Here is a 165,077-nt window from a genome sequence, read left to right on the forward strand (position 1 = left end):
GTTATGCAGGTATAGCAATCCCTTATGGCAACTCTAACAGTATTCCTTTTGCTAAAAGTTTCTTTGCTGGTGGACCCAATGACAACAGAGCCTGGACAGCCTATAATCTGGGACCAGGAAGTTCTACTACAACCAACGAGTTTAATGAAGCTAACTTTAAACTTCATTTAAGTGCCGAACAACGCTTCAGTCTATTTGGTGATCTTAAAGGCGCTCTTTTTGTTGATGCTGGTAACATCTGGAATGTGTTAGATAATGTTGTAGACGACAGCGCTACTTTTACAAATCTTAATTCTCTTGAAGACATCGCAGTAGGCTCTGGTTTTGGGCTTCGTTACGATTTTAACTTCTTTGTACTTCGTTTTGATACAGGTTTTAAAACATACAATCCATCACAAAATGAAGGTAGTCGTTGGTTTAGAGAATACAACTTTAGAAATGCCGTGTATAACATTGGTATTAACTACCCTTTTTAAAAAAACACCTTATTTCTTCTACATCGTTTTCGGTGTTTTATCTTCTAAAACACATCAAAAGATGTCCAAAATTATGTATTTTTGATATCTAATTTTTCAATCATAAAATAATGAGTCACAATATCAAACCTGGCGTTGCAACAGGTAGAGAAGTTCAGGAAATTTTCAAATTAGCTAAAGAAAAAGGATTTGCCTTACCAGCTGTTAATGTTATTGGTTCAAATTCTATCAATGGTGTTTTAGAAACTGCAAAAGCTTTAAACGCTCCTGTTATTATTCAGTTTTCAAACGGAGGCGCACAGTTTAATGCAGGAAAAGGCTTAGGAAACGAAGACCAAAAAAGTGCTATCGCAGGTGGCATTGCTGGTGCTAAGCACGTGCACCATATGGCAGAAGCTTATGGAGTTCCTGTAATTTTGCATACAGACCACTGCGCAAAGAAATTACTACCTTGGATTGATGGCTTATTAGATGCTAGTGAAAAGCATTTTGAAGAAACAGGAAAGCCTCTATATAGTTCTCACATGATTGATTTATCTGAAGAACCAATAGAAGAAAACATAGAAATCTGTAAACAATATCTTGCGCGTATGAGCAAAATGGGTATGACTTTAGAGATAGAATTAGGTATTACTGGTGGAGAAGAAGATGGTGTAGACAATAGCGATGTAGATGTCTCTAAACTATACACACAACCAGAAGAAGTTGCTTACGCATACGAAGAACTTAGTAAAGTTAGCGACCAGTTTACTATCGCTGCTGCTTTTGGTAACGTACATGGTGTATACAAACCAGGTAACGTAAAATTAACACCAAAAATCTTAAAGAACTCTCAAGAGTATATTACAGAAAAATACAACGTTGGTCATAACCATATCGATTTTGTATTCCATGGTGGCTCTGGCTCTACAGTTGAAGAAATTAGAGAATCTATTGGCTACGGAGTTATAAAAATGAATATCGATACTGATATGCAATGGGCATTCTTAACAGGTGTTAGAGACTACGTACAAGACAAAAAAGATTACTTACAAACTCAGATTGGTAATCCAGAAGGAGACGATGTACCAAACAAAAAACATTATGACCCTAGAGTTTGGCTAAGAAAAGGAGAGCAAGCGTTTGTTGAACGTCTTAAAAAAGCTTTTGAAGACTTAAACAACGTAGATACTTTATAATAACGTATTTCATATTTTCAGACCTATCAAAACTTATAGTGTAGTTTTGGTAGGTTTGTTGGTTTTAACAATTACATTAGTGAAGCGCTTTTGAGTTTAATTAATTAATAGTAATTTTGCCTCCACTAACTAATAGCAATTAATTATAGAAACCTTATTAAATCTATGATTATAAACTAACCCTAAGCATGTCTAAGGGTCTAAAAAAATCAAATTTATATGGCTTGGTTTAAAAGAAAAGATAAAGGAATTCAAACTTCAACTGAAGAAAAAAAAGATACTCCTAAAGGACTTTGGTACAAATCTCCAACAGGAAAAATAATTGATACTAAAGAACTTGAGAAAAATTTCTATGTTAGCCCAGAAGATGGTTACCACGTAAGAATTGGAAGTAAAGAGTATTTTGAAATATTATTTGATGATAATAAATTTAAAGAATTAGATACAGATTTAACATCTAAAGATCCTCTTAAATTTATTGACACCAAGAAATACCCAGACCGATTAAAAGCCGCACAAGCTAAAACCAATCTTAAAGATGCTGTGCGTACAGCAGTAGGAAAATCTAACGGTGAAGATTTAGTTATTGCTTGTATGGACTTTGGTTTTATTGGCGGATCAATGGGAAGCGTTGTTGGCGAAAAAATTGCAAGAGCAGCGGACTACGCCTTAAAGAAGAAAACTCCATTTATGATTATCAGTAAGTCTGGTGGTGCACGTATGATGGAAGCCGCATTATCTTTAATGCAGCTGGCAAAAACCTCAGCTAAATTAGCACAACTTGCAGATGCTGGTATTCCTTACATCTCATTATGTACAGATCCTACAACTGGTGGTACTACTGCTTCGTTTGCAATGTTAGGAGACATTAATATTGCAGAACCAGGTGCGCTTATTGGTTTTGCTGGTCCTAGAGTGGTTAGAGATACTACAGGACAAGAATTACCAGAAGGATTCCAAACCTCTGAATTTTTATTAGAGCATGGTTTCTTAGATTTTATTTCGCACAGAAAAGATTTGAAGAAAAAAATAAATCTTTACATAGATTTAATTAAAAATCAACCCGTAAGGGCATAACAAAAAAAGCGAGCTATTTAGCTCGCTTTTTTTATGCTCTTATAAAATACAATGAGAAACTAGTTCCTTTATCTACTACACTATCTACTTCAATTTTTCCGCCAAGACTTTCAATATGATTTTTGGTAATAAAAAGCCCTATACCTCTACTATCGTGATGGTTATTAAATGTGCCATTTAGAGTAAATAGTTTAGATCCATTTTTAGATAAGTCCATACCAACACCGTTATCGGCAATCTTTAAAACAACATACTGACCTCTAATCTCTGTAGTCAATTCTACAACAGGCAAACGTTTGGGAGATTTATATTTAATTGCATTAGTTAAAAAATTAAGTATAATGCTATCCAGATAAGCTTCAGTAGCCATTACTTTTATATTGGCATCTACATTGTTTAAAATAGTACACTGTTCTTTTTTAGCAATTGCATTAACATTATAAGTTGCGCTCTTTATATAATCATTAAGCCTTAGACTACTTAAATTATGCTCATGCTTTGGCTTATCAATTTTTATCTGTCTTAAATGTTCAATAGTATCATTTAGATTTGAAATAGACTCTTTTAACATCTTAAAGTTTTCACTATCTACCAACTCTGGGTTTTCCTCTTCTAAAAATTCTGAAATAGAAAACAAATTGCCTATATGTGTTCTAATATCGTGTGTGGCTATGTATGTAAAATCTTTTAGAGTTTCATTTTGTCCTTTTATCACATTCATTAAAAGTTTGAACCTCCAAGAAGCCGACTTTTGTTCTGATATATCAGTTATTTGAGATATAAAGTACATTGGCTCGCCTTCAGGATCTCTTACCAAAGATACCGAAAGTAATGCCCAAACAATATGACCATCTTTATGGAAATAGCGTTTCTCCATTTGATAGTTTTCAATATCACCATTAAGCAATTGATGCATAAGATTGATATCTTTTTCAAGATCGTCTTTATGAGTTATATCCTGAAAAGCCATAGAATAGAACTCCTCTTCAGAGTACCCTAAAAGCTTACTAAGGCTATGATTTACTTTTACCCAAGCTCCATTTAAACTTACTATAGAAATTCCCCCTTTGGCATAATTAAAGATCTTCCTATACAGGACATCTTCAACTTTTTTAAAGTTTTTTGACATAAGCGCTTTGTTAATATTAATATAAACTTGGGGTCAACAAGATACAAGGCAACACAAAGCTACAATGCTCTTTTTAAGGGGATTAAACCTCAAAAATACAAAAAAAATTAACAATTATCTATTGGGCTTCTAAAATATACGGAAAATTCTGTCCCAACATCTACACTACTTTCTACTTTAACCTTACCACCTAAAGATTCTATATGGTTTTTAGTGATAAACAAGCCTATACCTATAGCATCATCATTAGTATGAAACGTTTTATACATCTGAAAAAGCTTATCTCCAAACTTATTCATATCTATACCCAACCCGTTATCTTTAATTTTTAAAACCACATAATCCGCTTCAAAAAAAGAGGTTAGCTCTATAATTGGTGCTCGTTTTTCTGATCTATATTTTATTGCGTTGGTAAGAAAATTGAGGACAATACTATCTAGATACGCTGGCAAACCCATTACACAATGAGACTCATCTATTAGATTATAAATTAAAGCATCTGTATTTTGAGCCATCGCAATAATATTATACATGGCTTTTTCTACATATTCATAAAGATTAAGCTCTTGCAGTTTTGATGGCTCAACCTCTCTAATTTTAGCAACTTCTGTAAGATGAGCTACTGTTTCTTGCAAGTTACCTACTGCTTGTTTTAACAATCTATAATTTTCATTAGAAACTAGGTCATTAAAATCGTCTTCTAAAAATTCTATAAGAGAAGTAAGATTTCCTGAATGCGATCTAAGATTATGCGTTACAATGTCTGCAAAAGAAGTTAACCTGTCATTTTGCTCCTTTGCAACATTGAGCATAGTTTTTAATTTATCTTGGCTTTTTTGACGGTTAGTTATATCCGTAAACTGCCAAATCATATAAGGCTTATTTTCTTTAAAATAAACAAGGGTTACATAAATCAAAACCCAAATAACATCTCCATTTTTATGAAAATAGCGCTGTTTAACTCTATACTTATCAATCTCCCCTTTCATTAAATTCTCGTACTTTTCTTCATGCACACCTAAGTCCTCTATAAAGACTATATTGTCGATATCCATATTAAAAAGCTCGGATTTTGTATAACCAAAAATATCTGAAACAGCTTCGTTCATCTTTAACCAATTGCCATCCATACTTACAACAGCAATGCCGTTATACGTATTATTAAACACACGGTCTAAAACATCGTAAGCGTTTGTAACATTTTTAGAAGATCGTATAGCTTTCATCCTAATAAAATTCCAGGATTAATAGGCAAAAGCTCTTAACTAGTCGAGGGGAGACTTTAATAAAATACTGTTATACAGATTAAAAGTTACAAAAAAAACCACAAATTGCAAAAAAGCATTATATTTGCCGCTTGAAAGAAAGCCTTTCATAGTACATAACAATCATTTACAACAATATTAGAATGTATTTATCTAAAGAGACAAAAGAAGAAATCTTCGCAAAACACGGTAAAGGAAAAAACGATACTGGTTCTGCAGAAGGACAAATTGCGTTATTTACGTACAGAATTAATCACTTAACTGAGCACTTAAAAAAGAATCGTAAAGATTTTAACTCTGAGCGTTCTCTAGTAAAGTTAGTAGGTAAGCGTCGTGCTTTATTAGACTACTTAACTAAAAAGGATATCTTAAGATACCGTGCAATAGTAAAAGAATTAGGATTAAGAAAATAATCTCTGATAGAAAGACCACGCTTTTAGCGTGGTTTTTTGTTTACAATATAACGTCTTCGAAAGCGTTTAATTTTCGAATTGAAGAAGCTCTCAAGGTTTTTCATTGGTCACACAACAACTACACAACAACACAACGACCATTGTTTAACATTGCTGACTATGCGTGTCATATCAGCTAAAGAATTAAAATTTATATGATTCCAAAAACTTACAAAGAGGTCATAGACCTAGGTGATGGTAGAGAAATCTCTATCGAAACCGGAAAACTTGCAAAACAGGCTCATGGTTCTGTTGTTGTGCAATCTGGAAAATGTATGTTATTATGTACAGTTGTTTCCAACTATAAAGCTGCAGACGTAGATTTTTTACCATTAACAGTAGATTACCGTGAAAAATTTGCTGCTGCTGGTCGTTATCCTGGTGGTTTCTTTAAAAGAGAAGCAAGACCAAGCGACGGAGAAGTATTAACTATGCGTCTTGTAGACCGTGTTTTACGTCCATTATTCCCAAAAGATTACCACAGCGAAACTCAGGTAATGATTCAATTAATGTCTCATGATCCAGAAGTTATGCCAGACGCTATGGCTGGTTTAGCTGCATCTGCTGCTATTCAATTATCAGACATTCCTTTTGAAACTCCAATATCAGAAGTAAGAGTTGGACGTATTAATGGAGAATTCATCATCAATCCAACATTAGCACAATTAGCAGAATCTGATATCGACATGATGATTGGTGCATCTGCTGATTCTGTAATGATGGTAGAAGGTGAAATGGATGAGATTTCTGAAGAAGAAATGACAGAAGCTATCAAAGCTGCTCACGAAGCTATTAAAATACAGTGTGAAGCTCAAACAAAATTAGCTGAAGCATTTGGTAAAAAAGAAACCAGAGAATACGAACCAGAAAGAGCAGACGAAGATTTAGCTAAAAAGATCCACGATATGGCATACGACAAAGTATATGCTGTAGCAAAAGCAGGATCTTCTAAGCACGAACGTGGTGCTGCATTTGCAGAAATTAAAGAAGAAATAATCGCTTCATTCTCTGAAGAAGAAGTCGAAGATTTTGGCGATTTAATTTCAAAATATTATAGCAAAGCTGAAAAAGCTGCTGTACGTGACTTAACATTAAACGAAGGATTACGTTTAGACGGTCGTAAAACAACAGAGATTAGACCAATTTGGTGTGAGGTAGACTACTTACCATCAACACATGGTTCTTCTATCTTTACTCGTGGAGAAACGCAAGCATTAGCAACCGTTACTTTAGGAACAAGTAGAGAAGCTAACCAAATAGACATGCCATCTTTTGAAGGTGAAGAGCGTTTCTATTTACACTATAACTTCCCTCCATTTTCAACAGGTGAAGCAAGACCAATTAGAGGTACTTCTAGACGTGAAGTAGGTCATGGTAACTTAGCGCAACGTGCATTAAAAGGTATGGTACCAGAAGATTGTCCATACACTGTACGTGTGGTTTCAGAAGTATTAGAATCTAACGGGTCTTCTTCTATGGCAACAGTTTGTGCTGGTACTATGGCACTTATGGATGCTGGTGTACAATTAAAAAAGCCTGTTTCTGGTATTGCAATGGGATTAATCACCGACACAGAGTCTGGTAAATACGCTGTATTATCTGATATTTTAGGAGATGAAGATCACTTAGGTGATATGGACTTTAAAGTAACTGGTACTGCAGATGGTATTACGGCTTGCCAAATGGATATTAAAGTAAAAGGATTATCGTATGAGATTTTAGTAAATGCACTAAAACAAGCTCGTGATGGTCGTTTACATATCTTAGGCAAATTAACAGATACAATTTCTACGCCTAATGGTGACGTTAAAGGTCATGCACCAAAAATGGTTACAAGACGTATTCCTAATGAATTCATCGGAGCACTTATTGGTCCTGGTGGAAAGAATATTCAAGAACTACAGAAAGAAACAGAAACTACTATTGTTATCAATGAAGATCCTGTTACAGAAGAAGGTATTGTTGAAATCTTAGGAGTTGGTTCTGAAGGAATCGATGCAGTATTAGCTCGTATCGACGCGATGCTATTCAAACCAGAAGTTGGTAGCATCTACGAAGTAAAAGTGATTAAAATGCTAGATTTTGGAGCTGTTGTAGAGTATACAGAAGCACCAGGAAACGAAGTCTTATTACACGTTAGTGAATTAGCTTGGGAACGTACAGAAAATGTATCTGATGTTGTAAACATGGGAGATGTATTTGATGTAAAATACTTTGGTATAGACTCAAGAACACGAAAAGAAAAAGTATCTCGTAAAGCTATTTTACCAAAACCAGAAGGTTGGGAAGATAGACCAAAACGCGACAACAATAAAGGGGGTAACAGAGACAATCGTGGACGTGACAACCGTAACAAAGGTAATCGCAGAGACGACAGAAACCGTAAAGACAATAACAAAGAAGATTAATTAAATCATCTTTAATTGCTAAAAAAAGCCCATCAAATTTTGATGGGCTTTTTATTTTAATTAGGAAAGGAAACTGGTGCAAAATCTAAATTTGGTCCATCCCAGGTGGTAATAAATATTACAGATAGCACAACTCCAGAAATCAACAATCCAACACCTGTTCCATATATAATAGACATTGTCTTATTATGCAATCGTATAGATTCAATAGAATTCGGATCAATAAGATTTAATTGATCATTTCCTTTAACTCTCTTAATCCCATAATAAACACCATCAGAATGAACAATCTTTTTAAATTTTAATTTTATACCATTTTTGGTTAAAATCTTTACTCTTTTACCTTCTTCAACAGCTTTATCTAGAGTAACATGCTCTTTATGATAAACTCTACAACTTTGAAATAATATTAAACTTGTTAGAATAACACTAATTAGTCTTATTTGTTTTCTAGCACTTTTCATATCAATAAAATTTAGATTCACACCTAAATTAACTTGCAATAATTGAAATTAAATTATTTATTTCACGTAAATCACAATCTATTTTTGTAATTTTTACAAATACATATAAATACTTTAACTTTAAATATCATTTTATGCAAAGTATATTTATTAATCATCTAAAAGAAAAAGCATCATCTAAAACCTCCTTTGTTGAAGAAGTGGCTACTATTTTAGATATAGGCTACGATGCCGCATACAGACGCATAAACCAAAAAACAAACCTTAACCTTGAAGAAGCTGTAAAACTTGCTAAATACTACAAAATATCCTTAAACCAACTATTCGAGGTAGGTAGTCAAAATACTATTATTACAGAAAAATCACCAATCATAGAAAATGAATCTCAATTAGAGTCGTACTTTACTAAATCTATAGAAAATCTTATCCCACTCACTAAACTTAAAAGCGCTTCAATCTTATATTCCGCTAAAGACATCCCTTTATTTTACACCTTAAAAGATTCATACATTACACGCTATAAAATTTATGTTTGGTTAAAACTGTCTAATAAAGAGATGACTAAAAACAAGATTTCGTTTGATGAGTTTATTAAAACGATTCCTGATTCTTTATTAGAAAAGGCATTTGAGCTTGGCCAAACCTATAATTTCATTAACATAACAGAGTTTTGGAATGACAATACCATAAATGGAACCTTAGAACAAATCACCTATTTTTATGAATCTCAGCTTTTATCTAAAGAGTTGGCATTGAATATATGTGATGATCTTACTGATATAGTGAACCATATTGAAGAACAAACTATAAAACAGAGTATTTTAAACTCAAAAAACAACGCATCTTACAATCTCTACAAAAGCGATTTACTAACTATGAGTAACATTATCTTAGTTAAAACCAACTATAGAAAAGCTTTTTTTGTTCCTTACACAGTTTTAGAGTATTTAAAAGTTGAACATCAACCAACTTGCGATGTCATGGATGAATTTTTCAAAAAACAAATGACAAACTCAAAATTACTAGTCCATTCTGGTGAGAAAGACAGAACCTTGTTCTTTAATAAAATGCATCGCAAAATAGAGAAACTTAAAAATCAGATTTCATTAAACTCAATAACAGATCTCGATTAGCGTATAAAATCAATGGTTCTAAATTTTAACATTTCTAATTTTATAAATCTTAACGGTTTCCCAATTAACATTTCTTAATAATCTAAAACAGATAAGAGCTCGTAACTATCATATACATCAACACCAAAAACCAAAGGTTATATGAAAAAAAACAACGCTCCTTTCCACCAACTAAAACAACGTATTTCTAACCGACTAAATGCATTCAATGGCTTTTTTATTACAAAAGGAAAAACACAAAGCCATCACAACAAAATTGTTTTATTAAGCACCTTTGCACTGTTTAGCATAGGCTTTTATTTTTTATATGTATTTCATAATGATTTTGAAGAGCTTAATGCCGAACGTATAAGTTCTAAACTTGGACTCACATTTATGATTACAGCAGTAATCTTATTTGTTTATAAAGCCTTCTTCTTTTTGTATACAGCTTATAACTATTACAAATACAAAGCCATTGATTCCATATCTAATGAAGAGCTCCCAACTTGCACAGTCATTGTTCCTGCATACAACGAAGGCAAACAAGTCTATGATACTTTAATGAGCCTAGCAGAGAGCAACTACCCATCTGAAAAACTTGAATTACTATCCATTGATGATGGTAGTAAAGACGATACCTGGAAATGGATGATGGCAGCCAAAGACGTTTTAGGAGACAATCTAAAAATCTACCAACAACCACACAACCAAGGAAAAAGACATGCACTCTACAGAGGGTTTAATCTTGGTACTGGTGATGTTTTTGTTACTGTAGATAGCGACAGTATTGTTACAGAAGACACGTTAAGAAATTTAGTGAGTCCTTTTGTAAAAGATAAAAACTGTGGTGCTGTTGCTGGTAACATAAGAGTGCTAAACAACAAAAAGGAATTACTCCCTAAAATGCTGGATGTTAGTTTTGTTATGAGTTTTGAATTTGTAAGATCTGCCGAAAGCAACCTCAACTCTGTATTATGTACTCCAGGAGCTTTAGCGGCTTACCGAAGAGATGCTGTATTTTCCTGCTTACCAGAATGGATTAACCAAACTTTTATGGGACAACCATCTGATATTGGTGAAGACAGAGCTATGACGAATATGATTTTGAAACAAGGCAAGCATGTTTTATTTCAACAAAATGCTGTTGCTTATACCAATGTACCCGACAAATATCCAGGACTGTATAAAATGTTTATTCGTTGGGGACGAAGCAACGTTAGAGAAAATTTAGAAATGGCAAAATATGTGTTTACCAATTTTAGAAAAGGGAATAAAACAGGCAGCAGACTTTTATTTATTAGTCAATTCTTAAGAATTGTAATGAGCTATCCTTTTGTAATTTTTATGCTTTTCTTTGTGCTAACACACCCATTACTGTTCTTAGGCTCTACCTTAGTAAGCATTATTATTCTATCTACTTTTTCGGTGGCATTTTTCGCTTACCGTTACGAAATAAAAGAATCCGTTTGGGCATACACTTATAGTATACTGTACACTTTTGCATTGTTCTGGATTACTCCTTATGCTATTGCCACCGCAAATAAGAGAGGTTGGCTAACGCGCGAATTGAAATAAAAAGCTAAAAAAATTACAATAAAAAAACGCCTGAATACCGAAGTATTCAGGCGTTTTCTGTTTTCATTAAAAACAGAGCTTTTACTAAAAAGACATTAATAAACTAGCAGACAATCCTGTTGCTTCAGGTACAAATCTACAAACACCTCCAACACATACTAAACCTGCACGTTGCCTTCCATAGCTTAGAGAAAAGCGCGTTGTTCCTTTATTAAAGCTTCCTCCAATATTATAATAATGGTTTTCTGAAGTACTACTATCAGTTCCACTATTATAGATGTCATTAACATAAAATGATAATCTCGGACTTGCATTGTATTCTATTGTACCACCAACCCAATCATGGTTTTCTGAATTAGACCACATTTTCTGTAACTCTAAACGCACAGACTGTCCAATTTTTCCAAATTTATATGTTGTTTCTCCTACTACAATATTGGTTTTAATTTGTTCACCTGAAAAATTATCCTCAATAGTTTTTTGGTTGTAATATTGGTTAACGTAGTAAAAAATAGAGTTAACTTTTTTGTTCCACTTTTTTCTAATTTCTAAACTTAAATCAGAGAAATACTTATCACCAAAACCAAAATAGTCTACATCATAAGATAAATTATCATAATCGTAGTTACCTTTTAAACCTGCCCAATATGATGCGTTAAACGCCAACTTAGTTCCATATTTACCTCCGAGTGCTGTTCCTTTTTTAATGTTATAAAACACATCTATCTGCCCTCCTATTTCACCAGCTTCCATAAGTTCAGGGTCTGCAAAAACAACTTGAGATTGCGCCTGATACACAAAAATATTAGACAGTAAATAATCATGCTGCTTTGTTAATGCAGGTGTAAAATTGATATTGTTTTCTAAAAACACATTTCCTGTTTTTTCGCGTTCGGAATAGAAACCCATATTTTCTAATCGTCTAAATGTAGCATCTAAACCAAATCCCTTTTTTGAGAACCCAGTATTAAACAATAAAGCACTACCTGGATTTACAAAATCATCTAGCAATTGTCCGTTAAATACATAAACATCATCAGACTTAGCCACGTACTCTGCATTAGCATAAAAACTACCTTTAGAAAAGTCTATACGACCAGAAAAAGCATTGGTTAATTCATCAAAATTAGGGTCTTCTATATTGGTTTTTTCTTGTCTGCCAACATAACTAAGACCAAGGTTTAATGATGAGTTTTCGAGCTTAAATATGTTAGAAATATCAATTTCAGTATTAAAACCAAAAATATCACTATCTGCAGTTTCAAAGCCAACACGTTGTTTTCCATACAACCCTGATAAAGACAAAAAGTTTGTTGGCATGTATTTTACTCTTCCTCCTAAAAGTGCATTATTAAGTCCCAACTGTCTGTCTTCCCAGTTACGGAGTATAAGACCACTACCAAACTGCTCATAGAAATGTCCTGCTGTAGCTTCTAGTTTTTCACTTCTATAATTAAGCGAGTAGATACCTAAGTTGGTACCATCAAAGTTTGGCGAATAGTTAAGCAATGCCAAAGGTTCGTATGACTCTAACTGAACAGTAGCTGTGAAATTTTTAAGAAAATTATAATCTAATTTTAAATAAGAATTAACTCTAAGGTGTTTATCTGTATCGTCATTTACATCATCCTCAAAAGATCCTGTGCGTTTATCGTCGTTATACCAAGCCATGTTAGACTCTAGACCAACACGTAAATTATCTAGTAACTGCGCAGACATTTGATTTATGGTAAAACAAAATGCTACCAGCAATAAAAGCTTTTTCATAAGTAAAGGGTAATTTAGTTAGGTTAGTTTAGAGTAAATTATTTCTTAGCGTGTTCTTTTACAACCTCATAAAGTTCTTCTTCACTTCCTGGTGTATAACCTGTTCTTGTATGAATAATTTCTCCGTTTTTCACCACTACAACATATGGCAATACACTTATGTTTAAGGCTCTTTTAAGGTCTTGGTTATCATCTAACAAAATCTGATACTCCCAACCTTTACCATTTACCAAAGGCATTACTCTCTTTTTGGTTCTAGCATCATCGGTAGAGATAGCAATAAGCTCTACATTGGTTTCGTCTTGCCAATCTTCAGATACATCTGCAATAGCATCTAACTCGTTAATACAAGGCACACACCATGTTGCCCAAAAACTAAATATTTTTATATCATCAGAGTTCGCTAGTTCCTTTACAGACACACTGTTTCCCTCTAAGTCATTAAGACTTAAATCAGGAAATTCTTGACTATTTATACATAAAGAACTTAAAAAGAGTAGGGTAAAAAATAGGTGTTTCATTGATTTTTTAAACCAAACTTCAACTCTTTATTATTAAAATTTTGCATTTTATGAAAACTAAACACTTAATTAATCTTTTGTTTATTGCCTTAACCATTAGCTTTAGTTCATGTAGTAGTGATAGCGATGGTGATGGTGGTGGAAACGGTAATGGCAACGGTAATGGTAACGGTAACGGTAACGGTAACGAAATCTCAAGTATTTCTGTTCAAGTATCTAGCTCTGTAGCTTGCGGAATATACGTTGGTGACATTGTTAATTTCTCTGTAAAAGGAAACAATAACCAAGATGTTACAAACTCTGCTACAATTTCGGTTAACGGAACTGCTATAACCGGTAACTCATATACAACGACCACAGCAGGATCATTACAAGTTACTGCAACCTACCAAGAAATTACAACAAACAACGCTCTTAACGTTAATGTTGCTGAAGATTATTACAAATTCTCCAAAAATGTTTTAGTTGAAGATTACACTGGAACTTGGTGTGGTTACTGCCCAAGAGTATCTCATGCTATAGAATTATCAAGACAACAAACAAGTCAAGTTACTGTAGTTGCTGTACATAATGATGAAGAATATTATTGTAATGAAGTAACTCAACTTGAAAATGCGTTTGGCATCACAGGATATCCTACAGCAAAAGTAGACAGAGCATCTGATTGGACCTACCCAGAACCAAGCAACGTAAACCAAGTGGTTGACCCAACATTATGCGACAACGCACCTTTAGGCTTAGCAATTACACCGTCATTATCTGGTAATACTATGACTATTAAAGTTGATGCAAAATTTAGTCAGGATTTTGATTTCAACAATACTAAACTTGTTGTTTATATTCTAGAAGATGGTCTAATTGCTGACCAAGAAAATTACACTAGTTATTATGGTGGTGTAGATGTGATTTCTAATTTTGAACACAACCATGTTCTAAGGTCTAGCTTAACCAATGTTGCAGGTGATGCTATTAACAGTAGTGAGGTTACAAACTCTTTATACACAAGAACCTTTACTGCCAATGTACCTTCTAACGTAGCCAACAACTCAAATATGAGTATTGCCGCCTTCATATCTAATGATAATTTTGCTGGGCAAGCTTATGTTATCAACTCTAGAATGGCTCATTTTGGAGACGCTCAAGATTTTGAAGAAAACTAATTATAGCTAACTAACCAACCTTTTAAAAGGAGACCATTTTTCGGTCTCCTTTTTTATTTTTAATACTTTCGAACTTCTATTTGCATTAAAATTCTTACATGAATTTCACATTTTGTCACCGACAAGCTGACAGTTTTAATGTATTTAACATATCTTAAGATTCACATATCCTTAAGCATACAAGCAATGTTTTGGCATATCCTCAACAATTCCACTTTTTCTTTTTAAACTTCAAAAATCTCAAAATCAACTTTTTAGTTTGGCACTATCGCATGGTGTTTGTGGCTTTATAGACACTGACAGATAAAGTTTAACTAAAAAATAATTATGAAAGTATTAGTAATAGGTGCCGGAAACATGGGCTTAACCTATTCAGAAGGAATGGTAAATTCTTCTTTATTGGGAAAACAAAAATTAAGAATTTACGATACCGACCCGAACAAAATTGAAACACTACGACAAAACCCAAAATTTGAGGTATACACCTCTCTAGACGATGGTTTACCAAAATCGGACATTGTATTCTTGGCCGTAAAACCATACCACTGTGAAGGGCTATTTAAAGACATGAAGCCATTTATTAATGATGAGCAGATATTTGTATCGTTAATGGCTGGTGTTAGTATAGAAACCATACAAGAAGGTTTAGGCACCAAAAAAGTAATACGCACCATGCCCAATTTGCCAGCAAAAGTTGGTAAAGGAGTTACATCTTACACTGGTGCAGATGCTATATCTCGTGTAGAGTTGCTAATGGTACGTCAACTATTAGACACCACAGGGACTTCTATACACGTGGATTCCGAAAAATTTATTGATGCCTCTACTGGAATTTCAGGTAGCGGACCTGCGTATGTATTCTACTTTATGCAGTCTATGTTAGAAGCTGCTCAAAACATGGGATTTTCAGACTATGATTCAAAAGTATTAGTAAGCAATACTTTTGAAGGTGCTATTGAATTGTTTAACCAATCTAACATATCTCCAGAGCGCTGGATTGACAGAGTAGCTTCAAAAGGAGGTACAACACAAGCAGCAATAGACTCAATGGAAGATAACAATGTAAAACAGCTAATCCAAGATGCAGCATATGCTGCCTTTGACAGAGCTGTAGAATTAGGTAAAGACAAATAATATGGCAGACGATATAAAACGTGTAGTAGTAAAGGTAGGTACCAATGTACTTACCAATAAAGATAATAGAATATTAGGCCCTGTTTTGCGAGAATTGGTACGTCAAATTTCTGTACTGTACGAACAGGACATTATGGTCATCCTTGTGTCTTCGGGTTCTGCTATTGCTGGTATGGAAATACTTGGCGAAACCGAAATTACAGACAAGTCTGTAAGACGCCAAGTATACTCTGCTGTAGGACAACCTCGAATGATGCGTCATTATTATAGTATTTTTCATGATTACGGCATGCGATGCGCACAAATACTAGCCACAAAACGCGATTTTGATGCTGGTAAACATCGTCAGAACATGATTAACTGTTACGAAGGCCTTCTTAGAGAAGGAGTTATTCCTATTGCTAACGAGGATGATGCTGTTTCATTAACCATGTCTATGTTTTCAGACAATGATGAGTTAGCAAGTTTGGTCGCAGAACTTCTAGATGCTGATCGCTTAATTATTTTATCAGACACAGATGGTTTATACACAGGACACCCAGATGATGATGATTCTGAAAAATTGAGTGTTGTAAAAACCGATCAGAATGTAGAACGCTATGTCTGCGCTTCTAACAAAAAAGAAGGCGAAGGTCGTGGTGGTATGGCTTCAAAATTAAAAATAGCTAAAGGTACTGCCAGAAAAAACATACCTACTTACATCGCTAATGGTAAGCGAGAAAATGTCATTGTAGACATTATTAACAACAAACCCGTAGGCACTAAATTTATTAATGCCTCATAAAACACAATTATGCAATTATTAAACACCACAATAAAAAACAACGTATTACAAACTATGGCAGAAATTTTAGATCGTGATCGCGATGCTATCATTGCTGCCAACAAAAAGGATTTAGATGCCTTTCAATTAGAAGATCAAGCGCTTTTTCAGCGTCTCATCGTTAACAACAAAAAAGTTGATGAGATGATTACAGCTATAGAATCTGTAAGACAGCAAAACGATCCTGTGGGTCGAGAAATTTCAAACAGAACTTTATCCAATGGATTAAATGTTGTAAACACTACAGCTCCATTTGGTACGATTCTTATCATTTACGAATCTCGACCAGACGTAACGATTGAGGCTGCTGTATTAGCTTTTAAAGCCAATAACAAAATTTTACTAAAAGGAGGTAAAGAAGCCTACCACAGTAATGTTATTTTAGAACAGTGCTGGCACGAAGCACTTACAACACATGGCTTATCTAAAGCGTGGATAAAATTACTTCATCTTAAACGCGAAGAAACTCAAGCCTTTCTAAAAAACCCATCAGAACCTTTAGATCTTATTGTTCCCAGAGGTGGCGAAAGACTAATCAACTTTGTTAAAACCCACGCAACTTGTGCTGTTTTAGTCAGCGGTAGAGGCAACAATTTTTTATATGTATCAGAAAATGCAGATTGGAGCAAAGCCGTTAACGTAATTATCAATGCCAAAACCGACAAAATTTCGGGCTGCAATGCTTTAGACAAAGTATTAATAAATAAAAATCTACCTGAGTACGACTTAAAACTCTCAATGCTAAAACAAAAATTAGAACAACATAATGTTGAAATTGTGGTAGACACTAAAGTTGGTAAAGTATTGTCTGAGGAAGACATAATTTCGGACGATGCAATTTGGAAAGAAGAATTTTTAGCACTTAAGCTTCTTATTGGCGAAGTCAATTCTCTTGAAGAAGCCGTAACCCTTATCAACACACATTCTGGAAAACACTCTGCCGCTATTATTACCGAAAATAAAGACGAAGCACTTAGTTTTATGCAACAAGTAGATAGTGCTGCCGTTTACCACAATGCCTCTACCCGATTTACAGATGGTGGACAAATGGGAGTTGGTGCAGAACTTGCTATAAGTACAGACAAACTTCACCACAGAGGGCCTTTAGGATTAAACCAGTTAGTCACTAATAAATATTACGTTTTTGGTGATGGCCATGTACGTGTGTAGGAGGGTTTCAAATCATAAAATGACTGTTTTTCTTGATTTTTTGATATAAAATCGTTATTATGAATGTTATGATTACACAAGATAAAGACAAGTACACCGAAGAGTTAAGTCAATCTATTTCCTATCTTGAAGGTTTAGGGTATTCAAAAATTAAAGCCGACATTGAAGGCTATGAATCACCAAAATCATATTTAAAAAAAGGAAGTGAAATTGAAGTAACACCAGACATTGTAGCAGAAAAAGAAGGACGTAAACATATTTTTGATTTAAGTCTTAAGTCTCAAAAACCAAGATTATTAAAATCTAAGTGGCTATTTTTAAACAGCTTAAGTCAAATTAAATCTTACCGATTTCGTCTCATCACCACAAGAGGTCATTACAAATTTACCAATGAAACGGTTGATGATATTAACCTCAACACCGTTAAACTCATTAAAATTTAATTTTTTTTCTAAAGTGGTGTAACATTTTGATGCTTTCTTACGTATAATAAAAGCAACAATGATGTTGTAAATTGCACAAATCATAAAAAGTAAATGAGACAGCTCAAAATTACCAAGCAGGTTACTAACAGAGAAACCGCTTCATTAGACAAATACCTACAAGAAATTGGTAAGGTCGACTTAATTACAGCAGACGAAGAAGTAGAGTTAGCACAGCGTATTAAAGCTGGTGACCAAGTTGCTTTAGAAAAGTTAACTAAAGCTAACTTACGTTTCGTAGTTTCTGTGGCAAAACAATATCAAAACCAAGGTTTAACATTACCAGATTTAATTAACGAAGGTAACTTAGGTTTAATAAAAGCTGCACAACGTTTTGATGAAACGCGTGGTTTTAAATTTATATCGTATGCTGTATGGTGGATTCGTCAATCTATTTTACAAGCATTAGCAGAACAATCTCGTATAGTGCGTTTACCACTAAACAAAATTGGTTCTATAAACAAAATTAACAAGACATTTGCTTTCCTAGAGCAAAGCCATGAGCGCCCACCTTCTGCAGAAGAAATTGCTAAAGAATTAGACATGACCATTAACGATGTTAAAGAGTCTATGAAAAATTCTGGTCGTCACGTCTCAATGGATGCACCTTTAGTTGAAGGAGAAGATTCTAACCTTTACGATGTATTACGTAGTGGTGAGTCTCCTAATCCAGACAAAGACTTATTACACGAGTCTTTGAGAACTGAAATAGAGCGTGCTTTAGAAACGTTAACTCCTCGTGAAGCTGATGTTATTCGTTTATACTTTGGCCTAGGAAATCAACATCCTATGACTTTAGAAGAGATTGGTGAGACTTTTGATTTAACACGTGAGCGTGTAAGACAAATCAAAGAGAAGGCAATCCGTAGATTAAAGCATACCTCTAGAAGTAAAATATTAAAGACTTATTTAGGTTAACCTACTCGAAAAGAACACTTTATTCATTATGATTCAAAATGCTTATAAAAGTATTTAGAGTAAAAATGATATAAAAGTTTGATTAGGCTTGGTTTTTTGTATATTTAAGCACCAACCTAATGAAATAGCATAACGACAACAACAGTTACAAAACATAACTGTTCGTTTTTTGATTGATGAAAGAACCCACGGCTGATTACCGTGGGTTCACTTTTTTATAACATCTTATCAACTCCAACCTTAAAAAATTTCATTTTTATATAACTTTGCTCAAACCTATAACAACACAACTCAATGACAAAAAAATTGATAGCTCCTTCAATGTTAGCCGCTGATTTTGGCAACTTGCAACGCGATACCGAAATGGTTAATAACAGTGATGCCGATTGGTTTCACATAGATGTTATGGATGGCCATTTTGTACCAAACATATCCTACGGAATGCCTGTAATTGCAGCAATAAAAAAGCATGCTACAAAGCCTTTAGATGTACATTTAATGATTGAAAAACCTGAACGCTACATCGAAGAATTTGCAAAGGTTGGTGCAGATATTATTACCGTACATTATGAATCTACAGTACACTTACACCGTACGCTACGACAAATAAAAGATGCTGGCTGTAAGGCTGGTGTAGTGCTTAATATTACTACGCCTATAAATGTTTTAGAAGATATCTTACCTGAGTGTTACATGGTATTATTAATGTCTATTAATCCAGGGTTTGGCGGTCAGAAATTTGAAGACGTTACTTACCAACGCATCAAGAAATTGCGCAACATGATAGACGAACAAGGTCTAGACACTCGCATTGAGATTGATGGAGGTGTTACAGATAAAAACATTGAACAGCTTGTAGAAGCTGGCGCAGATACTTTTGTTGCCGGGAGCCACGTTTTTAAAAGCGAAAACCCTACAGCAACAATTAAAAATTTAAAAACGTTAGCAAACGCATAAAAATAAGCTATCTGAAACGTTAATATTTTGTCTACCTGAACGCATTTTAGATTCTAAAATAAATTCAGAATGACGGATTCTCATACGTTTCAGACAGCCTTATTTTTACAACTGCTTTAGCAGGTAATTAATTAAATCGGTTGTTGTAACAATACCAACAAGATTACCATCATCTACAACGGGTAATGCATGAAATTCATTTTTTGATAAAATCTCTGCAACCTCTTTTATGGTAGCAGCAGCTGGTACAGTGACCACATGTTTTACCATTACCTGATCTATCGTAAACATATTATAGACCAAAGCATCTACTTCAGACTCATCTTCAAATACCGCATCAGCAAAACTTATACGCAGCAAATCTGAATAGCTAAGCATCCCAATTATAACGTCTCCATTAACAACAGGAATGTGTCTTATTTTGTGTTTCTTAAATAAGAGTTCAGCAGTTTCTAAATCGTCATCTCTGTTTACAGCGATGATATCAGTACTCATTATTTCGGAAATGGGAGGAGAATATAACATAACTATTAGTTTTATAATTCACTATTAAAAGTAAAATATAAAACCTACAGATCTTATGACAAATATCATGTACCTGCCCTAAGTCTTATCGACATCTAAGCGTCATCCATGCTTCCATAACCATAGCCATAACCGTAATTATAACCATAGCCTTGAGATTTCTTTGCTCCTACACTGTTAAGTACATAAGCCATGTTTTTTAGCTTGCCATTCTCAGATAACTCCTTAGAGAAATTCAATAAATTCTTCTCTGTATAATTGGCTCTAGTAATGTATATGGTCGCATCTGCTAATTGAGAAATCAGCATTGTATCTGTAACCAGTATTGTTGGTGCAGTATCCACAACCACATAATCATACACTTCTTTTGCTTCGTCTATTAGCTTTTTAAAACGTCCATTAGTTAAGAGATGTGCTGGATTTGGAGGTATACTTCCCGAAAGGATAATATGATGATTAGGATGCTTTTCAAAACCGTTGATCAATGCATCTTGCCAACTGTAATTGACATCATGAAGATAATTAGACAAACCTGGCTTCTGCTTATCTTCACTAATATGCGTATGTATTTGCGGATTTCGTAAGTCTGCTCCTATAAGTAGCACCTTTTTATTGATACTAGACAGTGCAAGAGATAAGTTAAGACTCACGTAGGTCTTTCCTTCACCTTTAATTGTAGATGTACAATATATTACCTTTCCTTTTTCACCATCTTTAACTGGTAAAATAAAATCTACATTAGAACTCAAAATTCTAAAAGACTCTGCCAAAGGTGTACGATCATTAGGATCGTTAAATATGATATCTTTCTTCTTTCTTAAATCTGGTATCTCACCAATTACAGGAATCTTAGAGGTAATAGTATTGATATCCTCTTTACTATGCAGCTTAGTATCTAGCATAAAAAGTAAATATAAAATACCAAAAGGAATAAGTAAACCAGCCATTAAGGCACCTGCATATACAATGCTTGGTTTTGGCGAAATAGGCCTAATACCAGAAAGTGCGCTTTCCACAACTTTTATAGACGGTTCTGTAATTGCTAAATTAATAGCAGCTTCTTCCCTTTTTTGTAACAACAATAAATAAAGGCTCTCCTTAATTTTTTGTTGACGGTCTATAGCTTTAAACAAACGCTCTTGCTCAGGTATTTGAGACACTCTTCCTGCCAACATTCTGTTTTTGCTCTTTAATTGGCTTAAAGAGGCTTTAACCTGTGCAGAATAACTTTTTAAAGAGCGGTCTATATTAGACTTTAAGTTTTGTACTTCGGTGATTGCTAATTGCACTACAGGGTTATTCTTACCTCCACTGCTAATTACTTTATCTCGGTTTATGACTGCCGTGTTATACTCTAAAATAAGCGAATTAACACTTACATTCTCTATTCCAATATTTACTGGTAATAACCCTGATTCAGAATCGTTGGTTAGGGAGTTAATTAATAATTCTGATAACTCAAGCTGATTTTCTAGAGCAAATACTTCTTCCTCAGATTTTGTACGTTGCTCTAACCCTATTTGTGCATCGGTTTGAATATCTACAATGTTGTTATCTTGCTTAAAACCTTGTCTCCCAATTTCTATAGAATCCAGTTCTTTAGCCAACAACTTAAATCTGCCATCTATAAAATCTATAGTACGCTCAGAAACAAGCTGTCTGTCTTTAATACCATCTTCATTAAAAACATCCATTAAGGTCTCTAATATTTTTTCAGACAATTCCTTGCTCTCACCTTTAATAGATAGTTTTAAAAGATCGCTTTGCTCACCAATAGCCTCTACAATCACCTTACTCTTTAGAGAAAGTGTCGCATCTTTTAAAGGTTTGAAGATAATATTATACGCTGTATCCTCAATATCTACAAACGGAATGTTTGTATTGAGTTTTATCTCAAAAGGAAGGGTATGGTTTTCCGAAAACGTTGAATGCTCTTTAAAATTAAAAACTTTATCTGTATCTAAATTTGTAATTTGAAAGCCCTTACTTTTTACCAACACCCTATAGGATGATGTTTTTGTTATGCTATCAGATTTAATTTTTTGCAGAAAATCTAAAGGCAATTTATCTATTTGAGAGGTTTGAATAGTACCCTCTTCATAAAAAACAGTATTCAAATTCAGCTGTCTCACCACCCTATTCATAATAAGGAAAGAACTTAGAATTTCTATTTCATTCTCAAGATTAATATTGGATCTCTTAAAAACTAAAGCTGATGTCGGTAGCTCTAATCCTTCAGACTCATCTAGTACTTTTACTTTAGAATAGGTTTCATAAATGCGTGGTGCATATCGCAAATAAGCATATGCACTTAATAACGACACTACAACCGCGACTATAAACCAAGGCCAATAACTAAGATATTGCCTTACAACTTGTTTTATGTCAATTTTATCCTCTTCACCAAAGAAGCTATTGTTAAATTGGTTCTCCATAATCTATCTCGTCAATAAAATTGTAACACTTAGCGCTAAAGAAGCAATGGTTAATATGGTACTTACATTTCCTATAAAGCCAGCACTTTTCACCTTAGGATTGTTAGGGTTAACAATTATATTATCATTGGGTTTTATAAAGTAAAACTCACTATTCATAAATGCAGAAGAGGTTAAATCTATATGAGATATCTTACGCACACCATCTACCTCTCTGGTGACAAGAATATCATCTCGTTTGCCATTAATCGTTAAATCGCCAGCGTAGCCTAGGGCTTGTAAAATTGTAATATTCTGCTCAGTAAAACTGTATGTTCCTGGATTCTTTACCTCGCCTAAAATAGTCACCTTAGCGTTTAAAAGTCTTACATTAACGGTTGGGTTAACGAGGTGACCTCCAGAGGTTAGTTGGTCCTTTATTTCGGCCTCTAAGGCTTTTGTTGTTTTATTAGCTGTTGAGATTTCACCTAAAACGGGGAACTTTATGGTATTCTCTACAGACACCAAATACCCATCTAACTGAAGCACTTGAATATTTTGCGGTTGGGTACCTAAAGCATTAGTTTTATTGTAGGGTATTGCCGCTTCTGGCATTGTGCTCTCTACCGAGATCTTTAATATATCATTAGGTTGGATATTAGCAGACTCGTAGTTTACTTTATTATTATCTTGCTGTACTGCATCTTGCATATACAATATTTCCTTCTTGGAAGCACATGAACTCAAAACGACTAAGATCAGTAGACTTAAGATTCTTCTTTTCATTAAAAACTTAAATTAAAAGTACAGCAAATATAACCGCATTTCAAGGATTGGCAATAACAATTATAAGATTATAAGAAACCTTCACCTTAAAGCAGGCTTAATTCTTCGTTATTTTTTTGAACAAAAAAGGCAATAAATAAAGCACAGAACCATAGAGCAGTAAAAATATTATCTGTGTATTAAGATTAAGATGTAAGAGGTTAAACGCTATCCCAATAATCACCACATTAATGCTACTAATTAAAATTGTAGTCATTAAGTGACTATACCCACTTCTTATAAATCTGTGGTGAAGGTGGTTTTTATCGGCTTTAAACGGACTTGTCTTATGAATAACAACTCTTATAAAAAACACTCTAAATGTATCTATAAGCGGATAAAACAATAAGGCTAAAGCCAAAGCAGGCGAAGCCTTAAAGTAAGCTGAAGTTTTGTCTAATTGTGCCATGTTAATAAAACTTATGGTAAAAAAAGCAAGCAGAAAACCTACAATCATAGACCCTGTATCTCCCATAAAAATCTTATTCTTATTAGAAAAATTCAATCTTAAAAAAGCCAAAAGGCAACCACAAAGGGCAATAGCTATTGTAGCCAGGCTTAACTCACTAGAATTAACAAAAAGATAAACAAAAACACCACTGATACTAAATGCAACTGTACCTGCCAACCCATCTACTCCATCAATTAAGTTGTAAGCATTAATAATAAGAATGTAAACAAACAGTGTAAACCCTACCGATATCCAATAAGGCAATACATCGATATCTAAAATCATTGAGAAGCCAATAATTCTGGTATTGGTAAAGACAATAAGCAGTCCGGCTGCTAATAATTGCCCCATCAATTTTTTACTAGCAGAAAGTACAGTTAAATCATCTTTAAGCCCTAGAAAAAAGAGAATTGTTAAACCTCCCATAACCAAAAGCAACACCTTTGTATTTAAAAATGCGCCTACGATGGTCATTACAACTATTAACCCTACAAAAATACCTATACCACCAAGGGTTGGTGTTTTATTAGAATGCACACTTCTGCTGTCGGGTTCATCCATTAAGTGCTTCTCTTTAGCAACGTATAATATGGTTGGAAAAGTCTGGTACGCTATAAAAAAGGCTAAAGCAAAAGCTGCTATGAGCCAAATGGTTATATTATTTTCAGGAGTAAAATTCTCCAGTAATGTTTCAATCATGCGGTTGATTTTAAAACATCTTAGGGGCTCGAAATATACAAATTTCTACACGAAGCATAAGATGATAAAACAAATAAGTGTTAATTAATTGCTTTCAAAGTTAAGAATATGAGACACAATTCGTTCTGCAGTTTTACCATCCCATAACGGAATTGTTTTGTAGTCTTTCCATTGGTCTTCAAAGAGCTTTTCGAGATAGGGTTTTATAGCTTTGGGGTTAGTACCTACCAATTCATTAGTGCCCAATGTTAGGGTCTCTGGACGCTCTGTATTATCTCTCAGTGTCATACATGGAACATTCATAACAGAGGTTTCTTCTGTAATACCACCAGAGTCTGTAATGACTGCTTTGGCATTTTCTACTAAATAGTTAAATTCTAAATAACTTAATGGCGCTACCATATGCAACCTTGGATGCGACACTTCTAAACGTTCTAAAATTTTAGCCGTCCTTGGGTGCACCGGAAAAATTAATGGCAGATCATTGGTATTGGCTATAATTTCGTCTATCATAGCCTTTAACTGGCTCTCTTCATCGACATTGGCTGGTCTATGAAGTGTCATTACTATATATGATTTTGGCTTTAGCTCTAACTGATTATAAACTTCTGGCGGTTTAAAATTTGGTCTTTGCTTTAAAAGCGTATCTATCATAGTATTGCCCACGTAAAATATCTGATTGTCTTCGACACCACTTTTAAGAAGGTTATCGTTGGCCAACTCTGATGTTGTAAAGAAATAGTTGGTGATACTATCGGTTACCAATCTGTTAATTTCTTCTGGCATTGTCCAATCCCCAGAACGAATACCTGCTTCAACATGAGCCACTTTGGTGTGTAGTTTTTGTGCTACTAAAGCACATGCCATTGTTGACGTAACGTCTCCCACTACCAAAACTAAATCGGCAGGATACTGTGTTAGCTCCTTTTCAAAACTCACTAAAATGGCAGCGGTTTGCTCTGCTTGCGTACCTCCACTACATTCTAAATTAACATGGGGTTCTGGAATGCTGAGTTGTTCAAAAAAGCTTCCAGACATGTTTTTATCATAGTGCTGCCCTGTATGTACCAAACGATAGTCTAACGCTTCTCCGCTGCTCTTTGCCTCTTCAATAGCATGAATTATAGGTGCTATTTTCATAAAGTTTGGTCTTGCGCCTGCGATTATGGTTATGGTGTACATAATGATTTTAGGGTTGATTTTAATTCTTTAAGCAATACTACTAACGTGGCAAATTTATATCTTTTTAACAATTTTCTTGTATGTCTTCTCGGTTTTGTCTTTAAGATTATTGAATTTGACTTAAAAACCCGGCTTAACCCGAATCAACCCCGAAGGAGACCCGAAGGAGCTCCGAAGGAGACCCGAAGGAAGCCCGAACACAAAATGCACAAGACCTTGCATAAAATTTGCCGTAAACTTATGATTTTGTGCGATTTTTAATATTTCCCTAGTATTAAATTTACTAAAAAACGTACTAAATGTATTTGACGCTTGATTCTGGACGGCTGGTTAACAAGCCTATAGGCCCATTCTAAATTGTTTTTTACCCACCAATGTGGTGCTCGTTTTACATTTCCGGTATAGACATCGAAACTACCGCCCAAACCTTGATATACTGCTTGATGCTTTTGCTGTATGCGCTCCATAAGCAGCTCTTGCCTGGGTGACCCCATGGCTACAAAAACGACATCGGGTTGGTGGTGTATAATATCCTCTATAAGTTGTTGTTCTTCTGCTTCGGTTTTGATATACCCATTGCGAAAATTGCAAATATCAATACCGTTAAACTCTTGCTCTAGCTTGGTTACGGTGTCTTCGATAACGTCTTGTTTTCCACCTACTAAATAAAACGATTTTGTTGTATGGTACTTTTTTACAATATCTAGCCAAAGCTCGCAACCCGGAATTTTAACGACATCTTTATAGCCTTTTTTGCGTAATGCCCACACCGCACCGATACCATCTGGGTAGCCTAAGTTTCGGTTAATAATGGCTCGACTTTGGTCTGTGGCATGCAGAATTTTTTCGGCATTTACGGCTACCAATATTTTATGATGCTCAAAAGCGTAATCTATGAGTTGCGCTCTAGATTTTGGCGCATAGGTGATAACGTTATTTAGGGCTTGCGATTCCATATTTATTATTTTTTTTCCAGATAATAGTGCGCCATTGCATTAAACATAAAAGCATTGCTCCAGCGCATATAGGGGATTTTTGAACTTAATCCTTGTCTGTATTGGTAATAAAAATAGCCTTTTTTGGATTGCATATTTTCAATCGTCCAGTATAGGGTTCGTTCTAACAATGCTGTATGTGCTTTGAATTGATTGAGTTTGGAGGCTGTAACAATAACCTGAGCAGGACAATGAATATCTATAGGATAGGTCTTATTGTGATAGTATTTTGGCTTGCCATCTGCTTCAAAAAAGTGCTTTGTATAATACTCCCAACCTTTATCTATATACTGTTGAAATGTTGTATCTCCTGTATTTTGCTGATAGGTTTCTATGGCATCTAAATTAAAACCGGTATGAAAACTATCTTTCCAAGACTGTACAGGTAATAATCCATAGATCCATGAACCATCTTCTTCTTGCAAATCACAGGCTGCTGTAATGGCTTTGTTTGCCATATCTAAGTACTGTTTATTTTGTTTGTACTTATAGGCATAGCTTAAAATTTTGGCACCCAATAACGACGCATTGATTACGGTATTGTTGCCATCTTTGATACTGTACGAAAAGATATGCCCATTGCCATAAGGTGTTGTAGACAAATCTTGTAATACAAACTCTGCAGAAGATAAAGCCTCCTCTAATACGCTTTTATCTTTTGTAATTTTACAACTTTCTATAAGCGCTTCTACACAAAACGCTGTTGCGACTACTGTTGGTGTATTCTTTTTGAACAAAAACAAACGTCTTGCCTGCCAATCGAAGTTATAACCCCAACATGCACCTGCATAACCTTCTACTTTTAGATCTAAAAGCAACTGCGTGATGTACTTTATTTTTTCTAAAAGTGTTTGTGGTGTACCAAACTCTGTTTTGCCTTGAAGTGCTGCCTGGTAAAGCCTGCAATAGCCTAAAAGAAACAATGCTATGCCTTTAGAGTTGTGCTCCTTGGGCACCAATAATAATTTTCTAAAATTAACAGGACTGCGCTTAAAGCCTTGTATCCAAGCCAATCTTGCTATGTCCCAATGCTTAAGCGGTAATGCTTGAAACACCTTAGAATTTAAACCATCGTAAGGGTCCCAACCTGCGAAGTTTTGGGTTTCGCAATAGGTTTTTAGTTTTTGGAATGATTGTGTAACCTTAGACATTTGCAATTTTTTTTTCTAGTTGTTTTACTACTTTACTTGCCATAAAATGTTGTTTGGCATAGTTATGATTGTATTGCGCTATGGCATTTAACTTAGTATCATTGTTAATAATGAGTGCTATCTTGTCTGCAAAATCTTGCGGTTCTAAGCTTTCTACTAAATATCCCATTTTATCGTTTTCGAAAAAATCTACTAAACCACCAACTGGCCTTGACACTATAGGCAACCCAAAGGCCATTGCTTCTAGCACTGTTGTTGGCATCCCTTCGCTGTAGGATGGCAATAGATACACGTCTGCGTTTTTAAAAGCGCTTTTTAATTTATCATTAGATACATGCCCTAAAAAACTGACCTCTTGCAAATGCGCTTTTGCATAGCTTTTTACGTCATCTAACTGAGAACCATCGCCAGCAATGGTTAGACTACAATTAGGATATTGCGCTTTGAGTATTTGATATGTTTTTAATGCTTCGTAAATTCCTTTGTATGTTTCTATCCTAGACAAAAACAACAATTGAAATGTTTTATTAGACTTAGCTTGCCACATAAAGTCTTCTAACAATTCTTCATTAATTTTTGTTGTTGACAGCTCTATAGGTTTGCTTATACCCCATTTTACCAAATCTGACTTGATTGATTTTGCTAAAACTATAAATTTGTCTGCCTTGTTATACGCTGAGAGAAATGCATTTGGTTGGTTGTTTATTTTTTTTACCATGTCTGGTGACCAACCATGAAAAAAAACAACTACTTTTTTTTGAAAAAGCTTGGCAATTTTGAGAAATACAGCATCTCGCTTTATTGCATTTTTACCTAAAGATGGGTTTAGTAAAACGTGTGTGTACCCTCCAAAAAGGCACAGTAAAATGAACTTAAGATAATCGTATGGCAAAAACACAATACCTGGCAAACCATAACGTTTACCAATAACATTGTAGTCTTTTGATACAGACCAAAAAGGTTCTAATCCTTTGTAATGACTACTAACACCTCCTTGTAACTTTAAATGTGGTATATTAATAATAAGCTTCATTTAATACCTCTGTTTTTTGAGCTTAAAATATTTGTAGAAGAATACAAGTATCTCTATAGTAAGCGACTTATAATTTGCCCATTCTCCGTTATACTGTACTTTTTCGCCTCTTGCCCCAATTTTGAACTCATAAATTTTATCTGTACTATGATTACTAGGCGGTATGCGACCAAAGTCGAAATATCTAACCCCTTCTTCTTTTAAGGATTTAAAAAGCTCCTCCATTAACAAATAAGTTGCGCCTTTGCAGTCTCTACTTTTGTTACTGTTAGCTGCAAAAACATCGTAGGCATAGTCGTTATGCACCTGTACTATTCTGTATGCTAACACTTCCTTTTTTGGGGTAGCAATAGCATAAAGCTTGATGGAATTGTGCGCCAACAAACTGCTGATTTCCTCATAGCTAACCACATGGGTCATTTCTTTGGTTTTTGACATTTCCTGAAACATGGCCACGAAATCATTGATGTGTGTATTATCTGGGTTGCTTACCTCTTTGACAACTAAATTGGCTTTCTGGGCTAATTTAACACTTCGTTTCCACCTTCTATTTCTTGATTGTTCTGCGACTAGATTATTCTCTAGAGTTAATGGGCAAGAAAACACACCTATAGGTCTTTTGTATCCTGCTCTTCTCAACCCTACTTCCATCTCTACATTGTATTTGGTATTAGAGTCTATCTCTATGGCTTTGAATAACGAAGCTAAGGTATTGTAAAAGGCTTGTACTGTTTTTTCGTCTAACTCTGCGGTTCTTGCCTCACCACTAACACGAAATATAATACTGTTGAATAAAGGTACTTTGCTTTCTACTCCCCAAATGGCAATAGATGTATTGGTTTTAGCATCTATAAAAAAACGTGCAGTAGCTCCTTTTGCGACAGCCATGGCATACCATGCCTCTGATTGTGTAAATGGTACAACTTTTAATTGTTTTTGATATCGAAAAAAATCTTCAGAATTAGAAATCTCAATCATTTACACTTACCGTTTTAATGTTTGTTTTTGAACCTATTTTAGTTAAAATCAACTTTTTCTTTAGTTTGAACCCGGATTTTTGCTGCACTTTTATTGCTGGTGTATTTCCATTAAGCACTTGTACAACAGCTTTTTTCTTTCCTCTTTGCAAAATTGTTTTTAACCTCAGCACATTTACTTTTGCATGATAGCCGTTGCCTCTGTAATTGGGATGGCAAAAAGAATCTTCTAACAGTGCCTCATCTTTAGACAAGGATACATCTGTATTGAAACCAAACGGCAGCCCTAGGTGCTTAAATGATATCCAACTATAATACACCAACTGTTGGTCTTTAAAAACACCAAAAACAGTATAGTCTCCACTTTCTAAACGCTTTTTATAAAGTGCTTTTTTATTCTCATCTAAGTAATCGCAGTTATCAAACTCATTGAACGACAACACTTTTACATCTGAATAGTTATACTTAGACAAGCGTTTTTCTATATCTTCTGAGTTGAGATCTTTTTCAAAATACAATAAGGTTTCTCTGAGAACACCAAACCGTCTTATAACAGACTTTAGAATTCTTGGTATAACCCCTAAGCCATATTGTTTATATATACCAACTAACTTTCTCACTTGATATTTTTAAAAAAATTAAAAAATAGCTTTAGCACTATAACATTGAGAGAATCAGACATATTTATGCCTATTCTTTTAATCTTTAATCTTTCTTGCTCTTTTGTATTATAACCATTTTGAGTTGTAAAACCATATTCTAACTTAAGCTCTTGGCATATTTCAATAGCGTTATCATTTACCAAGCCGTTAGGATAAGCAATATACTTTACAGGAGAATGAATTTCATTTAGAAAATCCATGCAGGTTTTTATTTCGCTATATTGAGTTTCTTTATTTAAAAATATTAGGGGGTTATGATTATGGGTATGCACTCCTACTTTAAAGCCTTTAGCGCATAATTCAATTAATTCTTCAGTATTCATTAAACTCCTTTCCTTTATATTCTGCTCAACAAATATCGAACTAACTTTATCTAAGACTTTTTTGTCGTATAAATTTTCGCCTTTATTAACTTTATTTGGTATATCTAAATAATCTTTTGATATTTTTTTTTGCTCAGCTAACAACCTAATCTTATCATGCATGAGCATATCTTTGGTATCTGTTAATGCGGTAACAATAAAAAATATTGCCTTTGCGTTATGTTTTTGTAATAGAGGTAACGCAATGTCGTAATTATCCTTGTAACCATCATCAAAAGTGATTAATACTGAATGCTGATTGGTTGATTTAGATTCGAAGAAATCCTCTGGATAAGAAAACTCAAAATGCTTATTATAAAACTTTATTTGCTTATCAAAATTATCTCTATACCCTGTTTCTAAAATACTGCCTCGTTTAACTTTATAGTTATTGTACTTAGAAAAACTATGGTAATTAAAGACGAGGTAAAAATTTTTACTTAGCTTTTTGATAAGTACATGAACCCTAAAGACCCTTAACACAAACCCAACAGACTCTTTTAGCAGATATTTAATAGTGTTTAACAACATCTAAAAGGCTATTTTTTTAATGTTTACGATATGCTTTAATACGTGAGCCTGATATGGGCTATTTATTAAAACTGCTACAGGCACTAAAAACACTGTTAGTTTTAAGCTCACACTAAAATCTGAAGAATAAAAACAGTGCACACCAATAAAAACCAACATTAATAATGTTCTTAGCACTTTAGTGCCTTTTGTGGTATAGTACTTATTTTTTAAAATAATGAAGTAAAACAGATACATTGTTCCTAACATTAAAAACCAGCCACCAGAAACCAAATCTCTGGTAAAACCAACAATACCGTAACGAAAACCTAAAGTCTTTTTTACAGCTTCACTTTTCATTGCTCCATAACCTTCACCAAAAAAAAAGAAACTTGGCTGAGATAGGCTATAGCCAAGAATTCTCATTGATGTATTAGACCGTCCGATGGTTCGCCCATATTGGTCAGTAGCTCCCTCATAACTCTCAGCATAACTAATTGCAGAACTAATGGTTTGTGATGCACTTTCTGACCCATCTAAACTATAGCTAAATCCTTTTGAGTTTTGTATTCCAAAAATAAATAACGGAAATAGCACTACGAGAACTGATGAAGCGTTGAATATTTTTTTCTTAAAGAAACTATATACTGCTAAATGCTTTGCTGCAAGCATAAACGTTAAAAACATATAGACAGGTATGTAGAAATAAATACCTCTTTTTCCACTAGAATAACCGACTAAAAAGGCGCTAATTAACACTGTACCACACCATAACCAATCTTGCTTAGTCATTTTTGGTTTGAACAAGAAGTATGTTGAGACCATAACGGAAATTAAAACAGGAAATGCTGTTGCTGTAGTACCTCCTACACTAGACATAAGCCCAACATACCCTTCTACCCTTTGCTGCAAAATAAAAACATTGAAAGCAGACCCTAGCCCTTGCAGCACTATCATTACAACTAAAAGCTTTAGCAATAAGTTCCATTGTTTTATACTCAAAGGACTAACATATAATTGATTGAACAATAAATAGGTGAAAATTAGGTACCTTAAATACAAAAATGTTTCTACCACACTATTATTATTAACAAAACCAATGTAAAAGCATATTACTAAAAACAAGAGAAAAAACTTAGCACCAGGCACTTTAAAAGAGTACCTAAAATAAAAGACTACTGCTAATAAAACAACTGCATCTATAATATAACCTATTATATCACTCACAAAAAAGAGACGATCTAATAACCCTTGGGTTAAAACAAGAATTATAGCTAATATTAAGACCTTAAACTTTATGCCATTCATAATTGCTGAGCAAAATTAAAAAGCCTTTGAGCTTGCTTATACCATGTGTAGTTTTTAGCAACAAAGTTTGAACATTCTTCATTAAAAGTAACAAAATTATTGTCGCTGTAAATTGCTTCTATACTATTTTTTAACTCTAGTACCTGATCATTAGCGTTAGTGTTGAAATAATAAAGTAATTCTTTATTAGATTTAAAAACATCTGTAAACGCTTCCATATTTGGCGCTAAAACTTTTTTGCCCATTGCTAAATATTCCATTAGCTTTATAGGGCTAGATACTCGCCATGGCATAAAATTAGGGAATGGTAAAACAGGTAAATCTGAATCTGCAATTAACTGTGGAATTTCTTCTATACTTACAGGTGGTAAAAGTTGACACCAGTCTTGGAGGGCATTACGCTCTACATAATCTATAATTTCTTGGTCTACTATAATACCTACTTGTAATAATTCTATATCTAGTCCTTCAGTTCTTAATATTTCTATAGCCTTAATTAAGTTTAAGTTCCCTCTAGACACTGAAATACCACCGTGATAAAAGATTTTAAAGGTCTTTGTATGGTTCTTTCTCTTATGAACATTAGGGTTAAAGACATCTATATTAACACCCGAACTCCAGTTTACACTATTATAGTTCTCTTTACTATACTCCTGCATAACATACTTCTCCATAAATGGTGTAATAAAACTAAATCCATGAAAAAACTTAACCGCCAGGTTAAACTTCTTATGAAAATTAACCATATCGGCATCAAATGTTTTTGGTTGCGTAGGAGTTGTACGAATATCTACTATAAATTTATTTTTTTTACGGCATAGCTTATTGACAAAAAATGCGGGCATAACAAGGGCTACCAAATCTTGATTGACCATAATTACACTATTTTTTTCGGCAACTACAACCCTAAGCGTTCTTAATACCACCCTAATGCGAAACTCGACAGCATTTAAAAGCTTATTTTTAAAACTACTGAGGTAGACGATTCTATTTTTTAGGCCAAAATACTTTGGCGCCTTAGCGTATGTACAGTAATAGTATGCTTTAATATTATTATCCAACGCATACCTTAATGGTTCTATTTCTGTAGAATAATTAGTGACCCTGTCTAATTGTTTAGATTCTAACCAATGAAATTTATACATACTATGACATTAAACGTATTACCTTATTTATATTTTTCTCTACATCATGTTCAGACACTGCATAGTTATATGCTTTTTGCCCCATAGCTTTTCTTAACTCACTGTTTTGCAAAAGTATTTCAATTTTTTCTGCTAACAGGTCTACAGTTGGACATACATACCCTATTTTTTTGGTTGTTAATATGTGGTCTGGATTAGAATTCATACTCAAAACCACTACTTTACGCATCCAAGCCTGCACAAAGGTATTCGAAAACCCTTCAAAATCACTTGTATTTACAAGGATATGTGATTTTAAAAGCAACTTATTAACTTCTTTATTAGACATTTCACCAAGGTATTCGAAATTTTCAAATCTAAGACAAGATTTATTTAACAACACCTTATAGTCATCTGTTCCCCTACCTATCATCTTAAAATTAATGTTTGAAAAACTTCTTAATCTTTCAACTAATTGAATAAAAAGTTCAGGTCGTTTTAGCTTTTTAAAATTAGCGATCCATAACACATTTATCGGAGATCTTTCTTTACGAATATCTTCTTCATTTACAAACTCTGTAGATTGATTGACTTTAACCCCTTCTCTATTATACTTCCCTTTAAGCCTTTGCGCTTGGAAATTATTTTGAACTAAAACAAAAGTAGCTTTCTTGTACGACCTGTTTGCGTAATACCTTTCTACTATGTTAAAAGGCTTTAAAAGCAAGTTTACATTTTTTATAACTTTCAAATCATTATCAGAAGCCACTGCGCAAATGTATTTACAATCGTTTGATAAAGAATAGTCAGCAGCAAAGCCACCCCAAGATGAATATAATCTTGTATAAATAGCATCTGGTTTTATCTCGTTTAATTTTTTCTCTAATTGTGCTTTGTATAAAAACCATCTTTGCCCAAATGTCTTTTTTATCTTTATTGCATGTAATGGATGCAATTGAACATTGAGAATGTTTTTGTAGGGGATTTTTTTATCTTCAAACACATAGTGTACTTCGTAGCCTGCAGTCTTTAGATGCTTTATTAAATAATAAATCTGTAGCTCTGCACCACCCATAGCTTGCTCCCAGTATGCTGGATGCATAACAACAACCCTTTTACCTATCATTACTCTATACCTGCTTTTCTTAAAAAATCATCAAACCCATCAAAGACAGGTTTATTATTAACCTTGTAATGACCATAGGCTTTACCTAATTGTCTCTTTATTGGTAATTTCTCATGAAGTTCATCTCCTTTTAGAAACAACGGGAACTCTTCCCAGAATTCTTCGATTTTTGGTTTTCGATTAAATCGCTCGTGAATACTCCTTGCATAATCTAAGGCTTGTTGAACAGATTCTATTTTTCTTCTCTCATAATACTCTTCAATTGTACAAATCACCTTAGCAGGTACACCAACTGCGACTGAATTTGCAGGAATACTTCTCGTTACAACTGAACCAAAACCTATTATACAATTATCACCAATCTCAACATTCATAAGAACCGTGCAATTGCGACCAAAATAGACATTATTACCTACCTTAATTCTTCCAGATTTAGGCATAAACTCATTATATAGATTTTTTAATACATAGAACGCACCGTCATGTGTTACTAAAGTTAAATTTTTATTCACTCTAACATTATTCCCTATCTCAATCAACGAAGGTCTTGTAATATCTATAGAAATCGACTTTACATCTGGCGTCATGAATATATCATTTCCTATTTTTATTCCTTTTTTTCTTAAAAATTTAATATAGCGTTTGGGTGAAGTCCGTGCCCAACGTAGTTTAAGATTTTCAATTTTTGATTTCAGTTTATTCTTTCCACTCATAACATCCATTTTTCAATGTAAGAGCCAACTTTTATCACCCTTACTGTTTTATCATACCACCTTTTATTTACATAAATCATAAAATATTATTTATATACCCCATAGTTGCGTTTGCCTTTTGAGTAATTTTAGCTGGATTTCCAATAACTAAAGAGTTATCTGGGACATCCACATTGAGATATGCATTAGGAGCTATCAACACATTATTCCCTACTGTAATCTTACCAACAATTACAGTACCCGTTCCAATCCATACATTATTTCCTATCTTAGGTACACCTTTATACTTACCTCTATTTGAGACACCAATTGTTGTTGAGTGAGCTATGTTACAATTTTCACCAATTTGCACTTTAGGGTTAATTACAATAGTACCAAAATGACCTATATAAAAGCCTGAACCTATTTTAGTTTCTATTTTTATTTGATAGCCATACTTGATTCTAAGTCTACTTAACCTATATCGGTAATACAGACCTAATACTTTATTATCTTTATATTTAGAGGCCTTTCTAAAGTAATACATAAACTTAAATCCTGGTATTTTTTTGCCTTGCCTAATTTTGGTTTGACCTCCATATCTAAATAGGTCAGCTTTTATGATTTTATTCATATATAGTTGTTTCTATGTGCTAATTAAGATAAATGTCTAATAGATAGATTCCAAATATTTCATTTTTACTAGCAGCAGACAGCATCTTTAATTTCAATACTATTTTAGAACACATTACAATCATCACTTTCTATTTAACATAAGTTTTAACTTTGAGAAAACCTCATAAAATGTACGATTCTTAACCATCACATTAACAACAATATAAACAATAATATAAAAGCCAATAGAAATCATTAAGCTCATTAGAAAATTATGATGACCAAATTTATATAGAACAAGGCACATTACCATCAAGGCAATACCTGGCGCTAACAATTGAACTGCCAAAATCTTGAACTGTTCATAAGGATAAAACTTAATATACTTTCCACAAACAAAAACACTTACCACAGCCGCTATTGTTCTTGCTATAATTTGTCCTATCAAAATAATTTCAATTGAAAATGTGTAGGTTATCAACAACATCAACAGTAACAATCCATTTCTCAAAAACGTAAGGTTGCGATATATATGAGGTTTGTTTTCTATCTTAACAATGTTTGAGTTAATAGTAACAAGTGGTTGTAATAGAAAAGAAATTAAAACTAATTGCAAAAGAGGAGCCGTTGGCAACCACTGTGTCCCAAAAACAAAGCCCATAATAGATTTTGCTGCACCTATTATAAATGCACTTATTGCAAAATGTACAAACAGAAAATAATTGAGCAGATTCTTATACATTTTAAGTCGCTTAACCCTATTCTGTTCTTTTGCCAACAGAGAATAAGAGGTTGTTAACACAATCCCATTGATGCTTTGGAAACTAATTTTATTGATTTTTTCTGCTTGATTGTAAAAACCTAAAGCCGACGCACTATGAAACTTACCAATAAACACTGCATACAAATTGGCTCCTATTTGGTTTGTAAAGTAAGATACCAACATATTGTTTCCAAACTTACGCATAACCTTATACGTTTTCCAATCAAAATACCATTTGGGCCACCATGCATTGACCACAGTCAACATTATCAATGTAGCTACACCCATTGTTAACACCTGACCAACCAATGCCCAGTATCCATAATTATATAATGCCATTAGGTAACCTACTATTAGCCCTACTAAAGCACTAACTATTTGAATAATGGCCATATTCTTAAACTCCAATGCTTTTCGCATTCTCGTAAACTCCGATAAGCTCAATGCTTTTACAATGATATTTAGTCCTAGTACCCTTGTGATTACAACAAGTTCCGACTCTTCATAAAACTGTGCTATCCATGGAGCTGCAATATATAGTATAGTATAGAAGAGCACTCCAAACACAATATTATGCACAAAGACAACCGAAAATTCTTTAGATGTAGATTTAGGATCTCTGATGAGATAATCAGCAAAACCAGATTCTGTAAAATTCATAGCTATGCTCATAAAAATTGCCAACATAGCTACAAGCCCATAGTCATCTGGTGTTAGCAGACGTGCAATAAGCACATTCCCAATAAAACTTATGATTTGGGTTCCAAAACGCTGTATAGCACTCCATAAATAATGATAACCTCTCATTAAGCTCGTTTTCCGATAGACTTAGCTGGCACTCCACCAAAAACCATATACTCAGGTATACTTTTATTAACCACCGCGCCCGCAGCTACTACAGCTCCTTTTCCTATTACCACTCCATCTAGTATCGTAACATTAGCACCAATCCATACATCATCACCAATTGTTATACCTTCAGATGACATCCCTTGTTTTTTTATAAGTTGACTTGCTTCTTTAAAATTATGATTAGAACCTACAATAACACAATTAGGTGCTATGGAACAATATTTTCCAATGACAACATTATCTAACACACACGTATTTCTATTGATTGTTGTACCCTCACCTATAACAACAGCTTTTTGCGATCTAATCAAAACATTTTCATGAATAAATACCTTGCTTCCTATGATTGTATTTTTCCCTCTCAATTTAGAGTTCTCCATAATATGGATATTATCACCAAACTTTAAAGCACCACTTAAACTAACGCCTTTACCAAAATAGACCTTGTTTATTTTTCCAAAAAGCAATAAGGATCTAAGCTTAGACTTAAAACTTTGCCATTCTACTTTAACCTTATTTTCAATTCTTATTGCTAACATAGACTATTGCACTAGTGATTAACTTATAACCAATACCAACTCACCACTCAAAAAAAGAAGCAAACCACTTCTTATCCTTAAGAAACATCATGCAAAACTAAAACATTTCTCTTAGCATCATAATAAAGCTAACTTTAAATTAAAGCAAATGATAAGTTTACATTAGTGTTTATGCTCTAACCTTCAGCAAAAAAATCAATAAAAGTTGAAAAAAATCAGTAATTTTGCACTAACACACTATCGATTTGAGTGGGTAAGAAACGCTCAAGGCCAAGATAGCTTTAGCCTAAAAAACAAGGATCCTAACTCGCTTTTTAGGCTTTTTTTATGCCTTTTTACAAAAGGTGCTGTACGCTACACCTAAAGACGCTGAACTTTTATCTAAAAGGTGCTGAACTTACCATAAAAAGTTGCGGTGCTTTTGCTTGTAAGTTGCGGGAGTTTTGAGAATTGCTCGATTTTTTAATGATGGATTATGTGTAATGATGTAGCTAATAAAAGTGCTGCTAGATTTCCTCTTTAGTCTAACCCTAAAATCTTGTCTAATATTATTATAAGATTCCTGCTTTACGCCTCCGCTAAAGCTTCAGCGAACGTGGACGCAGAAATAAAAAGGCCTTGAGCGGTAAGAAACACTCAAGGCCAACATAGCTCTAGACTAATAAAAAAAACGGATCCTAACTCGCTTTCTTATAAGTTAAATTGGTAAGTAACTGGCGTAAACGTTTACCTGGTCTAAACAAAATACGTGATTTTGTAATTAAACCTGCGTTTACCTCAGCTTCAGTGTCTACTCCTTCTGAGCTAAGACCGACCTGAAAATTACCTAAACGCCCGAGTCTTACAATACGACCTGCATCTAAAGACTGAATAATGTTTCGCTCTAATGAGAGCAACACAGCATAACAATCCGATTCGGTTACCGTACACTCGTACGCAATTTGCTCTGCGAGCATGTCTAAATCTACTTCGCCATCAGCTATAGCTGCTGCGTAGTACTTCTCAGGCAATGCTATATCCTGAGGATTTCTTTTGGCTTGCGCCTTAAATTTTACTGCCATAGGCTTTAAAAAAATTTAATTATTAAATATATACTTATATGCAGTACACTGTGTATCAGCGCCTTCACAACACTTACAAAGATGCAAATTATTTTTAGGCGTCTAAAAGAAAGTTTTTAACAAATTATAGGCGCATTTTTTATCAATAAACTCACCTTAAACCCTTGTAAAACATAGCATAAAACAACATTATGGACTCTTCAAACCCAAAAGCAAAGACCACCACCCTTTATAAGTCTATTTATAACTATCAACATATTTCACCCAAAATCAAGCCCTACACCACCCAAAAAGCCAAAACACTTCTAAAAATCAAATATTTACATCACAACTCTAATCTTGCTTCTTAAATTTCAATACAGAGCAACACCAACACCCCTAAACTGATGAAATCTTATTTTTTAAAACAAAAAGATGATTTAAACTCAAAAAAATAACCATTCAACAAAGAACAACACCCATTTATTAACGTTTTCATTGTCAACTCAATTTTATTTATATATTTGTTTTCGCCCTTAACAAAAAACTCAACCCACAGTTAAGGTCTCCCAAAGATTCCGTTTTTCTTACCTACCCAGACCATCACCTTTATGGTGTGATGCATTTACTATTAACTAATCTATCATTATGAAGAAAAACTTTTTTTTATTGACCTCACTGTTTGCCCTAACATTTCTATGGCAAAGTAACGCACAGTATTTTTCTGAAAGCTTTGAAAACGCTGGCGCCTTTCCTTCTGGATGGACGTTAACAAACGGAACTAATGATTGGGATATCGACCAAGGAAATGACAACGGCCCTGGAAGCGCCCAAGATGGTACATATAGTGCCTTTTTTAATGACTTTGACTATTCCGGAGGCACTGAAGCTGAAATGATAACACCAAACATTGATTTATCTTCTGCAACAGCGCCCTTATTAAAATTTTGGTATTGGGATGATGGCGGAGCTGACACTGTAGAAGTATTAGTCTCTACAGACGGTTCTACATACACTTCCGAATACACCACACCTACAGTAGTGAGCTCTTGGAGTGAAATCACTGTTGATTTATCTGCGTATGCTGGCAATGCCACAGTTACAGTTTCGTGGAAAGGCACGAGCATATATGGCTACGACAATCCGCATGTTGACAACATCTCTATAGAAGAAGCACCTACTTGCCCAGCCCCATCTGGACTAACCTTAGATAACGTAACAGATACCACTGCCAACATAAGCTGGACAACTAATGGGAGTGAAACGGACTGGGAAATTGTAGTGCAAGCAGATGGCACAGGAGCACCAAGCGGCTCTGGTACAGCAACCACAAACAATCCTTACACAGCAATGAGCTTAACCGCTAACACCTCTTACGAAGTATATGTAAGAGCATTTTGCGGAGTCAGCGATTATAGTGAGTGGATTGGCCCTTTAGATTTTACTACTACATGCTCCATTTATACAGCACCTTTTACTGAAGATTTTGAAAGCATCTCATCCGGACAACCAGATTGCTGGTCTATTGATGGCACAACATCCTCAAGTTCTTACCACTTTAGCAGCTACGCTACTGGGTACTCTGGCAGAGGTATGCGCTTTAATTCATACTACAATTCTAATGGTTATACATCAGAGCTGATATCACCTACCATTGATGCTTCTGGCTTATCTTCTATGCGATTGAAGTTTTATTACAAAAATCCAACTGGAGGAAATTTTGAAGTTTTGATTTCCACAGATGGAGGTTCTAACTATACGTCATTAGAAACGGGGTTAACCGGACAAACAGATTGGATTGAAAAAACCTATGATGTTACAACATACATTTCAAACTCAATAAAATTAAAATTCATTGGCACCAGTAATTACGGTTCTGGCGATGCTTATATATACCTAGACGAAGTTGCTTTAGAAGAAACACCTTCTTGCATTGAACCTTCTGATATAACACTTGATAATGTAACATCGGAAACAGCTCAAATTAGCTGGACGGCTAATAATGGAGAATCTGATTGGGAAATTGTAGTTCAGGCTGATGGCACAGGCACACCAAGTGGTTCTGGCACTGCTACAACCGACAATCCTTATACAGCTATGAGCTTATCAAGCAACACGGCTTATGAAGTTTATGTAAGATCTAGTTGTGGTGGAGACCTCAGCGCTTGGACTGGTCCTTTAGATTTTACAACAGATTGCTCTACATTTACAGCACCTTACACCGAAGATTTTGACAGTACAGCTACAGGCAGTTCCTCTAACCCTACCGTACCAAGTTGCTGGTCGTTTATAGATGAAGGGGTTGGATATGGCTATGTAAATTCTACTGGTGCAAATTCTTTTTACATGTATAATTCTTATGACTCTACTGGAAACTATATTCTTGTAAGTCCGAGCACAACAGACTTATCCTCTGGACTAAACAGAGTGTCATTTGATGTCGATGGTAGCACAGGTCAAGTCCTATCTTTAGGAACAATGTCTGATGCAACAGACCCTTCAACATTTACTGAAATACAAGCTATTACTCTTGCTACTGATGATTATGAGAGTTACACCATTACTATTCCTGCTGGAAGTGATATGCATTTAGCCTTTAAACATGGACAAACAGGAACTTATGACGGCTATTTTTTAGATAATATTTTAATTGAACCGCTCCCTTCGTGTCTTGAATCTACTGATTTAACCATAGACAGCTTTACAGACACAGAAGCCACAATTAGCTGGACAGCCAACAACGGAGAAACCGATTGGGAAATCGTAGTACAAGCTGCCGGCACCGGAGAGCCTGGTGGTTCTGGTACAGCGACAACAAACAACCCTTACACAGCATCTGGCTTAACGAGCAACACAGCATACGAAGTTTACATAAGAGCTTTTTGTGGAGGTAGCGATTACAGTGCTTGGACAGGCCCTGTTAACTTTACAACAGCCTGCTCTACATTAACCCCAGAATACACTCAGGATTTTACAACATTTTTAGACGCCTGCTGGGAACAAGCTGCTGACGGTGACCTTACCTCAGGCCCTGCTTCTACAGGATCTAGTAATTGGTATAGCGAAGAGTTTGCGCATTCCACTACAAGTGGTGGTGGCGCTGTGAACATAAATATATATGGCAGTAATGATATCGAGTGGTTACTTTCTCCTTATTTTGATCTGTCTGCTGGTGGTTACAACATTGTTGTAGATGTAGCACTTACAGATTATAACGACACGACTCTATACGACGGTTTTGATACTGACGACGAGGTACGTCTTGTGTACTCTACAGACGGCACCAACTGGGTTACTTTAGAAACCTGGAATCAAGACAATACCCCTTCTGTTTCTGGTGAAACCGTATCTTTCGATATCTCACCGTTAACAGATAGTAACGTACAATTTGCTTTTTATGTTGCTGAAAACACTGGCGGAAGTATGGATATAGAATTCCATATCGATAACTTTAACATAAGCGCTATATCACCTACAGATACTGCAGACTTTATAAACCTGCAATGGCCAGGCACAGCAAACATAATACCTGGAGGCTCATTTACAGCTTACGCACAAATCTACGAGCCAGGAATTACTGATGCAGCAGGACAAGGTGCTAATGTTGAAGCATGGATTGGAGTGAGCACTACTGACGCCACTTCTACTGTTGATTTTTTAAGCTCTGACTGGACTTGGCTACCTGCCTCTTACAATACCGACTCTGGCAATAATGATGAATATCAAGCATCATTTGGCACTACACTTCCTATCGGAACGTATTACTATGTAAGTAGATTTAAAGTTAATGGCGGTCCATACAGCTATGGAGGCAACGACATATCTGATGGCGATGGAGGTAATTTCTGGAATGGCTCTAGCTTTGTCTCTGGTGTACTTACCGTTAACCCTACACCTGAAACCACTAACCATGTTGCCTCTTTTTCTGCAGTAGCTGACTCTGACACCGAAATTACTGTAACATGGAATGATAATGATGGCACCCAAGCTGCAGAAGGATTTCTTCTTGTCGCAAAAACAGGATCAGCTACATTATACACACCTGTAGATGGTACAGATGCTACTAATGACACTGATTGGTCTGATGATGACTATGAAGTAAATATAGCTCCTGGTGTAGAAACTTACACTTTTACAGGTCTAACAGCAAGCACGCCTTATAGCTTTGAAATATACCCTTACACAAATTCCGGAAGTTATATCGACTACAAAACAGATGCCACTGTACCTTCTGCAAACGCAACAACCGATGCAGATCCTTGCGCAAGTTTACTTCCTGATTATTTAGAAGACTTTACAACTTTTGTTCCTGATTGCTGGCTAAGAGGCGAAGATGGTGATTTAACATCAGGCCCTTCATCAACTAACACTACTAGTGGCTGGATAGCTGAAGAATTTGCTCACACCACAGCCAGCGGAGAAGGTGCTACCAATATTAATATATGGCAAAGTGGAGATGTTAACTGGCTACTAACTCCGTCGTTTGATTTATCTGCAGACGGCTACCAAGTACGCGTAGATGCAGCACTAACAGACTACAATGACACAGAACTGGGAGATGCCCTTAGCGCCGGAGACGTAATAAGTCTTGTATACTCCAACGATGGTACTAACTGGACAACACTTTACGATTTTGCCACCAATATCCCAGCAGCTTCTGGCGAAACTGTAATTGTAGACTTAACCGGCATTACGTGTACTACAGTTCAGTTTGCATTTTATGTTTCTGAGGGAGCTTCAGGAAGAGATGTAGATTTTCATATCGATAACTTTAGAGTTGAAACCATTCCTGTTCCTGTGACTTACACCTTTAATGGTACGTGGTCTCCTAGCGACCCTAGTGGTGATGCTTCATATGTTGATGATATTGTAGTAAGCTCTGGCAATGCCATTATATCTTCTGACACCGAATGTGATAATGTTACCGTAAATCCTGGCGCAGCTATGACCCTAAACTCTGGAGCTACACTTACGATAACAGATAAGATGACGTTAGAATCCGTATCAAATAATTTTTCTAATTTAATGTTAGAAGGCAATATTAATGGTACTGTAACCTATGAGCGTTATGTAAATTCTACAAGCAACGGTAACGATTTAATATCACCACCGCTTGGTGGACAAACCTGGGCTAGCTTCTTAGCAGATGGCAGCAACGAAGCTGACTTGTTAGATGATGGTAATACCAGTCCTACTACGTATGCATTTGGACCTTTTGACAAAACCACAGACAATTGGCTAAACTATACTGATGCTTCTGTTGTAACCCTAAATAGTGGTACAGGCTACAGAGCCGCAACAAACACCGGAACAACACTAACTTTTACCGGAGCCGTAGAAACTTCTATTGTTGCCGTAAACATAGAAGATACCGGAGCAAATTATCCTGACTGGAATCTTATAGGAAACCCATATACTACATATCTTGATATGGCAGACTTTTTGAATTATGATCTTGGTGATGGTACAAGGAACATTGACATACTTGAAGACATTTCTGGTATATATGGATACGATGGCAGCGCATCAAACGGTTGGGATGTGGTAACATTAGCAAATGCTGGTGCCAGAGACATGGCTCCAGGACAAGGTTTCTTTGTTGCAGCAAACGACACATTTGTTGCTGGTTACGATATTACTTTTGCCCCATCGATGAGAAGAGTAAACTCTGGTGATGATTTTATTGCAGGACGTAACTCTAGCGCGTTAACATACTTAAAACTGAATGCAAACACCGCTACAAACGACTACACCACTCAGTTTTATTTTAATGATAACGCAAGTGCCGGCTTAGATCATGGCTATGATGCCAAACTATGGGGAGACACACCGCCTAGTTTTTCATTATATTCTAACCTTGTAGAAAACAATACAGGTACTCCTATAGCCTTACAGGCTCTTAACTCTACAGACCTTACAAACATTGTAATACCACTTGGAGTTAATGCCAGTATGGGTGAGCAACTTACATTTACCATCTCTGAAACGACGCTCCCTAGTACTATAAAGGTTTATTTAGATGATACTGAGAACAACACTTCAACGCTTCTAAATACTACTGATTATGTTATTAGTCCTATTTCAGACATTACAGGAACGGGAAGATTCTATCTTAGATTTACAGAACAAGCACTATCGACTACCGATGCAACTTTTGAAAACATTAAGATTTATACAAAAGCATCTACAAAAGCGATATACATACACGGAGCACTGCATAGTGACACTAATGCAAAAGTGTACGATATACACGGTCGTATGATACACCATTCTGTATTAAACACTAACACTTTAGTTCATCACATAGATACCTCTAATTTTTCTGATGGAGTTTATATTGTAACCTTAAGTAATGGTACGCAAGAAAAATCTCAAAAAGTCATTATTAAATAATCATTAATGTAACATTAAGAAGGAAAGCGCAACCGTTAAGTTGCGCTTTCCTTATAATAGGCTTAAACAACTAGAAGCAAGACACTTTAATTAAAAAAAACTCTAAATTTATAGGTTAACAGTTTGTTAATATCGTAAAGTGTTTATAGCTTTATGGTTTCCATATCTTTGGATTCCCATTTCTACCCAACCAAGCCTACGTATAAATTATAAACAATTGTTATATATGAATTATATGAAAAATTTTCACACATTTTTAGTTGGTATTTTTGCTTTTAGCCTTGGTTTTGGGCAGACAACAATATTTAGTGAAGCTGGTGGCGGATCTGAACCAACTGGCTGGACTTTTAACAACAACATCACTTCAAACGACATTGATCGTGGGTCTTATTGGCTTGTAGATGCCGGAAGCACAAGTGATGAAATTATAACAACATCGTATGATCTTTCTGGATACAGTTCTGCTGAATTTTCTCTTAATGTAGCGTCTTTTGGTAGTGGCACTTACAACCAAGCACTGATTGAAATTTCGTATGATGGTGGATCTACCTACACACAATCTGAAACCTCTACCACAACAACGGGTTCGTCTTACATAAGTGGCGGGACTTTTTCATTAAATACTCTTACTGCTTCTGTTGTTATAAAAATATCTAACAACGGTAGTTCTGGAAGAGGAGTAAGATTACAAAACCTTGTTTTAACAGGAGAAAACACCTCTTCAACAACTCAAGTGCAGTTTACCTCTGCATCCACCTCTGTTTCTGAAGGTGTTGGCACAACGGACTTAACATTCGCTATTACCAACCCTGATGGAGCCAATGCAACTTCTTTTGATGTAGAATTAACCACAGGTGATAACGCTGACATTAACGGATACACAACACAAACTGTAACTTTTCCTGCTGGATCATCTACTAACGAAACTGTAACCATAACAGTTACAGACGACACTGTTTTTGAAGGCGATGAAACTCTTACTTTCACTATAACAAGTGTAACCGGAGGAAACAGCGCAGCTACAGGTCCACAATCTACTTTTGAATTGACAATTGAGGAAAATGACGCTAGCCCATCAATTACAATAGCAACAGAAGATTTTGACGGAACTTCACCTAAATGGAATAATGATATTGAAGCTCAACTTTTTGTTGACCCTAGCTCTCCGAACGAAGGACTTTTTATCCAAGCTGCCTCAACTAATAATGTAAATTTCTCTGGCAATACAGTTTTAGGACGTGATCTTGAAGGAGAAAATTCAGAACCTTCTTTATCACCTTATACCTTTACATTTGATGATGTTGATGTTTCAAACTATTCTTCTATTGTTTTAAGCTTCGACTATCATGCTTATGCAAATGCTGAAATTGGCAATTATGAAGTTGTCATTGATGGTACGGGTCAAGGTTCTGTACAATATTTCAATGACCCTGACAGTTTCCCTGGTGTTGATGGCACAATATCTATACCTGTTGCTAATGGCACTTCAACAGTTGGATTAATACTTACAGGAACATTAAATGGTGGAAGTGACATCATTGAATTTGACAATTTTAAAATAGAAGGTGTTTACAACGGCTATTCTTACGCAGGTGGTTCTTGGCACCCAGCAGCTCCGGATGGCACTACAGGTGCATCTGACGCAATCATTGCAGATGGTGTTGCTGTTTTAAGCTCTGATGTAAACCTTAACGATATGGTTGTAAACCCTGGTGCTGGCCTGGAGGTTGCTACAGGCACAACATTAACTGTTAATACACTGGCTTTAGAATCTACATCTACAAGCTACTCTAGTTTGATTTTAGATGGCACCATTACAGGTACGGTAACTTATAATCGTTACACTAATGCTTACACTAATGATGCTACAAACAACGATAACGATCTTATCTCAACACCACTTACACCGTTAAATGGTGAATTCTTTGCTGCATTTGCAACAACAAATCCTAACTTATTAGAATCAGGAACACTTAGAGCTTTTGCGCCATTTAACAACACCACCGGACTTTATGAAAACTATGATGTTGTAGCTAATGCCTCTATCAGCTTAACACCTGGTACAGGATATAGAGCAGCAACTTCTGATGGTTCTACTTTAGCCTTTATTGGGACTGCAGAAACCGGAGATGTTTATAAAGATATAATCGTTGGAGATGACCCTACTTACGGAGAATGGAACCTTATAGGTAACCCTTACCCGTCTTACATTGATGCTGAAGCATTTTTAACCCACATTGTAAGCTCTACTTCTTCTGGTGAAACCAACATGGATTTATTAGTGAATGCTTCTGGTATTTATGGTTATGATGGTGACACTTCTGATGGTTGGAAAGTGATCACTTTAGCTAATGACAACGGACAACTCATAGCACCAGGTCAAGGCTTTTTTGTAGCTGCTGACGCTGACGACACTTTATTACATGATGTAGAGTTTACACCTGCCATGAGAACAACAGGTAATGCTGACGATTTTATTCAAGGTCGTAGCAATACCACTTTAAGCTTTGTTAAGCTTAGAGCCTCTACTGCTAATCATAGCTATAACACAGAGTTTTATTTTGATGACAATGCGTCTCTAGGATTAGATCCTGGCTACGATGCTGTTGTTTGGGGCGGCACTGCTCCTAGCACATTTGCATTATACTCTCACTTAGTACAAAACAACAGCGGAATGCCAATAGCTCTGCAAGCTCTAGGAAGTGCAGACCTATCTAATGTTACAATACCACTTGGATTAAATGCAAACGCAGGAGAATCTCTAACAATTTCTATTAGTGAGATGAATACACCTGTTGCTGTTAATGTATATCTTGAAGACTACCAAAACAATACATTAACATTGCTTAACGATACTGATTTTGTAATAAATCCAATTGATAATTTAAACGGGACAGGACGCTTTTACTTAAGATTTTCTAACAGTGTATTATCAACAACTGATAATGTTTTTGATACAGTTTCTTTATATGCCAACCAAGCAAACAGAACCATTAATATCTCTGGCCAATTAACAGACGATACTTTTGCTAAGGTATACGATATTCAAGGTCGTTTGGTAAGCACTACTGCACTTGATGCTAATGCAACAAGACAAACTATAGATGCCAGTAACTTAAATACCGGAGTATACATTGTAAAGCTTACAAACAACAATATTACTAAAACAGAAAAAATCATTCTAAAATAGTAGAACGGGTTTGCCACAAGGCAAGCACTTTAAGTTAAAAAGGTTTTTTAACTATAACTTTAAATCAAACACCAATTTATAGTTAAAAAACCTTACTATTATTAAGAATATCGGGAAAATATAGCATTATAGCAAACGTTTTTATATTTTCCATTGTCAAATAAAATATTTTACTATTTTTGAATTAAACACAGGTTAGTCCAATGAAGAAAGAAAACCTCACTAACAACAACATTACACGAAAAGATGCCATTAAAAAAATGGGTAAATATGCAGCATTAACAGCTGTTGGAACTTTCGTAATTTTAAACCCTCTTAAGGCTCAAACATCTTCGCCGCCTGACCCAGGCAACAATCCTTTTCAATAGGCTAAAACAACATAATTTGAACAACAATTTAGCACCAACATTTAAAAAGTTGTTTGGTTCTTATTGGGTGTTATGGTATAAAAAATCTAACATTTACAGTGTTGTAGATACCGATTTTAAAACTATTTTATATCAATATTTTGATTGCGCATCCCTTGATGATTTCAAAACTAAAATAGCTTCTGTTAGTCCTAATTTAGACTATTACACCATAGCCCAAAACCTTCAGGCTTATTTAGAACAATGTAATGCAGAATATAGTTTAGATAAACACTTAGAGTCAATAAATATTGACTCTAAGTGTTCTATAACTAAAACCTATAGTATAAACGGTAAGGTATTACAAATTAACTTTAGCTCTGATACCGTTCAAAAAACCATCCATCCAAGCATAGCTCATCTTGAAACCAACTATCTGAGCTCTCCCGATGTCATTTTTGATCTTTTTTTAGACAACGACAATTTATGCCTATTAAAAAATAAAGCATTAATTAAAACGGTTCCTAAACGTGACTACCATAAAATACAAGGCAAGTTTGCCATGGAGCTCTTTTGCTTTATATACAATAACAAAGAGGAAGATTGGCTAGGCACTTTTCATGGATGTACTATTGCTGATGGCGAAAATGCCATATTATTTATTGGCGAATCAGGAAAAGGAAAAAGCACATTGAGCGCTTTACTAACAGCACAAGACTTTGAATTGGTCGCAGACGATGTATCACCTATGCTTGCTTCTGATTCTTGCATTTACCACAACCCTTCGGCAATATCCATAAAAAAGGGAGCTTTCAATTTATTAAAGCCTTTAATTAATGATTTTGACCTTTTTCCTGAAGTCATTTTCAATAAAGCAAAGGGCATTATTAAATACGTACCTTGCAAAAAGCCTCTAAAAGACAAGTACCCTTGCAAAGCTATCATCATGGTTAATTACACTAAAAACGCTGAAACAAAACTTGATTTAGCATCTATAAAAGAGGCACTTGAAACCCTTGTACCGGAATCATGGCTTTCACCAAACCCTGATCATGCCGAGTATTTTTTAGATTGGCTATCTAAAACACCAATATATAAATTAACTTACAGTAACACAGAAAGTGTTACTGAAGAAATCTCGAAATGCTTTAAACAGCTTCGCGAGCAATAACAAAATAGCACTTACAAGACCTTTTGATGGGTAATCTTATTACGACATACCAAAATATAGCTGATATTTTAAGCTTTGATGTCTCTAAAGATGCGTTAGAGAAAACGCTAAAAAATGACAATTTTGATTGGGACAACATCGTAGTAGAAGGTAGTAAACACCTCGTACTTCCTGCCATATATTGTCAATTAAAAAAGAAACAACTCACCCATCTTTTACCACAAGAACTAGACGTATATCTTAAAGACATAACCACACTCAATAAGAATAGAAATACAGAGGTAATAAAGCAAATAAGCGTACTTTCTGAACTGTTAAATACCCATAACATTGACCATGTTTTTTTAAAAGGTGCCGCTTTAATATCCGGAAATTATTATGAGAACATTTCTGAACGAATGTTGGGCGATATAGATATTCTGATACCGCAACAGCAGCTTGATGAGGCGTTTAAATTATTAAACAACAACAGCTACTACCCTATTGACCAGACATTAGGTAATGATTTTTTTGAACACAAGCATTTGCCAAGACTAAAAACAGACACCTATATCTGTGCTGTGGAGCTTCATAGAAAATTATTTGTATCTCATAAAGAAAAAAACCTCAGTACCTCAAGCATTTTGGCTTCTAGAAACATTGTAAATGGTATCAGCATACCATCTGCCAAGCATCTATTGCATCATAATATACTCAACTACCAGATTAATGATCATGGCAAACTGTATAACAGCATAAGTTTTAGACCTGCTTATGACACCATAGTGTTGCTAACTAAATGTAAAGCGTCTGCTATTAAGCACACCAAAACCATTAGAACATACTTTAGCATCTTAGGCCTCTTTTTTAGGGACATAAACAAGAGTTCTAAAAGCACAAGCTTTATTGCAAAATTTTATCTGTATAAATTAAAACATCCAAAATTTTATAAGTTTTGGAACAAACTCTTAAAACGAACCCATTTTTTATTGCTTATTACAAATAGAATCCCTTATTTTATCTTTAATAACGCATACAGAACAGCTGTTATAAAAGATAGAAAACGAATTTTTATCTATTTTAGGTCTGTATTAAGTAATTCTAAATAATTTTTATAATATTTGTATTAATAATCTGTAACTCAATATTTGTTTTATAAACCACAAAGTTTACCTTTGAAAAAATCATTCTTGTAATATGAAAAAAATAATACTAGCATTTGCTTTATTGGCTTTTAGTTTTAATTCGTTCGCTCAATTAGATAGTAATGAGTGGTATCTAAGTTTTGGAGTCAATGCTATCAACAATTTAGGAACACAATCACCAATCAACAGTCCTGATGACTGGGCTTTTAACAAAGTTCCTGTATCTGCTGCCGTTGAATTTAGCTGGTCAAGACAATTTTCTATTGAACAGTCTATTACGTTAAACGGTTTTACGACAAGCAGCATCGTTGATGGTAACACTATTAACAAAGAATTAGATTATGTGTCTTTTGACACACACGTAAAATACTACTTTGGTCAATATCTTTTCCCTAATGCAGATTGGATTGACTTTTTTGCAAACGCTGGTGTTGGATTTTACCACATTGACGAAACTAATATCTCTGGAAACCTTGGTGGTGGAGTTTTATTTTGGTTAAATGGAGACAGAACATTTGGCTTAAGAGCTCAAGCAATCAGTAAATTTGCTTTAGACGCAGGTGATAGCGGTTATGACAACAACCATTTCCAATATCATTTACAAGCTACTATAAGATTATAATAGACACTGAAAATAGATAAAAAAAAGACCTGTTATTTCTAACAGGTCTTTTTTTTATTCAATATTACACACAAGGTGTATTACTTATTACTTAATAACAGTTCATCAAAATACTTGATAGTCGTTTTTAAGCCTTCTCTTAAGTTTATTTTTGGCTCCCAACCATTCAGTTCTTTTTTAGCCAAATCTATATTAGGCTGACGCTGCATAGGATCATCCTGAGGAAGTGGCAAATAAGAAATTTTAGATTTTGAACCTGTAAGATCTATAATCTCGTCTGCCAGTTGCAACATGGTAAACTCTTTAGGATTCCCAACATTTACAGGACCTATAAAACCATCTCTGGTACTCATCATTCTTACCGTACCTTCTACCAAATCATCCACATACTGAAAGCTTCTGGTTTGCGTACCGTCTCCAAAAATGGTAATATCTTCCCCTTTGAGAGCTTGCACTATAAAGTTAGACACAACTCTACCATCTTGAGGATGCATTCGCGGTCCGTAAGTATTAAAAATACGAATGATCTTAATCTTTACATTATTCTCTTTATGATAATCCATAAATAGGGTTTCGGCACAACGCTTGCCTTCATCGTAACAAGACCTTAAACCTATAGGGTTCACATTTCCCCAATAACTTTCTGGTTGAGGATGCACTGTAGGATCTCCATACACCTCGCTAGTAGAAGCCTGCAAAATTTTTGCCTTAACACGCTTTGCTAAACCCAACATGTTAATGGCACCCATTACAGAGGTTTTAGTTGTTTTTATGGGATTGTATTGATAATGCACAGGCGAAGCCGGACAAGCAAAATTGTATATCTCATCTACTTCTGCCATAAAAGGATTAGTAATATCATGTCTCACCAATTCAAAATAATGATGATCCATCAAGTGTTCTATATTTTGCTTAGATCCTGTAAAATAGTTATCTAAACATATAACTTCATTTCCCTCGTTTAAAAGACGCTCACAAAGATGCGAACCTACAAATCCTGCACCACCTGTTACTAATATTCTTTTCATTTATAGTTTATCGTTACTTATACTTCAAAAATAATGCTTATTTCTTAGTCTTTAGTATCCAGCAAAATTAAAGTTTAGCATTTGCTTCATATAACCGTAGAGGTCTGGAAATTGAGCTTTAAACCTATCTGGTGTTTCAATAAAATTTTCGAGCAATACAGCAAAAAATTCAAATTGATTGGTGTAAGCGTAAGCTCTAAAGTATTTTGATGCTGTTAAACTATCTCTAACCGCTTTATGGTCTTGCAAATAACTAGTTAAATCATTAAATCCATTTCTAAAAATCTCACTGCTTATATCGCTTTTACCAAATGCATTTAAATGTATAGCATGCCCAAATTCATGTATTCCTAAATTTAAGTTATCGTCACCTATGTGATATCCTTTTTTAAAATCTTCCCATGAGAAAACTATAGTTCTCAACTGTGGATTGGTTTCTCCTTTATGGTAAGTCTCGTTTAACTTAGAATAATAAACTTTTGGGTAAATGATAACAGTATCTATTAACTCTATTAAGTAGTCTCTAAAACCAAAAGTTAGCATAATAGCTGTTGCCGAAATCAATGTTTTCATTTCATTATCTACACGCAGACCTTCTCTTCCAACAAACTCCTTGCTATTGATAAAAGTTGCCAGTCGATGCCTAAAAACAGCTTGTTCATTTTTGTTGAGTTTGCTGTAAAATTCAAACTCATTTTTTAATATTGACAATTGACGGTTAGACAGTTCTTTTTTAAAAAATATAGTGTTTAGAAAAAAAGGTTTGTTGCGTTTTATTGCATAAAAAGATTCAATAAAAGCATAAAACTTAACAAGCATTATAATGGTCATGCAAGCCAAAAAAACATATAAAAGCACAGTCCCTAATGCAGAATTTATTTCAGGGTTTTCAGCGTCTTGAATGTAGATTAAGATCATTGCCTAAATATAGAAAGAAAAGCTTCAAGACACAGCTTTAAAAACAAAAAAAATGCTCAAGCGAGCTTGGCTAAATAATCTAATTTTTTTTAACAAATCGTTTCTCAAAGGATTGCTATCGCATCCTTTTTGCTCCGCTTTGAACATACTTCAAACAAAAAAATGCTCAAGCGAGCTTGGCATTTTTTTGTTTGAAGTATGTATTCGTGACCTCGAGAGGATTCGAACCTCCAACCCTCAGAGCCGAAATCTGATATTCTATCCAGTTGAACTACGAGGCCATTACCACCTGTAAAAGTAGAAATTTATTAAGATAACTTAGCCTTAACGATAGTTGAAATCGTCTTACCATCTGCTTGTCCTGCAAGCTCTTTAGACACAATACCCATAACTTTACCCATGTCTTTCATGCCTTCTGCTCCTGTGCTTTCTATAGTCGCTATTACAACTTTTTCTATCTCTTCTTCACTTAGCGCTTCTGGTAAAAACTGATTAATTACCTCTGCCTGATCTAATTCTGGCTGTGCTAAATCATCTCGTCCTTGTTCTTGAAAAATGGCAGCACTATCTTTACGTTGCTTTACCATTTTAGACAAAATCTTGATCTCCTGCTCCTCTGTTAACTCATCACTACCATCTGATGCAGTTTTGGCTAATAATATTTCTGATTTCACTGCTCTTAAAGCTGCTAGTGCTGTTTGATTTTTTTCTTTCATTGCTGCCTTCATCGCAGTCATTACTTTATCTTGTAAACTCATAATATCCTTAATCTTTTAGAAGTGCGAAGATACTAAAAAAGTTATGCTTCTTTACGCTCCAAAACCTTAGAAAAACAAAAGCCCAAAAAGCTTAAGATTACTTTTTGGGCCTTACTTGGTGTGATAACACTTAACTAAAAATTGTTATTAATCCACATTATCGTGTAAAAATGAATTGTTACTTCTTAACTGAATGTCGTCATTATCATCAGTACCTACAGACAACCTTGAAGTGTTCGTTTCTGAAGAGTGCTGCGCATCCTCTAAATTAACACCTTGCCTTTTATAAGCTGGCTCTCTTTCTATTTCATCAATCTTAGCTGTATTAAACTTGTAATTAAAGTCTTTCATGTGCTTTCTACGCTCATCTGCACGTGCTTTAATTAAATCTGAAATAGGACTATTCATTGGGTCTATTTCTTCTTCAGAAGCCTCTTGTGTTTCTTCTACCTGAAGCACCTTCTTTTCAAATACTATTTCTTCTTTTACTTCAGTCTCTACTTTAGCTTTTATTGAAGCGTCAAAAGTATCTACATCCTCTAAAGCATAACGTTTTTCGCCTTCTTCATTAACTTCTGTTACAGAGATAATTTCTACCGGCTCATTAACTTTAATATCTTTGACATCCTCATCTAAGCTAAAGAACATTAGTTCTTCTCCAGAATCTGGCTCTTCAACTTGTTCTGGTTCTTTGCTTGTAAGCGGCAAATCAAACGTTAATGTAATTTGCTCTTCACGCTCTTCAACAATAGGCTTTTCTGTTTTAGTCTCTATTGGTGTGATGATAAATTCTTCTGGCTCTACATTAAGTTCTGACTTAGTGTCTAAAACTTCATTGTATACAACATCCATATTTCTCAATAAGTCTGTGGTAGGAATTAAATCCATATTATGACCTGTTGATGTTTCGGTCTCACTCTCATCTAAAAGTGTGTGACGCACCACTGGATCTTCTTTCTTTTCTTCTAAAACGATGTCCGGAGTAATTATCGCAGGCTCTTTTTCTTTCGTGCTTACTTCTTCTATAACTTCTTCTTCTAAAGCATGAATTACTTTTTTAGTTTCTGTATTAGAAATTTCGTTTTGCTGATCTATATCAAAACCCGTAGCTATAATTGTTACAGCTATAGATTCTTGTAGCGACTCATCTTCACCAACACCCATAATTATGTTAGCTCCATGACCTGCTTCATTCTGAATATGATCGTTAATCTCACCAATCTCATCGATAGTAATTTCTTGTGAACCTGAAACGATAAGCAACAATACGTTTTTGGCTCCTGTGATTTTATTATCATTAAGTAATGGTGAATCTAAAGCTTTCATAATAGCTTCTTGTGCTCTGGTTTGACCAGATGCTGTAGCCGATCCCATAATGGCTGTTCCACTATTACTCAATACTGTTTTAGCATCACGTAAATCGATGTTTTGTGTATAGTGATGTGTTATTACCTCTGCTATACCTCTAGATGCTGTTGATAAGACTTCGTCTGCTTTAGAGAAACCTGCTTTAAAGCCCAGATTCCCGTATACTTCACGTAACTTATTGTTATTAATAACGATAAGCGAATCTACATGCTCTCTAAGTTTTTCTATACCTCTTTGAGCTTGCTCGTTTCGCATTTTGCCTTCAAACTGAAACGGCATTGTAACAATACCTACAGTAAGCACATCGAGTTCTTTAGACATTTTTGCAATAACAGGTGCAGCACCTGTACCTGTACCACCACCCATTCCGGCAGTGATAAATACCATTTTTGTATTGGTATCTAACATTCTACGTATGTCTTCTATACTCTCTACAGCGGCTTGCTCACCTACATCTGGATTAGCACCTGCGCCCAACCCTTCTGTTAGGTTAACGCCTAATTGTATTTTATTAGGCACTCCACTGCTTTGAAGCGCTTGCGCATCTGTATTACAGATTACAAAGTCTACGCCTTTGATACCTTGTTGAAACATGTGATTAATGGCATTGCTTCCACCTCCACCAACACCAATAACTTTGATGACATTAGACTGGTTTTTAGGCAGATCAAATGAAATGTTTCCAAATTCGTTGCTACTACTCATATTTTTTGAGATTATGGGATTTTAAATGTCTTAATTAATATATACTTACTCTGCGTTGTCTAAAAATTCTTTAACACGCTCTGTTAACTTATCCAAAAACGAACGACGTTCCTTTTTTGGTTCTTCTGTAACGATCTCTTGTTGGGCTTCTGCAGTTGTTTCTTCCTCTTCAGTTTCAACAACTTCTTCTTCTATTTGCTCAGCTTTTCTTCGGTCTTGTCTTTTAAGCCCATCCATAACCAAACCTACTGCTGTAGCAAATAAAGGACTTGCTATATCTTCATCACTATCACCTGCCAGATGCTCATTAGGATATCCTATTCTGGTATCCATTCCTGTGATGTACTCTACCAATTGTTTTAAATGTTTTAATTGGCTTCCGCCTCCTGTTAAAACAATTCCTGCAATTAGTTTTTTCTTTTGCTCTTCGTGTCCGTAGTTTTTTATTTCTACATATACCTGCTCAATGATTTCTACCACTCTGGCATGTATAATTTTTGACAAGTTTTTTAAGGTAATCTCCTTTGGCTCTCTTCCTCTTAACCCTGGAATAGAAACAATTTCGTTATCCTTATTTTCGCCTGGCCAAGCTGAACCAAACTTTATCTTTAATAATTCGGCTTGCTTTTCAATAATTGAGCAACCCTCTTTAATATCTTCTGTAATAACATTTCCACCAAATGGAATGACTGCTGTGTGGCGAATAATACCATCCTTAAACACCGCTAAGTCTGTTGTACCACCTCCTATATCTATCAACGCTACACCTGCTTCTTTCTCTTCCTGACTCAACACAGCATTTGCAGATGCTAAAGGTTCTAAGGTGATACCTTCTAACTCTAAACCTGCACTTTTAACACAGCGACCAATGTTTCTAATTGAGGACACTTGCCCTACAACCACATGGAAGTTGGCTTCTAACCTTCCGCCATACATACCAATTGGTTCTTTTATTTCTGCCTGACCATCAACTTTAAATTCTTGAGGTAACACATGAATAATTTCTTCACCAGGCAACATAACTAATTTGTGCACCTGATTTATAAGACGATCAATATCTGTGTCATCTATGACCACTTCAGAGTTTGGTCTGGTGATATAATCACTGTGTTGCAAACTACGAATATGCTGACCTGCAATACCTACAGTAACATCTTCAATTTTTTCTGAAGCTGCAGCTTCTGCCTCTTGTACAGCTTGCTGAATAGACTGTATGGTCTGCGTAATATTGTTAACAACACCACGATGCACGCCCAAACTTTTGGATTTGCCAACACCAAGTATTTCTACTTTGCCATACTCATTTTTACGACCAATCATGGCCACAATTTTTGTGGTTCCTATATCTAAACCTACCGAAATTTGATGCTTGTCCATAGTCTAAATTTTGGTGCAAATCACTTGTTCGTCAAATTTGAGATTTACAAGCTTATAGTTATCTAAAATCTTATCTTTAAAAGCCTTCTGATAGAAAGCTTTGAAATTATTTATCTTCTTTTGAAGCTGATTTAAAGTTCCTAAGTGAACTTTAAAATTGCTTTTTCTGATTCTAAAATCAATGGTTTCATCATCATTTTGATGAATTTCAATGACATGTTTTTTTAAAAACTCATCCTCATCTACAGCCTTTGCAAATTGAAACACTGTATTGAGGTTATTTTTCTTAATATTACCAGTAACCAATGGCACTCTCGCTGCAAAATTTGACGACAAAGGCATGTAAGAGCCTTCATCATCTATATAGTACGATGCATTAGTATGCACTCTAGCAATAGGTCGTTTTTGTTCTATTTCTGCTGAAAGCTCGCCATTTACAGACATAAACACCTCTGCTTTCTTTATCATTGGATTAGAATTTAGGGCAGCTTCTAAATCGTTCAAATCTATAATATCTTTGGGTTGTCCCGTAACTGAGGCCTGATTTTGTATTAACAATTTACTAACAGTTGCTTCTGTGATAAACAACTTGTTTTCGCCTGTAAACTCAATGTTTGCTTCAGGCACTTTTCTATTGCTATTTCTGTAGTTAGAAAACGCAAAAAGAAAGCCAACCAAAATCAGCAATACAGCTACTTTTATATGGTTTATATTAACTCTCAACAGTAAAGGCTTCTTTTATATGTTTTACTTCTACTCCTATATCTCCTGCACCTATTGTTAATACAACATTTGCATTGGACGCTTTTATTGCATCTACAATCGCTGATTTTGAAATCAGGTTTTTATTTGAATTTTCAATCTTTTCTAATAACCATTCCGACGATACTCCTTCAATCGGCAATTCTCTTGCTGGATAAATATCTAGCAAAAGAACCTCATCAAATTTCGAAAGACTTTTTGCAAAACCATCTACAAAGTCTCTGGTACGACTATACAAATGCGGTTGAAAAATTGCCAATACCTTTCGGTCTGGATACATTTCTCTAACAGCCTGATGTACTGCATTTATCTCTTCTGGATGATGGGCATAATCATCGATAAACACAAAATCATCAGTTTTAATCTGGTATGTAAATCGTCTTCTAACCCCCTTGTAAGATGCTAAGCCCTTGGCGAGCTGGTCATAAGGGCAACCGTAGTCAGCAGCCATCGCCAAGGCAATTATTGCATTCGACAAGTTATGTCTACCAGGTAGGTTAAATTGAAAATCTTTATACAATCCGTTTGGTGTTTGAACATCAAACACATAACTACCATTGCTGATTCTAATATTTTTTGCACTATAATCTGCGTCATCGTCCACTCCGTATGTAATACCCTTTAATGGCAATCCATTTTTTACAAAAAGTTTACCATCTGGTTTTATACATTCTGAAAATGCTTTAAACGTTTTTGTAAGTTCGGTTGCATCTCCATAAATATCGAGATGATCTGCATCCATTGAAGTGATGCACGCCAAATCTGGCGACAAGGTTAAAAACGAACGATCGAATTCATCTGCTTCTACTACTGTAACTTCTGTTCCGTTGATGATTAAGTTAGAGTTGTAGTTTTCGCTAATTCCACCCAAGAAGGCTGTAACTGGCGCATTACACTCATTTAGCAAATGCCCTAAAATACTTGTAGTAGTAGTTTTGCCATGAGTTCCTGCAACTGCCAAACATGTTGTTTGTTTAGTTATTTCACCAAGCACCTGAGAGCGCTTGTATACTTCAAAATTATTATTTCTGAAGTAATTTAACTCAGAATGGTCTTTTGGAACAGCTGGTGTATAGACTACTAATGTATGTTGAGGATCTAAAAATGCTGAATTTATTTCAGCTACACTATCGCTATAATGCACTTCAACACCTAATTCTTGCAAAGCTTCAGTAATATCTGAAGGCGTTTTATCATAACCTGCAACATCTTTACCTTTGGCCACAAAATAACGTGCCAAGGCAGACATACCAATGCCTCCTATACCGATAAAATAGACGTTATTTATAGCGTTAAGATTCATTTACTTTTTCAATAATTTTTCAACTTCATCAACAATATCACTCGTTGCATTAACAAGCGCCAAAGTTTCTATATTTTTACTTAATTCCGATTGTTTTTCTTCGTTTGTTATTAACGCGGTAAATTCATTTTGAAAATCATTATCTAAATCACTTTCTTTTATTAAAACAGCCGCATTTTTCTCTGCAACAGCAAGCGCATTTTTAGTTTGATGATCCTCTGCCACATTAGGTGATGGAATAAAAATAGTTGGCTTACCTACAATACATAATTCTGAAACCGAAATAGCGCCTGCTCTAGATATAATAACATCTGCAGCCGCATAAGCCATATCCATATTATTTAAAAATGCATGCACCTGAACATGTTTTAAATCATTGTACTGTTTATACCTATCGTAATACAGTTTACCACACTGCCAAATAAGCTGCACATTTTGATTTTCAAAAAAAGTAAGATTTGCCTCTACCAACTCATTGATTCGTCTTGCTCCCAAACTACCGCCTAAAACCAACAATGTATGTTTGCTATGAATTAATTTAAAAACATCTTTACCTTCTATATGTTTTCCTTTTACAGCTAACAAATCTTTTCTAATAGGATTACCTGTGAGCTTTAATTTTTCTTTTGGAAAAAACTTATCCAACCCATCATAAGCCACACATATTGTATCTACTTTTTTGCCTAACAGTTTATTTGTAATTCCCGGAAAGGAATTCTGCTCCTGTATTAAGCAAGGCACACCTTTAGACGTTGCCATTTGCAATAATGGCCCACTTGCAAATCCACCTGTACCAATAACAACATTTGGTTTAAATGTTTTTATAATTTTTCTAGATCGCAGCAAACTTGTTATAAGCTTAAGAGGAAACATTAAATTCTTTAGGGTGAGTTTTCTTTGAATACCAGAAATCCACAAACCTTCAATTGTATATCCTGCCTGAGGCACTTTATCCATTTCCATACGATCTGACGCACCAACAAACAAAAACTCCGCATCTGGATAGCGCGATTTTAATTCGTTAGCAATAGCTATAGCAGGATATATATGACCTCCTGTACCACCACCTGATAATATGAATTTATAGTTACTCATTAAATTGTTTCACTTAATATATCTAAAGGGTTATCTCCCTCTAACACTTCATTTTCTTTTATTTCTTGGCGCTTTGCGCTTACGCTTAATATTATTCCTATTGCCATACAGGTCATCCAAATTGATGTACCTCCACTACTTATTAGTGGCAATGTTTGCCCTGTTACCGGAAACAGCTCAACCGCCACAGCCATATTTATTAACGCCTGAAACACAATTGGCAAACCAACACCCAACACCAACAACGAGCCAAATATTGTATCTGCTTTTTGAGACACCACCACAATCCTAAACAACAACCAAGAGTACATTACCAACAAAAATATTCCACCAAACAGTCCGTACTCTTCAATAATAATAGCAAATATGAAATCTGAAGATGACTGTGGTAAAAAGTTTTTTTGAACGCTCTTACCAGGTCCCAGAGGTTTAATACCTGTAGCTATTGCAATTTTTGCTTTCTCTATCTGATAATCTTCTTCAGTATCCTCTCCATTTGCAAAATTTTCTACTCTACTCATCCAAGTATCCACACGGTTTGGCATAGCATCTGGAAACGCCTTGGCCACCAAAATAAACATTAGCAAAGCCATTAGTCCAGACCCTATAATCACCATTAGATACTTTACCGGATAACCTCCTATAAATGCCAACATCATAACCATAGTAAATATGATTGCTGTTGTAGAAAAGTTAGCTGGAAGAATTAAAACAAGCACAAAAAAAACAGGTCCCCAAAGTGGTAAAACAGTCTCTTTAAAACTCACATTCTTCTCTCTTATTTTTGAAAGATATCTCGCCACATAAACCATTAAAACTACTGCCGCAAATGTTGATGTCTGAAAGGACATATTTACAATTGGGATTTGTATCCATCGACTTGTATTAGTACCCTGAGCATTGGTTGAGCCTTGCAATATTGTAATTAAAAGAAGCACTATAACCACAGGGATAAGCACCATTGATAAGCCCTTAAAATACCTATACGGTATTTTATGCACCGCATACATTATAGCAAAGCCTAGTGATAAGTGCACAAGATGCTTTACAAAAAAAGAAAACGTATTACCTGTACCACCAACATATGCCAAATTACTAGCAGCACTATATACTGGCAAAAATGAGAATATAGCCAACAAAGTTGCTATTGCCCATATTGCTCTATCTCCTTTTATTTGTGAAAAAATATTTTGCACGCTTAACCTTTTATCGTTGAGTCCCTAATTCAACGTTTTTTTGAATTTTATAAGTTCCTCACAGCATCCTTAAATTGACGACCACGATCTTCATAGTTTTCAAACAAATCAAAACTAGCACAAGCAGGAGATAACAATACATTATCACCAGTATCTGCCAACTTATAAGCTATTTTCACAGCTTCTGTCATGTATTGAGTTTCCACAATAACATCGACCATATTACCGAAAGCTTCAATCAACTTTTTATTATCTACACCAAGACAAATAATTGCTTTTACCTTTTCATTTACAAACTGAAACAACTCTCTGTACTCATTACCTTTATCAACACCACCTACTATCCAAACCGTAGGAGCATTCATACTTTCTAAAGCAAAATAAGTTGCATTAACATTTGTTGCTTTAGAGTCATTGATGTATTGTACTTTATTAATTTTTAACACATGCTCTAAACGATGCTCTACACCTTGGAAGTTTTCTAAACTTTCGCGAATCGTTTGTTTTCTTATTTTTAGCAAGTGTGCTACTGCAGAAGCAGCCATAGCGTTTTTAACGTTATGCTTACCCTCTAAAGCTATATTATCTGTTGGCATAATTATTTTGTTATTATCTATTGTTATTATTATTTTTTTATCTTCATAATAAGCACCTTCTTCAATTTTTCTTGTTAGCGAAAAAGGCAACTTTTTTGATTGAATTTCATTGTTTTGTAACCAATTTGTAATAATCTCATCATCTGCATCATAAATGAAATAATCCTCCTTGGTCTGATTTTCTACAATTCTAAATTTGGAAGCGATATAGTTCTCAAACTTATAATCGTAGCGGTCGAGATGATCTGGTGTTATGTTTGTTAACACTGCAATTTTTGGTTTAAAATCATGAATATCATCTAACTGAAAGCTGCTTACCTCCAGCACGTAATTCTTATGGTTCTTCTCCAAAATTTGCTTTGCAAAACTATCTCCTATATTCCCAGCTAAACCAACATCTAACTCTTGCTTTAACAGGTGATGCGTTAGTGTTGCTGTTGTTGTTTTTCCATTACTACCTGTTATTGCAACCAATGTAGCATCTGTATAATTTGAAGCAAATTCAATCTCAGAAACCACCATAATACCAGCATTTCTAATCTGCTTTACTAAAGCCACTTTATCTGGTATTCCCGGACTTTTCATAACGATGTCTGCATTCAGAATTTTAGACTCTGTATGCTGCTCATCTTCAAATTCAATCTCATTATTTAAAAGAACGTCTCTGTACTTTTCTTTAATTTTTCCTTTATCAGAAAGAAAAACATTATATCCTTTTGCTTTCCCCAAAAGCGCAGTTCCTACTCCACTTTCTCCACCACCAAGAATCACTAATTTCTTCATTTACGATTATTGATTTACGATTTACGATTCTTAGCTCTCATGGTTTTTATTGACGCTACAACTATTGACAACAACTCATTGGCTTCCCTATGCAATCGTTTAATCTCTTCATGCTCTTTATCACTTACTTGAAGTAATAGCTCCAAGAAATACATACTTTCGTCAGTTTCCTCTTCAACAATTTTCAGTTTATTAATAAAATCTGCGTCCGATTTTGCTCTACAAGCTGCTCTATAATTTGCTCCAACGGAACTAGAGCACCTAATTAACTGCTTACAAAAAGCATTAAACTCTCTGGACATAGGAAACCTTGTACACAAATGCCAGCAATCTGCTGCATATTTTTGAGTTCTATTTTTTAACTGTTGCTTCAAACTTTATTCGTAATTCTAAAATCGCATATCTTAAATCATCTAATTTTCAATGTCACTATAGATATAATAGCTAACAGAATACCTACAATCCAAAAACGTGTGACAATTTTACTTTCGTGATATCCTGATTTTTGATAATGGTGATGTAGCGGAGACATCTTAAAAATCCGCCTACCTTCGCCATACTTTTTCTTGGTGTATTTAAAATAACTGACTTGCATCATTACCGATAAGTTCTCTGCCAAGAAAATACCGCACAATACAGGGATTAGCCACTCTTTTCTTACTGCAATGGCTATTACAGCAATGATTCCTCCAATAGTTAAACTTCCTGTATCTCCCATGAACACTTGTGCCGGATAGGCATTGTACCACAGGAATCCAACAAGCGCTCCTACAAATGCAGCGATGTATATTGTAATCTCTTCAACTTGCGGTATATACATTATGTTTAGATATTTAGAGAAAATGATATTTCCTGATACCCAAGCAAAAATCCCTAACGTTAGCACCACAATTGCCGATGTACCTGCCGCCAAGCCATCTATACCATCAGTTAGATTGGCACCATTAGACACAGCTGTTACAATAATGATACTAACAAGCACAAAAATGACCCATGCATAACCCTCAAAATCTGGACTTATCCAAGTAATTAAGTTTGAATAATCGAACTCATTATTTTTTACAAATGGAATCGTTGTTTTTGTTGATTTCTTTGCCACATCAAAGAGTTGCGCCTTTGGTATGTTAGGATTTTCAGCCAGTAATTGCTGTTGTTCCTGAAGCGGCAATTCCTCTTTTATGGTTACATCGTCATGAAAATACAGAGTTAACCCAACGATAAGCCCCAAACCTACCTGTCCCAGAACTTTAAATTTTCCTTTTAATCCTTCTTTATCATTCTTGAATTTTTTGATATAGTCATCAATAAACCCAATGGTTCCCATCCAAAGTGTCGTAATGATTAACAGAATGATGTAGATGTTTTCTAGCTTAGCCAATAACAACACAGGAAGAAGTGTCGCCAAGATAATTATAAGTCCACCCATTGTTGGTGTACCTGCTTTTTCTACCTGACCTTCTAAACCTAAATCTCTTATGGTTTCGCCTACTTGTTTTTTGCGTAAAAAATCTATAATACGCTTACCATAAATAGTAGAAATTAACAATGACAAAATTATTGCTACAGCCGCTCTAAAGGTTAGAAACCCAAAGAGTGATGCTCCAGGAAACTGGAATTGTTTTTCTAAATATTCAAATAAATAATATAGCATCTACTTTTGTAATTGTTTTAAAAATTCTTGTACTGTTTTATAATCATCAAAATCGAAGCGTTCGCCTTTTATCTCTTGATAGGTCTCGTGCCCTTTACCAGCAATTAAGATGATATCTTTAGCTTCTGCCAATTGGCACGCTGTTTTTATAGCCTGTTTTCTATCGGTAATCGATAATGTTTTTTTGAAATTTTGAGGCTCGACTCCTTTTTCCATATCCTCAATAATTGTTTCTGGAACTTCGCTTCGTGGATTATCGCTTGTAAAAATCACTTTAGTGCTTAATGCTGAAGCAATATGCGCCATCTTTGGTCGCTTGGTCTTATCTCTATCACCACCACAACCCACAACTGTAATTAGCTCTTCATTTTTAGTACGAATACTATTTATGGTTTCGAGAACATTTTTTAGAGCATCTGGTGTATGTGCATAATCTACAATTGCAGTAATTTTTTCTTCTGAAATGAAATACTGAAAACGGCCAGACACATTATCTAACTCGCTAATCAATCTTAAGATTTCATCTTTTTCTAAGCCTAATAATTCCGCAGCACCATATATTGCCAGAATGTTGTAAGCATTAAAACTGCCAATAAGTTTTGTCCACAGTTCGCTGTCATTCACTTTTAACAACAAACCACTAAATTCGTTTTCTAAAATCTGCGCTCTGTAATCTGAATAATTCTTTAACGCATAGGTGTATTTCTTAGCTTCAGTATTCTGAAGCATTACCAACCCATTTTTATCATCCATGTTAGACAATGCAAATGCATCTTTTGGTAAGTGATCGAAAAATGCTTTTTTTACATCTCTATATTCTGCAAACGTTTCATGATAATCTAAATGATCATGAGATAAGTTTGTAAAAATTCCTCCAGTAAACTTTAAACCTTCTGTTCTACTCTGATGAATACCATGTGAACTCGCTTCCATGAAACAGAACTCAACTCCTTCATCATTCATAAGTTTTAGATACTTATTAATAGTTAAGGAATCTGGCGTTGTATGTGTCGCTTTATACTCAGTATTATCTACCATAATTTTCACGGTAGATAACAATCCCACTTTGTATCCTGCTTTTTTAAATAGCTGATATAATAAACTCGTTACTGTTGTCTTACCATTAGTACCTGTAACACCTACAAGTTTTAAATTCTCCGACGGATGCTCATAGTAGTTTGCAGCCATAAAAGCTAACGCCTCATTAGAATTAGCCACTTCTACATAAGTAATACCATCTTGTAAAGTTTCTGGCAATACTTCGCAAACTATGGATGTTGCTCCGTCTAAAATCGCTTTCTCTATATAATTATGTCCATCCGTAAGCGTACCTCTAATTGCCACAAACGCATCATTAGTCTCAATTTTTCGGGAATCGAATTCTAATTTATTTACAGCAATGCCAGTACTACCAACCACAGCATTTATAGTAACCTTGTACAATATGTCTTTTAATTCTTTCATGATGCTTCGAGAACAATTGTTTGGTTAGGTTTTAACTTTTGATGCTTGTCTACAGATTGCGATTTTACAGTGCCACTACCTTTTAATTTCACCTTAACATTAACCTGAAGATTCTCTAATAAAGCAATAGCATCCATTGCTGACATACCGACAACACTTGGCATTAATTCTTTATACTTGTTTACGTTATCAAAGTAACTTTCATAATCTTCATTTACCAGCTTACTGTTAAAGTCTAACGCTTTAACATCATCTATTATAGGCGTATCAGTATATATTTTTTGTGCTATACGCTTAAAAACAGGACCCGTAACGTCTGCTCCGTAGTAACCTACTTTTGTACTCGGCTTATGAATAACCACTATACATGAGTATTTAGGGTTATCCGCAGGAAAATAACCCGCAAAAGACGACACATACTTTCTATCCTTTCTCCATTCTTCGTAATTTGCATAATCTGTACGCGCAGTACCTGTTTTTCCTGCCATAGAAAACGTTTCTGAGTACATATTTTTTCCAGTACCACGAATCACGATATTTTTAAGAATATCTTTTATCTCTAAAAGGGTTTTATCTGAACAAATCTTATCTACCAAAACCTGTTTTTCAAACACTTCTACATTTTTATCAAAAGACTTTACAGCACGAATAAATCTTGGCTTAATCATCTCGCCTTTGTTCGCTATAGCATTATAAAACGTAAGCGTTTGCAAAGGAGTTATAGCTAAATTATACCCATAAGCCATTGATGGCAACGCGTTTCTACTCCAGTTAGATTTACCCGGTTCTGGAATATTTGGAATCCCTTCCCCTTGAATAGGAATATCTAATGAGTCGTTAAGTTTCCAACGTTTTATATGATTGATAAACTTCATTGGATTCTTAGCATAATTATCATCTACAATGGTTGCTAAACCAATGTTTGAAGACACCTCCAAAGCTCTAGCCGCAGAGATTTTACCAAATCCTCCATGATGAGAATCACCTATAGTTCTACCATAGAAATACTTTGTCCCTTTTTTAGTATCTATAACAGTTGATGTATCGACCACTTTATCTTCTAGCGCAGCCATCATAGCCATCACCTTAAAGGTACTACCTGGCTCATGAGACTCATAAACCGCATAGTTTCTCTTTTCGTAATAAGTCCCCTTAGAGGTTCTTGCAAGATTTGCTATTGCCTTTATCTCACCTGTTTTTACCTCCATTACTACAACACAACCATGTTCTGCTTCGTAAGTTTCTAACTGCTTTAAAAGTGAATGATGCGCTATATCCTGAATATTGACATCTATAGTAGTATACACATCATAACCATCTTGTGGTTCTACCTGATCAAAATCGGCAATTGGTTTCCATTGCCCATTTCCAATTTTTTGCTTTAGACGTTTTCCTTTAACTCCTCTTAAATATTTTTCTCCAAAAGCACCATCTATACCTGCTCTAGCTGTATCTCCATTACTATCAATACGTTCATAACCTATAGATCTAGCCGCTATTTGACCCATTGGATGCTCTCTTCTTGTAGTCTGCTCTACAATTAGACCACCTCCAATTGCACCTTTATTAAGCAGCGGAAAATTTCTTAATCGTATATAATCTGAATAACTAATATTACGAGCCAGAAGAAAGTATCTGTTTTTATTTCTTCGTGCTTTTCTAATAATATCTTTATAATAAGCGGAAGATTTCCCTTTATAAACCGAAAGCGAATCTGCAAGCGCACCAATATGCTCATCAAACACCACTTGCTTTGCCTGCACAGCATCTAACCTAATATCGTACTTAGGAATTGACGTTGCCAACAAACTACCATCAGCAGAATATACATTACCTCTATTTGGCTCAATATCAAAATCTTTTACCGTACGCTTCTCTGCAAGTTTACGATACTCTTCCCCTTGAATAAACTGAATACTAATCAACTTAAACACCACAGCAAGCGCAAACACAAACATGCTGCCTGCCACAAAGTATAACCTGTTTAATATGTTAGTTTCTGTTGTTGCCAAAGTTTAGTTTTCAACTTTTTTTTCTCTGCTATCGAGTTTTATTATTTTCTTTTTAATTCTGATTGAACCGAAATTCACTCCTCAGAACCAAATACTTTAATTTTTGTTGGAGGAATTTCAGAAATACGAATTCCTTTTTCTCCTACTCTATTTATAATAGTCGACTCCATCTTTAATCGCATCAACTTAGAACGACCATCAACAAAGGCAGACCTCATTTCTTTCACCTCATTATTAAGCCTTGCAATCTCGTGCACTTTTTTATCTGCACTATGAGAACTTGCTATCATTATAATGGCTAGGAATGAAATAAAAATGATGATGCGCCAATTTTTAAACGAATCATCACTGATTAGAAACTTACCTCTTAATATGCTATAGATACTCTTCTTCATATTTTTTCAGCAATTCTAAGTTTTGCACTCCGAGCTCTATTATTTATTTTTATTTCTGACTCTGTTGGCACTATTAAACCACCAACTTTTTTCATTGGCACTTCAAAATTCCCAAACACATCGCGCTCTGGCTCTCCTTCAAACATTCCGTTTCTTATAAAGCGCTTTACCAATCGATCCTCTAAAGAGTGGTAAGAAATAAAACTCAACCTCCCACCTTTTTTCAGAACCTCTGGTGTTTGCAACAGCAACTCCTTTAAAACTTCAATTTCTTGATTCACCTCAATCCTTATCGCTTGATAGATTTGAGCCAAAACTTTATTTTCCTTTCTATGATTTAGAAACTTTTTCAATACCGATTTTAGCTGCTCACTTGTTTCTATTGGCGCTACTTTTCGCTCAGAAACTATAACTCTTGCCATTGCAGGCGCTTGCCTCAACTCACCATACTGCAACAACACATCTCTCAACTGCTCTTCCTCATATTCATTAACAACCTCATAAGCCGACAACTTGTTATCCTGGTTCATTCGCATATCTAGCTTCGCTTCAAAACGAGTTGAAAACCCTCGTTCTGCAACATCAAACTGATGCGAAGACACACCAAAATCTGCCAACACACCATCAACCTCTTTAACTCCGTAAAATCTTAAAAAACGTTTTATATACCTGAAGTTCTCATTGATAAGCACAAAGCGTTCATCATCAATTTTATTAGCCAAAGCATCTTTATCCTGATCAAAAGCATACAATTTCCCTTCTGCTCCTAGTCGCGATAAGATTTCCCGACTATGACCTCCACCACCAAACGTAACATCAACATAAATACCATCTGGTTTTATATTAAGGCCGTCAACTGTTTCTTTAAGTAAAACTGCATTATGATATTCCATTGCCCTCATCATCTTGTCCCATTACCTCTTCTGCTAAATCTGCGAAATCAGACGCAGCATCATCAATAACCTGCTCATACCTGTCCTTATCCCAAATCTCAATGATATTTACAGCAGACGCCAACACCACTTCTTTTGTTATACCAGAAAAACCAATTAAATCTTTTGGTATTAACAAACGACCTGCACTATCAACCTCTACCACCTTTACACCAGCCGTAAATCGTCTTATGAAATCATTATTTTTTTTCTTAAAACGATTTAGCTTATTCACTTTAGCCATCAACGCATTCCACTCTGACATTGGATATAACTCCAAGCACGACTGAAACACAGCTCGCTTTAGCACAAAACCATCTTGTAAAGCAGCAGATAATTGCTTTTTTAGCGCAGCAGGAACCATTAATCGTCCTTTTGCGTCAGCTTTACACTCGTATGTTCCAATAAATGAATTCAATACCCTCGATTTTCCACTTTAGCGTTTAAGAATCAAATATATTGAAAATTTTACCACATTTTACCACGCTCTCCCACATTTGTTGATAAGTTTTGGGTTTTGCCATTTTTTTGAATTAAAAAAGTCAATAAAATCAGCACATAGAAAGAGAATTAAGAAGTGGTGTTTATCAACAGATTAGAAAGAGCAACACAATAACCAAACACATCGAATAACAATTATTCTATTTGTTTTAAAAAGGATTTAGTTATATTTGTTTTTAACACTAAGCACTAATTGTTATAGATGGCACACCTTTTAAAAAAAGAAAAGGATTATAGATATATTGAAGTAGGAGAAGGCACACCAATCATAGTGCTTCATGGCTTAATGGGAGGGTTGAGTAATTTTGATGCTGTTACCAATTTTTTTGGCAACAATGGTTATAAAATTATCATCCCAGAACTCCCTATTTATACAATGTCACTTTTAAAAACCAATGTTAAAAGTTTCGCCAACTACTTAAAGGACTTTATAGAATTTAAAGGCCTAGATAGCGTTATATTGCTAGGAAATTCACTGGGAGGACACATTGGACTCTACCACACTAAATTATATCCAAAAAAAGTAAAAGCACTAGTTATTACAGGAAGTTCTGGATTATACGAAAGTGCAATGGGTAGCGGCTACACAAAACGTAGCGATTATGAAGTTATAAAGAAAAAAGCTCAAGACGTCTTCTACGATCCTGCTGTTGCAACAAAAGAAATTGTAGATGAAGTATACGAAACTGTAAACGACAGAAACAAGCTTGTAAAAACTTTAGCTATTGCCAAAAGTGCCATAAGACACAACATGGCTAAAGATCTTCCTAAAATGCAAACACCAACTTGTATTATTTGGGGAAAAAACGACAACGTTACTCCACCAGATGTTGCAGAAGAATTTCATGAACTTTTACCAGATTCTGATTTGTTTTGGATTGACAAGTGTGGCCACGCTGCTATGATGGAACACCCAGAAGAATTCAATAAAATCTTGAATAACTGGTTAGACAATCGCGGTTTTTAAACCACTAAAAATCAACAACTAACCAACAAAAAGAAACACTGTTTTTTTTCATAATATAACAAAGTCTAATTAAAAGAGAATCTCTTTTTTACGGCAATTAAAGATGACAAAAGTAAAATCTGCTGAGTTTGTAATGAGTAATTCTGATGTGGCAAAATGCCCTAAGAATCGCATTCCTGAATACGCTTTTATCGGAAGAAGTAACGTAGGTAAGTCATCCTTAATCAACATGCTTACCGATAGAAAAAGTTTAGCAAAAACCTCTGGACGACCAGGAAAAACACAATTAATCAATCATTTTATTATTAACGAAGAGTGGTATTTGGTTGATTTGCCAGGCTATGGTTATGCAAGAGTTTCTAAAACTTCAAAAAAGAAATTTCAGAAATTTATAACCAATTACTTTGAACAAAGACAGCAGTTGGTCTCTGCGTTTGTACTAGTAGATATTAGACACAAACCGCAACCTATAGACTTAGAGTTTATGCAGTACTTGGGTGAAAATGGTATTCCGTTTGGAATTGTTTTCACCAAAGCAGACAAGCTAAAACCCAATGCCATTGACAATCATGTTGATGATTATTGCAAAGAATTGCTAAAAACCTGGGAAGAAATACCGCCTTATTTTATTACTTCATCTTCAAAAAAAATAGGTCAGGATGATGTTTTGGACTTTATAAATAACACAAACGAAGAGATTGAAGCCTTAAAGAATCAGTAAATTTTAAGCTTTCACATCTAGAGCATCTCTTAGAGCATTACCTACCAACATAAATGCCATCACTAAAAGCATAATACAAATTCCTGGTATTAGTGCTAAATACGGCTTACCTAGAATTATATAATTATAATGATCTTTTATCATAGCGCCCCAACTAGCCATTGGCGGTTGAGCTCCAATTCCTAAAAAACTCAGACCGCTTTCAATAAGGATTGCCGCTGCAAAATTTGCTGCGGAAATTACTATTAAAGGTCCAAATATATTAGGCAAAATATGTTTTGTGATAATTCTGTAATCTGTATACCCTAAGGCTCTTGCCGCAGTTACGTATTGCATTTCTTTTGCACTTATAATTTGCCCTCTTACAACTCTTGCCACCTCAACCCACATTGTTAAGCCAACAGCAATAAAAACCTGCCAAAAGCCCTTTCCTAATGCCAAGGTTATTGCTATAACCAAGAGCAATGTTGGAATAGACCACGTGACATTGATAACCCACATAATCATAGCATCTACTTTACCACCATAATATCCTGCCAAACTTCCCATCAGCAAACCAACTACCAAAGAAATAAATACAGCAATAAAACCGATAAAAAACGAAATACGAGAGCCTATTAAAATACGACTTAAATAGTCTCTTCCATATTTATCTGTACCAAAAACGAAACTTCGATTTTCTATAAAAGGCTTGTAATCAGAATTAGGAAAACGATCTAAACCTATTTGTTTTTCTATGCCTTGAAGACCATCTGAAGCATACTCAACATAAGTTAACATCTTATCTTTTACTGCATAAGATTGAATCGGAATTTCGGTATCTGTGTTTTCTGAACCAAAAAACAGTTTAGACAAAAATCCTTGATGAGATTCTATACTAGAAGGGATGGTTAGCATTTCAACTTCAAATCCTGGCGATTTTGAATGAATAGACAAATGCATCTGATTGGCGTTTTTTGAAGCATCTGGAGCAAATAAATAAGCAAATACCGAAATAACACCAATACATGCAATAATCCCTAAACTGAAAACGCCCCAAAAGTTTGTTTTAAACTTTTGAAGCGCTAAACTTGTTAATGAGTTGTTACTTTTTGACATTTAGTTTTTAACCTCTGCTACTTTATTTTTTATAGCATAAGTCATTTTTAAATCGTGCAATACATTTAAAGCTTCTTCAATGTACACATCCTTAGCTAAACTTTTGTGCCAACGATCTCGCTTTTCTTTTAAGATAGAATCTTCGCCCATCATCTGCACCTCATACGGCAAAGAACTAAAAGTTAAATTCGTTTTGTATTCTGATAATTTTTCAAATCGTTTTGCTTCCTCTTCATTAAGCTCCATTTCTTTTTTGTAGCTATCATAATTTAAAGAATAACTCTCTCTATCTCTTATTTTCTTCACCCATTTAGCATTATCATCAATTAACTTTAATTGCTCATTGGCTGCCATCCTAGCTTTACTCTTTTCTATAGTAGTATCGTAATCAAAATAATTGCCCCAAACCTCATAATCTACAGCATCAATCTTATCCCAAGGCAATGGGTTTTCCTGATCTTTTTCACCTATATCAATGTAGCTATATCTGTCCGGAACCACTACATCACTTTTAACACCTTCTAACTGAGTAGAACCACCATTTACTCTATAAAACTTCTGAGTCGTAAACTTTAAAGCTCCCAAATCTCCATTAGAGTTATTTCTTACTAAACGGTTTAGATCTAACACATTTTGCACTGTCCCTTTTCCGTAGGTTTGCTTGCTACCAATAACTATAGCACGTTTGTAATCTTGCATTGCTGCCGCTAATATTTCTGAAGCAGAAGCCGATAATTCATTTACCAAAATTACCAAAGGTCCATCCCAAACAATAGATTTGTCCTTATCTTTTAGCACTTCTTTTGGCTGACCAGCTTCTTTAACCTGCACTACAGGCCCTTCTTCTATAAATAAGCCAGCAATATCTACAACTGTTTGCAAGGATCCACCTCCATTATTTCTTAAGTCTAAAACCAAACCTTCTACTCCTTCTTCCTTAAGCCTTATAATTTCTTGCTTTATATCTGAAGCAGCATTACGCTTGTTGTAATTTTCAAAATCAACATAAAACTTTGGCAAGTTAATAACACCAAACTTTTTGTCGTCTTTTATTACAGTGGATGATTTTGCGTAAGTTTCCTCTAACTCAACTATATCCCTTGTAATTGAAATATCTTCAATTGTACCATCAACCTTTTTTAAAGTTAAAACCACTGTTGTACCTTTTGGTCCTTTTATCAGTTTAATAGCATCATCTAGACGCATACCAACAACATTCACTGGTTTTTCTTCATCAGATTGACGCACTTTTATAATTTGATCACCAACCTCTAATTCATTTGCTCTCCAAGCAGGACCACCACTTATGATTTCGTTAACCACGATGGCATCCATTTTCTTTTGCAACCTAGCGCCAATACCTTCAAAGTTTCCAGACATAGCAACATCAAATCGGTCTTTATCTTCTGGCGCAAAGTAGAATGTATGCGGATCAAACTCTTCAACAATAGCATTAATATATACTGCAAACCAATCTTTACGCTGTCTGTCATCTATAAAATCGTATAACTCATCAAGAGAACGCTTAGTTGCTTCTCTAGCTTCCTTTTCTAGTTCTACTAAAGTCTTTTTATCGTCTTTGGTAGACTTTTCATTTTGAGCTGAAAATACACTTTCCGGAAGTGTGTTAGAATTTAAATCTGCATCACGTTGCGAAATAGCATCATCATAATTAGCAATGGTTGAAAACTTAAGTTGTTGTCTCCAACGCTCTTTCATTTCGCGCTTATTCTTTACATATGTTAACTTTTCGTAATCTGCAGTATAATTTTCATCCTTTGTAAAATCGAAAGGCTTCTCTAAAATCTCTGCATATAAAGCTTTAGATTCTTCTATTCTTTTTAATAAACGCTCGTGCGTTAAATTGAAAAACGCAACATCATAATCTTTAAGCTGATCGTCTAACTGCGTTTTAAAGGCTTCAAACTCTTTAATATCTGACTCGTAAAAATAACGTTTAAATGGGTCTAACTGATTTAGATAATCTTCAAACACATTGGCCGAAAAACTATCGTTTATGTCCTGTGGATTAAAATGACCGTTATCTAAAACATAAGTAATTAACTGAATAAGCAACTTATCTTTATCTGGATTATCGTCAAACTTCTTACTTGTAAAGCTGCATGATGCAAATGCAATTAAGAATGCTAACAATAAAAACTTATAATTCCCTCTCATCTTTCTAATTTTTCTAATTACACAAGTAGGTAATGATTATTTTCACTAAAATAGAAGAAAAAACCGTGCCATAAAAAATCACGGCACTAATTTTTTGTTAAAGGTACAAATACTTCTACTTCTTAAGGTTTTTAGTATTTTTACGCTATTCTAAACCACAATTGCATCATGGCAAAACGACCTCTAATTTTAGTAACAAATGATGATGGCATTACTGCTCCAGGTATAAGAACGCTTATAAGCGTAATGAACACCATAGGAGACGTCGTTGTTGTTGCGCCAGATAGTCCGCAAAGCGGTATGGGACATGCCATTACCGTTAATGCTACTTTATATCTGGAAAAGGTTAACATAGATGGAAAGCAACCAGAATACAGTTGCTCTGGCACACCAGCTGACTGTGTAAAACTAGCTGTTAGAGAAATCTTAGATCGCAAACCAGACATTTGTGTGTCTGGTATAAATCATGGTTCTAACTCTTCTATTAATGTTATTTACTCTGGCACTATGAGTGCCGCATTAGAAGCTGGTATTGAAGGGATTCCGGCAATTGGTTTTTCGCTTTTAGACTATAATTGGAATGCCAATTTTGAGCATTGTAAATCTTTTATAGAAACTATTACCAGACAGGTTTTAGAACATGGCTTACCAGACGGAGTTGTACTGAATGTAAACCTACCTAACCTAAAAGAGAAAGACATTAAAGGTATAAAAGTGTGTAGACAAGCAAGAGCTAATTGGGTTGAAGAATTTGACAAACGCACAAACCCAATGGGTAGAGAATATTATTGGCTTGCAGGAAAATTTGTAAATATGGACAACGGTGAAGATACAGACGAATGGGCTTTAGAACATGGCTATGTTTCGGTTGTTCCGGTTCAGTTTGATTTAACTGCGCACCACACTATTCAATCCTTAAACACTTGGAAATTAAACTAAATCCAAACACAGAATGGCATTAACATCAACTAAAAACACAAACATGAATAAAGATATAATTATTGGATTCTTAGTTGGTATTATCGCTACATTCTTAGGACTTTTAGTCGCTATACAAATTTTTGGTAATGACGATAACTGGCTAGTGGTATTGAAGCAAAGTGCACAACGAGGTATCTTAACCAAAATGATAAGTCTTGGTGCATTACCTAATCTGGCTATTTTCTTTTTCTTTCTTAGGAAGAAAAAAGACAATAGAGCACAAGGTGTTTTAATAGCCACAATGTTGGTATTTATAATAACTATGATTATTAAATTTTTTAATTAATAATGAAGTATTACATAATTGCAGGCGAAGCCTCTGGCGATTTACATGGATCTAACCTTATGAAAGCTTTATTACAAGAAGATGATAAAGCTAATATCCGTTTTTGGGGAGGTGATTTAATGCAAGCTGTAGGTGGCGAATTGGTAATGCACTACAAGGAGCGTCAGTTTATGGGCTTTGCTGAAGTGATTATGAATCTTAGAAAAATTTCTGGTCATATAAAATTCTGCAAAAAAGACATTGCTCAGTTTCAACCAGATGTTATCATATTTATAGACAATTCTGGTTTTAATTTAAGAATTGCCAAATGGGCAAAAGAGGAAAACTTTAGAACTCACTATTATATTTCTCCTCAGGTTTGGGCTTCAAGAGCGAGTCGCGTTGAAAAAATAAAACGTGATGTGGATGCTATGTACTGTATCCTTCCGTTTGAAAAAGCGTTTTATAAAACCTATGACTACGATGTTAATTTTGTTGGCCATCCATTAATTGATGCCATTGCTGACCGACCGCAAGTTGATGAAGTTGAATTTAGAAAAACACATCAACTAAGCAACCTACCTATAATTGCATTATTACCTGGTAGTCGTAAACAGGAAATTACCAAAATGCTAGGTGTTATGCTTAGCCTTGTTGATGATTTTAAAGATTATCAATTTGTAATTGCTGGCGCACCTAGTCAGGATTATGAATTCTACAAAACCTTTATTAAAAAGAATAACGTTAGCTTTATTTCTAATAAAACCTATGATTTACTCAGCATTTCTTATGCTGCTTTAGTAACATCTGGCACAGCAACTCTGGAGACCGCATTATACAAAGTTCCGCAAGTTGTATGCTATAAAGCAAATGCAATTTCTTATCATATTGCAAAACGTATTATTACTTTAAAATTTATTTCGCTCGTAAACCTTATTATGGACAGAGAAGTTGTTACCGAACTTATACAAGGTGACCTCAACAAAAAGCGTTTGACAAAAGAGTTAAATGCAATTCTAAATTCAGAAAAAAGAGAGCAACTATTTTTAGACTATTTTGAACTTGAAAAGAAATTGGGTGGCAAAGGAGCCAGTGAAAATGCGGCTAAACTTATTGTTAAATCAGTAAGCAGTAGATAGTATTCAGCATATAAAATCTTATGAAAAAAATTATATTACTTATTTGTGTTATTGCCACATTAACTAGTTGCAAAGCCAAAAAATCATATTCTACCTCAAAGAAACGGCAAACGCATACTGTAAAAGTAAACCCAACAATTAAACCCACAAAAGAAGGTGAAGCTATAGCCAGATACGCTAAAAAATTTAATGGCACACGTTACAAATATGGTGGCACAACCAAACGTGGCATGGATTGCTCTGGATTAATCTACACCACATTTAAAGACAATAACATTTCTGTACCTAGAACAACTGGCAGCTTATCTTCTTATGGAGATTGGATAGATCTAAAGGAAGTTAATGTTGGTGACCTGGTCTTCTTTGCCACAAAGAAAAATAGCAGAAAAGTTAACCATGTAGGTATTGTTACCAATGTACGTACTGGTAATGTAGAATTCATTCATGCCTCAACAAGCAGAGGTGTTATGATTTCTTCTTTAGCAGAAAAGTATTGGTATTTTGCATTTGTACAAGCGAGGCGAGTGCTGTAATATTTTTCTTAACAAACAACTTCATTTTACTATATTAGTAACTCATAATCATGAAGTTACTAAATTTCACCATAATAAAACTCACAGTTTGTCTCATTCTGGGCATTATCATTGCTCATTATTTTAAACCAAACTTTAGTACAACCATTTTATTAAGTACAGGATTAGTAGTTACTGTTTTTGGATACTACTTATTTCTTAGAAACAAACACAGTAAACAACCGCTCTTCGGCTTAATTTCTTATTTCTGCATGATAAGTTTAGGAATTAATGCTTATAATTTTCAGGATGATAAAGTCAGCCAAAGCCATTACAGCCACTTAGATTCCAATAACTCAATTGAATTAACGTTCAAAATTAAAGAGCGTCTAAAACCAGATCTGTATAACGACAAGTATATTGTCTCATTGATTTCAGCCAATAAGAATGAAGCTTCAGGACACCTACTTATCAATATTAAAAGAGATTCTTCTTCTAGCCCACTACCTGTTGATGCCATTATTTATACAAAATCAGATTTAAAAGACATTCAGAAACCACTGAATCCGCATCAATTTGATTACAGCAAGTATTTGGAGCTGAGACAAGTTTACAGCCAAATTTATCTTCAACAGGATCAATTCTTAACACTTTCAGACCAACCTACAACTATTTATGGTTATGCTGATTTATTTAGGAGTTCTATTAACGAAAAATTGATTAATGCTGGTTTTAAAGATGATGTTTTAAGCATTATCAATGCGCTACTTTTAGGCCAAAGGCAGACTATTGATAAAAGCATTTATAACAATTATGTGAATTCTGGCACTATTCATATTCTAGCGGTTTCTGGCTTACATGTTGGTATTCTATTACTGATTCTCAATTTTATTTTTAGACCACTACTACTGCTTAAATATGGACACGTTCTAAGGCCAATAATTATTATTACGATACTTTGGTTGTTTGCTATTGTAGCAGGACTTTCACCTTCCGTTACGAGAGCTGTTACAATGTTTAGCGTTATAAGTTTTGCTATGCATCTTAAACGACCGACCAACATTTACAACACACTAGCCATTTCGGCATTTTTTCTTCTACTTGTGAAACCTGTTTTTCTATTCGAGGTTGGTTTTCAGATGAGCTATTTAGCGGTTTTGGGTATTGTGAGCATTCAACCTATTTTATATAAACTCTGGCAACCGAAATACTGGATTTTAGATAAACCTTGGCAGATCTTTACAGTAACTCTTGCTGCTCAAGCTGGTGTTCTGCCTATTGGTTTATTCTATTTTCATCAATTTCCTGGATTGTTCTTTATTTCTAACCTTGTGGTGATTCCTTTTTTAGGATTAATTCTTGGTTTTGGTCTTTTAGTGATTTCCATGGCTATGATTGGTTTTCTTCCTAAACCTATTGTTGAAATTTATAGTTTAATTATAGAATGGTTAAATGGATTTATAGCTTGGGTCGCTCAGTTTGAAGATTTTTTGCTCAGAGATATTCCTTTTGCTTTAATTCAGGTATTAATTACTTACATCTTAATTATTAGTGTTGTTCAGTTTTATAAATTAAAAACATATAAATGGCTAGTTATTTCCTTTATTAGCATTATTACTTTGCAAGGCACTTACGTTTTCAATAAGTTTCAAAATCAAAATGAATCTTTAATTGTCTTTAACAAAAGTCGCTTTTCTATTTTAGGATTTAAACACAATGAAACACTTGAGGTGTACCATAATCTGGATTCTACAAAACTTCGGAATGATAATATTATAAAGAATTATAAAGTTGGAGAATTAATAGATAATGTTGCCCAATATAAGCTAGAAGACATCTATACGTTTAACAACAAGACACTACTTGTCATAGATAGTTTGGGTGTTTATAAGAATCTTTCTTTTCAACCAGATTATATTCTACTACGAAATTCTCCGAAGGTAAACCTTACAAGAATGATTGAAAACCTACAACCACAACAAATCATTGCTGATGCCAGCAACTACAAATCTTACGTAAAACGATGGACAGCTACTTGTAGAGATAAAAAAATCCCTTTTCATTATACAAATGAAAAGGGCGCTTTTATTATTAAATAATTTCTGAAAATCTATTAAACGAGATTAAGCCGAACTAAGCTAAATAATCGACCTAACTATTCCTTAAAAGTTGGCTCAAAGTTTTTGTAATACTCATTAAACTTCTCTTGTGTTGTCATTTCTTTGTACTTATCTGTCTTAAACAACTTTAAGTACAATTCTAATTTTTGTGGTTTTAAATACCCTTTTATGGCTTGGATATAATTACCTTCTTCATTAAAAAACACCATAGTTGGGTAAGCACTAACATTTAGTGCTCGAGTAAACTGATGCACGCTATTTCTTCTACTTGCTTTTGATGCATCATATTTAGGATTGGTATATGTTTTATCCTTATAAGTAATAGTATCTTTACCTTCTGCATTAAATTTTACTGCATAGTAATGCTCGTTAACATAATCTACAACATCTTCGTTATGAAACGTATTTTTATCTAGCATTTTACACGGACCACACCAATTGGTATAAACATCCATGATGATTTTTTTAGGTTCTTTTTCCTGAAGCTTAATTGCTTCTTCTAAAGTCATCCAATTGATTTCTTTCTCTGGTGCTTCTGTAGTCTTTTGAAAAGACACTAATGTTCCAAAAGCTATAAAGGCTATAAGTAATTTTGTTTTTCCCATAACTGATTTGTTGCAATTCTTATACCGAACTTACAAAAAATGCTCCTGATTAGGAGCATTTTCTAATTATTTTAATAATTGTGTTGCTATTTGACACCGTGCATTAGTTTTTTTAGCACAGGATTTAATAAATACACCAATACACCTGCAGCAACAGGTACTATGGTAAAAATCATAAAGAATGTAGACAAACTATACTCTTTAGTTATATTTTCTATTTGACCACCTATAACCGCTGCCAATTTATTACCAATGGCTATTGCCAAATACCACATACCAAACATGAAACCTATCATTCTGGCAGGCACTAATTTACTCACATAAGACAAACCTACGGGAGATAAACAAAGCTCACCAAGTGTATGGAATAGGTAGGCCAAAATTAGCCATATCATACTCACCTTAACACCTTCTTGGATTCCTGCAGAACCAAACGCTAGCAATCCAAATCCTACACCCATTATAATCAATCCTAATGCATATTTACTTGCCGCAGAAGGATTGTATTTACTTTCCCACCAACGAGAAAAGAAAGAAGCAAAAGCAATAATAAAGAATGAATTAAGAATACTAAACCAAGACACTGTAATCTCTACTTCATTTTCTTTCACCTTTGTTATTTTAGCTTCAACTATACCATTATCTCTATTTAAATTCTTACCATTTTCTCTTGCAAAAGCTAAACGTTCTTCTGTAAGATACCCAAACTCTGAACCTTCATTATTTTTGGCAATCATATAGATTTTATCACCTCTACTTAACACTTGTGGTTCCGCTACAGAAGTTGTTTTTTCTTCAATAACATAAGCTGGATTTATAACCATATTTTCTGTAACAGCAGTGTTGAAATACAGTTCTTTTAAAGGAATTTTAAAAACTTCTTTTTCCTTTTTGTGGTAAAAAACAACAGCCTCTTTACTGTTATCAAATGATAAAACTTTGTTTATATATTCATCATTAAACTTCCTCTGTTCTTCTTTCTTTTCTTTGTTATCATATAGCTCAGACTTTTTAAGTTTTATAATTTGCCCATCATAAGTCATACTATCTATCACTAAAGATTTCTCTTCTCCATCTATTAAAGCAAAGAATTTTCCTGAAAGCAATTTGTCCTTATACAGGTCCAATCTGTTTTCATCAATTTTATAACTATTAGAATCTGCATTTGTCTTAACCACTTTGTAAGATGCATCATAAGCTACCGTATTAAAATCACGGTTAAGCATCCATCCTACAATTGCCCACATCAATAAAAAGCAGACAACAAGAACTACATTAGAAGTGGATATTTTGTTATAGGTTTTTTTCCATAACAAGTACAGTACATAGGTTATTATTACTAAAGGAATTATGGTTAATAAAGCATTTATGATATTAAATGCTATAGCTGCATTACCACTTAACATTCTATCTACATTATCTCTGGCAAATACAATTAGCGAAGACGCTCCTTGCTCAAAAGACATCCAAAAGAAAACTGTAAAAAATGCAAAAATGATAAAAGCTATCATACGGTCCCTAATGACTTTAGTGTAGCGTCCTATTCTACTAATTACTAGATACAAAAACGCAACTAAAGCAAAAAGAACTGCTACATACTGACCTTCTAGGCTTCCTATTCTAAGCGCAGAAAACATATCAAAACCTGCTATTTTTGACAACGGATCATTAAAAGCATATCCTAAACCAATTACCGATGAAATAAGAATAAGTATTTTATCTATAGTCGTAAAAGGGTTTGGCTTTTCATCATCACCATCATCGCTTCTCTTCTCTGGGTACTCTTCATTTATATTTTGAGGAATTTCTAACTCAACATTTTTAGATGGTTTAGCACCTATATCACCAAATAATTTTCCAGCTAACCAAAACTGAATAGTTCCTAATAACATAAATACACCTGCAAGACCAAAGCCCCAAGCCCATCCAATTTTTTCTGCTAAATAACCACAAAGCATCATACCAAAAAATGCACCTGCATTAACACCCATGTAGTAGATGGTATAAGCACCATCCTTTTTTTCTGGGTTTTCTTTATACATTTCAGAAATAATCGATGTCATTGTAGGCTTAAAAAAACCTGTTCCAATAACTAATAATGCTAATCCTATATAAAGAGACGCTTCAGTTTCAAAAGCCATTGAGACATGTCCTAAAGTCATAATAAAAGCACCAATAATAACAGCCCAACGATAACCTGTAAATTTATCTGCAATGATTCCACCAACAATTGGAGTTATATAAAGCAACATAGCATAAGTACCAAATAGAGCACCTGCGTTTTCAACAGACCACTCCCATCCTGGATTGTAGCCAACCAAAGCCATTGTTAAAAAATTCACTAAAAGAACGCGCATTCCATAAAATGAAAAACGCTCCCACATTTCTGTAAAAAATAAAACAAAAAGTCCTGCTGGATGCCCAAGAACCTTGTCCTTAAATAGATTTTGAATATCTGTGCTCATAAAAAAAAGCTAATTTAGTTAGTAGAGAAATCCCTCGTAAATATTAATCTGCGAGGGAATTAATTTGTTTTTAGTTATTAATTTCAGGATCTGCTATTTCGTACTTTTCAGTTTCAAGCATTTCGTGCTCATTGTCTTCCGCACCGTGTGTTAATTTCTTTAATCGCTTTAAGAACAAAATAAGAAGTAAGCCAAATGCAACAGTAAATATTACCAACCATTTAAAAGTAGTATACTCTACTTCACTTTGTTGCTCTTCTAACACAAAAGACACACCATAATCTTTACCATCTCCTTTATTTGCTGTTATCTGAGCTTTGTCTTTATCCTTTTCAAAAGATAGCTTAGCATGGTAAGGATTAGAAGCTGTAATTTTATTTTCTTTTAAGGTTGCTAACAACTCATTTGTATTAGCATCTTCTTCTTTAGATAATTCAAAAAGAGAATTTAAATCCTTTTCTGTTTTATATTCTTTAAAAACAACGCTTCCATTTTCTTCATAAACTTTAGCTCTTATACTAAAATTTTTATCTTCATTAATCGGAAATTCTGTTATCTCAACAACTTCTTTATTTTCATTTTTAATTTTGAAAGTTTCTTTTTCCATGTAAGGCAAAATTTGTTCTTTGCTTACAATCATTTTACCTTCAAAAGGTTCTAACTGCGCAGACTCACCAATGCTTCCTGCCAGTTTATTACCAAAACCTGTTGCCGCAAAATATACTCCCATCATAATTGAAGCATACTTTAAAGGCGCTAACTTAGTAATGAACGATAATGCTACAGGAGATGTACATAACTCTCCTATTGTATGAAACAAATAAGCAAGGAAAATCCAAATCATAGCTGCTTTACCGAATGTTTCTGCACTTGCTTCTTGAGAAGCAAACATCATAAAAACATAACCAAGTCCCATTATAATGGTACCTATTGCCATTTTAAATAATGAAGAAGACTCTTTTCCTTTCTTTTTCCACCAGATCCAGAAACCACCTATTATAGTTCCAAAAATAATTATATAACCAGCATTTAATGATTGGAATACAGCAGCTGGTATTTCTGCTAACCAACTCCAGCCTGTGCTTCTATCTACCTTTGCATCTGTGTAAAGGTTCATTAAACCACCTGCTTGCTCAAAAGCTCCCCAAAATACTACTACAATTAAAAATGAAATAAGTAATACTATTACTCTATCCTTTTCAATTTTATTTAAAGGTCTTTTTGCAGCTTCTTGCTCAGCCATTGAAGCCTCTTTCCCGCCAGAAAACTCTCCAACACCCTTTAAAAACTTTTGGCCCCAAACAAAAACTAATTGCCCAAGTAACATACCTATACCTGCTAAACCAAATCCGTAATGCCAACCATAGTAATATGCCACAAGACCTACTGTAATACTAGCTAAAAATGCACCAATATTAATACCAATATAAAATATAGTAAAACCACTATCTCTACGAATATCTCCTTCTTTATACAAGCCTCCTACCATAGTAGAAATATTTGGCTTAAGACCACCAACACCTAGAATAATTAAAAGTAATCCTGTAAAAAACGCCCAATCTTGTGGTATTGCTAAAATACCATGTCCAAAACAGAGTAAAAGTCCACCAAGCATTACGGTCTTCTTTTGACCTAAAAATTTATCAGCAATCCAACCTCCTGGTATTGAAGCAACATAAACCAACATTGTATACCATCCATATAACCAAATAGCATCTTTATTTGTCCATCCTAATCCTGGATCTATTGCTGTAGCAGATGTTGCCATGTATAATACCAAAATACCACGCATTCCGTAGTAAGAAAAGCGCTCCCACATTTCAGTAAAAAACAAAATGAATAAACCTACTGGATGCCCAAAAAGTTCTTTTTGGTGCGGTTGTTTAGTTGCTGTTGACATATAATTTGATTTAGTTAGTTTTAATTAATTAGCCTTTAATTTTAGATGGCTCTTTTTCTTCCTTCTTGTTATCTTCTGTTTTATCACCTAGAGTCTTGTGAATAAAATTTGTCATCTTTTTGTAAAGGTGCAATCTTGTGTTACCTCCATAGATGCCATGGTTTTTATCAGGATAAATCATCCATTCAAATTGCTTATCTGCTTGTATTAAAGCCTCAACCATACGCATGGTATTCTGTACATGTACATTATCATCTCCTGTTCCATGTATTAGTAAAAAGTCTCCTTTTAGTTTATCGACATGATTAATAGGCGAGTTATCGTCATAACCACTAGGATTTTCGTCTGGTGTGGTCATATAACGCTCGGTGTAAATAGTGTCGTAAAATCTCCAACTTGTAACAGGTGCTACTGCGATGGCCATTTTAAACACGTCATTGCCTTTAAATAAAGCATTACTACTCATAAAACCACCATAGCTCCATCCCCAAATTCCGATGCGTGACGCATCTATATAAGGCAGCGATCCTAACTTTTTAGCCGCTTCTATTTGGTCTTCAACTTCATATTTCCCTAATTCTTTCTGCGTTACTTTTTTAAAGTCTGCTCCTTTAAAACCTGTCCCTCTACCATCAATACAAACTACAATATAGCCTTGTTGTGCCAGCATTTGATACCAATAATCATTTGCACCATTCCATCGGTTTGCCACTTGCTGAGAACCTGGACCTGAGTATTGATACATAAAGAGCGGATACTGCTTACTTTTATCAAAATCAGCAGGTTTTATCATCCACATATTTAAATCGTTACCATTAACGTTTATAGTACTAAACTCCTTTTTAGACGTTACATAGTCTCCTACTTTTTGAGCTAAGCGATCGTTATCCTTAATTCCTTTTACAAGATTTCCATTCTTAGAATCATGCAAAGTATATTCGTAAGGCGTGGTTGCACTGGAATGTGTATTAATAAAATATGTAAAATCAGCACTAAATGAAGCGCTGTTGGTACCTTCGGTTTTTGTTAATTGGGTTTTATTCTTACCATTTAACTTTACTGAATACACATCTCTGTTTATAGAACCGTTTTCAGTAGATTGAAAGTATATAGTATTAGCCTTTTCATTAAAGCCGTAGTAGTCGGTAACTTCCCAATTGCCATCTGTTACCTGATTGATTAACTTCCCTGATTTGTCATAGTGGTAAATATGATTAAAACCGTCTTTCTCGCTCGTCCAGATAAAGCTATTATCTTTCAAAAATGTTAGATTGAAAGTTACATCGATATACGCATCATCCTTTTCAGCTAGTACTAAATCAGAAGCATTAGTTTTAGTGTTTATAAACCAAAGATCTAATTCGTTTTGATGACGATTCATATATTGAGCACTTAGCACATTTGCATCGTTTGTCCACTTTAATCTTGGTATGTAAAAATCATCGTAAGTCTTATCTACCTTTAGCTCTTGTAATTTTCCTGCTTGTAAATCGTATAAGTGTAGAGATACTTTCGAATTTTTCTCACCTGCTTTAGGATACTTAAAAACCTGCTGTGTCTGGTACAGATTAGAACCATAAACATCCATAGAAAACTCTGGCACTTCAGATTCATCAAAACGAATAAAAGCGATTAAGTTGCTATCCGCATTCCAATCAAACGCTCTTACAAAACTAAATTCTTCTTCATAAACCCAATCCGTAATACCGTTAATGATTTTATTCTTCTCACCATCATTCGTGATTTGTTTTACCTTACCTGAACTTAAATCTTTTATGTAAAGATTATTTTCATACCCATAAGCAATTTTAGTTCCATCTGGCGATAAAGTTGGCTCTTGTACCATTTGGTCTGAAACCTTTGTTAATTGCTTTGTATTGATATCATACACATAATACTCACCTAAAGCAGATCTTCTGTACACAGGAATTTCGTTGGTTGTTAAAACCACTTTAGATTCATCTTTGCTAAACGTGTAATCAAAAAACCCTCGTAGTTCTGAAATATCTTCAGAAGACACTAAGGTCTTTACTTTTTTTAAGGTTTTATAATCGTAAATATCGATGGTAGATGTGCCGTTTTGCCTGTTGTAGTTTAATACGGAATACTGCGTTCCGTTGTTCATAGAATGTAAGGCTTGCATACCTTCAGTTCTAAAGGCTCCACTCCAAATTTCTTCGAGGGTAATTTGTTTATCCTGACTGTAAATCAAGGTGGTAGTTAGGAATCCAATAATAGCTACGAAGTATCTTAATTTCATATTAATCTTTTTTCAATAAAGCAATGCCAAGTTTACTAAAAAATATGCAAAAATCAGGCATTATTAACAGTAAATCGGCAATAATAGTGGAATAGGCACACATTTTATGCCAATCCTAAGTATCTTTGCAATTTAAAATCAATTTAACTATGCCAACCGCTATTTCTGGCTTCTCTAAACTATCTAAATCTGAAAAGATTGAATGGCTTTTAGACACTTATTTTTCTAATAAAGAAAATGCTCGAAACCTGGTACAACAGTATTGGAATTCTGACGCAAAACTTCAAAAGCTACACGATGAGTTTATAGAAAACACTATTACTAATTATTATTTACCTCTTGGTGTTGCTCCAAATTTCTCAATCAACAACAAACTTTACACCATACCAATGGCAATTGAAGAAAGTTCTGTGGTTGCAGCAGCAAGTAAGGCTGCAAAATTTTGGCTAAATAGAGGTGGATTTAAAGCTGATGTGATTTCAACAGAAAAAATTGGTCAAGTTCATTTTTCATATTCTGGTAATTTTGAAACATTACAATCATTTTTTGAAAGTGTAAAACCAAAACTAATTGAAGACACCAAAGCCATAACTAAAAATATGGAACGTCGAGGCGGAGGTATTTTAGATATTGAACTTAAAAATAAAACCGAAGATTTAGAGCACTACTACCAACTGCATGCTACCTTTGAAACACTAGATGCAATGGGTGCCAACTTTATAAACTCTTGTTTAGAACAGTTTGCTAAAACCTTTAAAGCCGAAGCGCAAACACAATTAGAAGAAGATGTAAACATTGTAATGAGCATACTCTCTAACTACGTACCAAATTGTCTGGTTAGAGCTGAAGTGTCTTGCCCTATCGCTGATTTAAAAAGCAAAGACATAACAAACCCAACTCTGTTTGCCGAAAAATTTAAACAAGCTGTTAACATCGCTGAAGTTGAACCATACAGAGCTGTAACACACAACAAAGGTATAATGAACGGTATCGACGCTGTGGTTTTAGCCACAGGCAACGACTTTAGAGCTGTTGAAGCTGGTGTACACGCCTATGCAGCAAAAGATGGTAAGTACTCAAGCTTAACGCACTGTTCTATTGAAAACGATACTTTTAAATTTTGGATTGAAATTCCACTTGCATTGGGAACAGTTGGAGGCTTAACAAGTTTACATCCTTTAGTAAAATTTGCTTTGGAAATGCTAGAAAAACCATCTGCAAAAGACCTAATGCAAATTGTTGCTGTAGCAGGTTTAGCTCAGAATTTTGCAGCTGTAAAATCCTTAACCACTACTGGTATTCAAGAAGGCCATATGAAGATGCATTTAATGAACATATTGAATCAGTTTGAAGCTACTTCAGAAGAAAAAGAAAAAATAGTAGAGCATTTTAAAACTAATGTAGTTACACATAGTGCAGTTGTTGAGGCTATTGAAAACATAAGACGCTAATATGACAACTTTCAAAAGCAAGGGAAAATTATTAATCACTGGTGAATACGTTGTACTTGATGGTGCAAAATCGTTAGCTATACCGACAAAATATGGTCAAAGTCTCGAAGTAGAAGAAGACAACAGCAATACCTTAAGCTGGAAAAGCTATGATGAAAAGGGTAATGTTTGGTTTGAAAACAGTTTCACTTTAGATAATGGTGAGATTCTTAAAACCATTGACAATGATAATGATGTTTCTACTCGATTAAAACAAATTATTGATACTGCACAACAGCTCAATCCAAACTTTTTAAAAAACGAAAAAGGACATAAGGTTTCAACTCATTTAGAATTTAATAAAAGTTGGGGACTAGGCACTTCCTCTACATTAATAAACAATATTGCACAATGGGCAAATATTAATGCTTATCAGCTTTTAGAAAAAACGTTTGGCGGAAGTGGCTATGACATTGCTTGTGCTCAACATAACACACCAATTACTTTTCAGTTAGATAAAAACAATCAACCATTAGTAACTCCTATTGATTTTAATCCAAGTTTTAAAGACCAATTATATTTCGTTTACCTTAATCAAAAGCAAAATAGTAGAGATGGTATTAAAGCTTATAAAAGCCTAAATAAAGTTAGTAACGCTGTAATTAATGATATTAATGCTATTACAGAGGAAACCATAAAAACAACATCTCTAGCTACTTTTGAAAGCTTATTAACTGAACATGAAAATATAATTGGCAAACTACTAAACCAAGAGCCTGTAAAATCAAAATTATTCAGGGATTTTAATGGATGTGTTAAAAGCCTTGGAGCTTGGGGAGGCGATTTTGTTTTAGCTACCTCTCCTACCAACCCTAAAGATTACTTTAAGTCTAAAGGTCTAGACATTGTAATTCCATATTCCACAATGATATTATCTCAATAAAAATAAAAAAGGCTTTACAAAAATGTAAAGCCTTTTATGTATTATAAAATCGTTCTCCGTAATTAGAAAACTGTTTTAGCTCTGTTATCTTCGATTTCAGCAGATTTCTCTAATGCTTGGTACACTTTTCCTTGAGCTGCACCACGCTTAGCTGTGTTTAATCTATTTACTATTGAAGTGTAGTTGTCTAACTCAGTAGCTTCAGTAACTTTAGTTACTTCTATAACGTAAACACCTTTTTCTCCATCAATAGGCTTAGAGGTTTTACCTTGCTCTAAACCAAATGCAGCACCAACTACTTTTGGCTCTACACCTGCTCCTGCTATTGTTGTATTCTTTAACGTTAAAGCTGAAGCTGTCTTTGGGCTCTGACCTTGATTCTTAGCAATCTCATCTATTGAAGTTGCTTTGATTTTCTCACGTATCATTTTAGCCTTCTTTTCTTTTCTTATTTGAGGCAAAGCTATTACTGATGCATCTTCTACGCTCATTAATCCCTCTTCATTCTTCTCTACCAATTTAGCAACGATAAATCCAAATCCAGAAACTGGAAAGCTTTTAAAATCTCCTTCATCTCTTCCTTCTTCAAAGAACCAACGTACAACCTGTCTTTGACTTCCTAGGCCAGGAATATTCTCATCAAGCTCTTTAAAAGTAATTGGCTTTACCACTAACTCTTGCTCTTTAGCTAAAGCGTTAAAATCACCATCTTTTGCTGCGATTTCAAACTTTGTTGCCTTATTGTAAACATCGTCTAATGTCTTTTGAGAAGGCTCTATCTTTCTAGCTAAAGTCGCTATTTTGTATACGTCTGACTCACCTTTTTGCCCTTCAATTTCTATAATATGAAAACCATAAGCAGTCTCTACAACACCCATATCACCTGTTTTTCCTTTGAAAGAAAAATCTCTAAATGGTGCTACCATTCTGTTGTATGGAAACCAATCGTAACGACCTCCATTATTAACACTTCCTTGATCTGTAGAATATTCTGTAACAAAATCATCAAACTTAGAGTTGTCCGACTTTAAAATATTATAAAGACTATCTGCCTGATTGTTTGCTTGCTCTCTTGTTAATGTAACATCAGGACCTGCAGATGCTGCACCAATAAAAGGAATTAATATATGTCTTGTTTTTACAGAGTCTGGTAATTGATCTTTAGCAATCATTTTAGAAAGCTTAAAGAAACCTGCTTCTTTGTATGGTCCGTAATACTCACCTACTTCTAGGCTAATTATATTTTCTTTTGATTCAGCAGGAATTAAACCAGCAGTTAAAAATGTATCGTTGTACTTAATATCAGAATTAGAGTTAATGAACTCAGCAACATCCTTTACACTATCAAAACCAGGAATAGTATCTGTGTTACCGCTACTTTCGTTATACTCTGCTCTATCGTTCTTTAACTTTAATAGTTCTGCTTTAATAGCTTCTTCATCTTCTTTAGAAGCTTCCTCTTTAAACTCTACATAAACAACTTCTCTGTTTGCATCTGCTTTAAACTTCTGCTCATGATCTTTCATGTAAGCTTTAACATCTGACTTAGACACTTCTACTAAACTATCTGAGATTGAAGCGTAAGGAATTTGAACAAAACGGATGTTTACGTTTTTTGCTTCGGCTAAATACTCATCTTTAGCTTCTGCAATAGTTGTATTAACACCAGCTTTAACTAGGTTATAGTATGTTTGCTTTAGAGAACCTGAAGCAATACTTTGCTCATTGTTTGTCCAGATATCGTAATTGATATTTACAGTTTGTCCTGCAGAAGTTAATGGTGCAGAATCAGGACTAATATCTTTAAGGTTACTTATAAATGCATTAAGACGGTTAACATCAAAGTTTCCGTTTTCATCTTGAAACTCTGGGTTAGACTGAAAGCTATTTTTTAGCAAATCGCGCATTTCATCTTTTTCGACAGACAAACCAAGTGCTTCAAATTCTTCGTCTAAAACAATGTTACTTACTTCTTGGTTGTAAATAGCATTCATTGCTTGAGAAGAAGATATTCTTCCACCAGATCTATCTTGGTAGTTCTTCACTTTTTGCTGAAAATCAGTAACGTCAATATCTGTTCCGTTAACTGTTGCTACAACACCTTGAGAGTTTGAAAACGCATTTGGGTTATCAATTACACCTTGGATAACGAAAGCAAATAATGCTAATGCTATTACTAATATTAAGATTAGTGAGCGCTGTCTAATTTTATTTAAAATTGCCATGTCTTAAATTTTTCGTATAAATAAGTCTGCGAAAATAGTATTTTCTAACAAATAATAAAAGGAGAACTATAGTTTTTGTAAGCTATTATAGTCTTTAATCTACATCAAGGATTTTAAGCCTTACAATATCTATTTTGGTTGAGGACACTTCCTCGATAGTAAACTTAAAATTATTGACTAAAACATCTTCGTTTTTCTCGGGAATACCCTCAGTTTCATTAACTATTAATCCACCTAAAGTCTCATAGGTTTCACTTTCAGGAAGGTCTAATTTATAAGCTTCGTTAATGTAATCTACTTCTAGTCTTGCAGAAAACCTATAAGTGTTTTCATCTATTTTTTCTTCTGTCATCTCCAAAGTATCGTGCTCATCTTCTATCTCTCCAAACAACTCTTCAACAATATCCTCAACAGACATAAGACCAGAGGTTCCTCCATATTCATCTATCACAACAGCAATACTTTGACGCTTTTTTGTAAGAATATTAAGCACATCTTTTATAAGTATAGTCTCTGGAACAAAGCTCACCGGAATAATGATAGACTTTATATCTTTTGGTTTTTTAAACAACTCAAAAGCATGCACATATCCTAAAATATCATCAATACTATCTTTGTAAACGATAATTTTTGTTCGTCCGGTTTCTATAAAAAGTTGACTTAAGTTTTCAATAGACTCTGAGATATCTACAGCCGAAATTTCGGTGCGAGGCACCATAACTTCTCTAGCCTTAACATCTGAAAACTCTAACGCATTCTGAAAAATCTGAATTTCGCTATCCACCTCTTCATGGTCCTCAACAGATTCCATCTGCTCACTAATATAATTACCAAGCTCTACTTTGGTCATTGCCAGTACAACATCTTCGCCTTTTGCTTTAAAAATATATTTTAACACAGCGTCAGAAATCCAAAGCACTAAATCTGATATCAATGAAAAAATCAAATAAAACACATAGGTTGGCAAGGCTAAAACTTTCATTAAAGTATTGGCATATATCTGAAAAAACACTTTAGGTAAAAACTCTGCCGTAATTAATATTACAAAAGTTGAAATTACGGTTTGTGTTAAAAGCTGAAAGTCATAAAACAAGTAAGTTAGCACAGCGCTATCTGATGGCAACATAGACTGAAACCACCTCACAAGCACATCTCCCATTTTGAGGCCATAAATTACCAGTGCAATATTGTTACCAATAAGCATCGTGGCAATATATTTTGAAGGCTTTGCTGTTAACTTGGTTAATATTTTTCCAAGAAAATCTTCCTGCTTTTTTTCTAACTCAATGTGTATTTTATTAGACGACACATAAGCTATTTCCATACCTGAGAAAAAAGCCGAAAGGATTAGTGTAACTATTATTATGACTATATCTAGAGTCATAAATTAGTCTTTATTTCTGTCTTGAAATTTGCTTGCAAAACGTTTTCTAAAGAAAAACATAAATATGGCTAAAGCCACAAAGAAAAGCGACATATACGATCTGCTTCTATCTACAGACCAATTTGATATGGCATCCCAAAGAAATAAAACTGCAAAGATGATATACGCGAATTGAAATATTTTAAGAATTTTCATGAGTGAGTTATCTAAGTAAATTTAAGTTACAAAGATAGTTAATTATCGAGTTCAAAATCGCCACCCATTTCTAACATCTGAAAATTTTTGAAGTCTTTGTCTGAATCGAAACCAACACCATGTTTTGTACCTGAGATTTGGGTAAACCTCCATGGCTCGTTAGTAAATACCCATTCTAACTTTTCGTTGTAGTACAATTGCTCTGTTACCAGCTTTTCTTTTTGATGGGTTGTTATCGTAACATTACCCCTTAAGTCTATTATATCGGTCTCTGTGTAGAAAATAGCGTAACGCGATGTTATAGTTGTAAGTTTACCATCGTCATCATACACCTTTAAAAGAATACCTTCTGGGAACTCAGAGAATGCAAAATCTCTGTTAGAGTAATCGAGCATTACAGGACTGATTAAATTTGCTTTGAGTCTTACCGTGTCCTCTAAAAACTCTGTATATTTTAAATCAATATTTTCAGCTTCGCCTATAGGCTGATTTTGAAAAACTCCGACTTTTTGAATCTCATCAAAATCGTTTTCACAAGAAAAAAACAAAGTCACAGCTAATACTGTGACTAAGTTCTTTATGATATGTGAAAATTTTAAACTCATTATATGTTTGGTACTGTTACAGAACGACCAATCCAACATCCAATTTTTATTGTTTGTCCTGCATTACCTTCAGTAAAGATATCTGATTTTGAAGGTGCACTTGCTCTATAGCTTGCTGCAGATTTTGCTGCCGCAGATTTTAATCTACTATCTACTCTTCCTGCTTTTTCTGCCTCTAAAGCCGCTAACCAGAATACTGCTCTTTTATTAAAGTTAGAATCACCACAGTTATTAGCACTATTAGCATACATTGCTGAGATAGCTAAGTAAGGAGAACCGTCTGAAGGGTTTAATTTCATAGACTCCATGTAGTACTGTCTTGCTTGACTGTAGCTTCCTTTTTTCTTTAATTCGTTAGCTAACTTTTTGTAAAGCTTTGCTTTCTTTAAAGGATCTGGCTCTAATTCTAATGTTTGATTAAAATACTTTTGCTCATTAGTTAACAAGTATAAGTAATATGCTGTATCTGCACTTGGCTCTATACTGTTTTTTTGCTGAACTAACTTTAAGAATAATGGCTCTTCTTTACAACCTTTAGCATACATACGGTTCATAGCTCTTTGTAACCATACACCATCAGTTTTGTTAGCTTCGTAATTCTTTTCGTATAAAGGAATTAACACCTCGCAATTTGCTCTATCACCAAGCTTTTTGTCCATACTTGGTACAACTTGCTCTTCTAAAGCTTTTATATTAGCTTCATAGTAATTCTTTAGCTTACCTTCTCTACTAGAAAGTTTTCCACCAGCTTCTTCTTTTTCTACAAGCTTGTTTAATTTTAAAGTATTATCGCCTACAATGTTTTCTATAACTTCCGTAACGTCATCATACTTATCAAACATTTGCTGAGCTGGTTTGCTTCCTGCATCAAACAAATCTACCATTAAAGAAAAGTAAGTATAAAGTCCCTTAGCGTTTGTAAAGTTTTTTACATCTTTTACATAAGCTGTATCAAACATGTTAAATAACTGCTCATCGCTTTTACCTAACTCTTTTCTGTACTTATAAGCTAAGTTAGCTTTATCAACTAATATTTCTCCTTCATCATACTTTGATGGGAAGTTTACTCTACTTTGATCGTAAAGCAACATTAAATCATTGATATGCGCTACTTGCTCAGCACCTGTTGTGTTCTCTATCTTATGAGTTAATATTTTTTCACCATGTGCATAAATAGCTCTATTGAATTTAGGACACTTGTTTCGAACAATTTTCCAAGGCTCATAAGCATCATCATATTTTTTTGTTTTTACATAACTATCAAAAATTGATAAGTTATTCATACACTCTTCATCTTGCTGAGCAAAACTAATATTGAAGCCTACAAAAACAGCCGCTAGTATTATAGTAATTCTCGTCTTCATCTTTTATTTTTATTGTTAGTTGTACTTCTTTTGTCTAAACCATCTAGAGTTCAAAGATAAACTTACATTGAAGTTTATAAAGTTCTCTTGGATTAAATTATTGTTAGTTGTTCCTCGTTTTCCGATTTCTACACCTAGGTTTAAATTTGAAAAAGGATCACGAGATCGTTGACCAACTGGTAATCCTAAACCAAAAGATATGCCAAACTCTTTTATCGATTCATTTTTCACCACTAGACCTGTATTAGCAAAGTTAACTCCAGCTCTATACACAACGCGCTTGAAGTAACCTGTAAATGCATCAAAATCAGGTATAAAAAACCCTCCTAATGAAAACTGAGAAGCGTTTTCAAAAGAAGAAACATCATTACTATAAAATGGGTTAGAAAAATTACTTGTATTCTGAAAGGTATACTCTGCACCAACAAACCAAGATTTAGGCATACCAACACCAGTACCTAGAGACCAACGTGAAGGTAACGTTAAATCTGTACTCTTTAAATTTTGACTATCGAGATCTACTTCTACTGTATTTAAAACAGTTTCTGTACCTGTAGTTGTAACTTCTATAGTAGAAATTGCACGACCGTTGTCTGATTTTAATTTACTTTCTGGCGCAAAGGTTGCTGTAGCAGAAAGCTCTAGCTTTTCAGATATTTTAGTCTTATAAGCCAATCCAAAATTAACATTCAAACCACTTAAATCCGACCTACTATCTTCTCTTGTTTGTAATTCTACCAAGTCGCCTTCTGGTGTGTAAGCAAACTCAATAGCTGAGTTTCTAATGTTACCAAAATTGTAATTAAAATCTACACCAGCGCTTAACTTATTAGAAATTTGATAACCCAAACCTGCAAAAACTCTATTAACTCCTCCTTCACCTCTAAAGCGATTAATAAGATCGTTATCTCCATTAATATCATCTAACTTATAACCTACAGATGTGTATGGCAACAACCCAAAACCAAAACCAAACTTACCAATTGGCACTGACAATGCTATATAATCAAACGTTGAGCTATTACCATCCGCTTCTCCAGAATTTCCTTTTAGTGTAACGTTAGATGTTGTTCCGGCAACCGAAAATTTTACTGGTCTACTTTCTCCATCATAAGGATAAGCATCTACATTTTTCCCTACATAAGAAGCAGGATTCCTTAGATTAAGGTGAATACTATCTAAATATACACCTATACCACCCATACTGCGATTCTCTACTGTACCTTTAAACTTAAGGCTACCTATGCCGTAAAACGAATATGGCGATGCTGTACCTTGCTGAGCAAAAACACTAGAACTTATAATTGCAATACAAATTACAATGAGTCTCTTTATCATTATTTTGAATTAAAATCTAGAATGTAATTCAAACCTTCTAGTAGAAAATTTGAATTCGCAAATATGCTATTTTTTAATTGGTTTGACAAAAAATTGGCGTCACCACCTGTTAAAATAACTGTTAAATCTTGGTGTTCAGCCTTATATTGATCTATAACACCATCTATTTCCTTAACCACTCCCATAATTACACCTGAATGTATAGAAGATTCTGTAGAACCACCAATGATACTTTTTGGCTGTTTCTTTTCTAATAACGGAAGGTTTGCTGTTAAATTATGAAGCGCATGATAGCGAAGCCTAATTCCTGGCGAAATGGCTCCTCCTAAATATTCATTTTCAGTAGTAACAAAATCATAGGTTATGCATGTACCTGCATCTATAATTAAGGCATTACTTTCAGGAAACTGGCTTACAGAAGCACTAACCAAAGCTATACGATCTACACCTAAAGTTTTTGGTGTTTCATAAAGATTCTTAAAAGGTAACTCTAAGTCATGACTCAATACCAAGACCTCTAATTCCTCTTCAACAATTTCTATTTGCTTTTTTGAGAGTTTACCAACAGAAGAAATCACTGCTTTTTTTAGTTTTGGAAATTCTTTTTTAATTTTTTTGAATTCTTTTTTAAAACCAGAAAGTTCAAAACTTTTTTTACCCACAAGACTATCCTCCTGAAAAACAGCAAATTTCACAAAGGTATTTCCTACATCTACGATTAGATTCATACATTTTTTATCTGAAGCAAATTTATAAAATCAAATTTTACAAATTTCTTTTTGGTAAAACTAAAAATGCATTTATATTTGCATCCGCTTAATTAAGCAACTGGTGCCTTAGCTCAGTTGGTAGAGCAAAGGACTGAAAATCCTTGTGTCCCTGGTTCGATTCCTGGAGGCACCACCAAAAAACCCTTATAAACCTTGTGTTTGTAAGGGTTTTTAAATTTAGTGTGCTGATATGTGTGCTAATAAAAAACCGCTACATTTGATGTAACGGTTTTACTTAATGTGTATTTAAAAAAATCAAATCTATGACGCCGTACCAGAGCCTAAATACACACTATTTGACACTTGACTACCATCAGCAGTAATAAACGCCATAAACAGCTCTACTGTATCTCCTGCATAAGCATCTGGAATTGTAACAACTTCAGAACCTACAGTTCTATCTGAACCATCAAGAATTGAAATTGATTCTTTTTTACTAGGATTGTAAACTATCAACATCGCTTTATCTGTTGCATTAGCATTTCCTCCTGTTGAGTTATCGTCCCAACCAAAAGATACTTGACCTGCTACAGTTAAATCTGTTGTACCATTCAGCACACCTGCTAAATTACCTCTACTTAATAAAGCTAAAGAATAATCGATTGTAAAGTTAGGTGCGATACCACCTACTGCATTATTTAACACATAAGACATTGCAGCATTAAACTCGGTCTTACCAACCGCATAAGATTTATAACCTTTTTTAATAAAGGCTAAATTCGGTTGAAGAAACTCCAACGTTGCTGAAAATTTATTACGCTGATTGACCTGACCTTCTGTACGTGGATTAGCTACACTTACAGGCTTCGCTCTGATATAATCAATGTTCTTCCATCTTCCACCTACTATGGTTCCTACTTTACCAGAGAAACCTCCTAAAATACCTTGGGCAATTTTTCCCATCTTTATAAAAATTTTAAATTAATACTTATTCGGACTTGATACGGACTTGATACAGACTTAAAAACTACAATTAATATACGGTTATTTAATAAAATAAAATGAGTTAAAATGCCAACATACAATAGATTACATCTTAATACATTAATTTACCATTGACTACTTACGACTTAAATTAAACAGAGTGTTTGTAAATGATAATTTAAGATTTTCAAGCTTAATTATTGTTTGCTTAAGTTCTTGCTGCTTTTTATTAATACCTGATACTATTTCAATACTCTTTTTGAACTCAAAATCAGTATTTTCAATTAACCTCAAACCATTTTTAAGCGTATTTCTGCAATCATCTACAGATATGAACTGAATAACACTACCCTTTAAATAATAAGCGTAAAAACCGCCTATTTGTAACATCATAGACAAGTGAAAAAGTGTGTTTTTCTCTGTTTCAGTTTTTGTGATTACTACAAAACAGTTAGGACAAGGATTTGAAAGTGGTTTTCCGCTGTTAAGTCCTTTGTTAAGGATAAAAAAATGAGGGTTCGAGTAGGTTCTTCCGATTTGGTGGGTTTTCATTTCAAAATAAGACATAGCTATCCAATTAAAAGTTCGCTACGCTCACACATATTTTTTTTGAAAATGAAAAAGAAAAAAATTAAAAAAAGAAAGCCAACCGCTTTGTGGCGTGGGTAAGGCTGTCAAGCTTTTTTTTAAAAAGTTTTTGAAAAATTTTATTGAAAATGAAATTGCACTAATTTAAGCCTAAAGTTGTTTTGTAGTAGTAATAAAAAGTTTTTTAAAAAACCGTAGGCTTGAGCTTTATAGCCTTAAAGCGTGGGCAGTAGGAAGCCACATATATTTGCTGTCTTTTATTAATTTAATGTTATACCTGCCAATATTACTATTATAACAAGCATAATGATTGTGAAAAGTTTAGTACCAAAAGAATCATCACCTTCAGGATTTTCGATTTTATTACCGTTTTCATCTATGTCGTGAGGAAAGAATAAATCAAATAAGTCTACAATCATTTGTTTCATACTATAAATATAACTTTTCTGGGGAATTAACACTTAAAAAATAGGTTTTAGCACCCTATTTAGCGATGGATGAAGCGTTTGTATAGGTAGCGTTTTAAATAGTTGTTTGATAAAACAGCATTTAAATAAGCTACTTATACAGGACTTTTAGACAATAACTTATTGTTTTTTTGAGGTACGATAAAAAGTAATGTGCTATGGCGTAGTACTACACTTTATAAACCTATTTTTTATAACCGCTAACTTGGGTGGTGGGGAAAAGTGGATGTATTAATAACTATAACCAATCTTTTGGTTTAGTTAAAGTTTTACCGTTAGTTAAATTAATTGTTGAGCTAAATTGGTTAGCGATAAGCGTTTTTCTACCTATTGTAAAATAACCTTTTGCTACACGGCGTACATCATCATTTGCTCGATTTGGTGGAAATGCTACAAAAACTCTCTTTTTCTGAAAAGATGAATGTACTGCATTTATAGGTGGAACTAAATCACTATCTCCAGAAATTAACATTGCAGCATCATATCTATCTTCCATTGCGTGTTTAATTAAATCAACAGATATATTTACATCTGTCATTTTTTCTTCGTAGGTAAACCAAGTTGATTCGCAAGAGCGACAGTGTTTTTTCTTTTTTTTGTAATGACCTAGTGTAATTGTAACGCCAGAATTTTTTAATGCATCTACATAAGAAACTTGACGTTTAACTTTTGCATCGTTGTTTGAGATCATTGCAGTGTAATATCTAACCTCTTCAAGTATTTGGTTAGATTTTAAAAGACTTTTGGATAGTGAATATAAGTCTAGCCACTTGGTATTTTTATATTTTGAGGTCATCCCAAAATAAAGGTTAAAACCATCTACGTAGACAATAACCCTTTCTTTTTTAACATTTTTTTTAAATACTTTCAAATTATTATTGTAAATTTGCACTATAAAACATCACCAAGGATAGTATCCTTGGCCCGACGCATCAGAAATGATGCGTTTCTTTTTTTAGCGGTTATACTTCTAGGCTAAAATACAATCTTTCAATGAATTAAATAGCAAAAGGACAACACAATTGTTACTATTCACATTTGTTAACGAAATGAAACAAACAAAGACTTGAGGTAAGGAATACTTGGACTTAACGATGGTTTTGTGCAGCTTGAATGAGATAACGAATATTATTATCAATTAACGTAATCATTTAAATGTACAAATGTTTAATGTTTGTACAAAATGTGGTTCAATGTTCGGAATTGCGCGTTGGAATAGCGGATATTTTACATAATACCAGTTATAGCTACAAAATGCATTAACACTGCGATAGCAAACCTTTGAAAAGTGCCGTTTGCTACTATAACTTGTATTATGTAAACATAGCTTTGGGTAGTTTTTGGTATAAGCGTAGGCAACAGCTTTTTACTTTTTTATTGTACCTATTTATTAAAATATAAAAGTTAAATAAAACAAGTAATGTGCTGTGTGAGGGTTGGCAGACAAAAACTACAATCGCGTTGGCGAGCGGAACAAAATAAAAGACAGAGGGTTTTGAGGTACGAAAAAACTGGGTTTTGTTTTGTGGGGAATTATAGTTGTTGACCTTCCATATCGGGTTCTTCTTCAACACCATTAAACCTATCAAATACCCGGTAATCAAATTTAGATACAAGAACAATATCAGATTTAGGAATCAGAATACCCATTTTTTCATCAATTAAGCTTTCTTGGTCATTATTAATAAAATGTGTAAGTACAGATATATAATCTGTTGTTATTTCAAATACTTGAGTTTCTTTATTTCTATATCCACTGAAATTAGGAATAACAGTAATATGAGCATTCCCAATAGGTTCTGAAATACGATTAACATATCCAACATATACTTTATTGCTTTTAGTGGTAATCATCATTAATTTATCAGCATCATCTTCATTCTTTAGTGATGACCAAAACAGTTTTTCATATTCATCACCCCATTTATTTACAACATAGTTTAGCATCCACCTATCACTTATGATCAAGTTTAAAAATTTGGCCAATGGATAGGATAACAAAAAGATAAGTATTGATTGATTTAGACCATCATATTCTAATAAAATCAACTTGCCTAAAAATTCTCTGAAATTTAATAAGCAATTACTTTTTAAAATATATGTATCAATAAACAAACCTATAATCGATAAAAAAAAGGCAAGAATTGAAGAGTTAAAAATCAACCTTTGCCTTTCTATTCTTTGATGATAGAACTTTGTTAACTTAAATGTAATTAGGAAAATATAACCACCTAATAATGGTAAAAGGATTAAATCAAATTTAGGCATTTACCTTTGCTTTAATTTCAGGCTTTGCAGTATTTGTTTTGTAGTTTTCAAGTGCTTTAGCCAATTTTTCAAGTAAAGAAAGTGATTCCTTTTTGTTGTTAAATATATCAGAACTACGCATATAGAAAGCACCATTAGAAGTCACTCTAATTTTAGAATAATCTGTCTTATTTTTTCTTATTGTTACTTTTCTAGAACTCATAGTAAATTGGTATATGATATACTTAAATATACAAAATTTGTACCAAATATATCATTTTTTTTCAATTAAAAGGTATTAAGCTAATTGTACAACAGGGTTTTATAATTGATATGAACAACTATAATTTAACACCAACTACTTCAAACTTATCAAGATTTTGAGAAATTTCAATTACTTCATCTTTAGTACTTGACAATACAATTTTCTTTATTGTTTCATCAAACATACCTACTTTTCTTGTTTCTTCTATTAGATTAAATGATTTTATAGACATTCCTTTTTTCTTATAACCGCTATCTTCAATTTGTGGGTGAAATGATAAAATGATTTGATTTTTTAATTCTTCTGTAGATGGTAATGATGAATCAAATAGCAACCACTTATTTTTAAATTCTTCACCTAAAGAATCGTTTTTAACCATTGTTGCAAAAACAGTATCTGGATATTTTGATTTATCTACTTTTAGCCATTTTAATACTTTAGGTGATTTGTGTTGAATGAAATTAGAATAGGCTTGTTTTGCTTCGTATGCTGGTACGTATTCAATAAACTTTAATTCTTCAGGTACTTCTTCATCGACAATTACTTCTGATTTTGTTTGAAGTTGCTTAAAGTATTCTTCTGCTTCAATTCTGAAATCATCGAATGATTTAGTAAAGTCTTTTAACTTTTTCATTTGAACTTCAAAAACAACCATACCAACATAACTGTCTACTTTACCAATACCTTCAACATTATTTAATTCAAGTAACAGTCTATTCTTTTTCACATTAGAGAACGCTTCACCTTTAATTTCTATAACATATATTATTTTATTATAGAAAAATATGAAGTCTGGAAAATACTTATGTGTACCGTATTTGAAATGAATATTTCTTTCGTTACGTAACCAAAAAGGTTCTTTTTTGTCTGGTTCTTGTTCTATAAGATAATTAACATAATCTGCTAATTGCTTTTCTGGATAGGAATCAAATTTATCATAATCATAAATTGAGTTTTCATATCCATAGAAATAGTAACCATTTTTTATAAGTGCTATTAACTCGTCTTTATCTTGAATAGCTCTTGAGTTGTTTTGTTTATCCTTTGTACGAATTTTAATTTTTTCAGTTTTAAACTCATTTTGTAACCACCAAGAATTAGACTCTGAATCTAAAGTATCAAAATCAAGCTCGAAATATTCATTTTCAACATAATGAATATAGAAATAGGTAAAATAATCTTTAAATCTATTATGTGCTAATTTTTCATCTACCTCATCCAAATTATAATAGTATAAACCTATATCATTTAACAGCTTACCATACTCTTGAAAAATTTTATAAGTTTTTGGAATGTCTGGTATAGGTTTTAAATCTTTTAAAACCCTACCGTAAACTTCTTTCATATCTTTTTCAGATATTTCTAATTTTTCATAATTCCAATCTTGATCTTCACCCAGCTTATGAAATGTATCTGCATCAGTAAATAAATCAACTTCTGTAAAGAAACTGTTTGGGGTGTACTTTAGAAAGCTTTTTTTGGATTCTTCAAAATCTCTATTAAAAGAATTTGAGGTTAAAAAATCAGTAGTAATTTTATCATAATTAGTAATAACCTCTTGAATATTTGCACCTTCTTTTCTCTTAAAATCAATAGTGATTTTTGGTATTTGAATGCCCTTTAATTTTTCTTCTTTTACTGGGTTTTCAATTACTTCTTCTGCACCTCTTTCCATAGCAAAAGTTTTATCGTTAAGACCAAACTCTTGTTGAATTTGCATAACGACCTCTTCAAAAGAAGCACCCTTATCACAAACTATATGTAACTTCTCTGTATGTGTTAAAAGGTCGTTATCCTCCACCTCATCATATTCTCTTTGCAGTTTATTTAATCTAACACCTCTACCAACTATTTGTTTTACAGATGTTTTAAATTCAGAAGGTGTATCATTAATAATTACCATAGAGTAAATATTAGGCATATCAATACCTTCATTTAGCATATCTATAAATATTACTATTTCAACATCATTTTTCTGAATATCATCAAATTGTTTATGTACAAGCTTATCTGCTTTAGAATGTAATAATATTGAAGTTTTAGCAACCCTTTCAATCTCTTTCTGTAATAGATTAATGTCTGATTTAAAATCATCTTGAAACATTTCTAAAATTAGATTAGTTGTTTCAGTATCTTCTACTTTGGCTTTTTCAAGAATGATTTCTAATGATTCAGTATCTGATGCTAATTCATTTTTTATGTAATCTTCAACCTTTTCTGAAAATGCAATTTCATTTTTAACTTTTACAAAACCTATTGGTTTTAAATCTCTACATTTTACATCACTATTTATTGCCTTCTTCTTAACAAGATGAACTAAAAAGAATGTTTGAAGTTTATACTTTTCTATATCTGAAAGTGATGTTTTTTTTCCTTTTGATGGTTTATCATCTCCTGGTAATGCTAATACTCTTACTTTTTTACCATACTTATCTTCTAAAAACCTTTTAATATCATATTTGTAAACGATTGTTTGGTTTTTCTTTTTCTCATTTCGTTCTTTCTCAACTGCTGTTGCTGTATATTCAATTACCGCTAATGGATGAAAGGCATTAATTACTTGTTTAGCTTTTCTACTTTGAGCGTGGTGTGCTTCATCTGATATAATTGCTAAATCATTTTGTGCTAAATAATCTAATAGACTAATTGTATTACCATCTTTATCTTTCCACTCTGAACCTTCCCATTCTTTTTTAGTTTGTGTAGCATTAGTCCCAAACTTATCAATGTTAAATATGAAAATATTTGCATCTGTGTCAGTTGCAAAAAGGTCTTTTGTGTCTTTATAATTATCACCTGTAATTAAATTGAATTTAAAAGGTACTTCATCATCCCATACTGTTTCTGCTGTACCTTTTGTAAAATTCTTTATCGTCTTTTTATATATTTCTGTTGAGGATGGTGTTATTATTAAAAAATTCTTGACGTTATGATACTTATTAAGATAATAAGTTGTTGCCCCCATTAACATAGTTTTACCAGAACCGGTTGCCATTTCAAAACCAATAAATGGTGCTAACTTACCTGTTTCTTTATCTACTTTTTCTAATAATGGTTTTATATGCAAATATCCATTTTGACGTAATAGATTCTTTCTTACATTTTCAGGTGACCTACAAACATCTAAAGCTTGTGTGTAAATAGCGTGTAATGTATATATTGCTTCCTTTTGGTAATATCTAAAAGGATATTTAGTTACGCCTTGTGCAATGTTTTTAAGAAATACAACATCATCTGAAACATTACCAAATAAATCTCCTGCATCTGGATCTACACGATTTTGAATTTCTTGTAATTTTTTTTGAAGTACCTTTTGGTACTCTTGATAGTATGGTTTTATAGTAGGCATAGTTTATCTTTCTAATTCTGAAAAAATAGCGTTAGGTACTTTTATGATGTCTAAATCTTCTGGAATAGTATCTTGAGCCAAGTCTATACCTTTATTGGTATAAATAACTAATGATTGAAAATCTTCTTGATTTTTAAGAGTATTGTATATTGTTTTTACATCCTCATTAGAAATCACAGCTTCTTTATCATTTGGTGACATAAGGGTTGCGATACCATACACACTTTTACCTGATGAGCCGATTAGTTTACCCACTGTAGGTTGGTTTTGTTTATCTGGAAATATTTGAGCAGGAAATACGTTAATATCTTGCACTACAAAATCATAAGAAAGCAATAAAGATTCTTGAATAAACTGTTTACCTAATTGCCAATTAAACTCACCCTTGCCAGTTTCTTTATCTACATTAATAATAGATTCTCCTAAATGATAATATTTAAAAGAACCACCACCTTGCCAATTTACGCTTTCTGTAATGCCAATTTTATCAGTACCGTTAATTACACCTTTCATTCTTGAAATAATGTGAGTGTCTGCGTGGTTACCAATTTCTACACCTATCCATTTTCTATTCATTTTGTGAGCAACCGCGAAAGTAGTACCGCTACCACCAAAACAATCAAACACTAAATCTCCTTCATTAGTTGCTAAATGAATTATTCTTTGCATTAATTTTTCTGGTTTTGGTGTATCAAAAACATCATCTTCATTAAGCTCTTTAACTTCCTTTTTAGCATCTTGATTATGACCAACCTCACCATAAAGCCATATTGTTAATGGTGTAATACCTGATTTAACATCCTTTAAAAAACGTTTTAGCCTTGGAACACCGTCACCATTTTTTCCAAACCATAACCTATTATCGTCCAAGAGTTCTTTATACTTATATTCTGGCACACGCCAACTTGTACCTGCTGGTGGATTACAAACCCTACCACTGGGTGTAGTAATTGTATAAACACCTGATTTTTGCACATCTTTTCTTAATAAGTCACCTGAAGTCCATTTACCTCTTGGGTCATCATCTAAATTTTTATATCTACTATCCATTTCATCGGTACGAGGAAGTAAATTAGGTCTCCAATTTTCTTTATCTTTAGCATACACTAAAATATGGTCGTGCATATCTGAAAACCATTTTGCATCATTTTGAGGTGAAAATTTTTTCTGCCAAATTATGTTAGAAACAAAATTATCTCTACCAAATACATCATCGCAAAGCACTTTCAAATAATGGCTTTCATCATCATCAATAGTTATCCAAATACTACCATCTTCGCTTAATAATTGTTTTAAAACATTTAACCTATCACGCATTAATGTTAACCATTCAGAATGCATAAGATTGTCATCGTATTGTTCAAAAGCAGAACCTGTATTATAAGGTGGGTCTATGAAAATACATTTGATTTTTTCATTATCTGGTAATTTATCAAAATGCTTTTTCAAAGTATTAAGCACTAAAAGATTATCTCCTTTAATTAGCATATTATCGGTGTCCAAAACATCCTCTTCTTTTTCTACCTCTTTGATTGAAAAACCTTTTTCTTGTTCAACAGCTTTAAACCCCTTTTGAAACACTAAAGGTCTTGCCTCCTTAACGCGAATGTCGTCACGATTTACCCAATATGGCGTATTGCCTTTTCCATCATCCTTATTTAAGTCATAGAATAATGCTTCATCTTTATTTATCCAATTGATAAGAGGTGCTGGAATATCTGATTCTGATTTAATGCTTGATTCATCAAGATTAACAATTGCTTTTTGTTTGTTAAACCAATCAAGTGTTAATGAGCCTTTATATTTTTTTGCCATTTTATTATGCTTTTATACCTGAACATAATTGCCTCTGCCAACACGTATTGCAAGTTGTGGGTGGGCAAGATTTCTGTAATTTATTATCTCGTATATCATTAGCAGAAGTAATGATACGCTCTTTTATTTCGTCAATTTTTGAGTTATCTAAACGCTGTGTATGTTTAGAGTTTTTGTCTTCATCTAAATTAAATATCTGAAGTCTATCTGCTGTTTTACCTGTTAATTCTTTGTAACCAAGCGCATACATAGATAATTGCTCCATTGTAATATCCTGGTCTTGTGATTCTTTTTTACTTTTAAAATCAATTATGGTGGTACTTTCATTACCATCTAAATCAATTTTCTTAATTAAATCCATTCTACCATTAACCATAATGCCATCACCTAAATCAATTTGAATTTCTTGTTCAGCATATTCAATATTGTCAAATTCTTTATGGTTTTCTTCCAAGTATGCTGTAGCAACATTATTAGTTGTTTGCTTAATATTTTCTAACACAATATTAGTAGCATAAGGAATGTGTACGTGGCTTTCTACTAATTCATCAATATTGATGTTAGCTACATCTTCACCATTTAAATGTCTACGATGCATTTCCATTAGTACATTATGAATTGAATTACCATATCCCATACGTTCAGTAATAGGTGATACAAAACCATATAAACTAATTAGTTTAAAACGATAAGGGCAATCAAAGAATGCTTTTAATACAGAAAAGTTTAATTGAATTGCACCAGCTTCTTTTTTAGGTGTTGGTGTTAGATTCTCTAAATGTGAATAATTTGGATTTTTATCTGAAATGATATATTCTGAATTACTAATTTCTTTTGCAAAAGGTGACTCTTTTTGATACAGTCTATTCTCTTTACTACGTGTAATGAAAAGGTACTTTTGCGAACGGGTTATAGCCACATAAAATAAACGTCTTTCAGCTTCTTCACTAACTTCTAATCTATGTTGGTCTTTAATCCATTCTCTTTCTATAAAGTGCCAAATTTGTTTACCTCCTGGTCTTTTAATTGGTAAATAATTTTTATTTAAACCAGGAATAAAAACAATAGGAAACTCCAATCCTTTTGATTGGTATACAGTCATTATCTGAACTGCATTTGGTGTCTTGTAACTATTGTTTAACCAACCTTCTGGATAATATCCATCTGCAGAATAGTTTAAAAAATTCAAAAACCCTTTTAATTTATATATAGGCTTGTCTTTAAAATGAATTGTAGCATAATCATTGATAATTTGAGAAAACATACCCAAATTGTAATATATAACTTCGTTAATATCATTACCGACAACTCCTTGATGTTCTTCATCTGCAAAAACCTCTTCTGATAATTTTGCTTTTTCAATAAACATCCAAAATATTTCCTGAATATTAAACGTACTGAAGTACATTTTAGGATTAGGTTTCTTTTTACTTATAGCTTCAATTGCAGCATCTAAATCTTCACTTTTAATATTTTTTGAAACAGCTTCCCAATATGCTTTTAGTGTATCTTCTTCAATATCATTATTTAGATATTGATATATAGCTTTAGATGCTTTAATTTCAGGTCTTTCAAAAAGATTATTTACACCGCTTACTACAAAAGGAATATTGTGTTCTGCCAACATTTCCATTATAGAAGTTGCCTTTTTCCAAGTTCTTAATAATATTGCACAATCAGAATAGTCTAAACCTCTTTTTGCACCGCCATTTCTATCTTGAAATTCTTTACCTCTTAATTTTTGAATAGTTTCTGCTATAAATTGATTTTCACTTTCAACATTTTCATATTGATTATAAATAATATCACCATCTCTAAAACGTTGATGACCTTTAGCATTCATTATTTTAGGTAAGCGTTTTGTGTTATTAGTAATACATTTTAGAGCAGAGTCGATAATACCTTTGGAAGACCTAAAGTTATCTTCTAATTTGATATAAGAAACATCTTTGTAACGTTCTTTAAAATGTTGAATATATTTTACATCTGATAAACGCCATTCATATAGTGTTTGGTCATCATCACCAACTACGCATATATTACAATTTGATTTAGATAACTGTTCAATTAAGTTTTCTTGGACTGGGTTCACATCCTGATATTCATCAACTACCAAATATTTAAGATTACCTAATATATTATCTTGAAAGGCTTTATTAGATTTAAGGTTCTTTATAACCTCTGTCATAATCATTGTAAAGTCAAAATAGGAATGATTATGTAAAGTTTCTTCGTAACTCTTAACCGCATCTTTCCATTCTTCAGGTAACTCAACACCTTCATTTAATTCTGCTTCTCTAAACAAAGACATAATAGCAAGAAAACGACCTGTATCTTTATACCTATCCATCCCTACAGAAGCCATTCCTATAAAATTATAGTACTTATCTACAAATAGCTTTTGTTTAATATCATCTAATATGGAATACCTTTGATACTTGAATATGTTATCCTGGATTGCTTGTAAACACCAAGAGTGAATAGTGCCAATATACATATCAGCAAGACCTTTGATATCACCCAGTTGTTCCCTACATAATTTTAAAACTCTTGTTTTAAGTTCTGCAGCAGCTTTTTCTGTATAAGTAAAAGCAATAATATTTATAGGTTCAACATCTTCTTGTTTTAAGATTTCTACTAACCTTTGACTAATAACTTGTGTTTTACCTGCACCTGCACAAGCAATGATTTGTAGGTTATCTTTGATAGTATTTATAGCAGAATGTTGCTCTTTGGTATATTGCATTTAGTTGATTGATTCAATTTTTAGAAAAACATAAAAATATAAATATATATTGGTTAAATAATAAGGTTTTCCTCATAATCTAATTAGCGTTTATCAAAACACTATAGGTATCATATTATTACTCTTTTTTTTATATTACTTATTGATATATATATAATGTTATTCTTGTATTATATATCTACTTATAATGTTTCTATTTTTTTCCTTCTTTTAAAGTATAATTCGGTGTAAATCTTATCAATTTGCTGAATATAGTAGTCTTCATTTAAAAATACTATATTTTGACTTTCGTCTCGGTACTGATTCCCTTTTTTGGCTGCATAAACTTGATTTTTTTGAAGTTTAAAGTATTGCTTTTTCACCTCAATAAGACCCTGCTCTTCTGCTGCTTGTTTTAACCTTACCGCTTTATTAATTGTGATTCCGAAAAAATTACGAATACTTAATACAGAAACTTCTGCATATTTTTTAATATCACAGGAAAACGCTGTAGACTTATCGGCGCTTCTACTTTTTAGCACGTTGCTACCGCGTTTAAAATATTTCCTGCAATATGTTTTATAGGGTTGTGTATATATAATTGCACCTAATGTTGCTCTTATATGAAATATATCTTTAGCTGTAAATGGAAAAGCTTTTCTTGACACCCAATTGTAATGTTTTCTTATTTTATCTAATGAAGACAACCTATAGAATTGATAATCTTCATCATAAATTAACCATTGTAATTCTTTAAGCTTATTGAAATTAGATTTTACCGTTTTTGTTGTTTTGTATAGCGTAATACTTGCGCAGTCAATATCGCAAGAATTCCAACTTATTTTACCCGATGGATAGTACAATTTTAGATAAACAAACAACCTAAAAAGGTTTTCTTTATTGTTTTGCACTACCCAATTACACATTTGTAAAGGGATATTAACTTTTGGTGAGCTTATTATTTTTTTTTACTCGGATAGTAATTCGCATCAATTACATTATAAATATCTGAAAGCTTATAAAAAATCTTTGATTTTACTTGTAAGTAAGGCAAAATTCCATCGGTACGCCAAGTACTAGCCGTTTTGGCGGTAATTTTAAATAATTGCATTATATCGGCATTATCTAAAATTGTGTACTCTGGCGATTGTATATTATTAATTTTCTGTTGCTTTATTAAATAATCTAACCTGTCATTTATCTTTTTAAGACTATCGTTTATTGGGTGTTTGAATGTAGACATAATTAATTATTTTTTAGAGTTAATACTAATTAATGCTTCGTCTAATTCGGTGCGTTTATACCTGATTAGGTTTCCTAATCGATACGGTTTTAAAACGCCTTTTTTATTCCAATCTGATAAGGTTACTAAAGATACTTTTAGAATTTTTGCAGCTTCTTTTCGAGTGATGTATTCAGCAGGTTTTACAGGTTGAAAATGTTGAACTAAAGTTTTTAGCTCTGTTCTTACATCGTTTAAAATGTTTTCTTTTAATTCGTTTGGCGTGATACCAAACACTTGTGTTACTTTACTTTGTTCCATCGTATTGTGATTTATTATTTGATGGTGTAAAATTAAGTAAGGTGCACTTTGATAAACGTACCAGAAGGTACTCGAACGGTTCTAGCTTACTATATTTCTGTGAGGTATGTTAAAACCGTTTTGCTCAAACTTCCTCATAGGTTCTTGTCCTTTTTCTGAATCCGTATTAAGATATTTAGATAATGTATTTTCTGTTGTATCAATATCAAAAGTTTGCTTAACCAGTTTAGCAAATTGAGTATAGTTAACATCTCCGTTTTGTCTTAATGGTGCTTCTATATATCCTAAATCTGTTAAGGAAGAAATAATAAATCCTAATTGAGATGGTTTACCTAACCACTTTAATTTTGATATTGGTTCTAATAATTCTTCTTCCATTAGATTAATATTTGTATTAGATTTTTTTGATTTTGACTCTATAAATTCCGTGATTTTTTTAACCTCTAGCATACTAGCGTAACAATAGAAGTCAATTTGAATACATAGCAAATTATGTTGTTCTTGATGCGTTGCATGGTAGATTCCTTGATAATAGGTATTTAATACTTCATTCAATTCTTTATTTTTAAAGTTTGGGAACTCATTTAAATCAACATCATATTTTTTAATATACTGGTCAAGAAAGTTTTCAGGAATACTAGCATAAGGCGTTTTAGTCACTTTATCTAACACATAACTTAAGTAATCTTCTTTCTTATCTTTATCTAGAATTAAAAGATTTTCTGTAATTTCGGATTCTAAATAAGGTCTATAATGCGTGAGGCCGTAATCGTATAATTGCATAAATGATGTTTCTCTAACTGCTCTTTCATTGCTTATTTCTTTACAAAAAACATTTAGGTATTCGTCTTTAAAAGGTTTTGTTTTTGCAATCGGTATTTGTGCCTGATTTTGAGGTTTAACTTTAGGGATTTTAAACCTTAAAAATTCTATAAGCTCATTAGCGTACATACAACAGAAATAATTTAAGAAATCCATTTGCACTAAAAAAGCTTTGTCTTTTTCTTTAGAAAAGGGCTCCATATCGTTATAATGTCTATCTAAAACTGTAAAAATTGGTTCTTTATGGTCTTCTTCTTCTAAAATGGCATCTATGGAAATATTATATTCTTTAAGCCATTTATTTATATAATTAATACCAACATCTTTTACATAGTACTGCTTTTCAATTTCATTGATTAGAAACTCTAAAAAAACATCTTGATTTTCAGTTCTATTCATTAGTTCTTTTAAGACCTGTGACTTTATATCAGCTATGTAAGTTTGAAATTGTTTTGCAACACCAAAAGCCGTAGAAGTTCTTAAAATATCTTCATCACTTAATAACTCACAAAATTTATTGAATGAATAACTATCTAACATTAATATTAATTATCAATTAGGATTAAACGTTAAAAAAACCGCCCTTAACAATATGAGATGCTCTCTCTTGATTTTTGATTCTAATATACTTATAAAATTCTTTTTCAGTAGTATGACCAGAAAACAACATAATATCAAACACGCTCATTCCTGCTTTATATTTGTTAGTACAGAAACTTCTTCTAGCAGTATGGGATTTGATTAAGTCGTATTTTGGAATCATTTCCGTATTAAGCTTTCCGCCTTTGGTGTACTCACATTTAATTAACTCATCCCATTCTAACATTTGACCAACCTGCTTGATATTTTCGTTTAAATCTTGTTCCTGAATCTTTTTAGGTGGTTTTCCGTTATACCTCTTATTCATTATAGATTTCATTTCCTTGGTAATAGGACAATGTACTACCCTACCGTACTTACGGTTTTTCTTCTGCTTAATTTCAAAAAACTGCACACCATCTATGGTAATAATATCTTCTTCTTTTAATCCGTTGTAATCGCTTATACGTTGACCTGTGTAGCATCCCATTAAAAAAACGTCTCTTGCGTGTTCTAACTCTGGATATTTGGATAGGTCTTTTTCAAACATTTGATGTATTTCTTCTTCAGTTAGATAAATTTCAGTTGTAATTTCCTTTTTAACTTTGAAGTCGTTACTCCTAAATTTTTGATTAGCTGAATAGCCTTCTGAAATTGCATAATTTAAAAACGTTTTTAGTGTTTTTATATGTTTTCCTATAGTATTTAATGAGTAATCATTAGCCTCCATAAACTTTACAAACTTATTATAGAAACTCATATCAATTGATTGAAATATCAATCTCGTTTTATAATACTTCTCATATTCTCGTAATCGTTTTTGAGTTTGCTTATATGAACGTAACGTTATGTTTGAAATTTGCCCATCTTTTAAGTCAATAAATTGCTGAATAACCTCGAAGAAGGTTAAGTTCTTATTCAATTCTACGTTAGGTTTTATTTTTTTAGTAAAAACGTCCAAATGATACTTTAAAACATCTTTAGAGACCTCTCCTTGCTCTTTAGTTAGTTCTGAATACGTTTTATTGATAAACTTTTCTAAACCGCTCAAAAAGTCGTTTACTTCGTCTTTGTTTGAAATTGAAGCTTTATTTTTTACTCTTTGCTTTTTAAAATCCCAATCATCATAACAACTTTTATATCCAGTTGAGTACCTAAAACGTGTAGTTCCGTATGCAAAGTTCAAAATAATTAAACTCTGCTTTTGTTTTGAATTTTGTAATTTAGTATTCGATTCCCTAAATGCAAAACGAGCTGTACCTTTAGAACGTGAAATAGTAGTCATAACATTGATTTGTTTGACTTAAAGATACAAAATTGTGTGCTTTTTTGTGTGCTTTTTAAGGTTTATTTTTTTAGAATTTACTTAATTAAATTATAACAAAAAACACTCTAAAACCCTCATTTTAAAGGATTTTAAAGATATTTTGAAAAGAAATGAAATGTTTTAAGAAAGAATACATAAGTACTGGAGGCACCACCATCAAAAGCCCGATTCATTTGAATCGGGTTTTTTGGTTTTACAGCATACTCTCCACACCAACAAAACATTTAACCTAAACAACCTCCAATCATCTTCACATAAAAAAACTAAATTTCAGTTATTTAAGAAAATGTTAGGATATCTATTATTTATTTTAAATATTTGTTTAACATTTATGAAAAAACAAACCACTAATATCATTTCTATTACAATTATTGCGATTATTTCGCAATGATAGGATGGTATTATTAAATAAATCTCAAAAAATGCCTTCCTGTAATTTGGAAGGCATTTTTTTTATATACCTATATTATGTACAAAAAAGAAAATAGCATCGTATTTCACAATGGAGAATTTATTAATGCCAATGATGTTTTAATAAACCCTTACAGCCAAAGTCTTCACTATGGTAATGGAATTTTTGAAGGAATCAGATCATACAAAACGGTTAATGGAGCTCGAATTTTTAAAGCCCAAGAACACTACGAAAGACTGTGCTATGGAGCAAAAGCCATGCATATTCCTATAAATTATTCAGTAGAAGAACTCGTTGACATAACCTATCGTTTATTGAAAAAAAACAACTTTGAAGATGCCTACATAAGACCTCTCGTTACCACAGGAGCAGACATGAGCCTACTGAGCTCTAAAGAAAGTTTTTTAACCATTCAGTGCTGGGAATGGGGAAAATACATGGGTGATAAATTATTAAAAGTAAAAACCTCTCAATACCAAAGACCAAATCCAAAATCTTGCATTGTTGACGCAAAAGTGACTGGCCACTATACTAATTCCATTTTAGCAACTAACGAGGCCAAAAACGCAGGTTACGATGAAGCATTATTGCTAGATATGAATGGCTATGTGGCCGAATGTTCAGGCGCTAACGTCTTTATCGAAAAAAACGACATCTTATATACTCCACCAAAAGGAAACATTATGCCTGGCATTACCAGACAAACAGTAATGGATATTTGCAAAGAAGAAGGGATTGAAGTGGTAGAAAAATATTTCACATTAGATGAATTAAAAAAAGCAGACAACGCTTTTTTTACAGGCACAGCTGCCGAAGTGGTAGGCTTACAATCTATTGACGATTATCAATTTCCTAAAAAATGGGAAACAACACATGGCTATAATTTAATGCACTTGTATAAAAATGAAGTTTTAGAAACTAGAAAAACAAATGCACCTATATGAGCCAACTAAATAAACACAGTAAAACCGTAACACAAGATCCAACATTACCTGCAGCACAAGCCATGTTGCATGCCATTGGTTTAAATGATGATGATTTACAAAAACCATTTGTAGGTATTGCAAGTACAGGTTATGAAGGTAATCCTTGCAACATGCATCTCAACAAATTGGCCACTTACGCAAAAAAAGGGACTGAAAATGCTGATTTAGTAGGTTTGATTTTTAACACTATTGGCGTTAGCGATGGTATTTCAAACGGAACACCTGGAATGCGATTTTCATTACCATCAAGAGATCTTATTGCAGATTCAATGGAAACTGTTGTTGAAGCTATGAGCTACGACGGATTAGTAACTGTAGTTGGCTGTGATAAAAATATGCCAGGAGCACTTATGGCAATGTTGCGCTTAAACAGACCTTCTATTTTGGTTTATGGCGGAACCATTGCTTCAGGCTGTCATGACGGAAAAAAACTAGATATCATTTCGGCTTTTGAGGCTTACGGACAAAAAGTTGCAGGAACAATAGACGAAACAGAATATAAAGAAGTTGTACACAAAGCTTGTCCTGGTGCTGGTGCTTGTGGTGGTATGTACACAGCAAATACAATGGCTTCTGCTATTGAAGCTTTAGGGATGTCACTGCCTTTTAATTCTTCAAACCCTGCAGTAAGTAGTGGTAATATTAAAGAAGAAGAAAGTGTTAAAGCTGGTGAAGCTATGCGATTGCTTTTAGAAAAAGATATTAAGCCTTCAGACATTGTTACTAAAAAATCTTTAGAAAATGCTTTCAGACTGGTGACTGTTTTAGGAGGATCAACAAATGCTGTTTTACACTTTTTAGCCATTGCAAAGGCTGCAAAAGTTGAATTTACTTTGAATGATTTTAAAAGAATAAGTGACACTACGCCATTATTGGCAGATTTAAAACCTAGCGGAAAATATGCTATGGAAGATTTACACAGCGTTGGTGGTATTCCTGGAGTTTTAAAGTACATGTTAGATAATAACATGCTTCATAAAGATTGCTTAACCGTTACAGGAAAAACAATCGCTGAAAATTTAAAAAACGTACCAAACCTTATTGAAGGACAAGACATCATAAAAACATTAGATAAGCCAATCAAAGATTCAGGACACATTCGTATTCTTTTCGGAAATCTAGCTACAGAAGGTGCTGTTGCAAAAATAACAGGTAAAGAAGGCTTGTTTTTTAAAGGTGTTGCTAATGTTTTTAATAGCGAAAAAGAGGTGAACGAAGGAATAAAATCTGGTAAAGTTAAAAAAGGAGATGTGGTTATTATTCGTTACGAAGGTCCTAAAGGAGCACCTGGAATGCCAGAAATGCTTAAGCCAACATCGTCGATAATGGGAGCTGGTTTAGGAAAAGATGTCGCATTAATAACTGATGGAAGATTTTCAGGCGGCTCTCATGGTTTTGTTGTTGGTCACGTTTCACCAGAAGCTCAAGTAGGTGGAAATATTGCTTTAGTAGAAAATGGAGACATCATAGCTATTGATGCTGTAAACAATTCAATAAACATTGAAATTTCTGAAGAAGAATTAACAAAACGAAGAGAAAAGTGGAAAGCACCAGAATTAAAATTTAATCGTGGGGTGCTTTACAAATATGCTAAAACAGTGTCGTCTGCATCCAAAGGTTGTGTTACCGATGAGTTTTAACAAATTCCTGCGCAGGCAGGAATCTAAAAGTGATGAGCACAAAATAAATGTTTTAATAAAATTATAAAACTCAAGTATTACTTGAGAAAACATAAAAATTAAAAAGGTAGGATAAGATTTCTGCCTGCGCAGGAATTTATGGAAACAAAAACGATAAAAAACAACGAGCAATCTACTTCAAAAACTATTCGAATTTCGGGTAGCGAAGCGGTTGTTAGAAGCTTAATGGCTGAAGGCGTAGATGTACTTTATGGTTATCCTGGCGGTGCAATTATGCCAGTTTATGACCAGTTGTATAAGTTTCAAAACGAAATTCATCACGTCTTAACACGTCATGAGCAAGGTGCAACGCATGCAGCACAAGGTTACGCGCGTATTTCTGGTAAAGTTGGTGTCGCTATGGCAACTTCTGGTCCTGGAGCAACCAACCTAATCACAGGTATTGCAGATGCTCAAATCGATAGTACACCAATGGTATGTATTACAGGTCAAGTTGGATCGCATTTATTAGGTAGCGATGCGTTTCAAGAAACCGATATCGTTGGTATTTCAACGCCTGTTACCAAATGGAATCATCAAGTCACAAAAGCTTCAGAAATTCCTGAAGTGATTGCTAAAGCGTTTTATATCGCAAAAAGTGGTCGTCCTGGTCCAGTTTTAATAGATATCACGAAGGATGCGCAGTTTGAAGAATTCGATTTTAAATACGAAAAATGTACTGGAATTAGAAGTTACAAACCAATTCCTGAAACCAATCCAAACACTTTACAAGCTGCTGCAGATTTAATAAATAATGCAAAAAAACCTTTAGTGGTTTGGGGACAAGGTGTGATTTTAGGTGAAGCTGAAGCTGAATTTAAAGCGGTTATAGAAAAAGCAAGTTTACCATCGGCTTGGACTATTTTAGGTGCTTCGGCAATTCCTTCAACTCATCCATTAAATGTCGGAATGGTTGGTATGCACGGCAATTATGCTCCAAATGTTTTAACTAATGAATGTGATGTTTTAATCGCAATCGGAATGCGTTTTGACGATCGTGTCACTGGCAATCTGAATTACTATGCCAAACAAGCTAAAATCATTCATTTTGAAATTGATCCTGCAGAAGTTGATAAAAATGTCAAAACAGATGTTGCAGTTTTAGGAAACTCAAAAGAGACTTTGGCGGCAATTCTTCCTCTTTTAAAAGAAAACTCACATAAAGAATGGCATCAAAAATTTAAAGATTTATACCAAGTTGAATTTGATAAAGTCATAAAAAACGATTTGCATCCAACAAAAGATGGTTTAACCATGGGCGAAGTGCTTAAAGAGATTAATGCACAAACCAAAGGTGAAGCAGCAATAGTTAGTGATGTTGGTCAGCATCAAATGATTGCATGTCGTTATGCCGATTTCAATGTCTCTAAAAGCAACATTACGTCTGGTGGTTTGGGTACTATGGGATTTGCATTACCTGCGGCTATTGGAGCAAAAATGGGTGCGCCAAATCGTGAAGTAGTAACCATAATTGGAGATGGTGGTTATCAAATGACCATCCAAGAATTAGGCACCATTTTTCAAACTAAAGTACCAGTAAAAATTGTAGTGCTAAACAATAATTTTTTAGGTATGGTAAGACAGTGGCAGCAACTATTTTTTGATAAACGATATGCTTCAACCGAAATGGTGAATCCCGATTTTGTTACCATAGCAAAAGGCTACCATATTAATGCAAAAAGTGTATCAAAAAGAGAAGATCTGACAAATACCATAAAAGAAATGATAGATCATAAAGGTCCTTTCTTTCTTGAAGTTAAGGTTGAAAAAGAGGACAATGTATTTCCAATGATTCAGACAGGTGCGAGTGTTTCAGATATAAGACTAGAATAATTATGGATAAAGTAAAACAATATACCGTAACAATATATACCGAAAACAATGTTGGATTACTCAATCGGATTTCAGCAATTTTTCAACGAAGACACATCAATATTGAAAGTATAAACTCTTCAATTTCTGAAATTGAAAATGTGTCTAAATGGACCATTGTGGTGAAGTTAACCGAAGACCAAATGAAAAAAATCATTGGTCAAATCGAAAAACAGGTAGAGGTCATAAAAGCTTTTTACCATACTGAAGACGAGATTGTTTATCAGGAATCATGCCTATTCAAAATTAAGTCTGATTTACTGTTTGATGAACGTCAAATTCAGAATATAATAAAAGAAAGCAACTCAAGAATTGTAACTGTTAACAAAGCATTTTTCGTCATAGAAAAATCAGGAAAAAAAGAAGAAATAGACCTACTCTACAGAGAGCTTAGTGTTTTTGGAATCATGCAATTTACACGTTCTGGAAGAATCGCTGTAACCAAAGACGAAATGAAGATATCAACACTATTAAAGGCACTACAACACTAAAAAAACCAAGAAATGGCAAATTATTTTAACACATTACCATTAAGAAAACAATTAGAGCAATTAGGAAAATGCAGATTTATGGATGCTTCAGAATTTGAAGATGGCATAGCTGCATTAAAAGATAAAAAAATAGTCATTGTAGGTTGTGGCGCACAAGGATTAAACCAAGGGTTAAACATGAGAGATTCTGGTTTAGATATTTCTTATGCTTTACGTCAACAAGCTATTGATGAAAAACGAGCGTCGTACAAAAATGCGACTGATAACGGTTTTAATGTTGGAACCTACGAAGACTTAATCCCAACAGCAGATTTGGTGTTAAACTTAACACCAGATAAGCAACATACAGATGTAGTTAACCAAGTGATGCCTTTAATGAAAAAAGGCGCAACGTTAAGCTACTCGCATGGATTTAATATTGTTGAAGAAGGCACACAAATCCGTAAAGATATTACGGTAATTATGGTCGCGCCAAAATGTCCAGGAACCGAAGTACGTGAAGAATACAAACGTGGTTTTGGTGTGCCAACATTAATTGCTGTGCATCCAGAAAATGATCCAGAAAATAAAGGTTGGGCACAAGCAAAAGCTTACGCAGTTGCAACTGGTGGCAATAGAGCAGGTGTTTTAGAATCGTCTTTTGTGGCAGAGGTGAAATCTGATTTAATGGGTGAGCAAACCATTTTATGTGGCTTATTGCAAACTGGCGCAATCTTGTCTTTTGACAAAATGGTTGCCGAAGGAATTGATGCTGGCTATGCAGCAAAATTAATTCAGTTTGGTTGGGAAACTATTACTGAAGCTTTAAAACATGGAGGAATTACAAATATGATGGATAGATTATCAAATCCTTCAAAAATTAAAGCTTTTGAATTGTCTGAAGAATTAAAAACCATCATGCGTCCGTTATTCGAAAAACATATGGACGATATCATTTCTGGTCATTTCTCAAAAACTATGATGGAAGATTGGACTAATGATGATGTTAACCTATTAAAATGGCGAGCAGCAACTGGCGAAACTGCTTTTGAAAAAACCGAATTAACTTCAGACCATATTACAGAACAAGAGTATTTTGATCATGGTGTGCTGTTAGTCGCATTTGTAAAATCTGGAGTAGAACTCGCTTTTGAAACAATGGTAAGCGCAGGAATAATCGAAGATTCTGCTTACTACGAATCGTTACACGAGTTGCCATTAATAGCAAATACTATTGCGAGAAAGAAGTTATTTGAAATGAATCGTGTCATTTCTGATACTGCCGAATATGGTTGCTATTTATTTGATCATGCGTGTAAACCTTTACTAGCAGATTTTATGAAAACGATAAATACTTCAGTAATAGGAAAGTCATTTTCAACTAAAACAGGTGTTGGTAATATCGAATTAATCAAAGTGAATGACGCTATTAGAAATCATCCTATTGAAACTATTGGTAAACGTCTTCGTGCCGCAATGACTGCAATGAAAGTGATAAAAACAGAAGAAACTAAAACTCGAGATTCTGTCCTAGCCTAATGGAAACACGCACCACATACAAACCATCTTTAAAATCTGTAGAACAAGCCGCAAGTCGACTTGAAGGTATTGCTTCCGTGACACCACTCATTAACAACATGCAACATTCAAAAAAATATGAGTGCAACATCATGTTTAAAAGAGAAGATTTACAAGAAGTACGCTCGTATAAAATCAGAGGAGCTTATAATAAAATAGCATCTTTAACAGATACCGAAATTGAAAATGGTATTGTGTGCGCCAGTGCTGGTAATCATGCCCAAGGTGTCGCATTATCCTGCAAAATTTTGAAGATTAAAGGCACCATTTTTATGCCTTCACCAACACCTAACCAAAAAATAGAACAGGTAAAAATGTTTGGTGAGAACTATATTGATGTCATTTTATTTGGCGATAGTTTTGACGATGCCTACCATGCTGCTATGAAACAATGTGAGGAATTGAGCAAAACCTTTATTCATCCCTTTAATGACAAAAAAGTCATAGAAGGTCAGGCTACCGTTGGATTAGAAATTATTGACCAAACTAAAACACATCCAATCCATTATGTCTTTGTTCCTATTGGAGGTGGTGGACTTTCTGCTGGATTATCTTCAGTTTTTAAAGAACTCTCACCACAAACTAAAATCATTGGCGTAGAACCAAAAGGAGCACCTTCAATGTCTACTTCAATAAAGAATAATAGAAATACAGAACTCAATCACATAGAAAATTTTGTTGATGGTGCTGCAGTAAAACGTGTTGGAGATTTAACTTTTGAAATCTGTAAAGAAACGCTTCATGATGTAATTATTGTAGATGAAGGTAAAATCTGTCAAACTATCTTAGAGTTATACAACAAGGAAGCTATTGTTGCTGAACCTGCAGGCGCACTAAGCATTGCTGCGTTAGACACTTATGCAAATGAAATAAAAGGCAAAAATGTAGTATGTATTATTAGCGGCAGTAATAACGACATAACACGTACTGCCGAAATAAAAGAACGCGCACTACTCTATTCTAACCTAAAACACTATTTTATTGTGAAGTTTCCGCAACGCGCTGGAGCTTTAAAAGAATTTGTTGTTGAAATCTTAGGACCAAACGATGATATCGCTCATTTTGAATACACAAAAAAATCCAACAGAGATACAGGTTCCGCAGTTGTTGGCATAGAGTTAAAATCGCCTGAAGATTTAGAACCCTTAATCACCAAAATGAAACTTCATAAATTCTACGGAGATTATCTAAATAACAAGCCCGATTTATTTCAATTTTTAATATAATTGTTAAAAAAGAACAATAGATGAAAGTCCTTAAGTTCGGTGGCACTTCAGTTGCCAACGCAGAAAACATATCAAAGGTTATAAAGATTCTAGAAAGTGAATCTAAAAAAAATAAGATTGCAGTTGTTGTTTCAGCTTTAGGAGGCACAACAGACATGCTTATTGAAGCCGGAAATCTTGCTACAAACAAAGATGAGAAGTACATAGAAGTGTTTCAAAATATTGTCAATCGCCACATTAACACTGTTGAAGAATTAATTGACAACAAAAACAAACAAGCAGTCTTAAATGAAGTTAACACCAAGCTTGAAGAATTAAAACAAATTCTTCAAGGGCTTTATCTTATCAACGAATTTTCTAACAAAACCATTGATAAAATTGTAAGTTTTGGCGAACTGCTATCTTCTTACATCATTTCCGAAGCATTACAACAAACTGTAAAAAACGCTTCTTTAAAAGACAGTAGAGAACTGATTTTAACAGACTCTACATTCACTAATGCAACTGTAAAAATCAAGGAAACCACAACTAATATTTCTTCATTTTTCAAAAAGAATAAAGATAAAATTGTTGTGCTGCCAGGTTTTGTTTCCAGAAATAAAAACAACGAAACCACAACATTAGGAAGAGGTGGCTCTGACTACACAGCAGCCTTAATTGCCTCAGCTGTTAAAGCAGATGTATTAGAAATTTGGACTGATGTTAGCGGCATGTACACTGCAAATCCTAAACTAGTAAAACAAGCATTTCCGATAGAAGAAATCTCATATCAGGAAGCCATGGAATTGTCACACTTTGGAGCGAAAGTACTGTATCCACCTACTGTTCATCCAGCCTTACAAAAAAAAATTCCGATTCTCATAAAGAATACGTTTTCACCAGATGAAAAAGGCACTTTAATCACAAAAAAAGGCAAAGACAAAAAGCAACCGGTTAAAGGTATAAGTCATATTGAAAACATAGCTTTATTGACTTTAGAAGGTAATGGTATGGTTGGTGTTCCTGGATTTTCTAAGCGTTTATTTTCTGCGCTATCAAGAAACAACATCAATGTGGTTTTAATTACCCAAGCGTCATCAGAACATTCTATTTGTGTTGGTATTTTTAGCTCTGAATCTAAAAAGGCAAAACACGTTGTGGATGAAGAATTTGTTTACGAAATTTCTAAAAAGAAAATAAAGCCTTTACTCATTGAAGATAGCCTAGCCATTGTTGCTGTTGTTGGAGATAACATGAAAAATCACCAAGGTATTAGTGGCAGAATGTTTAGAGCTCTAGGCAACAACAATGTTAATGTTAGAGCTATTGCTCAAGGCGCTTCTGAGCGAAACATTTCAGCCGTTATTTCTCACAAAGACATAAAAAAAGCACTCACAGCATTACACAATCGCTTTTTTGAAAAACAAATTAAAACACTCAATCTCTTTATTGTCGGTGTTGGAAATGTTGGTGGTATTTTGTTGAATCAAATCAAAAAACAACAAGATTATCTTAACGAAAATCTTCTACTTAATGTTAGAGTTGTTGGTATAAGCAACTCAAAAAAAATGATTTTTGAAGAAGAAGGCATTAACCTAAACACTTGGAACGAGCAATTACAAAAAGGCAAAAAACAATCTCATAAATTATTTTTTGACACTATAAAAGAACTTAACCTCAGTAATAGCATTTTTATTGACGTTACAGCAAACGAAGACGTTGCAAAAACTTACAAAAATTATTTAAGAGAAAGTATTTCGGTTATCGCTTGCAACAAAATTGCCTGTTCTTCTAAATATTCAGATTATAAAGAACTGAAGGATTTATCAAGAAAATATAATGCTTCATTTTTATTCGAAACTAATGTTGGTGCAGGTTTACCAGTAATCAACACATTAAACAACCTTATTAACTCAGGTGACAAGGTGACTTCTATTCAAGCTGTTTTATCTGGAAGCCTAAACTTCATATTCAACAATTTTAATGATACTAGTAGTTTTCATGACATCGTAAAACAAGCCCAAGCAGAAGGCTACACAGAGCCCGACCCAAGAATAGATCTTAGTGGTGTAGATGTTGCCAGAAAGATATTAATTCTAGCCAGAGAAGCTGGCTACAAGCTCGATTTAAAAGATATTAAAAACCAATCGTTTTTACCTAAAGAAAGCTTAGAAGCTAAGACTGTTGATGATTTCTACAACACCTTAAAAACTGAAGAGTCACACTTTAGCGAACTATATAAATCAGCACAAAACAACGACTCCCAACTAAAATACGTTGCTGAATTTAACAACGGAAAGGCAAGTGTTGGATTAAAAGAGATTGACAAAGAACATCCTTTTTACAACCTAAAAGGAAAAGATAATATTGTATTATTCTTCACAGAACGATACACAGAACAACCATTAATTATAAAAGGTGCTGGTGCTGGCGCAGAAGTTACAGCCTCTGGTTTATTTGGAGATATTATTACTTTAGGAAGAAATTAAAAAATCATGAATCAAATTAAAGTGTTTTCACCTGCAACAGTTGCCAATGTATCGTGTGGTTACGACGCTATGGGCTTTGCATTAGAAACTTTAGGAGACGACATGATTTTTACTAAAACAAACAGCAAAGATGTTGTCATTTCTAAAATCGAAGGTGCTATTCTCCCATATGAAGCCAATAAAAATGTTGCTGGAGTTGTTGCTCTACTCATGCTTAAAGACAGTAAAGCCAACTTCGGATTAGACATTCAAATTTTTAAAAACTTTAAGCCTGGTAGCGGATTAGGAAGTAGTGCTGCAAGTGCTTCAGGTACTGCTTTTGCTGTAAATCAGTTATTAGGTAATAAATATTCAAATTTAGAATTAACCCTTTTTGCCATGCAAGGCGAAGTAGCCGCTTGTGGATCTGCCATTGCAGACAATGTTGCAGCAGCAATTTACGGAGGCTTTATTCTGGTTAAAAACTACGAACCTCTAGACATTGTTAGCATACCAACTCCTACAAATTTGGTTGCTACAATTATCCATCCTCAAATTGAAATTAAAACTGAAGATGCGCGCAAAGTTGTACCAACACAAATCGATTTAAAAACAGCCATTACACAATGGTCTAATGTTGGTGGATTAATCAGCGGTTTACACAGCAATGACTTTGATTTAATTGGTCGTTCTTTGGTTGATTTGGTAGCAGAACCTAACCGAAAAAAATTAATTCCACATTTTGACGATGTTAAACAATCTGCAATTGCTGCAGGTGCTTTGGGAGCTGGCATTTCTGGCTCTGGACCATCAATTTTCGCACTAAGTAAAAATCTTAAAACTGCCCAAAAAGTTGAAACAGCAATGGATGCCGTTTATAAAAATTCTGGCATAGATTATAGCACTTACGTATCTCATATAAGTAAAACTGGAACACGAATTCAATGACATATTTTAGCTTAAACCATAACGCACCAGAAGTTACATTTGAAGAAGCTGTTGTTAGAGGATTAGCACCTGATAAGGGTTTATATTTTCCAAAGACAATTCAACAATTACCAGATTCTTTCTTTCAAAATATTGAAAACCTAAGCCATGTTGACATTGCTTTTGAAGCCATAAAACAATTTGTTGGAGATGAAATTCATGAAGAAGATTTAAAATCTATTCTAAAAGATGTTTTAAGTTTTGATTTTCCACTAGTTAAAATTGATAAAAACATAGCTTCATTAGAATTGTACCATGGACCAACTATGGCATTTAAAGATGTTGGAGCGCGTTTTATGGCACGTTGCCTTGGTTATTTCAACAGCAAAAACAAAAACACAAATAAGGTTACGGTTTTAGTAGCCACTTCTGGAGATACAGGTGGAGCTGTAGCTAGTGGTTTTTTAGGTGTAGATGGTGTAGATGTTGTCATCTTATACCCAAGCGGAAAGGTTAGCGATATACAAGAAAAACAACTTACAACGCTTGGCCAAAATATTACAGCACTTGAAGTTGATGGCGTTTTTGATGATTGTCAAGACATGGTTAAAACAGCATTTTTAGATGAAGATTTAAAAACAGCCAGAACACTTACCTCAGCAAACTCCATAAATATTGCCAGATGGCTACCACAAATGTTTTACTATTTATTTGCCTACAAAACATTAAAACAAAAAGACAAAAAACTAGTCTTCTCGGTGCCAAGCGGTAATTATGGCAATATTTGTGCTGGCATGATGGCGCAAAAATTAGGCTTACCTACCCATCATTTTGTTACAGGCACCAATGCAAATAACATAGTACCTGAATACTTAAAAACAGGCAACTACTTTACTAAAGCCTCAGTGGCTACAATTAGCAATGCTATGGATGTTGGTGCACCAAGTAATTTCATAAGGATTGAAGCACTTCACAATAACAATTTTGCGCAATTGCAATCTAATCTTTCCGGTTATAGCTACACAGATTCTGAAACTATTGAAGCCATAAAGTTTTTAAAAACAGAGCACAATTATACAGCTGACCCTCATGGAGCCATTGGCTATTTGGCACTTAGAAAATATCTTGAAAATAAAACCGGCTTACAAGGTGTCTTTTTAGAAACAGCACATCCAATAAAATTCTTACCTGTAATGCCTAAGTCAATTGCAGATTCAATGGAAACTCCACAACAGATTAAATCTATTTTGCATAAAGAAAAGAAGAGTATCAAGATTTCTAGCTACAACCAACTAAAACATTTTCTTTTAAACAACCCTTAACTATTTAAATTCATTTTTAAAATTACAAACCCTTTAATTTTTAGGGTTAAAAAATGATTTTATCATAATTATACATATTCACCCCTGAAATTTTAAGGGTTATATTTTTATTTATTATAAATTTGAGGGAAATCAAAATTTATTTCAATGAAAAAAGTTGAAGCCATTATTAGAAAATCTAAATTTTCGGCTGTAAAAAGCGCACTGCATAATGTTGGTGTTAATTTCTTCTCTTATTGGGACGTTACAGGTCTTGGCAACGAAAAAGAAGGCCATGTCTACAGAGGTGTTTCCTATAGCACCAGCGACATACAAAGACGCTACTTATCTATTGTAGTTAATGACGATTTTGAAGAAGTTACTATTAAAGCCATTTTAGAAGCCGCTTCAACTGGCGAAGTTGGTGACGGTAAAATTTTTGTATCTGACATCAAGGAATGCTACAGAATACGAACAGGAGAAAAAGGTGGTCAAACTTTAAACTAAAAAAATGGAATTATTTACTACAAACAATGTTTGGATGATGATTTGCACTGCCCTAGTCTTCTTTATGCATCTTGGGTTTGCTTTCTTAGAAATAGGATTAACACGTCAAAAAAACACTTTAAACATATTATTTAAAAACATATTCATCATTACTGTTGGTCTGCTACTCTACTATTTAGTAGGCTTCAACTTAATGTATCCTGGAGAGTTTAATGGTTTTATTGGATTTTCTGGTTTCGGACTAGATGCACCATTAACAGATTCCGGCACTTTAGACTTAACCTACAATGAAGGCTATACGTATTGGACAGACTTTCTATTTCAAGGTATGTTTGCAGCAACTGCAGCTACTATAGTTTCTGGAGCTGTTGCAGAACGTATTAAGATCGGTCCTTTTATGGTTTTTGCAGTTTTATATGTAGGTTTAATTTACCCTATAGCTGGTTCTTGGAAATGGGGAGGCGGATTTTTAGACAAGCTTGGGTTCTACGACTTTGCGGGCTCAACACTTGTACACTCTGTTGGTGGTTGGGCTGCATTAGTAGCCGTATGTTTATTAGGAGCAAGAATCGGAAAACTTAAAGAAGGAAAACTACAAGCTATACCTGGCCACAACATACCAATCGCTACAGCAGGAGTATTAATTCTATGGTTAGGCTGGTTTGGATTTAACGGTGGCTCTGTACTTTCTGCTGATCCGGAAGCGACATCATTAACACTTGTAACTACTTGTCTTGCCGCAGCTGCAGGAGGTGTTTTTTCTGCCATAACCTCAACAATTATGTTCAAAAATCTTGACCTTACTATGTTTTTGAACGGTATACTTGGCGGACTAGTTGGCATCACAGCAGGAGCTGATGTTATGAGTCCAACAGACGCTATTATAATTGGTGCCGTCTCAGGAACTATTATTGTACTGGCTGTTAGTTTTATTGACAAACTTAAACTGGACGACCCAGTTGGAGCTATAGCTGTACATCTTGTATGCGGTATTTGGGGAACTTTAGCGGTTGGAATTTTTGGTTTTAAACCATTAACTAATGAGGCAGGTGATTTTTTAAACGCAAATGGCAATGTAGTAGCTTCTGCACTAGATGCTGCTAACGAACTATCATTTTTACCTCAACTTTATGGCGTACTAGCTTATGCAGCCATCTGCCTGACGTCTTCGTTTTTAATCATTTTTACATTAAAGAAAACTGTAGGCATTAGAGTTTCTGAACTTGAAGAATTAGAAGGCTTAGATGCACACGAACACGGCATGAACGCTTACCCAGACTTTAGACTAAACGAGCATTAAATATTATATACTTTGTTTTTAATTTAAATTGTGAAAAACACCCTCTAAACATAACATTAGAGGGTGTTTTATTTTACTTCGTTTTCAAAAATCTATTAAGCAGAATTCCTACTTGCATTAATGTTTCCGAATAAGGATCTGGTAACCATTTTTTCGAAAATCTCAATCTTATCTAAATCTTTTTGATCTGTACTTTTTAACTCTTGCATCTTCTTTAACGCATATTGCTGAATCGTCAACAACGGTAACACTATAGATTCTCTAACAGCAATGGACGCCTTTGCTACAGGCTCATTTTCCATTAATTCATTAAAGCCAGTAAGTTTTAGAATAAGACTTTTTGTAGTTTCGTATTCTTTATAAATCAACTTCCAGAACTCTCCATATTCAGGATCGTCTGCCATATAACGGGTTAAGTCAAAAAACGACTTAGACAACGACATCATACTATTAGCTATTAAGGTTCTAAAAAATCGTGATTCTTTATACAAATGCTGGACCTTTTCAAATTCACCTTTATCTTCATAATGTTTTAAAGCTGTACCAACACCAAAGAATCCAGGTACATTTTGCTTTAATTGACTCCAAGAACCCACAAAAGGAATCGCTCTAAGATCATTAAAATCTAAACCTTCAGACTTACCTCGTTTAGAAGGTCGACTACCAATATTTGTCTTAGCATAATACTTTAACGTACTCATGTGCTCTAAGTAAGACAAAAATTTAGGATGACCTTTAAAATCTACATAAGCCTGATAACTCAACTCTGCCAAGTGGTCCATAACCGCTTTGTCTTCTGGAGCCATCTCAGTATTTTTATCATTAAGACGATTCATAATACCAGAACTTATAAGTTGCTCCATATTGTATTGTGAAGAATCTAAAGTTCCGAAGTTAGAACTAATCGTCTGTCCTTGAATGGTTAACTGAATTTCTTTATCCTCTATAGTTGGACCTAAAGACGCATAAAACTGGTGTGTTTTTCCTCCACCACGCGCAGGTGGTCCACCTCTACCATCAAAGAAAATCACATCGATATCATACTGTCTAGACAGCGCTGTTAAGGCTTCTTTCGCCTTAAAAATTGCCCAGTTAGCCATAAGATAACCACCATCTTTGGTACCATCACTAAACCCAAGCATTATGGTTTGTTTGTTATTTCTATTTTCTAAATGTGCACGGTAATGCGGATTTGTATACAACTCTTCCATAACTTTTGGCGCAGCAATTAAATCTGTTACAGTCTCAAAAAGCGGCACCACATCTGCAGTTAATTTCTCATTAAATGCCACAACCTTCAACATAGCAAACAACTGCAACACATTCATTGTTGTTTGGTTATTACTAATAATGTAACGACTACAAGCTATTTCACCATTAGTTTCCTGTATAGCTTTCATGGCTCTTATAGTCTGAACTATATCTTGAGAAAGCTCTTCTTTAAATTCTATATCACCAATTGAACCTTTTACTGATGCTAAATGTAACTTTTGTTCATCTTCTGGCAATTCAAAGAAATTCTTTGGAAACAATCCACTTCCATTGTCTATCAATTCACCCACAAGCGACCTAAACATTTTATCATGCACACGACTATCTTGTCGTATATCTAAACTCGCAAAATGATAACCAAACAGTGTCGTTTTATTTATCAATGAAGTTACCTTGTCTAAATACAACGATTGATGATTTTCTATTAATTGTGTCCTAATTTCATTCAACTCAGACTTTAACTCTTCTAATGAAATATGATTACTCTTATTTAGCAACGTATTATGCAGCCTGTGGTTTACATCAATAATTCGATCTCTAATACCTTTGAACGTTAATCGACGTCTAAGATATTTCACATCTTTAATGTAATTTTTGATGATAGACTCCTTTAGTTTTTTGGCAACATTAAGTGTTATTTGAGGTGTTACAAACGGATTACCATCTCTATCGCCTCCTGGCCAAAAACCTATATTCACCAATGAGTTATCAATCTCATCGTAATCGAAAATATTTTGCTGAACATAATCGTAAATACTCCCAAAAGAATGGTAGAATACATTCTTTAAATACCAAATTAAATTTACAGCCTCATCATAAGGAGTTGGTTTATGATCTTTAAAAAATGGTGTTTTTCCTAACTGCCCTAAAAGGTCACTAATCTCAGTTAAATTATCTGTTTTTATAGCTTCGGCTAAATCGGTAATAATACCCAAAACAGCACCAGGATAAAACTGTGTAGGATGCGCTGTTAAAACAATCCTTACATTAAACGTTTCTAAGTATTGCTTTAGCAAGTCCTTTTTGTGCTGAGCGGTTGCGTTTTCTTTTAAACTCCTTAAAGACCCAACACCTTCCATATTATTTACAGTTGGAAAAGCCGCATCTTCCACAGCATCAAACAACACAACTTGTCGCTCTATATATTGAATGAAGCGAAACAATAAATCTATCTGTCCTTTTTCATTCAACTGGCTTTGATATTTATCAAAAAACGTGTTTACTATTGTTGTAGGATCGTTTTTTTCTTCAAATCCCAATTTGCATGTTTCATGAAACAGTGGCAACAACGCTACAGTTTTCGACAAGGTATCAAACGGTAACGTCATAAAAATACTGTTATAAATCTGATACTTAGACAGTACATTCTGATTGAAACGTGCTAATTTTGGTTCAGTATGCATACAATTTTAGTTTATTTTTTTAGTATGAATTTGTAATAAAACAAAGAATCTTAAAGATACCATTTTTACCACAAACACTAAAGCTTTAGCAAATATTTAGGTATTAAATTATTGTTATACGATTATCACATTATGTATTTTTACATTACAAAACAGAAAATTGAAAAACAGCGTCATGACAGAACAAGAAAAATACATGCAAGAAGCCGTAAATGCTGCTTTAAAAGGAATGCGAAATAATGAAGGTGGTCCTTTTGGTTGCGTTATTGTAAAAGAAGGAAAAATAGTAGGCATAGGCAATAATAAAGTAACCTCAACCAACGACCCAACAGCACATGCAGAAGTAACAGCTATTAGAGACGCATGCAAAAACTTAGGCTCTTTTCAACTCGAAGGCTGTACAGTTTATACCTCATGCGAACCTTGCCCTATGTGCTTAGGTGCTATTTATTGGGCAAGACCAGATAAGGTTTATTACGGAAGCAACCAAGTAGATGCTGCAAATATTGGGTTTGACGATGAGTTTATATATAAAGAAATTCCACTACCATATAGCGAAAGAAGTATTCCGTTTGAGCAATTAGCACCAGAAATTGCAATTAAACCTTTTGAAGAATGGGATAAAAAAGAAGATAAAACAGAGTACTAAACACTTGGTTTCACTCAATTTTAATCTCAAAATTAATTATCTTTTTTAAGGTTTTCTGTAATCTTTAAGAATTAACCTCGACAAAAAACATTATCTTGATTTTTCGTACAATTTTAAAACTATTTTAAATGTCTAAAACCTATTACGACCCAGCAGATTTAAGAAAATTTGGAAATATTACTGAATGGGATGAAGAACTTGGCAACAAATTTTTTGACTACTACGGAAAAGTATTTGAAGAAGGAGCATTAACTGCTCGCGAAAAATCTTTGATTGCATTAGCCGTTGCTCACACAGAACAATGCCCTTATTGCATTGATGCATACACTAAAGACACGCTTCAAAGAGGTGTTACCAAAGAAGAAATGATGGAAGCCATACATGTTGGTGCTGCTATAAAAAGTGGAGCTACTCTAGTACATGGTGTACAAATGATGGACAAGGTCAACAAACTAGATGGCTAAGACAGCTCTAGCACAAAACTTATCAATCTTTATTTTCGTAAATATACTGAACAAGAAAATTTAATTAATGGCCACCAAATCTTTGCATAAACGAGATAACGCACTAGCACAAAGCAAAAAACAGTTAGAAATTCTTTCTAACGGAATTTTTCAGAATGGCGAACTGCCAACGTTTAAAGATAAAATTGCAGAAACAAGTCAGTTTCCATTAAAGGCAAAACCATTAGAAATTCTTCAGATTAATGTTGGCTACATGTGTAACCAAGTCTGCGAACATTGCCACGTAGATGCAGGACCAGATCGGAAAGAAATAATGACTAAAGAAACCATGCAGCAATGCCTGGAAGTTATTAAGAAGACTGGAGCTCACACCTTGGATTTAACAGGTGGAGCACCAGAAATGAATCCTAATTTTAGATGGTTTGTTGAAGAAGCTGCAAAAGCTGGCATTAAGGATTTTATTATACGTTCTAACCTTACCATAATTAGAGCTAACAAAAAATATTACGACTTACCAGAGTTTTTCAAAAAGCACAATGTACATGTTGTAAGCTCAATGCCACATTGGACACGCGGAAAAACAGACAAACAAAGAGGAGATGGTGTTTTTGACAAATCCATAAAAGCTCTACAAGAACTTAATGCTATTGGTTATGGTATGCCAGACAGCAACCTAAGACTAGATTTAGTTTATAACCCTTCAGGTGCTTTTTTACCAGGCGACCAAGCTTCAATGGAAAAGGATTTTAAAAAGGCACTAATGGAAGATTTTGGTATTCAATTTCATAATTTGTTTGCTATTACCAATCTTCCGATTAGTAGATTTTTAGATTATCTGATAGCTTCAGAAAACTACGAAGACTACATGTATCAGTTGGTTGATGCTTACAATCCTGCTGCTGTTGCCAACGTAATGTGCACCAACACACTGTCGGTAAGTTGGGATGGTTATTTGTACGATTGCGACTTTAACCAAATGCTAGAATTACCTGTAAACAGTAAAGTTAAACACATTTCAGAATACAATGAAGATTTATTAGAAGGCAGAAATATTGTAATATCTCAACACTGCTATGGCTGCACAGCTGGTGCTGGGAGTAGCTGCCAAGGTACAGTTGCCTAGCATATTCCTACGAAAGCAGGAATCTTAAAATGAAAAACAAAATTTTATACATATTACTACTTTTCTCAGGAATCTTGTTCGCTCAAGAATCGCTTTCAGAATTATTAAAAAAGCACAATAACGAAAGCGTACCTTATATTTCAGTTCAAGAATTAGCAATGCCAAAAACCAATGCTATTCTTTTAGACGCAAGAGAACTTAGAGAATATGAAGTTAGCCATTTAAAAGATGCTCTACATGTTGGCTATAACGAATTTAATTTAGCCAACACCACAAAAAAACTAAACAACAAAGACCAAATGATTGTTGTCTATTGCTCTCTAGGAATACGATCAGAGGACATTGCAGAGCAGTTAAAAAAAGAAGGTTACACCAATGTTTACAATCTTTTTGGTGGTATTTTTGAATGGAAAAACAACGACTTTAAAGTTTACGACAAAAAAAATAAACTTACTGAAAATGTACACGCATTTTCAAAAGAATGGAGTCAATGGCTCATAAAAGGCAATAAAATTTATGACTAAAAATCTCGTTATAGTGTTTGTTAAAAACACCAAATTAGGATCTGTTAAAACAAGATTAGCCAAAACTATAGGAGATTTTGCCGCACTAGAAGTGTACAAAGCACTTTTAAAGGTTACCCAAAATGCTATTTCGGAATTAGACGCAGACACACACATCTACTTTAGCAAAGAAATCGATACCAATACGTGGACTAACCACAAAAAACAACTGCAACAAGGCAAGGATTTAGGCGAACGTATGCTTAATGCTTTCAAAGATGGCTTTAATAGTGGTTATAAAAATATCATTCTAATAGGTTCGGATTTACCAGACATTAGTTCGTTTCATATTGAAAACGGCTTTAAATCATTACAAAAAAGCAAAGTGGTTTTTGGTCCTGCTGAAGATGGTGGTTATTATTTGGTAGGCATGTCTAACCTGGTTAAAGACATTTTTTGCAATAAACCTTGGAGTCAACCTTCACTTTTAGAAGAAACGTTACAAGAGTTACACACATTAAACGTTTCTATTAGTAAATTAGAAACTTTAAATGACATAGACACTTATGAAGATTTAATAGCTTCAGATTTTTATAAAAACAATCAACAACTACAAGAAAAAATCAGACAATTCCATGATTAAATTTATAGAAGAAAGTACAGAATACTTAAAACAAAAAGGATTTAACAATCCAGAAGTTGGCATTATTTTAGGAACTGGCTTAGGTCAGCTCATTAACGAAATAGATATTGAAGCTGAAGCCAGCTACAACCATATTCCAAATTTCCCAACGGCAACTGTAGAGTTTCATAAAGGAAAACTCATTTACGGTACACTTGGAGGAAAGAAAGTAGTAGTAATGCAAGGTCGTTTTCATGTGTATGAAGGCTACACGTTTCAAGATGTAACTTTTCCGGTGAGAATCATGGAAAAGCTAGGCATTAAAACACTATTAGTTTCTAACGCAGCTGGTGCTGTTAATTTAGATTTCAAAAAAGGCGAATTAATGGTCATTGACGACCACATCAACCTTCAAGGAGGTTCACCGCTTGCCTTTAAAGGAGTTTCTAAACTTGGTGAGCGTTTTGTAGATATGAGCGCGCCTTACAATGCTGAAATTATTTCAAAATTTGAAAGTATAGCTTCAGAGCACAACATTACACTTCACAAAGGTGTGTACGCTTCTGTTGTTGGACCTCAACTTGAAACACGAGCAGAATACCGTATGCTTAAAATTTTAGGTGCCGATGCTGTTGGTATGAGTACAGTACCAGAAATTATTGTTGCCAACCATCTAAAACTAAAAGCCGCAGCAGTGTCTGTATTAACAGACGAATGTGATCCTGAAAATTTAGAACCTGTAGATATTACCGATATCATAGCCATGGCAAACAAAGCAGAACCAGATATGATTACGTTATTTAAAGAATTAATTAAAAGTATATAGTATTCATATACAATACTACTTTTTACTTCATACTTATTACTTAGAAATATGAGTTACCTAGAAACCACAAAAGACGTTTACAAAGAAGCTGCACTAACACCAGATGTTGGACTGTGTTGCACCACTAATCCTATTTGGGAATTACCTGGTTTGAAGATTCCAAGAATCATGCAAGAGATGAATTACGGTTGTGGTTCAACAGTGCACGCACGTGATTTAACGAACAACCCAAAAACACTTTATGTTGGTGTTGGTGGTGGTATGGAACTGCTTCAGTTTGCTTATTTCAGCAGACAAAAAGGAGGTGTTATTGGTGTGGATGTTGTTGATGAAATGTTAGAGGCTTCTCGTAAAAACTTCAAAATAGCGGAAGAACAAAACGACTGGTTTAAATCTGAATTTGTTGATCTTAAAAAAGGTGATGCTATGAATCTTCCGGTTGAAGATAATAGCATTGATGTTGCTGCTCAAAATTGTTTGTTCAATATTTTCAAAGCTGAAGATCTAAAAAAAGCCATTGCAGAAATGTATCGTGTGCTAAAACCTCATGGACGTTTGGTAATGAGCGATCCTACTTGCGAGCAACCTATGAACGACGACTTACGAAACGACGAACGATTAAGAGCACTTTGCTTAAGTGGTAGCTTGCCAATTGCCGACTACGTAAAAGCACTAACAGATGCTGGCTTTGGTACCATTGAAATTAGAGCTCGCAAACCCTACCGAATTCTGGATCCGAAGCACTACCCAACTGATGAATTAATCTATATAGAATCTATTGAAGTTGCTGCAATAAAAGATCCTATGCCTGCAGATGGACCTTGTATTTTTACAGGAAAAGCAGCCATCTATTATGGCGAAGATGATTATTTTGATGATAAAGCAGGACACGTATTATTAAAAAACCAACCTCTAGCTGTTTGCGACAAAACTGCTGGAGATCTTGCTGGCTTGGGACGCGATGATATTTTTATTAGCGAATCTACCTTTCATTACGATGGTGGAGGATGTTGTTAAGCATCAAAATAAATTCATTTTAAAAACACTGATAATGAAATTTAATCTTGTTTACATTTTTATTTTAATGACTTCACTTTGTTTTTCTCAAGAAATAACAAAAGGAAACATCGTTAAAGACAGGCAATTCCTTATTGACAAAGGCGAATTGACCGCTAATGATAATCAAGGAAATTTCATATCTATTCGTCCGCACACCATCAATGGTTCGTTAAGAAATTACTTTGTTGAGTTTTTTGAGAATGAAAATTTCACGGACAGAATAGAAATTGAAACAAAGGATGATACCGAAATCCTCAAAGTATTTTTACTTAATCACAAAGCCTACGTATTTATAAAAGAGAGAGAAAACAGATCTATTTCTCTAAAACTAAATAGCGTAGACTTAAACACCAAGCAACAGTTTCAGCAAGTCATTTTTTCTGCCTCTAAAGATGAAAACATCAATATTTTTAGAGCACTAAAAGACAGCTACAACATAAAATTGTTAACAGATTCTAGTTTAGTTTTAAGCTTTCCTGTGGTAGAAGACAAGGAACTTTACAACGTAGTTAAAATATTTTCTGAAGACCTAAAAGAAACAGCTGATTACAAAATTACAGCAGGTGAAACAAGCACCAGTAAAAACACCGTTTTTTTGAATACATTTCAAATTGACGGAAAAATCTATTCGCTATTTCAGGAAGAAAATAACGCGAATGAGAATTTTTATAAATTAGTAGAAACAGACAATGAAACTCAACGATTTTTAGAAATAAAAATTCCTGATGGCACTTTTGAACTCGTAAATTCCAGAAGTCGCAACAAGCAGATGATTATTAGTGGCTTGTATTCAAAATACAAAAAAGGTGGTTTTTCAGGCTTTACATACTATAATATTGATCTCAACAAATTTCAATATACATCTAAACAAAGTCCTTTTTTAAATGAAAATGCGTCTCGCTTTTTTTCAGGATTATTTAAAGGAAACAGAAGTATTGACATTAAAGACATTTTTATTAATGATAATTTAGACACCTACATCGTTGCGCAATTTTATATTTTAAGAAAAAATGTAGCTCCTGTAGGTATACCTATAGCTTCATTTACTTTTGCTGGTGTTACTGGCTTTATTACATTTAATCCTGTTAGCTCATCCTACAAAGTCTTTGACGATATTTTGATTGGCAAAATCAACAGCTCTGGCGAGTTGCTATGGGACAACCTTTTGCAGTTAAGACAGACCGAAAAGATTTCTTCAAAATCTAACAAAAGAGACTCTTCTACCTTTACATTTTTCTCTAATAACGAGATTAACATTCTCATTAATGGATCTATTGACGAGGACAAAGAAGAGTTAATCGTAAAACAGGATAAAAGACCTTCTAAAACCAATTTTTACAACATAATCGTAAATCCTCATGGTGGAATAACACCAAATATTTTGTTTTCTAACAAAGATTCTGAAACTATCTTCAGAACTGAAAACGCTGTAATGTCTGATAATATAATACACATATTAGGACAAGGAAACATGAGAAAGCAATTACTATTACTAAAAATTTAGTGTATTGGAAAAGTACTTAGACATCATAAAAAACTCTTATTCTGGGTATTGGAATTATCTTAAGCATGAGCTTATTGACATAAACCATTGGGATAACTATTTCTACGGTCTTATTATCATTTCTATCTTAGTCTGGATACTAGAAATCGCTTTTCCTTGGAGAAAGAACCAAGCCATTTTTAGAAAAGATTTTTGGTTGGATACTTTTTATATGTTCTTTAATTTTTTCTTATTAAACCTTATTGTTTTAATTGCCTTATCTAATACAGTAGCAGAATTACTGAACGATATTTTAGGCTCTATCGGCTTGTCTTTATCAAGCTTTCAATTGTTTGATTCTACAGATTTACCAAAATGGTTAGGTCTACTTATTTTCTTTTTAGTCAACGATTTTGTGCAATGGAACACGCATCGACTACTCCATCGATTTGATTGGCTATGGAACTTCCACAAAGTGCATCACAGTGTAAAAGAAATGGGCTTTGCAGCTCATCTGCGCTACCATTGGATGGAACCTGTGGTGTATAACTCTATTAGATACATACCTCTGGCTATCATTGCCAATTACAGCTCTCAAGATGTTGCTATAGTATATTTCTTTGCCATCACCATTGGCCACCTTAACCACGCTAACTTAGGTTGGGATTATGGATTTTTGAAATATATTTTTAACAACCCTAAAATGCATATATGGCATCATGCAAAAGCTCTACCTCATAACGTAAGGTATGGTGTTAATTTTGGACTAACTTTAAGTATTTGGGATTACATTTTTAAAACCAATTACATTCCTCATGATGGACGCGACATAGAATTAGGGTTTGAAGGAGATGAAGATTTCCCTAAGGATTTTGTGAATCAGGAATTGTATCCTGCATTTTCAAAAAAAGAAAAGTAGAATTATGAAATATAGATTAGTATTTATTATCCTTTCTATTTTAACCAACTATGCTGTGACTCAACACAAAACCTCTGTTGATTCAACAAACACCAAAATCACAGAAATAGATTCAACCTTAAAAAAGAATACTACAGTTACAAAACGTTTTCTGAAAGAGCACGAGCTTTGGGATGAATTATTACAAAAGCATGTTTCCAACGATGGGAAAGTAAACTACAAATCTTTTAAAACTGAGCACAAAAAATTACTAGATTATATCTATTGCTTAAGCTTGATGCATAAGAGCAAGTATTTTGAATCATTTTCGAAAACTAAAAAAATTGCCTTCTGGATTAATGTCTACAATGCACTTACCATAGATTTAATTTTAAGAAACTACCCATTAGAAAGCATAAAAGACATTAAAGATCCATGGAAACAACGTCTTTGGAAACTAGCTGACCTAGATTATAATTTAGATGAAATAGAACACAACATTCTCCGTAAAATGAACGAACCTCGCATTCACTTTGCTATTGTTTGTGCTTCTGAGTCTTGCCCAAAACTTCAAAACACAGCATTTACTGCCGAAATTTTAGAAGAGCAACTCACCAAAGCAACTCAAGAATTTCTGGCTGATACCTCAAAAAATGAAATTTCTGAAAACGAAATAAAACTCTCTAAAATATTTAGATGGTTTAAAAAAGATTTTGAGCAAGATGGTAGCCTAATTGAATTTTTAAATAAATACACAGCTATTGAAATTTCAGATAAAGCAAAAAAGAGTTTTAAAGACTACAGTTGGGATTTGAATGATTAATTGATTTGTTATGCTGAATTTATTTCTGCATCTAACAAATTATATGGTTCAGCACCAACCACTCAACTAAGCTCAGTAGAATGACAAAGGGTTTAAACAAAATATCGATTATAATTCCGGTACTAAACGAGGCTGAAAATATTGATCGTTTACTACGTCATCTTACTGAGAATTCATCATCTGAAAATGTTTCAGAAATTATTGTGGTTGATGGCGGAAGCTCTGACAGGACTGTTGAAATCATAAAGAATTTCACTCTAAGAGATATAATACTTATTTCTTCAAAAAAAGGAAGAGCCAAACAGATGAATGTTGGCGCAAAGGCTTCAACAGAGAATATTCTTTACTTCTTACATGCCGACACCTTTCCTCCAAAAAATTATGATAAATTCATTTTAGACAAAGTACAAAAAGGACATGAAGCTGGTTGCTTTAGAATGCAGTTTGACAGCAATCATTGGTGGCTAAAACTCACTGGCTGGCTTACAAAATTCAATTTAAAAGTGTGTCGTGGCGGAGACCAGAGTTTATTTATTACTAAAGCACTTTTTAACACCATAGGAGGCTATAACGAAAACTACACCATCTACGAAGACAACATCTTAATTGGCGAACTTTACAAGCGGAACCAATTTACTGTAATTAACCAGAAAATCACAACCTCAGCAAGACTTTACAAAAAAGTTGGCATCTGGAAGTTACAGTATCATTTTTTGGCTATATATTTAAAAAAATGGCTTGGAGCTTCAGCAGATGAAATGCTTGCTTATTACAAAAGGAACATTACTTAGCTATTTATTTCGGCCTAATTCTTCAGGATACAGATGCATTAATGTATCACTTTGAAATACTTCTTTTGTATCAATATCTATAACCGATAGTCTCCCTGTAAAAGCAGCTCCTGTATCTATATTCCATACATTTGCCGCTTGCATTGGCTCGTACTTATTAAATCTTGTAGTTGGCGTATGACCAATGTAAATTTCTTTGTAATGCTTTAATCGGTTTGGAAATAAATCTGAATTCTGCTGAATACGTTTATCCATTGTTAGCGCCATTTCCCAAAGTGTTCTATCATAATAAAACGCTTCTCTATGAATCTCTTTTCGCACACCATGCATGGATGTAAAACCTGCATGTAAAAACAACCGATTTTCATCATCTATATGATACAATGGCATGGCTTCAAAAAAATCGAGATGTGCTTGTTTTTGTGTTTTTGAAAAGCCTTCATAGCTCTCCATTGTTTCTTTTCCTCCATGCACATACCAAACATCATTAACACTACCTTCTGCCAACCATTGTTCGCACCAAACATCATGATTCCCTTTTATAAAAATGCATTTATTATACGAAGAAAGCTCTATGAGATAATCAATAACCTGAGCAGATTGGCTCCAACCATCTACATAATCTCCCAAAAAGATAAGATGATCTTTGGTTGTAACCTCAGCTCTTTTTAAAACTTGTTTTAAACCTTTAAATCCACCATGAATATCACCAACAGCAAGTGTTCTCATATTATTCGCTTTTACACAAAGCTAAGTTATAGTTAGTAAGTTTAAAGATTATAAGATTAAATTAGAGTTAATTATAAGCCGCGTACTTTTTAGACAACACAGCTTCAACCGGTTTGTTTTGTGGAGTAAACATCGGATCTTCATGTCCACCAACCTCATTGTGTTTTATAAACCATTTCCAAATAAAACCACCTGCAAACCAATCCTCATGCCAAAAAGCATCTAAAAGTGCTGTTGTTGTATTTACTTGTGCTTCAAGATTTACATCTCGCATTGTATAATCTGACACCCAAGGTTGTTTGGCAGAATAATCCACACTTCGGTATCCATATTCAGTAAACAAAATTGGTCTATCTAATTGCTTTGAAAGTTTTTCAATAATGGGTTTATGAGATTTCCAACCCTCTAAACAATCCTCGTAAGTAGGCGTCTTTTGGTCGCTAAGCGGAAAGTAAGCATCAATACCAATATAGTCTAATTGGTCCCAGAATGGTGTTTCTGTAAATTCATTCCAATTGGCTGCATAAGTAAGCTTTCCTTTATAAATGGATTTAACGTTTTCAATGAGTTGAAACCAATACTCTGGCCTGTGATTTACAAACAACTCTAGCTCTGTACCTATACAAAATACCTCTGCATTAACCTTTTCTGCAAGATCTGCATATTCTAATATAAAACTTGAATACGAAGTTTCTAATGCTTTCCAGTCTGTTTCGGTTGCCATCTTTATTTCGCCTGTAAACTCACCTTTCCAAACCCAAATTTGTGGTTTTATCATCACCTTTATACTGGCTTTTCGCAATTCAGAAATATATTGCTTTGCTCCTGCTCTGGTTTCACCAAACCATTGTCTGTCTGTGTTGTGAATAATCTCTGGATGCTCAAGATTTTTTATAAAACCAAAAGGCATAATTGCGGCATAATTGGCATTGATTTTAACCACTGGAGCTACATGCGAGCTGTCCGCAACATCTCTCGCTGCCACAAAGCTAACACCATTAATTTTGCTCGATTTATTGGGTGCGATAGAGCATCCAAAAGTCAAAAACACCCAAAACACTACTAAAATTCTCATAGCATAAAAATAAGAAAAGCCACGTCTTATTAAAACTCAAGACCTTACAAAACATTGTTAATTTAAACCCTTTCTAAATTGATTTCAGTTTTTAAGGTATTACCTTTAATGTCGACCTAAAGGATATCTAAAAATCAAAAATGGAACACATCGCCATAATTGGAAACGGCATTTCTGGAGTAACACTTGCCAGGCACATTAGAAAGTTTTCAGACAAAAAAATAACACTCATTTCTGCCGAAAGTGATTATTTCTTTTCTCGCACTGCACTTATGTACGTGTATATGGGACACATGAAGTTTGAACACACACAACCTTACGAAAATTGGTTTTGGAAGAAAAATAATATCGAACTAAAAAAAGGTTTCGTTAATGAGATTGATACTGATAACAAAGTGCTACATTTTGAAGAAGGCGACCAAATAAGCTATGATAAATTAGTCATTGCAACTGGCAGCAAACCTAATAAATTTGGGTGGCCAGGTGAAAATCTAAAAGGCGTGCAAGGTTTGTACAGCAAACAAGATTTAGAACATCTTGAAATCTATGCACCAAACAATAAAGTTTGTAAACGCGCAGTCATTGTTGGTGGAGGACTCATTGGTATTGAATTAGCAGAAATGTTGAATTCCAGAAATATTCCTGTGACTTTCTTGGTGCGTGAAAGTAGTTTTTGGAATAGCGTTTTGCCAGAAGGCGAAAGCCAAATGCTAAATAGACACATAAAGAATCATCATATCGATTTAAGACTTTCAACTAATCTTAAAGAAATCATTTCTGATGATAAAGGGAAAGTAAAATCAATCATCATTGAAGAAACAGGCGAAGAAATCCCTTGTGATTTTGTAGGCTTAACAGCTGGTGTAACACCTAACATTTCATTTTTAGAAGAAAGCAACATCGAAACTAACAAAGGTGTTTTGGTTAATCGATTTTTAGAAACCAACATTAATGATATTTATGCAATTGGCGATTGTGCTGAGCAACGCGAGGCAATTGGTAATCGCAGACCTATTGAAGCAGTTTGGTACACAGGTCGCATGATGGGCGAAACATTAGCGCAAACCATTTGTGGTAATCCTACAGAATACAAACCAGGACATTGGTTTAACAGTGCTAAATTTATAGACATAGAATACCAAACCTATGGTTGGGTACATGGTAAAAAAGGAAGACCTGAATATGAAACTCATTTTCATTGGAAACATGACGACGACACCAAATGCATTACCATAGCTTACCACAAAGACACTAAGGAATTTTTAGGCATCAATACCTTTGGCATAAGAATGCGTCACGAAGTGTTTGACAAATGGCTCACCGAAAAATGGACTATTGATACGGTTTTAAAACATCTTCAAGCTGCTAATTTTGATCCTGAGTTTTATAAACTTCACGAAAAAGATATTATCAAAAAATACAACCAGGATACCAATAGCAACATTAAACTGAGCAAAAAACATTGGCGCAAATTATTTGCATAATCCTAAGCTAAATAAGACACATGAAACTAATTAAATATATAGGTTTAGCTATTTTCCTTTTGGGTTTAGCGCTATTTTCTGGAAGTATTTTTCTCGGCAATTTTAGTATGACCGACATACAAGTTGATGACTATATTTCTGAACAAGGTATTAAAAGTGACATCTTTTCCAAGGAACTTAAAAAGACTTTAGTCACCGAAGAACAAATCAACATTTTTGAGTTTTCTTCAGCTGTTAGAAAAGCACTTGAAACCTCTAACAACTATTACGACAAACAAATTGCTAAATACAACGCTGAAAAAAACTGGGCAAAAAAAGGAGAACAGTACCAATATAAAATTCATGAAAAACCACACACCATCAGCTATAACCTGGCAAAAAAAGCTGGTTCTGGTTTTGTAAAAGAAAATATAGCTCTCATGTGGTGGCTCACATTTGGACTGGGCATCATTGGAGCTCTTCTTTACATTTTACCAAATGTTTTGTTGTTAGGACCTCCAGGGATAAAAAACAATGGCATATACCATAAGTCTGCCACCAATCGTGGTTGGATTGCTTGGTTAGTCCTTGTGTATCTTGTGGTCTTTTATTTGCTACTCTATTTTATGCCAGACTATGTTGTAAACTGGACATATATTTTAGACCCAATTAGCAATACACTTAATGGTGGTGATGCCAGCCAATGGTTTGTTTACGGATTTTTGTACTGCGTTATTATGGTGGTTATGGCTGTAAGAATGTATATAAAATATCGCCATAACAAGTACCAAATAATGCGAACGACATCTGTGTTATTTTTTCAGATTGTCTTTGCATTTTTAATTCCAGAGATCATGGCTAGCCTTAACATGCCTGGTTATGATTTTAAAAGTGCTTTCCCTTTAGATTATGACTTTTTCTTTGAATGGAACATTAAAAATCTTACTGAAAGTGGTGCTATAGGACTCTTCATATTAGTTTGGGGAACAATTTTAACAATTATTATTGTGCCATTAATGGTTTACTTTTTCGGAAAGCGCTGGTATTGCAGTTGGGTTTGCGGTTGTGGTGGACTTGCAGAAACTCTAGGCGACCCTTACCGTCAGCACTCAGACAAAAGCCTGAAATCCTGGAAACTAGAACGATGGATTGTTCATTCTGTATTATTGATCTCTATAGTAATGACCATAGTGACCTTGTATTGCTATTTTACAGGAGCAAAATCCTTTATTGGTATCAATTCTCAATGGATTAAAGACTCATACAGCTTTTTAATTGGTGCTTGGTTTGCAGGTGTTATTGGCACTGGCTTCTACCCTATTTTTGGCAATAGAGTGTGGTGCCGATTTGGCTGTCCTCTTGCGGCTTATTTAGGATTAGTTCAGCGTTTTAAATCTAGATTTAGAATTACCACCAATGGTGGACAATGTATTTCTTGCGGAAACTGTTCTACCTATTGTGAAATGGGAATTGATGTACGTGCCTATGCTCAAAAAGGTGAAAATATTGTACGTTCTAGCTGCGTTGGCTGTGGTGTTTGTAGCGCTGTTTGTCCTCGAGGTGTTTTAAAATTAGAAAACGATAGCACAAAAGGTCGTATTAATCCTAATGATATTTTGTTGGGTAACGATGTTAATCTAATGGATTTGGTAAATCAGAAATAAGGCTTTTATTTTGCACTTTCAAACGAACTAAATGCCCAAAATAGTTGTCATTATTCCGGCTTATAATGAAGAAGCCTCTATTCCTTATGTCATAAAAGAAATTCCTTCTATTGTTGATGAAATTATTGTTGTAAGCAACAATTCTACCGACAATACTGAAGAAAATGCAAGACAAGCTGGCGCTACTGTTTTGGTAGAACCCAACAAAGGTTATGGTTATGCTTGCTTAAAAGGCATGGATTATGTTGCCAGTTTTAAAAAAAATGAGCAACCAGATATCGTTGTTTTTTTAGATGGAGATTACAGTGATTACCCTGAGGAACTCACAAAAATCGTTCAACCTATTATAGAAGAAAACATTGATTTTGTTGTAGGCGCAAGAGTAAAAACGCTACGAGAGGAAGGCTCTATGACTGGCCCACAAATTTTCGGCAACTGGCTAGCAACCAATTTAATGCACCTATTTTTTAGATCTAAATTCACAGATCTCGGTCCTTTTAGGGCCATAAAATACGAAAAGCTTTTAGCTCTAAAAATGGAAGATAAAACCTATGGCTGGACAGTTGAAATGCAACTAAAAGCATTAAAGCAAAAATTAAGCTACAAGGAGATTCCTGTAAAATATAAAAACAGAATAGGTGTCTCAAAAGTTTCAGGAACGGTAAAAGGTGCTATATTTGCAGGCGTAAAAATCTTAACATGGATTTTTAAATATAGTTTTAAGTGATATACCTGCATTACTTCATTATTGTAATTTATACTATTGCTATCGTACTTATTTTTATGTACGCACTAGCTCAATTAAACCTTCTTTATAATTATTTGTCATCAAAAAAGAAACGCAGTACTTGCGAAAAATTTGATCTCAATAATCCTGAAGAAGTACCATACATTACTATACAGCTGCCTGTTTTTAACGAGATGTATGTAATGGAGCGTCTACTAGACAACATTGCTTTACTAGACTATCCTAAGGATAAATTAGAAATTCAAGTCTTAGACGATTCTACAGACGAAACCGTACATTCTACCCAAGCTCATATAGAGAAGTTAGCTGCAACAGGCTTGGATATAAAACATATTACTAGAACCAATCGTGTTGGTTTTAAAGCTGGTGCGCTTAAAGAAGGATTAGAAATCGCAAAAGGCGAATTCATTGCAATTTTTGATGCGGATTTTCTTCCAAAACCAAATTGGCTAAAACGCACAGTACCTTATTTTAAAGATGAAGAAATAGGTGTTGTACAAACACGTTGGGGACACATTAACAGAGACTATTCTTTGTTAACCAGAATACAAGCTTTTGCATTAGATGCACACTTTACTTTAGAGCAAGTAGGACGTAACAGTAAAGGTCATTTTATAAACTTTAATGGCACAGCTGGTATATGGAGAAAAGACTGCATTATTGATGCTGGTAACTGGGAGGGAGATACACTAACAGAAGACTTAGACTTAAGCTACAGAGCACAATTAAAAAACTGGAAGTTTAAATATCTGGAAGATGTTGAAACACCTGCAGAATTACCGATAGTTATTAGTGCTGCCAGATCTCAACAATTCCGTTGGAATAAAGGTGGTGCCGAAAACTTTAGAAAAATGCTTTGGCGTGTTGTTAAGTCAAAAAATATTTCGGCTAAAACCAAAGTACACGGTTTATTACACTTGCTAAACAGCTCTATGTTTTTAAGCATATTTGTTGTCGCTATTTTAAGCATACCAATGCTATACATTAAGAACGAATACGCACATTTAAGAGACTACTTCTACATTATGAGTTTCTTTATCATGAGCACCATTATTTTCTTTGTATGCTATTGGTTTATGTACAAAAACATCTACGGAAGTGGCTTCAAAAAATTCTTTGGATATATTGGTATGTTCTTTACGTTTTTCTCAATTGCAATGGGCTTTTCGCTTCATAATTCTATTGCTGTAATAGAAGGTCATATTGGTAAGAAGAGTGAATTTGTAAGAACACCTAAGTTCAACATAAAGAAGTTTCAAGACAACTGGAAAAACAATAAATACCTTAAGAAATCCTTATCTAAAAATGTGGTTTTAGAAGGCTTATTAATGCTGTATTTTGCATTTGGACTTTATAGCGCATTTATAGTTGGAGATCAAGGTGGAGACTTTGGATTGTTTCCTTTTCACTTAATGCTTTGTATTGGTTTTGGGTATGTGTTTTTTAAATCTTTAGGTTCTAAAGTATAAATAACTACTCTCTATCTTCAAAAGGCACTATAGTCCCTTTTTCTATATAGTCTTTTAACCCTTTTAAGAGCATTGCCCAACAAAACGATGAATGTTTAAAGTGTGTATTGCACTCTGGCCAATCTTTATGAAAAAAGTGAAGATAAGTACCGTCGTCCTTTTCCTCTAGGTCAAAACCAAAGGTTGTAGGATTCCAATCATCATCAGATTTAATCATTTTATAGTGAATATGTTCCCCTTTTTGAACACTTTTCACTTTAGCATACCAATCGTATTTATCTGTAAAATTAAAATTGTATTCCTCGCCTTCGAAAGGAACTCCAGAACATTTTAATGGCCACCAATTTACCAAATGCTCTGGCTCTGATACAGCTCTATAAACACTGAATTTATCGGTATTAATCATTAAGTTGAAATAAATAGAATGACTCATAACTCTACATTTTAATTCCTTCTAAAGTTATTATTCTTTTTTTATATCGACTACCAAGCAGGCACAAATAATTCTATCTTTGAGGACTATGCTAGGACTATCTAACATCTACAAACACAAAAAAACAACATTACTATTTATAGCTTTAAGTTGTTTACTTTATGTTTGGTTTGCATACTTCACTCAACGAACAGATACACTACAACTCATTTTACTCTATGGCTGTTTATTTGTTTTGGGTTACCAAATTTTGAAAACATCAGGATTCCATAGTTCGACTTCGCTCAGCACAGGCTTTAGAATTTTGGTTATCGCTTCTGTATTATTCAGATTGTTATTTCTATTTGCAACACCCAATTTATCACAAGATTTCTATCGGTTTATTTGGGATGGACACATGCTTTTAGAAGGGTTTAATCCTTATTTATACACACCTAATTATGTAATAAATTGGAACACATCCATTCCCTTAGCACAAGACTTATACAATGGAATGGGTGCACTGAGCGCCTCACATTATACTAATTACCCACCTTTAAATCAACTATGTTTTGTACTTGGAAATCTATTTCCCGGAAACAGCATTTTAAGCTCTGTTATAGGCATGAGACTTCTTATTATTGCTGCCGATATTGGTACACTATATTTTGGAAAAAAGCTTTTAGAAGCCTTAAAACTACCTTCTAATCGAATCTTTTGGTACATCTTAAACCCATTTATCATCATAGAGCTTACAGGCAACCTCCATTTTGAAGGTGTTATGATTTTCTTTTTAGTGTGGAGTTTATACTTGCTACACAAAGGCTATTGGAAATGTGCAGCCGTTGTTTTTGCCTGTTCGGTTTCAGTAAAACTGATTCCTTTGATGTTTTTGTCTTTGTTTTTTTGGTGGTTCACTTCGACTTCATTGAATGATAAAAAAAACAGTCAACAAAAAAAGATTAGCTACGCTGAACCTAATGGTTTATCTACATTCGCAGGAATAAAAAAACTAACTGTATTCTATACCATTGTTGGCATAACCTTAATTGCATTTTTCATTCCATTCTTTTCAATGGAATTTGTAAACAATTACTCTAAAACGGTTGGATTGTGGTTTAATAATTTTGAATTTAATGCTAGCATTTACTACATTCTTAGAGCTATTGGTTATGCTATTACTGGTTATAATGAAATTGGTATAATTGGTAAGATTCTGCCTCTAATTTCAGTTTTGGTAATTTTAGGTTTTTCGGTGTTAAAAAAGAATAATTCCATACCTAAACTCAGCACATCCGTACTAATGGTTTTTACAATTTATCTTTTTTTAAGCACTACAGTACATCCTTGGTATATTGCTACTTTGGTAATGCTTTGCATTTTCACTAACTACAGATATCCTCTAATCTGGAGCGTAGTAATATTACTTAGTTACTTATCCTATCTTGGTATTGGCACAGCAGACAAATCTGAAAATTTATGGATTGTAGCTCTAGAATACCTCATTGTATTTTCTGCATTTGCTTGGGAAGTGGTATTAAAAAAAAGACTGCCAATTTAATTAGCAGTCTCTTTAATATTACATCTTTTTAATCTTTATGATGGTGTACTTTTCGTACGTTTCTTTATACCCATATTCATCTTCCTCCTCATAGGTTTCAATTTTATAAGTTATCTGAAAACGTTCGCCTATTAAGCTATCAGATTTTAGATTTACAGCTTTTAATACTTCTGGTGTAACTTCAGAAAAGTACATAATATCTTCATCCTCGTCATCATCTTCTCCTTGCACTAAAAAGGCATAACCATCTTCTTCTTCATAACCATCAAAAGTTGCTATTACTGTAACGGTTTCCTGCTCTTGTTTATCTTGTTTTGTGTCTATTATTGCGTTAACGCTAAATGCCATTACCAAAAATACAAATACTACAAATTGTCTGTTTTTCATTTTTAATTGTTTTTTTTTTCGAAATTCTATCTTACAACGTCTTGCTCAAGAATTTCTATTTATAATTTTTTTTTGTAGTTGGGTATTTACCACCTCAAGCCCAAAACTTTTAGATCATTATCTGAGAGAATGATAACTGTGGTTTGTTGCGAAGAATACTATCTTGGTCTAAAACAATTTTAGAATAAACATATCTATGACTTCTACCAAAATTAGAATAATGATAATCCATTCTAATCGGCTACTTTCTCGATGATCCATAATATCTTTAAAGAGTTCTAAATTTTCTTTTATAATCTCTATTCTATCATGGATAACATGGTAACGATCCTTAAGATCGAAAGTCTGTTTTAAGTCTGAATTTAATTTGTTTAACTGCTCGTCTTCCCAGGTTATTTCTGGTGAATCAAAGATGTATAGGTTTTCTGAAATCTTGTTTTTAATGTTTAAGATTTTACCTATAAATCGTTTTAACTTATTTCCTGAAATATTTAATTTTCCTCTGGCTTCTAAATACTTGGTGTGTTCGTTAGTTTCTATTAAAAGCGCTTCGGTTATTTCAGAAAAACGGTTTAGTGCTACAGATTGCGATGCATTAAGCATTACTAATCGTATCATTTCGCTATTAAAATCTGGCAATACTATACTTTCAAAATTAACCTGAAGTGTATTGGCTTGTATTTCTACATTAACTTCTTCAGAAATTTTATCTGCAAAGTAGGTATCGCACAATGGTTTAATAGTATCTAAAGCTTCATCTATTTCTGTTTTTGAAAGGTTAAAAAAACTGACCATCCCATACTGAAACAGATAGATATACTTGTCTTTTGAGTGTAAATAAAACAACTCATCACTATCTTGAAACAGCAACTGCCACTGCAATTGCTGTCTGCTCGCTTTTATATTGATAGTGTTTGCTACTTGATAAGCAACAACTGGTAACATTATGCTAAAAACATGTCTTTAGGTTCTTTAAAACTTTTGAACTCTAACATATAATCATTAGGATCTTTAATAAAAAATGAAAAATGTTCTCCTGTTTTTTCTTTTAAAAAAGTGGTTTTGGTTACAACTTCTAACGCTTGCTTTGTAAGCTTGGTATAGATTTTTTTCCAATTATCAACATCTACAATAACACCAAAATGAAAGGATGGTAAAATCTTACCTTCAAACACATAATTAGGGTTATTGAAGTTAAATTTTTCGGCTTTTATAAACGTAATTTGGTGACCAAACAGATTTATATCTACCCAATTTTCTGAGGTTCTGCCTGCAGAAGCACCAATGTTATTGATGTAAAAGTCTTGAGTATCCTTTACACTCAAACACGGTAATGACATGTGAAATGACGTCTCCATAATTTAAGCATTAAATAATTGCAACTTTATAGTATAAAGAAAGTTACAAAATAATTTAACACCAATTACATTTAGGCATCAAAATCATCAGCATCTTCATCTGCTGCCATTTCTGGGTCTTGTACTGCTTCTGGATCATCATCTTCGTAATCTTCATAATCATCTTCATCATAATTCTCCATGGTTACAGCCAACTTGGTACTTACTTTTACCAAATACTTGGTATCTTCGGTAGTTACCTCAACAGCATCTACGACTTCATTTTTAGCATTTCTGAATGTAATAATGTGGTCGTCGTCGTAACCGTCAGGATATTTCTCTACCAATAAAGCAAGAATTTCTGGCGTTAGTTTTTTAAAGTCTACAATGACACGTTTTAAATGTTGGTCTTTTCTGTTCATCTTGTAAGGTTGGATTTACATACCCAAAAGGTACGCAAAAATTAATGGAGCAACAATGGTTGCATCACTTTCTATGATAAATTTAGGTGTATTTATATCTAGTTTTCCCCAAGTTATTTTTTCGTTTGGCACTGCACCAGAATACGATCCGTAACTTGTTGTACTGTCACTAATTTGGCAAAAATAACTCCAGAATGGTGTGTCTGTACGCTCCATGTCCTGATAAAGCATTGGCACTACACAGATTGGAAAATCTCCTGCAATACCTCCACCAATTTGGAAGAAACCTATGCCTTTTTCTGAATTCTCAGTGTACCAATCTGCTAAGAACGTCATATACTCAATACCAGATTTCATAGTACTTGCCTTAAGCTCGCCTTTTAGCACATAGCTTGCAAAAATATTACCCATAGTACTGTCTTCCCATCCTGGGCAAACAATAGGCAAGTTCTTTTCTGCTGCTGCGTACATCCAAGAATCCTTTAAATCTATTTCGTAGTATTCTTCTAAAACACCAGACAATAACAGTTTGTACATATACTCGTGTGGTAAGTAACGTTCACCTTTAGCTTCTGCGTCTTTCCAAATCTTAACAATATGTTCTTGTATACGTCTAAATGCTTCCTCTTCTGGAATACATGTATCTGTAACTCGGTTCAAACCTTTTTCTAATAAATCCCATTCTTCTTGAGGAGTCAAATCGCGATAGTTAGGCACACGCTTGTAATGGCTATGCGCTACTAAATTCATGATATCTTCTTCAAGATTGGCACCTGTACAAGAAATAATGTGTACTTTATCTTGACGAATCATTTCAGCAAAAATCTTACCCAACTCTGCAGTACTCATAGCACCAGCCAAAGACACTAACATCTTAGCACCATTATTAAGCTGATCTTCGTAACCTTTGGCTGCATCAACCAAAGCTGCTGCATTAAAGTGCAGGTAATACTTCTCTATAAATTGTGTAATATGTCCTTTATTAGTACTCATCTTCATCATTAAATTTAGAAAATTTATTATTTCCGTTTGAATTGTTATTAAAATTACTTTCAAAATCGTCATCTACATCTTGATCTTGAAACTTATAACTTAGCATTTTGTAGTAAAGTTTTGCTGCTAAAAAGTCTGAAGACTTTTCGTTTTCATTTGGGCAAAGCTCTACAATATCAAAACCTACAACATTCTTTTCTTCAAACACTTGTTTTAAAAACTCTAGTGTTTCGTAATACAACAAACCTCCTGGCTCTGGTGTACCAGTACTTGGCATAATTGAAGGATCGAAAGCATCTAAATCGAATGTAATAAATACATTATCTGTCATTTGATCTATTGCAGAGTCCATCCAGTTGTCATCTACAGCCATCTCATGCGCAAAGTACGTTTTTTCTTCGTCCATTACTGTTTTTTCAATAGCATCCATAGAACGAATACCAACCTGAATTAGGTTTGTAGTTTGGCTCGCCTCATACACAGCACAAGCATGGTTGCACTTAGAACCCTCGTAACTTTCGCGAAGATCAGCATGCGCATCGATGTGCAATACAGTTAAATCTTCAAACATTTCGTTGAAAGCTCTAATAGTACCAATTGAGATTGAATGTTCACCTCCAAAAACAGTTACAAATTTGTTCTTTTTTATAAACTTTTTGGTTGCTTGGTGCACTGCTTCTACCATTGCTTCAGGCGAAGCATTTTCTGTTACTGCATCTGCTAAGTGAATACCTTGAAGGTACACCTCAGAGTCAGTCTCAATATCGTACAATTCCATGTTTTCTGAAGCGTGTAAAAATGCTTCTGGACCTTTATCTGCTCCTTTTTGCCATGTACTTGTACCATCGTAAGGTACTGGGATTAAAACAATCTTTGATTGATCTAATTTTGAATGCTCTGCTGGAATGCCAGCGTAAGTTTTTGTTTTCATTTTTTTAATTCCTGAAAGGGAAAGTTGTTATTTATTCTTGTTGTTTATTTTATATGATTCTGAAATCTTTTAGTAGCCTAAAATATTCAGTAAATCTTCACTTTTTTGTTGTTCTGCAAAAACTTCGGTTGTTAAATTTCCGTTATCATCGCGTTGTATTAGTATATGTTTTGGGCTTGGTATTAAACAGTGTTGCAATCCGCCAAAACCTCCAATGGTTTCTTGATATGCACCTGTATTAAAGAAGCCTATATACAATGGTTTGTCTTTGTGATACTTTGGTAAATATATAGCATTGACGTGTTGTTCACTATTGTAATAATCATCACTATCGCAAGTTAATCCACCAAGCAATACACGCTCGTAACCTTCTTGCCAACGGTTGATTGGCAACATTATAAAGCGTTTGTTTATAGCCCAAGTATCTGGTAATGTTGTAATGAAAGATGAGTTGATCATATTCCATTTTTCACGATCGTTTTGTTGCTTTTGGTAAAGTACTTTGTAAATAGCTCCTCCACTTTCACCTACCGTAAAACTTCCAAATTCTGTAAAAATATTTGGTACATCTACGTCTTCTTCCTCGCAAACGGTTTTTATTTGGTTTACAATTTCATCTACCATATAAGCATAATCAAAATCGAAAGCCAGAGAGTTTTTAATTGGGAAGCCTCCTCCAATATTCAAACTATCTAAAGACGGACAAATCTTCTTTAAAGAAGTGTACACCTTAAGACATTTTGTAAGCTCATTCCAATAATATGCGTTATCTCTAATACCTGTATTGATAAAGAAATGAAGCATCTTAAGCTCTACTTGCTCGTTATTCTGAATTTGATTTTTGTAAAATGGCACAATATTTTTGTAACCAATACCTAGGCGTGAGGTGTAAAACTCAAACTTTGGTTCTTCTTCAGACGCAATTCTTATACCTACTTTAAATTTACCGTTTATTTCTTCAGACAGTAAATCTAACTCTTCATAATTATCTATAATTGGTATACAGTTTTGATGTCCTCCGTTAATTAAATCGGCAATATTATTAATGTACTTTTCACGTTTAAAACCGTTACTAATCACAAAGGTTTTGTCTGTGATTTTTCCTTCTTTCTTTAGGCTATTTACGATATCTATATCAAAAGCCGAAGAGGTTTCAATATGTATATTGTTTTTTAAGCCTTCATCTAACACATGCTTAAAGTGCGAACTTTTGGTACAGTAACAGTAGTTGTATGTTCCACTGTAATTGTGTTTTGCAAACGCATCTGCAAACCATGTTTTTGCACGTTGAATGTTGTTAGAAATTTGTGGCAAATAGGTAAACTTTAATGGTGCTCCGTATTGCTCTATCAACTTCATTAAATCTATGCCATGAAATTGTAGTGTGTTTCCCTCTAGATAAAATTCTTCTTGAGGAAAGTAAAAGGATTGATCTATAAGATCAATGTATTTTGTATTCATTTTTTTTTTAATTCTCGGTTCTCGATTGTTTGTTTCAGAAAAATAAAGGTATAAAGATATATGCACAAATAGTGTTAACTCTATATCAAATCTGAAACTGGCTTTGTGTAGTTGGTACAAAAGCGTATATGTGCTGGCTTGCAGCAATAGGAGAAACGGAAGTTAGCTTTAAATTTCGGGCGCTTATCTTATAAGCTGCTTTTGAATATGACTTCCTAATTTTCAAAAGCCCGAACGTAAAAACAGTTTTCAATGTGTTCAGCTAAATCTAGAACCTGTTGTGTTAGTGATTCTAAATTTCGCGACAAATGTATACTATTTTTTAATACGCAAAACTTTTTTGTGATTTTTTTGAAACTTTTTCAAAACTATTCAAAAATTAACCTTAAATACTGATTAACAATGTTTTATTTTTAACTACATTGACCGTATGGAAATTATTACACCTAATATAACGCTATTTTGTTTTAGGCATAAAGAGAAAAAACATCTAGGGATTAAGTTTAATTACAATGAAGATTTATTAAAAATTGTAAGGGGTTTGCCCAACACCAGATGGAGTAATTCTAAAAAAACCTGGTATACTCCTTATACAAAGTATCATTTTAGAGAGGTTAAAAAAAATTTTAGAAATAGTGCCAAAATAGATTGGTCTTCTATAAATATAAAATCGTTGAATGAGGACACTACAAACACTAAACGCACACGGTTATTATCTCAAGACCAAAAAGATATGCTTAATGGTTTTTATAAGTACCTTAAAGGAAAACGTTACAGCAAAAGTACGGTTGACACCTACACTTTTTTTGTGGCAGATTTTATTGATTTTCACCATCAAAAGCCTATTAAAAGTTTAACCAATAGAGATGTAGAACTTTTTATAGAAAGTGTTTTTATAAAACGTAAGTATAGTATTAGTACCCAACGTCAATTTATTAGTGCAATGAAGGTTTTTAAGACCTATTATCCTGAAATAGCACTCAACGAAATGAATTTGGTAAGACCAAAAAAATCTAAAAAAATACCAACAGTTTTATCTCAAAACGAAGTATTAGACCTTATTAGGTGTACAAAAAATCTTAAACACAGAGCTATTATAGCCTTGCTATATTCTTGTGGTTTGCGTATTAGTGAGCTTATAAATCTGAAACTGGCAGATATAAATATAGACAGAAGGCAACTGCATATAAAAAACAGTAAAGGCCGAAAAGATCGCTTGGTAAGTTTGGCTGATAGTTTTTTACCGCTATTATCTAACTATTACCTAAGCTATGCGCCTAAAACCTATTTTGTGGAAGGCTCTAAAGGTGGAAAATACAGTGCAGAGAGTATAAGACAATTTATAAAGCGCAATTGCAAAACGGCTAATATCAATAAAGTTGTTACACCACATACTTTGAGACATAGCTATGCGACACATCTGCTAGAAAATGGTACAGACATAAGGTATATTCAGTCGTTACTTGGTCATAGTCGCCCAGAAACAACGATGATTTACACACATGTGCAGCGCAAGGATTTAATGAAAATAACAAACCCATTAGACACCATAGTACAAAAGACCATGAAACAAGATAAAGCAAGTTCAAAACTTGGTTTATCCCGTGATTTTAACAAATAAAACCATATATTCGTTGATATATAACAAGTTGGTTACAATAGCGGAATTAAAAACTAAGTGTGAAAATTGTGTGAATTCTGAACTTTGAAAACAGCGGAACTTTGCGCAAAAAAACATAACGGAAACTGAATTTAATACTCGAATCCGAAACGTGACGCTGAATTGAAAATGTAAAACGGAATTGTGCGCTGAAACCAACTCGTGCGGAATTAAAAAACGTGAATTGATCACTGCTACTCTATCGAATTCCAAAAATTGCGGAATAAAACGTGGAATTGAATAGCAAAACGCAAAACAAAACGCTGAGTGAATCTCAAAAAACTGAATTATAACTGCAACCAACAATGTATAAATTCAATTGCGGCTGAATTTCCTACGGAAATTCATTGCAATTTTCTATCTTTCAGTTTCAATCGGAAAATCGTGCCGATTTTCCGCAACTGAAATTTATACGCTAACGTTGGCAACAAGCTGAAAATGAAATCGACGTTATTTTTGATAATTATTTTTTTTGTAACTATTTCCTGTTCATCGAAAAAAGAAATAGCAAGATTTTATGGTAAATGTTGTACTCAAATTTTGATAAATCCGGACAAAACATTTGAATATCGGACTTATTTAGGCGTTGGCGGAGAAGTAAAGAGAAACGGAATTTGGAAAGAGCATACTGGAGATACAATTCTTTTGAATACATTGAATCAACCGAATAATAAAAAGACAACTTACACTGGAAATGTAAATCCCAAATTAAAAAACAAAGTAAGAATTTCAATTAGAGACTTCGAAATAGAACTTGGATATGCTTCAGTAGAAATTAATGATGGAGCAATGATAAAATCAGCAGATGATAATGGAATTGTGGAATTTGAAGTTGGAGAAATTTATAATATCAAATATTATTATTTGGGAGAGATTAGTGAGAAAATAAATATATCTAATCCAAAATTTAATGAGATAGACATATTAATTAGAGATTTGGACTTAGAAATTGTTCCAAAATACTTTACCGATGAACCAATAATTGTAACGAATAGAAAAGTAGTTTTTCATCCAAATAATCCTAAAAAAAGATTTGAACGGAAAAGAACGAATATTAGAAAAAAACAATGGAATTAAAGCCAGTTGCCAACAACGTGTATAGCTCATTGCGATTGAATTCCTAATCAGAATTCATTGCAATTTGCTATCTTTCGGTTACGGCGGAAAATCATAGCTGATTTTCCGCAACGAGCCATACACAAAACCGTTAGCTTTAATGCTGGAGCAAGTTTGCGGTTTGAAAAAAGCCTGGTTTATTTTTCGATTTTTTTTAGAATTTTAAGCCAGATGAATCAGAAAAACTGTGTGTGGAATTTCAAAAATTTTCGGAATTATCACTCAAACGTGAAATGAAAAACAACAGCGGAATTACTCACGGTTATTGAGCGATAGTCGAAATGCAAACTCTGAATTGAATTACGGTTGACTTTTTAGCTTGCCTGCCTGTCGGCAGACAGGTTTGCGCAATCGGAACTGGAAAAACAACGCTGGAATTGCGCACGGTTATTGAGCGATAGTCGAAATACAAACCTGAATTAAAAAACGGTCGGAATTTGAGCAAGTTTGCGGAATGAATTAAACGCAGAAATTAAAGAAACCTGAATAAAAAGTTGACCGAAAAAACAAAAAACGGAATGAATTATAAAAGCACTAAAAGCTAACAACGGCTATAATTCATTACGGCGGAATTTCCTCGCGGAAATTCCATTCATTTTTGCTATCTTTCGGTCAACGTCGGAAAAATGGGCGACCATTTTTCCGCAACGAAATCATAGCCAAAGCCGTTGTGGTTAATGTCGAAAAACCGAGAAACTAAATGAATAAAACAATATTTGAGATTACTAAAATGGACTGTCCTTCGGAGGAAAATCTAATCCGAATGAAATTGGACGGAATTCCAAGTATTGCGAATTTGGACTTTGACATTCCCAACCGAAAACTGACCGTTTTTCACAGCGGAGAAACTGACAAAATTGAAAAATCAGTTATCGAACTGAATTTAGGCGGAAAGAAAATCTCGACTGAACAAACCGACCAAACAGAATTTAATGAAAATGCAAACCAAAAAAAACTACTTTGGTCTGTACTTGCCATAAATTTTGCGTTTTTCATAATTGAAATGACAACAGGAATAATCTCAAAATCAATGGGATTGGTTGCCGACAGTTTAGATATGCTTGCGGACAGTTTCGTTTACGGAATTAGCTTGTTTGCGGTTGGCGGAACAGTAATAAAGAAAAAACGGATTGCCAAACTTGCTGGATATTTTCAAATAACACTTGCAATTATTGGATTTGTAGAAGTTTTAAGGAGATTTTTCGGAGACGAGAAATTACCCAACTTTTCGACAATGATTACCGTTTCAATTTTAGCACTTATTGCAAACGGAATTTGTCTTTACATTTTACAAAAATCAAAAAGTAAGGAAGAGGCACATATGAAAGCAAGTATGATTTTCACTTCAAACGATGTGATTATAAATTTAGGAGTAATAACAGCTGGACTTTTGGTAAACTGGTTGAGTTCAAGCAAACCTGATTTGATTATCGGAACAATAGTTTTTGTTTTGGTAATTCAAGGTGCTTTTAGAATTTTAAAATTGAGTAAATAAATAAAAAAACACTAACCACAACAATGGCTATAAGTAATTGCTTGTTCTTGCCTACTTCTGAAAATCCTCACGGATTTTCAGTTTGGTGTGTACTTGCAAAGTTAAGTGCTAAACCACGCAACTACTCATAGCCAAAACCGTTGCCAGTAATTTGAACGAACCGAAATCCAATAAGAATATGAGAAAAATATTATCAATTCTGCTACTTTCTTTAATCCTTTCTTGTAGTGACAAATCGAAATATGACTATACAATTATAAACGAAGATGTTGATAGAGCATTTAACAAGACGAGTGTTGAAATAAGATTAAAAGAAGAAGTTAATGAAACGGATTTAAGGAATATTGCTCAAGAAATAAAAGATAGTAGAGAGGATTTTGACAAAATTTGGATTTTTTATTTCCTTCCCGGTCAAGAACCTGGAAATGGAGCTTGGGCGACTACTCATTTCAAACCTGAACTGAATGTTGAAATTTTGGGAGCGACTAAAGAAGCATCAACCGAAATGAATTCAACGAAAGTTACAGGCGAAATATTAAACTCTTGGTTTGACAATGACGCAATGCTTCCGAACAAAAAATACTTGGTTAAAGAAAATGGAAAGTTGTATATGAAATCTATTTATTCAAAAAGTAAACTTGCTGGAGATGGTGGAGAAATGAAAGAAGAAGTCTTTGAAAAAAAACTAAAAGATGGAACAATTCGATATGACTACGAAAATAATCACGGAGAATATTATCTAATAGAAAAGAATGGAAATCTCGGATTATATGATGACACTGGGAAATTTAAAGAAGCAGAAAAAACAGAATGAAAACTACTGGCAACAACGTGTATAGCTCATTGCGGCTGAATTCCTAATCGAAATTCATTGCTATTTGCTATCTTCGGTTTACGTCGGAAAAATCTTGTCGATTTTCCCGCAACGAGCCATACACAAAACCGTTGTGCATAATGTCCGAAAAACGAAAACCTATGAAAAATTTTGAATTATTTGTTGGCGAAATTGTTAACGATTGGCGTTCTGAAAAGAAAACTATTCTTGAAAGTGCTGGACTTGGAAGACCAAGCAATAGAGAAATTGGTGATTTAGCCGAAGATTATATTTTAAGGAAAATTAATGGACTAAAACCAAAATATCAAGGAGTTAAATCAAACGGAAGTCAGACACCATCTGACATTTTTTCCGTCGCGAGGAGAAATGGTTTTTGGCACATTATGCTCATTCAGGTAAAAAGTTCGACTGACAAAAACAGAATTTATAAACTGAATGAAAACGACAAAAAAGTTTTTGATGAATTTGCTAAATTTATAAAAACTAAAATTGGAAATTCGGACTATATGGTTAATTATAAAAAAAGTCCATTGATTATTTCTAATGGTTATGCTGGAGTTTATAGAAATGAAAATGGAAAAACCATAAAGCATAATTTAGTAGAAACAAAAGCTTTTAAAATTTTCAAAAGAAATTCTGCGGAGTTGGATATTAATGATGTTAAAAAGAGAGTTATGCAAGCTCACAAACTTTAAAAACACTATGCACAACAATGGCTATAAATAATTGCTTGTTCTCGCCTATTTCTGAAAATCCTCGCGGATTTTCAGTTTGGTGTGTACTTGCAAAGTTAACTGCTAACCCACGCAACTACTCATAGCCGAGACCGTTGTAGCCAATTTGAATGAACTCATCAATAGACATATCGGAAATCAAAAACGGAATGAAATCCTGTTTAGAAAATGCTTCTGAACTGATAAAAGACGCTGAACTTTTGTTGGAAAATAAACGATTTGCGAGAACCCACACGTTGACACAATTAGCAATTGAGGAAATAGGAAAGTCTATGATGTTGTATGAGTTTTATAACTCTTTACAAATGGACAAAAGAAAAGAGTTTGATTTTAAAAAATTCAGGAAAAACTTTAGAGACCACAAATGGAAAACATTCGAAACTAAAATAATTGACATTTGGATGTTTGCCGAAAATAAAGGTTCGGACTTTGATAGTTTTGCAAAAAACAATTTCAAAGAAATCCAAAAAGTAAAAGAAGGACATTATGATAACTTAAAAAATGAATCTTTGTATGTGTCTTTAAAAAATGACAAGTTTTGCAAACCGAATGATTTATTTACCGAAATTGATACTTCTAAATTCTTGGAATATGGAAAACGAAAAGTTGAATTTATTACTGATTGGACTTTAAAGTGGCTAGATATGGACGAATGGCTTGGTGCTGATAAAGAAGGGATAGTAACTGAATTACAAAATGATTTAAAAAAATAAAAACTGGCTACAACAATGGCTATAAGTAATTGCTTGTTCTCGCCTACTTCTGAAAATCCTTGCGGATTTTCAGTTTGGTGTGTACTTGCAAAGTTAATCGCTAACCCACGCAACTACTCATAGCCGAGACCGTTGGGTACAATTATGACGAACAGCATTTTCCATAACAAAGAGTTTGAATTAAACGGAATTTCTGTACCTGAATTTGAATTAAAAAGCGGAAAACTAATCCGACTTTATATTCCGAGTGTGAGAATTATCGGATTTGACCTAACAATCGAATTGATAAAGCGTTTTCAAAAAATGAATACGGATTTACCTTGGGCGAAAAATTACTCTCAAAATTCGATTTTAGAAAAATTATTTCCTCTTACAGTTGAGAAGTATTTGATTCAGAAAAAGAAAATTGACAAGCAAAACGCAATAAGAATTGCTGACGAAATCGGAATTAAATTAAATGATAAGTTTGAGGAAATAGGATTTATTAACCGAAAAGCTTTAATCATAAAAGCTCTATTCGAAATGAATAGTTCTATACTTATCGATTATTATGGTGTTGACGCAATTGGAATAAAAAAATTGGAACGAATTGTAAATACTGAAATTGAAAAAGGCAAAACTGGAATCGCATTTGACCTATTGGAATATATTGAAGAAAAAGAACCTTTTGAAAATATTGAACGAATAAAAATAACTGTACCCAACAATGCATAACCGCAATTACGGCGGATTCGACTACGTCCGAATCCACTCGGAATTGCTAACGTCAGTGCTTAACCAAAAATTATTAACTTTAATCCCGTAACTGACGGTTATACGAGACCGTTGTACGCAAGCTGAAAAACTGACTCAAATTGATAAAGAAAGTATTAATTGGAATAATAGGATTTATTATTGGAATGGCGATCGGTTTCTATTTTGAGGGTTTCTTTCGAGGTATGATTCAAGACATTTTCCGTCTCGCAACCTCTGATAAAATTCAATTCGTAGGAAAGAACATTTCAATATTTTCAGACAGAACTTTCGAATATGTACTCGGATTTGCTATTATGATATTTTTATTAGAAAATTCCAATCTTAAACCAAAACGGATTTTGAAAAATATTATGTTTTGTTTGTTAATTTTTGGAATTTCTTTAATCGGAATTTCAGCGATTGACGCGAATATAAAAGTTGCAGAATGTACAGCTTGCGATGATGGAATTAGAAAATTACATTGGAACGGAATAAATTACGGACTGATTATAGGAACAAGCGCTATTATTTCGATTGTCCCAAGTCTAATAAGAATAATAAAACGAACGAAAAAAGCCAGCGTACAACAACGGCTATAATTCATTGCTGCGGTAATCCTCACAGTTTATTTGGGCAACTTTGTTATCTTTAGGTCTGGCGGAAAAGTCCTGCGGACGTTTTCCGCAACGAAACCATAGCCAAGACCGTTGCCTACAATTATGAAAAAAATCCTGCTGACATTAATAATCTTGATTTCATTGACTGCTTGCGAATCGAAAAAAAGCAACTCAAC

Annotated in this window: 143 protein-coding genes and 2 tRNA genes (1 of these 145 cut by a window edge); 65 read left to right on the top strand and 80 right to left on the bottom strand. The window is 34.0% G+C overall.

The features are described from left to right. The 3 genes from tamL to accD all read left to right on the top strand — a co-directional run. A protein-coding gene (gene tamL / locus P7122_RS02580; protein ID WP_347402805.1) for a translocation and assembly module lipoprotein TamL crosses the window boundary here: on the top strand, positions 1-476 show its 3' end. 2,089 nt of this gene lie to the left of the window's left edge; 476 of the gene's 2,565 nt are visible here — the last part of the coding sequence; its start codon lies off the left edge, out of view; it ends in the stop codon at positions 474-476. Positions 477-586: 110 nt separating this feature from the next. Next, positions 587-1,654, top strand: coding sequence for a class II fructose-bisphosphate aldolase (fbaA, locus tag P7122_RS02585; protein ID WP_278004210.1), 1,068 nt, complete (start codon positions 587-589; stop codon positions 1,652-1,654). Between the two features lie 219 nt (positions 1,655-1,873). Further along, on the top strand, positions 1,874-2,731 hold the full coding sequence (gene accD, locus P7122_RS02590) for an acetyl-CoA carboxylase, carboxyltransferase subunit beta (protein WP_278004211.1): 858 nt from the start codon (positions 1,874-1,876) through the stop codon (positions 2,729-2,731). Between the two features lie 31 nt (positions 2,732-2,762). On the opposite strand, the gene P7122_RS02595 is transcribed toward accD, so the two are convergent. Beyond that, positions 2,763-3,860 carry a sensor histidine kinase gene (locus tag P7122_RS02595; protein WP_278004212.1) on the bottom strand — a complete coding sequence of 366 codons (1,098 nt, stop codon included), beginning with the start codon at positions 3,858-3,860 and terminating at the stop codon, positions 2,763-2,765. Positions 3,861-3,967: 107 nt separating this feature from the next. Beyond that, positions 3,968-5,086, bottom strand: coding sequence for a sensor histidine kinase (locus tag P7122_RS02600; RefSeq protein ID WP_278004213.1), 1,119 nt, complete (start codon positions 5,084-5,086; stop codon positions 3,968-3,970). Positions 5,087-5,268: 182 nt separating this feature from the next. On the opposite strand from P7122_RS02600, the gene rpsO reads away from it, so the two are divergent. Both rpsO and P7122_RS02610 read left to right on the top strand, forming a co-directional pair. Beyond that, positions 5,269-5,538: a 30S ribosomal protein S15 gene (rpsO, locus tag P7122_RS02605; RefSeq protein WP_278004214.1), complete on the top strand. Its 270-nt coding sequence runs from the start codon at positions 5,269-5,271 to the stop codon at positions 5,536-5,538. 194 nt (positions 5,539-5,732) lie between these two features. Further along, positions 5,733-7,985: a polyribonucleotide nucleotidyltransferase gene (locus P7122_RS02610; RefSeq protein WP_278004215.1), complete on the top strand. Its 2,253-nt coding sequence runs from the start codon at positions 5,733-5,735 to the stop codon at positions 7,983-7,985. A 56-nt stretch (positions 7,986-8,041) separates the two neighbouring features. Here P7122_RS02610 and P7122_RS02615 read toward each other — a convergent pair whose 3' ends face one another. After that, the gene (locus P7122_RS02615) at positions 8,042-8,449 is read right to left on the bottom strand and encodes a hypothetical protein (protein WP_278004216.1); all 408 of its coding nucleotides are present in this window, start codon (positions 8,447-8,449) and stop codon (positions 8,042-8,044) included. A 134-nt stretch (positions 8,450-8,583) separates the two neighbouring features. Between P7122_RS02615 and P7122_RS02620 the strand changes: the two genes are divergently transcribed. Together P7122_RS02620 and P7122_RS02625 are read left to right on the top strand one after the other, a co-directional pair. Then, positions 8,584-9,582, top strand: coding sequence for a hypothetical protein (locus tag P7122_RS02620; RefSeq protein WP_278004217.1), 999 nt, complete (start codon positions 8,584-8,586; stop codon positions 9,580-9,582). A 141-nt stretch (positions 9,583-9,723) separates the two neighbouring features. Beyond that, entirely contained in the window at positions 9,724-11,139 is a 1,416-nt protein-coding gene (locus P7122_RS02625; RefSeq protein ID WP_278004218.1) for a glycosyltransferase family 2 protein, read from the top strand. An 84-nt stretch (positions 11,140-11,223) separates the two neighbouring features. Here the strand turns inward: P7122_RS02625 and P7122_RS02630 are convergent, their stop codons facing one another. Together P7122_RS02630 and P7122_RS02635 are read right to left on the bottom strand one after the other, a co-directional pair. Further along, positions 11,224-12,906, bottom strand: a complete 1,683-nt coding sequence (locus P7122_RS02630; RefSeq protein WP_278004219.1) for a DUF6029 family protein — start codon at positions 12,904-12,906, stop codon at positions 11,224-11,226. A gap of 38 nt (positions 12,907-12,944) precedes the next feature. After that, the gene (locus P7122_RS02635) at positions 12,945-13,427 is read right to left on the bottom strand and encodes a TlpA family protein disulfide reductase (protein ID WP_278004220.1); all 483 of its coding nucleotides are present in this window, start codon (positions 13,425-13,427) and stop codon (positions 12,945-12,947) included. Positions 13,428-13,477: 50 nt separating this feature from the next. On the opposite strand from P7122_RS02635, the gene P7122_RS02640 reads away from it, so the two are divergent. The 7 genes from P7122_RS02640 (at position 13,478) to rpe (ending at position 20,071) form a co-directional block, all read left to right on the top strand. Continuing rightward, positions 13,478-14,587 (top strand): Omp28-related outer membrane protein, encoded by a 1,110-nt coding sequence (locus P7122_RS02640; RefSeq protein WP_278004221.1) that lies wholly within the window; start codon positions 13,478-13,480, stop codon positions 14,585-14,587. A gap of 327 nt (positions 14,588-14,914) precedes the next feature. Beyond that, positions 14,915-15,721 (top strand): pyrroline-5-carboxylate reductase, encoded by an 807-nt coding sequence (proC, locus tag P7122_RS02645; RefSeq protein ID WP_278004222.1) that lies wholly within the window; start codon positions 14,915-14,917, stop codon positions 15,719-15,721. Position 15,722: 1 nt separating this feature from the next. Continuing rightward, positions 15,723-16,505: a glutamate 5-kinase gene (gene proB / locus P7122_RS02650; protein ID WP_278004223.1), complete on the top strand. Its 783-nt coding sequence runs from the start codon at positions 15,723-15,725 to the stop codon at positions 16,503-16,505. A gap of 9 nt (positions 16,506-16,514) precedes the next feature. Beyond that, on the top strand, positions 16,515-17,714 hold the full coding sequence (locus P7122_RS02655) for a glutamate-5-semialdehyde dehydrogenase (protein ID WP_278004224.1): 1,200 nt from the start codon (positions 16,515-16,517) through the stop codon (positions 17,712-17,714). Between the two features lie 59 nt (positions 17,715-17,773). Next, positions 17,774-18,157 carry a hypothetical protein gene (locus tag P7122_RS02660; RefSeq protein WP_437130083.1) on the top strand — a complete coding sequence of 128 codons (384 nt, stop codon included), beginning with the start codon at positions 17,774-17,776 and terminating at the stop codon, positions 18,155-18,157. 93 nt (positions 18,158-18,250) lie between these two features. Further along, positions 18,251-19,114 (top strand): sigma-70 family RNA polymerase sigma factor, encoded by an 864-nt coding sequence (locus P7122_RS02665; RefSeq protein ID WP_040247666.1) that lies wholly within the window; start codon positions 18,251-18,253, stop codon positions 19,112-19,114. A 294-nt stretch (positions 19,115-19,408) separates the two neighbouring features. Continuing rightward, a complete protein-coding gene (rpe, locus tag P7122_RS02670) occupies positions 19,409-20,071 on the top strand; it encodes a ribulose-phosphate 3-epimerase (RefSeq protein WP_278004225.1) in 663 nt (220 codons plus the stop codon). Positions 20,072-20,176: 105 nt separating this feature from the next. Here rpe and P7122_RS02675 read toward each other — a convergent pair whose 3' ends face one another. The 19 genes from P7122_RS02675 to P7122_RS02765 all read right to left on the bottom strand — a co-directional run bounded on the left by P7122_RS02675 (position 20,177) and on the right by P7122_RS02765 (position 39,937). Next, the gene (locus tag P7122_RS02675) at positions 20,177-20,596 is read right to left on the bottom strand and encodes a CBS domain-containing protein (protein ID WP_278004226.1); all 420 of its coding nucleotides are present in this window, start codon (positions 20,594-20,596) and stop codon (positions 20,177-20,179) included. 95 nt (positions 20,597-20,691) lie between these two features. After that, on the bottom strand, positions 20,692-23,031 hold the full coding sequence (locus P7122_RS02680; RefSeq protein ID WP_278004227.1) for a GumC family protein: 2,340 nt from the start codon (positions 23,029-23,031) through the stop codon (positions 20,692-20,694). Positions 23,032-23,034: 3 nt separating this feature from the next. Further along, entirely contained in the window at positions 23,035-23,721 is a 687-nt protein-coding gene (locus tag P7122_RS02685; RefSeq protein WP_278004228.1) for a polysaccharide biosynthesis/export family protein, read from the bottom strand. A gap of 172 nt (positions 23,722-23,893) precedes the next feature. Continuing rightward, on the bottom strand, positions 23,894-24,985 hold the full coding sequence (locus P7122_RS02690; protein WP_278004229.1) for an MraY family glycosyltransferase: 1,092 nt from the start codon (positions 24,983-24,985) through the stop codon (positions 23,894-23,896). A gap of 84 nt (positions 24,986-25,069) precedes the next feature. Then, the gene (gene wecB, locus P7122_RS02695; protein ID WP_278004230.1) at positions 25,070-26,167 is read right to left on the bottom strand and encodes a non-hydrolyzing UDP-N-acetylglucosamine 2-epimerase; all 1,098 of its coding nucleotides are present in this window, start codon (positions 26,165-26,167) and stop codon (positions 25,070-25,072) included. Between the two features lie 257 nt (positions 26,168-26,424). After that, on the bottom strand, positions 26,425-27,123 hold the full coding sequence (locus tag P7122_RS02700; RefSeq protein WP_278004231.1) for a WecB/TagA/CpsF family glycosyltransferase: 699 nt from the start codon (positions 27,121-27,123) through the stop codon (positions 26,425-26,427). A gap of 5 nt (positions 27,124-27,128) precedes the next feature. Further along, entirely contained in the window at positions 27,129-28,313 is a 1,185-nt protein-coding gene (locus P7122_RS02705) for a delta-aminolevulinic acid dehydratase (RefSeq protein ID WP_278004232.1), read from the bottom strand. Continuing rightward, complete coding sequence (locus P7122_RS02710; protein ID WP_278004233.1) at positions 28,306-29,346, bottom strand: glycosyltransferase family 4 protein; 1,041 nt, start codon at positions 29,344-29,346, stop codon at positions 28,306-28,308. Before P7122_RS02710 ends, P7122_RS02705 begins: the two co-directional genes overlap by 8 nt. Continuing rightward, positions 29,347-30,324: a GNAT family N-acetyltransferase gene (locus tag P7122_RS02715; RefSeq protein ID WP_278004234.1), complete on the bottom strand. Its 978-nt coding sequence runs from the start codon at positions 30,322-30,324 to the stop codon at positions 29,347-29,349. It abuts the gene before it with no gap. Continuing rightward, a complete protein-coding gene (locus P7122_RS02720; RefSeq protein ID WP_278004235.1) occupies positions 30,317-30,943 on the bottom strand; it encodes a GNAT family N-acetyltransferase in 627 nt (208 codons plus the stop codon). Before P7122_RS02720 ends, P7122_RS02715 begins: the two co-directional genes overlap by 8 nt. Further along, positions 30,940-31,875, bottom strand: a complete 936-nt coding sequence (locus P7122_RS02725; protein ID WP_278004236.1) for a polysaccharide deacetylase family protein — start codon at positions 31,873-31,875, stop codon at positions 30,940-30,942. Before P7122_RS02725 ends, P7122_RS02720 begins: the two co-directional genes overlap by 4 nt. Positions 31,876-31,878: 3 nt before the next feature. After that, a complete protein-coding gene (locus P7122_RS02730) occupies positions 31,879-33,165 on the bottom strand; it encodes a hypothetical protein (protein WP_278004237.1) in 1,287 nt (428 codons plus the stop codon). Next, positions 33,162-34,310, bottom strand: a complete 1,149-nt coding sequence (locus tag P7122_RS02735; RefSeq protein WP_278004238.1) for a glycosyltransferase — start codon at positions 34,308-34,310, stop codon at positions 33,162-33,164. The genes P7122_RS02730 and P7122_RS02735 overlap by 4 nt, the downstream gene beginning before the upstream one ends. Before the next feature lies 1 nt (position 34,311). After that, a complete protein-coding gene (locus P7122_RS02740) occupies positions 34,312-35,415 on the bottom strand; it encodes a glycosyltransferase family 4 protein (RefSeq protein WP_278004239.1) in 1,104 nt (367 codons plus the stop codon). Next, a complete protein-coding gene (locus P7122_RS02745) occupies positions 35,415-36,128 on the bottom strand; it encodes an acyltransferase (protein WP_278004240.1) in 714 nt (237 codons plus the stop codon). Before P7122_RS02745 ends, P7122_RS02740 begins: the two co-directional genes overlap by 1 nt. Before the next feature lie 76 nt (positions 36,129-36,204). Next, a complete protein-coding gene (locus P7122_RS02750; RefSeq protein WP_278004241.1) occupies positions 36,205-36,741 on the bottom strand; it encodes a serine O-acetyltransferase in 537 nt (178 codons plus the stop codon). A 123-nt stretch (positions 36,742-36,864) separates the two neighbouring features. Continuing rightward, positions 36,865-38,292 carry a lipopolysaccharide biosynthesis protein gene (locus tag P7122_RS02755; protein WP_278004242.1) on the bottom strand — a complete coding sequence of 476 codons (1,428 nt, stop codon included), beginning with the start codon at positions 38,290-38,292 and terminating at the stop codon, positions 36,865-36,867. Continuing rightward, complete coding sequence (locus tag P7122_RS02760) at positions 38,292-38,876, bottom strand: acyltransferase (protein WP_278004243.1); 585 nt, start codon at positions 38,874-38,876, stop codon at positions 38,292-38,294. Before P7122_RS02760 ends, P7122_RS02755 begins: the two co-directional genes overlap by 1 nt. Positions 38,877-39,553: 677 nt before the next feature. Continuing rightward, complete coding sequence (locus tag P7122_RS02765; protein WP_278004244.1) at positions 39,554-39,937, bottom strand: HU family DNA-binding protein; 384 nt, start codon at positions 39,935-39,937, stop codon at positions 39,554-39,556. Positions 39,938-40,564: 627 nt separating this feature from the next. On the opposite strand from P7122_RS02765, the gene P7122_RS02770 reads away from it, so the two are divergent. From P7122_RS02770 to P7122_RS02795, 6 genes are all read left to right on the top strand, one after another. Continuing rightward, positions 40,565-46,309, top strand: coding sequence for a fibronectin type III domain-containing protein (locus P7122_RS02770; RefSeq protein WP_278004245.1), 5,745 nt, complete (start codon positions 40,565-40,567; stop codon positions 46,307-46,309). A 235-nt stretch (positions 46,310-46,544) separates the two neighbouring features. Continuing rightward, complete coding sequence (locus P7122_RS02775) at positions 46,545-49,499, top strand: T9SS type A sorting domain-containing protein (protein ID WP_278004246.1); 2,955 nt, start codon at positions 46,545-46,547, stop codon at positions 49,497-49,499. A 203-nt stretch (positions 49,500-49,702) separates the two neighbouring features. Next, on the top strand, positions 49,703-49,867 hold the full coding sequence (locus tag P7122_RS02780) for a hypothetical protein (RefSeq protein WP_278004247.1): 165 nt from the start codon (positions 49,703-49,705) through the stop codon (positions 49,865-49,867). 16 nt (positions 49,868-49,883) lie between these two features. Further along, a complete protein-coding gene (locus tag P7122_RS02785) occupies positions 49,884-51,017 on the top strand; it encodes a hypothetical protein (RefSeq protein WP_278004248.1) in 1,134 nt (377 codons plus the stop codon). 26 nt (positions 51,018-51,043) lie between these two features. Then, complete coding sequence (locus P7122_RS02790; RefSeq protein WP_278004249.1) at positions 51,044-52,105, top strand: nucleotidyltransferase family protein; 1,062 nt, start codon at positions 51,044-51,046, stop codon at positions 52,103-52,105. Positions 52,106-52,193: 88 nt separating this feature from the next. Beyond that, the gene (locus tag P7122_RS02795; protein ID WP_278004250.1) at positions 52,194-52,763 is read left to right on the top strand and encodes a hypothetical protein; all 570 of its coding nucleotides are present in this window, start codon (positions 52,194-52,196) and stop codon (positions 52,761-52,763) included. An 80-nt stretch (positions 52,764-52,843) separates the two neighbouring features. Here the strand turns inward: P7122_RS02795 and P7122_RS02800 are convergent, their stop codons facing one another. The 18 genes from P7122_RS02800 to mraZ all read right to left on the bottom strand — a co-directional run bounded on the left by P7122_RS02800 (position 52,844) and on the right by mraZ (position 71,524). Continuing rightward, positions 52,844-53,791: a UDP-glucuronic acid decarboxylase family protein gene (locus P7122_RS02800; RefSeq protein WP_278004251.1), complete on the bottom strand. Its 948-nt coding sequence runs from the start codon at positions 53,789-53,791 to the stop codon at positions 52,844-52,846. Between the two features lie 51 nt (positions 53,792-53,842). Next, on the bottom strand, positions 53,843-54,709 hold the full coding sequence (locus P7122_RS02805) for a zinc-dependent peptidase (RefSeq protein ID WP_278004252.1): 867 nt from the start codon (positions 54,707-54,709) through the stop codon (positions 53,843-53,845). Positions 54,710-54,916: 207 nt separating this feature from the next. Continuing rightward, a tRNA-Arg gene (locus tag P7122_RS02810) sits at positions 54,917-54,990 on the bottom strand. A gap of 27 nt (positions 54,991-55,017) precedes the next feature. Beyond that, a complete protein-coding gene (locus P7122_RS02815) occupies positions 55,018-55,467 on the bottom strand; it encodes a GatB/YqeY domain-containing protein (RefSeq protein ID WP_278004253.1) in 450 nt (149 codons plus the stop codon). A 147-nt stretch (positions 55,468-55,614) separates the two neighbouring features. Then, a complete protein-coding gene (gene ftsZ, locus P7122_RS02820; protein ID WP_278004254.1) occupies positions 55,615-57,540 on the bottom strand; it encodes a cell division protein FtsZ in 1,926 nt (641 codons plus the stop codon). A 45-nt stretch (positions 57,541-57,585) separates the two neighbouring features. Then, positions 57,586-58,917 (bottom strand): cell division protein FtsA, encoded by a 1,332-nt coding sequence (gene ftsA / locus P7122_RS02825; RefSeq protein ID WP_278004255.1) that lies wholly within the window; start codon positions 58,915-58,917, stop codon positions 57,586-57,588. Between the two features lie 3 nt (positions 58,918-58,920). Continuing rightward, positions 58,921-59,640: a cell division protein FtsQ/DivIB gene (locus P7122_RS02830; RefSeq protein WP_278004256.1), complete on the bottom strand. Its 720-nt coding sequence runs from the start codon at positions 59,638-59,640 to the stop codon at positions 58,921-58,923. Next, the gene (murC, locus tag P7122_RS02835) at positions 59,630-60,982 is read right to left on the bottom strand and encodes a UDP-N-acetylmuramate--L-alanine ligase (protein ID WP_278004257.1); all 1,353 of its coding nucleotides are present in this window, start codon (positions 60,980-60,982) and stop codon (positions 59,630-59,632) included. Before murC ends, P7122_RS02830 begins: the two co-directional genes overlap by 11 nt. After that, entirely contained in the window at positions 60,983-62,077 is a 1,095-nt protein-coding gene (gene murG, locus P7122_RS02840; protein ID WP_278004258.1) for an undecaprenyldiphospho-muramoylpentapeptide beta-N-acetylglucosaminyltransferase, read from the bottom strand. Further along, positions 62,077-63,273 (bottom strand): FtsW/RodA/SpoVE family cell cycle protein, encoded by a 1,197-nt coding sequence (locus P7122_RS02845; RefSeq protein ID WP_278004259.1) that lies wholly within the window; start codon positions 63,271-63,273, stop codon positions 62,077-62,079. Before P7122_RS02845 ends, murG begins: the two co-directional genes overlap by 1 nt. 47 nt (positions 63,274-63,320) lie before the next feature. Continuing rightward, on the bottom strand, positions 63,321-64,652 hold the full coding sequence (gene murD, locus P7122_RS02850) for a UDP-N-acetylmuramoyl-L-alanine--D-glutamate ligase (RefSeq protein WP_278004260.1): 1,332 nt from the start codon (positions 64,650-64,652) through the stop codon (positions 63,321-63,323). A 14-nt stretch (positions 64,653-64,666) separates the two neighbouring features. After that, complete coding sequence (locus P7122_RS02855; RefSeq protein ID WP_278004261.1) at positions 64,667-65,026, bottom strand: four helix bundle protein; 360 nt, start codon at positions 65,024-65,026, stop codon at positions 64,667-64,669. 35 nt (positions 65,027-65,061) lie between these two features. Continuing rightward, on the bottom strand, positions 65,062-66,303 hold the full coding sequence (gene mraY / locus P7122_RS02860) for a phospho-N-acetylmuramoyl-pentapeptide-transferase (RefSeq protein WP_278004262.1): 1,242 nt from the start codon (positions 66,301-66,303) through the stop codon (positions 65,062-65,064). Further along, positions 66,304-67,767 carry a UDP-N-acetylmuramoyl-L-alanyl-D-glutamate--2,6-diaminopimelate ligase gene (locus P7122_RS02865; RefSeq protein ID WP_278004263.1) on the bottom strand — a complete coding sequence of 488 codons (1,464 nt, stop codon included), beginning with the start codon at positions 67,765-67,767 and terminating at the stop codon, positions 66,304-66,306. Next, positions 67,764-69,725: a penicillin-binding protein gene (locus P7122_RS02870; RefSeq protein ID WP_278004354.1), complete on the bottom strand. Its 1,962-nt coding sequence runs from the start codon at positions 69,723-69,725 to the stop codon at positions 67,764-67,766. Before P7122_RS02870 ends, P7122_RS02865 begins: the two co-directional genes overlap by 4 nt. A gap of 128 nt (positions 69,726-69,853) precedes the next feature. Continuing rightward, the gene (locus P7122_RS02875) at positions 69,854-70,174 is read right to left on the bottom strand and encodes an FtsL-like putative cell division protein (RefSeq protein WP_278004264.1); all 321 of its coding nucleotides are present in this window, start codon (positions 70,172-70,174) and stop codon (positions 69,854-69,856) included. Beyond that, entirely contained in the window at positions 70,171-71,067 is an 897-nt protein-coding gene (gene rsmH, locus P7122_RS02880; protein WP_278004265.1) for a 16S rRNA (cytosine(1402)-N(4))-methyltransferase RsmH, read from the bottom strand. Before rsmH ends, P7122_RS02875 begins: the two co-directional genes overlap by 4 nt. Next, a complete protein-coding gene (mraZ, locus tag P7122_RS02885; protein WP_278004266.1) occupies positions 71,054-71,524 on the bottom strand; it encodes a division/cell wall cluster transcriptional repressor MraZ in 471 nt (156 codons plus the stop codon). The genes rsmH and mraZ overlap by 14 nt, the downstream gene beginning before the upstream one ends. Before the next feature lie 285 nt (positions 71,525-71,809). Here mraZ and P7122_RS02890 point away from each other — a divergent pair, with 285 nt between their 5' ends. Next, positions 71,810-72,574, top strand: coding sequence for an alpha/beta fold hydrolase (locus P7122_RS02890; protein ID WP_278004267.1), 765 nt, complete (start codon positions 71,810-71,812; stop codon positions 72,572-72,574). Positions 72,575-72,677: 103 nt separating this feature from the next. Further along, entirely contained in the window at positions 72,678-73,295 is a 618-nt protein-coding gene (yihA, locus tag P7122_RS02895) for a ribosome biogenesis GTP-binding protein YihA/YsxC (protein WP_278004268.1), read from the top strand. A gap of 3 nt (positions 73,296-73,298) precedes the next feature. Here the strand turns inward: yihA and P7122_RS02900 are convergent, their stop codons facing one another. Together P7122_RS02900 and P7122_RS02905 are read right to left on the bottom strand one after the other, a co-directional pair. Continuing rightward, positions 73,299-74,393 (bottom strand): ABC transporter permease, encoded by a 1,095-nt coding sequence (locus tag P7122_RS02900; protein ID WP_278004269.1) that lies wholly within the window; start codon positions 74,391-74,393, stop codon positions 73,299-73,301. Then, the gene (locus P7122_RS02905) at positions 74,394-76,571 is read right to left on the bottom strand and encodes a carboxy terminal-processing peptidase (protein ID WP_278004270.1); all 2,178 of its coding nucleotides are present in this window, start codon (positions 76,569-76,571) and stop codon (positions 74,394-74,396) included. It lies immediately after the preceding gene. Between the two features lie 168 nt (positions 76,572-76,739). On the opposite strand from P7122_RS02905, the gene surE reads away from it, so the two are divergent. From surE to P7122_RS02930, 5 genes are read left to right on the top strand one after another with little or no spacing between them, the layout of a single operon-like run. Continuing rightward, entirely contained in the window at positions 76,740-77,510 is a 771-nt protein-coding gene (gene surE / locus P7122_RS02910; RefSeq protein WP_278004271.1) for a 5'/3'-nucleotidase SurE, read from the top strand. Between the two features lie 43 nt (positions 77,511-77,553). Beyond that, complete coding sequence (locus tag P7122_RS02915; protein WP_278004272.1) at positions 77,554-77,838, top strand: hypothetical protein; 285 nt, start codon at positions 77,554-77,556, stop codon at positions 77,836-77,838. Positions 77,839-77,840: 2 nt separating this feature from the next. Next, the gene (lpxB, locus tag P7122_RS02920) at positions 77,841-78,956 is read left to right on the top strand and encodes a lipid-A-disaccharide synthase (RefSeq protein ID WP_278004273.1); all 1,116 of its coding nucleotides are present in this window, start codon (positions 77,841-77,843) and stop codon (positions 78,954-78,956) included. A gap of 20 nt (positions 78,957-78,976) precedes the next feature. Then, positions 78,977-79,489, top strand: coding sequence for a C40 family peptidase (locus P7122_RS02925; RefSeq protein ID WP_278004274.1), 513 nt, complete (start codon positions 78,977-78,979; stop codon positions 79,487-79,489). A gap of 50 nt (positions 79,490-79,539) precedes the next feature. Beyond that, positions 79,540-81,567: a ComEC/Rec2 family competence protein gene (locus P7122_RS02930; protein ID WP_278004275.1), complete on the top strand. Its 2,028-nt coding sequence runs from the start codon at positions 79,540-79,542 to the stop codon at positions 81,565-81,567. Positions 81,568-81,623: 56 nt separating this feature from the next. Here the strand turns inward: P7122_RS02930 and P7122_RS02935 are convergent, their stop codons facing one another. The 4 genes from P7122_RS02935 to P7122_RS02950 form a co-directional block, all read right to left on the bottom strand. Next, the gene (locus tag P7122_RS02935; RefSeq protein WP_278004276.1) at positions 81,624-82,193 is read right to left on the bottom strand and encodes a thioredoxin family protein; all 570 of its coding nucleotides are present in this window, start codon (positions 82,191-82,193) and stop codon (positions 81,624-81,626) included. An 86-nt stretch (positions 82,194-82,279) separates the two neighbouring features. Continuing rightward, entirely contained in the window at positions 82,280-84,658 is a 2,379-nt protein-coding gene (locus P7122_RS02940) for an oligopeptide:H+ symporter (protein ID WP_278004277.1), read from the bottom strand. A 70-nt stretch (positions 84,659-84,728) separates the two neighbouring features. Next, complete coding sequence (locus P7122_RS02945; RefSeq protein WP_278004278.1) at positions 84,729-86,558, bottom strand: peptide MFS transporter; 1,830 nt, start codon at positions 86,556-86,558, stop codon at positions 84,729-84,731. A 28-nt stretch (positions 86,559-86,586) separates the two neighbouring features. Further along, positions 86,587-88,818, bottom strand: coding sequence for a S9 family peptidase (locus P7122_RS02950; RefSeq protein ID WP_278004279.1), 2,232 nt, complete (start codon positions 88,816-88,818; stop codon positions 86,587-86,589). A gap of 137 nt (positions 88,819-88,955) precedes the next feature. Between P7122_RS02950 and P7122_RS02955 the strand changes: the two genes are divergently transcribed. Continuing rightward, positions 88,956-90,269, top strand: coding sequence for a hydroxymethylglutaryl-CoA reductase, degradative (locus P7122_RS02955; protein WP_278004355.1), 1,314 nt, complete (start codon positions 88,956-88,958; stop codon positions 90,267-90,269). Between the two features lies 1 nt (position 90,270). Continuing rightward, complete coding sequence (locus P7122_RS02960; protein WP_278004280.1) at positions 90,271-91,191, top strand: GYDIA family GHMP kinase; 921 nt, start codon at positions 90,271-90,273, stop codon at positions 91,189-91,191. A 62-nt stretch (positions 91,192-91,253) separates the two neighbouring features. Here P7122_RS02960 and P7122_RS02965 read toward each other — a convergent pair whose 3' ends face one another. The 7 genes from P7122_RS02965 to P7122_RS02995 all read right to left on the bottom strand — a co-directional run bounded on the left by P7122_RS02965 (position 91,254) and on the right by P7122_RS02995 (position 99,030). Further along, entirely contained in the window at positions 91,254-93,416 is a 2,163-nt protein-coding gene (locus P7122_RS02965; protein WP_278004281.1) for a peptidylprolyl isomerase, read from the bottom strand. Positions 93,417-93,510: 94 nt separating this feature from the next. Then, positions 93,511-94,800 carry a hemolysin family protein gene (locus P7122_RS02970; RefSeq protein WP_278004282.1) on the bottom strand — a complete coding sequence of 430 codons (1,290 nt, stop codon included), beginning with the start codon at positions 94,798-94,800 and terminating at the stop codon, positions 93,511-93,513. Positions 94,801-94,803: 3 nt separating this feature from the next. Further along, the gene (locus P7122_RS02975) at positions 94,804-94,995 is read right to left on the bottom strand and encodes a hypothetical protein (protein ID WP_278004283.1); all 192 of its coding nucleotides are present in this window, start codon (positions 94,993-94,995) and stop codon (positions 94,804-94,806) included. Positions 94,996-95,033: 38 nt separating this feature from the next. Further along, the gene (lptC, locus tag P7122_RS02980; RefSeq protein WP_278004284.1) at positions 95,034-95,600 is read right to left on the bottom strand and encodes an LPS export ABC transporter periplasmic protein LptC; all 567 of its coding nucleotides are present in this window, start codon (positions 95,598-95,600) and stop codon (positions 95,034-95,036) included. Then, positions 95,600-96,964 carry a hypothetical protein gene (locus tag P7122_RS02985; RefSeq protein WP_278004285.1) on the bottom strand — a complete coding sequence of 455 codons (1,365 nt, stop codon included), beginning with the start codon at positions 96,962-96,964 and terminating at the stop codon, positions 95,600-95,602. The genes lptC and P7122_RS02985 overlap by 1 nt, the downstream gene beginning before the upstream one ends. 15 nt (positions 96,965-96,979) lie before the next feature. Further along, on the bottom strand, positions 96,980-98,302 hold the full coding sequence (gene bamG, locus P7122_RS02990; RefSeq protein ID WP_278004286.1) for a BamG family beta-barrel-assembly machinery protein: 1,323 nt from the start codon (positions 98,300-98,302) through the stop codon (positions 96,980-96,982). Beyond that, a complete protein-coding gene (locus tag P7122_RS02995; RefSeq protein WP_278004287.1) occupies positions 98,302-99,030 on the bottom strand; it encodes a type III pantothenate kinase in 729 nt (242 codons plus the stop codon). The genes bamG and P7122_RS02995 overlap by 1 nt, the downstream gene beginning before the upstream one ends. A 102-nt stretch (positions 99,031-99,132) precedes the next feature. Between P7122_RS02995 and P7122_RS03000 the strand changes: the two genes are divergently transcribed. After that, a tRNA-Phe gene (locus P7122_RS03000) sits at positions 99,133-99,208 on the top strand. 125 nt (positions 99,209-99,333) lie between these two features. Here P7122_RS03000 and P7122_RS03005 read toward each other — a convergent pair. The 14 genes from P7122_RS03005 to P7122_RS03070 form a co-directional block, all read right to left on the bottom strand. Next, on the bottom strand, positions 99,334-99,975 hold the full coding sequence (locus P7122_RS03005; protein WP_092205667.1) for a DUF6266 family protein: 642 nt from the start codon (positions 99,973-99,975) through the stop codon (positions 99,334-99,336). Positions 99,976-100,131: 156 nt separating this feature from the next. Continuing rightward, a complete protein-coding gene (locus P7122_RS03010; protein WP_278004288.1) occupies positions 100,132-100,563 on the bottom strand; it encodes a DUF6943 family protein in 432 nt (143 codons plus the stop codon). A 281-nt stretch (positions 100,564-100,844) separates the two neighbouring features. Beyond that, on the bottom strand, positions 100,845-101,012 hold the full coding sequence (locus tag P7122_RS03015; protein ID WP_278004289.1) for a hypothetical protein: 168 nt from the start codon (positions 101,010-101,012) through the stop codon (positions 100,845-100,847). Between the two features lie 277 nt (positions 101,013-101,289). Beyond that, positions 101,290-101,922 carry an NYN domain-containing protein gene (locus P7122_RS03020; RefSeq protein WP_278004290.1) on the bottom strand — a complete coding sequence of 211 codons (633 nt, stop codon included), beginning with the start codon at positions 101,920-101,922 and terminating at the stop codon, positions 101,290-101,292. A 662-nt stretch (positions 101,923-102,584) separates the two neighbouring features. Next, the gene (locus tag P7122_RS03025; protein ID WP_278004291.1) at positions 102,585-103,319 is read right to left on the bottom strand and encodes a hypothetical protein; all 735 of its coding nucleotides are present in this window, start codon (positions 103,317-103,319) and stop codon (positions 102,585-102,587) included. Then, positions 103,312-103,521 (bottom strand): hypothetical protein, encoded by a 210-nt coding sequence (locus P7122_RS03030; RefSeq protein ID WP_278004292.1) that lies wholly within the window; start codon positions 103,519-103,521, stop codon positions 103,312-103,314. Before P7122_RS03030 ends, P7122_RS03025 begins: the two co-directional genes overlap by 8 nt. Before the next feature lie 118 nt (positions 103,522-103,639). Continuing rightward, the gene (locus P7122_RS03035; protein WP_278004293.1) at positions 103,640-106,912 is read right to left on the bottom strand and encodes a DEAD/DEAH box helicase family protein; all 3,273 of its coding nucleotides are present in this window, start codon (positions 106,910-106,912) and stop codon (positions 103,640-103,642) included. Positions 106,913-106,915: 3 nt separating this feature from the next. Beyond that, on the bottom strand, positions 106,916-108,727 hold the full coding sequence (locus tag P7122_RS03040) for a site-specific DNA-methyltransferase (RefSeq protein WP_278004294.1): 1,812 nt from the start codon (positions 108,725-108,727) through the stop codon (positions 106,916-106,918). Between the two features lie 4 nt (positions 108,728-108,731). After that, positions 108,732-111,473 (bottom strand): ATP-dependent helicase, encoded by a 2,742-nt coding sequence (locus tag P7122_RS03045; protein WP_278004295.1) that lies wholly within the window; start codon positions 111,471-111,473, stop codon positions 108,732-108,734. Positions 111,474-111,655: 182 nt separating this feature from the next. After that, positions 111,656-112,315: a hypothetical protein gene (locus P7122_RS03050; protein ID WP_278004296.1), complete on the bottom strand. Its 660-nt coding sequence runs from the start codon at positions 112,313-112,315 to the stop codon at positions 111,656-111,658. A 95-nt stretch (positions 112,316-112,410) separates the two neighbouring features. Beyond that, on the bottom strand, positions 112,411-112,695 hold the full coding sequence (locus P7122_RS03055) for a helix-turn-helix domain-containing protein (protein ID WP_278004297.1): 285 nt from the start codon (positions 112,693-112,695) through the stop codon (positions 112,411-112,413). Between the two features lie 6 nt (positions 112,696-112,701). Continuing rightward, positions 112,702-112,995: a helix-turn-helix domain-containing protein gene (locus tag P7122_RS03060; RefSeq protein ID WP_092205680.1), complete on the bottom strand. Its 294-nt coding sequence runs from the start codon at positions 112,993-112,995 to the stop codon at positions 112,702-112,704. A gap of 81 nt (positions 112,996-113,076) precedes the next feature. Further along, on the bottom strand, positions 113,077-114,357 hold the full coding sequence (locus P7122_RS03065) for a hypothetical protein (protein WP_278004298.1): 1,281 nt from the start codon (positions 114,355-114,357) through the stop codon (positions 113,077-113,079). Between the two features lie 22 nt (positions 114,358-114,379). Then, positions 114,380-115,681, bottom strand: a complete 1,302-nt coding sequence (locus P7122_RS03070; protein WP_278004299.1) for a tyrosine-type recombinase/integrase — start codon at positions 115,679-115,681, stop codon at positions 114,380-114,382. 510 nt (positions 115,682-116,191) lie between these two features. On the opposite strand from P7122_RS03070, the gene P7122_RS03075 reads away from it, so the two are divergent. The 11 genes from P7122_RS03075 to P7122_RS03125 all read left to right on the top strand — a co-directional run bounded on the left by P7122_RS03075 (position 116,192) and on the right by P7122_RS03125 (position 130,428). After that, positions 116,192-117,079 (top strand): branched-chain amino acid transaminase, encoded by an 888-nt coding sequence (locus P7122_RS03075; RefSeq protein WP_278004300.1) that lies wholly within the window; start codon positions 116,192-116,194, stop codon positions 117,077-117,079. Further along, a complete protein-coding gene (gene ilvD / locus P7122_RS03080; protein ID WP_278004301.1) occupies positions 117,076-118,761 on the top strand; it encodes a dihydroxy-acid dehydratase in 1,686 nt (561 codons plus the stop codon). The genes P7122_RS03075 and ilvD overlap by 4 nt, the downstream gene beginning before the upstream one ends. A gap of 138 nt (positions 118,762-118,899) precedes the next feature. Next, positions 118,900-120,633, top strand: a complete 1,734-nt coding sequence (gene ilvB / locus P7122_RS03085) for a biosynthetic-type acetolactate synthase large subunit (RefSeq protein WP_278004302.1) — start codon at positions 118,900-118,902, stop codon at positions 120,631-120,633. A gap of 2 nt (positions 120,634-120,635) precedes the next feature. Beyond that, positions 120,636-121,163 carry an acetolactate synthase small subunit gene (ilvN, locus tag P7122_RS03090; protein ID WP_278004303.1) on the top strand — a complete coding sequence of 176 codons (528 nt, stop codon included), beginning with the start codon at positions 120,636-120,638 and terminating at the stop codon, positions 121,161-121,163. Positions 121,164-121,175: 12 nt separating this feature from the next. Next, positions 121,176-122,681 (top strand): ketol-acid reductoisomerase, encoded by a 1,506-nt coding sequence (ilvC, locus tag P7122_RS03095; protein ID WP_278004304.1) that lies wholly within the window; start codon positions 121,176-121,178, stop codon positions 122,679-122,681. Then, positions 122,681-123,946: a threonine ammonia-lyase IlvA gene (ilvA, locus tag P7122_RS03100; RefSeq protein WP_278004305.1), complete on the top strand. Its 1,266-nt coding sequence runs from the start codon at positions 122,681-122,683 to the stop codon at positions 123,944-123,946. Before ilvC ends, ilvA begins: the two co-directional genes overlap by 1 nt. Positions 123,947-123,966: 20 nt before the next feature. Next, positions 123,967-126,414 (top strand): bifunctional aspartate kinase/homoserine dehydrogenase I, encoded by a 2,448-nt coding sequence (thrA, locus tag P7122_RS03105; protein WP_278004306.1) that lies wholly within the window; start codon positions 123,967-123,969, stop codon positions 126,412-126,414. A 6-nt stretch (positions 126,415-126,420) separates the two neighbouring features. After that, positions 126,421-127,341, top strand: a complete 921-nt coding sequence (locus P7122_RS03110; RefSeq protein ID WP_278004307.1) for a homoserine kinase — start codon at positions 126,421-126,423, stop codon at positions 127,339-127,341. Then, a complete protein-coding gene (gene thrC / locus P7122_RS03115; protein ID WP_278004308.1) occupies positions 127,338-128,642 on the top strand; it encodes a threonine synthase in 1,305 nt (434 codons plus the stop codon). Before P7122_RS03110 ends, thrC begins: the two co-directional genes overlap by 4 nt. A 147-nt stretch (positions 128,643-128,789) precedes the next feature. Then, complete coding sequence (locus P7122_RS03120) at positions 128,790-129,128, top strand: P-II family nitrogen regulator (protein ID WP_278004309.1); 339 nt, start codon at positions 128,790-128,792, stop codon at positions 129,126-129,128. A gap of 4 nt (positions 129,129-129,132) precedes the next feature. Further along, positions 129,133-130,428 carry an ammonium transporter gene (locus P7122_RS03125; protein ID WP_278004310.1) on the top strand — a complete coding sequence of 432 codons (1,296 nt, stop codon included), beginning with the start codon at positions 129,133-129,135 and terminating at the stop codon, positions 130,426-130,428. A gap of 95 nt (positions 130,429-130,523) precedes the next feature. Here the strand turns inward: P7122_RS03125 and P7122_RS03130 are convergent, their stop codons facing one another. Further along, on the bottom strand, positions 130,524-133,103 hold the full coding sequence (locus P7122_RS03130; RefSeq protein ID WP_278004311.1) for a phosphoenolpyruvate carboxylase: 2,580 nt from the start codon (positions 133,101-133,103) through the stop codon (positions 130,524-130,526). Between the two features lie 175 nt (positions 133,104-133,278). Here P7122_RS03130 and P7122_RS03135 point away from each other — a divergent pair, with 175 nt between their 5' ends. The 11 genes from P7122_RS03135 (at position 133,279) to P7122_RS03185 (ending at position 142,344) form a co-directional block, all read left to right on the top strand. Then, on the top strand, positions 133,279-133,752 hold the full coding sequence (locus tag P7122_RS03135; RefSeq protein ID WP_278004312.1) for a nucleoside deaminase: 474 nt from the start codon (positions 133,279-133,281) through the stop codon (positions 133,750-133,752). Between the two features lie 128 nt (positions 133,753-133,880). Continuing rightward, the gene (locus tag P7122_RS03140) at positions 133,881-134,216 is read left to right on the top strand and encodes an arsenosugar biosynthesis-associated peroxidase-like protein (protein ID WP_278004313.1); all 336 of its coding nucleotides are present in this window, start codon (positions 133,881-133,883) and stop codon (positions 134,214-134,216) included. A gap of 67 nt (positions 134,217-134,283) precedes the next feature. Next, entirely contained in the window at positions 134,284-135,339 is a 1,056-nt protein-coding gene (gene arsS / locus P7122_RS03145) for an arsenosugar biosynthesis radical SAM (seleno)protein ArsS (RefSeq protein WP_278004314.1), read from the top strand. 29 nt (positions 135,340-135,368) lie between these two features. Further along, entirely contained in the window at positions 135,369-135,863 is a 495-nt protein-coding gene (locus P7122_RS03150) for a rhodanese-like domain-containing protein (protein WP_278004315.1), read from the top strand. Continuing rightward, the gene (locus tag P7122_RS03155; protein ID WP_278004316.1) at positions 135,856-136,485 is read left to right on the top strand and encodes a TIGR04282 family arsenosugar biosynthesis glycosyltransferase; all 630 of its coding nucleotides are present in this window, start codon (positions 135,856-135,858) and stop codon (positions 136,483-136,485) included. Before P7122_RS03150 ends, P7122_RS03155 begins: the two co-directional genes overlap by 8 nt. Beyond that, the gene (locus tag P7122_RS03160) at positions 136,478-137,290 is read left to right on the top strand and encodes a purine-nucleoside phosphorylase (RefSeq protein ID WP_278004317.1); all 813 of its coding nucleotides are present in this window, start codon (positions 136,478-136,480) and stop codon (positions 137,288-137,290) included. The genes P7122_RS03155 and P7122_RS03160 overlap by 8 nt, the downstream gene beginning before the upstream one ends. A 48-nt stretch (positions 137,291-137,338) precedes the next feature. After that, complete coding sequence (arsM, locus tag P7122_RS03165) at positions 137,339-138,307, top strand: arsenosugar biosynthesis arsenite methyltransferase ArsM (RefSeq protein ID WP_278004318.1); 969 nt, start codon at positions 137,339-137,341, stop codon at positions 138,305-138,307. A 34-nt stretch (positions 138,308-138,341) separates the two neighbouring features. After that, complete coding sequence (locus P7122_RS03170; RefSeq protein ID WP_278004319.1) at positions 138,342-139,853, top strand: hypothetical protein; 1,512 nt, start codon at positions 138,342-138,344, stop codon at positions 139,851-139,853. A 4-nt stretch (positions 139,854-139,857) separates the two neighbouring features. Beyond that, positions 139,858-140,751, top strand: a complete 894-nt coding sequence (locus tag P7122_RS03175) for a sterol desaturase family protein (RefSeq protein WP_278004320.1) — start codon at positions 139,858-139,860, stop codon at positions 140,749-140,751. Between the two features lie 4 nt (positions 140,752-140,755). Beyond that, positions 140,756-141,553: a DUF547 domain-containing protein gene (locus P7122_RS03180; protein ID WP_278004321.1), complete on the top strand. Its 798-nt coding sequence runs from the start codon at positions 140,756-140,758 to the stop codon at positions 141,551-141,553. Positions 141,554-141,633: 80 nt separating this feature from the next. Continuing rightward, on the top strand, positions 141,634-142,344 hold the full coding sequence (locus P7122_RS03185) for a TIGR04283 family arsenosugar biosynthesis glycosyltransferase (protein ID WP_278004322.1): 711 nt from the start codon (positions 141,634-141,636) through the stop codon (positions 142,342-142,344). On the opposite strand, the gene P7122_RS03190 is transcribed toward P7122_RS03185, so the two are convergent. Continuing rightward, on the bottom strand, positions 142,345-143,073 hold the full coding sequence (locus tag P7122_RS03190) for a metallophosphoesterase family protein (RefSeq protein WP_278004323.1): 729 nt from the start codon (positions 143,071-143,073) through the stop codon (positions 142,345-142,347). Positions 143,074-143,140: 67 nt separating this feature from the next. After that, positions 143,141-144,148, bottom strand: coding sequence for a glycoside hydrolase family 113 (locus P7122_RS03195; RefSeq protein WP_278004324.1), 1,008 nt, complete (start codon positions 144,146-144,148; stop codon positions 143,141-143,143). 140 nt (positions 144,149-144,288) lie between these two features. Between P7122_RS03195 and P7122_RS03200 the strand changes: the two genes are divergently transcribed. From P7122_RS03200 to P7122_RS03215, 4 genes are read left to right on the top strand one after another with little or no spacing between them, the layout of a single operon-like run. Continuing rightward, the gene (locus P7122_RS03200; RefSeq protein ID WP_278004325.1) at positions 144,289-145,632 is read left to right on the top strand and encodes an NAD(P)/FAD-dependent oxidoreductase; all 1,344 of its coding nucleotides are present in this window, start codon (positions 144,289-144,291) and stop codon (positions 145,630-145,632) included. Between the two features lie 20 nt (positions 145,633-145,652). Next, positions 145,653-147,275 (top strand): 4Fe-4S binding protein, encoded by a 1,623-nt coding sequence (locus P7122_RS03205; RefSeq protein ID WP_278004326.1) that lies wholly within the window; start codon positions 145,653-145,655, stop codon positions 147,273-147,275. A gap of 31 nt (positions 147,276-147,306) precedes the next feature. Further along, positions 147,307-148,002 (top strand): glycosyltransferase family 2 protein, encoded by a 696-nt coding sequence (locus tag P7122_RS03210; protein ID WP_278004327.1) that lies wholly within the window; start codon positions 147,307-147,309, stop codon positions 148,000-148,002. Positions 148,003-148,058: 56 nt separating this feature from the next. Beyond that, positions 148,059-149,492, top strand: a complete 1,434-nt coding sequence (locus P7122_RS03215) for a cellulose synthase family protein (protein WP_278004328.1) — start codon at positions 148,059-148,061, stop codon at positions 149,490-149,492. Between the two features lie 4 nt (positions 149,493-149,496). Here the strand turns inward: P7122_RS03215 and P7122_RS03220 are convergent, their stop codons facing one another. Further along, positions 149,497-149,925 carry an SRPBCC family protein gene (locus P7122_RS03220; protein WP_278004329.1) on the bottom strand — a complete coding sequence of 143 codons (429 nt, stop codon included), beginning with the start codon at positions 149,923-149,925 and terminating at the stop codon, positions 149,497-149,499. Positions 149,926-150,013: 88 nt separating this feature from the next. Between P7122_RS03220 and P7122_RS03225 the strand changes: the two genes are divergently transcribed. After that, the gene (locus tag P7122_RS03225; protein WP_278004330.1) at positions 150,014-151,465 is read left to right on the top strand and encodes an MptA/MptB family glycosyltransferase; all 1,452 of its coding nucleotides are present in this window, start codon (positions 150,014-150,016) and stop codon (positions 151,463-151,465) included. 18 nt (positions 151,466-151,483) lie between these two features. Here P7122_RS03225 and P7122_RS03230 read toward each other — a convergent pair whose 3' ends face one another. The 7 genes from P7122_RS03230 to P7122_RS03260 all read right to left on the bottom strand — a co-directional run bounded on the left by P7122_RS03230 (position 151,484) and on the right by P7122_RS03260 (position 156,996). Further along, on the bottom strand, positions 151,484-151,852 hold the full coding sequence (locus P7122_RS03230; protein WP_278004331.1) for a hypothetical protein: 369 nt from the start codon (positions 151,850-151,852) through the stop codon (positions 151,484-151,486). A gap of 168 nt (positions 151,853-152,020) precedes the next feature. Continuing rightward, on the bottom strand, positions 152,021-152,797 hold the full coding sequence (locus P7122_RS03235) for an RMD1 family protein (protein WP_278004332.1): 777 nt from the start codon (positions 152,795-152,797) through the stop codon (positions 152,021-152,023). Next, on the bottom strand, positions 152,797-153,210 hold the full coding sequence (locus P7122_RS03240; RefSeq protein ID WP_278004333.1) for a VOC family protein: 414 nt from the start codon (positions 153,208-153,210) through the stop codon (positions 152,797-152,799). Before P7122_RS03240 ends, P7122_RS03235 begins: the two co-directional genes overlap by 1 nt. A gap of 71 nt (positions 153,211-153,281) precedes the next feature. After that, entirely contained in the window at positions 153,282-153,611 is a 330-nt protein-coding gene (locus tag P7122_RS03245; protein WP_278004334.1) for a hypothetical protein, read from the bottom strand. 15 nt (positions 153,612-153,626) lie between these two features. After that, a complete protein-coding gene (locus tag P7122_RS03250; RefSeq protein WP_278004335.1) occupies positions 153,627-154,604 on the bottom strand; it encodes a deoxyhypusine synthase family protein in 978 nt (325 codons plus the stop codon). Then, positions 154,594-155,535 (bottom strand): agmatinase, encoded by a 942-nt coding sequence (speB, locus tag P7122_RS03255; RefSeq protein WP_278004336.1) that lies wholly within the window; start codon positions 155,533-155,535, stop codon positions 154,594-154,596. The genes P7122_RS03250 and speB overlap by 11 nt, the downstream gene beginning before the upstream one ends. Positions 155,536-155,604: 69 nt before the next feature. Next, positions 155,605-156,996 (bottom strand): arginine decarboxylase, encoded by a 1,392-nt coding sequence (locus P7122_RS03260; RefSeq protein WP_278004337.1) that lies wholly within the window; start codon positions 156,994-156,996, stop codon positions 155,605-155,607. A gap of 430 nt (positions 156,997-157,426) precedes the next feature. Between P7122_RS03260 and xerA the strand changes: the two genes are divergently transcribed. The 8 genes from xerA (at position 157,427) to P7122_RS03300 (ending at position 164,883) form a co-directional block, all read left to right on the top strand. Then, positions 157,427-158,617, top strand: a complete 1,191-nt coding sequence (gene xerA / locus P7122_RS03265; protein WP_278004338.1) for a site-specific tyrosine recombinase/integron integrase — start codon at positions 157,427-157,429, stop codon at positions 158,615-158,617. Positions 158,618-159,094: 477 nt separating this feature from the next. After that, the gene (locus P7122_RS03270; RefSeq protein ID WP_278004339.1) at positions 159,095-159,733 is read left to right on the top strand and encodes a hypothetical protein; all 639 of its coding nucleotides are present in this window, start codon (positions 159,095-159,097) and stop codon (positions 159,731-159,733) included. Positions 159,734-160,472: 739 nt separating this feature from the next. Beyond that, positions 160,473-161,267, top strand: coding sequence for a cation efflux transmembrane domain-containing protein (locus tag P7122_RS03275; protein ID WP_278004340.1), 795 nt, complete (start codon positions 160,473-160,475; stop codon positions 161,265-161,267). A 178-nt stretch (positions 161,268-161,445) separates the two neighbouring features. Continuing rightward, positions 161,446-162,081, top strand: coding sequence for a hypothetical protein (locus tag P7122_RS03280; protein WP_278004341.1), 636 nt, complete (start codon positions 161,446-161,448; stop codon positions 162,079-162,081). A gap of 161 nt (positions 162,082-162,242) precedes the next feature. Further along, positions 162,243-162,797, top strand: coding sequence for a hypothetical protein (locus P7122_RS03285; RefSeq protein WP_278004342.1), 555 nt, complete (start codon positions 162,243-162,245; stop codon positions 162,795-162,797). Positions 162,798-162,946: 149 nt separating this feature from the next. Continuing rightward, positions 162,947-163,549, top strand: a complete 603-nt coding sequence (locus tag P7122_RS03290; RefSeq protein WP_278004343.1) for an AbiV family abortive infection protein — start codon at positions 162,947-162,949, stop codon at positions 163,547-163,549. 144 nt (positions 163,550-163,693) lie between these two features. Further along, positions 163,694-164,263 carry a hypothetical protein gene (locus P7122_RS03295; protein ID WP_278004344.1) on the top strand — a complete coding sequence of 190 codons (570 nt, stop codon included), beginning with the start codon at positions 163,694-163,696 and terminating at the stop codon, positions 164,261-164,263. A gap of 140 nt (positions 164,264-164,403) precedes the next feature. Further along, the gene (locus P7122_RS03300) at positions 164,404-164,883 is read left to right on the top strand and encodes a hypothetical protein (RefSeq protein WP_278004345.1); all 480 of its coding nucleotides are present in this window, start codon (positions 164,404-164,406) and stop codon (positions 164,881-164,883) included. Positions 164,884-165,077: the final 194 nt, after the last annotated feature.

The organism is Winogradskyella marincola (assembly GCF_029624125.1).
Taxonomy (GTDB): domain Bacteria; phylum Bacteroidota; class Bacteroidia; order Flavobacteriales; family Flavobacteriaceae; genus Winogradskyella; species Winogradskyella marincola.

Bases quoted from the DNA above. Each gene is read 5' to 3' on its own strand.
- P7122_RS03060 (WP_092205680.1), bottom strand. From the start codon at position 112,995: ATGGAACAAAGTAAAGTAACACAAGTGTTTGGTATCACGCCAAACGAA.
- proB (WP_278004223.1), top strand. From the start codon at position 15,723: ATGGCAGACGATATAAAACGTGTAGTAGTAAAGGTAGGTACCAATGTA.
- thrC (WP_278004308.1), top strand. From the start codon at position 127,338: ATGACATATTTTAGCTTAAACCATAACGCACCAGAAGTTACATTTGAA.
- P7122_RS03005 (WP_092205667.1), bottom strand. From the start codon at position 99,975: ATGGGAAAAATTGCCCAAGGTATTTTAGGAGGTTTCTCTGGTAAAGTA.
- P7122_RS03025 (WP_278004291.1), bottom strand. From the start codon at position 103,319: ATGCCTAAATTTGATTTAATCCTTTTACCATTATTAGGTGGTTATATT.
- P7122_RS03130 (WP_278004311.1), bottom strand. From the start codon at position 133,103: ATGCATACTGAACCAAAATTAGCACGTTTCAATCAGAATGTACTGTCT.
- P7122_RS02705 (WP_278004232.1), bottom strand. From the start codon at position 28,313: ATGTCTAAGGTTACACAATCATTCCAAAAACTAAAAACCTATTGCGAA.
- P7122_RS03195 (WP_278004324.1), bottom strand. From the start codon at position 144,148: ATGAGAATTTTAGTAGTGTTTTGGGTGTTTTTGACTTTTGGATGCTCT.
- P7122_RS02935 (WP_278004276.1), bottom strand. From the start codon at position 82,193: ATGGGAAAAACAAAATTACTTATAGCCTTTATAGCTTTTGGAACATTA.
- P7122_RS02595 (WP_278004212.1), bottom strand. From the start codon at position 3,860: ATGTCAAAAAACTTTAAAAAAGTTGAAGATGTCCTGTATAGGAAGATC.
- P7122_RS02715 (WP_278004234.1), bottom strand. From the start codon at position 30,324: ATGATTGAGATTTCTAATTCTGAAGATTTTTTTCGATATCAAAAACAA.
- murC (WP_278004257.1), bottom strand. From the start codon at position 60,982: ATGAATCTTAACGCTATAAATAACGTCTATTTTATCGGTATAGGAGGC.
- P7122_RS03185 (WP_278004322.1), top strand. From the start codon at position 141,634: ATGACAAAGGGTTTAAACAAAATATCGATTATAATTCCGGTACTAAAC.
- yihA (WP_278004268.1), top strand. From the start codon at position 72,678: ATGACAAAAGTAAAATCTGCTGAGTTTGTAATGAGTAATTCTGATGTG.
- P7122_RS03285 (WP_278004342.1), top strand. From the start codon at position 162,243: ATGAAAAATTTTGAATTATTTGTTGGCGAAATTGTTAACGATTGGCGT.
- P7122_RS02915 (WP_278004272.1), top strand. From the start codon at position 77,554: ATGAATAAAGATATAATTATTGGATTCTTAGTTGGTATTATCGCTACA.
- P7122_RS02900 (WP_278004269.1), bottom strand. From the start codon at position 74,393: ATGTCAAAAAGTAACAACTCATTAACAAGTTTAGCGCTTCAAAAGTTT.
- rpe (WP_278004225.1), top strand. From the start codon at position 19,409: ATGACAAAAAAATTGATAGCTCCTTCAATGTTAGCCGCTGATTTTGGC.
- P7122_RS03075 (WP_278004300.1), top strand. From the start codon at position 116,192: ATGTACAAAAAAGAAAATAGCATCGTATTTCACAATGGAGAATTTATT.
- P7122_RS03200 (WP_278004325.1), top strand. From the start codon at position 144,289: ATGGAACACATCGCCATAATTGGAAACGGCATTTCTGGAGTAACACTT.
- P7122_RS03295 (WP_278004344.1), top strand. From the start codon at position 163,694: ATGACGAACAGCATTTTCCATAACAAAGAGTTTGAATTAAACGGAATT.
- P7122_RS03030 (WP_278004292.1), bottom strand. From the start codon at position 103,521: ATGAGTTCTAGAAAAGTAACAATAAGAAAAAATAAGACAGATTATTCT.
- murD (WP_278004260.1), bottom strand. From the start codon at position 64,652: ATGAAGAAATTAGTGATTCTTGGTGGTGGAGAAAGTGGAGTAGGAACT.
- P7122_RS02600 (WP_278004213.1), bottom strand. From the start codon at position 5,086: ATGAAAGCTATACGATCTTCTAAAAATGTTACAAACGCTTACGATGTT.
- P7122_RS03180 (WP_278004321.1), top strand. From the start codon at position 140,756: ATGAAATATAGATTAGTATTTATTATCCTTTCTATTTTAACCAACTAT.
- P7122_RS02740 (WP_278004239.1), bottom strand. From the start codon at position 35,415: ATGATAGGTAAAAGGGTTGTTGTTATGCATCCAGCATACTGGGAGCAA.
- P7122_RS03035 (WP_278004293.1), bottom strand. From the start codon at position 106,912: ATGCCTACTATAAAACCATACTATCAAGAGTACCAAAAGGTACTTCAA.
- P7122_RS02940 (WP_278004277.1), bottom strand. From the start codon at position 84,658: ATGAGCACAGATATTCAAAATCTATTTAAGGACAAGGTTCTTGGGCAT.
- P7122_RS02700 (WP_278004231.1), bottom strand. From the start codon at position 27,123: ATGGAATCGCAAGCCCTAAATAACGTTATCACCTATGCGCCAAAATCT.
- ilvN (WP_278004303.1), top strand. From the start codon at position 120,636: ATGGATAAAGTAAAACAATATACCGTAACAATATATACCGAAAACAAT.
- speB (WP_278004336.1), bottom strand. From the start codon at position 155,535: ATGAAAACAAAAACTTACGCTGGCATTCCAGCAGAGCATTCAAAATTA.
- P7122_RS03040 (WP_278004294.1), bottom strand. From the start codon at position 108,727: ATGGCAAAAAAATATAAAGGCTCATTAACACTTGATTGGTTTAACAAA.
- P7122_RS02615 (WP_278004216.1), bottom strand. From the start codon at position 8,449: ATGAAAAGTGCTAGAAAACAAATAAGACTAATTAGTGTTATTCTAACA.
- ilvA (WP_278004305.1), top strand. From the start codon at position 122,681: ATGGAAACACGCACCACATACAAACCATCTTTAAAATCTGTAGAACAA.
- P7122_RS03150 (WP_278004315.1), top strand. From the start codon at position 135,369: ATGAAAAACAAAATTTTATACATATTACTACTTTTCTCAGGAATCTTG.
- murG (WP_278004258.1), bottom strand. From the start codon at position 62,077: ATGAGTAACTATAAATTCATATTATCAGGTGGTGGTACAGGAGGTCAT.
- P7122_RS02800 (WP_278004251.1), bottom strand. From the start codon at position 53,791: ATGAAAAGAATATTAGTAACAGGTGGTGCAGGATTTGTAGGTTCGCAT.
- P7122_RS02960 (WP_278004280.1), top strand. From the start codon at position 90,271: ATGACAACTTTCAAAAGCAAGGGAAAATTATTAATCACTGGTGAATAC.
- P7122_RS02890 (WP_278004267.1), top strand. From the start codon at position 71,810: ATGGCACACCTTTTAAAAAAAGAAAAGGATTATAGATATATTGAAGTA.
- P7122_RS03110 (WP_278004307.1), top strand. From the start codon at position 126,421: ATGAATCAAATTAAAGTGTTTTCACCTGCAACAGTTGCCAATGTATCG.
- fbaA (WP_278004210.1), top strand. From the start codon at position 587: ATGAGTCACAATATCAAACCTGGCGTTGCAACAGGTAGAGAAGTTCAG.
- accD (WP_278004211.1), top strand. From the start codon at position 1,874: ATGGCTTGGTTTAAAAGAAAAGATAAAGGAATTCAAACTTCAACTGAA.
- P7122_RS02975 (WP_278004283.1), bottom strand. From the start codon at position 94,995: ATGAAAATTCTTAAAATATTTCAATTCGCGTATATCATCTTTGCAGTT.
- P7122_RS02735 (WP_278004238.1), bottom strand. From the start codon at position 34,310: ATGTATAAATTTCATTGGTTAGAATCTAAACAATTAGACAGGGTCACT.
- P7122_RS02750 (WP_278004241.1), bottom strand. From the start codon at position 36,741: ATGAATAAAATCATAAAAGCTGACCTATTTAGATATGGAGGTCAAACC.
- P7122_RS02675 (WP_278004226.1), bottom strand. From the start codon at position 20,596: ATGTTATATTCTCCTCCCATTTCCGAAATAATGAGTACTGATATCATC.
- P7122_RS02685 (WP_278004228.1), bottom strand. From the start codon at position 23,721: ATGCAAGATGCAGTACAGCAAGATAATAATAAAGTAAACTACGAGTCT.
- P7122_RS03245 (WP_278004334.1), bottom strand. From the start codon at position 153,611: ATGAACAGAAAAGACCAACATTTAAAACGTGTCATTGTAGACTTTAAA.
- P7122_RS02950 (WP_278004279.1), bottom strand. From the start codon at position 88,818: ATGAAATTAAGATACTTCGTAGCTATTATTGGATTCCTAACTACCACC.
- P7122_RS02760 (WP_278004243.1), bottom strand. From the start codon at position 38,876: ATGTTAGCAATAAGAATTGAAAATAAGGTTAAAGTAGAATGGCAAAGT.
- P7122_RS03135 (WP_278004312.1), top strand. From the start codon at position 133,279: ATGACAGAACAAGAAAAATACATGCAAGAAGCCGTAAATGCTGCTTTA.
- P7122_RS03140 (WP_278004313.1), top strand. From the start codon at position 133,881: ATGTCTAAAACCTATTACGACCCAGCAGATTTAAGAAAATTTGGAAAT.
- P7122_RS02965 (WP_278004281.1), bottom strand. From the start codon at position 93,416: ATGGCAATTTTAAATAAAATTAGACAGCGCTCACTAATCTTAATATTA.
- P7122_RS03055 (WP_278004297.1), bottom strand. From the start codon at position 112,695: ATGTCTACATTCAAACACCCAATAAACGATAGTCTTAAAAAGATAAAT.
- P7122_RS02945 (WP_278004278.1), bottom strand. From the start codon at position 86,558: ATGTCAACAGCAACTAAACAACCGCACCAAAAAGAACTTTTTGGGCAT.
- P7122_RS02680 (WP_278004227.1), bottom strand. From the start codon at position 23,031: ATGGAGAACCAATTTAACAATAGCTTCTTTGGTGAAGAGGATAAAATT.
- P7122_RS02690 (WP_278004229.1), bottom strand. From the start codon at position 24,985: ATGATTGAAACATTACTGGAGAATTTTACTCCTGAAAATAATATAACC.
- P7122_RS02995 (WP_278004287.1), bottom strand. From the start codon at position 99,030: ATGAATCTAATCGTAGATGTAGGAAATACCTTTGTGAAATTTGCTGTT.
- P7122_RS02770 (WP_278004245.1), top strand. From the start codon at position 40,565: ATGAAGAAAAACTTTTTTTTATTGACCTCACTGTTTGCCCTAACATTT.
- P7122_RS02660 (WP_437130083.1), top strand. From the start codon at position 17,774: ATGAATGTTATGATTACACAAGATAAAGACAAGTACACCGAAGAGTTA.
- xerA (WP_278004338.1), top strand. From the start codon at position 157,427: ATGGAAATTATTACACCTAATATAACGCTATTTTGTTTTAGGCATAAA.
- P7122_RS02730 (WP_278004237.1), bottom strand. From the start codon at position 33,165: ATGAATGGCATAAAGTTTAAGGTCTTAATATTAGCTATAATTCTTGTT.
- P7122_RS03120 (WP_278004309.1), top strand. From the start codon at position 128,790: ATGAAAAAAGTTGAAGCCATTATTAGAAAATCTAAATTTTCGGCTGTA.
- P7122_RS02745 (WP_278004240.1), bottom strand. From the start codon at position 36,128: ATGAGTGGAAAGAATAAACTGAAATCAAAAATTGAAAATCTTAAACTA.
- ftsZ (WP_278004254.1), bottom strand. From the start codon at position 57,540: ATGAGTAGTAGCAACGAATTTGGAAACATTTCATTTGATCTGCCTAAA.
- P7122_RS02970 (WP_278004282.1), bottom strand. From the start codon at position 94,800: ATGACTCTAGATATAGTCATAATAATAGTTACACTAATCCTTTCGGCT.
- P7122_RS02930 (WP_278004275.1), top strand. From the start codon at position 79,540: ATGAAGTTACTAAATTTCACCATAATAAAACTCACAGTTTGTCTCATT.
- P7122_RS03230 (WP_278004331.1), bottom strand. From the start codon at position 151,852: ATGAAAAACAGACAATTTGTAGTATTTGTATTTTTGGTAATGGCATTT.
- rsmH (WP_278004265.1), bottom strand. From the start codon at position 71,067: ATGGAATATCATAATGCAGTTTTACTTAAAGAAACAGTTGACGGCCTT.
- P7122_RS02625 (WP_278004218.1), top strand. From the start codon at position 9,724: ATGAAAAAAAACAACGCTCCTTTCCACCAACTAAAACAACGTATTTCT.
- P7122_RS02875 (WP_278004264.1), bottom strand. From the start codon at position 70,174: ATGAAGAAGAGTATCTATAGCATATTAAGAGGTAAGTTTCTAATCAGT.
- proC (WP_278004222.1), top strand. From the start codon at position 14,915: ATGAAAGTATTAGTAATAGGTGCCGGAAACATGGGCTTAACCTATTCA.
- P7122_RS03010 (WP_278004288.1), bottom strand. From the start codon at position 100,563: ATGTCTTATTTTGAAATGAAAACCCACCAAATCGGAAGAACCTACTCG.
- thrA (WP_278004306.1), top strand. From the start codon at position 123,967: ATGAAAGTCCTTAAGTTCGGTGGCACTTCAGTTGCCAACGCAGAAAAC.
- P7122_RS02790 (WP_278004249.1), top strand. From the start codon at position 51,044: ATGGGTAATCTTATTACGACATACCAAAATATAGCTGATATTTTAAGC.
- P7122_RS02865 (WP_278004263.1), bottom strand. From the start codon at position 67,767: ATGAAAGAATTAAAAGACATATTGTACAAGGTTACTATAAATGCTGTG.
- P7122_RS03170 (WP_278004319.1), top strand. From the start codon at position 138,342: ATGAAATTTAATCTTGTTTACATTTTTATTTTAATGACTTCACTTTGT.
- P7122_RS02805 (WP_278004252.1), bottom strand. From the start codon at position 54,709: ATGATCTTAATCTACATTCAAGACGCTGAAAACCCTGAAATAAATTCT.
- lpxB (WP_278004273.1), top strand. From the start codon at position 77,841: ATGAAGTATTACATAATTGCAGGCGAAGCCTCTGGCGATTTACATGGA.
- P7122_RS03225 (WP_278004330.1), top strand. From the start codon at position 150,014: ATGCTAGGACTATCTAACATCTACAAACACAAAAAAACAACATTACTA.
- P7122_RS02795 (WP_278004250.1), top strand. From the start codon at position 52,194: ATGAAAAAAATAATACTAGCATTTGCTTTATTGGCTTTTAGTTTTAAT.
- P7122_RS03190 (WP_278004323.1), bottom strand. From the start codon at position 143,073: ATGAGAACACTTGCTGTTGGTGATATTCATGGTGGATTTAAAGGTTTA.
- P7122_RS02815 (WP_278004253.1), bottom strand. From the start codon at position 55,467: ATGAGTTTACAAGATAAAGTAATGACTGCGATGAAGGCAGCAATGAAA.
- P7122_RS02710 (WP_278004233.1), bottom strand. From the start codon at position 29,346: ATGAAGCTTATTATTAATATACCACATTTAAAGTTACAAGGAGGTGTT.
- P7122_RS03205 (WP_278004326.1), top strand. From the start codon at position 145,653: ATGAAACTAATTAAATATATAGGTTTAGCTATTTTCCTTTTGGGTTTA.
- P7122_RS02620 (WP_278004217.1), top strand. From the start codon at position 8,584: ATGCAAAGTATATTTATTAATCATCTAAAAGAAAAAGCATCATCTAAA.
- P7122_RS03065 (WP_278004298.1), bottom strand. From the start codon at position 114,357: ATGTTAGATAGTTATTCATTCAATAAATTTTGTGAGTTATTAAGTGAT.
- P7122_RS03045 (WP_278004295.1), bottom strand. From the start codon at position 111,473: ATGCAATATACCAAAGAGCAACATTCTGCTATAAATACTATCAAAGAT.
- P7122_RS03155 (WP_278004316.1), top strand. From the start codon at position 135,856: ATGACTAAAAATCTCGTTATAGTGTTTGTTAAAAACACCAAATTAGGA.
- P7122_RS02925 (WP_278004274.1), top strand. From the start codon at position 78,977: ATGAAAAAAATTATATTACTTATTTGTGTTATTGCCACATTAACTAGT.
- P7122_RS03260 (WP_278004337.1), bottom strand. From the start codon at position 156,996: ATGAATACAAAATACATTGATCTTATAGATCAATCCTTTTACTTTCCT.
- P7122_RS02665 (WP_040247666.1), top strand. From the start codon at position 18,251: ATGAGACAGCTCAAAATTACCAAGCAGGTTACTAACAGAGAAACCGCT.
- P7122_RS02610 (WP_278004215.1), top strand. From the start codon at position 5,733: ATGATTCCAAAAACTTACAAAGAGGTCATAGACCTAGGTGATGGTAGA.
- P7122_RS03125 (WP_278004310.1), top strand. From the start codon at position 129,133: ATGGAATTATTTACTACAAACAATGTTTGGATGATGATTTGCACTGCC.
- P7122_RS03160 (WP_278004317.1), top strand. From the start codon at position 136,478: ATGATTAAATTTATAGAAGAAAGTACAGAATACTTAAAACAAAAAGGA.
- P7122_RS02985 (WP_278004285.1), bottom strand. From the start codon at position 96,964: ATGAAGACGAGAATTACTATAATACTAGCGGCTGTTTTTGTAGGCTTC.
- P7122_RS03280 (WP_278004341.1), top strand. From the start codon at position 161,446: ATGAGAAAAATATTATCAATTCTGCTACTTTCTTTAATCCTTTCTTGT.
- P7122_RS02780 (WP_278004247.1), top strand. From the start codon at position 49,703: ATGAAGAAAGAAAACCTCACTAACAACAACATTACACGAAAAGATGCC.
- bamG (WP_278004286.1), bottom strand. From the start codon at position 98,302: ATGATAAAGAGACTCATTGTAATTTGTATTGCAATTATAAGTTCTAGT.
- P7122_RS02870 (WP_278004354.1), bottom strand. From the start codon at position 69,725: ATGTTTGTGTTTGCGCTTGCTGTGGTGTTTAAGTTGATTAGTATTCAG.
- P7122_RS02765 (WP_278004244.1), bottom strand. From the start codon at position 39,937: ATGGCAGTAAAATTTAAGGCGCAAGCCAAAAGAAATCCTCAGGATATA.
- P7122_RS03250 (WP_278004335.1), bottom strand. From the start codon at position 154,604: ATGAGTACTAATAAAGGACATATTACACAATTTATAGAGAAGTATTAC.
- P7122_RS03070 (WP_278004299.1), bottom strand. From the start codon at position 115,681: ATGACTACTATTTCACGTTCTAAAGGTACAGCTCGTTTTGCATTTAGG.
- P7122_RS03210 (WP_278004327.1), top strand. From the start codon at position 147,307: ATGCCCAAAATAGTTGTCATTATTCCGGCTTATAATGAAGAAGCCTCT.
- P7122_RS03290 (WP_278004343.1), top strand. From the start codon at position 162,947: ATGAACTCATCAATAGACATATCGGAAATCAAAAACGGAATGAAATCC.
- lptC (WP_278004284.1), bottom strand. From the start codon at position 95,600: ATGAGTTTAAAATTTTCACATATCATAAAGAACTTAGTCACAGTATTA.
- ftsA (WP_278004255.1), bottom strand. From the start codon at position 58,917: ATGGACAAGCATCAAATTTCGGTAGGTTTAGATATAGGAACCACAAAA.
- P7122_RS03015 (WP_278004289.1), bottom strand. From the start codon at position 101,012: ATGAAACAAATGATTGTAGACTTATTTGATTTATTCTTTCCTCACGAC.
- P7122_RS03270 (WP_278004339.1), top strand. From the start codon at position 159,095: ATGAAATCGACGTTATTTTTGATAATTATTTTTTTTGTAACTATTTCC.
- P7122_RS02635 (WP_278004220.1), bottom strand. From the start codon at position 13,427: ATGAAACACCTATTTTTTACCCTACTCTTTTTAAGTTCTTTATGTATA.
- P7122_RS02630 (WP_278004219.1), bottom strand. From the start codon at position 12,906: ATGAAAAAGCTTTTATTGCTGGTAGCATTTTGTTTTACCATAAATCAA.
- arsS (WP_278004314.1), top strand. From the start codon at position 134,284: ATGGCCACCAAATCTTTGCATAAACGAGATAACGCACTAGCACAAAGC.
- ilvB (WP_278004302.1), top strand. From the start codon at position 118,900: ATGGAAACAAAAACGATAAAAAACAACGAGCAATCTACTTCAAAAACT.
- wecB (WP_278004230.1), bottom strand. From the start codon at position 26,167: ATGTACACCATAACCATAATCGCAGGCGCAAGACCAAACTTTATGAAA.
- P7122_RS02655 (WP_278004224.1), top strand. From the start codon at position 16,515: ATGCAATTATTAAACACCACAATAAAAAACAACGTATTACAAACTATG.
- surE (WP_278004271.1), top strand. From the start codon at position 76,740: ATGGCAAAACGACCTCTAATTTTAGTAACAAATGATGATGGCATTACT.
- P7122_RS02775 (WP_278004246.1), top strand. From the start codon at position 46,545: ATGAAAAATTTTCACACATTTTTAGTTGGTATTTTTGCTTTTAGCCTT.
- P7122_RS02640 (WP_278004221.1), top strand. From the start codon at position 13,478: ATGAAAACTAAACACTTAATTAATCTTTTGTTTATTGCCTTAACCATT.
- arsM (WP_278004318.1), top strand. From the start codon at position 137,339: ATGAGTTACCTAGAAACCACAAAAGACGTTTACAAAGAAGCTGCACTA.
- P7122_RS03275 (WP_278004340.1), top strand. From the start codon at position 160,473: ATGAATAAAACAATATTTGAGATTACTAAAATGGACTGTCCTTCGGAG.
- P7122_RS02905 (WP_278004270.1), bottom strand. From the start codon at position 76,571: ATGAGAGGGAATTATAAGTTTTTATTGTTAGCATTCTTAATTGCATTT.
- rpsO (WP_278004214.1), top strand. From the start codon at position 5,269: ATGTATTTATCTAAAGAGACAAAAGAAGAAATCTTCGCAAAACACGGT.
- P7122_RS03215 (WP_278004328.1), top strand. From the start codon at position 148,059: ATGTACGCACTAGCTCAATTAAACCTTCTTTATAATTATTTGTCATCA.
- P7122_RS02755 (WP_278004242.1), bottom strand. From the start codon at position 38,292: ATGAGAGGTTATCATTATTTATGGAGTGCTATACAGCGTTTTGGAACC.
- mraY (WP_278004262.1), bottom strand. From the start codon at position 66,303: ATGCTATATTATTTATTTGAATATTTAGAAAAACAATTCCAGTTTCCT.
- P7122_RS03220 (WP_278004329.1), bottom strand. From the start codon at position 149,925: ATGAGTCATTCTATTTATTTCAACTTAATGATTAATACCGATAAATTC.
- ilvC (WP_278004304.1), top strand. From the start codon at position 121,176: ATGGCAAATTATTTTAACACATTACCATTAAGAAAACAATTAGAGCAA.
- ilvD (WP_278004301.1), top strand. From the start codon at position 117,076: ATGAGCCAACTAAATAAACACAGTAAAACCGTAACACAAGATCCAACA.
- P7122_RS03235 (WP_278004332.1), bottom strand. From the start codon at position 152,797: ATGTTACCAGTTGTTGCTTATCAAGTAGCAAACACTATCAATATAAAA.
- P7122_RS03240 (WP_278004333.1), bottom strand. From the start codon at position 153,210: ATGGAGACGTCATTTCACATGTCATTACCGTGTTTGAGTGTAAAGGAT.